This is a genomic window from Pseudomonas sp. HS6 (assembly GCF_023375815.1).
GTDB lineage: Bacteria > Pseudomonadota > Gammaproteobacteria > Pseudomonadales > Pseudomonadaceae > Aquipseudomonas.
The window spans coordinates 393,018-623,703 of record NZ_CP067412.1 but is presented as its reverse complement, the minus strand read 5'-3'; the positions used below and the strand labels follow the sequence as shown (position 1 = coordinate 623,703).

The following is a 230,686-nucleotide window of genomic DNA, read 5'->3' as shown; positions in this document are numbered from 1 at the left end:
TTTCATTAATAGAACGCGTGCGTCAGTTCGGCGAGTCAGCCATCGACGCTGTCGCGGTATTCGGTCGGGCGACCCTGTTCCTGTTCCACGCCCTGCTGGGCCGGGGTGGTATCAGCGGCGGTTTCGGCCTGCTGGTCAAACAGTTGCATTCAGTCGGCGTCATGTCGCTGGTGATCATCGTGGTTTCCGGGATTTTCATCGGCATGGTCCTGGCGCTGCAAGGCTTCAGTATTCTGTCGAGCTATGGTTCGGAACAGGCGGTGGGGCAGATGGTTGCCTTGACCCTCCTGCGTGAACTGGGTCCGGTGGTGACGGCGCTGCTGTTCGCCGGTCGTGCCGGTTCGGCGCTGACGGCGGAAATCGGCAATATGAAGTCCACCGAGCAATTGTCCAGCCTGGAAATGATCGGTGTGGACCCGCTCAAGTACATCATTGCTCCGCGCCTGTGGGCCGGGTTCATTTCCCTGCCGGTGCTGGCGATGATCTTCAGCGTGGTCGGCATCTGGGGCGGTTCCTGGGTCGCGGTCGACTGGCTGGGCGTCTATGAAGGCTCCTACTGGGCAAACATGCAGAACAGCGTGAATTTCTCCAGCGATGTGCTCAATGGCGTGATCAAAAGTATTGTTTTCGCCTTTGTCGTGACCTGGATCGCCGTATTCCAAGGCTATGACTGTGAGCCCACTTCCGAGGGGATCAGTCGTGCCACCACCAAGACCGTAGTGTTTGCCTCGCTGGCAGTACTCGGCCTGGACTTTATTCTGACCGCTTTGATGTTTGGAGATTTCTGATGCAAAACCGCACCCTGGAAATCGGTGTCGGCCTGTTCCTGCTGGCAGGGATCCTGGCCTTGTTGCTGCTGGCCCTGCGGGTCAGTGGCCTGTCTCCGACGTCCGCCACCGACAGCTATAAACTTTACGCGTACTTCGACAATATCGCCGGTTTGACGGTCAGAGCCAAAGTGACCATGGCCGGTGTGACCATCGGCAAGGTCACGGCGATCGATCTGGACCGCGACAGCTTCACCGGTCGGGTAACTTTGCTGGTGGACAAGAAGGTCGACAACCTGCCGACCGACTCCACAGCGTCTATCCTCACCGCTGGCCTGTTGGGCGAGAAGTACATCGGTATCAGCGTGGGCGGGGAAGAAACCCGCCTCAAGGATGGTGGAACCATCCACGACACGCAGTCGTCACTGGTACTGGAAGACCTGATCGGTAAATTCCTGCTCAATACCGTTAGCAAAGACGCCAAATGAGGAGCTTTTGAATGATCTCTACCTTGCGACGTGGCCTGTTGGTGTTGCTGGCGGCACTGCCGCTGGTGGCTAACGCCGTGGCGGCGCCTTCGGCGCACGACCTGGTTCAGGACACCACCAAACGGATGTTGGCCGATCTGGCCGCCAATAAAGAGAAGTACAAGCAGGATCCGAACGACTTCTACGCGGCGCTGAACAGCATCGTCGGACCGGTTGTGGATGCCGAGGGCATTTCCAAGAGCATCATGACGGTCAAGTATTCGCGCAAGGCTACACCGGCGCAGATGAAGACCTTCGAGGAAAACTTCAAGAAAGGCCTGTTCCAGTTCTATGGCAACGCCTTGCTCGAATATAACAACCAGGGCATCACCGTTGACCCGGCCAAGGACGAATCGGGCGATCGCACCAGCGTCGGCATGACCGTCAAGGGCAGCAACGGCGCGATCTACCCGGTGTCGTACACGCTCGAGAAGATCAATGGCGAGTGGAAACTGCGCAACGTGATCATCAACGGCATCAACATCGGAAAGCTGTTCCGCGATCAATTCGCCGATGCGATGCAGCGTAACGGCAACGACCTGGACAAGACCATCAACGGTTGGGCCGGGGAAGTGGCCAAGGCGAAGCAGTCGTCCGAACAGAACGGAAAGCCTGCCCAATGACCGAGTCGGCCGTTCGTCTGGACGCGGCCAGTGAGCTGCAGCTCACGGGTGTGCTGGATTACCGCACAGGTCCCGGTCTTCGGGAGCAGGGGCGGGCGCTGATCAAGTCGTGCAATGCCCCGGCATTGGTGATCGATTGCTCGGCGGTGGAAAAGTCCAGCAGCGTCGGCCTGTCGTTGCTGCTGTGCTTCATTCGCGATGCGAAAGCCGCCGGCAAGGCCGTCAGCATCCGCGGGATGCCCGAAGACATGCGTGAAATTGCTCAGGTCAGCGAGCTGACCGAGCTGTTGGCGCAACCCTGAACCCGCATCTGTAAAGAAGCCCCCCGTCAGAGTCCTGCGCAGCGGGGTTCGCAGGCGCGGGGCTTTTTTGTATGATGTCCGACCCGTGCGCACAGGGCGCCGATTGAGGTTGAGCATGCAGGCCGTAGAAGTGAAGAGCTTCCTTGAAGCAAATCTGCCCGGAACCCGGGTGGAAGTTGAAGGCGAAGGCTGCAACTTTCAGCTGAACGTGATTAGCGATGAACTGGCGGCGTTGAGCCCGGTCAAGCGTCAGCAAAGCATCTATGCCCATTTGAACCCATGGATCGCCGATGGCAGCATCCACGCGGTCACTATGAAATTTTTCAGCAGCGCGGCCTGGGCCGAGCGCACCTGAGCCCTAGGGCGTCGAGATTGTTATGGATAAATTGATTATTACTGGTGGCGCTCGTCTTGATGGCGAGATCCGCATCTCCGGGGCGAAGAACTCCGCCCTGCCGATCCTGGCGGCCACCTTGCTGTGCGATGGCCCGGTCACCGTCGGCAACCTGCCGCACTTGCACGACATCACCACCATGATCGAGCTGTTCGGTCGCATGGGCATCGAGCCGGTGATCGACGAGAAGCTCAGCGTCGAAATCGACCCGCGCACCATCAAGACCCTGATCGCCCCGTACGAACTGGTGAAAACCATGCGTGCTTCGATCCTGGTGCTGGGCCCGATGGTTGCCCGTTTTGGTGAAGCCGAAGTGGCTCTGCCTGGCGGTTGCGCGATTGGCTCGCGTCCGGTCGACCTGCACATCCGTGGCCTGGAAGCCATGGGTGCGGTCATTGACGTCGAAGGCGGCTACATCAAGGCCAAGGCGCCTGAAGGCGGCCTGCGTGGTGCACACTTCTTCTTCGATACCGTCAGCGTGACCGGTACCGAGAACATCATGATGGCTGCTGCTCTGGCCAAGGGCCGCAGCGTGCTGCAGAACGCTGCCCGCGAGCCTGAAGTCGTTGACCTGGCGAACTTCCTGAACGCCATGGGCGCCAAGGTCTCCGGCGCTGGTACCGACACCATCACCATCGATGGCGTCGAGCGTCTGGGTTCTGCCTTCTACAAGGTCATGCCTGACCGTATCGAAACCGGTACCTATCTGGTAGCCGCCGCGGTGACCGGTGGCCGCGTGAAGGTCAAGGACACCGATCCGACCATTCTCGAAGCCGTTCTGGAAAAACTCCGTGAAGCCGGTGCAGAAGTCACCACCGGTGAAGACTGGATCGAGCTGAACATGCACGGCAAGCGCCCGAAAGCGGTCAACGTGCGCACTGCGCCGTACCCGGCGTTCCCGACCGACATGCAGGCGCAGTTCATCTCGCTCAACGCCATTGCCGAAGGCACCGGTGCAGTGATCGAGACGATCTTCGAAAACCGCTTCATGCACGTGTACGAACTGCACCGCATGGGTGCCAAGATCCAGGTCGAAGGCAACACGGCCATCGTGACCGGCACTGAAATCCTCAAGGGCGCGCCAGTGATGGCAACCGACCTGCGGGCTTCTGCCAGCCTGGTGATTTCGGCTCTGATGGCTGAAGGCGATACCCTGATCGACCGCATCTACCACATCGACCGTGGTTACGAGTGCATCGAGGAAAAACTGCAGATGCTGGGCGCCAAGATCCGTCGCGTTCCGGGCTAGTCGCTGCATCTGGACACAGGGAAGTGTCCGTTGAATTCGTTTTGATCGGGGGTGGTAACGCCCTCGATGTATGTCCGGCGCCGATTGCGACCGGACATGAGTACCTTGATAAGGACTGACGTTTCCCATGTTGACCATCGCACTGTCCAAGGGCCGCATCCTTGACGACACCCTGCCGCTGCTCGCCGAAGCGGGCATCGTGCCGACCGAGAATCCGGACAAGAGCCGCAAGCTGATCATTCCCACGACCCAGGAAGACGTACGCCTGTTGATCGTGCGTGCCACCGACGTGCCGACCTATGTCGAGCATGGCGCGGCCGACCTCGGCGTTGCCGGTAAAGACGTGTTGATGGAATACACCGGCCAGGGCCTGTACGAGCCGCTGGACCTGCAGATTGCCCAGTGCAAGCTGATGACCGCCGGCAAGATCGGTGCGGTCGAGCCTAAGGGCCGCCTGCGTGTCGCGACCAAATTCGTCAACGTTGCCAAGCGTTACTACGCCGAGCAGGGCCGTCAGGTCGACATCATCAAGCTCTATGGCTCGATGGAACTGGCACCGCTGATCGGTCTGGCTGACAAGATCATCGACGTGGTCGACACTGGCAACACCCTGCGTGCCAACGGCCTGGAACCCCAGGAACTGATCGCGACGATCAGCTCGCGTCTGGTGGTCAACAAGGCTTCGATGAAAATGCAACACGCCCGAATCCAGGCGTTGATCGACACCCTGCGCAAGGCAGTGGAGTCTCGACACCGCGGCTGATGTACCTGCGCGACCTTGAGTCGCGCCCGTCTATCCGCCTCATAGCCAGAATCTCAGGTGCCCAAGCGGAAACGACTGCTAAGTTAGGGCGCCTGAGTTTTTGCCATTCCTATGAGGCTCTCGCTATGACCGCACCGACTGCAATTCGCCGACTCAACGCTGCTGACCCGGATTTCGCGCATCATCTGGATCATCTGCTGAGCTGGGAAAGTGTGTCTGACGACTCGGTCAATCAGCGGGTGCTGGACATCATCAAGGCTGTGCGCGAGCGCGGTGACGCGGCGCTGGTCGAGTTCACCCAGAAGTTTGACGGCCTCGAAGTCGCCTCGATGGCGGACCTGATCCTGCCGCGCGAGCGCCTGGAACTGGCCCTGACCCGCATCACCGCACCGCAACGTGAAGCGCTGGAAAAAGCCGCCGCCCGCGTGCGCAGCTATCACGAAAAACAGAAGCAGGATTCCTGGAGCTACACCGAAGCCGACGGCACGGTGTTGGGTCAGAAGGTCACGCCACTGGATCGCGCCGGTCTGTACGTGCCGGGCGGCAAGGCGTCGTACCCGTCGTCAGTGTTGATGAACGCGATCCCGGCCAAGGTCGCCGGCGTGACCGAAGTGGTCATGGTGGTGCCGACCCCGCGCGGTGAAGTCAACGAACTCGTACTGGCGGCGGCGTGCATCGCCGGTGTCGACCGGGTGTTCACCATCGGTGGTGCCCAAGCGGTTGCCGCGTTGGCCTACGGCACTGAAAGCGTGCCGCAGGTGGACAAGGTCGTTGGTCCGGGCAACATCTATGTCGCCACCGCCAAGCGTCACGTATTCGGTCAGGTCGGCATCGACATGATTGCCGGCCCGTCGGAAATCCTTGTGGTGTGCGACGGCCAGACCGATCCGGACTGGATCGCCATGGACCTGTTCTCCCAGGCCGAGCACGACGAAGACGCCCAGGCGATCCTGGTCAGCCCGGACGCCGAATTCCTCGACAAGGTCGCCGCCAGCATCGACAAATTGCTGCCGACCATGGATCGCGCGACCATCATCGAAACCTCGATCAATGGCCGTGGTGCACTGATCCACGTGCGTGACATGGCCCAGGCCATCGAAGTCGCCAACCGCATTGCCCCGGAACACCTTGAACTGTCGGTCGCCGATCCGCAGGCCTGGCTGCCGCAGATCCGCCACGCCGGCGCGATCTTCATGGGCCGTCACACCTCCGAAGCCCTGGGCGACTACTGCGCAGGTCCGAACCACGTGTTGCCGACGTCCGGCACCGCGCGTTTCTCCTCGCCACTGGGTGTGTACGACTTCCAGAAGCGCTCGTCGATCATCTTTTGCTCCGAGGCCGGTGCTTCGGAACTGGGCAAGACTGCATCGATCCTGGCCCGTGGCGAATCGCTGAGCGCCCACGCTCGCAGCGCCGAATACCGCATCCAAGACGAAGTGAAGGGGAACTGAGCATGAGTAAATTCTGGAGCCCGTTCGTCAAGGATCTGGTGCCGTACGTGCCGGGCGAGCAGCCGAAGCTGACCCGTCTGGTCAAACTCAACACCAACGAAAACCCGTACGGCCCGTCGCCAAAAGCCCTGGCGGCGATGCAGACCGAACTCAACGACAATCTGCGCCTGTACCCGGACCCAAACAGCGACCTGCTGAAAAACGCCGTCGCCAAATACTACGGCGTGCAGAGCAACCAGGTGTTCCTCGGCAACGGTTCGGATGAAGTGCTGGCGCACATCTTCCACGGTCTGCTGCAACACGATCAGCCGCTGCTGTTCCCGGACATCAGCTACAGCTTCTATCCGGTCTACTGTGGCCTTTACGGCATCCAGTTCGACGCGGTGCCGCTGGACGCGCAGTTCCGGATCAACCCGGCGGACTACGCCAAACCGAACGGCGGGATCATCTTCCCCAACCCGAACGCGCCGACCGGTTGCCTGCTGGCGCTGGAAGCCGTCGAACAAATCCTCAAGGCCAGCCCGGATTCAGTGGTGGTGGTCGACGAGGCCTACATCGACTTCGGCGGCGAAACTGCGATCAGTCTGGTGGATCGTTATCCGAACCTGCTGGTCACCCAGACCTTGTCCAAATCCCGTTCGCTGGCAGGTCTGCGGGTTGGTCTGGCAGTCGGGCATCCGGACCTGATCGAGGCGTTGGAGCGGGTCAAGAACAGCTTCAACTCCTACCCGATCGATCGCATGGCGAATGTCGGCGCGGCGGCAGCGTTCGAGGATCGCGAGTACTTCGACAAGACCTGCGCACTGGTCATCGAGAGTCGTGAGTGGGTGGTTGCCCAGTTGCAGGCCAAGGGCTTTGAGGTGCTGCCGTCAGCGGCGAACTTCATCTTCGCCCGGCATCCGCAACATGATGCGGCGGGGCTGGCGGCCAAACTGCGTGAGCAGGGTGTGATCGTGCGCCACTTCAAGCAGGAGCGGATTGCCCAGTTCCTGCGGATATCGATCGGCACGCCGGAGCAGAATCAGGCGTTGATCGACGGCCTCGGCAACCTCTGATTTGCCGATAAAAAGATGGGAGCGAATTCGCTCCCATCTTTTTTTGTACTTACTCTTCTTCTTTTACTGGCGCCGGCGGCGGACGCAGACCAATCTCGGCGGTCAGCTTCAACTCCTTGCCGTTGCGCATCACCTGAATCGTGACCTTGTCGGTCGGTTTGATCCGCGCTACCTGGTTCATCGACTTGCGGCCATCGCCGGCCGGTTCGCCGTCGATGCTGAGAATCACGTCACCCAGTTGCAGGCCGGCCTTCTGTGCCGGGCCGTCGCGGAAAATCCCCGCCACCACAATCCCCGGACGCCCCGACAGACCGAACGACTCCGCCAGTTCCTGCGTCAGCGGTTGTACTTCGATCCCCAGCCAGCCACGAATCACCTGACCGTGCTCGATGATCGACTTCATCACTTCCATCGCCAGTTTCACCGGGATCGCAAAACCGATGCCTTGCGAGCCGCCGGACTTGGAGAAAATCGCAGTGTTGATCCCGGTGAGGTTGCCGTTGGCATCCACCAGTGCGCCGCCTGAGTTGCCCGGGTTGATCGCCGCGTCGGTCTGGATGAAGTCTTCGTAGTTGTTCAGGCCCAACTGGTTGCGGCCGGTGGCACTGATGATGCCCATGGTCACGGTCTGGCCAACCCCGAACGGGTTACCGATAGCCAGTGCGACGTCGCCGATGCGGATGTTGTCCGAGCGACCGACGGTGATCGCCGGCAGGTTCTTCAGATCGATTTTCAGGACCGCCAGGTCGGTTTCCGGGTCGCTTCCGATCACGCGGGCCAGGGTTTCACGGCCATCCTTGAGCGCCACGACGATCTGGTCGGCGCCGGTGGTGACGTGGTTGTTGGTCAGGATGTAGCCTTCCGGGCTCATGATCACGCCGGAACCGAGGCTCGACTCCATGCGTTTCTGTTTCGGCGAGTTGTCCCCGAAGAAACGGCGGAACTGCGGGTCTTCGAACAGCGGATGGCTCGGCTTGTTGATGACTTTGGTGGTGTAGAGGTTGACCACCGACGGCGCGGCGATGACCACGGCGTCGGCATAGGACACCGGCCCCTGCTGCGTGCTGGTGGTCTGCGGGGCCTGATGCAGGTTGACGTCGAGGCTCGGAAGCCCGACCCACTGCGGGTAACGCTGAATAATCAACAGAGCGATAAGCACGCCGGCCAACAGCGGCCAGCCGAAAAAACGCAGCGCCTTGAGCATTAAGCACGTCCTGGAAAAGTTGCAGGCGGGGTCAGACCGCCCATAATGTCGCGCATTATACGAGGCCGCGCGTGCCTCTGAACGGGATATTTAGGAGTCTTTCATGGCCGTCGCCCTGAGCACCCTGGTCGAAGAAGCCGACCGTTACCTCGGCAGTGCGAAAATTGCCGATTATTGCCCCAACGGCCTGCAGGTCGAGGGCCGCCCGCAAGTGATGCGCATCGTCAGCGGCGTCACGGCCAGCCAGGCGTTGCTCGATGCCGCCGTCGACGCCGAGGCCGATCTGGTGCTGGTGCACCACGGTTATTTCTGGAAGGGTGAGAGCCCGTGTGTCACCGGCATGAAGCAACGGCGCCTGAAAACCCTGCTCAAGCACGACATCAGTCTGCTGGCGTATCACCTGCCGCTGGATCTGCACCCGGACGTCGGCAATAACGTGCAACTGGCCCGGCAGCTCGACATCACCATCGAAGGGCCGCTGGATCCGGACAACCTGAAGATCATCGGCCTGGTCGGTTCTCTGGACGAGCCGGTGACCGCCCGCGACTTCGCCCGTCGTGTGCAGGAACGCATGGGTCGCGAGCCGCTGCTGATCGAGGGCAGCGCGATGATCCGTCGGGTTGGCTGGTGCACTGGCGGCGGGCAGGGCTACATCGATAACGCTATTGCAGCCGGCGTCGATCTGTTTCTCAGCGGTGAAGCCTCCGAGCAGACGTTCCACAGCGCCCGGGAAAACGACATCAGCTTCATCGCCGCCGGCCACCACGCTACCGAACGCTATGGCGTGCAGGCGCTGGGCGACTATCTGGCGAAGCGGTTTGCCTTGGAACACATCTTCATCGACTGCCCGAATCCCATTTAACACGCAAACAGGCAGGCATATTCATATGCTCTTTCGTTCTAGTTCGCGCCCTGATTAGAAGAGGGGCGCTGTGCTAGGATTCCCCGCTCGAACACGGCCCGCTGGCCGTTCATAAGAAAGCTTTCGTGAGTAGCCATGGTCGACAAACTGACGCATCTGAAACAGCTGGAGGCGGAAAGCATCCACATCATCCGCGAGGTGGCCGCCGAGTTCGACAACCCGGTGATGCTGTACTCCATCGGTAAAGACTCCGCCGTGATGCTGCATCTGGCACGCAAGGCGTTCTTCCCGGGCAAACTGCCGTTTCCGGTGATGCACGTCGACACGCAGTGGAAATTCCAGGAGATGTACAAGTTCCGCGACAAGATGGTCGAAGAGCTGGGTCTGGACCTGATCACCCACGTCAACCCGGATGGTGTTGCGCAGGGCATCAACCCGTTCACCCACGGCAGCGCCAAACACACCGACATCATGAAGACCGAGGGCTTGAAGCAGGCACTCGACAAGCATGGTTTCGACGCCGCTTTCGGCGGAGCCCGTCGCGATGAAGAGAAGTCCCGCGCCAAGGAGCGCGTCTACTCGTTCCGCGACAGCAAACACCGCTGGGACCCGAAGAACCAGCGTCCGGAGCTGTGGAACGTCTACAACGGCAAGGTCAACAAGGGCGAATCCATTCGTGTGTTCCCGCTGTCGAACTGGACCGAACTGGACATCTGGCAGTACATCTACCTCGAAGGCATCCCGATCGTACCGCTGTACTTCGCCGCCGAACGCGAAGTCATCGAGAAGAACGGCACGCTGATCATGATCGACGACGAGCGCATCCTCGAACACCTGTCCGATGAAGACAAAGCGCGCATTGTCAAAAAGAAAGTGCGTTTCCGTACCCTTGGCTGCTACCCGTTGACGGGCGCGGTGGAGTCCGAGGCCGAAAGCCTGACGGACATCATTCAGGAAATGCTCCTGACGCGAACTTCCGAGCGCCAGGGCCGGGTCATCGACCACGATGGCGCAGGCTCGATGGAAGATAAAAAACGTCAGGGTTATTTCTAAGGGGTTGTCATGTCTCACCAGTCTGATTTGATCAGCGAGGACATCCTCGCCTACCTGGGCCAGCACGAACGTAAAGAGCTGCTGCGCTTTTTGACCTGCGGTAACGTCGATGACGGCAAGAGCACCCTGATCGGGCGCCTGCTGCACGACTCTAAGATGATCTACGAAGATCACCTCGAAGCTATCACCCGCGATTCGAAGAAAGTCGGCACCACCGGTGACGACATCGACCTGGCATTGCTGGTTGACGGCCTGCAGGCCGAGCGCGAGCAGGGCATCACCATCGATGTCGCATACCGCTATTTCTCCACCGCCAAGCGCAAATTCATCATTGCCGACACCCCCGGCCATGAGCAGTACACCCGCAACATGGCCACCGGTGCGTCCACCTGTGACCTGGCGATCATCCTGGTCGACGCCCGTTACGGCGTGCAGACCCAGACCCGTCGCCACAGCTTCATCGCCTCGTTGCTGGGCATCAAGCACATCGTCGTGGCCATCAACAAGATGGACCTGAAAGACTTCGACCAAGGCGTGTTCGAGTCGATCAAGGCCGACTACCTCAAGTTCGCCGAAGGCTTGAAGATGAAGCCGACGAGCATGCACTTCGTGCCGATGTCCGCTCTGAAGGGCGACAACGTGGTGAACAAGTCCGAGCGCTCGCCGTGGTACACCGGCCAGTCGCTGATGGAGATCCTCGAGACCGTGGAAGTGGCGGGCGACCGCAACTTCACCGATCTGCGTTTCCCGGTGCAGTACGTCAATCGTCCGAACCTGAACTTCCGCGGTTTCGCCGGCACGCTCGCCAGCGGCATCGTGCACAAGGGCGACGAAGTCGTGGTCCTGCCGTCGGGCAAGAGCAGCCGTGTGAAATCCATCGTCACCTTCGAGGGTGAACTGGAACACGCCGGTCCTGGTCAGGCCGTAACGTTGACCATGGAAGACGAGATCGACATCTCCCGTGGCGACCTGCTGGTGCATGCCGACAATGTGCCGCCGGTGACCGACAGCTTCGAAGCGATGCTGGTGTGGATGGCTGAAGAGCCGATGCTGCCGGGCAAGAAATACGACATCAAGCGCGCCACCAGTTACGTGCCGGGCTCCATCGCCAGCATCGTCAACAAGGTCGACGTCAACACCCTCGAAGAAGGCCCGGCGAGCGCGTTGCAGCTCAATGAAATCGGCAAGGTCAGGATCGCGCTCGACGCACCGATCGCCCTCGACGGTTACGACAGCAACCGCACCACCGGCGCGTTCATCATCATTGACCGTTTGACCAACGGCACCGTTGGCGCCGGCATGATCGTCGCCCAGCCGGTGAACCATGGCACTGCCACGCACCATGGCAAGCTGGCCCATGTAGCGACGGAAGAACGCGCCCAGCGTTTCGGCCAGCAACCGGCGACCGTGCTGTTCAGCGGCCTGTCCGGCGCTGGCAAGAGCACGCTGGCGTACGCGGTCGAGCGCAAACTGTTCGATCTGGGTCGTGCAGTGTTCGTGCTGGATGGCCAGAATCTGCGTCACGATCTCAACAAGGGGCTGCCGCAGGATCGCGCCGGTCGCACCGAGAATTGGAGCCGTGCGGCGCACGTTGCCCGTCAGTTCAACGAAGCCGGCCTGCTGACGCTGGCGGCATTCGTGGCGCCGAGTGCGGAAGGTCGCGAGAAGGCCAGGGATCTGATCGGCAAGGATCGTCTGCTGACGGTTTACGTCCAGGCCTCGCCAGCCGTGTGCGCCGAGCGTGATCCGCAAGGGTTGTACGCTGCGGGTGGCGACAACATTCCGGGCGAGTCCTTCCCGTATGACGTGCCGCTGAATGCCGATCTGGTGATCGACACTCAGTCGTTGTCGCTGGATGAAAGTGTGAAGCAGGTGTTGGATCTGTTGCGTAAGCGTGGTGCGATTTAAGCGCTAGCTGCCAATGAAAAGCCCGCCGATGAGTGATTATCGGCGGGCTTTTTTTTGTTGTGTGAATATCCGTTTCTTCGGGTGTTGCGGATTATGGTTTCGCCCTTACGGCGAGTCACTTTGGCAAACGCCCCAAAGTAACCAAAGGTCTGGGCCCCGGCGTTCGGCCCCTCGCTGGGGCTCGGGGTTCCTTCGTTACGGGATTCATCCGGGGGCATCGCCTACGGTTTGCTTCGCTGCACCTCCTCTCGATGTGTTTGGCTTCGCCAAACGGCGCTGCGCGCCCACCCCCGGATGAATCCCTCCACTCAGCCTGCCGATGGGGCCGGCACGTCAAAAGCGGTACTCGAGCTAACGCTCATTGTGTTGAGTGGTGGGAAGCTAAAAGCGGACTGCTTTTGCTTTCCCGTGGGAGTCAGCCTGCTGGCGATGGCGGCCTGACGGCCGATCAGTTTCTATCGGGGCCCTCTCAGGGGGATCAGCGTTGGTTCGGATACTCGCGGTGCATCTGCTCGAGCAGTGCATCCTTGTCTTGCCACAGTTGGTTGATCCAGCCCTGGAATTGCAGGCGGTATTCGCCGTCCTGGTCGTAGTTCTTGCCGATGAATTGCGCAGGGATTTTCAGTTCTTCGAAGTGCACCACTACATCTCGCACATTGCCGCACAGCAGATCCCAGAAGCCAGGGCGACCGCCGGGGTAGTGGATGGTCACGTTGACGATCGACTCCAGCTGTTCGCCCATCGCATCCAGCACGAACGCAATGCCGCCGGCCTTGGGTTTGAGCAGGTATTTGAACGGTGACTGTTGCTGCGCGTGCTTGCCTTCGGTGAACCGCGTGCCTTCGACGAAGTTGAAGATGCCTACCGGGTTGTCGCGGAATTTCGCGCAGGTCTTGCGGGTGGTTTCCAGGTCTTTGCCTTTCTTTTCCGGGTGTTTTTCCAGATAGGCTTTTGAATAGCGTTTCATGAAGGGGAAGCCAAGCGTCCACCACGCCAGACCGATCACCGGCACCCAGATCAGTTCCTGCTTGAGGAAGAATTTCAGCGGCTGGATACGTCGGTTGAGCACGTATTGCAGTACCAGAATATCGACCCAGCTTTGGTGGTTGCTGGTGATCAGGTACGAGTGCTGGTAGTCCAGGCCTTGCAGGCCGCTGAGGTGCCAGCGGGTGCGGCGGACCAGGTTCATCCAGCCTTTGTTGTTGCTGATCCAGGCTTCGTGGGTGTGGCTCATCAGCCAGCGCGAGGCGCGGCGGGCGAGGTCGAACGGCAGCACTTTGATCAGGGCCACGAGAAACAGGAACGAGCACAGCAGGATCGTGTTCAGCGCCAACAGCAGCGCGGCGATCACGCCGCGCAGGGGGGCAGGGAGAAAGGCCAGCATCGGGTCAGATATCCAGAGGTCGGTTGGCAGCTTGAATGGCGGTCAGGGCGATGGTGTAGACGATGTCGTCGACCTGCGCGCCGCGCGGCAGATCGTTCACCGGTTTGCGCAGGCCCTGCAGCATCGGGCCGAGGCTGACGCAATCGGCGCTGCGTTGCACGGCTTTGTGCGTGGTGTTACCGGTGTTCAGGTCGGGGAACACGAACACCGTGGCGCGACCAGCGACCTGGCTGTTCGGTGCCAGTTGCCGGGCCACGGTTTCGTTGGCGGCGGCGTCATACTGCAACGGCCCGTCGATCAGTAGTGAGTGCTGTTGTTCGTGGGCGAGCAGGGTGGCCTCGCGGACTTTCTCGACTTCCTCGCCAGTGGCTGATTCGCCGCTGGAGTAACTGATCATCGCCACACGCGGGGTGATGCCGAACGCGGCGGCCGAGTCGGCACTTTGCAGGGCGATCTCGGCCAGTTCGCTGGCGCTCGGGTGCGGGTTCATCACGCAGTCGCCGTAGACCAGCACTTCTTCGGGGAACAGCATGAAGAACACCGACGACACCAGCGTGCAGCCCGGCGCCGTTTTAATCAGCTGCAAGGCCGGGCGGATGGTGTTGGCGGTGGTGTTGATGATGCCGGAAACCAGTCCGTCGACTTCATCCAGCGCCAGCATCATGGTGCCGATCACCACCGTGTCTTCGAGTTGCTGCTCGGCCATCGGCGCGTTGAGGCTTTTGCTCTTGCGCAGGGCGACCATCGGTTCGACGTAGCGCTCACGGATCAGGTCCGGATCGAGGATTTCCAGCCCCGGCGGCAACACAATGCCCTGGGCACGGGCCACGGCTTCGACGTCTGCCGGTTTGGCCAGCAGCACGCAACGGGCGATCCCGCGTTCCTGACAGATCGCCGCCGCTTGCACGGTGAACGGCTCGCTGCCTTCGGGCAACACGATGCGCTTGTTGGCCGATTGTGCACGCTGAATCAATTGATAGCGGAACACCGCTGGCGACAGGCGCATTTCCCGTGGCGTACCGCAGCGTTGATGCAGCCAGTTGGCATCCAGATGACTGGCGACGAAATCGGTGATGATCTCCGCGCGCTCGCGGTCATCGACGGGAATTTCCTTGTTCAGGCCGTTGAGCAGGTTGGCGGTGTCGTAGGAACCGGTGCTCACCGACAACACCGGCAAGCCGGCCTGCAACGCGCCACGGCACAGGTCCATGATGCGCGGATCGGGCAGGGTGTCGCTGGTCAGCAGCAGGCCGGCCAGTGGTACGCCGTTGATGGCCGCGAGGCTGACGGCGAGGATGATGTCGTCGCGATCGCCGGGGGTCACCACCAGTACGCCGGGCTTGAGCAGATCCACAGTGTTACGCATCGTGCGCGCGCAAATGATGGTCTTGGTCATGCGCCGGGTTTCGTAGTCGCCGGCGTTGAGCACCTGGGCGCCCATCAGGTCGGCGACGTCGCGGGTGCGCGGAGCGTTGAGTTCCGGCTGGAACGGAATGCAGCCGAGCAGACGGAAATCACCGCTGCGCAGCAATGGCGAATGCTCTTTCAGTCGCGCGGCGAAGGCGTCCATGCTTTCGTCCGTCTTGACCTTGTTGAGGATTACGCCGAGCACTTTCGGGTCTTTCGGGCCGCCGAACAATTGCGCCTGCAACTCGACGCGGCCGGACAGTTCGGTCAGCACTTCGTTTTCCGGAGCCGAGACCAGAATCACCTCGGCATCCAGGCTTTTGGCCAGGTGCAGGTTGACCCGCGCGGCATAGCTGGCGCTGCGGGTCGGCACCATGCCTTCGACGACCAGGACGTCTTTGCCGATGGCCGCCTGCTGGTAGAGGGCGATGATTTCTTCGAGCAGCTCGTCGAGCTGACCGTCGCCGAGCATCCGCTCGACGTGAGCCAGGCCAAGTGGCTGCGGCGGTTTCAGGCCATGGGTGCGGGCCACCAGTTCAGTGGAGCGCTCAGGGCCCGTGTCGCCCGGGTGCGGCTGGGCAATCGGTTTGAAAAAGCCGACTTTCAACCCGGCCCGTTCCAGCGTCCGCACCAGCCCGAGGCTGATGGAGGTCAGACCCACACCAAAATCGGTGGGCGCGATAAAAAAAGTTTGCATGCGGATTCTCTAAGGGTGCATGGCAAGGGCGTTGGCCTATGGCTGGCCTTCCACCGATTTTTCAGGCGTCAAGGTTAGCGCTAACCGAGCCTTGAGCGCACCAACCGCAAGCAAAGGGTTGACCTATTTTTTCAATACGTTGCGTTGCGTCCAGCACCCACGCCCGTGACTGCCACGGCGGCTGGTGACGCAGGTGCTGAGTATGGCCGCAGGAAAGTTCGGCCACCCAGTGACCGTCCTCGTCCTGATGGAAGCCTGTGATCGTCGAATCCCGTTTGTCAGGGTTGTGTTCGCTTTCGAGCGATTGCTTCGCTAAACTTGGCCTTTCTATATTCTTATGCAAAAGGTCTCGCCCCATGCTGATCGCCGCCAATAAGGCTGTCTCCATCGACTATACCCTGACCAATGACGCTGGTGAGGTCATCGACAGCTCCGCCGGCGGCGCTCCGCTGGTTTACCTGCATGGCGCAGGCAACATCATCCCGGGCCTGGAAAAAGCCCTGGAAGGTAAAACCGTCGGTGACGACCTGCAAGTTGCAGTCGAGCCGGAAGATGCCTATGGCGAATACGCTGCCGAACTGGTCAGCACCCTGAGCCGCAGCATGTTCGAAGGCGTTGACGAGCTGGAAGTCGGCATGCAGTTCCACGCTTCGGCGCCGGACGGCCAGATGCAGATCGTCACCATTCGTGACCTGGACGGCGACGACGTGACTGTCGACGGCAACCACCCGTTGGCCGGTCAGCGCCTGAACTTCAAAGTGAAGGTCATCGACATCCGTGACGCCAGCCAGGAAGAAATCGCCCATGGTCACGTCCATGGCGAAGGTGGCCATCACCACTGATTTTCTGCGCTAAGCTCAGAGAACTGGAGAGGCGCCCGAGGGCGCCTTTTTAGTCCGCGGCTGTCCTTGGTGGCCTCGCCAAGTGGCTGTTTCGAGTAGAAAACGGGAATCTGGAGTTCGTCATGAGTGCTTTTCACGACCTTAAGTTGACAGCCCTGGATGGTCAGGAGCTACCGCTGGCACCCTTCAAGGGCCAAGTCGTGCTGGTGGTCAACGTCGCCTCCAAATGCGGCTTGACCCCACAGTACGCGGCACTGGAAAACCTCTATCAGCAATACAAAGGCAAAGGCTTCAGTGTGCTGGGCCTGCCGTGCAACCAGTTTGCCGGTCAGGAACCGGGCAGCGAGCAGGAGATTCAGGAATTCTGCAGCCTCAACTATGGCGTGAGTTTTCCGTTGTCGAAAAAGCTCGAAGTCAACGGTCACGATCGTCATCAGTTGTATCGTCTGCTGGCGGGCGAGGGCGCTGAGTTTCCCGGTGACATCACCTGGAATTTCGAAAAATTCCTGCTCGGCAAAGACGGTCGCGTACTGGCCCGCTTCTCGCCGCGAACGGCGCCGGATGATCCATCGGTGATTACGGCGATTGAAAAAGCCCTGAGCTGAAACGCGAAAATCGCAGCCATCGAGCTGCGATTTTTTTTGCCTGCCTTTTGACCCTTAATCATTCAGATCAATAGTGCTATCGGCTTGTTGAAACTCCGCATATTATCGCCGTCATATGAATCACATGCCCGTCGATGACTTTTTCGTGGAGCCTCCCATGCCTGTTCAAGCCTTGTTCAAACCGTTTCAGCTCGGTGCCCTCGAACTGCCGACCCGCGTGGTCATGGCGCCGATGACCCGTTCGTTCTCTCCGGGCGGCGTACCCAATTCCAAAGTGATCGAGTACTACCGTCGTCGGGCGGCGGCCGGTGTCGGCCTGATCATTACCGAAGGCACCACCGTCGGTCACCAGGCCTCCAACGGCTACCCTAATGTGCCGCAGTTCTTCGGCGAAGCGGCACTGGCCGGCTGGAAAAAAGTCGTCGACGCAGTGCACGCCGAAGGCGGCAAGATCGTCCCGCAACTGTGGCACGTCGGCAGCGTTCGTCGCATCGGCACCGAGCCGGATGCCAGCGTGCCGGGCTACGGCCCGACCGAGAAACTCAAGGACGGCCAGGTCGTGGTGCACGGCATGACCAAGCAGGACATCCAGGACGTGATCGCGGCCTTCGCCCAAGCCGCCAAAGATGCCCAGCGCATCGGCATGGACGGCGTGGAAATCCACGGCGCCCATGGTTACCTGATCGACCAGTTCTTCTGGGAAGGCAGCAACCAGCGCACCGACGAATACGGTGGCAGCCTGGCCAATCGTTCGCGTTTCGCCATCGAGTTGATCCAGGCCGTTCGGGCTGCCGTGGGCGAAGGCTTCCCGATCATCTTCCGTTTCTCGCAGTGGAAGCAGCAGGACTACACCGCACGTCTGGTGCAAACCCCGGAGGCGTTGGGCGAGTTCCTCAAGCCGTTGTCCGATGCGGGTGTGGACATTTTCCACTGCTCGACGCGCCGCTTCTGGGAGCCGGAATTCGACGGTTCCGAACTGAACCTGGCCGGCTGGACGCGCAAGCTGACCGGCAAACCGACCATCACTGTCGGCAGCGTCGGCCTCGATGGCGAGTTCCTGCAGTTCATGGTCAACACCGACAAAGTCGCGCAACCGGCCAGCCTGGAGAAGCTGCTGGAGCGTCTGAACAATGACGAGTTCGATCTGGTGGCGGTAGGCCGTGCGCTGCTGGTGGATCCGGACTGGGCGCTGAAAGTGCGTGAAGGCCGCGAGCAGGACATTCTGCCGTTCAGCCGCGAGGCGTTGATGACGCTGGTTTGATCGCAGTGGGGGGCTTGTCGCGCAGGTCGCGGCAAGCTCCCTGCAAATGGGTTTCAAACTGCTCGATGATGGCCGCCCAGCCTTGGCGACTCGCATGCTGGCGGGCATTCAATCGGACGCAACGCAAGGTTTCATCTTCTTCCAGCAGCCATTGCGCTGCATCGCCAAACGCCTCTTCATCCCCCGGCATCGCCAGCACGCCGTTGTAGCCGTGGCGGATATGTTGTGCAGCCGCTGCCTGGTCGTAGGCCACCACGCCAAGACCTGAGGCCAGCGCCTCCAGCACCACGTTGCCGAACGTTTCGGTCATGCTCGGAAACAGGAACAGATCACCGGACGCATAGTGCGCCGCCAGCGCTTCGCCGCGTTGCGAGCCGCAGAAAATCGCCTCGGGCAATTCTTTTTCCAGGGCCACCCGCTGTGGTCCGTCACCGACGATGATGAGTTTCAGGTGGCGTTGTGGATAAGCGCTGGCGAGTTTTTCGAAACAGCGTTTGAGTAGACCGAGGTTTTTCTCCGGCGCCAGTCGTCCTACATGAATCACCGCAATGTCCCGTTCGCTCAGTCCCCATTGCTCACGCAAGGCGTTCAAGCGTTTGGTCGGATGGAACAACTGGCTGTCGACCCCTCGCGACAGCAAGGCCAGACGATCGAAATGCCGCCGCTCCAGTTCCAGGCGCTGGCTGACGCTCGGCACCAGGGTCAGGGCCGAACGATTGTGGAACCAGCGCAGGTAATGAGTCAGCAAACGCGTCAGCAGGCCGAGGCCGTACTGGTTGGTGTACTGCTGGAAGTTGGTGTGGAAGCCGCTGACCACGGCGATGCCCAGGCGGCGTGCGGCTCGCAGTGCCGACAACCCGAGCGGGCCTTCGGTGGCGATGTACAACACATCCGGGCGCTGGCGTGTCCAGCGTCGCAGCAACTTGTGCATCGACGACTGACCCCACTGCAGTCCCGGATACCCCGGCAGGGGCCAGCCTCGGCACAACAGCAGCGCGTCGTCTTCACTACGCTGCGGATCGTCACCCTGACGCGGCCGCACCAGTTCCACCCGATGCCCGCGCGCGCGCAAACCGTCGCACAAGCGGCCAAGGGTATTGGCCACCCCGTTGATTTCCGGTGGGAAGGTTTCGCTGATCAGAGTGATGTGTAGAGCTGTCGTCATGGCCTCAGTGTCGGCTGAGGCCATGTCTTGCCTGTGACGTTCAGATGATGGATTTGTGACGCGCGCTCAGCGCTGCATTACGAGGTTCTCGGCCCCTCGCTCACGTACCCAGAACAACGTTGCCCCGGCCACGGCCGCCGGCATCATCAGAATGTTCACCACCGGGATCAGCAGCACCAGATAAACGATCCCGCCGAAGCTCATGCTCTGCCAGCGCTTCTGGCGCAGCCAGGCGAGCATCTCGTTCCAGCCCAGTTTGTGGTTGTCGGCCGGATAGTCGATGTACTGGATCGCCATCATCCACACGCCAAACAGCAACCACAGCGGTGCGGCGACGATGTTCACCACCGGGATGAACGACAGGATGAACAGGCCGATCGCCCGGGGCAGGAAGTAGCCGAGCTTGCGCATTTCCCGGGTGAGGGTGCGCGGGATCATCGCGATCAGTTCGCCCCAGCTGAAGGCCGGGAAATCGTCGGTGCCGCGCACCACCACTTCAACCTTCTCCGCGAGGAAGCCATTGAACGGCGCAGCGATGACGTTGGCCAGCATCGTGAAGGTGAAAAACACCATCAATGCCACCAGCACCACGAACAGCGGCCACAGGATGTAACTGAGAAAACCCAGCCAGTCTGGCAGCGACGGCATCAGGGTATCGACCCACAGACTGAACTGGTGGCCAGCCAGATAGATCAATCCGACGAACAGCACCAGATTGATGGCCAGCGGCAGCAGTACAAAAAGGCGCAGGCCAGGGCTCAAGACCAGTTTGAGGCCTTCGCGCAGGTATTGCGGGCCGGACATGACAGGGGCGGGCATAAGGTGCTCCGAGCAAGGGAAAACGCGCCGACCTTACCGACTTTGCATAAGCTGTGAAAGCGCGGCGGCGGGATCGACATTCACTGTAACAAAGACGTCCATCTCGTCAGTGTGTCGGCATAGAGACCACCTATGAGCTGGATTGTTAAACCGTATTTCCTTAATCTTGCCCCCCTCGATACGCTGCACCCAACTTTTTACAGGACTGTCGAGCTCATGCCTTCCCCAAGGTTATCCACAGTCCTTTTTTATTCTCGCCGGCAGTCCGGCGTCCGCGCCTGATGTATTGGCCGGTCAACAGGAGACAGGTTCATGTCTGAAGTCCGTCATTCGCGAGTGATCATCCTCGGTTCCGGCCCTGCCGGTTACAGCGCTGCTGTCTACGCTGCCCGTGCCAACCTCAAGCCGCTGCTGATCACCGGCATGCAGGCCGGCGGTCAACTGACCACCACCACCGAAGTCGACAACTGGCCGGGCGACGTCCACGGTCTGACCGGTCCGGTGCTGATGGAGCGCATGCGCGAGCACGCCGAGCGTTTTGAAACCGAGATCGTCTTCGATCACATCAACGCGGTGGACTTTGCTTCCAAACCGTACAGCCTGACTGGCGACAGCGGCACCTACACCTGCGACGCACTGATCATTGCCACCGGCGCCAGCGCTCGTTACCTGGGCCTGCCGTCGGAAGAAGCCTTCATGGGCAAAGGCGTTTCGGCCTGCGCGACCTGCGACGGTTTCTTCTATCGCAACAAACCGGTGGCCGTGGTCGGTGGCGGCAACACCGCTGTCGAAGAAGCCCTGTACCTGGCCAACATCGCCAGCAAGGTTACGTTGATCCACCGTCGCGAAACCTTCCGCGCCGAGAAGATCCTGATCGACAAGCTCAACGCCCGTGTGGCCGAAGGCAAGATCGAGCTGAAACTGAACGCGACCCTGGACGAAGTGCTGGGCGACAACATGGGCGTGACCGGTGCGCGTCTGAAGAACAACGACGGCAGCTTCGACGAAATCAAGGTTGACGGCGTGTTCATCGCGATCGGCCACACCCCGAACACCTCGCTGTTCGAAGGTCAGCTGGAACTGAAGGACGGCTACCTGGTGGTTCAGGGCGGCCGTGAAGGCAACGCCACCGCGACCAGCGTCGAAGGCATCTTTGCTGCCGGCGACGTGGCCGACCACGTTTACCGTCAGGCCATCACCTCGGCCGGCGCCGGCTGCATGGCGGCACTGGACACCGAGCGTTACCTGGACGATCTGCAGAACGCTTCGTTCTAAGATCGCAGAAACGAAAAAACCGGCCAATTGGCCGGTTTTTTTGTACATGCGATTTGCTCGGTAATCAGCGGCGGGTCAGCGGTTGCGCTTCGAATTTCACGCCCGCCAGACCGTGCTGGATCAGCGCGCGGATATTGCCGTGATCGCTGCCTTCAGGCGTTGCCACGACCGAACGGTAGTGTTCGCCGAATGCCAGCAGCGCTTCTTCATCGCTCAAGCCTTCCAGCAATGCCAGACCCAGCGTCTTGCAAGAACCTTCGTTCTGCCCGGCCGCGTTTTCCACGCCGCCGTTGTTGAATGCCTGAGGCTGGTAGTCGTAACCAGCGGCAACGAACGCCAGGGTGTCGGCAAAAACGTGTTCGCCGCTCTTGAGGCTGGCGCGCAGGGTGTTCAGATCACTCATTGGGTTTTCCTTTGGCGAACGCCGCTTGTTGTTCGGCGCTGGCTTCTTGCTGAAATTGGGCTTTCCACTCGGCGTACGGCATGCCGTAAACCACTTCACGGGCATCGTCGAGGCTGACGTCGATCTGGCGCTCGTCGGCGGCGGCCTTGTACCACTTGGACAGGCAATTGCGGCAGAACCCGGAGAGGTTCATCAGGTCGATGTTCTGCACATCCTTGCGGCTGTCCAGGTGGGCGACCAGCCGGCGGAAGGCGGCGGCTTCGAGTTCGAGGCGTTGTTGCTCGGTCATGATGGGCTCTGTGCAGTCAAATCGTGGCGCGGATGATAAAAGTCTGACGCTTGAAGCGCCAGACGCACTCAGCGGCTGGCGGCGAGGGTGATCGACACCGACTCGGCAAAACGCAGCGCGTGCGGCTTGTCGACTTCGACCTCGGCGTACAGCACCGATTCGTTGACCATCACCAGATCCAGCAACTCCTGGGTCAGGCGTTCGAGCAGCGCGAAGCGGTTGCCCTCCACGTGGGCGATGATTGCCTTGGTGATGGTGCGGTAGTTCAGCGCGTGGTCGATGTCGTTGTCACGCACCGCTTCCTGCGCGGCGTACAGAATGGTCAGGTTGATCAGAACATCCTGTTTGTTGAGGATCTCGTCCTCGTTGATCCCGATAAAGGTGCGCAGGCGCAGATCCTTGACCCGGATGCGCGCCATTCCCGGTTGAAGTTGTGGCATTTACTTGCTCCGTCCAATCAATTGCAGGAACTCCTGGCGGGTGTTGCTCGACTCGCGGAAGGCGCCGAGCATGACCGAGGTGTTCATGGTCGAATTCTGTTTCTCGACACCGCGCATCATCATGCACATGTGCCGGGCTTCGATGACCACCGCGACGCCGGCGGCATCGGTGACTTGCTGGACCGCCTCGGCGATCTGGCGGGTGAGGTTTTCCTGAATCTGCAGGCGGCGGGCGAACATGTCCACCAGCCGTGCGATCTTCGACAGTCCCAGCACCTTGCCCGTCGGAATATAAGCCACATGGGCCTTGCCGATGAAGGGCAGCAGGTGATGTTCGCACAACGAGTACAGCTCGATGTCGGCCACGATGATCATCTCGTCGGTGTCGGAAGCGAACAGCGCACCATTGACGATCTCGTCGACGCGCTGCTCATAGCCGTGACACAGATACTGCATGGCCTTGGCCGCCCGCACCGGCGTATCGAGCAAGCCTTCACGGTCTGGATCTTCACCGAGGCCGATCAGGATCTCGCGGTAATTCTCGGGCAGGGAACGGGTCATGGAGCATCCTCGCGGGGGCTTATTATTTGACGTGCCGCCCGCCGTTGACGGTCAGGGTCGTGCCGGTGACATAAGGGTTGTCGAGCAGGTAGCGCAGGCTCTGATAGATCACTTCGCTACCGGGTTCGATGCCCAGCGCGGATTTGGCCAGCGCCTTGGCGCGGTACGCCGCGTCGTCGTCGGGATTGAACAATAGCAGGGCGGGCGCGATGCCGTTGACCTTGATTGACGGGGCGAAGCGCGCCGCGAAGGACAGCGTGAGACTGTCGAGCCCGGCCTTGCTGGCGCAATAGCCGATATGTTTGCTGCTGCCTTTGCGCGTGACGTCGTCGCTGATGTGGATGATGTCGGCAGGGCTCGAGCGTCGCAGCAGATCGGCGCAATGCAGGTTGATCAGGTACGGCGCCAGCATGTGGATGTTGAACATGCGGGTGAAGGCTTCCGCTTCGCCGTCCCCGTTTTCCGCCAGCCATTCGGAGGCGTTGTGGACGATGGCCCGCAGGCTGTCGGTGTGGGTTTTCAGTTCGGTGATGAACGTCAGGATGGACGCTTCACTGGAAAAGTCCGCGAACACGCCGATGGCGCCCAGGTCCTTTAGCGTCTTCACGCCTGGACGTTCGCTGCGGTAAGTGAAGATGACCCGGTGACCGTCCTCCAGCAACCGCAGCGCACAATGCAGCCCGACGCGCTGGCCGGCGCCAGTGATGAGAATGGGAGCTGCAAAAGAAGTCATGAACGGCTCGCGTCGAGGTCAGAGCAAAAACTATAACAGCGACGCAAGCGATGGCCTCAGCGATTTTGCGTGGACGCCGCGCCAGGTAGTGGACGGGACGGGGAACTGTTGAGCCAGCCGGCCAGCAGGCGTGTCGAAAGTGGAATGAAGAAATAGACCATCAACGGTGTCAGGCACAGTGTGCTGATGAACACGCGGGGCAACAGGCTCATTTCGCCGAGTAGCGGGCCGAGCACGAAGTTAAACAGCAGGGATACCGGGAAGAACGCCAGCCAGATCGCCACGGCCTGTTTCCATCGTGGAGGTCGTACGCCGGCTGCACCGAACCAGCCTTCGATGCCGCTGACCCGATGCTCGGTCGGGTGGGCAAACAGATCACTGCCACGGGCCAGCCACGCGGTGCGTGAGGCGGAGTGCTCCCAGGCGTGCAGGGTCTGTTCGTCGACAAAGCGGAAAATGATCTGAAATTCATCGTCGCCGGGAGGCGGAGCCAATACGCCGGAGCCGAGGTAACCGGGAAAGTCAGTGGCCAGTTGTTCGCCTTCGCGCAACCAGGCAATCAGATCCTGATAACGACCAGTAGCGACACGACGCGCGACCATCAGCGTGACGGGGGAAGTAGACATTGTGTATCTCCGTATTACGTTCGCGTTGCTCCGGGTAGGAACTTCGCATGACGCAGCGCCGGGGTAGAGGGCTGCGTTTTTCGACAAGCAAGGATTATTCCTGATTATTGTGACGAAACCAGAGACTTTCGTCCCATTACATCGCTTGAACCGACAAGGGGCATCCGGAGTAGAATGGGATCCAACTTCGCTAACAACGCCAACAAGGACGTGTCCGCACACATGCCTGTCATTACAGACGTTCGCCCTGCTTCGCAGGCATCTGTTGCGCTTGAGCGCGAGGAGCTTTTCCCCATACGTGAGGTGGCGCGTCTGACCGGCGTGAACCCGGTCACGTTGCGCGCATGGGAGCGACGTTACGGGTTGATCCAGCCGACACGCACCGAAAGTGGGCACCGGTTGTATTCGATGACCGATATCGAGCGCGTTCGCAGCATCGTCGACTGGATCGATCGCGGTGTGTCGGTGAGCAAGGTTGGCAGGATCCTGGCCAAGACCGAGCCGATGAAGGCGCTGGCGCACATCATTCCCGATGACCTGGTGCAATCCGACTACCAGCAATGGCAGGAGCAGGTTCAGCGCGCGGTCAGTTCATTCGATGACCAGGAACTGGATTGGGTCTATGGGCAGATTTTCTCTTCCTACACGCTGCCAGTGGTGTTCCAGGACATCCTCATGCCGCTGTGGCTGCGCTTGTTGCAGCGCCAGGATTCATTCGGGCAAACCAGCGAATGGCTGTTCTTCGATGGCTTCCTGAGGGCGCGGGTACTGCAGCGCATCGTCATGCTCCGAGGCTCACAGCCACGCAAAGTGATCGTCAGCGCTCTGGCCGGGCAATGCCGTGAGCTCGAGTTGCTGGTGGCGGCGCTGTTTCTCAGTGGCAATGATGCTGGCGTTCGTGTGCTGACCACCGGTCAGCCGTTCGATGAGCTGACACTGGTGTGCGAAAAGACCCGTCCCCAGGCGCTGGTGCTGTTTTCCAATCACGCCCCGACCGCGGAATTGCCTCGGCGTCTGAACCGCCTGGCCCTGAGTCTGGATTGTCAGTTGATGCTGGCGGGCGATGCGTCGGATCTGGCGCAGGACAGCCTGGCCGGTTCATCGGTGGGCTGTCTGGGCAATGAAGGGACGACCATGCGCCAGCGCCTGAACCAGTTTCTCGCGGGGACGCTGGATACCTGAGACTCAGGTGTGCAGGGCAGGATGAGTCAGGCGATGTTGCTGAAGGATGAATTGGCGCAGGCGCTCGGTCTCGTCGGCGTCGCTCTGGCTCAAGTCGTAGGCGTAGAAACCACTTTCGGTTTCGCGCTCGAAGGTGCCGCGCAGGGAAATCCGCTCATAGCCTGAAGGGCTGAACCACAGGGCGAAATGTTTGGGTGGCTTGGTCTTGTTGCGCACTTCCAGCAACATGCCTTTGTGCGAAACCTCGTGAACCCACAGCATGCCCGGTTGGCCCTTGGCATTCTCCAGGGCTACCGGTTCTTCAAGGGCCAGACGCCATGGGCGAACCATCGGCCCATCTTCATAAATGCTTGGCACACCCAGGCGCAAATGCAGGGCGTGGAATTCGTCTTCCACCAGATGCAACGGAAAGGTCATCTGCTGGTTTTCGAAGTTGGCCTGGATGGTGACTTGCTCATGGGCCGCCAGGCGCGTGAGCAGATCACGGATTTGCGAACCACCATTGACCAACAGGCTCGACGTCGCATCCCGCACATTGAGCTGCGGGTTGTGTTGCATGGTCTGGATGAAATCCAGCTCATCCTGGGTCAGGAGGGCGTCGCGTTGCATGGCTAGCTCGAAATAAATAATTACAAAGTCATTGGTGATTGTAGTTAATGACACTTAGTTCGCAGTTTTGTTTGCGCCGTTCGTCGCTTTGATGGCCGCCAGCTCTGCCTCGAGTGCCGCGACCTGGGCTTCCAGCTGCACTACACGCTGCTGCGCCTTGACCTGAACGGTAACGTCCTTTTGCACACCAACGAAGTAAGTCTGTCCATCGTCAGCGTTTTTTACCGTCGACAGAGACAACTCGTTCCAGAACGGTGTGCCGTCCTTGCGGTAGTTGCGCAGGATTTCGCGGCACGAGCCGCCGTTTTTCAATACACCGCGAATCAACTTCAGACTGGCTTGATCGCGATCACCGGCCTGCAGGAAACGGCAGTCCTGATAGAGTATTTCTTCGCTGGTGTAACCGGTCAGTTTTTCGAAGGCCGGATTCACGTAGATCAGGATGTTGTCCTGGTCGCCTTCCTTTTCCGCCACCACGATCCCATCATTCGACGCGTTGATCACCATCTGCAAGAGGCTGGCATTGATCATCTTTGAATCCTTTCAAGGTTGTCGGTGGCAGGCATTCTAGAAGATCAATCGGCGCTGTCTACTGGCCATCAATGCTTATCGAGATCCAATCGCAACTTTGTGACAGTGGCTGATACTATCGCCGCTCTTTTTCTCAGTTTCAGGATCAGATTGATGAAAGTCGCCATCCTCTCCGGTTCGGTGTACGGCACGGCCGAAGAAGTCGCCCGCCACGCCCAGAACTTGTTGAAAACCGCCGGTTTTGAAACCTTCTACAACTCGCGCGCCAGCCTCGTCGACCTCCAGGCCTTTGGCCCTGAAGCGTTGCTCGCCGTGACTTCGACCACGGGCATGGGCGAGTTGCCGGACAACCTGCAACCGTTGTATTCGACCATTCGTGATCAGTTGCCGGCGGCCTGGCGTGGCTTGCCCGGCGCTGTGATTGCTTTGGGCGACGCCAGTTACGGCGACACCTTTTGTGGTGGCGGCGAGCAGATGCGCGAACTGTTCGGCGAACTCGGCGTGAACGAAGTGCAGGACATGCTGCGCATCGACGCCAGCGAAAGCGTCACCCCTGAAACCGACGCCGAGCCTTGGCTGGAACAGTTGATCGCCACGCTCAAGGGTTGATCCCACGCTCGCGCAGCAGCGCGAGCCAGGCCTGTGCGGCCTTCGACAGATAGGCGCCCCGGCGCCAGATGAAGGCGATGTCCCAGCGCAGGTAGTCCGGCGCGTTCAACGTCAGGCGAACCACGCCTGGCCGCACCAGACCACGTGCCACCACGCTGGGCAGCAGCACCACGCCTTGTCCGGCGGCCACCAGTGCCGCGAGAAAATCCGCCTGACCGCTACGGCCACCTTCCTTCGGGGTGAAGCCCATCTGCTGGCACGCCTGAAGCAAACGATCGTTGAGCACGAAACTGCGCTGATACAAAAGGAACGGCGTCTCGGACAGCTCCTCCAGAGCGATCTCGCCCTTTGTTGCCAGCGGGTGATCCACCGGCAGCAGCGCATCGAGCGGCTCATCGCAGAACGGCTGGAAGTCGAATTGCGGATCTTTCGGTAGCAGACTGCCGCCCAGCTCCAGTTCACCGCTCAACACCGCCTGTTCGATGTTGCGGCTGCCACCTTCGAGCAACTGCACGCTGATGTTCGGGTAACGCCGTCGGTATTCGGCGAACAGCCCGGCAAACAGTGCATCGCTGCCGAGCAAGGGCAAACCGAGACGCAACTCGCCGCGTGCCAGATGACTGAGGTCATCCAGTTCGCTGAGCAATTCATTGCGCAGGCGCAGCATGCCTTCGGCCCGTTGCAGCACCACACTGCCGGCGGCGGTCAGGCGTATTTGTGAGCCCAGTCGTTCGAGCAGCGGAGTGCCCAGGCTCTGTTCGAGCTGAGCGATCTGCTTGCTCACGGCGGACTGACTGATGTGCAGGGTTTTTGCCGCCTGAGTGAAACCGCCCTGATGCATGACTTCGACGAAGCTTTTGAGCTGTTTGAATTCCATGGTCTGATTCCATTTTGGAATGGCTTTGAGTCTAACAATTCGCTTTGGAGATGGCAGGTGGCTTCGTAAAATAGGCACGTGAAAGGAGCCCCCCGATGAAAGCCTCTACCCTTAAATACCTCTCCCGCCTGCTTGCCGAACTGGCCGTGCTGCTCGCTCTCTACCTGCTCGGCTGCCAGATCGCAGCAAGGCTGGCCTGGTCGATCCCCGGCGGCGTGATCGGCATGGCGCTGCTGCTGTTGGCTTTTGCGTTCGGCTGGGTCAAACCGGCGGCGCTGCAAATGGGCGCGGGACTGCTGATGGCCGAGATGCTGCTGTTCTTCATTCCGGCTCTGATGAGTTTGCTGGATTACGGCGCATTGCTGCGTGACGACGGCTGGCGAATTCTGCTGGTGATCGCCGCCAGTACGTTGATGGTGATGCTGGTGACCGCGTTCACCGTGGAACTTGCCGTGCGCCTGAGGCGGTCCCATGAAGCTTGAACTGATGCCAATGTTCTGGCTGGCCTTTACGTTGCTGGCCTACCTGTTCAGTCGCTGGCTGTATCGCCGGACCGGGCGTTACGTGCTGTCGCCACTGATTCTGGTTCCCGCGCTGCTGCTGGCCCTTGCCGTGCCGCTGCATACCGCCTACGCCGAATACTCCAGCAATACCCATTGGTTGATGCTGGTGCTCGGCCCGGTCACTGTGGCGTTTGCGGTGCCGATCTGGCAACAGCGGCGTCTGCTGGTACGGCATTGGTCGGCGTTGCTGCTGGGCATGCTCGCCGGCAGCACGGCGTCGATTGCGACTTCCTTTGGCCTGGCTCGAGCCTTGGCGCTGGACAGTTCAGTGACGCTGTCACTGGTGCCGCGCTCGATCACCACACCGTTTGCCATGCCGCTGGCGCAGGATCTGGGTGGCGTGCCCGAGCTGACGGCAGTGTTCGTGATGTTCACCGGGGTGTTTGGCGCGATGCTGGGCGGGGTGTTGCTCAAGTGGCTGCCGCTGCGCAGTGCCCTGGCGCGCGGCGCCCTGTTTGGCGTTGGCGCTCATGGTGCGGGCGTCAGTCGCGCCCATGAAGTGGGGGGCGCAGAAGGTTCGGTGGCGGGGCTGGTCATGGTGCTTACCGGGCTGCTCAATCTGTTCGCCGCGCCTTTGTTGGCGTCGTTGCTTTGACATGGATCCAAGCGGCTTGCATGGCTGACTCGTTCAGTCATCAAGCTGGCTGCCAATGCAACTACGCGAAGTCCCGGGGCTGACTAGACTGCTGACACCTGCCGAAAAAAACAAAAACAGAGGTGCATACAGTGAGCGTAGCCCCCGTCCCTTCTTCCTCGAATATCAAAGATCAGGTCAGTGCTGCGGAGTGGCAGACCCGGGTCGATCTCGCTGCCTGTTATCGACTGGTCGCCCTGCATGGCTGGGACGATCTGATCTTCACCCACATCTCGGCCAAGGTGCCGGGCACCGAAGACTTCCTGATCAACCCGTTCGGCCTGATGTTCCATGAGATCACCGCGTCCAGTCTGGTGAAGGTCGACCAGGCCGGCAACAAGCTCATGGACAGCCCCTACGAGATCAATCCCGCCGGTTACACCATTCACAGTGCCGTCCACGAGGTGCGCCATGACGTGGCCTGCGTGCTGCATACCCACACCGCTTCCGGCGTTGCGGTGTCGGCGCAGAAACAGGGCGTGTTGCCGATCAGTCAGCAATCGTTGTTCGTGCTGTCGAGCCTGGCCTTTCACGCTTATGAAGGCGTGGCGCTCAATCACGAAGAGAAGGCCCGGTTGCAGGCCGACCTCGGCGAAAACAATTTCCTGATGCTGCACAACCACGGCTTGCTGACGTGCGGCGGCACCATCGCCGATACGTTCCTGATGATGTTCACCTTCCAGCGTGCCTGTGACATCCAGGTCATGGCGCAGACCGGCGGTGCCGAACTGATCGCCATCGAACCGCAGATTCTGGCCGGCGCCAAGGCGATGATCGCCGGCGTCACCAAAAGTGCTCAAGGCATGGGCGGCGCGCTGGCCTGGCCGGCGCTGCTGCGCAAACTCGATAAACAAGACCCGGGGTATAAACTCTAATGCCTCTCGCCGAGATTCCTCTGAGTGCCTGGCGCAAACGCAGCCAGACGTTTGTCTTCCGTGGCCAGCCGATCCGTTACTGGACGGCCGGGCAGGGCGAACCGCTGCTGCTGATCCACGGCTTCCCGACCGCCAGTTGGGACTGGCACTACCTGTGGCAGCCGCTGGCCCAGCGCTTTCGGGTGATCGCCTGCGACATGCTCGGCTTCGGCGACTCTGCCAAACCGCTGAATCACACCTACAGCCTGCTGGAGCAGGCCGATCTGCAACAGGCCTTGCTGGCGCATCTGCAGGTCGAGCAGCCAGTGCACATTCTGGCTCACGACTATGGCGACAGCGTTGCCCAGGAACTGCTGGCCCGGCATTACGATGACCTGATCGAGGTCGCCAGTTGCGTGTTCCTCAACGGTGGTCTGTTTCCGGAAACCCATCGGCCGCTGCTGACGCAAAAACTGTTGCTCAGCCCGTTGGGCTGGATGATCGGACGCGCGTTTACCCGCGATGCACTGGTGAAAAGTTTTCGGCAGATCTTCGGCCCGGATACCCGGCCCAGTGAAAGTGAAATGGATGATTTCTGGAGCCTGATCGAGTGCAATCGCGGACCGCGAATCATGCACAAACTGATCACCTATATTCCTGAACGTCGAGTGCAGCGTGATCGCTGGGTCGCGGCGATGCAGCGCGCTGAGGTGCCGCTGCGGGTGATCGATGGCGAAGTCGATCCGATCTCAGGCGCGCACATGGTCGAGCGTTATCGCGAGTTGATTCCCGACGCGGACACCGTGCTGTTGCCAGGCATCGGCCATTACCCGCAAAGCGAAGCGCCGGTGCAGGTGCTCAAGCACTACCTCGAATTTCGCGATCACTTCGTGTTGCCGCCGCGCAAGGTGGCGTGCTCCTGATCACAGGGCAGAGGCGTTTTGCGCCTCTGCACGGTTTCATCATCCCCCAGCCTTATCGCGCACCATTCAGCCCCAACCGTGTTCGTTGTGACCGCACGCTCTGTGCCTGACACTCAGGGACACTGTCCCTCAGGCCTGCTGGAGTTGCCCCGATGAATGAGTCTGTGCGTTTCGAAGATAAAGTCGTGATCATCACCGGAGCCGGTGGTGGCCTGGGACGCGCTCACGCTTTGCTGTTCGCCAAGCAGGGCGCCAAAGTGTTGGTCAACGACCTCGGCGGCTCGACCCAGGGCGAAGGTGCCAACGCTTCCGCCGCTGACCGCGTGGTGGCGGAAATCCGCGAGGCCGGCGGCATCGCCGAAGCCAACCATGACTCGGTCACCGACGGCGACAAGCTGGTGCAGAACGCCCTCGATGTATTCGGCAGCGTCGATGTGGTGGTCAACAATGCCGGTATCCTGCGCGACAAGACCTTCCACAAGATGGAGGACGCCGACTGGGATCTGGTCTACCGCGTCCACGTCGAAGGCGCCTACAAGGTGACCCGCGCCGCATGGCCGCACCTGCGCGAGCAGAACTACGGCCGGGTGATCTTCACCGCGTCGACCTCGGGCATTTACGGCAATTTCGGCCAGTCCAACTACGGCATGGCCAAACTCGGTCTTTACGGTCTGACCCGCACCCTGGCCATCGAAGGTCGCAAGAACAACATCCTGGTCAACGCCATCGCCCCCACTGGCGGCACGCGCATGACCGAAGGCCTGATCCCGCCGCAAGTGTTCGAACAGCTCAAACCGGAACTGGTCAGCCCGCTGGTGGTGTACCTGGCCAGCGAGCAATGCCAGGAAACCTCGGGCCTGTTCGAAGTCGGTGGCGGCTGGATGGGCAAGGTGCGCTGGGAGCGCAGCCTGGGCGCCGGTTTCGATCCGCGTGTTGGGTTCTCGCCGGAAGATGTAGCGGCGCACTGGCAGCAGATCTGCGACTTCGAAGGCGCGGCGCATCCGAAGGACAACATTGAAGCGCTGAAGGAAATGATGGGGAATTTGCAGAAGTATTCGTTGTAATACCTAGAGAGACGAGCAGGCATGAGTTGCCTGCTCGTTGTTTGCTTTCTATTCTTCGTTTTTAAATCCGGGTTTTCCGTTGGCAGCGCGCCAAGCCTTGATGGTTTCTAAAACTCCTGCCGGACTGTCGTCCGTACCCTCTTCCGGGTAGTAAAGAACGTCCGTTCCATTTGGGTGTTCCGAGGTTTTTACAATGTTGTCGACGATAGCGTCATGCTCTTTTTCTGATGAGTAATCACCTTCGACCAGCCGATTAATAAGTGCTACATATTCGGCTTCCGTATATTCCTCAAATTTATTCTTGAATTTCATTTTTTTGTTTTCTCATTTCGGAATGGGTTTCAATGTGTCGTTTTGGAGTTAATACACGAAGATTGTCTAGATCGTAAACCGAACCACCTTCAGCGATAGGTACGACATGATGTATATCCAGTTTTGTTTTTCTACCCACTTGTTCTGACCTGGGAGCTGTTGGTGAGAGGCCATTTTTTATGTCAAATTTACTGAAAGGGGTGAATTGTTCAAACAACGCTTGATCATTCCCTACCGCCTTCCAGAACGCCTTGCGAAATGCCCTGAAACTCGAAAACTCCCTACCTCTGAGCTTATCCGCAATTTGCGTCGGAATCGGCGCACCTTGCTGCGTCGCAGCTGTTCCCAACCAATTGCCTGAAACCGTTTGCCCTATCCCACTGGCGATACCGGGATCCTGCCGCCGATCCCGAAATATCGTGAAAATCGGCGGTATTCCAGAGTCGATCGGGAAAACCGTAACCCATCCATCAAACCCGTACTGATCAAGCTGAGGAAATGGATCGATCCGTCCGCTGTCAGGCGTGACATCGGCGCCTTCGTAGTTCGGCAAGTCTGTGTCGGCGACTGGCAAATCTGTCGAAGGATTCAGCGGTTTTACCAACGGCGTCCAAGTAACGACAGGGCCTTTGGAGTCGCTTGCATTAGCAGTGGAAATGTAAGTGTTTTTCTGTACGTCAAAGCGTGCGAGTACCACCGGCACTTTGCTGGGGACTGTCACGCCATCGGTGCTGACGACGACAACTTCGACTCTGTTACCTGACGTTCTGGAGCCAAGCCTGACCGGCAGATCGACTTCACCGCCGGTCGTCGCCAGTTCGTACAGGTCGGTGTCCAAATCAGGCGCAAGTTCTGATAGCGGGACACTTGCAGCAAACAGGTCGCCGTTCCCAAGTTCCGAGGGAACGAGCAAAGCGGCGAACCCGACGATCACCGGTGCAGCCGCTGTGGAGATGCCCGCCAGCGCCAGGGATATGGCCGTTCGCAGCGACGTTCTGATTGCCAGAGTAGTTGCCGGGTTGTTGCCAAAAACGCCAAGCGGCCCGGTAAAGTTGGGGCCGAATGCGGCCATCGATCCGGCATTGGCAAAGACGGGCGATTGTCCTTTCAGGGCGTTTTCTGCTTGCCGTCGGGCTTGCTCCCGGGCGGTCTTGCGCGCTTTTTTGCGGCGTTTTTTCTGTGCCTTTCGCAGCGCTTTCTGCTGTTTTTCCTGCCGTGTTTTTTCAGCCAGCAGCCGGCGCTCTTCATGGCGGCGCTGAACATCGGCCTGCGCTTGCAGGCGTGCTTGTTCGGCAGCGATCTGTCGCGCGGCCGCTTCGGCGGCGATGTGTGCTTGCTCAGCGGCGAGCCGTTGCGTCTCGGCCAGCGCTGTAAGGCGCGCCTGTTCACGGGCCTGAATTTCCTGCTGCTCTTTTTGCAGTCGTGCAGCTTCGGCCAGCGCGGCGAGTCGTGCCTGTTCTTTGATACGTGCCTGTTCGGCAGCAGTTCGCTCTGCCTGTTCTCGGGCAGCGTTTCGCGCCTGGTCACTGGCCTGTACCGACGCCAGCCAATTGCGCACATTCACCTGCTGATGATTCAGCAGCTGGAGACTCTGGGTCAGCAACCGGGCTTCGTGGGCAGCTCTGTAAGAGTTGACCCAGGCCTGCATCGCCATGCCGTCGATCCTGACAGGCCGTTCCATCGTTACCGCCCGGGCATAAAACGACTCCAGGGGCACGCCGAGCGGATCGTGACCATAGAAGGTGTTGGCGAGGGCTGTCTGGCGATGAAGTTCGGCGGTGGTGCGCGCGATCAACGTATTGCGCACGCCGAGCTCTCGTATGATCGATTCGGCGGCCGGCAGCGGATGCGTGCTCCCCTCAAGCCGGGTCGTTGCCAGTTGTTGCTCAAGGGTGTGAGCGAGCTGCAGGGCCCGGGCCTGGTATTCCTGATCCAGCAAGCGCGACTTCTCGATCAGTCGATGGATGCTGTTCGGATACACCGGATGCCGGCCGAACTGGCCGCTGTGAGGTACGTTCTGCTGGGTGCTCGGTACGGGGGCGTAGCCGGCGGGTGCGGTCGCCGTCGTATGAATCGGCTCCAATTCGAGCGGTGGAGGTCGTTGCATATTCATGTCCTTTTGAATGTGCGGGTCGGTCAAGAGGTGCAGGTCGGCGTGGGCTTCCTGTTATTCCAGGCTACCGTGGAATCGACTCGTACAAATCCGAGAAAGGAGTAGGGGATTACAGACAGAGAGGAGGGAGATTTCCGGGTTTGCGAAGAGTGGGTTGGATGTTCATCCATCCCATTGAGAAACGTCCGATAACGGCCTTGGACTTTTTTGTCAGAGCGGTCTGTCGGTGAAGTCCTGCGCTGGATTCAAAAGTCATCGCCCATAAAAAAGGCCGCTGCAAACGCAGCGGCCAAGGTAAGACGTTGGATCAAGGAGCTACAAATCAACGTCAGTGAACACCGGGGCGATGGAGCGAAAAACGCTTCGGTCCATCAGAAATCGGTTGCCGACGACTCGGTCGCGGACTTGGTGCTTCGTGGCGGTCTGCCGTGAAAGCCCGCTCAGAATAAGCGTCTGAGGCCAAAGGAAAAATAGCGATTCCGGACATGCACTGTTACGGGGCATGTAATAGTGCGGTGCCCCGAGGTGGGCATCATCCGTTGCGTTGATCATGGGTTATCCAGCCGGTTCATGTCCCGCGGAAAGCCCCGTCCCAGGCGGACATTCATCCTTTCGAGCGACAGCGCGAATACCTCCTTGGTGCGCTTATCGTCCCCGTGTGGCGGCAGTAGGGTGGGGCCTTCTGTCACTCACCGGGGAAGACGCATGACAAAAACAACAATGCGCGCCATCTTCAAACCGCAGGCGCTGGCCGCGGCGGTCGCCTTGGGTTGCTGTGCCCAGGCCCATGCGGTCGATTTCAATATCGGGGAAATCGAAGGCACGTTCGACTCGTCGCTGTCGGTCGGCGCGAGCTGGGGCATGCGCGATGCGGACAAGTCGCTGGTCGGCACGGTCAATGGCGGTACGGGCCAGTCTTCGACCGGTGATGACGGGCGCTTGAACTTCAAGAAAGGCGAGACCTTCTCCAAAATCTTCAAGGGCATCCACGACCTTGAACTGAAGTACGGCGACACCGGTGTGTTCGTACGCGGCAAGTACTGGTACGACTTCGAACTCAAGGACGAAGACCGCGAGTTCAAGCCCATCAGCGACAAGGGCCGCAAGGAAGGCGCCAAATCTTCCGGCGGGCAGATTCTCGATGCGTTCGTCTATCACAACTACTCCATTGCCGATCTGCCGGGCACCGTGCGTGCCGGCAAGCAGGTAGTGAGCTGGGGCGAAAGTACCTTCATCGGCAACTCGATCAACAGCATCAACCCGATCGACGTCTCGGCCTTCCGCCGGCCCGGCGCGGAGATCAAGGAAGGCCTGATTCCGGTGAACATGCTGTTCGGCTCGCAAAGCCTGACTGACAAGCTCTCGGTTGAAGGCTTCTATCAACTGGAGTGGGACCAGACCGTTCTCGACAACTGCGGCACCTTCTTCGGGGTCGACGTCGCGGCGGATGGTTGCAACAACGGCTACACCGTCGGCAGCCCGGCGATTGCTCCGTTGGCGCCACTGGCGGCAGCTTTCGGGCAACCCATCGAGGTGACCCGCGAAGGCGTGGTCGTACCCCGGGGCGGTGACCGTGATGCACGGGATTCCGGACAGTGGGGTACGGCGCTGCGCTGGCTCGGCGACGATACCGAATACGGTCTCTACTTCCTCAACTATCACAGTCGCACACCGACGGTCGGCACCACCACGGCCGGTCTGTCGACCCTGGCGGCATTGCCGGGCATGATCGGAATCGCTAACCGCCTCGCGCCCGGCAGCGGTTCGGGGCTGGCGCAAAGCGTGATGCTCGGGCGCGGTCAGTATTACCTCGAATACCCCGAAGATATCCGTCTGTATGGCGCGAGTTTCGCCACCACATTGCCCACTGGCACCGCGTGGACCGGCGAGCTCAGCTATCGGCCCAATGCTCCGGTCCAGGTCAATACCAACGACCTGACCCTGGCCTTGCTCAACCCGATTGCCGGCGGCGCGGCGTCGCCGCTGACCACGTCGCCGGGCGCTGACAACAAAGGCTACCGACGTAAGGAAGTGACACAACTGCAGAGCACCCTCACGCACTTCTTCGATCAGGTGCTGGGCGCCGAACGCTTGACCGTAGTCGGCGAGGCGGCGGTGGTCCGGGTCGGCGGTCTGGAGTCGCGCAGCAAGCTGCGTTACGGCCGCGATTCGGTGTACGGCCAGTATGGCTTCGGTGGCGACACCGGCGGTTTCGTCACCTCGACCTCCTGGGGCTATCGCGCCCGGGCCATCCTCGACTACGCCAACGTGATCGGCGGGATCAACCTCAAGCCCAACCTGTCCTGGTCCCACGACGTTTCCGGTTACGGTCCCAACGGGCTGTTCAACGAAGGCGCCAAAGCGATCAGCGTCGGGGTCGATGCCGACTACCGCAACACCTACACCGCGAGCCTCAGTTACACCGACTTTTTCGGCGGCGATTACAACGTCCTCACCGACCGTGACTTCGTGGCCCTGAGCTTCGGCGTGAACTTCTGATCTGCCCGAGAAGGATGAAATCCATGCGCAAGATGATTCTGCAATGCGGAGTTCTGGCCCTCAGCCTGCTGGCTGCCAACGTGATCGCGGCGGTGTCGCCGCAAGAGGCCGACAAACTCGGCACCAGCCTGACGCCGCTGGGCGCCGAGAAGGCCGGCAACGCTGATGGCTCGATTCCGGCCTGGACCGGTGGCATTCCGAAGAATGCCGGGGCGGTTGACAGCAAGGGCTTTCTCGCCGACCCGTTCGCCAGCGAAAAACCACTGTTCACCATCACCGCGGCCAACGTCGATCAGTACAAGGCCAAGCTCTCCGAGGGTCAGGTGGCGATGTTCAAGCGCTATCCCGAAACCTACAAAATTCCGGTCTACCCGACCCACCGCACCGTCGCTGCGCCGCCGGAAATCTACGAGTCGGCCAAGCGCAGCGCACTGAACGTGACCACGATCAACGACGGCAACGGCCTGGCCAATTTCACTGGCAATCGCTACTACGCGTTCCCGATTCCAAAGAACGGCGTGGAAGTGTTGTGGAATCACATCACTCGTTACCACGGCGGTAATGTGAAGCGGATCATCACCCAGGTCACCCCGCAGACCAACGGCAGCTACACACCGATCCGCTTCGAAGAAGAGATCGCCGTGCCGCAGTTGATGAAGGAGCTGGACCCGGAACAGGCAGCCAACGTGCTGACCTTCTTCAAGCAGTCGGTCACCGCTCCGGCACGTCTGGCCGGCAACGTATTGCTGGTGCACGAAACCCTCGACCAGGTGAAAGAGCCACGCCTGGCATGGATCTACAACGCCGGCCAGCGCCGAGTTCGCCGTGCACCGCAAGTCGCTTACGACGGCCCGGGTACCGCCGCCGATGGCCTGCGGACTTCGGACAACTTCGACATGTTCTCCGGCGCTCCGGATCGTTACGACTGGAAGCTGATCGGCAAGAAGGAAATGTACATCCCGTATAACAGCTACAAACTCGATTCGCCAAAGCTCAAGTACGACGACATCGTCAAGGCCGGGCACATCAATCAGGACCTGACCCGTTATGAATTGCACCGGGTCTGGGAAGTGATCGGTACGGTCAAGCCGAGCGAGCGGCACATCTACGCCAAGCGCCACATGTACATCGACGAGGACAGCTGGCAAGTGGCGCTGGCTGATCACTACGACGGTCGCGGACAGTTGTGGCGAGTGGCCGAAGGTCATGCCCAGTACTACTACGATCATCAGGCACAGGCCTACACGCTGGAAGCGCTCTACGACATCATCGCCGGTCGCTACATCGCCCTGGGCATGAAGAATGAGGAGAAGCACAGCTTCGAATTCGGCTTCGAAGCCAAGGCTGCCGACTTCACCCCTTCGGCCCTGCGCGCCGAGGGTGTCCGGTAAGAAGAAGCGCTACATCCGCGGGACAGAAGGCGACCGGTTGGTCGCCTTTTTTATGGGCAGCAATCAGCGTACTGAATACTCGTCAACAAGCATCGGGGAGAGGGCTAGGGTGAACGTACAACGATAAAAAGGCGCACACGATGACCGCCATGACACCCCGTCTGGATCGAGCAGATTTTTCTCCGAGACTTCCTTCCCATCACCTGCCACGTCCGCGACTTTGCGGTGCACTGCTTGAGTCGGCGGCACGGGTCAAACTGATCTGCGCGCCGGCTGGCAGCGGCAAAACTGCGCTGCTCACCGAATGTCTGCTGCAGGCGCCCGTCAATTGCACGGTGTGCTGGTTGCCGCTGGCAGGAGCCTCGTTGAGCGCAGCGGAGTTTTGCCAGCGACTCATGCAAGCAATCGGACTGAAAGCCTCGGACGAGGCGTCAATGCTTTATGAACTGGCGCGAAGGTCTTCTGCGACCTGGGTGTTGATCGATGATTACTGCCGATACCCGGAGCCGGCGCTGGATGCCTTGCTCGACCGAATGCTGGCGGTCAGCAGTCCGACCCTGACATGGTGGATCGGCACGCGACGGCGCCCATCCTGCAACTGGCCGCGCCTGCTGCTCGACGATGCCTTGTATGAATGTGAAGGCGCGGCGTTGGCGCTGACCCGGGACGAAATCGCAAAAGTGCTGCGTCACTTGCCGCTCGCTCAGGCCGACAGCGTGGCCGGACGCATCTTTCAGCGCAGCGGCGGTTGGTGCGCCGGCGTGCGGATGCTGTTGATGCAGAAGTGCGACTGGTCGCAAAAGACCTTGCCGCAGCAACGCATGGATACCTTGCTGGACTACCTGCAACACGAACTGTTCAGTGGTTTGAGTCCGGAGCTGGCCGAGGCCTGGCGGGTGCTGGCGCATCTGCCGCGGTTCAATGCCGAGCTGTGTGAACACCTGTTCGGTGCCGGGGAGGGCGCGCAGTATTTGCGCACACTGCAAGTACTCGGCTGCTTCATCGAACCCTGGAACGATTCGGCCGACTGGCTACGGATTTTCCCACCTTTGTCACAGGTCATGTGCGAGGAACAATGGCCGTCGGGACGTTCCTGGCACCGTCGGGCATGCCAGTGGTTCACTGCTGCGCATGACTGGCGCTTGGCTTTTGAACAGGCTCTTCTGGCCGAAGAACATGAAGCCGCCATCAGTCTGTTGCAGTACTTCAGCTTCGAACATCTATTCGAAGAGCGAACGGTGGTGCTGTTGTTACGGCTGCATGAAGTTCAGGACGGTGAGCTGACAATGAGTTCGCCACAACTGGTCGGACTGATGACGGCTGCGTTGCTGTTTGCCGGTCGCTTTGAGCAGGCAGCGCAATGTATTGCACGTCTTGCGTGTTTCCTGCCGCAATCCTCTGCACGGGGTGAGCGCCAACTGATTGCACGCTGGCAGGCGTTGAGCGGTTGGCTATCGCATCTGCAGGGGCAAAAGGAGGCCGCGCAAGCGCATTTTTCTCAAGCATTGGAGGTTCTTGATGCAGACAGCTGGATCGCTCGGGCAATGTGTTTGTCCGGATTGACCCAGCAAGCACTGTTAAGAGGCGAACTCGACATTGCGCACGCCTGTAACCGCCAGGCGCTGTGTTTGGCAAGAGCCCAAGGCTCGCTGGTGTTCGAGGGCCTGCTTGAACTCGATCATGCGCAACTGCTGGAGCAACGTGGCGCAGCGTCTCGAGCTGAAAGTCTTCTGGCCAACATTCACGATTTGCTTGGCAGACAATCGACCCGGCCGTCACCGCTGCTGGGACGAATAGCGTTGCGCCGAGGGCGGTTGGCTTTGAGCCAGGGCATGGACGCGTGCGCCGCAGCGTTTTTCCAGGCCGGCCTGGAGGACTGCAAGCGCAATCATGACAAGCGCGTGCTGTATGGCTTTATCGGGTTGGCGCAATTGGCCGCCAATCAAGCGGACTACGAACAGGCTTTTGTGTGTCTGCGCGATGCCGAACGGTTGATGCAACTGCGGCAGATTCCGGACACGGTCTACCGCGGTGCGTTGTTGCAGGTCAGCAGTCTTTTCTGGTTGCAGCAAGGACGTAACGAACTGGTTTGCGAGGCCATGACCCGCTTGCTGCGACACTATCAAGGACCCGATGCATTACAGGCTCCACCTGCAACGCTGGAGCTGATTCCGCGTGTCGAGTACCTGCTGATCCTGGCCCAGGTTGGTTTACACAAGGCTTGCAGACCGATTGTGCGTCTCCAGCATCTGCTGGAAACGGCCCGGCATTGCAGAATGCTTGCTCTTGAAACCGACTTGCATCTGGCATTGGCCGAAGTGGCCTTCGCACAGGGTGATGAAGCGTTGGCCAGACTCCATTTGCAGGAAGGGTGTGAAATGGCCAGCCTGCATGAGCTGCGTCAGGCACTGCATGAACTGAAAATGCGCCGTCCCGAACTGTCTGCCAGAGTGGCTGAAACACCTTGTGCTGACAGTTCGAGCGCGGGGCCGTTGCTCAGTCAGCGTGAACTCGAAGTTTTGAGGCTAATTGCCAAAGGCTATTCCAATCAACAGATTGCAGATCAGCTGTTTATTTCCTTACATACAGTAAAGACTCATGCCAGACGTATACATGGAAAGTTGGGTGTCGAGCGGCGGACGCAAGCGGTGGCCAGTGCAAAGTTGCTGGGTCTGGATCTGTAGACGCGTTACGGCGGGTAGTTGGATTATTTGTTTGATGCTTTCTCCGAGATACTTGTTAAATTTTAAAAATTTTAAGTAACGGGTGGTTTGTTTTAATGGGGGATGTTGAGGGTTAGCGTTGCGGTATTGAATGAATGGCACTGTGTCATTTAGTTATTAATGCCGCAAGGAACTCACAATGAACGGTTTAAAAGATACCCTCGCTTTTCGCCCGCAATGGCTCGCTGGCACCAGCCCGAGCAATCAACAGAAGTATGAATACCTGATGCAGCAAATGACGGCTCGGGAGGCGGAACTCAAGCAATTGCTGGGCAACTCTTCATCCTTGAAGACCTATGCATCTGCACGTGTGCAAGACTGGACGAACAGTGCATTGGGTACACGGATTGATCCAGACCGTGTCAGCGTCATCTGCCGCTTCAATATTCGGATGGCGGGGCGCACGCTCGTTCAGGAAGATAAACGCTCGTTACTGGAGCTGGCGCTGTTCGGTTTGCATGATCAGAACAACCGGTTCCAAATGAAATTCGAAGGTCACGTTCCTTCCGGCTTGACTCAAGCCCGCCTGGAAAACTGGTTGTCTGGTGTCGATATTCGATCGGATTACTTCGAAGCGCTTCGCAAATCCTTTAATGATTACGGTGTGCAAATCGCATTGCTGGGTGCCTTGGTAACCCGCGTCGCTTTCAGCGCGTTCTCTGCGACTTTGCAGGGGCATCTCAATCAGCCGAGCATGGAGATGGTTGAGCGCTTCATACAGGGTGACCGCAGCATTTCGGCGTCAGCGTTCGTGTTGAAGGGTTACCAATATGGTTTCAGGGATCTGATGGTTTTCCAGCAGAAGTCCAATCCCTATGGCCCGTGCGCCTTGTACGCTCCCGGCTCGCCAGGTGGCAGGGATTGGTACTCGTTCCCCAATATTCGCGAACTTGAGTTTCAGGTGGCTGGCTGGGTCAGGACTGATGACGGGGTGAATTTTCTGACGTCCCAGACACACCCTCAAGAGAGGGGGGCATTGTCGAAGTATGTGAAACAACTTCAGCAACTCCCGAGTGCCTGGAAAGGTGCAATGTTTTTCGCATGGCCCGAGGCACCGGAGGGGATTCTTGCGGAGGCGATCTTCTATCAAATTTCATGGGACCTGGCGCAGGAAAACCTTGTACAGCCTGCCGGTTATCGGAAAGCACCTGCCGATTTCCGTCAGCGTTACGCCCGATTGAACACAGAGTTGAAAGCTCTTTACACCGTCAACGCTCGGGAAGCCGGCATCGTTCCCTACGAGACTTTTTGCCGCGACCTCATAAAAAAGAATATAGAAGACCTGCTAAAAGCATCCGGGGAAATCGTCGTAGTCAATCCGGATGAGATTATTGTCGAGCTAGAGCAAGGCGAAAAAGTTTCGTTGTCTCGGATCATAATCAAAGAGACACCGTTCTATGCGCATGAAAGGGAGGGCGAACTGGTAGGCGTTTTTCCGCGCTTTCGAGTGAACACAGGTCATCCGGCACTGCGCAATCTTGATATACGTCATTTGGCAAACTGGTCCCGGACATTGCGGCCCGGAGAAAAGTACATTGCCATGTTGCGTTCGGTTTATCTGAACACTAAGCATCCAGACTATGAGCTGAAACGAGAAATACATTTCCGAACACAGCAAGCCGAAATGTATCGGGCGGTATTGTCCAGCCAATTTTCCGGTGAGATGTCCAGTGGGCTGGCTGATCAGTTGAATCGTTTGATCGCGGGAATGGATAAAGTCACGGATCCATCATTTCCTCCTTTTGGAGAAACCGTAACCAGCGTGCAACACAGCGCTGTGTTCAAACTGCATTTGAAGCGATGCCTGATCGAGGGCGTCTACGTTTTCAGATTGGTAGAAAGCGGAAAACTCACTGAAATTCTCTACACGCCCAACGCGCCTGGAGGTGTCCATTTCCGCCCTATGAATCAGCTCTTTGCGTCGATCAAGGAAAATGGTCTTGGTCAGTATTTATATGAGCGGGTCAAATACATAGAGCAGCCGATCATCGGGACTTTCGTCAATAACATCGAGTTCAAAAACATCTCCGAAAACCCGCCCGTGCTTGAGATGAACAGCCGTGTGCAATCGTTGCGGGCGAGTTACAACGCCCGCATAGAACGGGTTATTTCCGATGTGGACGCACAAACGACCAGCCTTGGCGAAATCATTGGCAAGCTGGTTTATGACTCGGCGGTTTTGGCTGCAACCGTCGTCAGCATGGTTATTCCACCAGTGGGACTGGCGCTTTCGGCCGTGCAGATCACCAAAAATGTTTTTGAGGGCGCTCAGGCTTACAAGTACGGAGATCGAGCAACGGCGTTCAACCATTTCAAGGATGCGTTGCTGGATCTGGCTTCTCTGGTTCCCGGCGGGAAAGAAGCGACCAAGGCTCAGAAAACCCTGATTCAGCTTCTGGGAGACGCCAACACCGTCGTCGGTCTGGTCGCTTCGGCCACTGGTCAGAGCCTTGGCTACGACCGCTTTCAGGAACTGCTCGAAGATATCCTGAAAGAAGAGTCGGCCAGCGATAGCCAGACGCTGTTGCTGTAACCGATTGAAGTCATCCGACTAGCGGGCGTCAAACCCCATCCGCCAACTCACGGCCCGCGTCGCAGCCAATAACCGCTGCGCCGCCGGGCCGTTTTCGTCGGCGTGGAACAACGAGGTCGGGCCGACGATGGTCAACACCGCCGCGATCTGCCCGAGGGCGTTGAATACCGGTGCCGACAAGGCATCGACACCGGGCATCAGCAGGCCGTGCACATGATGCAGACCACGTTCGCGGATCTGTTCGCACAATGCCTCATAGGCTTTTTCGTCCGCCAGCGGGTGAGCGCCAACAGCGATTTCCTGTTCGCGCAATTCGTCGGTTTCCCGATGCGGCAGGTAGGTGCTGAACACCAGGCCGGTGGATGAGCTAAGCAGAGGCAGCACCGAGCCCAGTTGCGTCACCACCGTCACCGCGCGCACCGCCGGCTCGATGTGCACCACGGTTGCGCCCTGATTGCCCCAGACCGCCAAAAAGCAGGTTTCGTTGAGTTCATCGCGCAGTTCGGCCAGCGGCAGGGCGGCGACTTTCAGCACGTCCATACTGTTGAGTGCGGCCAGGCCCACCCGTAGCGCTTCGCGGCCGAGGCCGTAATGGTTGGTGGCGGTGTTCTGTTCGGCAAAACCGCTGGCGATCAAGGCCTGCAGATAACGGTGCACCTTGCTTGCCGGCATCTGCACATGTTCGGCCAGGCGCGACAGCGAAGTGGAGGGCGACAACTCGGCCAGGGCCTTGAGGATGTCGGTGCCGACTTCGGCGGAGCGGACTTTCTGTTTGCCGTTGCTGTCGCTGGTTTTTTCCATGGTGCTGCCGTGTCCCGGAACGAATGGGCGTCTTTATAGCTTGACGCTGGATAGCGAGCAAATTACGTTATGCGTAATTGAATTACGATAAAAATAACCCCGGCGTGCCAAGACCTCTGATCCAGAGCGTCCGGCCATGCCGACTCCCTGTTCAGGAGGCTCCATGAACCTCGATTCAGCCCTGGCTTACCAGTCCGGTTTCGGCAACGAATTCAGCTCCGAAGCGTTGCCCGGCGCACTGCCCGTCGGCCAGAACTCCCCGCAGAAAGCCCCTTACGGTCTCTACACCGAACTGTTCTCCGGCACCGCGTTCACCATGACCCGCAGCGAAGCGCGGCGCACCTGGATGTACCGGATCCAGCCGTCGGCCAATCACCCGGCATTCGTCAAACTGGAGCGGCAACTGGCCGGTGGTCCGTTGGGCGAAGTCACCCCCAATCGCTTGCGCTGGAATCCACTGGAAATCCCGGCCGAACCCACCGATTTCATCGACGGTCTGGTGAGCATGGCGGCCAATTCCGGCGCCGAAAAACCGGCCGGCATCAGCATCTATCACTACTGCGCCAACCGTTCGATGGAGCGGGTGTTCTTCAACGCCGACGGCGAACTGCTGCTGGTGCCGCAACTCGGGCGCCTGCGCATCGCCACCGAACTCGGTGTGCTGGAAGTGGCGCCGCTGGAAATCGCCGTGTTGCCACGGGGCCTGAAATTCCGCGTCGAACTGCTCGACCCGCAGGCGCGCGGTTACGTCGCCGAGAACCATGGCGCGCCGCTGCGCCTGCCGGATCTGGGGCCGATCGGCAGCAACGGCCTGGCCAATCCACGGGACTTCCTGACCCCGGTCGCCGCCTACGAAAACCTGCAACAACCAACCACCCTGGTACAGAAATTCCTCGGCCAGTTGTGGGGCACCGAACTCAATCACTCGCCGCTGAACGTGGTCGCCTGGCACGGCAACAACGTGCCGTACAAATATGACCTGCGCCGCTTCAACACCATCGGCACCGTCAGTTTCGATCACCCGGACCCGTCGATCTTCACCGTGCTCACGTCGCCGACCAGCGTCCACGGCTTGGCCAACCTCGACTTCGTGATCTTCCCGCCGCGCTGGATGGTGGCCGAGAACACCTTCCGTCCGCCGTGGTTCCACCGCAACCTGATGAACGAATTCATGGGCCTGATCCAGGGCGAATACGACGCCAAGGCCGAGGGTTTCGTGCCTGGCGGCGCGTCTCTGCACAGCTGCATGAGCGCCCACGGCCCGGACGGCGAGAGCTGCACCAAAGCCATCAACGCGGACCTGAAACCGGCCAAGATCGACAACACCATGGCCTTCATGTTCGAGACCAGTCAGGTGCTGCGCCCAAGCCGCTTTGCCCTCGACTGCCCGCAACTGCAATCCAATTACGACGCCTGCTGGGCCACGCTGCCCGCCACGTTCGACCCGACCCGGAGATAACCCATGACTCAGAATTCCATCACTCGCAGTTGGGTCGCTTCGGCCAACGGCCACACCGATTTCCCGTTGCAGAACCTGCCGCTAGGTGTGTTCAGCATCAACGGCTCGGCGCCTCGTGCGGGCGTGGCGATTGGCGAACACATCTTCGATTTGCAAGTGGCGCTGGAGGCCGGACTGTTCGACGGCGTTGCGCGCAGTGCAGTTGAAGCCATGCACGGCGGTCAGTTGAACGCTTTCTTCGAACTCGGCCGCGACGCTCGCGTTGCCTTGCGCGAACGTCTACTGGAACTGTTCAGCGAAGGCAGCACCCATCGTGGCAACGTCGAAGCCCAGGGCGCGAAATTGCTGCCGCTGGCTGCCGATTGCCAGCTACACCTGCCGGCGCGCATCAGTGACTACACCGACTTCTACGTCGGTATCGAGCACGCGCAGAACGTCGGCAAACTGTTCCGTCCGGACAACCCGCTGCTGCCGAACTACAAACACGTGCCGATCGGCTACCACGGTCGTGCCTCCACCGTGCGCGCTTCGGGCACCGACGTGCGCCGTCCGAAAGGTCAGACCTTGCCGGCCGGCGCGACCGAGCCGACCTTCGGCCCGTGCGCGCGGCTGGACTATGAGCTGGAGCTGGGGATCTGGATCGGTCAGGGCAACGAGATGGGCGAGTCGATCGCCATCGGCGATGCCGCTGAACACATCGCCGGTTTCTGCCTGCTCAACGACTGGTCGGCCCGTGACATTCAGGCCTGGGAGTACCAGCCGCTCGGCCCGTTCCTGTCCAAGAGCTTCATCACCAGCGTCTCGCCGTGGGTGGTGACTGCCGAAGCGCTGGCGCCATTCCGCACCGCGCAACCGGCGCGCCCGCAAGGTGATCCGCAGCCATTGCCGTACCTGCTCGACAAGCGCGATCAGGATGGCGGTGGTTTCGACATCGAGCTGGAAGTGCTGCTGCTCACCGAAAAAATGCGCGAGCAGAACCTGCCGGCCCATCGCCTGACCCTGAGCAATACCCGCTACATGTACTGGACCGTCGCACAAATGGTCGCGCACCACAGCGTCAACGGCTGCCAGTTGCAGGCCGGTGACCTGTTCGGATCGGGCACCTTGTCCGGCCCGGAAAGCGGTCAGTTCGGCAGCCTGCTGGAAATCACCGAGGGCGGCAAAAAACCGATCGAACTGGCTTCCGGTGAAGTGCGCAAATTCCTTGAAGATGGCGACGAAATCATCCTGCGCGCTCGCTGCGCCCGCGAAGGTTTCGCCTCGATCGGTTTCGGCGAATGCCGTGGCACCGTGCTGGCGGCGCGCTGACAGGAGCGGCTCATGGATCTCTATACCTATTACCGCTCCACCTCGTCGTACCGGGTGCGGATCGCGCTGGCGCTCAAGGGCCTCGACTACCAGGCGTTGCCGGTCAACCTGATCGTACCGCCGGGTGGCGAGCATCGACAACCGGCGTATCTGGCGATCAATCCCCAGGGGCGAGTACCGGCGTTGCGCACTGATGACGGCAAGTTGCTGATTCAGTCGCCGGCGATCATCGAGTACCTGGAAGAACGTTATCCACAGGTGCCGCTGCTGCCCGAGGACCTCGTTGCCCGTGCACAGGTGCGCGGCGTGGCGGCGGTGATCGGCTGCGACGTGCATCCGTTGCACAACGTCAGCGTGCTCAATCGCTTGCGCGGGTTGGGGCATGACGAGCCGCAGGTGACCGAGTGGATCGGCCACTGGATCGGTCAGGGTCTGGCGACGGTGGAGCAGTTGATCGGCGACAGCGGTTTCTGTTTCGGCGAGTGGCCGTGCGTGGCGGACGTGTACCTTATCCCGCAGTTGTACGCGGCCGAGCGTTTCAACGTTTCGCTTGAGGCGTATCCACGGATCCGTCGGGTGGCCGCGTTGGCCGCTGAACATCCGGCGTTCATCGCGGCGCATCCGGCGAATCAGCCGGACACGCCGAAGTAGCATTTGATGGCTCCCGTGCAGCGCACGGGAGCCATTCCGGTTACCCGCAAAAAAACATAAAAACAAAACAGGTACCTTGCGATGCATAACCAGATTGCCAGCTTCCGGGCGGCACTCGACGCCCGTCCTGTGTCCCGATTTCAGTGGTTGCTCCTGATTCTTCTCGCCTTGTTGCTGGTCACCGACGGCTACGACGCCCAAGTGCTCGGCTATGTGGTGCCGGCGCTGGCGCAGGACTGGGGCCTGGAGAAATCCGCGTTCGGCCCGGTGTTCAGCGCCAATCTGCTGGGCCTGACCCTAGGCTCGCTCGCCGTGACGCCGTTGGCCGATCGCTTCGGTGTTCGGCGGATTCTGCTCGCCTGCGTGCTGATCTACGCCAGCCTCACCGTGCTGATGGTGTTTGCCGATTCCCTGAATACCTTGATGATTGCGCGCTTCATCTGCGGCATCGGCATGGGCGGCGCAATGCCCAGCGCCATGGCGTTGATGTCGGAATACTCACCGCCACGCCTGCGGACGTTGATGGTGACGCTGGCGGCCTGTGGTTTTTCCTTCGGCGGTGCGGCGGGTGGTTTTGTTGCGGCCGGTTTCATCGACCGTTTTGGCTGGCAAGCGGTGTTCCTCGCTGGTGGTGTCACGCCTTTGCTGCTGTTTCCGTTCCTCTGGTGGCTGCTGCCCGAATCCCTGCCGCGTCTGCTGCGCGATGCACCGCCGTATGCGCGTCTGCGCAAGGTCACTGCGCGGATGTTGCCGGACTGGCAGCCGCCCGCCGCATCGGTCGAACAGAACGAGCGCGAGCAGGGCAGCAAACTGACCGTGGTGGAATTGTTCCGCAATGGTTACGCACGCCCGACCTTGCTGATCTGGTCGACGTTTTTCGTCAGCCTGATCCTGCTGTATTTCATGATCAGCTGGCTGCCGTCGCTGCTGCTGGAAAGTGGCCTGAAACTCAATGAAGCGAATCTGGTGACGTCGATGTTCCTGTTCGCCGGCACCTTGGGTGCCATCTGCATGGCGTGGTTTGCCGATCGTCTGAAGCGCAAGGTGCGGTTGTTGTCCGGTGTGCTGGCCGGCGCGGCGGTCTGCACGATTCTGCTGGGCCTCAATCACGACAATCCGCGCTATCTGGTGGCCTGTGTGTTTGCGGCGGGCTTCTGCATCATTGGCGGGCAGTTGACGCTCAACGCGTTCGCCAGCAATTTCTATCCGGCGCACGTGCGCGCCACCGGAACCGGTTGGGCGCTGGGGGTAGGGCGTTTCGGCTCTATTCTCGGGCCGCTGTTCGGCAGCCTGTTGCTGGCGATGCACATCCCGGTGGAGCAGATTTTCTTCTTCTGCGCGATTCCGGCAGTGATTGCGGCGTTGTTGATCATTCAGGTGCGCTCGCCTGCAGCGGTGTCAGTCAGTGCACCACCGAATTGGGCGGCAGATGCCCCAGCCGCTCCGTCAGTCGAAGCCGCTGAATCGGGTCGTCACTGAGCAACAAGGCGTGCTCAAGATCGAAGCGCTCGGCGTTCGGGCAGTCGAGGCGCTGGTACAGGCTGGCCCGGGCCAGATAGTCGGAGGCGTTGGCATTGCCCATTTCGAGCACGCGTTCGGCATCGATCAGCGCCGCGATGAAGTCATCGTGGGTCAGGTGCAACTGACGCAGGTTGCGCGACAGGCGCTGTAGCATCTGCAGCGGCGTGGCGGTCAGCAGGTGGTCGGCGTTGAGTTGCATCTGATGGCCGTATTGGCGATGCAGCAGTTCGCGGCAATCGTTCGGATACAAGCGCCGTCCACCGCACGGATCGAGCAAGTGATCGGCCCCGGGCACCTTTAGCAGGAAGTGCCCGGGGAAGTTCACGCCGACCAGCGGTATCTCCAGGCCTCGGGCCAGTTCCAGCGCAATCAGCGCCAGGGTCAAGGGTTGCCCGCGTCGGGTTTGCAAGACCTTGTTGATCAACGCGGCCTGCGGGCGCAACGGCGCGAAATCATCTTGCGCGAAGCCCAGATCGGTCATCCGCCGCAGCAGCGGCTGCGCCAGTTCACTGACCGGCAGCAGCGGCAAACCGGAACTGACGCGCTGTTGCAGTTCTTTGAAGTCTTGCAATAGCGCTTCAGGGTCGACGTGTTTGTCGTGTTCGGCAGCCATCCACAGCGCCGCCTCGAACAGCGCGGGCGGTGAACGGTGCAGACAGTCGAAAAAGCGTTGGCGCGGACTCATCAAAATCTCCGGAGAATGCCTCGTTTTAGCCCCGTCTCTGCCATTCGTCCAGTGCCGCGCCGCTCTGCTACCGGGTTATGCCGCAACGCGTTGGTCGCTGTCGGGCCTTATTCCCGTGCGCTTCAGCAATTTTTGGGCGCAAGCCTATACTGGCGACTACCAGAAGTGATTCGGGGGCCTGCCAATGTTCGCTCTCATGCAAAGCACTCGCCTGGATTCGCTGCACCTTAGCGTTGATCCGGTCTCCGGATTAAAGGCGGTCATTGCCATCCATAACAGTCGCCTCGGGCCAGCCCTGGGCGGGTGTCGTTATCTTGCCTACCCGAACGACGAATCCGCCGTCGAGGATGCCATTCGCCTGGCCCAGGGCATGAGCTACAAAGCCGCGTTGGCCGGTCTGGCCCAGGGTGGCGGTGTGGCGGTGATCGTGCGGCCGGCCCACGTGGAAAACCGCGCCGCGCTATTCGAAGCCTTCGGCCGTTGCATCGATCAGCTCGACGGCCGCTACATCACCGCCATCGACAGCGGCACCTCGGTCGCGGACATGGATTGCATCGCCCAGCAGACTCAGCATGTCACCAGTACCACCTCGGCCGGCGACCCGGCGCCGCACGCGGCAATGGGCGTGTTCACCGGGATTCGCGCCACGGCCATGGCGCGGCTGGGCAGCGACAACCTTGAAGGCTTGCGCGTGGCGATACAGGGTTTGGGCAATGTCGGTTATGCACTGGCCGAACAGCTTCACGCCGCCGGCGCCGAACTATTGGTCAGCGACATCGACCACGGCAAGGTGCAACTGGCGATGGAACAGCTCAACGCCCACCCGATCGCCAACGACGCGTTGCTCAGCACGCCGTGCGACATTCTTGCGCCGTGCGGCCTGGGCGGTGTGCTCAACAGCCACACCGTCACCCAGTTGCGCTGCTCGGCGGTGGCAGGGTCGGCCAACAATCAACTGACACATCTGGATGTCGCCGATCAACTGGAACGGCGCGGCATCCTGTATGCGCCGGATTACGTGATCAATGCCGGCGGGTTGATCTACGTTTCCCTCAAGCACCGTGGCGAAGAGCTCACGACCATCACCGCGCACCTGTCGAAGATCAGTTCGCGGCTGACTGAAGTCTTCGCCCACGCCCAGGCGGAAAAACGTTCACCCGCGCGGGTAGCGGACGAGCTGGCGGAAAAGGTGTTGTACCGCTGAGATTTGTCCGGGCATGAAAAAGCCCCTGAGTCTTTCAACTCAGGGGCTATTCAATTCAGGTGCAGATTACTTTGCAGCCTTCGCCGCTTTGGCAGGTTTGGCTGGGGCTTCTGCCGGCTCAGCCGCGTCTGCCGTCTCGGTCGCTACAACCGGTTCGGCCGGTGCGTTGATCAGCTCTGACAGGGCATCAGGCTGGCTCTTGAACGCCCGGGCGAACACATCGCGGTTCTTCGCCATGAAGATCCCGACTTCTTCCACTTGCTGCTCGCTCAACGAAGGAACGGCTTTTTCCAGCACTTCGGCCAGCAACTCGGCCAGTTCGAGCATTTTGTCATGACGGTCAGCTTCGGCTTTATCCATGAACAAGCGCTCCAGATCTCGGCTGCTGCGGTATACCACTTCGACGGCCATTCACCACCTCACATGCCTTCACATTAAGTTGTCTTTGCGACTACTGTATCTATATACAGCGAAAAGGATAAGCGAATCCCTGCGCTTTGGGTAGTGGCTTTTTAATGTAGACCGGATTCGGATTTTGTCAGGCCTGATGCGCCGCGCAGGTGCGACCAAACGCCACGGCGCGGGTTTCGCGGCGCCTCGCCATGATGGCGTGGCCTCTTTTCTGCATGCTTATGAGTACGTGTGCAATAACCGTCACGTCCAATGCGCAACATCCGCTCGAACCGGGCTAAGGAACCTTCATCGTGAAAATCAACTGGGCCGAGAAACTGCGGCAAAACGTGCATCAACTGGCCGAGTCCCTGGGCAACCTGTTCGTCGAGACCTTCCACTATCTGGCGCTGTTCGCCATTGGCGCGGTGACCGCCTGGGCAGCGGTGATGGAATTTCTCGGGATGCTCGAGGAAGGGCACATCAAGATCGATGACATTCTGTTGCTGTTCATCTATCTGGAACTCGGGGCGATGGTCGGGATTTACTTCAAGACCAACCACATGCCGGTGCGCTTCCTGATCTATGTGGCGATTACCGCACTGACGCGCCTGCTGATCTCCAACGTCTCGCACCACAACCCGCCGGACATGGGCATCATCTACCTGTGCGGCGGGATTCTGCTGCTGGCGTTCTCGATCCTGGTGGTGCGTTACGCCTCGTCGCAATTTCCTTCGGTGAAAATCGAGAAGCCACAACGCAAGCTTGGTGCGGGCTCCGGTGAGCACCCCGAGATCGAGAAGGGCGAGCTCTAAAGACCGATCGATGGCCGATGCTGGCCCTTGATCTGGCGTGGTGGCGGGGTGAGCCCGTCGCCGCGGGTCATGGCCTCCAGGATCGCCATGGCGCTGTGGCCCTGCTCGATGGCGATGCCGAACTGAATGCTTTGCACCAGTCGTTTCAAGCGCTTGGGATCGTTGCGCTGGTCGGCGCTGATCATCCGTTTGGCAACGATCCGGCCGCTGTTGGAAAGGGTCAGCATGATGCTGCCGTCGAGGCCCTGAATGCTCAGGTTGATCTGATAGTCCGGCGCGAAGGCATCGGTAATGATCTGAAAAGGATTGTCCATGATGCGTCACCGCCTGATTGAACGTGCAGTTGTTGACCGGCCTTGATCGGGTTGGTTCGCCAAACCTGACCGTCGGCCATTCCGTGGTCCTGTCTCCTTCAGCGATGTAGCAAGGGACATGCCGGGAATATTGTCGAACAATGAAACCGGCCAAAAAGAAGACGAGCCCTTGGCTCGCCTTCTTCGTTTGCGGCCCGTTTCAGGGCAGAACCGAGTAGATGATCGCTGACAGTGCAATCAGGCCGATCAGCACCACAAACACGTTCGACACCTGGCCCGAATACTGGCGCAAGGCCGGCACGCGGCGGATGGCGTACATCGGCATCAGGAACAACAGGCAGGCAATCACCGGCCCGCCGAGGGTTTCGATCATGCCGAGGATGCTCGGGTTGAAGGTCGCCACGGCCCAGCAGCTGAGGATCATGAACAGCGCCGTCGCACGGTTCAGCCAGCTCGCCGACATCACCCGGCCACGGCCGCGCAGGCTTTTGACGATCATGCCCTGGAAGCCTTCGCTGGCGCCGATGTAGTGGCCGAGGAAGGATTTGGTGATCGCCACCAGCGCGATCAGCGGCGCGGCGTAGGCGATGACCGGAGTCTGGAAGTGGTTGGCCAGGTACGACAGGATCGAAATGTTCTGCGCCTTGGCCGCTGCCAGATCGGCCGGCGACAGCGCCAGCACACAGCTGAAGCAGAAGAACATCACGGTCACCACCATCATGCCGTGAGCCATGGCGAGGATGCCGCTGCTCTTGCGTTCGGCCTGGTCGCCGTAGCGCTGTTTCTGTTCGACGGCGAACGCGGAAATGATCGGCGAATGGTTGAACGAGAACACCATCACCGGGATTGCCAGCCACAGGGTTTTGAAGAATACCGACATTTGCATCGGTTCTTGAGCACTGGCGAAGAACGCGCCGTTCCAGTTCGGAATCAGGCTGATGCCGAGCAACAGTAACGCGGCGACGAACGGATACACCAGCACACTCATGGCTTTGACGATGAAAGTCTGACCGCAACGCACGATGGCCATCAAACCGAGGATCAACGCCAGCGATAACACCGCGCGCGGCGGCGGGGCGATGTGCAACTGGTGTTCGAGGAAGCTGCTCAGGGTGTTGGTCAGCGCCACGCTGTACACCAGCAGGATCGGGAAGATCGCGAAGAAATACAGCAGCGTAATCAGTTTGCCGGCACCGACGCCGAAGTGTTCTTCCACCACTTCGGTGATATCACCGGAGCGGCCCGACAGCACGAAGCGGGTCAGGCCCCGGTGCGCGAAGAAGGTCATCGGGAACGCCAGCACCGCCAGGATCAGCAACGGCCAGAAGCCGCCGACACCGGCGTTGATCGGCAGGAACAGCGTACCGGCACCGATGGCCGTGCCGTACAGGCCAAGCATCCAGGTGGTGTCGAACTTGCTCCAGCCTTTGTGGGCGATTTCGCTAGTGCGTGTGCGGTCTACAGCGGGGTTTTCGGCAGCAGGTGTGCGTACATCGGTCATCGTTTTTGCCTCGTTATTATTCTTGCTCGGGCTCACGTGTTACGGGCGGTCAGGGAGCGCTCCTCAGCACTCCACCCAGCTCACGGCCAGGCCGCCCCGTGAAGTCTCTTTGTATTTGTCATGCATGTCGGCGCCGGTATCGCGCATGGTGCGGATCACCCGGTCGAGGGAAATGAAGTGCTTGCCGTCGCCGCGCAGGGCCATTTGCGTGGCGTTGATCGCCTTCACCGCAGCGATGGCGTTGCGCTCGATGCACGGCACTTGCACGAGCCCACCGACCGGGTCGCAGGTCAGGCCGAGATTGTGTTCCAGGCCAATTTCGGCGGCGTTTTCCAGTTGCTCCGGAGTGGCACCCAGCACATCGGCCAGACCTGCAGCGGCCATGGCGCAAGCGGAGCCGACTTCACCCTGGCAACCGACTTCGGCGCCGGAAATCGAGGCGTTTTTCTTGCACAGGATGCCGACCGCTGCCGCGCCCAGAAAGAACGCGACCACGTCATCGTCGGACGCATCCGGATTGAATTTCATGTAGTAGTGCAGGACGGCCGGAATGATCCCGGCGGCACCGTTGGTCGGTGCAGTCACCATGCGCCCGCCGGCCGCATTTTCTTCGTTGACGGCGAGGGCGAACAGGTTGACCCACTCCATCGCCGACAGGGTCGAACTGATGACGTTCGGCTTGCCGATTTCCAGCAGGCTGCGGTGCAATTTCGCTGCACGACGCGGAACATTCAGACCTCCGGGCAGGACGCCTTCATGGCGTAGACCCTGTTCGACGCATTCGCGCATCACCGACCAGATATGCAGCAGGCCCTGGCGGATCTCGGCATCGCTGCGCCAGGCCCGTTCGTTGGCCATCATCAGTTCGGAGACCCGCAGGTTGTGCTTGTTGCAGAGTGACAGCAGTTCAGCGGCGCTGGAAAAGTCGTACGGCAACACGACGTCGCCGGTCGGCGCTACGCCAGATTCGGCTTCGGCCGCTTCGATGATGAAACCGCCGCCAACCGAGTAGTACGTCTGCTCGAACAGTTGCCCGGATGCACCGAAGGCTGTCAGCGACATGGCGTTGGGGTGGTAGGGCAGGCTCTCGTCCAGCAGCAGGAGATCGTCTTGCCAGTTGAAGGCAATCGATCGTTCACCGGCAAGAGACAGTTGGCAAGTCTCGCGCAGTTGCTGGATGCGCGGGTCGATGGTCGACGGATCGATGCTGTCCGGCCATTCGCCCATCAGGCCCATGACCGTTGCGCGGTCAGTGGCATGGCCGACACCGGTGGCCGAAAGCGAGCCGTACAAACGGATTTCCACCCGTTGCACATCGTTCAGCAAATGCTGGTCGATCAGGGCCTGGGCGAAGGTCGCGGCGGCGCGCATCGGGCCGACGGTGTGGGAACTGGACGGACCGATGCCGACTTTGAATAGATCGAAAACACTGATAGCCATGCTAAACCCTTACAAGCAATGGAGTAGGAATCGCTGCCATTTTTTGTAGGACAAGCGCAATGTCGGCGATACTGCCTACCTCGCTTCAACGTGACTAACGAAACTTCCTAAGTAAGCCTTTAGCAGGACTAAACCATGAGTCGTCAATTGCATGCCCAGACTTACGTCTGGCTGCAGGTGTTTTCCTGTGCCGCGCGGCACCTGTCATTCACCCGCTGTGCCGAGGAATTGCACATCACGCCGGGGGCGGTGAGTCAGCAAATCCGACAGCTGGAAGAGCGGCTGGGCTTTCGCCTGTTTCACCGTCGCGCACGGGGCGTGGAGCTGAGCGCGGAAGGGCAGCGACTGGCGATCACGGTCAATGAGGCTTACGGCAGCATCGATGCTGAGCTGCGTCGTCTGGATGCGGGGATGATCAGCGGGATTCTGCGAGTGCGTTCGATTCCATCGTTTCTCAGCAAATGGCTGACCCCGCGCCTGCCGCGTCTGCAGCAACGTTACCCAGACATCCAGTTGCGGCTGGTGGCCGAGGACAGCAGCGTGCCGTTGCATGAAGGGGATTTCGATCTGGCCATCGATTTGAACGACGGCAGTTATCCGGGATTGTTATCCACAGCCTTGCTTGATGAGCAGATTTTCCCGGTGTGCGCGCCGAGCCTGCTGCGTGGACGGCCACCGTTGCACGGGCCGGCGGATCTGGTGCATTTCCCGTTGCTGCACGACATCACCGCGTGGCGCGGCAGTTATGAATACGCGGAGTGGGAGTTTTATCTCAATGCCATCGGCTTCGATGGCGCCGATGTACGGCGCGGGCACACGTTCAATCGCAACCATTTGACCATCGAAGCGGCGATTGCCGGCATGGGCGTGGCGATTGCCCGGCGCACGCTGCTCAACGATGAGCTGGAGCGGGGGACATTGATCGTGCCGTTCGGGATTTCGGTGCCCAATCACAAGCGCTATGTATTGCTTTACGCGCCGGGGGCGTTGAGCCATCCGGGCGTGCGTGCGGTGCATGACTGGCTGGTAGAAGAGGCGGGGATTTTTCGCAGCCTGCACCCGTTGGGTGATGGCCAATTGTGAGCAGATTTTACAGGGAACTGAGGCGACCCAACTCCCGACCTTACCAGCGCTTTACTCGGTTGTCCGGCTTTTTTTGCGTATGAATATTTATCTTTTTTCAGGGGTTGAAATGTTCGTCAAGCGGGCCGATTGTTGTAATCAAGAGGTCACGAAATCCTGTTCAAGGCCTCTTGCGAGCTAGCTGAAATAAGGGATGAACTATGCAAATCCAAGTCAACAGCGACAACCATATTCAAAGCAGCAAACGACTGGAGGAGTGGGTACGAACCACAATTGAGAGCACGCTCGACCGTTATGAGGAAGACCTGACCCGTGTCGAAGTCCATCTGAGCGACGAGAACGGTGACAAACCGGGTCCCCATGATTTGCGCTGCCAACTGGAAGCGCGGCCAAAAGGCCATCAACCGATTTCCGTCACTCACAAAGCCGATTCGCTGGAACAGGCGATCGATGGTGCAGCCGAAAAACTGGAGCACGCGCTGGAGCACTTGTTTGGCAAACTGCGGGGCAAACCGCGAGCCGCTGTAGTGCCATTTACCAGTAAGGCGAATGACGCGCTGCTGGAGGAAGAGTTTCTGGAAAACGAACAGGCAGCGATCAACAGTTGATACGCTGATTTTATAAGTCACCCAATGAGAAAGGGCCTGCAATTGCAGGCCCTTTCTGTTTTCAGCAGGGATCAGAAGGCAACGGAGGTCTGCACATACACCGTGCGCGGCTCACCCACATACTTGCCCTTGTTGTTGTCATCGAACGAGCGGGTGAAGTACTGGGTGTTGAAGATGTTCTTCACCCCCACCGCCACGTTCAGGTCCGACAGTTGCGGGCCGAAGTCATAACCGGCGCGGCTGCTGAACAGCATGTAGCCCGGGATCTTGCCGGTGCTGCCGTCGGCGCTTTCTTTCGAAGTGTTGGCGTTGTCGGCGAACTGGTTGCTTTGGAAGCTGCTGTCCAGGTTCAGTTTCCATGGCCCTTCGGTGTAACCGACGCCGATCGTGCCTTTGTGTTTCGACGAGAACGGCACACGATTGCCCTTGTTCGGACCGTCTTCGCGAATGGTCGCGTCGACATAGGCGTAAGTGGCGTAGACATCGAAGCCGGCCAGTGCCGGGCTCAAGTCATCCAGTGCGTAATTGACGCTGGTCTCGATGCCCTGATGACGGGTTTCGCCACGGGCGATCACCGAATCGTTGGTCTGGTTACTTTCGTACTGGTTGTCGAAGTTGATCAGGAACGCGCCGATTTCCGCTCGCAGGGCACCGTTGTCGTAACGGGTGCCGAGCTCCCAGGTGCGGGCCTTCTCCGGTTTCACTTCGCCGCTGCTGACGCGGTTGGGCATCTGGCTGTATTGCACGCTGCCGAAGGAGCCTTCGGTGTTGGCATACAGATTCCAGCTGTCGGTCAGGTGATACAGCACGTTCAACGCCGGTAGCGCGGTGTTGTAGTCGCCCTTGTATTTGACGTTGGTCAGGTTGTTGGTCTGTTGCGACTCGATCATCTCGTAGCGCACGCCCGGGGTGATCGTCCACTTGCCGATGTCGATGCGGTCATCGACGAAGAACGCATTGGCCTCGGTGCCGCCACGGGTGTCGCGGTCATTGCGGCTGTTGGTGGTCGGGTATTCATTGCTGGCAATCGGGGTGCGATAGCGCAACTCGTGACCGGCCTCGTTGATGTATCGATAACCGACGCCGACCTCATGGCTGGTCGGGCCAAGGTCGAAGCCTTGGGCGAATCGGGTTTCCAGACCGCGTACCCAGTATTCGCGCGGCGACAGCGACAGGAAGGTGCCCTGATCCAGATAACCGCTCCGCAGAGTCTTGGTGAAGAAGGTGTTGGCGGTAAATTCGCGGCGATCTTCCTGATAGCGATAGCCGAAATTGAACATCGTGCGACGGCCCCAGAACTGGTCTTTCGGGCGGGTCGACTGATACGGGTCGGCATCGTAGTCAGCGACATTCAGACCGCCAGGCATGTCGGCCTTGCCTTCGTAATACTGGGCCATGGCGTTGAAGCTGTTGGCTTCGTCGAGCTGGTATTTGCCCTTGAGGATCAGGTCGTCGATTTCCGTGTCGCTGTGTTCGCGCCAGTCGCCTCCGCGCGTGCCGGAGTACAGCAACGCGCCGCCCAGACCGTTGGCATTGGTGCCACCGGCCAGCAGATTGGCGCTGGTCTTGAAGCCGTCATGGCTGGACGATGGACTGGTTTCAGTTTGGAAACCGCCCTTGACCGTCGCCTCATCCGGAATCGCCCGGGTCACGAAGTTGACCACACCGCCGACGTTCTGCGGGCCGTAACGCACGGCGCCGCCGCCGCGCACCACGTCCACCGCGTCCATGTTGCCCATGCTGATCGGCGCGAACGACAACTGTGGTTGACCGTAAGGTGCGAATGGCACCGGGATGCCGTCCATCAACACCGTCGAACGTGCAGCCAGACGCGGGTTGAGGCCGCGAATGCCGAAGTTCAGCGCCATGTCGTGGCTGCCGGTGCCGTTGTTTTCCGGGGCGTTGACCCCGGGAATGCGATTGAGCACATCGCGGGCCTGAGTCGCGCCCTGGCGTTCGAATTCTTCGCGGCGGATCACGTCACGGGCGCCGGGATGTTCGAAGACGTTGACCTGCGCGGCTTCGCCCAGCCAGTCGCCGACCACTTTCGAGGTGTCCAGCTCCAGGGCGCTGTCGTTCGATGGCTGCAGGCTGAAAGCGTTGCCGCCCTCGGCGCGGGCTTGCAGGCCGGTGCCTTCAAGCAGCGCGTTCAGACCTTGTTCCGCGGTGTAGCTGCCTTCCAGCCCACGGCTTTGCACTCCGCTGGTGACCTGCGAGCCAAAGGAAATCAGCACCCCGGCTTCACGGCCGAACTGGTTGAGGGCGTTTTCCAGCGATGACGGGGCGATGTGGTAAGCCTTGGTTTCGGCGGCCTGCGCAAGGGGCAGGGCGCTGAAGCTCAGGCTGGCGCCGAGGACAAGATTGCGCAGGGTTCGGGCCAGTGGCGTGAGGCGGGTGGGGTGCATGGAGGACGGTCCTGAGAAGGTTGAATCAAGGGGGCTTTCCTTCTCTGTCACGCCAGATCTGAAAAACGGCTCATTTATTTTTGCGGTTGATCAAACCTTGGCTTCGACAGTCACCCAGTAACGGGTAAAACGCTTCACTTTCACCGGCAGGCTGATTTCCAGCAGATCGAGAATCCGCTCGCTGTCGTCCAGTGGATAAGTCCCGGAGATCAGCAAGTCCGCCACTTTCGCATCGCAATTGAGCTGCCCGCGACGGTAGCGGCCAAGTTCGTCGAGGAAATCGCCAAGACGCATGTGCGCGGCCACGAGCATGCCGTCGGCCCAGGCGCCGCTGTTGGCGTCCAGCGGTTTGGCTTCACCGATGGCGGTTGTGCTGAAGCTCAATTGTCGGGCGACCGGCAGCAGCATCGGCGCGCGCCCCTGTGTGTTGAGTTCGACCCGACCTTCAAACATTGCAACCTGCGTGCGGTCGGCAAACTGCCGCACGTTGATCCGCGCGCCTTGAGTTTTCAGCACGCCTTGTGCGGTTTGCACTTCGAAGGATTGAGTGGCGGTCAGCAGCATTTCGCCTTCGAGCAGACTGATCAGACCATCGCCCCGGACATCCGCCGCACTCGCGGTGTTGAGTTGCAACTGGCCGCCAGCACCAAGCGATATCTTGCGTCGCTGACCGATCGGGCTGCGGTAATCGGCCAGCAGTGACGGCAACGGATTGTGCTCGCGCATCCCCCAGGTGACCGCCGAGCCGGCGCCGAGAAGCAGCAACAATTTGAGTGCCTGACGCCGACTGCCGGACTTTGGCGCGTTCAACGCGGCATGAGCCAGTGGCGAAGACAAACCCCGCAACCGCGAATTGACCCGCTGAATGTGTTCCCACGCACGGCGGTGTTCGCTGTGGGCGTCGATCCATTGCTGCCAGGCTTGTTGCTGGCGCGGATTCAACGGGCCCTGCTGCATTTCCAGCAACCAGTTCACGGCCTGTTCAGCGACCTGCGAGGAAAAATCCATCGGCGGGTTCACAGGGCGAAGTAGCAGCGCATCGCCGCTTTATTCAGATGACGTTTGACCGTGGCCACGGAGATGCTCAGTTCAGCAGCGATCTGCGGATAGGTCAGGCCGTCGACCTGTGCCAGCAGAAATGCACGTTTGACTGCATGCGGCAAACCGTCGAGTAGCTGATCCAGCTCCATCAGAGTTTGCAAAATGATCGCTTTCTCTTCTTCCGAAGGCGCGACCACTTCCGGCATCTGCGCGAGGGTGTCGAGGTAGGCGCGTTCCAGATCCTGGCGGCGGTAATGGTTGAACAACACACGCTTGGCCAGGGTGGTGAGAAATGCGCGGGGCTCGATGATCACCGGCGGCTCGCGGGCGGTCAGCACCCGGATGAAGGTGTCCTGGGCCAGATCGGCGGCGCTGTCCGGGCAGCCGAGTTTGCGCCGCAGCCAGCCGGTGAGCCAGCTGTGGTGGGCCTGATACAGCGATTCGACGGGATGGGCGGACGACAACGGCATCACTCCGGGCGCATGCGGGATGCGTTAGAGAACAAGAATGGTTCGCATTGTAGGGCCGTGAATGCATGCCGGCAATCAGACTCTTTTGCGTATGAGAATATTTATCATTAATATCGCATGCCTGTCGTCTCGGCCTGTTGGTCGGGCGTTAACCGTTTCAGGGTCGAAACATGAAAGCCAAACTCGCCGCACTCCCCATGTCCTATCGTCTGGCCGTCACTTCGCGGGTGCTCGCGGCAGTGTTTGGCGGCTATCTGGTCGCGGCGCTGGCCAGTGTCACGCTGACGCTGTGGCTGCCGCTGAACCGCGCTGAAGCGGTCATCACCGGTATGACTGTTTCTTTTCTGGTCTATCTGGTGGCGGTGCTCTGGTGCTTCGCCTGCCGTAGTGCCTGGGCGGCGTGGGTCGGCTTGCTGGTGCCGAGCGTGATTTTGGCGACGATCTCCGGCGCCGCTCGTGGCTTGGGTTACGCATGAAAGAGGGTTTCCGTCAGGCGATGGCCTGGCTGCACACCTGGACCGGGCTGGTCTTCGGCTGGCTGCTGTTCGCGATTTTCCTGACCGGGACGCTGGCCTATTTCAAGGATGAGACCAACCACTGGATGCAGCCGGAAATCCCGTCGCGCCCGCTCAATGCCGAAGTGAGCCTGACGCTGGCCCAGCACTATCTTCAACAACATGCCCCCGACGCGTCACGTTGGGTCATTGGCCTGCCCGACGCCCGTGATCCAGGTCTGAATGTGCGCTGGCAACAAGCGCCAGCCCAACCCGGCGAGCGCGGCAAATTCATCCGCAAGACGCTTGATGCGCAAACGGGTGCAGAAGTACTACCTAGAGAAAGCATGGGTGGCGAGTTCTTCTACCGTTTCCACTTCCAGCTGCAAATGCCTTACCCGTGGGGCCGCTGGCTGGCGACCAGCGCCGCGATGGTGATGTTCATCGCGCTGATCACTGGCATCATCACCCACAAGAAAATCTTCAAGGACTTCTTCACCTTCCGCCCGCGCAAGGGCCAGCGTTCCTGGCTCGATGGGCATAACGCAGTGGGTGTTCTGGTGTTGCCATTTCATTTGATGATCACCTACAGCAGCCTGGTGATCTTCATGTCGATGGTGATGCCGGCCAGCATTATGGCGACTTACGGCAATAACCTCGGTGCGTTTTTCGAGGAAGCGTTCCCTGAAACACCCACTCCGGAACGCTCAGGTCAGCCAGCAACCCTCCCGTCGCTGACGCCACTGTTGATACGAGCCAATGAGCACTGGCCCGGTGGCCATGTAGCGTACGTGACCGTGAACAATCCGGGCGATGCCAATGCGTCGGCGGTGCTGTCCCGGGCGAGTGGCGATCAGGTGGTCTACGAGTACGGCAATGACATGACTTTTAACGCGGTCACCGGGCAACTGCTCGGCAGCACGCCGGACAAAGCATTGCCGATGGCGATTGCCGGAGGCTTCTACGGATTGCACATGGGCAGGTTCGCCACGCCTGTACTGCGTTGGCTGTACTTCATCTGTGGCTTGGCCGGCACCGCGATGATCGGCACCGGACTGGTGATCTGGCTCGGCAAACGACAGCTCAAACATGCCAAAAGTGGCGTGATGCCGTTCGAACTGCGGCTGGTGGAGGTTTTGAATATCGCCAGCATGGCCGGCCTTGTTTCAGCCGTGGCGGCGTTCTTCTGGGCCAATCGTCTGTTGCCTATCGGTCTTGCCGGACGTGCGGATTGGGAAGTGAACGCATTCTTTATCGTCTGGGGTCTTAGTGTGGTGCATGCGCTGTTGCGTCCGGGCCGCAAGGCCTGGATCGAACAGCTCATATTGGCTGCCGTGCTGTTTGCAGCGCTGCCACTGCTCAATGCCCTGACCACCTCCCATCACTTCGGTGCGACGTTGATCCAGCACGATTGGGCAATGGCCGGTTTTGATCTGACGTGTCTGGCGAGCGGCTTGTTCCTGGCCTGGGGCGCATGGAAAGTGCAGCGCGCAGGACTGGATTTCGCTGTGAGAAAACCGCGCCGCGAAACCACCCGGCCGATCATCCTCGAGCAAGGGGCGAACTGAATGCTGTTGGCGTTTTTGCTTTGTTACGCAGGTTTCACGGCGCTGTGCCTGGCGATGCCCCGTCACCATGACGAAGTGCTTGGAGGCAAACCTTCGGTCCATCGACGTCGCGGCCTGACACTCGGCGGATGGATTTTACTCAGTCTGTCGCTGTGGGCTGCCGTTACCGGCCATGGCTGGAATTTCGGTCTGGTCGACTGGTTCGCCGTGTTGATGCTCAGTGCATTGGCACTGGTTCTGTTGCTGCCTTATCGCCCGCGTCTGGCGTTGGCATTGGCCGGGCTGAGCCTGCTGACAAGCCCGGTCGCGGCCTGGGCGTCGAACTGACATGCTGATCGGTCATCCCCCGGAATCCCGCGACGATGAACCGAGCGGTGCACGTGCGCATTTTCTTCAAGTGTTCCTCTCGCAGCGTCCGCAAATGGAAGCGCTGGTGAATCGCCGCGTCGGCTGTCGGGCCACGGCAGCGGATCTGGTGCAGGACCTGTTCCTGCGTTTCTGGCGTCGACCGCTGGTGCAAGTCGAAGAACTCAGCACTTACCTGTTGCGCTGTGCCGGTAACATCGCCATCGACCATTTGCGCAGCGAAGGCACGCGGGTTCGGGTCAATGAAGGCTGGCAACCGGATGAGCCGGACAGTAGCGCCAGCGAACCGCAAGCCGCACTTGAAGCAGGCAATGATCTGCGCCACGTCGAAGCTGCCTTGCGCGCATTGCCCGAGCGCACGCGGCAGATCTTTTTGCTCAATCGCATCCACGGGCGCAAGTACGCCGAGATCGCCAAAGCCATGGGCCTGTCCCAAAGCGCCGTGGAAAAACATATGATGCGCGCCCTCGAGGCCTGCAAGGCCAGCCTGCGCGAACCCGCGCCACGCCTGCCAGGGAAAGCACCGTGAATCACACCGACCGCGTCACCCCGACGCCCGCTCAGGAACAGGCGGCTTTTGCCTGGCTGAGCCTGTTGCACGACCGCCCCAGCACCGGTGATCAACTGACCTTTAGCCAATGGCTGCGCGCCGATCCGGCCCACGCCGAGGCATACGCCCAGGCACAGGTCATCTGGGAATTGAGTGAAGGGCCCGCCCGCACTCTGGCCGATGAAGAGGCATTCGCCTTGCAGGGTTATCTCAATGCGATGGACCGACCGCGCCGTCCGCAGGTCCGGCGTTGGGCCGGGGCGCTGGCGATGGCGGCCTGTCTGTTGTTGATGATCAGCCTCGGCACCGGTTGGCAGCCGCAGCGCTGGGTTGATGATCTGGGCGCCGATTATGTTTCGGCGCCCGGCGAAATCCGCACCGTGACCTTGGCCGATCAGTCGCAGGTCACGCTGGATGCTGACAGCGCCATCGCCGTGGATTTCAGTCATGGCGAGCGGCATGTTCAGGTACGTCGAGGCGCCGGGTTTTTCAGCGTGACCCACACCGGTGAGCCGTTCGTGGTCGAGGCTGAAAAGGGCCAGGCTCGGGTGCTTGGTACGCAGTTCGAAGTGCGTCTGCAACCTCATGGCGCACAAGTCACCGTACTGTCCGGGCGCGTCGGTGTGACGGCGGCGCGTGATGCCGAACAGCAGGTTCTCACCGCCGGTCAGCAAGTGGCGTACGGCGAAGGCGCAGCGCAAAAACTGCATGCCGTGGACAGCGAAGCGCAACTGGCCTGGCGTCAGGGCTGGCTGACTTACTACAAGTCGACACTGGCCGATGTGGTGCAGGATCTGCGGCGTTATTACCCGGGACGGATCGTGTTGCTCAACGACGAACTGAGCGCGCGCAAGGTCAGCGGAAGCTTTCCGAGCAAGGACCCGCAAGCCGTGCTGAATTCGCTGCAAGGGGTTCTGGGATTCAATCAGCATCAGGTATTGGGCAAGCTGATCATCCTGCGCTGAAAATATTTTCAAATTTGTGGTGAGGTAAATCCCGGCGCCATCCGTGTAGTGACTGAAACTGCGAGTCATTCGCATCCGTTGCGGTTCTACACAGGTCATGAGCAATGAAGTCCAGGGCAAAATCGGGTTCGGTCAAACAGTGGTTCGGTGCCTCGGCGCTGAGTTTTGCGGCGTTGGCGTTGCTGCCGATGAGCGTGGCGCAGGCCGCTGACAGCAACAGCAGCCAGCCACAGAAACAGTTCAGTTTTTCCCTGGCCGCCAAACCGCTGCCGCAAGCCTTGAGCGACTTCAGTCGCGTGACCGGCCAGAGCGTGGTCTACACCGTCGAAGCGCCGTACGGCCTCAACGCGCCGGCGGTCAACGGGCAGATGAGTGCCGAACAGGCGTTGCAGCGTCTGCTTGCGGGTTCCGGCCTGACCTTCCGCCGCACCGACAGCCATACCCTGGCACTCGAACCGCAACCGACCGCAGGCGCGTTGAACCTCAGCGCAACGAACATCACCTCGGTCATCGATCAACCGATGAGTTACCAGCCACTGGAAACCAGTTCGGTGATGCGCTCCTCGGCCTCGCTTCAGGAAATCCCGCAGACCGTCAACGTGATCCCGGCCCAGGTCATTCGCGATCAGGCGCCGCGCAATCTCGATGATGCGCTGGCCAACGTCAGCGGCATCACCCAGGGCAACACGCTGGGCAGCACCCAGGATTCGGTGATGACCCGGGGCTTCGGCGACAACCGCAACGGCTCGATCATGCGCGACGGCATGCCGGTGGTGCAGGGCCGTGGCATGAACGCGACCGTGGATCGCGTCGAAGTGCTCAAGGGCCCGGCCTCGCTGCTCTACGGGATTCAGGACCCGGGTGGCGTGGTCAACATGGTCAGCAAAAAGCCCGAACTGACCCAGTACAACGCCCTGACGCTACGTGGCTCGACCTACGGTGACGGCAAGAACGGCAGTGGCGGCTCGCTCGACAGCACCGGTGCGCTGGGCGATTCCGGACTGGCCTATCGCATGGTGCTGGATCACGAAGACGAAGATTACTGGCGCAACTTCGGTACCCACCGTGAAAGCCTGATCGCACCGTCGCTGGCCTGGTACGGCGAGCGCACCAAGCTGCTGTTCGCCTATGAGCATCGCGAGTTTTTGACACCGTTCGACCGTGGCACGCTGATCGATCCCCGCACCAACCATCCGCTGGACATCTCGCGCAACGAGCGTCTCGACGAGAAATTCAACGACATGGAAGGGCGTTCGGACCTCTATCACTTCGAGGCCGATCACGAACTCAACGACGATTGGAAAGCCCATTTCGGCTACAGCTGGAACCGTGAAACCTACGACGCCAGCCAGGTCCGCGTAACCGCGATCGATACCAAGAAAGGCACCCTGACCCGCAGTATGGACGGCACTCAGGGCGCGATCAGCACCGACCGTTTCACCACCGCCAGTCTCGAAGGCAAGGTCAACGTATTGGGCATGCAGCATGACCTGGTGTTCGGCGTCGACGACGAGTACCGCAAGATCTACCGCGCGGACCTGATCCGCCAGAAAAGCCTGAGCACCTTCAGCTACGTCAATCCGGTCTACGGCCGCGAAGTCGCCGGTACCACCGTCAGCCCGGCGGACAGTGCGCAGACCGATCTGCTGCGCAGCGATTCGGTGTTCCTGCAGGACTCGATCCACCTCAACGACCAGTGGATTCTGGTGGCCGGCGGGCGCTTCCAGGAGTACGACCAGTACGCTGGCAAAGGCGTGCCGTTCAAGGCCAACACCGACAACAATGGCCAGAAATGGGTGCCACGTGCAGGCCTGGTGTATCGCTACACCGACGCGTTGTCGTTCTATGGCAGCTACACCGAATCGTTCAAACCGAACTCGACCATCGCCCCGCTGAGCGGCAGCAGCACGGTGCTTGACGGCAGCATCGCACCGGAAGAAGCCAAGTCCTGGGAGCTGGGCGCTCGTCTCGACATTCCGGGGCGTGTCACCGGCAACATCGCCCTGTTCGACATCAAGAAACGCAACGTGCTGGTGGCCAACGCCGAAGGCCCGACCACGATCTACAGCGCCGCCGGGGAAGTGCGTTCCCGTGGCCTGGAAGTGGATCTGACCGGCCAGCTCAGTGATCGCTGGAGCATGATCGGCAGTTACGCCTACACCGACGCCGAGGTCACGGAAGATCCGGACTACAAAGGCAACAAGCTGCAAAACGTAGCGAAGAACACCGGCTCGCTGTCGGCGGTCTACGACTTCGGCAGCGTGATCGGTGGCGATCAGCTTCGGGTTGGCGCAGGCGCGCGATATGTCGGTGAGCGAGCGGGTAACGCGGTGAATGATTTCGAGCTGCCGAGCTACACCGTGGCCGATGCGTTCGCCACGTACGACACCAAAGTCGAAGGGCAGAAGGTCAAGTTCCAGCTCAACGTGAAGAACCTGTTTGATCGCACTTACTACACGTCGGCGGCGAGTCGGTTCTTCGTGTCGATGGGCGATTCGCGGCAGATTTCGTTGTCGAGCACGCTGGAGTTCTGATCAACGCAAAAGCGCCTGGCGATACTCGCCGGGCGTTCCACCCAGCACCTGGCGAAAGCGGTTGGTGAAGTGGCTGGCACTGGCAAACCCGCACGCCAACGCAATCTCCCCTAATGGCAACGCCGTCCCCCGCAACAACTCCCGCGCCCGGCTCAAACGCCTCGCCAGCACATACTGATGCGGCGGCAAGCCGAAGCTCACCCGGAACATCCGCGCAAAGTGGTATTCCGACAACGCACACAACCCGGCCAGTTGCCCGAGGCTGATCGGCTCGGCCAACTGACTGTCGATGAACTCCACCAGTTGCCGGCGCTGATGTGGCGCCAGTCCGCCCTTCAAGCGCAAGCCTTGACGCGCGCCGACCTGGCTCAGCAGGGTATGGCTGATCAATTCGTGGGCCAGACTGCTGGTCAGCAAGCGCTCGCCAGGCTCGTCCCAGTTCAATGTCAGTAACTGGCGAAACCGTCGAGCCTGTTGCGGATCTTCCAGAAAGGTCTGTTCGCGCAGCTGCATTTGCCGGGGTTCGCGATCCAGCAACGTGACGCAACCCAGGGCAAATTGCTCGGCGCTGAAATACACGTGGGCCAGACGAATATCGCCATTGATCACCCATCCCGATTCGTGGTCGGCCGGCAGGATGCACAGCTTGTCCGGGCCGCCCTTGTTACCGGGCTCGCCACGGCGAAAAGTGCCGGTGCCGCCGGCGATGTAGCAGGAGAGGGTGTGGTGGCTCGGCGCTTCGTATTCCTGGGCGTCGTGGTGATTGGTCCACAAGGCTGCGGACAGGCCGTCACCCAACTCGGCGCTGTGCACAAGGCGTGCATTGGGCGAGTTGTTCAAGGCTTGGAAGACTTGCAGGGTATCGATGGCGGCCATGGTCGGTTCTCTTCAACGCCTTGCATCCTACTCCGTAGATTTCGCGCTGCCAGCCTGCGGCCCGACAAAAGCGCAAGTTTATGCAAGCGTGGGTGCAGGGCGTGGGCGGACACTGAAACCCAATCGAGGAGCGTCTGCCATGAACCTGTCGTTGTATTTGTTGACCGTGCTGATCTGGGGCACCACCTGGATCGCCCTGAAATGGCAACTGGGCGTGGTCGCGATTCCGGTGTCGATCGTCTATCGCTTCGGCCTCGCCGCGCTGGTGTTGTTTGCGCTGTTGCTGCTCAGCCGCCGTCTGCAACCGATGAACCGGCGCGGGCATCTGATCTGCGTGGCGCAGGGTTTGTGCCTGTTCTGCGTCAACTTCATGTGTTTCCTGACCGCCAGCCAATGGATTCCCAGCGGTCTGGTGGCGGTGGTGTTTTCCACCGCGACGTTGTGGAACGCGCTGAATGCGCGAGTGTTTTTCGGCCAACGTATTGCGCGCAATGTGTTGATGGGCGGGGCGCTGGGGCTGGGCGGTCTGGGTCTGTTGTTCTGGCCGGAACTGGCTGGGCATCACGCCACTCCGCAAACCCTGCTCGGCCTCGGCCTGGCGCTCTGCGGCACCCTGTGTTTCTCGGCGGGCAACATGTTGTCGAGCCTGCAACAGAAGGCTGGCCTCAAACCGCTGACCACCAATGCCTGGGGCATGGCCTACGGCGCGGCGATGCTGTCGGTGTGGTGCCTGGTCAAAGGCATTCCGTTCGAGATGGAATGGACATCGCGTTACATCGGCGCGCTGCTGTACCTGGTCATTCCCGGCTCGGTCATTGGCTTTACCGCGTACCTGACTTTGGTCGGTCGGATGGGCCCGGAGCGTGCGGCTTACTGCACGGTGCTGTTCCCGGTGGTGGCGTTGAACGTTTCGGCCTTTGCCGAAGGCTATCAATGGACGGTGTCGGCGTTGGCGGGGTTGGTGCTGGTGATGCTGGGCAATGTGCTGGTGTTTCGCAAACCCCGCGCACCGATACTGCCGAGTCAAGGCAAACTGGCCTGATGCGCATGAGCGCTGAATATTCAGCGCTCAACTTTTATGACGATGTAAATCAATAACGGAAATATGAAATCGACAATGTGCCGGGCCCAGTCCTTGGCATTCCATGTTTGCGAAGTGTCCATGTCGAACCATTCAACACCGATGGTTTGCAGGCCGACGTAATATACAAACATGGCGATCATCAAACCAATGAGCGAGAGTTTTTTGGCTTCGTGGAAAGCTTCGGCTGAATCGTTGATTTTCTGATAGAGATGATAAGTGCCCAGCAGGCAGCAAACGGTGTAAATCACCTCCAGCGTAATGATCAGCCAGTAGATGCGGTGGTGCAGCATGGGTGAGGTGATTGCCCGATATCGTATGTTTTCGTTGATCTGGGTGGTGTCCATGCTGAGGATGTGCCCGACATATTCATAGTTTGACGGATAGTCGGTGAAGTTGCTGTACATCACGAGAAGGCCGAAGATGCTGAAATAAGCCATGAGTATGACTTTGCTGTAGCGGATAAGTTGATCGGTGGTCAGGCTTTTCAAGGTTGATGTTCTCCAGAAAGTTTTAATTTCTGGAGAGTCTATAGCGACAGTGTCTGTTTCGTTGTTCAGTTCAATTGCAAGTTATGTGTGTTGGATAAATGATCGGGCAAGTGCCGTACAGCACTTGCCCGATTTTTTATCCGCGCCAGACCTGTGGATTCACCAGATCCTGCGGTCGCTCACCGAGCAGCGCGCTGCGCAGGTTGGCCAGTGCACGGTTAGCCATGGCTTCGCGAGTTTCATTCGTCGCCGAACCAATGTGCGGCAGGGTCACTGCGTTTTTCAGCTGGAACAGCGGCGACTCGGCCAGCGGTTCTTTCTCGTAGACGTCGAGGCCGGCGCCGCGAATGCGGTTGTTTTGCAACGCTTCGATCAATGCCGGCTCATCGACCACCGGACCTCGGGAGATGTTCACCAGGATCGCGTCCGGCTTCATCAGTGCCAGTTCACGATGGCTGATCAGGTGGCGGGTCTTGTCGCTCAGCGGCACCACCAGGCAAACGAAATCCGCTTCGGCCAGCAGTTGGTCAAGGCTGCGGAACTGCGCGCCGAGCTCCTGCTCCAGTTCAGTCTTGCGACTGTTGCCGCTGTAGATAATCGGCATGTTGAAACCGAAACGTCCGCGACGCGCGACGGCGGCACCGATGTTGCCCATGCCGACGATACCCAGGGTCTTGCCGTGTACGTCGCAACCGAACAGCGGTGCGCCGACGCTGGCCTGCCATTGGCCGGCCTTGGTCCAGGCGTCCAGTTCGGCGACGCGGCGGGCGCTGCTCATGATCAGGGCGAAGGCCAGGTCGGCGGTGCTTTCGGTGAGGACGTCCGGGGTGTTGGTGAGCATGATCCCGCGTTCGTTGAAGTAGGCGAGGTCGTAGTTGTCGTAGCCGACGGAGACGCTGGAGACCACTTCAAGTTTCGAGGCGTTTTCCAGTTGGGCCTTGCCGAGTTTGCGACCGACGCCGATCAGGCCGTGGGCGTGGGGCAGGGCTTCGTTGAACTGGGCGTTGATGTCGCCGTTTTTCGGGTTGGGGACGATGACGTCGAAGTCCTGTTGCAGGCGTTCGATCATGGGTGGGGTGATGCGGCTGAAGGCCAGGACTGTTTTTTTCATCGCTATGGGCTCGGCTTCGGGGCTTTATTGCCAAGCAAGCTAACATTTCTGTTTTGGGTTGTCTTGGCGGCCTCTGGGCCGACCAGACTTTTGGGGTTTGGGGTGAATATCCGTTTCTTCGGGTGTTGCGGCTGGCGGTTTCGCCCTTACGGCGAGTCACTTTGGCAAACGCCCCAAAGTAACCAAAACGCTGGGCCCCGGCGTTCGGCACCTCGCCTAGGCTCGGTGTTCCTTCGTTCCGGGATTCATCCGGGGGCATCGCCTACGGTTTGCTTCGCTGCACCTCCTCTCGATGCATGCGGCTGCGCCGCACGGTCGCTGCGCTCCCACCCCCGGATGAATCCCTCCACTCAGCCTGCCGAAGGGGCCGGCACGTCAAGAGCGGTACTCGAGCTAACGCTCATTGTGTTGAGTGGTGGAAAGCCAAAGCAAAAGAGGAGGAGGAAGCAGGAGCAGATGCGGCAAAAAGCAGTGGAAGCTGATGCTGATGCTGATGTGGATGTGGATGTGGATGTGGATGTGGATGTGGATGAGGTTGAGGTTGAGGTTGAGGTTGAGGTTGAGGTTGAGGTTGAGGATGAGGTTGAGGATGTGGATGTGGGTGTAGATGTGGATGCATGAGTCGAGTGGCATGCATTTTCGAACCCGAATTCACCTCGGTCTTCCACGTCGGTGTACCTCTCCCAGACAACTCGGTCAGTCCCCTCTCCCTCTGGGAGAGGGGTTGGCGCCCTCAACATCACCCCATTTTTCAGGACCGCCAACTCAATTCGCCACCCGCACCCCCGCCAGACTGCCACTCATCTCATAAGCCGCCAATTCCGCCTGATGCCCCGCCAGAATCTCCGGCAACGACCCACGCAAGTACTCGACCCAGGTCTTGATCTTCGCATCCAGATACTGGCGCGACGGGTAGATCGCATACAGGTTCAGTTCCTGTGAGCGGTAGTTCGGCATCACCCGTACCAGCGAGCCATTGCGCAAGCCTTCAATCGCGGCATACACCGGTAATACACCGACACCCATCCCACTGGTGATCGCGGTTTTCATCGCGTCGGCGGAGTTCACCAGGAACGGCGAGCTGTTGATGGTGACCATTTCCTGGCCTTCCGGGCCATCGAAGGCCCATTTTTCCAGGGGGATCACCGGGCTCACCAGGCGCAGGCAGGCGTGGTTCAGCAGGTCGCTGGGTTTTTGTGCGCAGCCGTTGGCTTTCACGTAGGCCGGGGAGGCGCAGACGATGCTGTAGGTGATACCCAGGCGTTGCGAGACGAAACCCGAGTCCGGCAGTTCACGGGCGAGGACGATGGACACGTCGTAGCCTTCGTCGAGCAGGTCCGGTACGCGGTTGGCCATGGTCAGGTCGAAGGTCACGTCCGGGTGGGTCTTGCGGTAGCGAGCGATGGCGTCGATCACGAAGTGCTGACCGATGCCGGTCATGGTGTGCACTTTCAATTGCCCGGCCGGGCGGGCATGGGCCTCGCTGGCTTCGGCTTCGGCCTCTTCGACGTAGGCGAGGATCTGCTCGCAGCGCAGCAGATAGCGCTTGCCGGCTTCGGTGAGCGCGATGCGCCGGGTCGTGCGGTTGAGCAAGCGGGTTTGCAGGTGGGCCTCAAGGTTGGAGACCGCGCGCGAGACGTTGGCCGTGGTGGTGTCGAGTTGCACGGCGGCGGCGGTGAAGCTGCCCGCTTCGGCCACACAACTGAAGGCGCGCATGTTTTGCAAAGTGTCCATGGGGTGCTCTCAAGGGAGATGGCAAATTGTGACACGAAGTTTCAGGGGCTGAGACCCCCGACCAAGGGATTATCTTGTTAACGGTAACAAAGATTCACAGGATTCCCAGCTTATCGCCGTTATGGCGCCCCCCTAGAATTGCGCCCACCTCGAAACATCTCCCACCTCAGGAATTCGCAGCAGTGCCGCGTCGCATCAACAGAGCGCTTTTGCCGCTCAGTGTTCTGGCTATTTCGTTAGGTCTCAGCGGCTGCATCGGAACCGGAGGCATTGCCCCGCAGGGCAAGGCACTGGAGGCCAATGAACTGGCCACCGACGAGGCCATCGCCCACGCTGCCCATGACGCAAACTGGCCCACAGCCCAATGGTGGCAGGCCTACGGCGACCCGCAACTCAATCGCTGGATCGACCTGGCCGTGCAAGGCAGCCCGACCCTGGCCATGGCCGCTGCGCGAGTGCGTCAGGCCCGGTCCATGGCCGGTGTCGCCGAAGCCGCCGAGTCGTTGCAGATCAATGGCGAGTCGACCCTCAAGCGCCACAATTGGCCGACCGACCAGTTCTACGGCCCTGGTGAGCTGGCCAACAGCACCACCTGGGACAACCACGCCGCGCTGGGTTTCAGTTACTCCCTCGACCTCTGGGGCCGTGAAAGCAACAGCACCGAAAGGGCCGTCGATCTCGCGCATATGAGTGTGGCCGAGGCGCGTCAGGCGCAGCTCGAATTGCAGAACAACATCGTGCGCGCCTACATCGAGTTGTCGCTGCATTACGCCCAGCGCGACATCGTCGCGGCGACGCTCAAGCAGCAACAGCAGATTCTCGAGCTGGCGCAGAAACGCCTGAATGGCGGGATCGGCACCCACTTCGAAGTCAGCCAGGCCGAAACCCCGCTGCCGGAAACCCATCGGCAGCTGGATGCGCTGGACGAAGAAATCGCCCTGAGCCGCAACCAGATCGCCGCACTGGCCGGCAAAGGGCCGGGCGCCGGCGCGCAATTGCAGCGTCCGACCCTGTCCCTCGGCGCGGCGCTGAAACTGCCGTCGGCATTGCCCGCCGAATTGCTCGGTCAGCGCCCGGACGTGGTCGCCAGTCGCTGGCAAGTGGCGGCGCAGGCGCGCGGAATCGAGGTCGCGCACGCCGGGTTCTACCCCAACGTCGATCTGGTCGGCAGCCTCGGCTACATGGCCACCGGCGGCGGGGCGCTGGAGTTTTTGACCGGCAAGAAACTCAACTACAACGTCGGGCCGGCGATCTCCCTGCCAATCTTCGACGGCGGGCGACTGCGTGCCGAACTCGGTGAAGCCTCGGCGGGTTATGACATCGCCGTCGCGCATTACAACCAGACCCTGGTCAATGCGCTGAAGAACATCTCCGATCAGTTGATCCGTCGCGAGTCGATGGACAAGCAGCAGACGTTCGCCGCCGAGTCCGTGGCCACTGCGCAGAAGACCTACGACATCGCGATGATCGCCTACCAGCGCGGGCTCACCGACTACCTCAACGTGCTCAACGCTCAGACCCTGCTGTTCAAACAGCAGCAGGTTCAGCAGCAGGTGCAGGCGGCGCGCTTGAGTGCCCATGCGGAACTGGTGACAGCATTGGGCGGTGGTCTTGGTGCGGGTAAAGACGTGCCGACCGCTGAGCAGACCGCCGCCCCGAAAACCCCGGCCCTTCTTCAAGCCCTCGACCACTGAGCAAGACTTAATGACTCCCTTGCCCGCACCTTTGCGCTGGCTCTACTCCCTGGAATGGCGCCGGGGTTTCTTTGACTGGGCACGCAGCGACGGCGTGACCTGGGTCTACATCTTCAAGGTATTGATCGCCGCGTTTCTGACCCTGTGGCTGGCGATGCGCCTGGAACTGCCGCAACCGCGCACGGCGATGATCACTGTGTTCATCGTCATGCAGCCGCAGAGCGGCCAGGTGTTCGCCAAGAGTTTCTATCGCTTCCTCGGCACCCTGGCCGGGTCGGCGATGATGGTCACGCTGATTTCACTGTTCGCCCAGAACACCGAACTGTTCCTCGGTTCGCTGGCGATCTGGGTCGGCATCTGCTCGGCCGGCGCCGCCCGTTGCCGCAACTTCCGCGCCTACGGTTTTGTGTTGGCCGGCTACACCGCTGCGATGGTCGGACTGCCGGCGCTGGCGCATCCAGACGGTGCGTTCATGGCGGCGGTGTGGCGGGTGCTGGAGATCTCGCTGGGGATTCTCTGCTCGACCCTGGTCAGCGCCGCGATCCTGCCGCAAACCGCCAGCGCCGCGATGCGCAACGCCTTGTATCAACGCTTCGGTGTGTTCGCGTTGTTCGTCACCGATGGCCTGCGCGGGCGCAGCAAACCGGAATCGTTCGAGGCCAGCAACGTGCGCTTCATCGCCGAAGCGGTGGGGCTGGAAGGGCTGCGCAGCGTGACCGTGTTCGAAGACCCGCACATGCGTCGACGTAACGGCCGGCTCAGTCGCCTGAACAGCGAGTTCATGGGCATCACCACCCGTTTCAACGCCTTGCACCAGTTGCTCGAACGCCTGCGCCGCAACGGTGCCGACCATGTGGAAGCGGCAATCAAACCGGGTCTGCAGGATCTGGCCGAAGTGCTCGACGGCTTCAGCGGCCGCGCCCTGACCAGCCCGGATGCAGCGCGTCTGGTGACGGCGCTGACGGCGTACAAGGAAGGTTTGCCGGCGCGGGTGCGCAGTCTGCGGGCGGTCTTCCAGGAAAGCGATCCGAGCGATGCCGAGCTGCTGGATTTCCACACCGCGTATGAACTGCTTTATCGCTTCGTCGATGACCTGCACGGTTATGCACAGACCCACGCCTCGCTGGCCGATCACAGCCACGAACGCGAGCGCTGGGATGAGCCGTTCACCCCGCAAACCAGTTGGTGGGCGGCGGCGGCTTCGGGGATTCGTGCCACGTTCATCCTGGTCGTGCTCGGCAGTTACTGGGTCGCCACGGCGTGGCCGAGCGGCGCGACCATGACCTTGATTGCCGCTGCCACCGTGGGCCTGTCGGCGGCGACGCCGAACCCGAAACGCATGGCGTTCCAGATGGCGTGTGGCACGTTCCTCGGGGCGTTGATCGGCTTCGTCGAGATGTTTTTCATCTTCCCGTGGATCGACGGCTTCCCGCTGCTGTGCATGATGCTCGCGCCGGTGATCGTGCTCGGCTCGTTCCTCGCATCGCGGCCGCAATACGCGGGTGTCGGTCTCGGTCTGCTGATCTTCTTCAGCACCGGTTCCGTGCCGGACAACCTGACGATCTACAACCCCTACACCTTCATCAACGACTACATCGCCATGGTCATGGGCATGCTGGTCTGCGCGGCAGCGGGGGCGATCATTCTGCCGCCGAACAGCCGCTGGTTGTGGCGGCGACTGGAGCAGGACTTGCGCGGGCAAGTGGTGTACGCCATCAGCGGCAAGCTCAAGGGCCTGGCATCGAGTTTCGAAAGCCGTACCCGCGACCTGATGCATCAGGCTTACGGTCTGGCAGCCGGTCAGCCGCTGGTGCAGAAAAACCTGCTGCGCTGGATGTTCGTGGTGCTGGAAGTCGGCCACGCGATCATCGAGTTGCGCAAGGAACAGGCGATCCTGCCGGTGCATCCGGCGTATGCCGAATCCCAGCCATGGCGCCAGGCGATCCGGGTCATGGGGCGCTCGCTGGTGCGGCTGTTCCTGCAACCGAATTCGAGCAATCTGGAACGTGCACTGGTGGCGGTCGATCACGCGATCAGCCGAGTCGCCGCCACCGACGAGCCGTTCGCGCCGCACTTCGATACCTCGGCACTGCGTCGGGTGAAAAGTTATCTGCACTTCATCCGCACCTCGTTGCTCGACCCGCAATCGCCACTCGCCGCCTATGCCATCGCCAAGCCCGAAGGACTTGCCCATGCCTCGTGAAATCGCCTTCCACGGCGTGTACATGCCGACCATGACCCTGATGTTTTTCGTTGCTGCGGCACTGGCCTGGGCGCTGGACCGGTTCCTCTCGGGGTTCGATCTGTACCGCTTCTTCTGGCACCCGGCGCTGCTGCGCCTGAGCCTGTTTACCTGTCTGTTCGGCGCGATGGCGCTGACTGTCTACCGTTGAGTCTGAGAATTGTCCCGATGAAAAAGTTTTTCAGCCTGCTCGCGACCCTGCTGGTGCTGGCCCTGGCGCTGTGGATCGGCCGCACGTTGTGGGAGCACTACATGAACACCCCGTGGACCCGCGACGGTCGGGTGCGCGCCGACATCATCAACGTCGCCGCCGACGTCACTGGTGAAGTGGTCGACGTGCCGGTACGCGATAACCAGTTGGTGAAGAAAGGTGATTTGCTGATGCAGATCGACCCCGAGCACTACCGCCTCGCGGTAAAACAGGCGCAGTCGCTGGTGGCTTCGCGCAAGGCCACGTGGGAGATGCGCAGGGTCAACGCCCATCGCCGCGCCGATATGGACGCCTTGGTGATTTCCAAGGAAAACCGCGACGACGCCAGCAACATCGCCGACTCCGCACTGGCCGATTACCAACAGGCCCAGGCGCAGCTGGAAGCCGCCGAACTCAACCTCAAACGTACCGAAGTGCGGGCGGCGGTGGACGGCTACGTGACCAACCTCAACGTCCATCGCGGCGATTACGCCCGCATCGGCGAAGCGAAAATGGCCGTGGTCGACATGAACTCGTTCTGGGTCTACGGCTTCTTCGAAGAAACCAAACTGCCCCACGTGCGGGTCGGCGATAAGGCCGACATGCAACTGATGAGCGGCGAAGTCCTGAAGGGGCACGTGGAGAGCATCTCCCGCGGTATCTACGACCGCGACAACCCGGAAAGCCGTGAACTGATCGCCGATGTGAACCCGACCTTCAATTGGGTACGTCTGGCACAACGGGTGCCGGTGCGGATTCACATCGATGAAGTGCCGGAGGGTGTGCTGTTGGCGGCGGGGATTACCTGCACCGTTGTTGTGAAGCAGGACGCTGTGGATAACTGACAGACCGCGTTGTAGTTATTCGCGAGCAAGCTCGCTCCCACAGGTATCACGGCGTCCAGGCATCCTGGGCACGTCACAATACCTGTGGGAGCGGGCTTGCCCGCGATGCAGGCGACTCGGTTTACAAGCAAATACTCAGCTTCTACTCGCTGCAAAACGTTTCGTGCAGATGCCGCCAGATCACCCGTCCGGATTCGGTTTTTTCAAACACTACGGTTGAACGCCGATCCGTGTGCAACCCGCTCGCATCGGTCTGCTGTTCGCGATAACTCACTGTCGCACCGCCTTCGTGCAAGGCAATCCCACAAAGCTCGCCGAGATCGATCCTGAATCCCTTCTTCTTCCCGCCCGCCATTTGAAACAGCGCACGCAAGGCCTCGAAATCCAGCACGCGCCCCAGCGGCGACACCATGGAAAACCGGGGCGAAAAACGTGTCAGCAATCGCTCCAGCGCGGCCTCTTCTTCCTCCACGGCAAACCATCGTTCGATGGCTTCGTGGGCTTGTATCACTTCGTCAAAATAGTCGGCGTAGTCAGTCATGTGGATTTTTCCTGAAGGTGAGGTGAGTGCAAAAGGGCGAGCACGTTCGATGAGTCGAAACGCAGCACGGCGGCCATCGGCAACAGCGTGAGCAAAGCGGCGGCGAGAAAGCAGTATTTGAAACCGTTGGCGCCCAACGCGCCCAGCAGTGAGCTGAGCAGCGCCGCACCGAGGCAGAAACCGAGCTGACGATTGATATTCCACAGCGCGCTGGAATGGCCCATTTTTCCCGGCGTGATGCCGACAAACGCCAGCGTCTGCGCGGTGACGCTGCACAAACTGCCACCCAGTCCCATCAGGGCGTAGGCGAAGATCAACGGGACGCTGGCGGGTTGGTCGATCTGCATCAGCACGACGATGCCAAGGCATTGCAACAGCATGCCGGCGATCAGCAATGGCTTGGGGCCGGCCCGGTTGAAACGGCGTTTGCCCAGCATGATCGCCACGCCCGAAGCCGCCGCCCAGGAGAGCATCAGCGCCCCGGTGTGCGCTGCGCCGAAACCGAGGTCGTGCAGGTACAACACGGCAATCATGTTGGTGCCGGTGAAGATGCCGGGCACAAACAGGTAGATCAGCATCGCCAGTCGCAACGAGGGGTTCTTGATCAGTTGCAGGTCGAGGACCGCCCCGGGTTTGCGCCAGCCATCGCGCAGGTATATCCACAGGGTCACGGCGCTAAGTAGCAGGACACCGCCCGCGAGGTGGCGGGTAGCGGGTTCACTCGCCAGGCTGACGGCAATCAACAACAGACTCAGGGCTGACACCGCCAGCAGCAGGCCGCGTGCGTCCAGTGCCGGGCGCTCACTCGTTGGCTGATCCGCTTTCAGCCAGAACAGGCCCAATCCGAAAGCGAAAAGCGCCACCGGCATGTTCAGGTAGAAAATCCAGCGCCACGACAACGCTTCAACAATCAAACCGCCCGCCGCCGGCGACAGGGCCGGCACCATCAGTGCCACCAGCAAAACCACCCCCGTGAAGTGCGCGCGTTGTGTCGCGGGAAACTCTCTATAGGCCAAGGCCTGACCGACCGGTAGCAACAACCCGCCACCCAGCCCTTGCAGCAGTCGCCAGCCGATCAGGCTTTCAATCGAGCTCGCCTGAGCGATGAGCCCGGAGGCGATCCCGAACACCAGCAACGAACCGAGGATCAGCCGCCGCTCACCCACCCGCGCAGCCAGCCAAACGCTCATCGGAATGATCAGTGTCAGCCCGAGCATGTAGGCGTTGGTGATCCACGCCAGTTGCGTCACCGAGGCGTGCAGCTGTGCGGCAATGTCCGGGTAGGCAATGCTGGCGGCAAACATGTTCAGCAGGTCGAGGGCGAACCCCAACAGATACACCAGCGCGACTTTCGAGCGATAGGCCATGGCAGCTTCCCTATGATGAAGCGTGCAGAGTAGGGCGCTGGCGGCGATAGAAATACGCTGGTTTGGCTGCTAGTTTGTCAAAATTATTTTGACAGTGAGCGGGATGAAAATGGTCAGCCTGGACCGATTCGATACCTTCAAGGCCGTGGTCGAGGCCGGCTCGTTGACCGCCGCCGCTGACACGCTGGGGCAGACGCGCGCGGTGGTGAGCTTCAACCTCAAACGTCTTGAGGAAGAGTTGGGTGTCACCTTGCTCACCCGCAACACCCGGCAACTGGCCCTGACCGATGCCGGCGAACGTTTTTACCGGCGCTGCCTGCGCACGCTGGACGAAGCGCGGTTGGCGATCGAAGAGGCGCGCTCGGAACACTCGCAGCTCAAGGGCACGCTGCGCATCACCACAACCGTGGAGTTTGCCCTGGCTCAGGTAGTGCCGGCGCTGGAGGTATTCCGTCAACAGCAGCCACAGTTGAATATTCACTTGTCCACGTCTTCGACCCATGCCGATCTGATTTCCGAACGGTTCGATCTGGCGATCCGCTTGGGGCGCATGCATGACTCCAATCTGCGGGCGGTGCAGTTGTCGAAGTTCGAGGTGTTTGCCGTGGCAGCGCCGGGGTTGGTCGAGAATTTTGCACCGGTCGATACGCTGGCGGTGCTGGAATCGATGCCGACGCTGGGGCATGGGCGAGTGCCGGAAATGACGGTCAGCGACCCCGCCGGCACCGAGCATCTCTATCAGCCAAAACCGGGAACCACCGCCATTGTTGCCGACAACTCCGCGACCCTGCGTGCCTTTGCATTGACCGGGCAAGGCGTGGCGATTTTGCCGCAATGGCTGATTCAGGAAGACCTGGACGCCGGGCGATTACAGCGTTTGCTGCCGGATTACCGCTTCGCCCAGCAAGGCGTGTACGCGCTGTACCCGGACACCCGGCACCTGCCACTGAAGGTGCGGGCGTTCATTGATTTCATGAAAGGTTGGGAGTGATGCTCTGCGGTGTCTGCACTGGCCCCGTCGCGGGCAAGCCACGCTCCCACAGGTTTAGCGGTGTGCTCAGATATCCAGTACGGCACAAGAACCTGTGGGAGCGGGCTTGCCCGCGATGGCAGCGACTCGGTCTCAGAGTTGCCCGCGCAACCCGAAGCGCTTCATCAACGTCGACTCCAGCAAGCCCTTCGGCAGCAACGTCGCCAACAGCGGCAAAGCCCGGCTGCCATTGCCGATGCGGATCAGCCGTGGCGGTTTGCTCTGCTGCACAGCCTTGAGCAACTCCGCAGCAAATTCGCTGGCCGGGGTCGGTTTGTCCTGCGAAGCCTTGGCCCGCGCCCGGATGCCTTCACGCAACGGAAACCACGGCGATTGTTCGTTGATCAGTTGTTCGGCCTCATGCCCGGCATTCTTGGCGAAGCTCGATTGAATCGCCCCCGGCTGCACTTCCAGCACGCGAATCCCGAATGGCGCCAGCTCCATGCGCAACGCATCGCTCAACGCATGCACTGCCGCTTTCGAGGCGCAGTAGGCCCCGGCAAATGGCGTGACCAGCACCCCGGAAACACTGCCGACATTCACCACCAATCCCTTCGCCCGGCGCAGCACCGGGAACAGCGCACGGGTCACGCCGACTATCGAGAACACGTTGGTTTCGAACTGGCGCTGCATGGCCGGAACACCACCATCGAGCAGCGGACCCATGGCGCCGTAACCGGCATTGTTGATCAGCACATCGAGGCCGCCGTGTTGCTGGTTGATTCGCTCGGCGAGTTGTTCCAGCGCTGCATTGTCATTGACGTCGAGCTGCACCGCCGTGAACCCGGCCGCACCGAGTGCCGCGACATCTTCAGCCTTGCGCGCACTGGCCCAGACTTCGTAGCCGGCGCTTTTGAAGGCATCGGCGAGGGCGCGGCCGATGCCGCTGGAACAACCGGTAATCAACGCAACGGGCATGGCGCATTCCTTGTGCAAAAGAGTGGGAGAGGGGATCAGTCGGAGAAACTACCCTGCAATCGCTCGGCGCGAAACTCCAGGGTTTGCGGGCGATAGCCGGAACGCAACGGCGGCATCGGCAGGCAGTCTTCCCAGTTGCCGCCGGCCTGCAATTCGCCGGGGCCGCGATAGCGTGGGGCGGCGTATTGATTGTCGGCCAGGTTCACGGTGTCGCCCGGCGCGTACGCCGCAATGCGCCAGCGCAACTCGGTCAGCGGCACGTCGTTGCCGTTGTTCATCTTCAGTTGCAGCGGGCGATCCGCCGGGCACTGTTCAGGTGCATAGGTGATGCGCAACTCCAGGCGTGCCAGTTGCTTGACCTCGCGGTTGTCCAGCCACACCACCCACATCGCCACCAACCCGAGGCCGACAGCGGCGGCCATCGACACCGGCAAGGCCTTGGCCGGGTAGCGCAACAGCAGGATCAGCCAGGTGATGACCAGCAAGACGCCGATGAACATGTTCGAACGCTCCTTGAACTTGTGAGTGCCATCCTACCGAAGGGGCGCGGGAATGGACATTCGCGGATTGATCGGTGGCGCCGTTCGTCGGGACTGTAATTTCTGACAGTAGCCGAACCAGCGTTGAGCTTGCTCAGATGCCAGAGGCAAAAGAGCGCCGGTCGCGCGGGGAAGCGCGTTTCATGAGCTTGCATACCAATACGCCGAGGATGTCTGTGTTCGACCCGCGCGGATTGTCGGTTCGCACGGTCGACCATTATCGAACCGTCGAGGGTGCCCCCGTCGAGCCCCGGATCAACCGCACTCTTCACGATCCGGCAGGGAATGCGGTGAAACACTGGGATCCGCGGCTTTGGCTGTCACAAGCCGGCGACCCGCTGACGCCGGCCAACCTGACGCAGGTGTTTGCTCTGGACGCCTCGATGATTCGTTCGGACAGCGTCGATGCCGGTGCGCAAATCGAGTTGAAGGGGCTCGCCACACAAACGGTGTTCCGTTGGGATAGCGGTCAGACGCAGCGCGAGATCACGCACGACAATTTGCTGCGCCCCGTCGCGATATTTGAACAGGGGGCAGGTGAGCCTCGGCGTTGTGTCGAGCGCCTGACCTACGGTCATCCCGGCAGCGGGGATCAGTCGCGAAACCAGTTTGTTCAGCTGATTCGTCATGACCATCCGGCCGGCAGCGTGCTGTTCAACGCGTTTGCAATCATCGGCCCGTGCACCGAAGACACCCGCCACTTCACTCTGGATCCGCTGACACCTGACTGGCCGGTGCAGGAGGCGGATCGCCTGCGGCTGCTGGAGCCTGGCGTCGGTGCGACATCGCGGTGGCGCCATGGTGCGCTGGGGGATGTGCTGGAACAGACGGATGCCCGAGACAACCGGCATACACTCGCGCTGACCGTCGATGGCCGCTTGCGCGAGCGCCGCTTGCAGTTGAAGGGGGAGCCTGAGCAGATCCTGGTTACTGACATTCGCTACAACGCACAAGGCGATGCCACGCAGGAAACTGCCGGCAACGGTGTGCAAACCTCCCGGACCTATCGCCCCGAAGACGATCGCCTGCTGGTCCTCTGGACCGAAGATGCCCACGTTCGAGTGCTGCAGCACTTCAGCTATGAATACGACAGGATGGGCAATGTCCTGAGTATCGAAGACAAGGCACTGCCGATCCGTTACTTCGCCAACCAGCGCATCGAGCCAGTCAGCCGCTTTGTCTACGACAGTCTTTACCAGTTGATCAAGGCGTTCGGGTGGGAAGGCGGCACTGTCAATCAGGGCCCGCAATCAATGGGGCGCATTGATCCGGGGGCGGTCAGCAACTATCAGCAGACTTACGAATATGATCCCGGTGGCAACCTGCTCAACCTGATTCATGTCGGCTCACAAAGCCACGGGCGCAAACTGCAACCAGCGAGTTACAGCAACCGCGCTTTGCTTTACGAGGATGTGCCTCCCGACGACGCGCAAATCGAAGCTGTCTACGATCGCAGAGGAAACTTGCTGGCGCTGGAGCCGGGGTGGATGCTGAGCTGGAACCTGCGCAACCAACTGCAATCGGTCAGCCCGGTCGAACGCGCCTCCGGTGTCAATGACAGAGAGACCTATCTCTACGATGGCAGCAGCCAGCGGGTGCGCAAAATACGCGCTTTGCAAACTGGAGCCCGCACCCTGATTGCCGACGTGCGCTATTTACCCGGGCTGCAGTTGCGCACCAGCAACGGAACCGAAGAACGGTTGCAGGTCATCATTACCGACAAAGTTCAAGTACAGCATTGGGAGAGTCCGCCGCCTTCGGGAGTCAACAATCGGTATCGATACCAACATGTCGATCACTTGGGGTCGGTCAGTCTGGAAACTGCCGATGACGGCGCGTTGATCAGTCGCGAGACGTTTCACCCTTTCGGCACCAGTGCCTGGCAGGACGGCGAATTCAGCTACAAATTCGTTCGTTACTCAGGCAAGGAACGTGATGCCAGCGGGCTGTGCTACTACGGATTTCGCTATTACATTCCATGGTGGCAGCGCTGGCTGAATCCTGACCCTGCGGGTGCAGTCGATGGGCATCACCGGTTTCGGGCGATGCGTAACAGTCCAGTCGTCTATGTGGATAACGATGGGCGGGCACCCAACAATACGTCATCGACGCAAGCGCCCGATCAGGTTTATCACGACCTGGCGCAACAGGGAAAAATCGAGGGCTGGCAAGCCGCAGGCATGCAACCGATTCGCAATTTTTTTGAACACAGTGAAGACCCGAGCGTGCAAGCCTACCGACGGGAAATTCCCCGTGCTCTGGAAGCGTTGAGCGCAAATGACAATATGCGGTTGCTCAACACCCATCAGGCACACGTGATTGCCGCCGCACGGACCCAGACCGCCTCGCCTTCGGGAGCGGTGCTGTATCACTCAGGTGAAATCATGTCTGCCGCTATCAGCACGGTCATAGGCGAACAGGCCACAAGCCGCATCATGGGGCCGCTGTCTGTGGCGTTCAACAGCCCGATAGAGGATCCGCAAGTATTGGCCGTAAGGCGCGATACCGTGGCCTCCGGTTTTCTCGGAGCGGGCAGGGCGGCGTTTCGCTCCAATCGGCCGGCAGTGCGTGTGGCCGGGGCTGTGAGCATGGCGATGGGCAATGCGATGAGGGTGACGGAATCTGCGACTGTCATCCAGCACAGAATGTTGTCTGCGACACCGGAGTCTGGTGCCGTGATGCTCACTGCGCAACGCACAGCATTTGAGCAACCGGTGAGACCTGTCATGGTTGCCGAATCACCGTCGTCGCAGGCTGAGTCAGGGCACAATCCGCCTAGCGCTTTGGCCCGGACCTTGTACGCGGTAGCGTTTACTTCACAGGTTTCCAGTCGTGTACGTACAAGACGCGCGTCACCCCCGGGGCAGATGCAATCTGGTCCGAGCAGAAGATTGTCTCGCGGGTAAATGTCAAAGCCCCCGCCCAACCCGCTGCGGATAGGGGACGCAGCGGGCTGGACGGGGGCTTTTTATTGCCGGGCGATCACTGCGCGATGGTTTTCACCGACACGCCGCGTTCGATCGGGGTGGAGCGACCGTAGATATCTTCGAAACGCTCGATATCGTCTTCACCCAGATAGCTGCCGGACTGCACTTCGATGATTTCCAGCGGGATCTTGCCCGGGTTGCGCAGGCGATGGACCGAGGCGATCGGGATGTAGGTCGACTGGTTCTCGCAGAGCAGGAACACGTTTTCATCACAGGTCACTTCGGCAGTGCCGCTGACCACGATCCAGTGTTCGGCGCGGTGGTGGTGCATCTGCAGCGACAGGCACGCACCCGGCTTGACCGAGATGTGCTTGACCTGGAAGCGTCCGCCCATGTCCACCGAGTCGTAGGAGCCCCACGGACGGTAGACCTCGCAGTGGTTCTGGGTTTCGCTGCGGCCTTGCTCGTTGAGCGTGTTGACCATCTGCTTGACGCCCTGAACCTTGTCCTTGTGGGCGATCATCATGGCGTCCTTGGTTTCGACCACCACGATGTTTTCCAGACCGATCACCGACACCAGTTTGCCGTTGCCGTGGATCATGCAGTTCTTGCTGTCCTGGATCACCACGTCGCCCTTGCTGACGTTGCCGTTGGCGTCTTTCTCGTTGACTTCCCACAGCGACGACCAGCAACCGACATCGCTCCAGCCGGCGGTCAGCGGCACCACGCAGGCGCGTTGGGTTTTTTCCATCACGGAATAGTCGATGGAGTTGTCCGGGCAGCAGGCGAAAGTGGCTTCGTCGAAGGTGATGGTGTCGTTATCCTGCTCGCTGCGTTCAAGGGTCAGCAGGCAGGTGTCGTAGATGTCCGGATCGTGCTTTTTCAGCTCTTCGAGGAAGCGGCTGGCGCGGAACAGGAACATGCCGCTGTTCCAGTAGTAACCGCCGGATTCGACGTACTCGGTGGCACGTTTGACGTCGGGTTTTTCCACGAAGTGTGAGACACGGCTCACGCCTTCCGGCAGCAGCGAATCGCCGGTGGACTTGATGTAGCCGTAACCGGTTTCCGGTTTGGTGGCCGGCACGCCGAACAGCACCATTTCGCCGTTTTCGGCGGCGACGGTAGCCAAGGCCAGCGCACGTTGCAGGGCTTTCTGGTCTTCGAGGACGTGGTCCGCCGGCAGCACCAGCATCAGTTCGTCGCGACCTTCATTGACCAGCATCATCGCGGTCAGCGCCACGGCCGGCGCGGTGTTGCGGCCGAACGGTTCCATCAGGATGCGCTGGCATTCCAGGTTCCGGTTGCTCAGCTGTTCGTTGACGATGAAGCGGTGATCCTTGTTGCAGACCACGATCGGGGTGTCCATGCCTTCGAACACCAGACGCTCGAGGGTTTGCTGGAACAGCGTGTGTTCGCCGGTCAGGGCGAGGAACTGCTTGGGAAACTGCTTGCGCGAAAGCGGCCAAAGACGTGAGCCGCTACCACCTGACAAGATCACCGGAATCATATTGTTTACTCCATTAATTCGATTAGTTAGGCCTTTGTGGGAGCTGGCTTGCCAGCGATGGCATCACCTCGGTTTGTCTGTTGCACCGAGTCGTCTGCATCGCGGGCAAGCCCGGCTCCCACAAGGAGCCGGGTCAGTTCAGAAAAGGATTAGCGGGTCGACACCGGGCGTTTCACCCAGACTGGCGACAGGTTGCTGCCGTTGCCGGTGACGTACAGCACAGCTGCCTCACCGCGCTCCAGGGCGACCGGTTTCACGTCGCCGACTTTCTTGTCGCCTTCGTACAGCGCGAGGCTGACTTTCACCGGGTTGATTTCGCGCTCGCCACGGCCCTTGGCGGCCACGTTCGGCACCACGTCGGTCTTGCCGTCGGCGGTCTTCAGGGTCAGCGGCTTGTCGCTGAGGTTCTGCACGCGCACCAGGGATTTCTGTTTGTTCTTGAACGGCGGTTCTTCGATCAGTTGCGGCGCGCCGGAAGCGTTGTTGAACAAGGTGTAGTAGTGGTCACCGGCGAGTTTCACCGGCAGGGTCTGGCTGCCGACCTTGGCGCTGTAGTCACCGCCCGGCATGAAACTGAAGTCGCTGCTGGCCAGCGGCGCGACGTCGGCAAGGTTGGTGCTGCCAACGGTGGCGCTGACTTCAGCGTTGCTGGCGTTGTAGATGCGTACGAAGGTCGAGCCTTTCGGTGCGGTCGGGCCGTAGAGTGCGGCGTCGCCACCGGCAAAGGCCTGGACCGACAGCACGCTCAGACCAGCCACCAGAGCGATGCGTTTTGCGAGACGACGAGGAGTAGTAGTGAAAGTCATGGTGTACCTCTCTTTCAGTTTTGCGCCCGATCGGGCGTCTCGGATTTAGTGTTGATTGCTACGTTTTGTTGGCGTGCGCCGGCTTGTTTAAGCTCTGCGACCCACTGCGGGTCGGCGTCGCCGATTTCGTTGTTCACAGGCAGATATCGTTCAGGAAACTCCCAGATCAGCACCTGTGGCGGGCTGTTCTTGAAGTCATCGCTTTTCAGGTAGCTGAGCATCGGCAGGATCGGGCCGTGGCCGTCTTCTGCGTAGTTGACGACGTCACTGTGCAGCGCTTGCTTGAGCGCACCGACGAAGTTCCAGTTGGGGTTGGCGCTGTAGCTGGTGCCGATCAGCGCGACCGGCACTTCGCTGTTGGCGAACAGCGCGTCGTCGCCGGCAGGCTGCTCGGCGGCGGCCACGGTGTTGCGCTTTTGCAGCGGCTCTTGCGCCGGCATCAGGTTTTCGAACAGCGGATCCAGTGGCAGGAACAGACGCAGGTCGCCCTTGTGCGTGACTTTCTCCGCTGGCGTGGTGATGAAGCGCTGCGGCTCGCCGCTGAGCGGGAACTTGTTGGCGATGGTTCTGGCCAGGGTGTTGGCGGCGATTTCCGCGCCTTCCGGGGTCCAGTGGGTGTCGGTGCGCAGGAACACTTGCTGACCGTTCTGTTTGGCCTTTTGCAGCGGGCCGAGCAGGTCCGGGGCGAGGATCTTGTCCGCCGCGACACGAGCGTGGAAGTCCTGATAGAGGTTGGCGTGGATGCTCGCCGGTTTCACTTCACCCAGGTGTTCCGGGTACAGGCGAACCTTGGCCGGCACGATCGCCATCACCAGTTTCACGCCTTTCTCTTTCAGGGTCTGGCGCACGCCTTCGACCAGCGCGTAGTTGCCTTGCAGGTTCAGCTCTTCGTTGACGATCGGGTTGAATTCCTCATCGCTGTACAACCACTGATCGCGACCGAGCACCACGCCAGGACGACCTTCGTTGAACAGTTTGAAATCCAGCGCGGCCCAGAGGTTGGTGCCCAGACGCTTGATCGGGAACTCGTCGTCGTAGTGGGTTTCCACGGCTTTGGTCCAGCGGCCGTTGAGCACCGTCGCGTCGGCGTTGGTGCTGAAGCCGAAGAAGCTGCGCACCGACCACAGACCGAGCACCAGCAGGGTCACCAGAAACAGCGCGATGTAGAAGATGCGTAATGAGCGGGTCATGTCAGATCCCTCAGAACTGGAAGTAAAGGAACGGCGAGAAGCTTTGCGCCGAGAGTTTGAGAATCGAGGCGATGAACAGCAGCAGGATCAGACCGCGCATCACGTAGCGCGACCAGTCCGCCGTCCAGTACGCCGGTTGCACCAGGGCGTCGACGCCGACGGTGTAGCCAGGTTCGTGAATGCTCGTCGGGTTTTCGCCCGGAGCAGCCTTTATCAGGCCCGGTTGAGCACCGGCAGGGCCGTCGCTTTCGACGTTGACCACAGGTTTGGTCTTCACCGGAGGCTGATTGGTGTACAGATCACGCAGGCCGAAGAACGCCAGGGTCACGTAAGCCACCACCAGGGTTGCCACTTGCAGACCGGTGAGGCTGGCCTGATTGAGTTCCGACAGCGACCAGTCGCCGAAGCTGAACATTCCGCCGTACATGCGCCCGGCAACGTGCAGGTTCTCGGCGCGGAAGATCACCCAGCCCATGACCACCAACAGGAAGGTCAGCGCCCAGCGGATCGGGTTGAGGCTGCGTGGCGAAGTGTTGAGGCCGAGCATTTTCTCGATCGCCAGCCACATGCCGTGCCACGCACCCCAGACGATGTAGGTGATGTTCGCGCCGTGCCACAGACCACCGAGCAGCATGGTCAGGAACAGGTTGCGATAGGTCATCAGCGTGCCTTTGCGGTTGCCGCCGAGGGTGATGTAGAGGTAGTCACGCAGCCAGGTAGACAGGCTGATGTGCCAGCGGCGCCAGAATTCGGTGATCGACTGGCTGATGTACGGCTGCTTGAAGTTTTCCATGAAGCGGAAACCCATCATCAGGCCCAGGCCGATGGCCATGTCGCTGTAACCCGAGAAGTCGAAATACAGCTGCGCGGTGTAGGCCAGCGCGCCGAGCCAGGCATCGCCCGTGGTCGGGTTTTGCAGGGCGAAGCAGTGATCGGCAACAACGGCGAGGGTGTCGGCGATGAACACCTTCTTGATGAAACCCTGCATGAACCGCGTGCAGCCCTCGGAGAACTTGTCGAGGGTGTGGGTGCGATTGTTGAACTGGTCGGCCAGGTCACGGAAACGCAACACGGGACCGGCGATCAGGTGCGGGAAGATCGCCACGAACGCCGCGAAGTCGATCAGGTTGCGGGTGGCCGGGGTGTCGCCGCGGTAGACGTCGATGATGTAGCTGATCGACTCGAAGATGTAGAACGAGATACCGATCGGCAACAGCACGTGGGTCAGGATGAACGGTTCCAGACCGACCGACGTCATCATCGCGTTGATGCTGTCGACGCCGAAGTTGGCGTACTTGAAGTAGCCGAGGATGCACAGATCCACCGCCACGCCGAGCAACAGCCAGCGCTGGGCCGGTTTGGTGCGCACGCCGGCGGCGCCGACTTTGAGGCCGATCCAGTAGTTCCACAGGGTGACGCCGGCGAACAGCGCCAGGAAGTCCACCCGCCACCACGCGTAGAACACGTAGCTGGCGATCAGCAGCAGCAGGTTGCGATAGCGTTGCCCGCTCAGGTAGTACAAGCCGAGAAAGATCGGCAAGAACAGAAACAGGAACACGTTGGATGAAAATACCATCCCGATCTCTCCATGTTTGAACCAACAGTCAAGGGCCAAAGCCCCCCCAAACCCCCCGTGGTGTTGGAGGGGTGAAACGGTGTTTCTTCGAGGGTGTGGGTGGCCTTGCGACCGCAGCCCTCACCCCCCGCCCTCTCCCGGAGGGAGAGGGCGCCTGATCTCCAGAGGTTTCAAAACTGGAGATCGACCTGGTATTACTTTGCAGCCAATGGATCCTGGTCTCGGTCGCTTTCAGAACTTGAGAACGACTCGTTAGCTCAGGTCGGCGGATCTCTCAAAAGCACCTCGGTCAGTCCCCTCTCCCTCCGGGCGGTCCGACGTTTCGGGAGGGCTAGGGTGAGGGGCTTTTGCCTTTCGCTTTTCACGATCCCTTGTTGCCCTTTTCATGGGACGGGTCGTAGACCTTGGTCAGGTCGCCGCCAAGGCGGAAGGTCTTGAACGGCTGCATGCCGTGCTTCTTCTCCAGCACATCCGGCGAACAGGTGTAGAGCGTGCAAAACGGCTCAAGCCAGGCGAATTTCATGTCCTCTTTCAAATCGGTCATGTCCTGCTCTTTGCCGTTCTTCTTCTCGAAGTCCTCGGGATCTTTCACCCCGGCCAGCACCCGGTCACCCAAACGCTTCAGCGCGCCGTTGTTTTCCTGACGCAGATCCACACCGTTGACCCGGGCAAAACTGGCGATCATCGCCAGCGGCGGCAGGGCGTAGTTGTGGTAGGCGAGGGCGCGTTGCTGGCGCTTGAGTTCGTTCGGCAGGTAGCCGTCGGCATCGACCTGATTGGCGCCGACCTTGTATTCCTTGACCGCCCAATCGAACAGGTCGCGGCGGTTGGTCGCGACTGATGTCGCCATCACCGACCACGCCGCCCAGTACGAGTGGTTGTTGGTTTTTTCCAGCGGCAGGTTGTCCCAGTCGCTGACCACCTGATCGGCCATCTTGCTGAACCAGGCCTCGATCAACTGCGCTTCCTGCTGATGCTGTGCCAGCGGATGGGAGTCGGAGAACTTCAGGCGAATGTATGAAGAGGCCATGCTGCCCAGCGCCCATTTGCGCATCGATTTGCCGGTGTGATTGAAGTCCTTCGACATCAACGCGTCGGCCTTGGCCCAGGCGGTGAGCCAGTTCAGTGTGCAATCGAGTTGCTCAGGACGACCGTCGCGCATGAACTGCATCACCCGTTTGGCCGTGCCGCGCTCCAGGGTGGTGATGTCTTTGGTGGTGTCGCGGAAAGCTTTTTCCGACTGCACGTTCAGCGTGGCGCGGGCCTTGTCCGAGCCTTCGTATTTGCTGCGAAATTGCAGCGGCCCGGTGTATGGCATCGGCATGGCATCGCAGCCTTCGCTTTTGTCGCCGGTCTTGAATTTATCCACAGGCGCAAAGTAGCCCTGAGGGGGACGCAGTGGCGCGGCGGCCTGAGTGACCCCGGCGAACATCGCCAGGCTCAGGAGCGTCGGTGCCAGTAAGGATTTCAATTTCGGATTTCGCATAGCAGACCTCATTGCCCGACCTGAGCGGTTTGTGGCCCAGCGCCCGGGAATACGTTGCGTTTGCAGATTTTCGCTTCGACTTTCTGTGGCGCGGTGCCCGCTTCAGGGCCCTGGACTTCAACCGCCAGCAGGTTTTGCGAGGCCCAGTCTTCGTCCGTGCGCAACTCAAAGGCGAAACGACCGTCGGTGTCGGAGGTTTCCGGTTTCTCGATCTTGATGTCCTCGTGGCGACCGTTCATGTACCAGAGGGTGGCTTGCAGGGTTTTCACCGAGGGATCGGCGAAGCGGATGTCGACCTGATGGCTGCTGTTCTGCAGATTCAGGTTCTTGCTGTTGACCAGCAGTTCTTGTTTGCCGCCGGGTTTGAGTGTGGTGCTGGCGGACATTTGCGCGTCTTTGCCTTCGCAGCCGTTGTCGAGCAGGGACATCATCTGGCGATAGATGGTTTCCTGGTCGAGGCGGTACAGCGGCGAGAATTCCCAGATGAGAATCTTCGGCGGAGTCTTCTGGAATTCGTCGCTGCCCAGGTACTGCAACATCGAACCTTCCAGACCGCCGCCGGGGAAGGCGACGTTGAGAATGTCGGCGCCGATGGCTTCTTCGAGGAACCCGGCGAAGTTGTAGTTCTTGCCGCTGTGCGAAGTACCCACGAGGGTGATCTGCGGGTTGCCGGAATCGCCGAACAGATCGCCGTCACCGGCTTCACCTTTCGGCTCGGTGGTGAACTGATCCATGTACTGGATCGCGTAACTGGTGCCGCACAGTTGCCCGGCCATGTTGTGCAGGGTGCCGGTCTTGCCCATGCGCCCGGAGCGTGTGGTTTCGAATTCACGCTTGGGAATGTCGGCAAAGGCCGGGATCTGCTTGACCTTCTCGGCGACGATTTTCGCCGTGCGCTGGGCGCCGTATGGCGTCCAGTGCTGGTCGCCACGGAAGTAGAAATCGTGAGCGGGCAGGGTGTCCGGCAGCGATTCGTTGGTCAGCGGCGACAGGTCCGGCACCACGTAACCCATCTGCGCGAAACGGCCGAGCATGGTCTTGTAGTTGCCCAGCGCTTTCTCGTAATCGAACGCCGCTTTTTCTGATGGATTGAGCTTGTTGCGGTTCACCAGGCCGCGGGTCGGCTGGTAGACGATCACCAGTTCGACACCTTTGGCCTTGAACGCATCGTGCAGCTGTTGCAGGCGCTTGTAGCCGGACGGCGTGGTGTTGAACTCGGTGCGCAAATCTTCCTGGGTCCGGAACAACCAGTCGCCCTGCGCCTGCACCAGCGTGGTGAAGTTCTGCTGGTAACGGGTGGTGTAGTTCTTCGCATCATGCGCTGCCGGGCACAGGCTGCAGCACGGTTCAGCGGTGAACTCGGGGGCTTTCACTTCGTCCGCACGGGCGCCATTGCTGGCCGCGAGAATGCCCACGGTCAGGGCCGACAGGCTGAGTAACTTGATCAAGTGTGGGTGCATAAAATTGTCCTCAGTCCCGCATTTCGGTCTGGCGTTCGACAGGGTCGATCAGCACGGCTTTCTGCTGGCGCACCAGCAGGTCGAGAATTTCATCCTGACGTTCGCCGAGGATGCCGTTGAAGCTGATGCCGCTGGATTTGGTCGGCGCCAGCATCGACACGCGATACAGCTCGACACTCAAGGGCGAATCGATTGACAGCGGGCCGCTGCCGTTGGCCGCCAGTTCACCGCCGACCACAATCAGCGAAACCTGAGCGTCGAACGGGTCGAGCTTGATGTCGCGGTCGGTGTCGGTCAGGTCCTTGATGTGGCCGTAGACGCCGGTCAAGCCGTTGGCCATGGCGACGTTTTCGTAGAGGCGGATGTTCACGCTGTTACGAATGCGGATGCCGTGGCGCTTGTTGCTGATGACCTTGTTGCCCCACAGCAGGTTGTCGGCGGACTCGTAAAGCGTGATGCCGTCGGTGTGGTTCTTGTAGATCTCGTTGTAGGCAATGATGTTGTTCACGCTGTTACGGTCGATCACCAGGCCCGAGAGGTGGTTGTCGAAACTCTTGTTGTTGAAGATGAAGCTGTCGTTCACCTCGCGGGAAATGATGATCCCGTGCTTCTTCTTCGTCCCATGGACGGTATTCTCGGCAATGATCAGGCCGTGGGAACGGTCGTGGGGGTCGATGCCGTAGACGATGTTGTCCTTGTAGGTGTTGCCCTTGACCACGAAGTCGCGGGTCTCATAGCAGTAGAAGCCGTACCACATGTCCGAGAACTCAGACCCGACGATCCAGCCGGTCGGTTCCGGACGCTTGAGCACCTTGGCCATATTCGGCGTGTACTGGGAAATACTCACCCCGTACGACTTACTGTTGGCGTAGCCGAAACTGGCCATCTTGCTGTTGACGATGTACGTCTCGGTGCCGCCCCAGGCCAGCAGGAACGGACGGAATTCCTTCGGCGAACGGAACGTTGCCGGACCGTTTTCCTTCTCGCGCCAGCCGGTGACTTTGGTGTCACGCACGAACAACTGGCCGTCGTTGACCAGGAACGAACCGGCCTCCTGGGAAAGGCGCAATTCCTGGGTCTGGCCGTCGATTTCGAGGATGCCTTTGCGGCCGACCACGATTGGCAATTTGGCCAGATACACGCCCGGCGAGGTTTCGCTGAAGTACTGCTTGGGCAGTTTCTGCGCCAGCTCTTTCAGGTTCATGTAGCCGTCGTCGACGAAGATCGCCTGCGGGATGCCGTGCTGACGCACCACCCATTCGGCCATCTTGTTGTCGCCGCCGATGAAATCCTTCAGGGCGTCTTCCTGCATCATCCGGCGCACACTGATCTTGCCCGGTTTGCTGCGCACGATTTTCGCGGCGGCGGCTTCGGCGGTGTAGCCGGAGAGGTCGGGCAGTTTCGGCTTGGCCAGCTCCAGCGCCTCGGTCGGGGCGCTGCTGACGGTGTAGGTCTTGGCCTGTTGCAGCTCTTTCGCCGTGGTCACAGGTTTGCCTTGTTGAGGGGCAGCCGGCTCCACGTTGGCGAAGGCGCCAGCCGAGGCCAGCAGCATCGCGCCGGCCAGCAGGCTGAGTGAGCCTTTGCGGGCACTGTTCATGTCGGGCACTCCCTTGACGGTCAGCATCAGAAGCGCCAGATCACGTCGATGAACGCGCGGTGCATGTACGAATCGACCTGGCTGCCATAGGCATCACCCGGCTTGAACACGCCGCCACGGAAGCGCACCAGCGCCGCCGGCTCGTCGATCGACTGGCTCAGCGCCGCCGGCAGCAAGCCTTGCTTGAAGTACTTGGTGACCACCAGATCCATTTCCTGGCCCAGATCCTTGTTGCCGTCCTGCAGTGGCAGCGAGGTGCTGGAGAGGATTGCGCCGGTCACGTCGTCGGTGTTGTTTTCCACGGCGTTGATGCCGTTGCTGCCGACCGGCTTGTTGCCGTCCACGCGCCAGAACTTGTGGTAGATCAGGCTGGCGTCGTACTGGTCGTTGAGCATCCACGAGCCGAACAGCGTGGCGGTCTGCATGTTGTTCATTTCGCCACGGAAGGCCTCGCCGAAACGGTGTACGCGAGAGCGAGTCCCGGTGTAGTTCGAGCGGTTGCTTTCCAAGCCGTTCTGTTCGTAATCGGCACTGGCGCGGGCATACGCCGCACCGACCTGCCATTGCGGATCGAGGCGCAGGCGCACGCCGATGTCGGTGGCCCAGCCGTTGATGTCTTCGCTGCGCTTGGCTTGTGCCGGACGGCTGCCATCGGCGTTCAGCGGGTTGACCGTATTGCGGTCACCGCTCATGCCGGTGATGCTCCCCCAGTAGTTGACGGTGTTGGTGTTGCGCCAGTTGTAGGCGTCGCTGTCGGCGGTCAGGCCGAGCCAGCTGATGTCGCCGTTCTGGGTCTTGTCGAGCGAATCGCGGGGGACGCCCGGTTCGGCGTAATCGAGTTTGCCGTCATCGTGGGTGTGGTGGCCGCGAATGCCGACCCAGTTGCCCGGCGTCCACTGATAGGCAGCATCGGCGTAGGCGTGCAGGCGATCCTTGTCTTTCGGCGCCAGCTCTTTCAGGTCGGTGCGGTATTCGCTGAAGCGTTCGGCAACACCGGCGTTGGCGCGCAGCAGCGTGGTGTCGAAGGTCCAGTTCAGCGCTTCGATGTTGGTGTCGCGCCACTGGCCATCGTCGTTGCGCAGGCGCTGGCGACCGAACTTGAGCATCTCGCCGGGGTAGGGCGTGAAGCCGCTGTAGCCGACCCAGAACTCGCGCATCGCCAGGTAGTTTTTCTTGGTCTTGCGATCGCCGCTGTCGGTGTTTTCGGCACCGTCGGATTGCTGCAGGGTGTCGGTCTCGATGATGTCGCTCGAGGCGACCGCCTGACCCATGGCGTAGGCGCTCCACGCGCCGCTTTCGCCATAGACCCACGGACGCAGGTCGAGGCCGACGCCGTTGACGTCGCCGCCCTTGGCGGTGCCGAGGTCACGGTCGTCTTCGGACTGGCCGGTGATTTTCACTTCGAGGCCGAAGTTCTTGGTTTCAGTGATCGCGGCCAGTGTCGGGCAAGACCAGATCAGCGCGAACGAAAGGCCAATGCCGGCCTTCACGAATGGATTCAACTTCATAATTTTTCCTCGCCGTCTTCTTCTTGCAGGGCGTGCAGTTGCAGCGTGTTCTGGTTCAGGGCGCCTCGGCTGGCCTGTTCCTGCTGCAACAGACGCTGGGCTTCGGCCAGGCGCTCGGGCGGCAATTGCGCCGCGAGGGTGGTCGCCAGCTCATCGGCTTGCGGGGTGTTTTGCGCCTTGGCCAACTGGCTGAACACGTAGGCGTTGAGCGGGTCGGGTTTGGTGCCCTTGCCTTGGGAAAACAACTGGGCGATGGCGAAGTCGGCGCTGTTCTGGCCGTTGCGCGCAGCGGTCAGCAGGTGGTCGAGGGCCTTCTGCGGGTAGACCTTGCCCAGGTAGCCACGGCGATAGATCTGGCCGAGGTAGTAATCGGCGGCGACTTCGCGGCCGACGGCTTTCTGGAAGTGTTCCTCGGCGACTTTCGCGTCGGCCGGCACCAGTTTGCCTTCGTAGTAGAGCTTGCCCAGCAACAGTTCGGCGCGCGGCTGGTCGGCGGCGCGGCCGTTGTCGAGGTACTTCATCATCTGGTCGGTGTCGCCCAGTTCCGGGAAGTCGTAGAGCAATTGCGCCAGCGTCACCCACGACGCCGGGTAGCCCGGAGCGATCGGTTCGAGCAGCGACTGCGCGGTTTTTTCGTCGGTCTTGCCCAAGGTCGAATCGGCGAGCACTCGGGCCACGGAATCCACACGCTGGGCGCTGACGCTGCCACGGCTGTGGGCGGCCTGCAGCTGTTTGATCAGCTCGGCCTGTTGCTCCGGCGCGCCACGTTTCTGATAGACCGTGGCCAGTTCGACGTAGCAGATGTCGGTGGTGTTGAGCGCGGCCTTGCAGATCTTTTCCACCTCATCCAGATGCTGGTCATAAGTGCCCTGGGTGCGATACAGCAGCACCTGGGCCAGACCGGCTTCCGGGTAGCCGGATTTGCGCCACTGGTCGATCTGCTGCTGGGCGTTGATGTTCGGGAAGCTGTGCGGGTATTGCAGGTAAAGCATCGCCAGCGGAATCAGCGTGTTGCCTTCGCCATTGGCGGCGGCTTTCTTCAGCAGGGTTTCGGCTTCCTGATGCTCGGCCTCGGTGGAGCCGGGCTTGGCCACCAGCAAGCGGCCGAGACGAGCCTGCGCACGCGGCGAAACATCGGCCGCTGCGCGATAGGTCGCTTCGGCCTGTTTGATCTGTGCGGGGTCGCGGCTGTCGACCTGAATGTCAGCAAGGCCCACCTGAGCTTCGCTGTAACCCAGGTCAGCCAGCGCACGGTAGTTCTGCGCGGCGGTCGCGGTGTCACCGCGCTTGAGCGCTTCGTTGGCCAGACGCTGGTCGGGCAGGCCGGCGCAACCGGCAAGAGAGACTGCCAGCGCCAGCGAACACACCATATGAACCTTGTGGGAGCTGGCTTGCCAGCGATTCAGGCGACTCGGTTTTTCAGCAAGACCGCATTGATCCGATCGCTGGCAAGCCAGCTCCCACAGGGATCGTGGCGTTCTGAAAAGACTGGTGATAGTCACAGGCATGTCCTCGACTTAAAGACCGGCAGCCATGGCTTTGTCGATCAGCCAGTTCAGGTTCGGACCACGGTCGCTGTTCACTTCCACCGGGCGGCCGGCGAAGCTGCTGTCCAGCGGCTCGTCTGGCTGGATCTGCACGCGGATGTCGGAGGACAGGTCGGCGCTTTTCAGGCTGGTGCTGCTGACGATCTTGCCGGTGCGGGTCTTGTCTTCGCCGGCGATCTGGAAGTTCACGGGTGTGCCCGGACGCACGTCGCCGAACTGGCGATAGGAGAAGCGCGCATCGACGGTAGCCTGGGTGTTGCGCGGCACCAGCGAGAAGATCACATCACCTTTGCTTGCGTATTGACCGTCAGCCACCAGTTGCTGGGCCACGGTGCAATCGCAAGGGGAGGTCAGGGTGCCGGTCATCTGCTTGCCGAACAGCTCTTCAACCTTGGCCGGTTGCAGTTGATCTTCGTCCAGATGGCCCTTGAGCACGTCGAGCATGCTGGTGCTGAAAGTCGCCAGCGGTGCGCCTTTGGCGGCGACGCCGTCGGACTTGACCAGGCTCTGCACGGTGCCGTCGCGGGGCATGGTGATGTTCATGCCCGGTACGCTGACCAGACCGGCCTGTGCATGGCTGACGAAGTACATGCTGTACACCGATTTGAAGACGAAACCCGCTGCCACCAGGCCGATCGCGAAGATACCGGCGCTGAACGTCACGGCTCTCAGGCGACCGAACGGGGTCATGCCGTGGCCGCCGTCCTTGACCTTGCGCGCCTTGGTGAAGTTGTCGCGCTGCAGGGTCGCCAGTACTTCACCGATGCTGACGATGTCGCCGGCCAGGTGCGAAGTGATCAGGTGACGCAGGGTCGAAATGTCCTGCGGTTCGAGGTTCTGGAACTGGCAACCGGCGCGGCCGGTCTGGCGGTCGTAGGACCGCACTTGCAGTTCAACGTCCATGGCGATGCCGAGGTTGTCGATGACGAATTGCAGACGTGCCTTGCGCACCTCGCCAAGGGTCAGCGGCAACTGACCGGCATTGAACGCCAGACCACCGGCGGACAGGTCGATGACCCGCGCTTCAACCGGTGTCCGGTCCGGACCGAAGAACCGCAGCTTGGCCGGGATTTTCACTCGGGCGTGCTGGCGCTGGGCTTCGGATTCATGCACTACGTTGGCGTTGACGGCGGTATTCATAGGGGCGATTTCCTTGTTAATTCAAGAGGGGCGGGTCAGACCATCATCAGCAGCACGGCGACGAAAATGCTGCCGGCGGAGAAGGTCATGGTCCGAGACGACCAGGTGTTGAACCAACGTTGAAAGCTGGCGAGGTCACGGGTCAGGGAAGTGGGCTGGCGAGTCCAGGATTGTTGATCGAGGCGGAAGAACACGTAGATCTTCACCAGCGCGCCGACGATCTGGTTGTAATAGAGAATCACCGGGTAGGCCGGGCCGATGCGGTGGCCGGAGCAGGACAACAGCAGCGTCAGAATCAGACGGGTGATGCCGATCCACAGCAGGTAGGCGAGGATGAACGCGCCGCCGTATTTGAAGCTGGCGATGATCGCTACGGTCAGGCCCAGCAGAGAGGTCCACATCGATACGCGCTGGTCAAACAGCACCACCGAGGTGAAGGCACCGAGGCGTTTCACACCCAGGCCCAGGGCTCGGGAGTTCTGCCGCAGGTTGTTGCCGTACCAGCGGAACATCAGTTTGCGACTGGCCTTGATGAAGCTCTTTTCCGGCGGATGTTCAACGGTGTTGATCGCAGCATCCGGCACGTAGAAGGTGTCGTAGCCCAGGCGCATCAGACTGAACCAGCTCGACTTGTCGTCGCCGGTCAAGAATTTGAAACGGCCCAGACGCCAGTGTTGCAGCGAGTCGCTTTCAACGTCGGCGATAAATTCCGGATTGGTGACCACGGTGGCGCGGAACACCGACATGCGGCCGGTCATGGTCAGCACGCGCTTGGACAGGGCCATCGAGCACATGTTGATGTGGCGCTGGGCGAAACGCAGCTTGTGCCATTCGCTCATGATGTAGCCGCCGCGCACTTCGCAGAACTCGTTGGTGGTCAGGCCGCCGACGTTGCCGAACAGCTGGAACCACGGCACGGTTTTGCGCACGGTGCCTTCGCCGAGCACGGTGTCGCCGTCGATCACGGCCACCACGGCGCGGTCGTCCGGCAGGTGGCGGGAGATCGCGCGGAAACCATAAGCCAGGCCATCGCGCTTGCCGGTGCCGGGAATACGCACGAAATCGAGCTTCACGCGTTCAGGTGGATTCATCCGCGCCCACAGCGCCTTGACCAGCAACTCATCGGACATTTCGACGATGGAGCAGACCACCGTGGTCGGCAGTTCGCAGTCGATGGCTTCGCGGATCACCGAGCTGTAAACCTGCGCAGTGGTCAACGCGTCGATGCGAAAACTGGTGACCATCAGAAACACATGCGACGGGTCCGCCGCTTTACCCAGCTTGCGCACTTTGCGGCGCAGGTGCGGGTAGACGATGTAGAGAAAAATCATGCCGCGCACAAAGTGTGTGGCACCCATCGAATAGCGCCAGATACCCACGGCGCCAATCAGAAAAATGAAGTCCTTCGACTCGGAGTCGAACGTGGACGTGGGCAGCATCAGGGCCAGGCCCATCAGCAGGCTCAGAAACAAAAGCCAGCCGGCGGATTGCAGAAAAAAATGTTTGAGCTTGGACATGACCGTCATCCGAAGGTGATGGGGGCTTCAAGCCGCCTGCCGATTCATGGCGTGCGGCTTGAAGCTCGAAGCGTGCTGCTGCGTTACCAGCAGATGCCTTCGGTACGGGTGCCGGTATCGGTGGCCTTGGCCATGAAACCGACCAGGTCGATGACCTGTTTGCCGTGGGGTGCCTGCTGGGCCAGCGCGCGGAACTTCTCGTCGCGGTTGCCGAGGATGATCACGTCGGAGTTGTCGATCACCGAATCGAAGTCCGCGTTGAGCAGGGAAGAGACGTGCGGGATCTTCGACTCGATGTAATCCTTGTTCGCGCCGTGGACACGGGCGTACTGGACGTTGCTGTCGTAGATGCTCAGGTCGTAACCCTTGCCGATCAGCATCTCGGCCAGTTCCACCAGCGGGCTCTCGCGCAGGTCGTCGGTGCCGGCCTTGAAGCTCAAGCCGAGCAGGGCGACTTTGCGCTTGTCGTGGCTTTCAACGATGTCGAAGGCGTTCTGCACTTGCGATTCGTTGCTGCGCATCAGCGAGTTGAGCAGCGGCGCTTCGACGTCCAGGGAACCGGCGCGGTACGTCAGGGCGCGCACGTCTTTGGGCAGGCACGAGCCGCCGAAGGCGAAACCCGGGCGCATGTAGTACTGGGACAGGTTGAGGGTCTTGTCCTGGCAGACCACGTCCATCACTTCGCGACCATCGACGCCCACCGCTTTGGCGATGTTGCCGATCTCGTTGGCGAAGGTCACTTTGGTTGCGTGCCAGACGTTGCAGGTGTACTTGATCATCTCGGCGACGGCGATGTCCTTGCGGATGATCGGTGCGTCGAGCTCTTCGTACAGCGATTGCAGAACGTCGCCCGAAGCCTTGTCGAATTCGCCGATGACGGTCATCGGTGGCAGGTCGTAGTCGGCGATTGCGGTGGATTCACGCAGGAATTCAGGGTTCACGGCTACACCGAAATCAACGCCGGCTTTCTTGCCGGAGCAGTCTTCGAGGATCGGGATCACCACGTTGGCCACGGTGCCCGGCAGCACGGTGCTGCGCACGACGATGGTGTGACGGGTGGATTTTTCACGCAGGACAAAACCGATCTCGCGGCACACCGCTTCGATGTAGTTCAGTTCCAGGTCGCCGTTCTTCTTGCTCGGCGTGCCGACGCAGATCATCGACAGGTCGGTGTCACGAATCGCTTCGGCGAAGTTGGTCGTACCGCGCAGACGACCAGTCTCGATCCCTTGCGCCAGCAACTCGCCCAGGCCCGGTTCGACAATGGGAGATTTGCCAGCGTTGATCATATCGATCTTGTCTTTGGCAACATCGACGCCAACCACGTCATGGCCCCGTGCAGACAGGCAACCGGCACACACTGCGCCGACGTAACCCAAACCAAATATGCTGATGCGCATCGCAATTACCTCTGTATATATCAGGCCGTTAAAGGGCCGGAGTTAATGGTGTTCAGCGGTGTTAGTGCACTCGAAAGTGTGACTTGCAGGCGCCACAATGCCGCGTGCAGGCATACTAAGTTTCGAGTGTCTAAATAAGTGCACTCAAGATGTGCGCAACCAGGCCTTGTTGTTGTGACGTGCCCTGTTATGCAGCTGATCCTCTGGCAAGAGGACTCTTGTGCAATCTCGTATTGCGCGCTCGATGTCAGGCATAGGCCCGTGGATCAAGCGGTTGGGTGCTCAGGCGAGCACGTTTATAGGGGCGCGGCCTTGGCCTTGTAGGGGATATTGATGGTGCGTATCTCCTGTCCTTCGATAGTTGTCCAGAGTTGTTATCCATTCAGGCAAGTTGCTGTGACAACTTGGTTACATGGTTTTGATCTCTGCGTAAGTTATCTCGTACATGTTCGGCGAGAATCGTTACCGGTGGTATGAGCTATGCATTTGGACATAGTTCCGGTCCGCCCATCGCGAAATCTGAAATTTCTTGAAATATTGAGAAAGATGGCACTGCTCTCATATTGATAGCACTTTCGATTTCGCCCTTTATTGATAGGCAGATAATCGCGTTAGATGGTTTTGTGCCACTACCGGTAAAAAATTTACGTGCCACTACTGAAAAAAATGACAACTGTCGAGTGAAAGAAAAGATAGAAATGGAGGTGGTGTTTTTATGGCGCCAATAAATCGGCGAAAGGGCAGGAGGTTTTTTTGACGTCGTGCGAGCTGCACGACTCTTTCTCTAAAGAGTCGTGCAATGGGCATGCTTTATTCCGGGGCGTGGTCGCGCAGAAACACCAGATTGTCCGGTTTCGACTGTTCGGCGCTGTAGCGATAACCCTGAACATCGAACTGTTTGAGGGCGGCCGGATCGTTAATGCGCTCCTGGATAACGAAGCGGCTCATCAGGCCTCGAGCCTTCTTGGCGTAGAAGCTGATGATCTTGTACTGGCCATTTTTCAGGTCCTTGAACTCGGTGTTGATGATCCGCGCGTTCAGGGCTGTGCGTTTGACCGCCGAGAAGTACTCGTTGGACGCCAGGTTCAGCAGCACATCATCGCCCTGATCGGCCAGCGCTTCGTTCAGCCATTCGCTGATGCGCGTGCCCCAGAATGCGTACAAGTCCTTGCCGCGGGCGTTAGGCAGTTTGGTGCCCATTTCCAGGCGATAAGGTTGCATCAGGTCGAGCGGGCGCAGCAGGCCGTAGAGGCCGGAGAGCATGCGCAGATGTTGTTGCGCGTAATCGAAATCGGCTTCGCTGAAGCTCTGGGCGTCGAGTCCGGTGTAGACGTCACCCTTGAAGGCCAGCAGCGCCTGTTTGGCGTTCTCGGTGGTGAACGCAGGCGTCCAACTGCCGAAACGCGCGGCGTTAAGGCCACCGATCTTGTCGGAGACGTGCATCAGATCGCTGATCTGCGCAGGCGTCAGCTCGCGCAATTGCTGGATCAGCTCCTGGGAATGGTCGAGGTACTGCGGCTGGGTGAAGCGCTGGGTCGCCGGCGGTGTTTCGTAATCGAGGGTCTTGGCGGGGGAAATCACCATCAGCATGAAGTCGTCTCCTTTAATCGTGGGGGCGATTCTAGGGGGTTGGGGCGGATGACTCCAGCTATCAGGCTCATAGGTGATCGGTGGTGTGTCGCCTACCCTGTGGGAGCGAGCTTGCTCGCGATGAGGGCATGTCAGTCGCCGAAATTGTCGTCCGGTATATCGCCATCGCGAGCAAGCTCGCTCCCACAGGGGTATGTGTGCCTGCGGGAATTGGTTGTGGATCAGCTATAGTGCCGCGCGGGTTTTGTTATGGAGACACCCCTTTGCGCATTGTTCTTTTATTCACCGTGTGGCTGTTGAGCTTCGGGGCTGTTGCGGCGCCGGGCGATATTGCCACGCTCGATCGCAGCACCTGGCCGGAGAAACTCGACAACCCGACCCTGTTCGACGTCGCCTCGCGGGCGGAAATCCTGATGTTCGCCCGGAGCCTGCTGGGCAGCGAAGCGCTGGATGAGGCCGCGCTGGCCCAGCGCCTGGGGCTGCGCACAGTCAATCTGGACGCGATCAACAGCCTGCGTGCGCGTTTATGGCAGCGGCTACTGACCAACTACAACTTCGCTCAACAGAGTTGCGATCAGGACGCCTCCTTCTGCTTCCTCGTCGAAGACCTGCCGACCCTGCGTGAGCAGGCGGCCAAGTTCGTGGTCAGCGATGAAAGCTATTACACCAAGTGGGCCGAGCCGAGCCGGATCTTCCATCTGCAATACTTGGATGAACTGCTGCGCAAGGCAGCGCTGTCGCCGCAAACCACCAGCGAAGTCGATCATTTCGGCGACTACGAGCGCAATGGCGACGAGATGCACGACCGGCTGTTCCTGCTGAGTTTCGACAGCGCCGCGAACCTGCAGCCGGACAACACCGACTGGATCGCCGACTACCTGCGCAAATCCAGTCTGAGCGGCACCTTCTTCTTGCTGGGCAAGGATGTGCAGGCGCGGTTGGCGGATCGCTCGGTGAACAACCTGCAATCGGAATTCTCGAAACTCTGCGTGGGTGTGCAGGGCTGGGAGTTTCGCTCCCACAGCCACTGGCAGGACTGGCAGGATTCGGTGCGCCGCAGTGCCGATCTGGTGAAAAACAAGTTGCCGGAAAACTACGTGCCGCTGTTCCGTCCGCCGGAGGGTCAGCGCCGCAGCGATGCTGGCAGTTTCTTCCGCAATCAGGGCCTGCAAGTGGCGCTGTGGGACATCGATGCCCAGGACGGCGCGGGCAAGCTCAAGGGCAATCCGAGCGCACAGCGGGTGCTGACCCTGATGCTGTTGTGGCGTCACGGGGTGATCAATTTCAACATGAAGCAGGATGCGGTGAAGACGGCGTTGCCGTGGCTGATCACGCAAACCGCACAAAGCGGCATCGGCTGGGAAGACTGTCAGGACGCTTTTCGCTGACAAACGGCAAGAGCCCGGAAACATTGGGCTTGGAGTGAATTTTTTGCAGAATTTGATGCAGGCGGACTTCCGACTCTAACGGGGGCGGGGCGGTCCGCCAAGGGCTTTTCGTCACTTTGCAAAATAAACTTCAAAAAAGCGTCAAAGTGCTTTTTTCTGTCACGGGTTTTGGAGTATTACGAAGTCAGACCGCCGAAACCTGCAACACAGGTGGCGTCTCCCAAGACCCATTTTGTGTGCAGTTCACCTGCTTCCCCAACAAAAGCTACGCAGGTGGATTCGGCAGTCACTTCGAGGCGCAGCACCGCCCAGGTATTGCGTCGAATGGCTCCCACAAAGGTGACCGAGTATGGATGATCACGGACGTAGCCCTTCCTCCAACCAGCCAATCCTTTATGTACTCGATACCAACGTACTGATTCACGATCCAAACGCCCTGCTGAATTTCGAAGAACACCACGTCGCGATCCCGATGACCGTGCTTGAAGAGCTGGACAAACTCAAGAGCGGGCATCACAGCGTGGCCGCCGAATGCCGCCAGGCCATCCGGCTGATCGACAAGACGCTGGGCGATGCCTCGCCCGAAGACGTCGAGCAAGGGGTGCCGATCCAGCGCGGAAAGAGCGGGCCAAAGGGGTTGCTGTCAATTTTGATGAGCAAGCAGGCGGAGTCGAACCTGATTCTGCCCGAGCACCTGAACGACAACAAAATCATCAACCAGTTGATCGATCTGCACGCCCGTGATCCGAAGAAACCGGTGGTGCTGGTCACCAAAGACATCAACATGCGCCTCAAGGCGCGCGCCTGCGGGATCGCGGCCGAGGACTACAGCACCGACCAGTTGGTCGACGACGTGTCCCTGCTGCCCAACGGTTATCACAACATGACCGGCTCTTTCTGGGACTTAGTGAGCAAGGTCGAAACCCGTCAGGATCATGGCCGCACCTGGCACCAGGTGAAGCTGATCGACAACCTGCCTGCCGTCCATATCAACGAATTCATCATTGATGAACAGGGCTTCGTTGGCTGGATCAAGGAGATTGAAGAAGACCGCCTGCTGATTCTCGATCTGCACCAGGAACCTTTGCTGCATCAGGAAGCCTGGGGTCTGAAGCCGCGTGACATCTACCAGAGCCTGGCGCTGTACGCCTTGCTCGACCCTGACATTCATCTGGTCAACCTGTCCGGCGCCGCCGGTTCCGGCAAGACCATCCTGGCGCTGGCCGCTGCGATCGAGCAGACCATGGTCAGCAAGCGTTATCGCCGCATCATCGCGACCCGCAGCGTGCAGGGTCTGGACCAGGAAATCGGCTTCCTGCCCGGCACCGAGGCGGAAAAAATGGAGCCGTGGCTGGGCGCCATCACCGACAACCTCGAAGCCTTGCACATGGATGACGAAAACACCCATGGCAGCGTCGACTACATCCTCAGCAAAGTGCCGTTGCAGTTCAAATCGCTCAACTACATTCGCGGTCGCAGCTTCCAGCAGAGCCTGATCCTGATCGACGAATGCCAGAACCTCACGCCGCACCAGATGAAAACCATCATCACCCGGGCTGGCGCCGGTTCCAAAGTGGTGTGCCTGGGCAACCTGGCACAGATCGACACCCCTTACCTGTCCGCGACCAGTTCCGGGCTGACCTACCTGACCGAACGCTTCAAAGACTTCCCCAACGGTGTGCACATCACGCTGCAAGGGGTGCCACGTTCGATTCTGGCCGAATACGCCGAATCGCATCTGTAACCCGCCAAACGAACCGGGCGACTGCAAAGTCGCCCGGTTTTTTATGTGCGGAATTTTGACCCGCAGGTTTACAATCGGTGCTCCTGATCAGGAGTAATCCCGTGCTGACTCATCTCGATTCCCAAGGTCGCGCCAACATGGTCGACGTCACCGAAAAAGCCGTGACGTTCCGCGAGGCGACGGCCCAAGCGCTGGTGCGCATGCTGCCCGATACTCTGCAGATGATCGTCAGCGGCGGCCATCCCAAGGGCGACGTGTTCGCCGTGGCGCGCATCGCCGGCATTCAGGCGGCAAAGAAAACCAGTGACCTGATTCCGCTGTGCCATCCGCTGATGCTCACCGGCGTCAAAGTCGAGCTCAGCGCCGAAGGCGACGATGCCGTGCGCATCGTGGCTCGTTGCAAGCTGTCCGGGCAGACCGGTGTCGAAATGGAAGCGCTGACCGCCGCCAGCGTCGCCGCACTGACGATCTACGACATGTGCAAAGCCGTGGATCGGGGCATGACCATCGAAAGCGTGCGTCTGTTGGAGAAAGTCGGCGGCAAGAGCGGGCATTTCCAGGCGGAGCAGCCATGAACCTGACCGTGAAATTTTTTGCCCGTTACCGTGAGGCGCTGGGCGTGGATTCGGTGAAGGTCGAGGGCGATTTCGCAACGGTCGACGACGTGCGCGCATTGCTCGCCAGGCGTGACGGCGCCGAGGTGTTGAGCGAACAGAATCTGATGTGCGCGCGCAACGAAGACCTTTGCCAGCTCGACGAACCGGTGGTCGATGGCGACGAAGTGGCGTTTTTCCCCACCGTGACCGGAGGCTGAGACATGGCGATTCGTGTGCAGTCCACGGCTTTCGATCCCGGTGCTGAAGTCAACGCGATGCACGCGGCCAATGTCGGCGTCGGCGCGGTGGTGAGTTTTGTCGGCTACGTGCGCGACTTCAACGATGGGCTCGATGTCGCCGGGATGTTCCTCGAACACTATCCGGGCATGACCGAAAAGGCCCTGGGCAAGATTGCCGTCGAGGCCGAGCAGCGTTGGCCGTTGTTGAAACTGGAAGTGCTGCACCGCATCGGCGCGCTGGAGCCGGGCGAACCGATCGTGTTCGTCGGCGCCGCCAGCGCCCATCGTCAGGCGGCATTCGACGCCTGCGCCTTCGTCATGGATTACCTGAAAACCCGCGCGCCATTCTGGAAGAAAGAGAACACCAGCGACGGCCCGCGCTGGGTCGAGGGTCGTGACAGCGATCATGCCGCTGCGGATCGCTGGAAGCAGTAAATCCTCTCCTCAATCAATCTCCCCTCGACTCCCGACCATCGGCTGACGCCGATGGCGTTTGTCCAATTGACGGCTTGTACGTAAAAGTCCAGTATGGATTTACAAGTACAAATAAAGTATTTCCCCGATTCAGCTCTTTCTTCTGTCTTGCCAAACCAACAACAACCCGCGAGAGAACGAACATGAAGAAATTCCCCCTCATCACCGGTCTGGCGCTGAGCCTGTTGGCGTGCAGTAGCGTGTTTGCCGCCGAGAAAACCCTGCGCATCGGTATCGAAGCGGCTTATCCGCCCTTCGCCTCAAAGACCGACCAAGGTGAAATCGTCGGTTTCGACTACGACATCGGCAATGCCCTGTGCGCGCAGATGCAGGTCAAGTGCGTGTGGGTCGAGGGCGAGTTCGACGGTCTGATTCCTTCCCTGAAAGTGAAGAAAATCGACATGGCGCTGTCGTCCATGACCATCAACGAAGACCGCAAGAAGTCCGTGGACTTCACCCACAAGTACTATTTCACCTCGTCGCGGCTGGTAATGAAGGAAGGCGCGACCGTCGATGACCAGTACGCCAGCCTCAAGGGCAAGACTGTCGGCGTGCAGCGTGCGACCACCACTGATCGCTACGCCACCGAGGTGTTCGAGCCTAAGGGCATCAACGTCAAGCGCTATGGCAACAACGAAGAAATCTACATGGACCTGGCGGCCGGGCGTCTCGATGCGATTTTTGCCGATACCATCCCTCTGAACGATTTCCTGTCGATGCCTCGGGGCAAGGGTTACGCGTTTGTCGGGCCGGAACTGAAGGATCCGAAATACGTGGGCGAGGGCGCCGGGATTGCGGTGCGCAAGGGCAACGCCGAACTGGTCAGCCAGCTGAACACCGCCATCGACGGCATTCGCGCCAGTGGCGAGTATCAGAAAATTTCCGAGAAGTACTTCAAGTCGGACATCTACGGCGACTGATAGTCCGCCATCGCTGGCAAGCCAGCTCCCACAGTGCCCGCGTCGTACACAAAATATGTGATCACCGCTGAATCTGTGGGAGCTGCGGTGCGACGATTCGACTTGCCAGCGATGAGGCCGTAACATTCACCGCAAATCTTCAGCCCTTCAATTCCTTCAAATGCTTGTACACCGTCGCCCGCCCCATGTTCAGCACATTGGCCACATAGTTCGAGGCGCTCTTGCCCTTGAACGCCCCTTCGGCGTGCAGTGCCAGCACCAGTTCGCGTTTGTGATCGCGGGTCAGCAGATTCAGGCTCAGTTGCCGCTCGCGTAGCCAGGCGTGCAGGAAGGTGTTGATCCGTTCTTGCCAGTCATCGCGAAACAGTGAATCCGGTTGCGGAATCAGTTTGCTCGGCGAGAGGAACAGATCCAGCGCGGCTTTGGCGTTCTCGAACAGCGAAATATTCAGGTTGATGCACAACACCGCCAGCGGATGCCCTTCGCTGTCGCGTAGCACCGTGCTCAGGCTGCGAATCTTCTGGCCGTCCCAATTGAGCTTTTCGTACGGGCCGATGTTCCGTTCGCTGACGTCGTCGCTGAGCATGTCTTCCAGCGACGATTCATCGCCGATCACCCGTTTCGACAGGTTGTTGGCGATGTAGTCGACCTTCTGCGTGCGCAGGTCATGCAACACCACTTCGGCGTGGGGAAAGAACAGGGTGGCGATGGCGTCGGCGATGGCGTGGAAGTTATCCAGCGCGGCGTCATTCAGCTCAGGAGATTGTTCGGGGGCGGTCATAACTGTGGAGCTCCAGGCAACGTCAACGCCCCCGTGGTCCGGGGGCGTTGCGAGTGTGCCGCAATCCGTTGGGCGCGTCATCCGGGGGCGGTCAGGCCAGACGGGCAGGGGAGAGCATGGCGGCGGACAGACCGAACTGCTTGAGGTGCTCGGGCAGCGACTCACCACGCACCAGCGCCGCGCTGGCCTGGCCCATGGCCGGCGAAGTCTGGATGCCGTAACCGCCCTGGGCCGCGACCCAGAACAGTCCTGGCACCTGTGGATCGAACCCGGACAACAAATCACCGTCGGCGACGAAACTGCGCAGGCCGGCCCAGGTGCGGGTCGGGCGGCGGATGGTCAGAGTCGTCGCTTCTTCGATCTGGTAGATGCCCATGGCGATGTCCAGTTCTTCGGGCTGCACGTCGTGCGGCTCGACCGGGTCGGCGTTGGCCGGGGAGCCGAGGAACATGCCGGCGTCGGGCTTCATGTAGAACGATTCGTCGAGGCTGACCAGCATCGGCCAGTGGTGAATGTTCACGCCTTCGGGGCCGGCGAAGATGAACGCTGCGCGACGTTTCGGTTGCAGGCCCAGCGACCGGGCGCCGGCCAGGGCACCGACTTTGTCGGCCCAGGCGCCTGCGGCGTTGATCACGACGGGAGCGCTGAACGTCTGGCCGTTGGTCTGCACTTGCCAGACGCCGTCGGCATCACGGCTCAGCCCGAGCACTTCGCAATCGGTCAGGACTTGCCCGTTGTTGCGGCGGATACCGCGCAAATAGCCTTGATGCAGAGCGTCGGTGTCGATGTCGCTCGCGGTTGGGTCATAGATCGCGCCGTGGACCTTTTCCCGGCGCAGGATCGGCAGCCGCACGCAGGCTTCTTCAGCACTGAGCAACTGCATTTCCGGCACCGTGGCTTTGGCGCTGAGGTATTGATTGTTCAGTTCGGCGGCGTCACCGGTGAAATCCACAGTCATTTCACCGCGCGGAGTCAGTAGCGAGTGTTCACAGAAGCCGCTGGGCGGATGGTCGAAAAATTCGCGGCTGGCCTGGGTCAATGCCCGCACTTGCGGGTTGCCGTAAGCGGCGGAGTAGAGCGCGGCCGAGCGCCCGGTGGAGTGATAGGCCGGATGCGATTCGCGCTCCAGCACCACGACCTTGCCATGTTGCGACAGCCAGAAACCGGTGGACGCGCCAGCAATCCCGCCGCCGATGATGATGAAATCTGCATGACTCATGAAAATCTCCGGTGTCAGCGCTGCAATTGATAAAGGGCGTTGGCCAGGGCGATGTCTTCCAGACCCAGACCGATGGAGCGGAAGAACACGTGACGGTCGTAACCGGGGCGCTGCACTTTCTCGCTGAGCAGATCCGCGAGGTCACCGATGATCGCGCTGTTGTCCCAGCCATGTTGTTCACTGGCGATCAGCATTTCACCCGCCGAACCCGGCGTGGTCAGACGATAGTCGCAGAACACCTGCATGTCGTTGAGGCTCTGCGGCGGCACTTCGTGGGCGCGCGGTGCGTTGGTGCTGATCGAGGTGATCAGCGTCGGTTTGCTCAAGGTTGCCGGGTCGATCACAGGTCCTGCGGAGGAGGTGCAGAGCATGATCACGTCTGCGTCGGCAAGGGCGGCCTCGCGGCTGTCAGCGATGCTCACGCGCGGATCGAGGGTTTGCAGCAGGCTGGCGGTTGCCGCGTCTTCGCTCAACGTGGGTGAATACACGCGGATGCTATGCCATTCGCGCAACGTCTTGACGTAATGCAGGTGCGCCTGGGCGACCTTGCCGCTGCCGATGATCGCCAGGCGCGAGGCTTTCAAAGGGGCGAGGGCGTCGACGGCGACAGCTGTGGTTGCAGCCGTGCGGGCAGTGGTCAGTTCGCCGGCATCGCAGAGCAGCAGCGGCTGACCGGTCTGCATCGACATCAGCAGCGTCCACGCCGTCACCAGTGGGCCTTGTTCGCGAACGATGTACGGCGAAGTCTTGACCCCGTACACGCCGTCCTCGGCCAGCACGCCCAGATAGTTGATGAAGTCCCCGGCGCCCTGGGGGAATTCCACCAGTTGCTGCGCCGGTTGCACCGCATGCCCTGCCGCCAGGTCACGGAACAGCTTGCGCAGGATCTGCGGTACATCGATCCGGGCCAGAAGCTCACGGGCCTGGGTTTGATCAATCACGTACGGCGTACTGGACATGTCGGATTCCGGAAGTTGTGTGTAAACTAATTTGTCCATTATGGACTTTTAGTTTTATTGAACAATATCCGGGCGAAAAAAAAGCGCAGTCCGTTGCCGGCTGCGCTTCTCTTTATGGCGTCGCTTACTGTGGGCGCTTGCGCTCAACCGCCCGCAATAGATGCGTCGGCGGCGTTTCACAGCTGATCTTGCGACCCAGTTTTTCTTCGATGGACGGCAACTGGTAGGAGTCGTCCTCACCGGCGAAGCTGATCGACACGCCATCGGCGCCAGCACGACCGGTACGGCCGATGCGGTGCACGTAGTCGTCCGGGACTTCCGGCAGGGTGAAGTTGATCACGTGGCTGATGCCGTCGATGTGGATGCCGCGACCGGCCACGTCGGTGGCGACCAGCACGCGGATCTTGCCTTCGCGGAAACCTTCCAGCGTCTTGATCCGCTTGTGCTGCGGCACGTCGCCGGACAGTTGCGCGGCGTTGATACCGTCACGTACCAGGCGTTCTTCGATGCGCCGCACTTCATCCTTGCGGTTAGCGAACACGATGACCCGCTCCCAGCCGTTGTCGTTGACCAGGTTGAAGAGCAGTTTGTATTTGTCGGCACCGGCCACCGCGTAGATGTGCTGTTCGACGTTCTCGTTGGCCACGTTGGTGACTTCGATTTCGACGATGGCAGGGTCGGTGGTCCACTGCTTGGCGAGGTTCATCACGTCTTCGGTGAAAGTCGCGGAGAACAGCAGGGTCTGGCGTTCGCTTTTCGGTGGGGTCTGTCGAATGATCTGCCGCACTTGCGGGATGAAGCCCATGTCGAGCATGCGGTCGGCTTCGTCCAGCACCATCACTTCGACCATGTCCAGGTGCACGTCACCGCGCTGGTTGAAGTCGAGCAGACGGCCCGGGGTGGCGACGAGGATGTCGCAGTGGCGGGCTTCGAGGTGCTTGAGCTGCTTGTCGAAGTCCATTCCGCCGACGAACGTCATGACGTTGAGGCCGGTGTACTTGGTCAGGTCGGCGGCGTCCTTGGCGATCTGCACCACCAGCTCACGGGTCGGCGCGATGATCAGTGCCCGTGGCTCGCCCATGTAACGCTCTTTCGGCGGCGGGGTCTGCAACAGCTGGGTGATGATCGAGATCAGGAACGCGGCGGTCTTGCCGGTACCGGTCTGGGCGCGACCGATGGCGTCTTTGCCGGCGAGGGTGAAGCCCAGCACCTGCGCCTGGATCGGCGTGCAATACGGGAAACCCAGGTCCTGGATGGCGTGCATCAGTTCCGGGGCGAGTTTGAAATCGTGGAAACGGGTCTTGCCTTCCTGTGGCTCGACGACGAAGTCTTCGAGTTTCCAGGGAATGACCGGCGCCTTGGGCTTCGGTTCGCGGCGTGGTCGGGCCGGTTTAGGCGCTTCGCTGCGGGTGGATTCTGAATCAGGAGCTGCTACAGGAGCGGGTGCCGGTTCGTGTTTCGGTGCGGCTGCAGGAGCCTGGCGGTCGGCCGGTTTGGCATCGCTGCGATGGCCGGGGGCGTGCGACGGCGCACTGGGAGCTGGCGCGAGCTGCTCAGCCTCGCTTTTACCGAACATCTTCTTGAGTGCTTTGAGCACGGTCATCTCATCAATTGGTTAAGGAATGTACGCCGGCCAGTGTAATGCAAGAAACGGGCGCGGCGTAGTGGGATGATCAAAGGGGCCCGACCACAGGAAAATCGAGCCCCGAACGATCAGCGCAGACGTTCGCTCAGCCACACGCCGATGTCGCGAATTTCCTCGGGTAACACTTCGTGCTCCATTGGGTATTCCTGCCATGTCACGGTGACACCATGGGCCTTCAGATACTCATACGCCGTGCGGCCCATCGAGTTCTGCACCACGTTGTCGAACTGGCCGTGGAGTGCCAGCACTGGAATCCGTTGCTGGCTGGCGGACAGCTCCAGTTCGTCGCTGAAGGTCGGCGCGTAGGTCGACAACGCCAGCACGCCGCCCAATGGCCCCTGCCATTTCAAAAACGCGGTGTGATAGACCACCGCGCCGCCCTGGGAAAAGCCGGCGAGAAAAATCCGCGAAGCGTCTATTCCGCTGGCGCGCTGTTGTTCGATCAATTCGATGACGTGATCGGCGGACACCTCCAGCTCATCGCGGTCGATGGCCCGGGCCGGGCTCATGGCCTTGATGTCGTACCAGCTCGGCATGGCATAACCGCCATTTATGGTCACCGGGCGGGTCGGTGCCTGGGGCAAAACGAAGCGCGTGCTCAGCAGGCTTTCCTGCAAGGCCTCGGCCACCGGCAGAAAGTCATAGCGGTCGGCGCCGAGGCCGTGCAGCCAGATCACGCAGGCGTCGGCTGCCTTAACAGGCTGAAGAATCAAGGGCTCGGTCATGGCTGCTCCAAAAATGTGCGGGCGCTCTCATTAAGTGCGTGATGGGGGGGCGCGCCCGGTTGATCCGTTAAGAAGATGTCGCAAGGCTACAAGTTTTGCTATTGACCTGTCGCTCAATCGCTTCAGCGAGCTGTGTGGTACGGGCTTTGCTATGAGGTAGTCGTGCAATCGATCTCGCGCCTGGCGGTAACACTATCAGTGAACGCTCGGCGACGGGATAGCAAAGAATCCGGTGATGGATGTTCGCCAATGGCCGCAATGGGCTCCGCGAACGTGAAAGGGCTACAGCCCGTTCGGCCGACTGGTGAGAAGTGAGTTGTCCATGATGTGGATTTTCTCCTACTAGACTCATAGCTAAGGTCTTACGTCGGTTGACCCCATAAAAAGCCAACACGGGTCAACAACGCCTCAAAAGGGTGCGACTGGACTCAAGCTCCGACACAACAAGAGCAAAACTGGAGGTTTGAATGAAGATGTTGAAATCCACTCTGGCGGTCGTGACTGCTGCTGCAGTCCTCGGCGTCAGCGGGTTCGCTCAGGCGGGTGCAACCCTGGATGCGGTACAGAAGAAAGGTTTCGTGCAGTGTGGCGTCAGCGACGGTCTGCCAGGTTTCTCCGTACCGGATTCGACCGGCAAGATCCTCGGCATCGACGCCGACGTCTGCCGTGCCGTGGCCGCTGCTGTGTTCGGCGATGCGACCAAGGTCAAGTTCAGTCAGTTGAACGCCAAGGAGCGCTTCACTGCTCTGCAGTCCGGCGAGATCGACATCCTGTCGCGCAACACCACCATGACCAGTTCCCGTGACGCGGGCATGGGCCTGAAATTCCCTGGCTTCATCACTTACTACGACGGCGTGGGCTTCCTGGCCAACAACAAGCTGGGCGTGAAAAGTGCCAAGGAACTCGACGGCGCGACCATCTGCATTCAAGCCGGTACCACCACCGAGCTGAACGTGTCCGACTACTTCCGCGCCAACGGCCTGAAGTACACCCCGATCACTTTCGACACCTCCGATGAAAGCGCCAAGTCGCTGGAATCCGGTCGTTGCGACGTGCTGACCTCCGACAAGTCCCAACTGTTCGCCCAGCGCAGCAAGCTGGCCTCGCCGAAGGACTACGTGGTTCTGCCGGAAACCATTTCCAAGGAACCTCTGGGCCCGGTCGTGCGTAACGGCGACGACGAGTGGCTGGCCATCGTGCGCTGGGTCGGCTACGCGCTGCTCAACGCTGAAGAAGCCGGCGTCACGTCGAAAAACGTACTCGAAGAAGCCAAGTCCACCAAGAACCCGGACGTCGCCCGTCTGCTGGGTGGCGACGGCGAGTACGGCAAGGATCTGAAACTGCCGAAGGACTGGGTTGTGAAAATCGTTTACCAGGTGGGTAACTACGGCGAAATCTTCGAGAAAAACCTCGGCAAGAGCACTCCGCTGGAAATCGACCGTGGCCTGAACGCGCTGTGGAACAACGGCGGCATTCAGTACGCACCACCAGTGCGCTAATGGTTCTATCACCCGGCGGGCCAACCGCCGGGTGATGTTCTGTTCCATTTCTTGCGGGGCACTTCATGCAAAATTCAATCGGCGCACCAAAGCAGAGGTTCAGCCTCAGCGATCCACGTGTGCGTGCGTGGCTATTCCAGATCATCACCGTTGTGGCGGTGGTCGCCATGGGCTGGTATCTGTTCGACAACACCCAGACCAACCTTCAGCACCGGGGCATCACGTCCGGGTTCAGCTTTCTGGAGCGCAGTGCCGGGTTCGGTATCGCTCAACACCTGATTTCCTACACCGAAGCGGACAGCTATGCCCGCGTGTTCGTGATCGGTCTGCTCAACACCTTGCTGGTGACCTTCATCGGCGTGATCCTGGCAACTTTGCTGGGTTTCATCATCGGTGTGGCGCGCCTGTCGCCGAACTGGATCATCAGCAAACTGGCGACCGTGTATGTGGAAGTTTTCCGCAACATTCCGCCGCTGCTGCAAATCCTGTTCTGGTATTTCGCGGTGTTCCTGACCATGCCGGGGCCGCGTAACAGCCACAACTTTGGCGACACTTTCTTCGTCAGCAGCCGTGGCCTGAACATGCCGGCCGCGCAGATGGCCGACGGCTTCTGGGCGTTCGCGATCAGTGTCGTGGTGGCCATCGTCGGCATCGTGCTGATGAACCGCTGGGCCAACAAGCGTTTTGAAGAAACCGGCGAGCCGTTCCACAAGTTCTGGGTCGGTCTGGGAATCCTGCTGGTCATCCCGACGCTGTGTGCGCTGATCTTCGGGGCGCCGCTGCATTGGGAAATGCCGAAGCTGCAAGGCTTCAACTTCGTCGGCGGCTGGGTGCTGATCCCGGAACTGCTGGCCCTGACCCTGGCCCTGACCGTTTATACCGCGGCGTTTATCGCCGAGATCGTGCGTTCGGGGATCAAGTCGGTCAGCCATGGCCAGACCGAAGCGGCCCGTTCGCTCGGCCTGCGCAACGGTCCGACCCTGCGCAAGGTGATCATCCCGCAAGCGTTGCGCGTGATCATTCCGCCGCTGACCAGCCAATACCTGAACCTGGCGAAGAACTCCTCGCTGGCGGCCGGTATCGGTTACCCGGAAATGGTTTCGCTGTTCGCCGGCACCGTGTTGAACCAGACCGGCCAGGCGATCGAAGTCATTGCCATCACCATGAGCGTGTACCTGGCGATCAGTATCAGCATTTCCCTGCTGATGAACTGGTACAACAAGCGCATTGCGCTGATCGAGCGGTAAGGAATAGCGCATGAGTACTCATACTTTCAAACCCGACATGCCACCGCCGGCCAAGGTCTTCGGCCCGATGGCGTGGATCCGCGCGAACATGTTCTCCAGCTGGCTCAACACCCTGCTGACCCTGTTTGCGTTCTACTTGATCTATCTGGTGATTCCGCCACTGCTCAGCTGGGCGATCTTCGATGCCAACTGGGTCGGCACCACCCGCGACGACTGCACCAAGGCGGGCGCCTGCTGGGTGTTCATCGAGCAGCGTTTCGGCCAGTTCATGTACGGCTACTACCCGGCGGATCTGCGCTGGCGCGTGGACCTGACCGTGTGGCTGGCGGTCATCGGCGTAGCTCCGCTGTTCATCAAACGCGTTCCGCGCAAAGCGATGTACGGTCTGAGCTTCCTGGTGGTGTATCCGATCGTTGCCTGGTGCCTGCTGCATGGCGGCGTCTTCGGCCTCGACACCGTGGCGACCAGCCAGTGGGGCGGCCTGATGCTGACCCTGGTGATCGCCACCGTCGGTATCGCCGGTGCGTTGCCGCTGGGGATCATGCTGGCGCTGGGACGACGCTCGAACATGCCGGCCATTCGTGTGGTCTGCGTGACGTTCATCGAGTTCTGGCGCGGCGTGCCGCTGATCACCGTGCTGTTCATGTCGTCGGTGATGCTGCCGCTGTTCCTGCCTGAAGGCATGAACTTCGACAAGCTGCTGCGGGCACTGATCGGCGTGATCCTGTTCCAGTCGGCCTACGTCGCCGAAGTGGTGCGCGGCGGTCTGCAAGCGATCCCCAAAGGTCAGTACGAAGCCGCTGCCGCGATGGGCCTCGGTTACTGGCGCGCCATGGGCCTGGTGATTCTGCCGCAAGCCCTGAAACTGGTGATTCCCGGCATCGTCAACACCTTCATCGCGCTGTTCAAGGACACCAGCCTTGTGATCATCATCGGCCTCTTTGACCTGCTCAACAGCGTCAAGCAAGCCGCTGCCGATCCGAAATGGCTGGGCATGGCCACCGAAGGCTACGTGTTCGCCGCCCTGGTGTTCTGGATTTTCTGTTTTGGTATGTCGCGCTATTCCATGCATCTGGAACGCAAGCTCGACACTGGCCACAAGCGTTAGGAGTTTTTTCGATGAGCGAAGCAATCAAAAAGCCAGTGGGCCCTGAAGGCATCATTCAGATGCAGGGCGTGAACAAGTGGTATGGCCAGTTCCACGTGCTGAAAGACATCAACCTCAACGTCAAGCAGGGCGAGCGTATCGTGCTGTGCGGCCCGTCGGGCTCTGGCAAGTCCACCACCATCCGCTGCCTGAACCGTCTGGAAGAGCACCAGCAGGGCCGCATCGTGGTCGATGGCGTCGAACTGACCAACGACCTCAAGCAAATCGAAGCGATCCGCCGTGAAGTCGGCATGGTGTTCCAGCACTTCAACCTGTTCCCGCACCTGACCATTCTGCAGAACTGCACCCTGGCGCCGATGTGGGTGCGCAAGATGCCCAAGCGCAAGGCTGAAGAAATCGCGATGCACTATCTGGAGCGCGTACGCATTCCGGAACAGGCGCACAAGTTCCCGGGGCAACTGTCCGGCGGTCAGCAACAGCGTGTGGCGATTGCCCGCGCGCTGTGCATGAAACCGAAAATCATGCTGTTCGACGAACCGACCTCGGCGCTCGACCCGGAGATGGTGAAGGAGGTTCTCGACACCATGATCGGCCTGGCCGAAGACGGCATGACCATGCTCTGCGTAACCCATGAAATGGGCTTCGCTCGTACCGTGGCCAACCGCGTGATCTTCATGGACAAAGGCGAAATCGTCGAGCAGGCGGCACCGAACGACTTCTTCGACAATCCGCAGAATGAGCGGACGAAGTTGTTCCTGAGTCAGATTCTGCATTGATATCAGATGGGTAAAACCAACCCGGCCTTGTGCCGGGTTGGTTTTTTGGGGATCAGGACACGGTGAGAGTTTCGTGTTCTTTGTGGACGGTGTGCGTGAAGCCTCTCAAGTCTGCTCCTTCACCGAGAGACTTTGCATCGGTCAGCAAGTACGGATAACGATCCAACAGTCGCATCAGCAGTATCAGTGCTTTGGGAGGCAATATTTCACCGCGCTCGTAGCGAGAGAAAGCGTTATGTCCGCCACCCGACAATAATTGCACAGTCTCTTTTTGCGTAAGGTGTAATTTTCGACGGATACGCCTCATCTCGTCACCGATCATTTGCCTGGCAGCGAATATCAGTTCATCCCCTGCTTCCCCAAAACGTTCTGCGCTGTCAGTGTCGAAGTCCCACTCGACCTCACCGCACTTCTGGCACTCCCAGCCAGAAAGATTATCTACACGGCGCTCCATGCCTTTGACACTCAAGGTTTCGGCGCGACCCTCGAAATGCCTCATTCCCTCACGTGCACCGCAGCTGACACATTGCTGGGTTTTCATGGGTTTTTCTCCTTGAAGGAAATTACCGGTGGGCCGCCTGGGCGGTAGGTCACCTTGATGTAAATCTCCTGATCTTGTGAAGTGATGTGATAAACGTCCTGCCAAACTCGATGATCGTCATAAGTGGTCATGGATTTGTACAACATCCTGTTCTGTAACTCGAAAACGATCTCTTGCATCTCTCTGAAGCTAAAGCCGAGCTTCTCACCGGATTTTGCCGAAGACCTTGTGAAGGCTTTTTTGCCAAGTCGCCTGACCTCAGCCTTGATCACCGCCAAGTCGTAATGGGGTGTGTTCTTTTCCATAAGAAACCAAAACCCTGTCCCTGAAATTACCCTTAAAGGGTAATTTTGACCAATCGAAAATCCCGCTTTATTTGCCTCCCAATCAACCTAGGTGGTTGCCGTCCTACACGGAGCTGACTAACATGTCAGAAAATTCATCCCATGATTGGATGAAAGGGCGAATCCTATGTCAGACATTTCTCCACTTATTAAGCGATCCTTGGTCGATCAGGCCCTGGATCTCTTGCGGCAGCGCATCACCGACGGCACCTGGCAGGTCGGTCAACGCCTGCCGACCGAGCCCGAGCTGTGCGCCGAGCTGGGCATCAGCCGCAACACCGTGCGCGAGGCCATGCGGGTATTGGCGTTCTCCGGGTTGATCGAGATCCGCCAAGGCGACGGCAGCTACCTGCGGGCGGTGGTCGATCCGATGGACACGCTCAAGGCGCTGTCCAAGTGCTCACTGGATCAGGCCCGGGAAACCCGGCACATCCTTGAAGTCGAAGCCATAGGCCTGGCGGCGTTGCGCCGCACCGATGAGGATCTGGCGGGCCTGCGTGAGGCGCTTGGTGTTGCCGGCAGCCACTATCACGGTGATCTCGACAGCTACATCGCCTGTGACCTGGTGTTTCACCGTCGACTGGTGGACGCCGCGCACAACCCGACCCTCAGCGAGCTGTATCGCTATTTCTCCAGCATCGTCGGCGCGCAATTGCGCCAGACCCTGAACATCGTCCCTCGTCGACAGGAAGTCTTCGATTTGCACATCGCCCTGTTCGAAGCCGTCGAACAGCGTGATCCGGAACGGGCCAAAGCCCTGTCGAGGCAACTGATCAATGAACCCTGAAACCGAGAAAACCATGTCCCGCCCTGAAGCCGTCAACGCCCCGAAGCGCACCGCCGAACTGGAGGAGTTGCTGATCGACGCCGAGGCCGACGACGAGCAGGTTCAGCAAAGTCATCCGCTGGTACGTCGCCCGTGGCTGTTGCTGCTGGGGCTGATTCTGGTGGCGTTGAACCTGCGTCCGGCGCTGTCGAGCATGGCGCCGCTGCTCAATGACGTCTCGAAAAGCCTTGGTTTGTCCGCCGCTCAGGCGGGTTTGCTGACGACGTTGCCGGTGCTGTGCCTCGGTCTGTTCGCGCCGTTGGCTCCGGTGCTGGCACGGCGTTTCGGTGCCGAGCGGGTGGTGCTGGGGATACTTCTGACACTGGCCGGCGGCATCATCCTGCGCAGCAACTTCGGTGAAATCGGCCTGTTCGCCGGCAGCGTTCTGGGTGGCGCAAGTATCGGCATCATCGGCGTCTTGCTGCCGGGCATCGTCAAGCGCGACTTCGCCAAACATGCCGGCACCATGACCGGCGTCTACACCATGGCCCTGTGTCTGGGGGCGGCGATGGCAGCGGGTTCCAGTGTGCCGCTGAGCGAACACTTCGACCACAACTGGGCCATGGGGCTCGGCTTCTGGGTGATTCCCGCTCTGATCGCGGCGGTGTTCTGGCTGCCGCAAATCGGCCAGAAGCACGGTGCGCACAACGTTGCGTATCGAGTGCGCGGGCTGCTGCGTGATCCGCTGGCCTGGCAAGTGACCTTGTACATGGGCCTGCAATCGTCGCTGGCCTACATTGTGTTTGGCTGGTTGCCGTCGATCCTCATTGGTCGCGGGCTGACCCCGACCCAGGCAGGTCTGGTGCTGTCCGGCTCGGTGATCATCCAGCTCGCCAGTTCCCTGGCAGCACCGTGGCTGGCCACGCGTGGCAAGGATCAGCGACTGGCGATCGTGGTAGTGATGGCGCTGACCCTCGGCGGACTGTTCGGTTGCCTGTATGCGCCGATCGAAGGGCTGTGGGGCTGGGCGATTCTGCTGGGTCTGGGGCAGGGCGGTACGTTCAGCCTGGCGCTGACCCTGATCGTGCTGCGCTCACGGGATTCCCATGTCGCGGCCAACCTGTCGAGCATGTCCCAGGGCTTCGGCTACACCCTTGCGTCCATGGGGCCGTTCGCGGTCGGCGTGGTGCATGACTGGACCGGCGGCTGGAACGCCGTGGGCTGGATTTTCGGCATCGTCGGTGCCGGTGCGATCCTCGCCGGACTCGGTGCCGGGCGTGCGCTCTACGTGCAGGTCGAAAGCGAAAAGGTCTGACACGCACACACTGTCGGTATTCGGAATGCGAATGCCGATAGTGTTTCGGACGTTTGCGGATTATCGTGCTGGCAATCTGTACCTTTCCTGGAGATTGCCCATGAGTGAAGAAGCCCACAGCGCGTTGATCACCCGTTTTTATCAGGCTTTCCAACGCCTCGACGCCGAGGCCATGGCCGCCTGCTACACCGACGACGTGGTGTTCAGCGATCCGGCCTTCGGCGAACTGCGCGGCCGTGATGCCGGTGACATGTGGCGCATGCTCACTACCCGGGCCAAGGACTTCTCCCTGACCTTCGACAACGTCCGCGCCGACGAGCGCAGCGGCGGCGCCCACTGGGTGGCGACCTACCTCTTCAGCCAGACCGGCAATATCGTCATCAACGATATTCAGGCGCGCTTCGTTTTCCGCGACGGCAAGATCTGCGAACACCACGACCACTTCGATCTGTGGCGCTGGTCGCGTCAGGCAATGGGCTTCAAAGGCCTGCTGCTGGGCTGGACGCCGCTGGTGCGCAACGCCGTCCGCGCCCAGGCGCTGAAAGGGCTGAAGGCCTTTCAGGCAAGTCGCTGATAAGATCGCGGCCTGTTTTCTTTACGTCTGAATTGTCCCGTGACCAGCCTCAGCGAAAATCCTCTCGATGCCGACGTTCCTGTGAGCAAATCCTGGTTCGTCTACCTCGTGCGCGCCGCCAACGGTTCGCTGTACTGCGGGATCAGCGATGATCCCGTGCGCCGTTTCGCCAAGCATCAGAGCGGCAAGGGTGCACGGTTCTTTCTCTCAAGCCCGGCGATGGCGCTGGTCTACACCGAACGCTGCCGCGACAAGGGTGATGCGTTGCGTCAGGAGCGGTTGATCAAGAAGCTGAGGAAGAGTGCGAAGGAGTGTCTGGTGGCGTCTTATCGGCCTGATTGATCAGGTGTTTGCGAACGGTAGTAACAGCTGCACGTTGAAGCGGTGCCTTCAGACAAACTGTGGGCGAAAAAAAACCGCCTTTGCGGGGCGGTTTTTCGGCAAGCATCGGTTTGCGACCGAGCTTGGTGCATCTCACTGAATACACTGGCGTGGCTGAAGACTATTCGCCTTTGCGCCACCAAGCAAGCTTTGAAACATTGATTCCGAAAAAAGCTGTTCTGGATCCATTTGTTTAAACGGCGCTGCAAAAACCTGATTACTATCCGTTTGCTCGCATGCCAGTGCAGCTACTGAGGTCTGGTCGATCGGCGAAACGATTTCACGCCCTCTGACACGGGGTTGCTCCCGTGCCGGAATGATTGTGCGGAGGGATCTTGGTCGGCCGCCTCACTGAATATACTGGCGTGTATTCCGAAGGCGTACGTGGTCCGGTAAGCACGCTGGAGGTTTGGCCCTCAACCGGAGGCCAAAACGTATGAAGCTTTTGCTACGTACTCTGAGCCTCGTATGGAGGTCGTTCAAAGCGTTTCGCTTTTACGAGTTCCTGCGAGATCACTTCGATGACCTGATGTAAGGTCATTGATGTGGGAAAACCGTCTAGGCCTCGGCTGAGGCGGTTTTTTTTCAAGCCATTTTTAGTGCCCTATCAACCTGACTGATCAGTTCCCATCAGCCTGATCCGTAGGCTGCGAACGATTTGCGCGCTAAGCTGCTGATTCACTTTCTTGCGGCGGAGCCGAGCATGTCCGAGTTGATTCTGCATCATTACCCGACCTCTCCATTCGCCGAAAAGGCCCGGCTGCTGTTGGGGTTCAAGGGTTTGTCCTGGCGCTCGGTGCACATCTCGCCGGTGATGCCGAAACCGGATCTGACGGCCCTGACCGGTGGTTATCGCAAGACCCCGGTGCTGCAGATCGGCGCCGATATCTATTGCGACACTTCGTTGATCGCCCGCCGTCTGGAACAGGAAAAGGCCCAGCCTTCGTTCTTCCCGGAAGGTCAGGAAATGATCGCCGCCAGTTTCGCCACCTGGGCCGATTCGGTGGTGTTCCAGCATGCGGTGAGCCTGGTGTTCCAGCCGGAATCGGTGGCGGTACGCTTCGGCAAGTTGCCGCCGGAAGCGATCAAAGCATTTCTGGCCGATCGTGCCGGACTTTTCAGCGGTGGCAGCGCGACCAGGCTGTCAGCCGAGCAGGCCAAGCACAATTGGCCGACCATCATGGCGCGCCTGGAGCAGCAGTTGCAGCGTGAAGAGGGTGACTTCCTGTTCGGTGAGCCGTCGATTGCCGACTTCGCCATGGCCCATCCGCTGTGGTTCCTCAAGGCTACGCACGTCACCGCACCGTTGGTTGATGACTACCCGGCGGTGTCCGCGTGGCTCCAGCGCGTGCTGGGTTTCGGTCACGGTGCGGCCAGCGAGATGAGTTCGGAGGAAGCACTGGAGATCGCGCGCAGTTCGACGCCGGCGGCGTTGCCTGATGAGCAGTTTGTCGATCTGAACGGATTCGAAGCGGGTCAGCAGGTCGTGATCGCGGCCACTGACTACGGCGTTGATCCGGTCGCCGGGGAGCTGGTGTTTGCCGGTCGTGAAGAACTGATCCTGCGCCGTGAGGACGAACGCGGCGGTCTGGTGCATGTGCACTTCCCGCGTTTCGGTTTCCGAATCGAGAAACGCTGAAACAAACGAGGGAGCCGATTGGCTCCCTCATTCATTTCAGTGCGGCGAGAATCTCGTCCGGATCAAACCCGCGAATCAACGTGCCATTGACGTCGATCAGCGGGATCCCGCGCCCGCCCAGCGCTTCGTAGGCCTTGCGCGCCTCGGCGTCCTTCTCGATATCGTATTCCTTGAATGGAATTCCTTTCTGATCAAGAAAACGCTTGGTCTGCTTGCAGTAGCCGCACCAGTCCGTGGTGTACAGCACGACGTTGGCGTTGGCGCGGACCTGCTCGGACGCCATCTGCGACGGGTTGAACACCCGCTCGATCTTGCCCCAGTTCTGATAGACCACGACCACCAGCAGAACCAGTGCGACCTTTTTCAGCACATTGCCGAGCATCAGTTGCGGCGCTTCAGCTGATCGGTGAGCGAAGTTGGCAGGCCTTTGATGACCAGCGTGCCGGCCTCTTCGTCGTATTCGATCTTCGAGCCCAGCAGATGCGCCTCGAAGCTGATCGACAGGCCTTCGGCGCGGCCGGTGAAACGACGGAACTGGTTGAGCGTACGCTTATCCGCCGGGATCTCCGGCGACAAACCATAGTCCTTGTTGCGGATGTGATCGTAGAAGGCCTTCGGGCGTTCTTCGTCGATCAGCTCCGAGAGTTCTTCCAGGCCCATCGGCTCGCCGAGCTTGGCCTGGCTGCTGGCGTAGTCGACCAGGGTTTTGGTCTTCTCACGGGCGGAGTCTTCCGGCAGGTCTTCGCTCTCGACGAAGTCGCTGAAGGCCTTGAGCAACGTGCGGGTCTCGCCCGGGCCGTCGACGCCTTCCTGGCAGCCGATGAAGTCGCGGAAGTATTCCGAGACTTTCTTGCCGTTCTTGCCCTTGATGAACGAGATGTACTGCTTGGACTGCTTGTTGTTCTGCCACTCGGAAACGTTGATCCGCGCCGCCAGGTGCAGTTGCCCGAGGTCGAGATGGCGCGATGGGGTCACGTCCAGTTGATCGGTCACCGCCACGCCTTCGCTGTGGTGCAGCAGGGCGATGGCCAGGTAATCGGTCATGCCCTGTTGGTAATGGGCGAAGAGCACGTGGCCGCCGACGGAAAGGTTCGACTCTTCCATCAGTTTTTGCAGATGCTCGACCGCGACTTTGCTGAACGCGGTGAAGTCCTTGCCGCCTTCCATGTATTCCTTCAGCCAGCCGCTGAACGGGAACGCGCCGGACTCCGGATGGAACAACCCCCAGGCTTTGCCCTGTTTGGCGTTATAGCTCTCGTTGAGGTCGGCGAGCATGTTCTCGATGGCGGCGGATTCAGCCAGTTCAGAGTCACGGGCGTGCAGAACGGCGGGGGTGCCATCGGGTTTTTTGTCGATCAGGTGGACGATGCAATGACGGATCGGCATGGGCTTCTCGGCAAGTGGAAGGGAGGAGGGCGGGCTCCCCCGAAAAAGCGCCCAGTGTACCGCAACCACTGGTTTTGGCGCGGGCTGAAGGGCAATTCGGGGTCATGGCGTGGCGCTTATGCATTTATTTACCGATTTAGCGCAATAAACCTGACCATTTGGCTAGCTAGAGGCGGATATTTCCTTGTCTCTGTGCTAGTTTTGCCCGGTCTTACGCGTAGTCACTGCGTTAAGCGTGCATTCAGCATTTGTCAGGTCGAACCAAACCCTGATTTCGGCATCTATAACCCCGACTCGTCGTGGTTATCGCCGAGGGTGCCAGATCCAGAAGATCGGGCTCGATGGCTGACACTGCACTCTGCAATCCATATGAATTTGATAGGGAAGGAACACTACATGGCTCTTACTAAAGACCAACTGATCGCCGACATCGCTGAAGCTATCGACGCGCCGAAAACCACCGCGCGTAACGCTCTGGACCAACTGGGCCAAATCGTTGCTGATCAGCTGGAAAACGGCGGCGAAATCACCTTGCCAGGTATCGGCAAGCTGAAAGTGACCGAGCGTCCTGCCCGCACTGGCCGTAACCCATCGACTGGCGCTGCCATCGAAATCCCTGCCAAGAAAGTGATCAAGCTGGTTGTGGCCAAAGGCCTGACCGACGCTGTAAACAAGTAAGACGCAGCGATAAAAAAACCGTGCGCCGGAGTGATCCGGGCACGGTTTTTTTGTGCCTGCCGATTGTGTTTCAGCAGTAGTGGCGGCTGCCTGCGATCAAGCGCCGCCGCAGTGGAAGCGTATTATTTGCGCACCCAGCGCTCACGGCGCCAGATCTGCTGCTCGGACTTGGTCTGGAAGGTCCAGGCGACAAAGCGGCTTTGCTTCTGGCCTTGGGACATTTCCACCACCTGGCTTTCCAGCACGCCGGCCTTTTTCAGCGCCGTTTCGATGGCGGGCAGGTTCGAGGCTTTCGAGACCAGGGTGCTGAACCACAGCACCTTGTGCTGGAAGTTGGCACTTTCGGCGATCAGTTGCGTCACGAAACGCGCTTCGCCACCTTCACACCACAATTCGGCCGACTGACCGCCGAAGTTCAGCACCGGCAGTTTGCGTTTCGGGTCGGCCTTGCCCAGGGCTCGCCATTTGCGCTCGCTTCCTTTGGTCGCTTCGTCCATCGAGGCGTGGAACGGCGGGTTGCACATGGTCAGGTCAAAGCGCTCGCCGGGCTCCAGCAGGCCGATCAGGATGTGCTTGCGGTTCTCCTGCTGGCGCAGCTTGATGACTTTGTTCAGATCGTTGGACTGGACGATGGCTGTAGCGGCAGCCACGGCCGTCGGGTCGATTTCCGAGCCCAGGAAGTGCCAGCGGTATTCGCTGTTACCGATCAGCGGATACACGCAGTTGGCGCCCATGCCGATATCCAGCACGTTGACGATGGCGCCGCGCGGAACCACGCCGTCGTTGTTGCTGGCCAGCAGGTCAGCCAGGAAGTGGATGTAGTCGGCACGGCCCGGCACCGGCGGGCACAGATAATCGGCCGGAATGTCCCAATGCTGGATGCCGTAGAACGACTTGAGCAACGCCCGGTTGAACACACGCACCGCATCGGGGCTGGCGAAGTCGATGCTTTCCTTGCCGTACGGGTTGGTGATCACGAACTTCGCCAGCTCCGGCGTAGTCTTGATCAGCGCCGGGAAGTCGTAACGACCCTGATGGCGATTGCGCGGGTGCAGGCTGGCCTCTTTGCGCGGCTCCACGGGCTTGGCCGGGGTGGCGGAGTCAGGCTTCTTGCGCGCGGGGCGAGGTGTTCGGGGGGCGTTCATGGGCGTGGTCGATTCGGGTATGGCTGAAAGTGGCGGCTATTGTCCCACAGGGGACGGTGTTGTAGGCCGGAAAAGTACCGGGCACAAAAAAGGGAGGCCGCATGGCCTCCCTTTTTCAGTGCGATTTGCCGTTACAGGCTGGCAATCCGCGCGTGCTGCTCGGCCAGCTTGCCCAGAGCCTGTTCGGCTTCGGCCAGTTTGGCGCGCTCCTTCTCGATGACTTCGGCCGGGGCCTTGTCAACGAAACCAGCGTTGGACAGCTTGCCGCCAACTCGCTGGACTTCGCCCTGCAGACGCAGGATTTCCTTGTCCAGACGCGCCAGTTCAGCGTTTTTGTCGATCAGACCGGCCATCGGAACCAGCACTTCCATCTCGCCAACCAGAGCAGTGGCGGACAGCGGCGCTTCTTCGCCGGCTGCCAGCACGGTGATCGATTCCAGACGCGCAAGCTTCTTCAGCAGCGCTTCGTTCTCGGTCAAGCGGCGCTGGTCTTCAGCGGTGACGTTTTTCAGGTAGATCGGCAGCGGCTTACCCGGGCCGATGTTCATTTCGCCACGGATGTTACGCGTACCGAGCATCAGGCCCTTGAGCCATTCGATGTCGTCTTCGGCCGCCGGATCGATGCGCTCTTCGTTGGCCACCGGCCAGGCTTGCAGCATGATCGTCTTGCCCTGAATGCCGGCCAGCGGCGCGATGCGCTGCCAGATTTCTTCAGTGATGAACGGCATGAACGGATGCGCCAGGCGCAGTGCCACTTCCAGTACGCGCACCAGCGTGCGACGGGTGCCGCGCTGACGCTCGACCGGAGCGTTTTCGTCCCACAGCACAGGCTTGGACAATTCCAGGTACCAGTCGCAGTACTGGTTCCAGATGAACTCGTACAGCGCTTGTGCCGCCAGGTCGAAACGGAACTGATCCAGTTGACGGGTCACTTCGGCTTCGGTGCGTTGCAGCTGCGAGATGATCCAGCGATCCGCCAGCGACAGCTCGTAGGCTTCGCCGTTCTGGCCGCAGTCTTCGCCCTTGTCCAGAACATAACGCGCGGCGTTCCAGATCTTGTTGCAGAAGTTGCGATAGCCTTCGACGCGGCCCATGTCGAACTTGATGTCGCGACCGGTGGACGCCAGCGAGCAGAAGGTGAAGCGCAGGGCGTCGGTGCCGTAGCTGGCGATGCCGTCGGCGAACTCGTCGCGGGTCTGCTTCTCGATCTTCTTCGCCAGTTTCGGCTGCATCAGACCGGAAGTGCGTTTCTGCACCAGGGTTTCGAGCTCAATGCCGTCGATGATGTCCAGCGGGTCCAGGACGTTGCCTTTGGACTTGGACATCTTCTGGCCCTGGCCATCACGCACCAGACCGTGCACGTAAACGGTCTTGAACGGAACCTGCGGCGTGCCGTCCTCGTTCTTGATCAGGTGCATCGTCAGCATGATCATCCGGGCAACCCAGAAGAAAATGATGTCGAAACCCGTCACCAGTACATCGGTGGAGTGGAATTTCTTCAGGAACTCGGTCTTTTCCGGCCAGCCCAGGGTGGAGAAGGTCCACAGGCCCGAACTGAACCAGGTGTCGAGAACGTCGTTGTCCTGTTGCAGCGCAACGTCCGGGCCAAGGTTGTGCTTGGCGCGCACTTCGGCTTCGTCGCGACCGACGTAGACTTTGCCCGACTCGTCATACCAGGCCGGAATCCGGTGGCCCCACCACAGCTGACGGCTGATGCACCAGTCCTGGATGTCGCGCATCCACGAGAAGTACATGTTTTCGTACTGCTTCGGCACGAACTGGATACGGCCGTCTTCAACGGCAGCAATCGCAGGCTCGGCCAGAGGCTTGGTGGACACGTACCACTGGTCGGTCAGCCACGGCTCGATGATCGTGCCGGAGCGGTCGCCTTTCGGCACTTTCAGGTTGTGATCGTCGACGCTGACCAGCAGGCCGGCGGCGTCGAACGCAGCCACGATCTGCTTGCGCGCCTCGAAACGCTCGAGACCGGCGTACTCGGCCGGAATCTTGCCGTCGATGCTGTCGTTCAGCGTGCCGTCGAGGTTGAACACCTGAGCCGCAGGCAGCACGTTGGCGTTCTTGTCGAAGATGTTCAGCAGCGGCAGGTTGTGGCGCTTGCCGACTTCATAGTCGTTGAAATCGTGGGCCGGGGTGATTTTCACGCAGCCGGTGCCGAATTCAGGGTCGCAGTAATCGTCGGCGATGATCGGGATGCGGCGGCCGACCAGCGGCAGCTCGACAAATTTGCCGATCAGGGCTTTGTAGCGCTCGTCGTTCGGGTTCACCGCGACGGCGGAATCGCCGAGCATGGTTTCCGGACGGGTGGTCGCGACGATCAGGAAATCGTTGCCTTCAGCGGTTTTCGCGCCGTCGGCCAGCGGGTATTTCAGGTTCCACAGGAAACCTTTCTCGTCGTGATTTTCCACTTCGAGGTCGGAAATCGCCGTGTGCAGCTTGGTGTCCCAGTTGACCAGACGCTTGCCGCGATAGATCAGACCGTCTTCGTGCAGGCGCACGAACGCTTCTTTAACGGCTTCCGAGAGGCCGTCGTCCATGGTGAAGCGCTCGCGGCTCCAGTCCACGGACGAGCCGAGGCGGCGGATCTGACGGCTGATGTTGCCGCCGGACTGATCCTTCCATTCCCAGACTTTCTCGAGGAATTTTTCGCGGCCCAGATCGTGGCGATTCTGGCCCTGTGCTTCGAGTTGACGCTCCACCAGCATCTGCGTGGCGATACCGGCGTGGTCGGTGCCCGGCTGCCACAGGGTGTTGCGACCCTGCATGCGGCGGAAACGGATCAGGGCGTCCATGATCGCGTTGTTGAAACCGTGACCCATGTGCAGGCTGCCGGTGACGTTCGGCGGCGGGATCATGATGGTGTAGGAGTCGCCCGCGCCTTGCGGGGCGAAGTAGTTCTCGGACTCCCAGGTGTTGTACCAGGAAGTTTCAATGGCGTGCGGCTGGTAGGTCTTATCCATGCGCGGCGGGACCCTATTGGCATTTATTCAGGAAAAGCCGGGAAGTATAGCGGGGCATGGGGCGCAGGGCGAGCGGGGCGGGCTGGGTGGGGATCTAAAAGTGGGAGCAACCGTGCGACGGCTCCCACCGTCGATTATTCGTACTGGCTGAGAAGCCGTTCCATCCGTGCCTCGAGGCGCCGTTTGATTTCGGTTTCGATGTGCGGAGCGAAGTCGTCGATCACGTCTTGCATGATCAGTTGCGCAGCGGCGCGCAGTTCGCTGTCCAGGTGCAACAGCGCGTCGGGGCCTTTATCCACAGGCGCAACGGGCGCGGTGGTGGGCTTCGCGACGGGGGCGGGTGGCGGTTCGACGGCGGGTGGCTCAGTGGCGACCGAGTCGAACAACATCGGAATCTGTTCCTGTTCGCCATCATCGACTGTGTCGGTCAGCAGCGGCGGTTGCAGGTTGTCATCGCCCAGCAACTGGCGGATCGACTCGAGGTCATCCAGCAGGTGCGCGGGTTTTTGCAGCGGTTTTGGAGTGTCCATCGGCGTACTCAGAGTCGCTGTAAACGGTGGTCTTGCAGAGGATAGCCCTGTTCCCGGTAGAAACGGAAACTCTCCCGCGCAGCCGCACGGATCGCCGGATCTTCCACCACCACTTCCGCCACTCGGGCGAATTGATTGGCGAAGGCCGGGACCTTCAGGTCGAGATTGACGAGCAAGTCTTGATGCTGGCCGCAGTCATCGCCCCATCCAAGCACAATCAAACCTTCCGGTTCACTCTCGGCCGGGCCATGAGGCACGAAGGTTTCGCCCTTGAACGCCCACAGTCGCGCATCGAGATCATCACGCTGGGCGGCATCGCTGCAATGCAGATAGATGCGGTGGCCCATGCGCCAGGCTTTTTCGGTGAGCTTGCAGGCAAAATCCAGACGCGCCGAGGGATCGGCACTGGGCAGGATATAAAAGTCGACTTTGGTCATTGCGGTTCCTGAGCTGCAAGCAGCGCCCCTCGAAAGAGGCGCCGCTCGCAGTCATCGGTTTCAGGCTTTGGCGCGATCCAGCAGGTACTGGGTCAGCAGTGGAACCGGACGGCCGGTGGCGCCCTTGTCCTTGCCACCGCTGGTCCAGGCGGTGCCCGCGATGTCCAGGTGCGCCCAGTTCAGGTTCTTGGTGAAGCGCGACAGGAAGCACGCAGCCGTGATGGTGCCGGCCTTCGGCCCGCCAATGTTGGCGATGTCGGCGAACGGGCTGTCCAGTTGCTCCTGGTACTCGTCGAACAGCGGCAGTTGCCAGGCGCGGTCGTCGGCAGCCTTGCCGGCGCTCAGCAGTTGGCCGATCAGTTCGTCGTTATTGCCCAGCAGGCCGGAGGTGTGCGCACCCAAGGCGACCACGCAGGCGCCGGTCAGGGTGGCGATGTCGATCACTGCCTGCGGCTTGAAGCGCTCGGAGTAGGTCAGGGCGTCGCACAGCACCAGACGGCCTTCGGCGTCGGTGTTGAGGATTTCCACAGTCTGGCCGCTCATGGTGGTGACGATGTCGCCCGGACGCGAAGCGTTGCCGCTCGGCATGTTCTCGGCGCAGGCCAGGATGCACACCAGGTTGATCGGCAGCTTCAGTTCCAGCACGGCACGCAGGGTGCCGAACACGCTGGCGGCGCCGCCCATGTCGTACTTCATCTCGTCCATGCCGGCGCCCGGTTTCAGGCTGATGCCGCCGGTGTCGAAAGTGATGCCTTTACCGACCAGCGCGTACGGCTTCTCGGATTTCTTGCCACCGTTGTATTGCATGACGATCAGGCGCGGTGGCTGGGCGCTGCCCTGGCCGACGGCGTAGAAAGAACCCATGCCCAGGGATTTGATCTTCTTCTCGTCGAGGACTTCGACTTTCAGATCCTTGAACTCTTTGCCCAGGTCTTTGGCCTGCTCACCCAGGAAAGTAGGGTGGCAGATATTCGGCGGCAAGTTGCCCAGGTTGCGGGTGAACGCCATGCCGTTGGCGATCGCGGTGGCGTGGTTCACGGCGCGTTGCACTTCAGCCTGAGCGGCCTTGATGGTCAGCAGGGTGATTTTCTTCAGCGCGCGCGGTTCGGCTTTCTGGCTCTTGAACTGATCGAAGGTGTATTCACCGTCGACCAGGGTCTCGGCCAGCAGGCGGGTCTTGCCGTAGCTGTCACGGCCCTTGACGATGATTTCATCCAGCGCCAGCACGGCATCGCTGCCGCCCAGGCCCTTGAGGGTGTTGAGGATGCCGGCAACGATCTTGCGGAACGGGCGGTCGCCCAGTTCTTCATCCTTGCCCACGCCGACCAGCAGCACGCGCTCGGCTTTCAGGTTCGGCAGGCTATGCAGCAACAGGCTCTGACCGACCTTGCCGGCCAGATCGCCACGCTTGAGGACAGCGCTGATGGCGCCGCCGCTCAGTTCGTCGACCAGCTTGGCGGCAACGCCGAGTTTGCGGCCTTCGCCGACGGCAACCACCAGGGTGGCGGTTTTCAACGTTTCTGGGCTAACGCTTTTTACAACCAGTTCCATGTCCGGATCCCTGAATGAATGGTCAACACGCAGGCGTTCGACGGTGTCCGCAGTCGCCTGCTTATAGATAGAAAAGGCGCAGGCCAGCGCCTGCGACAAGGGCCGCAGTTTGAACCTCGCTCCCTGCGCCTGACAACCCTCGTCGGAACGATCTTCAACCGATTGCACGCTTGCGTGAGTGTGCGCAGTGACAGGCGCCCTCAATCACAGGATAATGCCGCATCTTTTTTCGACGGCTCTGCCTTGCGGGCCTGTCGATACGTTTGCTTGTTTGGCCGCCTTAGCCTGACAACCCTGGAGTGTCTGGTTTGATCGTCTTCCGTTATCTGTCCCGCGAAGTCCTGTTGACCCTGAGTGCGGTGAGTGCCGTGCTGCTGGTCATCATCATGAGCGGTCGCTTCATCAAATACCTTGCCCAGGCCGCTGCGGGCCAGCTCGATCCGGGATCGCTGTTCCTGATCATGGGCTACCGTCTGCCGGGTTTCATGCAATTGATCCTGCCGCTGGGCCTGTTCCTCGGGATCCTTCTGGCGTATGGCCGGTTGTATCTCGAAAGCGAAATGACCGTGCTGTCGGCCACTGGCATGAGCCAGCAGCGCCTGTTCCGCATGACCCTGTTCCCGGCCACGCTGGTGGCACTGGTGGTGGCATGGCTCAGCCTGAGCCTGGCTCCGCAAGGCGCCAATCAGTTCCAGCTGCTGCTGAACAAGCAGGACGCCCTGACCGAATTCGACACCCTTGAGCCCGGCCGCTTCCAGGCGTTGCGCGACGGCACCCGGGTGACTTACACCGAAAACCTGAGTGATGACCGGGTCAACCTGGGCAGCGTGTTCATCTCGCAGAAAAACCTCGGTGCCAATCAGGCAGACCGCGGGATTTCCGTGCTGGTGGCCGAGAAGGGGCGTCAGGAAGTCCGTCCTGACGGCAACCGTTACCTGATCCTGCACAACGGCTACCGCTACGACGGCAGCCCGGGACTGGCCAATTACCGCGCCATCCACTACGAAACCTACGGTGTTCTGCTGCCCAAGCCCGATGTCAGCGAGGAAGTCACCGACCGTGACGCCATGCCGACGTCGACCCTGATGGCCAGTGATGACATCCGCGCCAAGACCGAACTGCAATGGCGCCTGTCGCTGCCGCTGCTGGTATTTATCGTGACCCTGATGGCGGTGCCGCTGTCGCGGGTCAATCCGCGCCAGGGGCGCTTCCTCAAGTTGTTGCCGGCGATTCTTCTTTATATGGCTTACCTGACCATCCTGATTGCCGCTCGCGGCGCCCTCGAAAAAGGCAAGATCCCGGCGAGCCTGGGTCTGTGGTGGGTACACGGGATCTTCCTGGTCATCGGTATCGGCCTGCTTTACTGGGAACCGCTGCGCCTGAAAATGGCCAGCCGTCGCAGCGCTGCGCTGGAGGTGGCTCGTGGTTAAACTCGACCGCTACATCGGCAGCAGCGTGTTCATGGCGATCATCGCGGTGCTGGCGATCATCCTTGGTCTGGCTACGCTGTTCGCCTTCATCGACGAAATGGGCGATGTCAGCGATACCTACACGCTGGTCGACGTACTGAGCTTTGTCGTGCTGACCGCACCGCGCCGGCTCTACGACATGTTGCCGATGGCGGCGCTGATCGGTTGCCTGATCGGCCTGGGCAGTCTGGCGAGCAGCAGCGAACTGACTGTCATGCGTGCGGCGGGTGTGTCCATCGGGCGCATCGTCTGGGCGGTCATGAAGCCGATGCTGGTGCTGATGCTGGCCGGCGTGCTGATCGGCGAGTACGTCGCCCCGGCCACCGAGAGCATGGCTCAGGCCAATCGCTCGCTGGCTCAAGGCAGCGGCGACGCGCAAAGCGCCAAGCACGGTATGTGGCACCGTCAGGGCGAGGAGTTCATCCATATCAACGCCGTACAACCCGACGGTCTGTTGTATGGCGTGACCCGCTATCACTTCGACAAGGAGCGCCACCTGCTGAGCTCGAGCTTCGCCAAGCGCGCCGAGTTCGATGGTACTGGCTGGAAGCTCACCGATGTCACCACCACGCTGTTCCACGAGCGCAGTACCGAAGTCGTCAACACGCCGACCGAGGACTGGGATGTGTCCATCAGCCCGCAACTGCTGAACACCGTGGTCATGGCACCGGAAGCACTGTCGATTACCGGCCTGTGGGGTTACATCCACTATCTGGCTGATCAAGGGCTGAGCAACGGGCGTTACTGGCTGGCCTTTTGGGTCAAGGTGTTGCAGCCGCTGGTGACCGCCGCGCTGGTGCTGATGGCGATCTCCTTCATTTTCGGCCCGCTGCGTTCGGTGACCCTCGGTCAGCGCGTGTTCACCGGTGTGCTGGTGGGGTTCACCTTCCGCATCGTCCAGGATCTGCTGGGCCCATCCAGTCTGGTGTTCGGTTTTTCGCCGCTGTTCGCGGTGCTGGTGCCGGCCGCTGTCTGCGCGCTGGCAGGTGTCTGGCTGCTGCGTCGAGCCGGTTGATGAACAAGGTTTCACCCTTGGTTAAACCTTGAAAACGCCCCGGTCGCAAGATCGGGGCGTTTTTGCATGCAATCCGGGTGACAGGCGAACGTGACGCTTGCGCCGTGTATCAGGTACAATTCCCGGCTATTTTTCGGCGGGCCAAGCCTGCAGCCTTTTTGAGTGTTGATCCGTGAGTGATTTGAGTCATATCCGCAATTTCTCCATCATCGCCCACATTGACCATGGCAAGTCGACGCTGGCTGACCGTTTCATCCAGATGTGCGGTGGCCTGGCCGAGCGTGAAATGGAAGCCCAGGTACTGGACTCCATGGATCTTGAGCGTGAACGCGGGATCACCATCAAGGCCCACAGCGTTACCCTCTATTACAAAGCCAAAGATGGCATCAACTACCAGTTGAACTTCATTGACACCCCGGGTCACGTCGACTTCACCTATGAAGTCAGCCGTTCCCTGGCCGCGTGTGAAGGTGCCTTGCTGGTTGTCGACGCGGGTCAGGGTGTTGAAGCCCAGTCCGTGGCCAACTGCTACACCGCCATCGAGCAAGGCCTTGAGGTCATGCCGGTCCTGAACAAGATCGACTTGCCGCAGGCTGATCCTGATCGCGTCAAGGACGAGATCGAGAAGATCATCGGCATCGACGCTACCGACGCCGTCACCTGCAGCGCCAAGACCGGCCTGGGTGTCGACGAAGTGCTCGAGCGTCTGGTTACGACCATTCCTGCGCCGACCGGCAACATCGAAGATCCGTTGCAAGCGTTGATCATCGACTCCTGGTTCGACAACTACCTGGGCGTTGTCTCCCTGGTGCGCGTGCGTCACGGCCGCGTGAAGAAGGGCGACAAGATCCTGGTGAAATCCACCGGCAAGGTCCACCTGGTCGACAGCGTCGGTGTTTTCAACCCGAAACACACCGCTACCGCAGACCTGAAGGCCGGCGAAGTGGGCTTCATCATCGCCAGCATCAAGGACATTCATGGTGCGCCGGTCGGTGATACCCTGACCCTCAGCTCCACCCCGGACGTTGAAGTGCTGCCAGGCTTCAAACGCATCCAGCCACAGGTTTACGCCGGTCTGTTCCCGGTCAGCTCCGACGACTTCGAGGATTTCCGCGAAGCGCTGCAGAAACTGACCCTGAACGACTCGTCGTTGCAATACACCCCGGAAAGCTCCGATGCACTGGGCTTCGGCTTCCGTTGCGGCTTCCTCGGCATGCTGCACATGGAAATCATCCAGGAGCGCCTGGAGCGCGAATACGACCTGGACCTGATCACCACGGCACCGACCGTAATCTTCGAACTGGTGCTGAAAACCGGTGAAACGATTTACGTCGATAACCCGTCGAAGCTGCCGGACATTTCCTCTGTCGAGGATATGCGCGAGCCGATCGTGCGTGCCAACATCCTGGTACCGCAAGAGCACCTGGGCAACGTCATCACCCTGTGTATCGAGAAACGCGGTGTTCAGGTTGACATGCTGTTCCTCGGCAACCAGGTGCAGGTGACCTACGACCTGCCGATGAACGAAGTGGTCCTGGACTTCTTCGATCGTCTGAAATCCACCAGCCGCGGCTATGCTTCGCTGGACTACCATTTCGATCGTTACCAATCGGCTAATCTGGTGAAACTGGACGTGCTGATCAACGGCGACAAGGTCGACGCTCTGGCGTTGATCGTGCACCGTGACAATTCGCACTTCAAAGGTCGCCAGTTGACCGAGAAGATGAAAGAACTGATTCCTCGTCAGATGTTCGACGTGGCTATCCAGGCTGCCATTGGCGGTCAGATCGTCGCCCGGACAACCGTCAAGGCGCTCAGAAAGAACGTATTGGCCAAATGCTACGGCGGTGACGTCAGCCGTAAGAAGAAACTGCTCGAGAAGCAAAAGGCCGGTAAGAAACGCATGAAACAGGTCGGCAACGTGGAAATTCCACAAGAAGCCTTCCTTGCCGTGCTCAGGTTGGATAGTTAGGTCCTATGTCACTAAATTTCCCGCTGTTGCTGGTTATCGCCGTGTTCGTCTGCGGCCTGTTGGCGTTGCTCGATCTGTTGATCCTGGCACCGCGTCGGCGCTCTGCCATCGCCTCCTATCAGGGCAGCGTCAGCCAGCCTGACGTGGTGGTGGTCGAGAAGCTGAACAAGGAACCGCTGCTGGTCGAATACGGCAAGTCGTTCTTCCCGGTGCTGTTCATCGTGCTGGTACTGCGTTCGTTCCTGGTGGAACCGTTCCAGATTCCGTCCGGTTCGATGAAACCGACCCTGGACGTCGGCGACTTCATTCTGGTGAACAAGTTTTCTTACGGGATCCGCCTGCCGGTGATCGACAAGAAAGTCATCGAAGTCGGTGACCCGCAGCGCGGCGATGTGATGGTGTTCCGCTACCCGAGCGACCCGAACGTCAACTACATCAAGCGTGTGGTTGGCCTGCCGGGCGATACGGTGCGTTACACTGCAGACAAACGTCTGTTCGTCAATGGCGAGTCGATTGCCGAACAACTGGTCGGTTCCGAGCCGGGCACCCTCGGCAGCGCGGAGCTCTACAAGGAAAAACTCGGCGCCGCCGAGCACCTGATCCGCAAGGAAATGAGCCGCTACCGCGCCACGCCGGACCATACCTGGACCGTGCCGGCCGGGCACTATTTCATGATGGGCGACAACCGCGACAATTCGAACGACAGTCGCTACTGGGATGATCCGAACATTCCCAAGGATCTGCTGGGCATGGTTCCCGACCAGAACATCGTCGGCAAGGCCTTCGCGGTCTGGATGAGCTGGCCCGAACCCAAACTTAGCCACCTGCCGAATTTCTCGCGGGTCGGCCTGATCAAGTAATCACACACGGCGCTGTTGACCACAGCGCCGAATGCATTTCTGGCGTCGGCACAACCGGCTCCGGGGCATGAAGCCACGATATTCAGGACGTCATTTTTGAACACAGCGTTAATTGTCCCAGGCCTGCGCCGTATCCCGGCGATGGCGGTGGAATCCAGCCACGAACTCAGCGTGGGTAAACCGTGAGCGTTTCTCTAAGCCGTCTCGAGCGTCAGCTCGGTTACACCTTCAAGGACCAGGAACTGATGGTCCTGGCCCTTACGCACCGCAGCTTTGCCGGACGCAACAACGAGCGTCTGGAGTTCCTCGGCGATGCGATCCTCAACTTCGTCGCTGGCGAGGCACTGTTCGACCGCTTCCCGCTGGCCCGCGAAGGCCAGTTGTCGCGTTTGCGTGCACGTCTGGTGAAAGGTGAGACCCTGGCCGTGCTGGCCCGTGGTTTTGACTTGGGCGAGTACCTGCGCCTGGGCTCCGGTGAGCTGAAAAGCGGCGGTTTCCGTCGCGAATCGATTCTGGCCGATGCCCTGGAAGCGCTGATTGGCGCAATCTACCTCGACGCCGGTATGGAAGTCGCCCGCGAGCGTGTTCTGGCCTGGCTGGCCGGCGAGTTCGAAGGTCTGACGCTGGTCGACACCAACAAGGATCCGAAGACCCGCCTGCAGGAATTCCTGCAATCGCGCGGTTGCGACCTGCCACGCTATGAAGTGGTGGATATCCAGGGTGAACCGCACTGTCGTACGTTCTTCGTCGAGTGCGAAGTTGTCCTATTGAATGAAAAAAGCCGGGGTCAGGGTGTGAGCCGTCGCATTGCCGAACAGGTAGCGGCCGCCGCAGCACTGATTGCCCTGGGTGTGGAGAATGGCAATGACTGATACAAACGCAACTCGCTGTGGCTATGTTGCCATCGTCGGCCGTCCCAACGTGGGCAAGTCCACGCTGCTGAACCACATCCTCGGCCAGAAGCTCGCGATCACTTCGCGCAAGCCGCAGACCACTCGCCACAACATGCTCGGGATCAAGACCGAGGGCGACGTGCAGGCGATCTACGTCGACACCCCGGGCATGCACAAGGGTGGCGAAAAGGCCCTGAACCGCTACATGAACAAGACCGCTTCGGCGGCGTTGAAAGACGTCGACGTGGTGATCTTCGTGGTCGACCGCACCAAGTGGACCGAAGAAGACCAGATGGTGCTGGAGCGTGTGCAGTACGTGACCGGCCCGCTCATCGTCGCGCTGAACAAGACCGACCGCATCGAGGACAAGGCCGAGCTGATGCCGCACCTGTCCTGGTTGCAGGAACAGCTGCCGAACGCGCAGATCATTCCGATCTCGGCGCAACACGGGCACAACCTGGAGGCACTGGAAAAGGTCATCGCCGACCATCTGCCGGAGAACGATCATTTCTTCCCGGAAGACCAGATCACCGACCGCAGCAGCCGTTTCCTCGCCGCGGAACTGGTACGCGAGAAAATCATGCGCCAGATGGGTGCCGAGCTGCCGTACCAGATCACCGTGGAAATCGAAGAGTTCAAGCAACAGGGCAAGACTCTGCACATCCACGCGCTGATCCTCGTCGAGCGTGACGGCCAGAAAAAAATCATCATTGGCGACAAGGGCGAGCGCATCAAGCGTATCGGCACCGAGGCGCGCAAGGACATGGAGTTGCTGTTCGACTCCAAGATCATGCTCAACCTGTGGGTGAAGGTGAAGGGCGGCTGGTCCGACGACGAACGTGCGCTGCGTTCGCTGGGTTACGGCGACCTGTAAGAAATCCGGTTCCTGCCAAAAACAGAGAACCCTGTGGGAGCGGCGGTGCGACGATTCGACTTGCCCGCGATGAGGATGTCATGTTCGGCAGAGATGTTGAATGTGAATCCGCCATCGCGGCAAGTCGAGTCGTCGCACCGCCGCTCCCACATTTGGTTTATGTTGTTCTCAAGCCTGCATTCCTCCAGCGAGACACCATGTCCTCAACCCCGCCTCCCGCCCAACCCGCCTACGTCCTCCACTCCCGCGCCTACCGCGAAACCAGCGCCTTGGTGGACTTCCTCACGCCGCAAGGTCGGCTGCGGGCGGTGTTGCGCAGCGCGAGGGGCAAGGCCGGGACGCTGGCGCGGCCGTTTGTGCCGCTGGAAGTGGAATTTCGCGGCAAGGGTGAGTTGAAGAATGTCGGGCGAATGGAAAGCGCCGGTCATGCGACGTGGATGGTGGGTGAGGCACTGTTCAGTGGTCTCTACCTCAACGAGTTGCTGATCCGCCTGCTGCCAGCCGAAGACCCGCATCCCGCAGTGTTCGATCATTACGCAGCGACCTTGCTGGCTTTGGCTGAAGGCCGACCACTGGAGCCATTGCTGCGTTCCTTCGAATGGCGCCTGCTAGACGACCTCGGTTACGGCTTCTCCCTGAACACCGACATCAATGACGAGCCCATCGCGCCGGACGGCCTCTATCGCTTGCAGGTGGATGCCGGACTTGAGCGGGTGTACCTGCTGCAACCCGGTCTGTTCAATGGCACCGAGCTGCTGGCCATGGCCGAAGCCGACTGGTCGGCCCCTGGCGCCTTGTCCGCCGCCAAACGCTTGATGCGTCAGGCACTTGCAGTTCATCTTGGCGGTCGTCCCTTGGTCAGTCGCGAGCTGTTTCGAAAGCCATAACGGCGTGTATGCTGTGCGCCGAATCTTTCCCCTCAGGAGCGCATCCGTGACCACCAGCAATCGCATTCTTCTTGGCGTGAACATCGACCACGTCGCCACCCTGCGTCAGGCTCGGGGCACGCGTTATCCGGATCCGGTCAAGGCCGCGCTGGACGCGGAAGAGGCGGGCGCCGACGGTATCACCGTGCACCTGCGCGAGGACCGTCGCCACATTCAGGAGCGCGACGTGCTGCTGCTCAAGGATGTGCTGCAAACCCGCATGAACTTCGAAATGGGCGTTACCGAAGAGATGATGGCGTTCGCTGAGCGCATCCGTCCGGCCCACATCTGCCTGGTGCCGGAGACGCGTCAGGAACTGACCACTGAAGGCGGTCTGGACGTGGCGGGACAGGAAGAGCGCATTAGGGCTGCGGTGGAGCGTCTGTCGAAGATCGGCAGCGAAGTGTCGCTGTTCATCGACGCTGACGAGCGGCAGATCGCTGCCTCGAAACGCGTCGGCGCACCGGCCATCGAGCTGCACACCGGGCGTTATGCCGATGCTGAAACGCCGACCGAAGTGGCCGAAGAGTTGAAGCGCGTGGCGGACGGTGTGGCATTCGGTCTGGCCCAGGGCCTGATCGTCAACGCCGGTCACGGTCTGCACTACCACAACGTTGAAGCCGTGGCGGCGATCAAGGGCATCAACGAACTGAACATCGGTCACGCGCTGGTGGCGCATGCCTTGTTCGTCGGCTTCAAGTCGGCAGTGTCGGAGATGAAAGCGCTGATCCTGGCGGCTGCAAAGGCCTGAGCATCAACACAAAATAATGTGGGAGCGAGCAAGCCCGCTCCCACATTTGATTTGGGGTGGCTGGACTACAGCGGCGGGTTTTCCTGCGCCGGCTTGGATTTGTCGATCCCCGGCACATGCAGATTGCCTTCGGCGACCTGATCACCCTCGAGTTGCGGCTGGGTCACCCAGGTCAGGATGTCGTAGTAGCGACGGATGTTCGCCACGAAATGCACCGGTTCGCCGCCACGGGCGTAACCATAGCGGGTCTTGCTGTACCACTGCTTCTGCGACAGGCGTGGCAGCATCTTCTTCACATCCAGCCACTTGTCCGGGTTCAGGCCTTCCCGGGATGCCAGTTTGCGCGCGTCATCCAGGTGGCCGCTGCCAACGTTGTAGGCGGCCAGTGCAAACCACGTACGATCCGGCTCCTGGATCGAGTCATCCAGTTGATCCTTCATGTAGGCCAGGTATTTCGCGCCGCCCATGATGCTCTGCTTCGGATCGAGGCGGTTGGACACGCCCATGGCCTGGGCGGTGTTCTGGGTCAGCATCATCAGGCCGCGCACGCCGGTCTTCGACGTGACGGCCGGCTGCCACAGCGATTCCTGATAACCGATGGCCGCGAGCAGGCGCCAGTCGACTTTCTCTTTCTTGGCGTAAGTCTTGAAGTGCTGTTCGTACTTGGGCAACCGCTGCTGCAAATGCTGGGCAAAGGTCGTCGCGCCCATGTAGCCGAGGACGTCGACGTGGCCGTAGTAGCGGTCTTTCAAGCGTTGCAGGGTGCCGTTCTTCTGCACCTTGTCCAGATAACTGTTGATCTCGTTGAGCAGGCTGTTGTCTTCGCCGGCGGCCACTGCCCAACTCTGGCTGCGCGCATCGCCGAGGTCGAAGGCCACGCGGATGTTGGTGAAGTACACCTGGTTCATCGCCACTTCGTTGGAGTCGACCAGGGTCAGGTCGATCTGGCCCTCATCGACCATGCGCAGCAGGTCAACCACTTCAACGGCGTCGGATTCTTCGTATTCGATCCCGGGATATTTCTGTTTCAGCTCGGCGAGCTGTTCGGCGTGGGTGCTGCCCTTGAGCACCATGATCTTCTTGCCGACCAGTTCACTGGCGTCGGTTGGCCGGGACTGGCCATTGCGATAGATGATCTGCGGGGTGACTTCGAGGTAGGAATGGGAGAACCGCACCTGCTTCTTGCGCTGTTCGCTGCTGACCAGGCCCGCGGCAGCCAGTACCGGGCCGTTGGGCTTGCCGATCTGGTCGAACAGGTCATCGAGGTTGTCGGCGGTCTCGATCTTCAGTTCCACCCCCAAATCGTCGGCGAAGCGCTTCACCAGCTCGTATTCGAAGCCGGTTTCGCCGCTGCGATCCTGAAAGTAGGTGGCGGGGCTGTTACGGGTGATCACCCGCAGCACACCATCCTCCTTTACGCGCTCGAGGGTGTTGGGTTTATCAACACAGCCACTGAGCATCAGGAAGAGTCCGGTTGCGATCAGCCATTTGGCGTACCGCGGACGCAAAGCCGTTGGGGAAAACATGTGCGCAGTATACGCAAAGGACAACGGGCGCCATATCTCGACAGGTGAAGGGTTGTCTGCTAGGGATCACAAAACCGCTCGAAACCCCGCAGGAATGGGCCCGAAAGGCATTTTGTGACAGAAAAAATAACCCGCATTCCAACACCCGATAAATTTGACCCTCAAGGCAGGAACACCACTCGACATCCAGGTGCAACCGTGCGTAGCGTTTCGGGTGATGTTGAGGGCGGTTTAGGCTAGAATGCACGGCCTCAAAGCACACCCCTTCCCGAGGCTGTCCCGAAGATGTTGATCCTGCGCGGCGCTCCTGCCCTTTCTGCCTTTCGCCACAGCAAACTCCTTGAGCAACTGAGCCAGAAGGTTTCGGCTGTCAGTGGCTTGTATGCTGAATTCGCTCACTTCGCCGAAGTCACCGGCGTCCTGACCGGCGACGAACAGCAGGTGCTTGCGCGCCTTCTGAAGTACGGTCCAAGCGTTCCGGTTCAAGAGCCGACCGGTCGTCTGTTCCTGGTGTTGCCGCGTTTCGGCACCATCTCGCCATGGTCGAGCAAGGCCAGCGACATCGCCCGCAACTGCGGTCTGAGCAAGATCCAGCGTCTGGAGCGCGGCATCGCGTTCTACGTGGCCGGTCAGTTCAGCGAAGCCGAAGCACAACAGATTGCCGATGTACTGCATGACCGCATGACGCAGATCGTTCTGGCCAACCTCGAGCAGGCCGCCGGTCTGTTCAGCCACGCCGAACCTAAGCCGCTGACGGCCATCGATATCCTCGGCGGTGGTCGCGCCGCGCTGGAAAAGGCCAACGTCGAGCTGGGCCTGGCCCTGGCCGAAGACGAGATTGATTACCTGGTCAACGCCTTCAACGGTCTCAAGCGCAACCCGCACGACATCGAACTGATGATGTTCGCCCAGGCCAACTCCGAGCACTGCCGCCACAAGATCTTCAACGCCAGTTGGGATATTGACGGCGAGAGCCAGGAAAAAAGCCTGTTCGGCATGATCAAGAACACCTATCAGATGCACAGCGAAGGCGTGCTGTCCGCTTACAAGGACAACGCTTCGGTGATCGTCGGCAACGTCGCCGGCCGCTTCTTCCCGGATCCGGAAACCCGTCAGTACGGCGCGGTGCAGGAGCCGGTGCACATCCTGATGAAGGTCGAAACCCACAACCACCCGACCGCGATCGCTCCGTTCCCGGGCGCGTCCACCGGTTCCGGTGGCGAGATCCGCGACGAAGGTGCAACCGGTCGTGGCGCCAAGCCGAAGGCCGGCCTGACCGGTTTCACCGTGTCGAACCTGCAGATCCCGGGCTTCGAACAGCCGTGGGAAGTGCCGTACGGCAAACCTGAGCGCATCGTCACTGCGCTGGACATCATGATCGAAGGCCCGCTGGGCGGCGCTGCGTTCAACAACGAATTCGGTCGTCCGGCCCTGACCGGTTACTTCCGTACCTTCGAACAGTCGATCACCACCCCGCACGGTGACGAAGTTCGTGGTTACCACAAGCCGATCATGCTGGCTGGCGGCATGGGCAACATCCGTGAAGAACACGTCAAGAAAGGCGAGATTCTGGTCGGCTCGAAGCTGATCGTCCTCGGCGGCCCGGCGATGTTGATCGGTCTGGGCGGCGGTGCTGCTTCCTCGATGGCGACCGGCACCAGCTCGGCGGATCTGGACTTCGCTTCTGTTCAGCGTGAAAACCCTGAAATGGAGCGTCGCTGCCAGGAAGTCATCGACCGTTGCTGGCAGCTGGGCGACAAGAACCCGATCAGCTTCATCCACGACGTGGGTGCGGGCGGTCTGTCCAATGCCTTCCCGGAACTGGTCAACGACGGCGACCGCGGTGGCCGTTTCGAACTGCGCAACATTCCAAACGACGAGCCGGGCATGGCCCCGCACGAAATCTGGTCCAACGAATCCCAGGAACGTTACGTTCTGGCAGTCGGCCCGGCCGACTTCGAGCGCTTCAAGGCGATCTGCGAACGCGAGCGTTGCCCGTTTGCCGTCGTCGGTGAAGCCACCGCCGAACCGCAACTGACCGTGACCGACAGCCACTTCGGCAACAACCCGGTGGACATGCCACTGGAAGTGTTGCTGGGCAAGGCGCCGCGCATGCACCGTTCGGTGGTTCGCGAAGCCGAGCTGGGCGATGACTTCGATCCGTCGAACCTCGACATCAGCGAAAGCATCGAGCGCGTTCTGCACCACCCGGCCGTGGCGAGCAAAAGCTTCCTGATCACCATCGGCGACCGCACCATCACTGGCCTCGTAGCCCGTGACCAAATGGTCGGCCCATGGCAGGTTCCGGTGGCCGACGTGGCCGTCACCGCCACCAGTTTCGACGTCTACACCGGTGAAGCAATGGCAATGGGCGAGCGCACTCCGCTGGCACTGCTGGACGCTCCGGCGTCGGGCCGCATGGCCATCGGCGAAACCCTGACCAACATTGCCGCCTCGCGCATCAACAAGCTCTCCGACATCAAACTGTCGGCGAACTGGATGTCCGCTGCCGGCCACCCGGGCGAAGACGCGCGTCTGTACGACACCGTGAAAGCGGTCGGTATGGAACTGTGCCCTGAGCTGGGTATCACCATCCCGGTGGGCAAGGACTCGATGTCCATGGCCACCCGCTGGAACGACAATGGCGAAGACAAGACCGTCACCTCGCCGATGTCGCTGATCGTGACCGGTTTTGCGCCAGTGGCTGACATCCGTCAGACCCTGACCCCGGAACTGCGCATGGACAAGGGCACCACCGACCTGATCCTGATCGACCTCGGTCGCGGCCAGAACCGCATGGGCGCCTCGATCCTCGCTCAGGTTCACGGCAAGCTCGGCAAGCAGGCTCCGGACGTCGATGACGCCGAAGACCTGAAAGCCTTCTTCGCAGTGATCCAGGGCCTCAACGCCGACGGTCACCTGCTGGCGTACCACGACCGTTCCGACGGTGGTCTGCTGACTTCCGTGGTGGAAATGGCCTTCGCCGGCCACTGCGGTCTGAGCCTGAACCTCGACAGCGTTGCTGAGTCCTCGGCAGAAATCGCCGCCATCCTGTTCAACGAAGAACTGGGTGCCGTGATCCAGGTTCGCCAGGACGCCACGCCGGACATCCTCGCGCAATTCAGCGCTGCCGGTCTGGGCGACTGCGTGTCGGTGATCGGTCAGCCAATGAACAATGGCCAGATCAACATCACCTTCAACGGTGACACCGTGTTCGAAGGCCAGCGTCGTCTGCTGCAGCGTACCTGGGCTGAAACCAGCTACCAGATCCAGCGTCTGCGCGACAACGCCGACTGCGCCGAGCAAGAGTTCGATGTGCTGCTGGAAGAAGACAACCCGGGCCTGAGCGTCAAGCTGAGCTACGACGTCAATCAGAACATCGCCGCGCCTTACATCAAGAAAGGCATCCGCCCACAGGTTGCCGTGCTGCGTGAGCAGGGCGTCAACGGTCAGGTGGAAATGGCCGCAGCATTCGACCGCGCCGGCTTCAACGCGATCGACGTGCACATGAGCGACATTCTGGCCGGCCGTGTCGACCTGAACGAGTTCAAGGGTCTGGTGGCTTGCGGTGGTTTCTCCTACGGCGACGTACTCGGCGCCGGTGAAGGCTGGGCCAAGTCGGCGCTGTTCAACAGCCGTGCCCGCGATGCGTTCCAGGGTTTCTTCGAGCGTAACGACAGCTTCACCCTCGGCGTGTGCAACGGTTGCCAGATGATGTCCAACCTGCACGAGTTGATCCCGGGCAGCGAATTCTGGCCGCACTTCGTGCGCAACCGCTCCGAGCAGTTCGAAGCGCGCGTGGCGATGGTTCAGGTTCAGGAGTCGAACTCGATCTTCCTGCAGGGCATGGCCGGTTCGCGCATGCCGATCGCCATTGCTCACGGTGAAGGCCATGCCGAATTCGAAAGCGAAGAGGCACTGCTCGAAGCCGATCTGTCCGGTTGCGTGGCGATGCGTTTCGTCGACAACCACGGCAAGGTCACCGAAGCCTACCCGGCCAACCCGAACGGTTCGCCGCGCGGGATCACCGGCCTCACCAGCCGCGACGGTCGCGTGACGATCATGATGCCGCACCCGGAGCGTGTGTTCCGCGCCGTGCAGAACTCGTGGCGTTCGGAAGAGTGGAACGAAGACGCTCCTTGGATGCGTATGTTCCGTAACGCTCGTGTGTGGGTGAACTAAGCGCTGTGTACAAGCTCGCGTTTTTTGTTCCCGACAGCCATGTCGAGGTGGTCAAGGACGCTGTGTTCGCTGCCGGTGGTGGGCGGATTGGTGACTATGACCACTGTGCGTGGCAGGTGCTTGGATCTGGTCAGTTTCGGCCTTTGGACGGGAGTCAGCCGTTCATTGGTGAGGCGGGGCGGGTTGAGCGGGTCGAGGAGTGGAAGGTTGAGCTTGTTGTTGGCGATGAGTTGATTCGTGGGGTGGTTGGGGCTTTGAAGGCTAGCCATCCTTACGAGACGCCGGCTTATGAGGTTTGGCGGTTGGAGGATTTTTGATCTTTCTTGCTGTCGAAATGGGAAACCCGCTGAGAGTGATTTCAGCGGGTTTTTTGGTTTTTTGGGTTTGGTGGATATCCGTTTCTTCGGGTGCGGCGGCTTATGGTTCCGCCCTTACGGCGGGTCACTTTGGCAAACGCCCCAAAGTAACCAAAGGTCTGGGCCCCGGCGTTCGGCACCTCGCTGTGGCTCGGTGTTCCTTCGCTCCGGGATTCATCCGGGGGCATCGCCTACGGTTTGCTTCGCTGCACCTCCTCTCGATGCATGCGGCTTCGCCGCACGGTCGCTACGCTCCCACCCCCGGATAAATCCCTCCACTCAGCCTGCCGAAGGGGCCAAAAGATCAAGAGCTTTACTCGAGCTAACGCTCATCGTGTTGAGTGGTGGAGAGCGAAAGCGGAAGCAGAAGCAGAAGCTGAAGCTGGAGCTGGAGCTGGAGCAGGAGCAAGGAGCAGAAGAGGGGGAGGAAGCAAAGGAAGCAAATGAAGCAAAGGAGACACGAGTCGAGTTGTACGTGTTTCAAAACCCGAGTTCACCTTGGTATGTCACGTCGGCGTACCTCTCCCAAACAACTCGGTCAGTCCCCTCTCCCTCCGGGAGAGGGTTAGGGTGAGGGGGGATTCTGAGTTCGCACAAAGATGCTTCAAATCACCCCCAACCCAGCTATTCAGAGTTCGCCCTAAACCTTGGCACTCACCTCACTCCGATTAACCAGCCCCTCCAGCGCCGCACTCAAACTCTGCGCCCGCTCACCCACCAGCAAGTGCCACACGCCATCCTCCAGCGCGCTCACACCCAAGCACCCCAGTTCTTTCAATCGTGTTTCCGACAACACCTTGCCATCAGCCAGTTGCAGGCGAATCCGGCTCATGGCGATGCAGTCCAGTTGCAGCACATTGTCGCTGCCGCCCAGGGCTGCCAGCCATTGCTGTGCCAGCGGTGTGGCGACCGTTACGGGTTCACTGGTTTCGATGATCGCGACAGGTGCAGCCACTACGGCACGTCCCAACGCCGGCATCGCCAGTCGAATCTCATCGGCAATGCTGTCGGCCATCGGCCCGACAACCACCTGCAAACTCCCACCCTTGCCCGGACGCACAACCGCCATTGCACCCAGCGCTTTCAGATCGGCGTCCGAGGCTTTGTTGCGATCGACCATTTCCAGTCGCAGGCGCGTAGTGCATGCGCCGAAAGTGACCAGATTCTCCGCGCCACCCAGTGCCTTGATGTAAGCCCCGGCGCGTTCGTTCTCGGTCAAAACCGCTTTATCGGCGGTGGCAACGTCTTCACGTCCCGGCGTTTTCAGGTTGAAGCGGCGGATGCAGAAATCAAACACCGCGTAATAAATGATCGCATAAGCCAGGCCCACCGGGATCACCAGCCAGCCGTTGGTGGATCGTCCCCAACCCAGCACCATGTCGATGAAGCCGCCGGAGAAGGTGAAGCCCAGATGAATGTTCAGCGCGTTGGTGATTGCCATCGACAATCCGGTCAGCAGCGCATGCACCAGATACAACAGCGGTGCGAGGAACATGAAGGCGAATTCGATCGGTTCGGTGACGCCGGTCAGGAATGAAGTAAGCGCCATCGACAGGAAGATCCCGCCCATCACCTTGCGTCGCTCCGGCAGGGCGTTGCGGTACATCGCCAGGCACGCGGCGGGCAGGCCGAAGATCATCATCGGGAACATGCCGGTCATGAACTGGCCGCCCTTCGGATCGCCGGCGAAGTAGCGCGACAGGTCGCCTGTCACCAGCGCACCCGTGGTCGGGTCGGTGAAGTTGCCGAACACGAACCACGCCATATTGTTGAGGATGTGGTGCAGGCCGGTGACGATCAGCAGGCGGTTGAACACGCCGAAGACGAACGCACCGAAGCTGCCGCTTTCCATCATCAGGCTGCCGAAGCTGTTGATGCCGTGCTGGATCGGCGGCCAGATGTAGCCGAAGACCACGCCCAGACCCACCGCCGCGAAACCGGTGACGATCGGTACGAAACGCCGGCCGCCGAAGAACGCCAGATACTCCGGCAGCTTGATGTCCTTGAAGCGGTTGTACAGCGCACCGGCCATCAGGCCGCTGACGATCCCGGCGAGCATGCCCATGTTGATGCTGGCGTCGAGCACCTTGAGGGTGGAGATCATCACCAGGTAACCGATCACCCCGGCGAGGCCGGCGGTGCCGTTGTTGTCCTTGGCAAATCCGACCGCGATGCCGATGGCGAAGATCATCGCCAGGTTGGCGAAGATCACTTGGCCGGCGTCGTGGATGATCGCGATGTTCAGGAGGTCAGTGTCGCCCAGACGCAGCAGCAGGCCGGCGATCGGCAGGATCGCGATCGGCAGCATCAGCGCTCGTCCGAGGCGTTGCAGGCCTTCGATGAAGAGTTGGTACATGGCGTTTGTCCTTGTTGTTTTTGTTAGCGCAGTGGCCAATGTTGATGACAGGCGTGACGCACCGCGGCGGCGCTGCTCAGCTTGAGCAAGTCCCGGGCGAGGCGTTGGCATTCGGCTTTGTGCAGCTGGCGCACGCGATCCTTGATTTCACCAATCTGTACCGGGCTCACCGACAGTTCGGTCACGCCCAGGCCGATCAACACTGGCGTCGCCAGCGGGTCAGAAGCCAGAGCACCGCATACGCCGACCCAGCGCTTATGCACCGCCGCGCCTTCGCAGGTCATGGCGATCAAACGCAGCAGCGCCGGGTGCAAGGCATCGACCCGTGCGGCGAGGCCGGCATGGTCGCGGTCCATGGCGAGGGTGTATTGCGACAGGTCGTTGGTGCCGATGGACAAGAAGTCGGCGTGTTCGGCCAGTTGTTCGGCCTGCAGCGCGGCGGCCGGGACTTCGATCATCACGCCGATTTCCGGACGTTGATTGATGCCGAGTTCCAGACACAGCGCATCGACCCGTTGGCGGATGTGCAGCAGTTCGTCGACTTCGGTGACCATCGGCAGCAGGATCCGGCAGCGCTGCAACGGGCTGACTTGCAGCAGGGCGCGCAGTTGCTGGTCGAGGATTTCCGGGCGGGCCTGGGCCAGGCGAATACCACGCAGGCCGAGTACCGGGTTGGCTTCCACCGGCAGTGGCAGGTAGTCGAGTTGCTTGTCGCCGCCGACGTCGATGGTGCGGATGATCACCGACTTGTCGCCCATGGCATCGATCACCGCTTGGTAAGCGGTGCGCTGTTCTTCAACGTCCGGCGCGGTGTGGCGATCGACGAACAGGAACTCGGTGCGCAACAGGCCGACGCCGTCGGCGCCGTTGGCAAACGCATCCGCCGTTTCATGGCTGGAGGCGACGTTGGCGACCACTTCGATGGCCACGCCGTTGCGAGTTTCTGCCGGTAGATGGGCCTGGGCTTGCTGGGCGTCACGACGTCGTTGGCGGTCGACTTGCGCCTGCTGGACTTCGGTCAGACGCTCGGCGTTCGGCGTCAGTTCGAGGCGGCCGCCGTCGGCGTCGAGGACCACCGATTGACCTTGCGTTTGATCGAGCAGCGCCGAACCCAATGCAACCATGCACGGCAGGCCTTTGCCTCGGGCCAGAATCGCCACGTGGGAAGTTGCGCCCCCTTCGGCCATGCATAACCCTGCGACGCCTTGCGCGCTCAGTTGCAGCAGGTCCGAAGGTGTCAGTTCGTGGGCGGCGACGATGGCGCCGGCCGGCACTTCGTAATGCCAGGCTTCACCGAGCAGGGCGCGCAGCACCCGTTGCTTGAGGTCGCGCAGATCGTTGGCGCGCTCAGCCAGCAGTGCGCTGCCGGTGTTTTGCAGCACTTCGCATTGCACGTCGATGGATTGGCTCCAGGCGTGAGTCGCTGCGGTGCCGGTTTCAATCGATTGCTGCGCGGCGTCGAGCAGGGCCGGGTCTTCCAGCAATGCGAGGTGCGCGGCGAAGATCGCTTCTTCGTCGGCATTCCGCTGTTTTTTCGCCTGGACGAGGGTGCCGTGGATTTCGCTGCGAACCTGATTCAGTGCCGCGTCGAGGATCTGCAATTGTTGCTCGGGCTGATGATTGCCAGCGTCCGCCGGCAGGCTGATCGCGTTCAAGCGAAACAGCGGCCCGCCGACCAGACCCGGAGCGGCGCACACACCGTGCAACACGCCGGCCTCGGCCGGGCGATTGCGTGGGGCAGAAACAACCGGCGCGGCAGCGTGATGATCATCGGGCAGGGCGGTGGCCAGTGCGGTGAGCAAGGCTTGCAGTGCCGCTTGCGCGTCGGAGCCCTGACAACTGACTTGCACTTCATCCAGCTCGCCAATCGCCAGGCCCATTAAACCGATGAGGCTGTTGCAAGGCGCCGATTTGCCGGCGAAATGCAACTGCGACTGGCTCTTGAAACCCTGCGCTGTCTGGCGGATTAACGCCGCCGGGCGTGCATGCAGACCGCCGCGATGTGCGACTCGCACGTGACCGTGAACTTCCGGGCCGCCGAGTTCTTCTGCATTCGCCGCTGCGCTGTGACGAGCAACGATGTGCAGCAGCGGCTCGCCGACCTTCACCGTTTTCAGGGTGATGGGGCGCGCCTGGAAATCCTGGCTGTTGGTGAGGATCAGCAGGCTGACCAGGCTTTTGCACTGCCGGCCGACCTTGTCCAGGTCATAGCGCAGCAACGGTTGGCCACTGCTGACCCGGGTGCCTTCCTTGACCAGCATCGAAAAACCTTCGCCCTGCAACTCGACAGTATCGAGTCCCAGGTGCAGGAGAATTTCCGCGCCGTTGTCGGCACGCACGGTCAGCGCGTGGCCGGTGCGGGCGACGTGTATCACCACGCCGGCGCAGGGTGCGTACAAGGTATCGTTCAGTGGATCGATGGCAATACCGTCGCCCATCGCGCCGCTGGCGAACACCGCGTCCGGAACTTTGGCGAGCGTGAGCACCGGGCCGCTGAGCGGGGCGCTTAAAGTCAGCTCTTTATTGTTGTTGTGCATGGCTCGGTCTCATCAGGAAAACGTTCGGTTCGGACTCAGTGCGTACGAGTGACTTTGCTCAGATGTCGCGGCTGATCCGGATCCATGCCGCGGGCCACGGCCAGACCAGCTGCCATCACGTAGAAACTCTGGATCGCCAGGATCGGGTCGAGCGCCGGATGCTCCGCGCGGCTCAAAGTCAGGTCACGTTCGCTGACGTCATCCGGCGCGGCCAGCAGGACGCGGGCGCCGCGTTGGCGCATCTCGGCCGCCAGGCTCAGCAGACCGGCCTGTTCGGCACCGCGCGGGGCGAACACCAGCAGCGGGTAGTGTTCGTCGATCAGGGCCATCGGGCCGTGACGGACTTCGGCACTGCTGAAAGCTTCGGCCTGGATCGCCGAGGTTTCCTTGAATTTCAGCGCGGCTTCCTGGGCGATGGCAAAACCGGCGCCCCGGCCGATTACCATCAGGCGTTCGCAATCGCGCAGGGCGTCGATGGCCAGGCTCCAGTCCTGTTGCGCGGCTTCGCGCAAACCGGCGGGCAGGGCGTTGTGCGCGTCCAGCAATTCGCTGTCTTCTTTCCAGTGCGCGATCAGACGGGCGCTGGCGCTGAGGGTGGCGATGAAGCTCTTGGTCGCGGCGACGCTGCTTTCGGTGCCGGCCAGCAGTGGCAGGCTGAATTCGCACGCGGCCTCCAGCGGCGAATCGGCAGCATTGACCATCGACACGCTCAGGGCGCCGCGCTTGCGCAGCAGACGCAGGCTGTTGACCAGATCCGGGCTCTGGCCCGACTGGGAAAACGCGAACGCGACCTGACCGCTGACCTTCAACGGCGCCTGTTGCATGGTCACCACCGACATCGGCAGCGACGCTACCGGAATGCCCAGTTGCTGCATGGTCAGGTAGGCGAAGTAGCTCGCCGCATGATCGGAACTGCCACGGGCGACGGTCATCGCCACTTGCGGCGGCTGACGGCGCAGGCGCCCGGCGATCTCGATCATCGAGCCGTCGAGCTGTTGCAGTTGGGCTTGCACGGCCTCGAACGAGGACAGCGCCTCCTCAAGCATTTTTGAAGTCAATGTCTTCTCCTTCGACCATGACGGCGGTCAGTGTGAGTGAGCGATCCAGCCGCACGCAGTCGGCCCAGGCGCCCGGTTGCAGGCGCCCGCGTTCGGTGATGCCGAGGTAGTCGGCGGGGAATTGCGAAAGACGTTGCGAGGCCTCGGCGATCGGCAGACCGATCTTCACCAGATTGCGCAAAGCCTGATCCATGGTCAGGGTGCTACCGGCCAGCGTGCCGTCCGGCAGGCGCACGCCACCCAGGCATTTGGTGACGGTGTGGCTGCCGAGCTTGTATTCGCCGTCGGGCATGCCGGCGGCGGCGGTCGAATCGGTGACGCAATACAGGCAAGGAATCGAGCGCAAGGCCACGCGGATCGCACCGGGGTGCACGTGCAGCAAGTCCGGAATCAGCTCGGCGAACTTGGCGTGGGCCAGTGCCGCGCCGACTATCCCCGGTTCGCGGTGATGCAGCGGGCTCATGGCGTTGTACAAATGCGTGAAACTGGTCGCCCCAGCCTCGAGGGCGGCGACACCTTCCTCGTAACTGCCGAGGGTGTGGCCGATCTGCATGCGGATGCCACGGCGGCTCAGTTCACGGATCAAGCCGTCATGGCCGGCGATTTCCGGGGCGATGGTGATTACCCGGATCGGCGCGAGTGCCAGATACTCTTCGACTTCGGCCATCAGCGCTGTGTGGGCAAAGTTCGGTTGCGCGCCGAGTTTGCCGGGATTGATGTACGGGCCTTCGAGGTGTACGCCGAGGACCCGGGCGGCGCCTTTCGGACGCTGCTCGCAGAATTCGCCGACATCCTTTAGCACGCTGGAAATCTCGGCACTCGGTGCGGTCATCGTGGTGGCCAGCAGCGAGGTGGTGCCGAAGCGCACGTGGGTTCGGGTGATGGTCTCGAAGGCGCTGGTGCCCTCCATGATGTCTTTGCCGCCACCGCCGTGAACGTGCAGGTCGATGAAGCCCGGCAGCAGATAAGGCAGGTCGTTGTCCGCCGGATCGCAAGGCACGCCTTCGATCGACACGACTCTGCCGTGTTCGTGGATCAGCCGGCCGCGAACCCAGCCGTCAGCGGTGAGGATGTTGTCTTCGGACATTTCGCTTCTCTCGTTAGGCCTGGCTGCTGATCAGCGGCGAAGCTCTGCAACAAAGTCGTAGTAGTCGTTGCGGCAATAGGTGTCGGTGACTTCGATCGGCGTGTTGTCTTCCAGGTAGCCGACCCGGGTCATCAGCAGCATCGCGGTGCCGGGGGCGATGCCGACCAGCGCGGCGAACTCGTCCGAGGCGTTGATCGCCTGGATGTGTTGCAAGGCGCGCACGATCGGTTTGCCGATGCTGTCGAGGTGTTCGTAGAGCGAATCGCCCACCACTTGTGGCTTGGGCATGATCGAGGCGGGCAGGGTGCTCATCTCGATGGCCATCACGGTGTCGTCGGCCTTGCGCAGGCGTTTCATGCGCGCGACCTTGTCGTTCGGCGACAGGCCGAGGCGGATCAGTTCTTCGTGGGTTGGCAGGGTGATTTCCCGTTCGAGCCATTGCGAGCTGGGCACGAAGCCCTTGAGACGCAGCATTTCGCTGAACCCCGACAGGCGCGACAGTGGTTGTTCCAGGCGTGGGGTGATGAAGGTGCCGGAACCTTGCAGGCGGCGGATCAAGCCTTGATCGAGCAGAACTTCCAGCGCCTTGCGCGCGGTGACTCGGGAAATCCCCAGCATTTCGCTGAGATTGCGTTCCGAGGGCATCGCCTGTTCGGCTTTCCACTGGCCGGCATGGATCGCTGCTTCCAGATTGCGCGCCAGTTGCAGGTACAGCGGCGTCGGCTGGGAGTCGTCAGGGCGCAGGGCGTGTAGATCATTCATGCAGGCATTTCCGGAGCTGATATTGGAGTGTTGTCGCTCGCTGTTTCGGCGAAAACTAATACCACTTGCATACCATGTCAACGCGGCGGAAAGGCCTGTAGTCCTTTGTAGTCGAGTGTTGGAGGGCGAGTGGTTTCAAGTGGTATTAGAGGTGGGCTCTGGAATGCAAAAGATCGCAGTCTGCGGCAGTTCTGGCGGGTGAAAGTGGTATCACCGTTCAGACGTTGCCGCAGGCTGCGATCTTTTGAATTTATTTTTTGCGGGCGACCAATGGTCAGGGGAAAGGGCCGCTATGCGGCCCGGAGAGCGCAGGCGCGCTGATTACTGAATCAAGGACGGATTTCGATCATCGTGCCGTCCGGCACCAGGTTCCAGACTTCGCGCATGTCGACGTTGCGCATGGCGATGCAGCCGTCGGTCCAGTCCAGGGTGTGGAACAGGTTTTCCGGGTTGTCCTCGGAATCCGGCGTGCCGTGGATCATGATCATGCCGCCAGGCTCGACGCCTTCGCGCCGGGCGCGGGCGGAGTCGCTGATGTTCGGGTAGGAAATGTGCATCGACAGGTTGAATTTGTCGCTGGTCTTGCGCCAGTCGATCCAATAGAAACCTTCCGGTGTGCGTTTGTCGCCTTCAATCAGTTTCGGCCCTTTTTTCGCGCCCTTGCCCAGGGAAATACGATAGCTCTTGAGCAGCTTGCCATCGGCGATCAACTGCAGTTGATGAGCCGATTTGAGCACCAGTATTTTTTCGATGAGCGGGGTGTTCGAAGGCGTCACGGTGGTCACAAACGACGCTTGAGAGACGGTGACGAACGACAGGCAGAACAGGGCAAGCAACCAGCGCATTGAAACGATTCCCCAGAAGGTGATGCAGATAATTTATTTATAGATCTTATGCAGGCGCTGTCGCGGGCTGCGCACGCGGGTTATCGGCCGGCTGGCGCTGAAATCAAGTGATGGCCGGTTGAGCGAGCGGCGGGATCGATTCCGAGCGCACCGGGTAAGTCTCGGCGCGGCGGTCAGCGAAGAAGCATTCTAAGGTACGGCCCACCGTGCGGAAAGCCAGCTCGTCCCATGGAATCTGCGCTTCGTCGAACAGTTGCACTTCGAGGCTCTCGGGGCCGGCGGAAAAGTCCAGATCAGCAAGCTCGGCGCGAAAGAACACATGCACCTGACTGATGTGCGGCACATCAATCAGGGTGTAGATGCTCAGGTTGCGCACCCGGGCGCAGGCTTCCTCGGCGGTTTCGCGGATGGCGGCCTGCTCGATGGTCTCGCCGTTCTCCATGAAACCGGCGGGCAGCGTCCAGTAACCGAGACGCGGCTCAATGGCGCGGCGGCAGAGCAGGACTTTGCTGCCCCAGGTCGCCACACATCCGGCCACGATATTGGGGTTCTGGTAGTGAATGGTCTGACAGCTGTCGCAGACAAATCGCAGCCGCGAGTCGCCTTCGGGAATGCGCTGGGTTACCGGGTTGCCGCACTGGCTGCAAAATTTCATGCTGGGGTTCCTGAATGCTGCGCCTATCTTGGCGTGCAGCGGTGTCAGTCGGCAAGTTGTCGTTTCGCGACATGACCCTTGTTCGGGGCTTGGGCGGTCGCATTGATTGGTGCATGATGCAGGGCAAGGCACAGATCGAGAACACTTATGCTGGACGAGCTACTGCACCGGGTAAGCAATCACACGCCGCGCACGCTGGAGACCGACACGCGTTTCCCCGAGGCCGCCGTCCTGGTGCCGATTACTCGCAGTGACGAACCCGAGCTTGTCCTTACCTTGCGCGCCAGCGGGCTCTCGACCCACGGTGGTGAAGTCGCCTTTCCCGGCGGTCGACGGGACCCGGAGGATCCGGACCTGATCTTCACCGCGCTGCGTGAAGCCGAAGAAGAAATCGGCCTGCCACCCGGTCTGGTCGAAGTGATCGGTCCGCTCAGTCCATTGATCTCCCTGCATGGCATCAAGGTCACACCGTATGTCGGGGTGATTCCCGATTTTGTCGAATACCAGGCCAATGATGCGGAGATCGCTGCGGTGTTCAGTGTGCCGCTGGAATTCTTCCGCAAGGACCCGCGTGAACACACCCATCGCATCGACTATCAGGGTCGCAGTTGGTACGTACCGAGCTATCGTTACGGCGAATTCAAGATCTGGGGGCTGACGGCGATCATGATCGTCGAGTTGATCAACCTGCTCTATGACGCCAAAATCAGCCTGCATCGACCGCCTAAAAGCTTCATCAATACCTGAAGCCATCGGTCAAATGGCCAGCCATCGTGAGCCCTGAGGAAAACAAGATGAAATACCGCCTGGGCGACGCCCGTGTCGAAACCCATCCGCAGAGCTGGGTCGCCCCCAATGCCGTGCTGGTGGGCAAGGTCAAACTGGAAGAGGGCGCCAACGTCTGGTTCAACGCCGTGTTGCGCGGCGACAACGAACTGATCCTGGTCGGCAAGAACAGCAACGTGCAGGACGGCACCGTGATGCACACCGACATGGGCTACCCGCTGACCATCGGCACCGGCGTGACTATCGGCCACAACGCCATGCTTCACGGCTGCACGGTCGGCGACTACAGCCTGATCGGCATCAACGCCGTCATCCTCAACGGCGCGAAGATCGGCAAGAACTGCATCATCGGCGCCAATTCGCTGATCGGGGAAGGCAAGGAAATCCCGGACGGTTCGCTGGTGATGGGCTCGCCGGGCAAGGTGGTGCGTGAGTTGACCGAGCAACAGAAAAAGATGCTCGAAGCCAGCGCCGCGCACTATGTGCATAACTCGCAGCGCTATGCGCGCGATCTGGTCGAGCAGGAAGAATGAATACGGTTGAGCGGCCGGTGGCCTCGCCTTGCGTGAATATTTGTGCGCTGGACGATGACGATATTTGCACCGGTTGCCAGCGCACGGTCGAGGAGATTACGCGCTGGAGCCGGATGACCAACGACGAGCGGCGGGTGGTGCTGGGGTTGTGCCATGAGCGGGCGAAATCTAGTGGGCTGGTCTGGATGTTGCCGCCAAAATCGTGATCGTCCTGAGAGAGCCCTCACCCTAGCCCTCTCCCAGTGGGAGAGGGGACTGACCGAGTTGTACTTCCGATCTACATCGACCTGAATTACCGAGTCGAACTCAAGTTTGAACAGCATAAAGATCGGCTCCCTTTCCCCCTCTCCCTTAGGGCGGTCCGACGTTTCGGGAGGGCTGGGGTGAGGGGTAGCTCTTGATCTAACGCTCCAGTAACCTGTGCGCCAAATTGACAGGTCACGCCCATGATTTTCCTCATCGCCTACATCAGCAGCGTCGTGCTGATCAACTTCGCCTTCTCCACCGCGCCTCACCTGGACATCATCTGGTCGGCCTGGGGTGGGTTGGTGTTCGTGTTGCGCGACATGGTGCAGATCCGTTTCGGCCACGGCGCGATTGCGGCGATGCTGGCGGCGCTGGTGCTGTCCTACATCACCTCCGATCCATCCATTGCATTGGCCAGCGCCACTGCGTTTGCTGTGTCCGAGTGCATTGACTGGCTGGTGTTCACTATCACCAAGCGCCCGCTGCGCGACCGCCTGTGGATCAGTTCAGCGCTGAGCATTCCCCTCGACACCTTCATATTCTTCGGCATGATCGACCTGCTGACGCCACCGGTGATCATCACTGCTCTGGCCTCGAAGTTCGCCGGTGTCACTGCCGTCTGGCTGATCATGGCCTGGCGCGAGCGTAAACAGGCTGTCGCCGGCTGAAGCCAAACCCTCAGGTTCATGTAAAATGCCGCGCTTTCTCCCCATGGAAAGCGCGTCTGGCGTTGCTTTCCTCGATGATCCGCTTCTTTGAGGACCTGAGATGACCCGTATCGGAACTCCATTGTCGCCAACCGCGACCCGCGTATTGCTGTGTGGCTGTGGTGAGTTGGGCAAAGAAGTGGTGATCGAGCTGCAACGCCTTGGCGTTGAAGTGATCGCCGTTGACCGTTACGCCAATGCGCCGGCCATGCAGGTTGCCCATCGCAGCCACGTGATCAACATGCTCGACGGCGCCGCCCTGCGTGCGGTGATCGAAGCCGAGAAGCCGCACTTCATCGTGCCGGAAATCGAAGCCATCGCCACCGCCACCCTGGTGGAGCTGGAGTCCGAAGGCTTCACCGTGATCCCGACCGCTCGCGCCGCGCAACTGACCATGAACCGTGAAGGCATCCGTCGTCTGGCCGCCGAAGAGCTGGATCTGCCGACTTCCCCGTACCACTTCGCCGACACCTTCGAGGACTACAGCAAAGCCGTTGAGGACCTGGGTTTCCCGTGCGTCGTCAAACCGGTGATGAGCTCGTCGGGCAAGGGCCAGAGCCTGTTGCGCAGCGCCGATGACGTGCAGAAGGCCTGGGATTATGCGCAAGAGGGCGGTCGCGCTGGCAAAGGTCGGGTGATCATCGAAGGCTTCATCGATTTCGACTACGAAATCACCCTGCTGACCGTTCGTCATATCGGTGGCACCACATTCTGTGCGCCGGTCGGCCATCGTCAGGAGAAGGGCGACTACCAGGAATCCTGGCAGCCACAGGCCATGAGCCCGGTTGCACTGGCTGAATCCGAGCGCGTTGCCAAAGCCGTGACCGAGGCGTTGGGCGGCCGTGGCCTGTTTGGCGTCGAGCTGTTCATCAAGGGCGATCAGGTGTGGTTCAGCGAAGTGTCGCCGCGCCCGCACGACACCGGTCTGGTGACTCTGATTTCCCAGGACCTGTCGCAGTTCGCCCTACACGCCCGCGCGATTCTCGGCCTGCCGGTGCCGCTGATCCGTCAGTTCGGCCCATCGGCTTCGGCGGTGATTCTGGTGGAAGGTCAGTCGACCCAGACCGCATTCGCCAACCTCGGCGCTGCACTGAGCGAGCCGGATACCGCGCTGCGACTGTTCGGCAAGCCTGAGGTCAATGGCCAGCGTCGCATGGGCGTGGCCCTGGCGCGTGACGAATCGATTGAAGCGGCTCGTGCCAAGGCGACCCGTGCTTCTCAGGCGGTCGTTGTAGAGCTGTAATCTCGCTATCTGATCGCTCCCGCCCGTGCGGGAGCGATCATGCGCTTACGACACCTGATTCAGGTCGTTATGGCGCGTTTCCTTCAGGCACAGCACAGCGATCAAGCTGAGCACCGCGGCCGCAGACACATACCCACCGACGTAACTCAAACCACCCATCGCCACCAGTTTCTGCGCGAAGAACGGCGCCGCCGAGGCTCCGACAATGCCGCCGAGGTTGTAGGCCGCCGATGCGCCGGTATAACGGACGTGGGTTGGAAACAGTTCCGGCAGCAACGCGCCCATCGGGGCGAATGTCACGCCCATCAGGAACAACTCGATACACAGGAACAACGCCACGCCCCAGGTCGAGCCTTGAGTCAGCAATGGCTCCATCAGAAATCCGGAAAGAACTGCCAGCACGCCGCCGACGATCAGCACCGGTTTGCGCCCGTAACGATCGCTTGCCCAGGCTGACAACGGAGTGGCGGCTGCCATGAACAGCACGGCGAAGCACAGCAGCCCGAGGAATGTCTCGCGGCTGTAGCCCAGCGTCGACACGCCGTAGCTCAGGGAAAACACCGTCGAGATGTAGAACAGCGCATAGCACACCACCATGGCGGCTGCGCCCAACAGCGTCGGTGCCCAGTATTGGCTGAACAGCTCGATCAGCGGCACTTTCACCCGCTCCTGACGGGCGATGGCGTTGGCGAATACCGGTGTTTCGTGCAGCTTGAGGCGCACATACAGCCCGACCATCACCAGCACGGCACTGAGCAGGAACGGAATCCGCCAGCCCCAACTACGGAACTGTTCGTCATTGAGCGTCATGGCCAGGGTCAGGAACAGGCCGTTGGCCGCCAGAAAACCGATCGAAGGGCCCAGCTGCGGGAACATGCCGAACCACGCGCGTTTGCCTTTCGGTGCGTTTTCGGTCGCCAGTAGCGCCGCGCCGCCCCATTCACCACCCAATCCCAGGCCCTGGCCGAAGCGCAGCACACACAACAGGATCGGCGCCCACGCCCCAATGCTGTTGTAACCCGGCAGTACGCCGATCAGCGTGGTGCAGACGCCCATCAGCAGCAGGGAAGCCACCAGTGTCGATTTGCGTCCGATCCGGTCGCCGAAGTGGCCGAACAGTGCCGAGCCCAGGGGGCGAGCGAGGAAAGCGATGCCGAAGGTAAGGAATGCCGAGAGCATCTGCGCCGTGCCGGATGTCTGCGGAAAGAACACCGGCCCGATCACCAGTGCAGCGGCAGTGGCGTAGACGTAGAAGTCGTAGAACTCGATGGCCGTGCCGATGAAGCTCGCGGTAGCCACGCGGGTGGCGGAGTTGGTCGGTTGGGCAGGCGCGGTGTCGCTGTAAGCGGTACTGGTCGTCATGCGGTGATCCCTGACAGTCATGAGCTCCGTTGGAGCGAATTATTATGGTCGAACACCCAGGGATGTGGGATAGGGCGCGAACGCTGTTTCAGGTAGGAACAGTCGTCGGTGTGATGCGGAAAGCGGCGATGTACCGGCCGGAACCTGTCGGGTGCGGGGTAAGCACGCGGTTCGGCGGGGCTTAGGTAAGCACCCCCGATTATAGGAAGGAGGCTAACGATTGAACAAGGGGAGAACTAGCGGACGGGTGTGAGCGCCGGGGCCGAGCTGGTGTGCCAGATGAGCACTTTGCTCACGCGGTTATCCTCGGTTTCGAGGATCTCCAGGCGATAGCGCCCGATCTTCAGGCAGACCGCGCTTTCCGGGATGGTTTCCAGCGCCTCGGTCACCAGGCCGTTGAGAGTCCGGGGGCCGTCGCTGGGCAGGTGCCAGCCCAGGCATTTGTTCAGTTCACGGATCGAGGCGGCGCCGTCTATCACCATTCGGCCATCGGCCTGCGGATGGATATGCGGATTGTCGAGGCTGTGCTCGCTTTCGAATTCGCCGACGATTTCTTCGAGAATGTCTTCCAGAGTGACGATCCCCAGTACTTCGCCGTACTCGTCCACCACCATGCCCAGGCGCCGCTGTTGCTTGTGGAAGTTCAGCAGTTGCAATTGCAGCGGCGTGCTTTCCGGGACGAAATACGGCTCGTAGCTGGCAGCAAGGAGCGCTTCCCGGGTCAGGGCGTGATTGTCCAGCAAGTGGCGGATCTGCCGGGTGTTGAGGACGGCCTCGACCTGGTTGATGTCGCTGTGGAAAACCGGCAGGCGCGTGCGCTTGTTGTGGCGCAATTGCTCGATGATCTCTTCGATCGGGTCATCGAGATTGATGCCGTCGACGTCACTGCGGGGCACCAGGATGTCGTTGACCGTGATGTTGTCCAGCGCATGGATGCCGGAAACCGGGTGCGGGCGAGACGAGTGCTCCGGGTCGTCATGGCGATCGGCGGGGACGTCGTCTTCGCTCTGCTGCACGACCTGAGGCTTGCGCACCAGCGGACGCAACAGCAAACCACTGGTGCTGCTCAGCAGCCATGCGAGCGGATAGATCACTTTCAGCGGCACAGCCAGTAGCGTATTGCCGAATGACAGCACGGCGTCCGGATAACGTTGGGCGAGGGTGCGTGGAAAATAGTCGGCAAACACCAGCAATACGGCGGTGGCGCCAAGGCAGGCTGCCCAGGGACCGTTTTCTTCACAGAGGAAAATCGCCAGTAGCGTGGCAAGCACCACGGCTAGGGCGCGGCACAGGGTGTTGCACAGAATCAGGCTGTCGAGCGGGAAGCTGAGCTTCGCCAATGGTTTGTCACTGGCGCGAGACGCGGTGCGTTGCGCCAGCAGATGCTGTTGCGCCACTTCGATGGCGGTAAACAACCCCGACCAGAGGATCAGGAGGACAAAAACCGCGAGCATTGGCCCTATGGGCAAACCGTCCATTTATGCCGCCCGTCAGATGTGCAGGATGTATTCGCGGACCAGTTTGCTGCCGAAATACGCCAACATCAGCAGGCAGAAACCGGCGAGGGTCCAGCGGATCGCTTTGTGGCCGCGCCAGCCCAGGCGGTTGCGGCCCCACAACAGCACGCTGAACACGACCCAGGCCAGGCAGGCCAGCAGGGTCTTGTGCACAAGGTGCTGGGCAAACAGGTTCTCGACGAACAGCCAGCCGGAAATCAGCGACAGCGACAGCAGCGTCCAGCCGGCCCAGAGGAAGCCGAACAGCAGGCTTTCCATGGTTTGCAGTGGCGGGAAGTTCTTGATCAGCCCGGACGGGTGCTTGTTCTTGAGCTGGTGATCCTGCACCAGCAGCAACAACGCCTGGAACACGGCGATGGTGAACATGCCGTAGGCGAGAATCGACAGCAGGATATGCGCGAGGATGCCCGGCTCTTCGTCGATGATCTGCACGGTGCCGGTCGGCGCGAACTGTGCCAGCAAAACAGTGATCGCACCCAGCGGGAACAGCAGGACCAGCAGGTTTTCCACCGGAATCCGCGAACAGGCCAATAGGGTCAGGGCAATGACTGCCGCGGCAATCAGGCTCGAGGCACTGAAGAAGTCCAGACCCAGACCGATCGGCGTCAGAAGGTGAGTCAGCAGGCTGGCGCTGTGGGCCAGCACGGCGAGCACGCCGAGCGTGACCAGCAGGCGCTTGTTGGCCTTGGCGCCAGTGGCCAGGCGGGTGCCCTGATAGAGGGTCGCAGCGGCATATAGAAGAGCGGCGGCGAGGGTGGTCAGCAAACTCGGTGACAAGGGGAGCATAAATCCTGTTAGGCAAGCCCGAAAGGCGCTGAGTTTGGCATAGAACCGCCATGGCACGAAAGACCGGCAAGCTGACAGCGAGGTGTCCGCCAGACGCAGTCTTCGCTATAATCCGCGACCTGCCCACGCCGCAGGCTCGCCGAGCACATGTTGATTCCGGTCTGGGCCGCCATTATCCCGGTCTACACAGGGCCTGAAAGGATCGCGCAATGTTTGAAAACTTAACCGACCGTCTCTCGCAGACGCTGCGCCATGTCACCGGCAAGGCGAAGCTGACCGAAGACAACATCAAAGACACCCTGCGCGAAGTGCGCATGGCGTTGCTCGAAGCCGACGTCGCCCTGCTGGTGGTCAAGGACTTCGTCAATTCGGTCAAGGAGCGTGCTGTCGGCACTGAGGTGTCGCGCAGCCTGACGCCGGGCCAGGCGTTCGTGAAGATCGTCCAGGCCGAACTCGAAAGTCTGATGGGCGCGGCCAACGAAGATTTGAACCTGAGTGCCGTGCCGCCAGCCGTCGTACTGATGGCCGGTCTGCAGGGTGCCGGTAAAACCACTACCGCCGGCAAGCTGGCGCGCTTCCTTAAAGAGCGCAAGAAGAAGTCGGTCATGGTCGTGTCGGCGGACGTCTATCGTCCTGCGGCTATTAAACAGCTGGAAACCCTGGCCAACGACATCGGCGTGACGTTCTTCCCGTCCGACCTGAGCCAGAAGCCGGTCGACATCGCCAACGCGGCTATTAAAGAAGCAAAACTGAAATTCATCGACGTGGTCATCGTCGATACCGCCGGTCGTCTGCACATCGATGAAGAGATGATGGGCGAGATCAAGGCGCTGCACGCCGCGATCAACCCGGTCGAAACCCTGTTCGTGGTCGACGCCATGACCGGCCAGGACGCCGCCAACACGGCCAAGGCCTTCGGCGATGCACTGCCACTGACCGGTGTGATCCTGACCAAGGTCGACGGTGACGCCCGTGGCGGTGCCGCGCTGTCCGTTCGTGCCATCACCGGCAAGCCGATCAAGTTCATCGGTATGGGCGAGAAGACCGAAGCCCTTGAGCCGTTCCACCCGGAGCGAATCGCTTCTCGGATCCTCGGCATGGGCGACGTGCTCAGCCTGATCGAACAGGCTGAAGCGACCCTCGACAAGGACAAGGCCGACAAGCTGGCCAAGAAGCTGAAGAAGGGCAAGGGCTTCGACCTCGAAGACTTCCGCGATCAGTTGCAACAGATGAAGAACATGGGCGGCCTCGGCGGCCTCATGGACAAACTGCCGAGCATCGGTGGTGTGAACCTGTCGCAGATGGGCAATGCCCAGAACGCCGCAGAGAAGCAGTTCAAACAGATGGAAGCCATCATCAACTCCATGACCCCGGCCGAGCGCCGCGACCCTGAGCTGATCAGCGGTTCGCGCAAGCGTCGGATCGCCATGGGTTCCGGCACCCAGGTGCAGGACATCGGTCGCTTGATCAAGCAGCACAAGCAGATGCAGAAGATGATGAAGAAATTCTCCGCCAAGGGCGGAATGGCGAAAATGATGCGCGGCATGGGCGGTATGTTGCCCGGCGGCGGCATGCCGAAAATGTAAGGTGTCCCGTCTCACCCATTCTGCTCACTTGTGGCGGCGTCTGATGCCCTCATGCTGCGTTGCCGCTCCTCGCCATAGCGGGCTATGACTCGTCGCGGCGCCTTGCTTGAGGGCATCAGTCACTCGCCAAAAGTGAGCGAAATGGGTGAGATGGGACACTAGAATCTCGCCGGTCGTCGTACCGGCGCAGGCCCCGCAAGGACGCGGGATCAACAGCAAACCCGCACTCGGCGGGAGCTGACCGGCCGTTCTAAACGATGGCCCTATATGCAAATCTGCACGGCATGCCATAGGCGCCGGAAAAAGTCATTTGCAAAAGTCCGGATATTCCTTAGAATATGCGGCCTTTCGGGCACCCATGCCCGCTGTGCATTTAGATTTGCAGCACCGACTACAGGAACGATGTTCACATGCTAACAATCCGTCTTGCCCTTGGCGGCTCCAAAAAGCGCCCGTTTTACCACCTGACCGTAACCGACTCCCGCAACCCGCGTGACGGTTCCCACAAAGAACAGGTTGGTTTCTTCAACCCTGTTGCCCGTGGTCAGGAAATCCGTCTGTCCGTGAACCAAGAGCGCGTTGCCTACTGGCTGAGCGTTGGTGCACAGCCTTCTGAGCGTGTTGCTCAGTTGCTGAAGGAATCGGCTAAGGCTGCGGCCTGAGCAATATGAACGCGACGCCTGCTGTTGCCGATGATTTGATCGTTATTGGCAAAATTTATTCTGTTCACGGCGTTCGCGGCGAAGTGAAGGTTTATTCCTTTACTGATCCGACTGAAAACCTGTTGCAGTACAAAACCTGGACGCTCAAGCGCGAAGGCAATGTCAAACAGGTCGAGCTGGTCAGTGGACGCGGGAGCGACAAGTTCCTGGTCGCAAAGCTCAAGGGTCTTGATGATCGTGAAGAAGCTCGTCTTCTGGCCGGTTACGAGATCTGCGTGCCGCGCAACCTGTTCGCTGAATTGACCGAAGGCGAGTACTACTGGTACCAGCTGGAAGGTCTGAAGGTCATCGACACACTTGGGCAATTGCTCGGGAAGATCGATCATCTTCTGGAAACCGGCGCCAATGATGTAATGGTAGTCAAGCCTTGCGCTGGCAGCCTGGATGATCGCGAACGCCTGTTGCCCTATACGGAGCAATGCGTGTTGGCAGTCGACCTGGCAGCGGGCGAGATGAAGGTGGATTGGGACGCGGACTTCTAAGCGTGGCTAACTTGCGCGTAGAAGTGATCAGTTTGTTTCCCGAGATGTTTTCCGCCATCGGCGACTACGGCATCACCAGTCGTGCGGTCAAACAGGGGCTCTTGCAGCTGACCTGTTGGAATCCGCGGGATTACACGACGGATCGGCATCACACTGTGGACGATCGCCCGTTTGGCGGTGGTCCGGGCATGGTGATGAAGATCAAGCCCCTGGAAGATGCTCTGGTTCAGGCCAAGGCAGCAGCCGGGGAGGCGGCGAAGGTGATTTACCTGTCCCCCCAAGGCCGTCAACTGACTCAGTCGGCGGTACGCGAACTGGCGAAATCGGATGCATTGATCCTGATTGCCGGTCGCTATGAAGGCATTGACGAGCGTTTTATTGAAGCTCATGTCGATGAAGAGTGGTCGATTGGCGACTATGTACTGTCTGGCGGCGAGCTGCCGGCCATGGTCCTGATCGATGCGGTTACACGACTGCTGCCTGGAGCTTTAGGGCATGCGGACTCCGCCGAGGAAGATTCCTTTACGGATGGTCTGCTGGATTGCCCGCACTACACCCGACCTGAGGTGTATGCGGATCAGCGTGTACCCGACGTGTTGCTGAGTGGCAACCACGCGCACATCCGGCGTTGGCGTTTACAGCAGTCCCTTGGTCGGACCTATGAACGACGCGCCGATCTTCTGGAAAGCCGCTCGCTTTCTGGAGAAGAGAAGAAGCTGCTCGAGGAATACATCCGCGAGCGGGACGATAGTTAACAACGTATCGATGGTAAATCCGACGATTTACCTTAGGAGCACAGCATGACCAACAAAATCATCCTTGCACTCGAAGCAGAGCAGATGACCAAAGAAATCCCTACCTTTGCCCCGGGCGACACCATTGTCGTTCAGGTGAAAGTGAAGGAAGGCGATCGTTCCCGTCTGCAAGCGTTCGAAGGCGTTGTAATCGCCAAGCGTAACCGCGGCGTGAACAGTGCGTTCACCGTTCGTAAAATCTCCAACGGTGTTGGCGTAGAACGTACTTTCCAGACCTACTCCCCGCAGATCGACAGCATGGCTGTTAAACGTCGCGGTGACGTACGTAAAGCCAAGCTGTACTACCTGCGCGACCTGTCGGGTAAAGCAGCTCGCATCAAGGAAAAACTGGCTTAAGTCCAGCTTCCGATGCAGAAAAAAGCAGCCTACGGGCTGCTTTTTTGTTGCCCGCAATTTATCCACAGCACCATTGCTTCAGGCCGTATCCATGACATCTCGTGAGCAAGAAATCGAACGCCGCACCGAACTCTCGGTGACCCGCGTGACCAAGGCGGTCTTCCCGCCGACCACCAACCATCACAACACCCTGTTCGGCGGCACGGCGCTGGCCTGGATGGACGAAGTGTCGTTCATCACCGCCACCCGCTTCTGTCGTTTGCCGCTGGTGACCGTGTCGACCGACCGTATCGACTTCAATCACGCGATCCCGGCAGGTTCCATCGTCGAACTGGTGGGGCGGGTGATCAAGGTCGGCAACACCAGCCTCAAGGTCGAGGTGGAAGTGTTTGTCGAAAGCATGAGCTGCGACGGTCGCGAGAAAGCCATCCATGGGCAGTTCAGCTTCGTTGCCATCGATGATGACAAACGTCCGGTGCCTGTGCTGCCTGGTTTTGCCGCCTGATGATTCCGTGAGCGGGCGGGCTGTGAAAGACTGTCCGCCATCTCTGCCTTGCCTGAGCTTTTATGCCCGCCATCGACCATCCGCTGATTGACCAATTCCTCGACGCTTTATGGCTTGAGAAGGGCCTGTCCGACAACACCCGCGACGCCTATCGCAGTGATCTCGCTCTGTTCCACGGCTGGTTGCAGGAGAAAAATCTCGAGCTGATCAATGCCGGTCGGGAGTTGATCCTCGATCACCTGGCCTGGCGTCTGGAGCAGAACTACAAACCCCGTTCCACCGCGCGATTTCTCTCGGGTGTGCGGGGCTTTTATCGCTACCTGTTGCGGGAAAAACTGATCTCGGTCGACCCAACCCTGCGCATCGACATGCCGCAACTGGGTCGGCCGCTGCCCAAATCCTTGTCGGAAGCCGACGTTGAAGCGCTGCTGAAGGCTCCAGACTTGAGTGAAGCCATCGGCCAGCGTGACCGCGCCATGCTTGAAGTCCTTTACGCCTGCGGCTTGCGGGTAACCGAGCTGATCAGCCTGACCCTGGAGCAGGTCAATCTGCGTCAGGGCGTGTTGCGGGTGATGGGCAAGGGCAGCAAGGAACGGCTGGTGCCGATGGGCGAGGAAGCGATTGTCTGGGTCGAACGTTACTTGCGCGATGGTCGCGGCGAGCTGCTGGGCGGGCGTCCCAGCGATGTGCTGTTTCCCAGCCAGCGCGGCGAGCAGATGACCCGCCAGACCTTTTGGCACCGCATCAAACACCAGGCCAAGGTTGCCGGTATCGGCAAGTCGCTGTCGCCCCACACGCTGCGTCACGCCTTTGCCACGCACCTGCTCAACCATGGCGCCGACTTGCGGGTGGTGCAGATGCTGTTGGGTCACAGCGACCTGTCGACCACGCAGATCTACACTCACGTCGCCCGGGCGCGGTTGCAGGATTTGCATGCCAAACATCACCCTCGAGGCTGAGCGCAGTCCGTCTTGCGACAGGCGCATTCGGTCACGCGAACCTTATGTGGTAGGCTTTGCCGGTTTGCACGATGGACGGTTATGACCCGGTGTTCCGGCACGGGCGTTCTGATCGTTCCATTTGTCCGCCTTCAGGAGTTCTCATGCGTCTGACCCAGATTTTCGCCGCCGCAGCCATTGCGTTGGTCAGTACTTTTGCCGTCGCCGATGATGCGGCCGACAAAGCCATCCGCCAGAGCCTGGAAAACCTCCAGCTCGACGTGCCGGTGGACACCATCACCGCCAGCCCGCTGCCGGGCCTGTACGAAGTCAAGCTCAAGGGCAGCCGCGTGCTCTACGCCAGCGCTGACGGCCAGTACATCGTTCAGGGCTACATGTTCCAGCTCAAGGACGGCAAACCGGTCAACCTGACCGAGAAGACCGAGCGCCTGGGCATTTCCAAACTGATCAATGCGATCCCGGTAGCCGAGACCGTGGTTTACCCGGCTGTGGGCGAGACCAAGTCGCACATCACCGTGTTCACCGACACCACGTGCCCGTACTGCCACAAGCTGCATGCCGAAGTGCCGGAGCTGAACAAGCGCGGTATCGAAGTGCGTTACGTGGCGTTCCCGCGTCAGGGCCTGGGCTCGCCGGGTGATGAGCAACTGCAAGCCGTGTGGTGCTCGAAAGACAAGAAAGCCGCCATGGACAAAATGGTCGATGGCAAGGAAATCAAGGCTGCCAAGTGCGAGAACCCGGTTTCCAAACAATTCGCCCTCGGTCAGTCGATCGGTGTGAACGGCACGCCGGCCATCGTTTTGGCTGACGGACAAGTGATTCCGGGCTACCAGCCTGCGCCACAAGTCGCCAAACTGGCACTGGGCGCGAAGTAATTCGCATCGTCACGCTCAGGCGCTGACGAGCGTGGTCCGGCGGCAACACGGCCGGGCCATCAATAGAGAGCCGCGATTATGCGGTTGTTTTCACGGCCGGCCTCGCGTCGGCCGTTTTATGGGGAGTTCACAGTGAAACCGGTCAAAGTAGGCATCTGTGGGTTAGGGACCGTCGGTGGCGGTACCTTCAACGTACTTCAGCGCAACGCCGAGGAAATTGCTCGTCGTGCCGGGCGTGGAATCGAAGTGGCACAAATTGCCATGCGCACGCCAAAGCCTCAGTTCCAGACGACCGGTATTGCGATTACCAACGATGTCTTCGAAGTGGCCACGAACCCTGAGATTGACATCGTCATAGAGCTGATGGGCGGCTACACCGTTGCCCGTGAGCTGGTACTCAAGGCCATCGAGAATGGCAAGCATGTGGTCACCGCGAACAAAGCTCTGATTGCCGTTCACGGTAATGAAATATTCGCCAAGGCACGCGAGAAAGGCGTGATCGTGGCATTCGAAGCGGCGGTAGCCGGTGGCATTCCGGTGATCAAGGCGATCCGCGAAGGCCTGTCCGCCAACCGTATCAACTGGGTCGCCGGGATCATCAACGGCACCGGCAACTTCATCCTCACCGAAATGCGCGAGAAGGGTCGCACCTTCGAAGACGTGCTGGCTGAGGCGCAAGCGCTGGGCTACGCCGAAGCTGATCCGACTTTTGACGTCGAAGGCATCGATGCGGCGCACAAGCTGACGATTCTCGCCTCGATCGCATTCGGTATTCCGCTGCAGTTCGACAAGGCTTACACCGAAGGCATCACCAAGCTGACCACCGCCGACGTGAACTACGCCGAAGCGCTGGGCTACCGCATCAAGCACCTGGGCGTTGCACGCAGCACCGCTACCGGTATCGAGCTGCGCGTACACCCGACGCTGATCCCGGCCGATCGCCTGATCGCCAACGTCAACGGCGTGATGAACGCGGTGATGGTCAACGGTGACGCTGCCGGTTCGACCCTGTTCTACGGCGCTGGCGCCGGCATGGAGCCGACCGCTTCGTCGGTGATCGCGGACCTGGTGGACGTGGTTCGCGCCATGACCTCCGACCCGGAAAACCGCGTGCCGCACCTGGCCTTCCAGCCGGACTCGCTGTCGGCCCATCCGATCCTGCCGATCGAAGCCTGCGAAAGTGCCTACTACCTGCGCATTCAGGCCAAGGACCATCCTGGCGTACTCGCTCAGGTGGCGAGCATCCTCTCGGAGCGCGGCATCAACATCGAGTCGATCATGCAGAAGGAAGTCGAGGAACACGACGGCCTGGTGCCGATGATCCTGCTGACCCACCGCGTGCTGGAACAGCACATCAACGATGCGATCGCCGCCCTCGAAGCCCTGGCGGGCGTGGTGGGTCCGGTCGTGCGGATCCGCGTCGAGCACTTGAACTAAACAGAAGCAGCGGCAAGCTGCGAGTTGCAAGCTGCAAGTAAAAGCCTGAGCGCTTTTCACTTGCAGCTTGAGGCTTGAAGCTTGAAGCCCAAACCGAAGGTTTGCCCCTATGCGTTACATCAGTACCCGCGGCCAGGCACCGGCCCTGAATTTCGAAGACGTCCTGCTGGCTGGTCTCGCCACCGACGGCGGTCTGTACGTCCCGGAAAACCTGCCACGTTTCACCCAGGAAGAAATCGCTTCCTGGGCCGGCCTGCCGTATCACGAGCTGGCCTTCCGGGTGATGCGCCCGTTCGTGACCGGCAGCATCCCGGATGCGGACTTCAAAAAGATTCTTGAAGAAACCTACGGCGTGTTCTCGCACAGCGCCGTTGCGCCGCTGCGTCAACTGAACGGTAATGAATGGGTGCTGGAGTTGTTCCACGGCCCGACTCTGGCGTTCAAGGACTTCGCCCTGCAACTGCTCGGCCGTTTGCTCGACTACGTGCTGGAAAAGCGCGGCGAGCGCGTGGTGATCGTCGGAGCCACCTCCGGTGACACCGGTTCGGCTGCCATCGAAGGCTGCAAGCATTGCGAGAACGTCGACATCTTCATCCTGCACCCGCACAACCGTGTGTCCGAAGTGCAGCGTCGGCAGATGACCACCATCCTCGGTGAGAACATCCACAACATCGCCATCGAAGGCAACTTCGACGACTGCCAGGAAATGGTCAAGGCCAGCTTCGCCGACCAGAGCTTCCTCAAGGGCACTCGCCTGGTGGCGGTGAACTCGATCAACTGGGCGCGGATCATGGCCCAGATCGTCTACTACTTCCACGCAGCCCTGCAACTGGGCGGCCCGGCGCGTTCGGTGTCGTTCTCGGTGCCGACCGGCAACTTCGGCGACATCTTCGCCGGTTACCTGGCGCGCAACATGGGCCTGCCGATCAACCAGTTGATCGTCGCCACCAACCGCAACGACATCCTGCACCGCTTCATGAGCGGCAACCAGTACGTCAAGGAAACCCTGCACGCCACGCTGTCGCCATCGATGGACATCATGGTTTCGTCGAACTTTGAACGCCTGCTGTTCGATCTGCACGGTCGCAACGGCGCGGCGATTGCCGGTCTGATGGACTCGTTCAAACAGGGCGGCGGTTTCAGCGTCGAACAGGAACGCTGGACCGAAGCGCGCAAATTGTTCGACTCGCTGGCGGTGGACGATGCGCAAACCTGCGAAACCATCGCCGAAGTCTTCGAGCAGACCGGTGAGGTGCTCGATCCGCACACGGCCATCGGCGTGAAAGCCGCCCGTGAATGCCGTCGCAGCCTGGACATCCCGATGGTGATCCTGGGCACCGCGCATCCGGTCAAATTCCCGGATGCCGTGGAAAAAGCCGGTGTAGGAAAAGCTCTCGAACTACCTGCACATCTTTCTGATTTGTTTGAGAGAGAAGAGCGCTGCACAGTTCTGGCAAACGAGCTGAAAGCCGTGCAAGCCTTTGTCAGCCAGCATGGCAACCGTGGCAAGCCGCTTTAAGCCCTGAAAGTTGTCACATTTTGAAGCCCGTCTCCTGACGGGCTTTCTTGTTTTTGCATGCCACACTGCGCGTGTTTCGCCCATGAAGGACGGGCGAGTCGATGACGAAGGATGTGGCAATGCGGTTTTATTCAGGATTGAAGCCAGCGCTGCGCTGGTTGTTTTTGTTGGGCCTGTCGGGATTCCTGCCATGGGCCGAAGCGGCCCATCTGACGATGCATTCAGAAGGGGCGGAGTTGAACATCCAGCCCATCGAGCTGGAAGCACAGGAACGTCAGTGGATTCGAGATAACCCCAAGGTGACGGTTGCCTCGGTGCAATATCCTTTGTATTTGTTCCAGGATGAACACGGCCATTGGAGCGGCTTGAACAACGATGTGCTCAATCACATCAGCGCCATGACCGGTTTGCAGTTCGTGCATCAGGAGTCGTTCTCCACCAACCACATGCTGGAGCGACTCGAAAGCGGCGTCGCCGATATCAGTACGACGCTGGCCATGAACGAGGAACGCAAGCAGTTCCTTGATTTCAGCCACGCTTTCGGCGGTGCGGGCTGGGTGTTCGTCGGGCGCGCAAGTGCGCCGGCGGTGCAGTCGCTTGAAGAACTGGACACGCGGATTCTGGTGCTGCCTGCCAGGCATGCGCTGGAGGATGGAATCCGGCGCGATCACCCTTTGATCCAGATACGTTCGGTCAAGACCTACGCCGAGGCCCGTGCGCTTGTTGAGAGTGGCGAGGCTTATGCCACGATTGAAAACGAAATCGGTGCGCAGTTGTTTCCGTCGGGCCTGCTCAAGGTCGGTGGTCTGGTGGAGGGCAAGTGGGAGGCGGATCATCTGGCGGTGCGCAAAGGCTTGCCTGAGTTGCTGAGCATTCTCAACAAGGCCTTGGGGGCCTTCCCTGCAGCCGAATTGCGCGCCATGCGCCTGAAGTGGCTGGATGGCATTTCACCGACGCCTGCACCGTCAATCGGTGCACGGGTGATCACGTGGGGGTGCTGGGGAATGGGAGTGCTCGGAGTGTTCGGCCTGCTTTCGTTGCTTTGGAATCGCCGGCTGGCAACCGAGATAAAACAGCGTCGGGAGGCCGAAAAAGACTTGGGTGACCAATTGGCCTTTCAGCGTGCGTTGATCGATGCCATGCCAGACCCGGTGTTCGTTCGTGATCTGCAGGGACGGTTGATTCTGTGTAACCGCAGTTATGAAGAGGCGCTCGGTGTGCGTCTCGAGCAGGTGCAAGGACGGGTGCTGCATGAACTCGATGTACTTCCACAAGCCACAGCGTTGATGCTGCATGATGAATTCATGGTGCAACTGCGCACCCGCAAGACGCGTTTCAGCAAACGGCAACTGCTGTTCAAGGGTGGCTCTCGACACATCTATCAGTGGACGGTGCCTTTTTATGGTGTCGATGGGAAATTGCGCGGTCTTCTGGGGGGCTGGACGGATATTACCCAGAGGCGGATGGAGCACGGATGCCGGTGTCTGCCGTGAAGATGGGAAATGTCCTATAAAACGTGACTACTTTTCTGATGGGAAGCTTAGGACGACGGCCCTAGAGTGACAAACCACTGCGGCGAGAAACCGCGATTGTCGTTCAAGAGGTCGTCCAATGCGCTCGCTCAAAATTCTGCTTCTCGAACCCAACCCGTTCCAGTTGATGGCGTTGCATCAGATGCTCAATGCCATCGGGATCTATGACGTGTTGACCGCCCCCTCGCTGAAGGCGGCAAAGCGTTCGCTGGGGCATCGAGGGACAGTCGATATCGCTATCTGCAATCCTCTGCTCAGGGGCGGCGAGGGGGTGGCGCTGATCAGGCATCTGGTGACCCGGCAAGAGGCGCGAGCGCTGATTCTGTTGGGGGTGGTGGCGCCCAGCATACAGGCCGACCTGGAGCCTTTGTTCGGCGATGACGGGATCAAGCTCCTGGGGCGTCTGCACACACCGGTTTCGGCGGTACTGATGCGCAATTTGCTCGACAGCTATCTGTCGCTACCCCGACGTCCGGTCACTGCCTGATGCCATTGGTTATTTTTCTGTCATCTTCGCCATGCATGCTCCGATAGGTCGGTGACGCTCCGGGAGAGGCCGCCGGCATGCAGAACTTTCTTCTCGGGCCGGTGGTCATTTACTGTGGACACGCCCCAGGCACTGTGTTTTCGGACTATTGAGTGGAGATCGAGATGGAAAGTATCAGTCTATTGCTCGGTGAGGCTCTGAGCCCGTATCAAGTAACGCTGACCCCTCGCGGTTTGCAGGGTGAATGCCTGGTGACACTGAAGAACGGCAGTGGCGCCATCATGGTGGAGCGCGAATTCAATCGGGCGCAATTGAGCGACAAGCGCCAACTGACGGATGTGGTCGATGGTTTGCATCGCGACATCCTGATCGCTGAAGGCCGGCTGGAGCCGTGTGTAATCGCTGCTTTGCGCAACGCTGCTCGCGACAAGCACCCCGGTCTCTAAACTGATTTGTCTTTTGTGGGAACCTTCCTGCACCCAGGTCAGTCAGACCCCATAACAGCAGGATCAAGCATTGTGCTCCGGTGCTTGTCGCTTGCTGCTACGGGTCTTTGATACAGACCACGTTTAACCCCGAGTCGTCTCCCCACTTCTCGGGGTTTCTTTTGTCCGGGATTTACCGCGCGGACTGCTGCTGGAAGAAAATCCGCGCCTGCTCCAGATAGTCCTGACGCATTTCAGGGTCCAGCCAGTCGGCATAGAGCTGGTCGAGATGTTCGTGGGGCAGGGTGCGCAATAGTTGATCGATTTCACTGATTGCCTGCCGGCCCTGAGTGGTGTCGGTGCAGCCGACGTGGCCCGAAATGTACTTGCCTGACCCGCGAATGGGGAAAAACTCCAGCTCATCTTCAGCGATCTGTGCCTGGCGGGCCTGATAACGGATTTCCGGCCAGTAACCCATCACCACCTGCAACCGGCCGAGCCGCTGCATCGACAGCAGACTGCTTAACGCGTCATTCCCGTAATGCGGTGTCAGCGCGCCGCTTGGGGCCTGTCGGAGCAGGCCGTCGATGTATTCACCATAACTGCGCTCGGCTACCACGCCGACTTTCTTGTCGCTGTTGGCCAGGAATGCGGATAGATCGACTTCACCGTCGGAAATGAACGGCGCCAGCACCTCGCGATCTTTCTGACGAACCACGAGGCCATTGCTGACCGCCCGAAACGCGGGGATGGAGAACGCAATCCACTGCGCGCGTTCCTTGTTCCAGATCAGCGAAGGATCACAGGCAAACGGGTGTTCATGGAGCATCTGGATGCCGCGGGCGCGGTTGACCCGCATCAAGGTGTGTTCATATTGCGGCATGCCGGCAATCAGCATCGGCATCAGTTGATCGATGACGCCCTGGCCTTTTTTCGGGCCTTCGAAAATGGTCAGCGGGGGCAGGTCGCGCAGCAGCCAGATCAGCGTCGGTTTAGCCTGCGCCCAGGCTGGCAGCACCAGCAGAAAAAGCAGGCCGAACAGCCGCCACGTCCACCAGTGGTGGGCGCGGTTGGAGGCTGGGGCCTGTCGGAGTTTCAGCTCAGATGGCTCCGTCTTCGCGCAGCCGGGCGATCTGCTTCTCGTCGTAGCCAAGATCGTGGAGTACCTGCGCATTGTGTTCACCGAGCTGCGGTCCGACCCATTCGGACGTGCCGGGTGTATCAGAGAGTTTCGGCACGATGCCCGGCATCTTGAAAGGTTTACCGTCCGGCAGTTTGGCGTGCAGGAACATTTCCCGGGCCAGGTACTGCGGATCGTTGAACATGTCTTCGGCGCTGAAGATCCGGCTGGCCGGGACTTCTGCCTGGTTCAGCAGATCGAGCACGGTTTGCAGCGGCAACGAATTGACCCATCGATCGATCACCCCGTACAACTCGTCACGGCGACTGTCGCGCCCGTCATTGCTGGCCAGCGCCGGGTCATTGGCCAAATCTTCGCGGCCGATGATCAGCATGAAACGCTTGAAGATCGCATCGCCGTTGGCGCCGATCTGCACGTGTTTGCCGTCGGCGCTGGTGTGGATAGACGAAGGCGTGATGCCCGGCATGATGTTGCCGGTGCGTTCGCGAATGAATCCGAACACGTCGAACTCCGGCACCATGCTTTCCATCATCGCGAAGATTGCCTCGTACAACGCCACATCAACGACCTGGCCGAGGCCGCCGTTGACCTCGCGATGACGCAAAGCCATCAACGCGCCGATCACGCCCCACAGGGCGGCAATCGAATCGCCGATGGAGATTCCGGTGCGTACCGGCGGCCGGTCTTCGAAACCGGTGATGTAGCGCAGGCCGCCCATGGATTCGCCGACCGCACCGAAACCTGGCTGATCTTTCATCGGCCCGGTCTGGCCGAAGCCTGAAAGACGCACCATCACCAGTTTGGGGTTGAGCGCGTGCAGGGTTTCCCAGCTCAGGCCGAGTTTTTCCAGGACGCCGGGGCGGAAGTTCTCGATCAGGATGTCGGCTTCACCCAGCAGTTTTTTCAGGATCGCCAGACCTTCTGGGTGTTTCAGGTTCAGCGTCAGGGACTTTTTGTTACGGGCCTGGACGAACCACCACAACGAAGTACCTTCATACAGTTTGCGCCACTTGCGCAGCGGATCGCCGCCGTCCGGCGATTCGATCTTGATCACTTCGGCACCGAACTCGCCGCAAATGCGCGAGGCAAACGGTCCGGCAATCAAGGTACCCAATTCGATGACTTTCAGACCGCTGAGCGGTTTGTTGGCGAACGGCATGCGAGATCCTGTAGGACAAGGCTGAACGGATACAGCGTTTTAACATAGCCGGCCGTCAGTCGCGCAAGGTTGATCGCCATCAATTCGTGGATTGCCTACGGCATCGGTTAGACTTGCCGACTTTCCTCGTATCAAGAAGCCCGTTCATGGCCCAGCCGTCCACCACCTACAAATTCGAACTGAACCTCACCGATCTCGACCGCAGCGTCTACGAGAACGTGAAGCAGACCATCGCCCGCCACCCTTCGGAAACCGAAGAACGCATGACCGTGCGCCTGCTGGCTTACGCGCTCTGGTACAACGAGCACCTGTCGTTCGGTCGAGGTCTGTCGGACGTGGACGAACCTGCGCTGTGGGAAAAGAGCCTGGATGATCGTGTCCTGCACTGGATCGAAGTCGGTCAGCCGGACGCTGATCGCCTGACCTGGTGCTCCCGTCGCACCGAACGCACCAGCCTGCTGGCCTACGGCAGCCTGCGCGTCTGGGAAGGCAAGGTGATCCCGGCGATCAAAAACCTGAAAAACGTCAACATCGCCGCGGTCCCTCAGGAAGTGCTGGAAACCCTGGCCAAGGACATGCCCCGCGTCATCAAGTGGGACGTGATGATCAGCGAAGGCACGATCTTCGTCACCGACGACCGTGGTCAGCACGAAGTCCAGCTCAGCTGGCTGCAAGGCGAGCGCGGCTAATTCCGCGCTACTCCCGAAAAATCCCACGTACCCAAGAGAAGCTCCTGTCACCCCATGCGTATCGATCCTCGCCCGTTGCCCGCCACTCTGCCGTTTCTCGGTGACCTGCCACCGTTGCTGACCCGCCTGTACGCGGCGCGGGGTGTGCAGTCCGAGGCGGAGCTGGACAAGAGCCTGGCGCGGCTGATTCCGTTCCAGAAACTCAAAGGGATCGATGCGGCGGTGGATCTGCTGGTGACGGCGCTGGAGCAGCGTCAGCGGATCCTGATCGTCGGCGACTTCGACGCCGACGGCGCGACGGCCAGCACCGTGGGCGTGCTCGGTTTGCGCCTGCTGGGCGCGGCGCATGTCGATTATCTGGTGCCGAACCGCTTTGAATACGGCTATGGCCTGACCCCGGAAATCGTTGAAGTCGCAATGACCCGCGAACCGCAACTGTTGATCACCGTCGACAACGGTATTTCGAGCGTCGAAGGTGTGGCGGCTGCGAAGCGTCACGGCCTCAAGGTCTTGATCACCGACCACCACTTGCCCGGCGATGAACTGCCGCAGGCCGATGCGCTGGTCAATCCGAACCAGCCTGGCTGCGAGTTCCCGAGCAAGGCGCTGGCCGGGGTCGGGGTGATTTTCTACGTGTTGATGGCCTTGCGCGCGCGCCTGCGCAGCCTCGGCTGGTACGAGAGCAAGCCGCAACCGAACATCGGCGAACTGCTGGATCTGGTGGCGCTGGGCAGCGTTGCCGACGTGGTGCCGCTGGATGCCAACAACCGGATTCTGGTGCACCAGGGCCTGGAACGAATTCGCGCCGGACGCGCGCGGCCGGGGATCAAGGCGATCCTGGAAGTGGCCAAGCGTGAAGCTTCGCGCATCACTTCAACCGATCTCGGTTTCATCGTCGGCCCGCGCCTGAACGCGGCGGGGCGGCTGGATGACATGAGCCTCGGGATCGAGTGCCTGCTGACCCAAAATGCAGAGCTGGCCCGGGAAATGGCCGCGCAACTGGACGGCATGAACCAAGATCGTAAATCCATCGAGCAAGGCATGCAGCGTGAGGCGCTGGCGCAGCTCAAGGACTTGCCGGTCGAGTCGATGCCGTTCGGTCTTTGCCTGTTCGATCCGGAATGGCACCAGGGTGTCATCGGCATTCTGGCGTCGCGGATGAAAGAGCGTTACTTCCGCCCGACCATCGCCTTCGCCGATGCCGGTGACGGCCTGCTCAAGGGCTCGGGGCGCTCGGTGCAGGGCTTTCATATTCGCGATGCGCTGAGCGTGGTGGCGGCGCAGCATCCGGACCTGATCAGCAAGTACGGCGGCCACGCGATGGCGGCTGGCCTGACCTTGCCGCAGGAGAATTTTCCGTTGTTCGCCGAGGCCTTCGACGCCGAAGTGCGCAGGCAGCTTCGCGAAGAGGATCTGACCGGGCGTCTGCTGTCGGATGGCACCTTGGCTGTTGAAGAGTTTCATTTGGAACTGGCTCGTGCCCTGCGTCATGCCGGGCCTTGGGGCCAGCATTTTCCGGAGCCGCTGTTCCACGGCGTGTTCCAGTTGGTCGAGCAGCGCGTGGTCGGCGAGCGGCACCTGAAAGTGGTGCTGAAAAGCGAATGCGGTTCGGTGAAACTCGATGGCATCGCCTTCGGCATTGATCGTGATATCTGGCCGAACCCGACGATCAAATGGGTCGAACTGGCTTACAAACTCGATCTCAACGAGTTTCGCGGCAATGAAACCGTGCAGCTTATGATTGCCCACATCGAACCGCGCTAAAGGTCACTGCGCCCCTATCTGAAGGGGCGCACGAGTCTTCAATTGTGCTGTTTCATTTCTGAACCCTCCCTCATCCCCGGATGTCGACTAGGCTCTAAGCACTGCTTGATTGGCCTTGTGACGTCTTGTCGAATTTTTTGCCCGCGGGGGCGGGTGCTGCACCTTTTTCCTGTCACTCGTCGACTTTTCAAACAGAACCCTGGAGCCTGCCCACTGATTTGAGAGGTGCCCCATGAGTCTGCTGCTTGAACCCTTTACCCTTCGCCAACTGACCCTGCCCAACCGCATCGCCGTATCGCCAATGTGCCAGTACTCCAGCGTCGATGGCCTGGCCAACGACTGGCATCTGGTGCACCTCGGCAGCCGTGCCGTGGGGGGCGCTGGCCTGGTATTTACCGAAGCCACGGCGATCACGGCCGACGGGCGGATCACCGCCGAAGACCTGGGCCTGTGGAACGACGAACAGATCGAGCCGCTGCAACGCATTACCCGTTTCATCAACGCGCAGGGCGCAGTGGCCGGCATTCAACTGGCCCATGCCGGGCGCAAGGCCAGCACCCATCGGCCTTGGATCGGCAAACATGGCAGCGTCAAACCGGATGACGGCGGCTGGACGCCGGTGGGGCCGTCCCCGATTGCGTTCGACCCGCAACACACTCAACCCAAACAACTTGATGAGAGTCAGATCGCCCAGGTCATTCAGGACTTCGTCGCAGCGGCAAAACGCGCTCTGGCAGCCGGTTTCAGTGTGGTCGAAGTGCATGCGGCGCATGGTTATCTGTTGCATCAGTTTCTCTCGCCGCTCAGCAACCAGCGCCGCGACCAGTACGGCGGTTCATTCGAAAACCGCATTCGTCTGGTGCTGCAAGTGACCGAGGCGGTGCGCGCGGTGTGGCCGGAGGAACTGCCGGTGTTTGTGCGCCTGTCGGCCACCGATTGGGTCGAGGACGGCTGGAATCCGGATGAAACCGTGGAGCTGGCGCGACGCCTGAAAGCTCTGGGTGTTGATCTGATTGACGTGTCTTCCGGTGGCACGGCTGCCAACGCCGAAATCCCCGTGGGACCGGGTTATCAGACACGCTTCGCCGAACGCGTGCGCAAGGAGTCAGGCATTGCCACCGGTACTGTGGGAATGATTACCGAGCCTGCGCAAGCCGAGCACATCTTGCGGACCTGTCAGGCCGACATCATCTTCCTCGCCCGTGAGCTGCTGCGTGATCCGTACTGGCCGCTGCATGCCGACGATGACCTGGGCGGGCGCAAAGCGGTATGGCCAGCGCAGTATCAACGGGCGACCCATCGGGATCAGCCTATTCACGAGTCTGATCTGCGGGATTGATTCCGGCCTGTCGCAAAGCCTATAAAACCCGCCATTGAACCGGCGGGTTTTTTCTTGTCTGCCGTCCGAAATTGCAAAGGAATGGACCGCAATGTTGATCGAACGTGAGATGACCGAACTGGACTTACCACTGCTGGCGCAGATCGACCGCAGTGAACTGGTCGAGGAGTGCTATCGCGTGGAAAACGGTGAGTTGATTCTGTATCCGGCGCGTTTCGACATGCGCGGCTGGCCCGAAGGGGAGGCTGAGGAGAACTCGCGGGCATTGGAAAAGTGCTGGCGCAACGGCGGTTGGCTACACGGGATTTTCGATGGCGGGACGTTGGTGGCGGCAGTGGTTGTGGATAACCGGGTTATTCACAATCGGGGGCTGAACATGCGGCAGTTGAAGTTCCTGCACATCAGCCGCGCCTGGCGCGGGCAGGGGCTGGGTGGGCGGTTGTTTGCTCTGGCTTGCGCGCATGGCCGGGAGGTCGGCGCCGAGGCGTTGTATGTCTCGGCGACCGAGTCGCGCAATACCGTGGAGTTCTACCAGCGCCAGGGTTGCCGGTTGCTGGAGCAACCGGATCCCGAGTTGTTTGCACTCGAACCTCACGATATCCACTTTTACTGTCGCCTGGACTGACGCCATCGCGAGCAAGCTCGCTCCCACAGGTTTCGGTTGTACACAAACTCTGTGATCAAAATCGATATCCATGTGGGAGCTGGCTTGCCAGCGATGAGGCCCGATCTGACGCCAGAGAATCATCAAGGGTACTTGCGCTTGTCCGGCGCCGGCGGGAAGTACTGGTACAACCAGGTCTCGCTCAATGTGCGGTCGTTGGTGCGGATGAACAGACGCAGCTCAACCGGCTCCACGCTGTCGTTGGTCGGGTACCAGTCGAACAGGATCCGGTAACCCTTGATGTCATCCAGCACCAGCACGCTGAAGTCCTGCACCTTGCCGTTGGAGCAAGTGACCACCGGTTCGATCCCGGTGCCCTGCGGCAGGCGATCCAGACCGCCACCGGTGAAGTCCACGGCGAAACGACGGGCCCAGACCGGCGGATAATGCTCCCCCGGTGCCCAGCCTTCGACGAATCCACCCATGCCCGAACGGGTTGCATGCACTCGCGCCAGTGGCGTGCCGACCGGCGGCAAGGCGCTCCAGTAGAGCTTGTAGCCGTAGTTCAGCGAGTCGCCGGCAGCCACCGGTTTCTTCGGCGTCCAGAACGCGACGATGTTGTCGAGGGTTTCGCCGGTTGTAGGAATTTCCAACAGATCGATAGAGCCTTCGCCCCACGCAGTTGTAGGTTCTACCCACAGGCTCGGACGCTTGCTGTACCAGTCGACAGTGTCCTGGTAGTTGGCGAATTCGTGGTCGGTCTGCACCAGACCGAAACCTTTCGGATCGGTGTCGGCGAAGGCGTTGAATTGCAGGGTTGCCGGGTTGTTCAGCGGGCGGCAGATCCACTCGCCGTTGCCGCGCCACATGGCCAGACGATCCGAGTCATGGATTTGCGGGTGGATGGTGTCGCACATCCGGCGTTCATGAGTGCCGCAACTGAACATACTAGTCATCGGGGCGATGCCCAATTGTTCGATGGCGGTGCGGGCGTTGACGTGAGCATCGACTTCCATCACCACGCGTTCGGCCTGGCAATCGATGTCGAAGCGATAGGCACCGGTCGCGCTCGGCGAGTCGAGCAGGGCGTAGACCACAAAGCGGGTCGCGTTCTGATCCGGCGTCTCGAACCAGAATTTGGTGAAGTCGGGGAATTCTTCGCGTTTCTTGGCGTAGGTGTCGATGGCCAGGCCACGGGCGGAAAGGCCATATTGGCCAGTGGCATCCACCGCGCGGAAGTAGCTGGCGCCGAGGAACGACACCACGTCATGGCGATCCAGTTCCGGTGCCTTGAACAGCTTGAAGCCGGCAAAACCCAGATCGCCCTTGAGCTGCTGAGTGTCGACCGAGGTGTTTTCATAGTTGAACAGTTGAGGGCGGAAATGCACCTCGCGGGCCGTGCGAGTCTTGGGATCGACGCTGTACATGCGCACCGGCTGGCGGAAGCCCATGCCGACGTGGAAGAACTGCACATCGAGCTGACCCTTGTTCTCCTTCCACAGCGAATGATCGCCGTCGTAGCGGATCGCATTGAAGTTCTGTGGGGTCATGGTCGCCAGGGTCGGCGGCAGCACCTGTTTGCTGTCCTGATAGGCGTTGCCGGCCAGTTGCTTGGCCTGGCGCTTCAGCGCTTCGAAGTCGAAGGCCTGGGCTTCACCGTCGGCGGCACCGCCAGAGGCGGCCCAGGCGCGGGAGGCCAGCAGGCCCGTGGCCGATAGACCGGTATAAGCCGCAATGGCCATTGACGCTTTGAGCAAATTCCTGCGGTGCATAACTACAACCTGTCGTGGACAATCCCGCGCCGTTCCTGGCACGTACTGGATCAGAAATTACGGTTCGGACAAGCCTTCGGCCAAACGCTACGGACTAGTAACAGATGCCCGCTAGCTTAATCCGTTCGCTGATTTTGCAAAATTCATTGATAGCACGACGACAGCGTCTCAATGAAACAAGACGTTTCGGTTACTTATCCCACAGCCCTTTCTGATTTATAGGGCATAACTGCTTTTCTCGACTAATTACTCTAAAAACAGCTTTTCAGCGCCGATTTAATTTCTATTCTATGGGCATCGCCGGTCACGACCCATCCGACCGGCAGGGCTCAAATCGCTGCTTAAAGGAGCAGGGCGATGCGGTTTTGGAAAAATTCTGACGTACTGGAAAAGGACATCGTCCATGGCAAAAGGACAAGGCATCACCGAAATGTTGGGCATCTTTCCCTGCCTCACCAACGTCCGGCGAAGACGCCGGCTCAGTCCTGACGAACTGAAACTGGTGGAGCGTTACCGGGAGTTGTCGGAAAGCGACCGGATTGCGATGAGGTATCTGGTGGATGCGATGAGGAGTGTTTCGCGGTTTTGAAGTGAAAAACCAAAGGGGCGGACTGTGAAGTCCGCCCCTTTTTCATTCTTGAGATTTACCGGGGACGCTGCGGTTGCATCAACCCCTTCGACAAGTTGGGTGGCGGACCGAGTGGCGTTCGAAGTCGGGATACTTCCCGTCAACACGGCAAAACCGAAAGGCCCGCGCCACGCGGCCCGCCATAACGCAGAACTGAAGTTGTGAAAGCACCACAGTTCAATGAAGGGCAAGCACCGTGTTGGCAGATTTCCGGTTTCGACCCTCGGCTGCTCATAGGGCTGCGACGGGACAAAGCCTATCGGTCAGGCGCTAGCGGTGCCAGGTCTACTCTGACGACGCTGGTTGTAGGAATTGAAGTTCCTTCTCGTAAGCAGCGTCTGTAGGAATTTCCTGTTTTTGCATGTCCTGCAGAGAGGCAGCCCCTGCGCCGCAGTTTTTCCTTTATTTATTCGAATCCTAAGAATGAACTGCAGGTTTTCTACATGCTGATCGAATTTTCGGTTTCCAATTACCGCTCGTTTCGGGACAGGCAAACCCTGTCCATGGCGGCCACTCCTCGTCTGAGCAAATCGCGTAATACCTTCAAGCCTCCCATCACTGCTGAAAGACTCCCTGATTTATTGAAGGTCGCGGCAATTTACGGCCCGAACGCTTCAGGGAAGTCTTCATTGATTCGCGCAATGGGGATTGTGGGACGCTTGATGGCGGTGCCTTCGGGATCAAATGACGATGTACTGCCGGTTGCACCTTTCCGGTTTGACCGGGCTTTGAATGATGCGCCCAGCCTCTTTGAGTACGACTTTATACAAGCCGGGCTGCGCTATCGGTTCTTGCTCGGACTGACTGCCCAGAGAGTTGTTAAGGAGCAATTGCTCGTCTATCCCAAAGGAAAGGAAACCCTGCTCTATCGCCGCCAGTTTGATGCGGAGGGCGAGCACTATGTGTTTGGTAAAACCCTTGAGGGTGGCAAGGAAGTACACAATGCCTGGCGTCGTTTAACCAGTCCTAAGCTGTTGTTTATCGCGCAAGCCGTTGCCAATAGCAGCGAAGAGTTGAGCCAACTGCGCTTACCGTTCAGTTGGTTTCAAACCGGGTTGCTGGTAGTGGAGCAGAACAACATGCTTGGTTTATCCACAGCGTCGATTCGGTTTCTGAAAATGGTCAAGAACCATACGAGTGATCTTCGCGACTTTCTCAAGGCTCTGGAAATTCCCGTATCGGCCATTCAACTCAACCCGGACGAAGACATAGCAACCTCGGGCAATAGAAAACTGACCTTGAAAGAGTTTTTCGCGGCGGCGCAAAAGGACAAACTGACCCTTACGCATTCCAGTGTCTCAGGTGACGCCGAGTTCGATTTTTCTGAAGAGTCGTGTGGCACAAAGAATCTGATCGGCTTCTGGCTACCCTGGTTCATGATGAATCAGGCCGGGGGTAGTGGGGTCTTGTGTGTCGATGAGCTGGACAGCAGCCTTCATCCTGAAATCGTGGCTGACTTGATTGGCAAGCACTTGAGCAGTGGTCTGGACACTCAACTGATCTTTACCACTCACGACACGCATCTGATGAATGAAAAGATTCTTAGGCGTGATCAGTTCTGGATCACCGAACGCGATGCCCACGGCGCTACCAGCCTGTTTTCCGTGCACGATTTTGAGGGACGGGAAAGTGAGGATGTCGAGAAACGCTATTTCGAAGGGCGCTATCGCGGGTTGCCGCTGATAAGGCGGGATTGAGAATGGTAGGTTCGAACAGGTTGTTTGATCGAAAGGGTTCACGTTTCAAGGCGCAGCCGAAAGTGTTGGTCTTGTGTGAGGACAGTAAGTCAGGGAAGCATTATCTGGAGGAAGCCGCGTTTTATTTTCGGGCCAAGGCACAAGTTGAAATCGTCCATTGCGGCATTACGCATCCGAGCGGGATAGTGGAGCGCGCGGTTGTACGACAAAAGCAGTTCGACAAAGTGTTCTGTGTGTTGGATCGTGATACTCACTTGTGCTTCGAGCGGGCACTGAATGTTGCGAGGTCTCATCCCAGGATCACAGTCATCGCCTCGTATCCATGTTTTGAGTTTTGGCTTCTGCTGCACTTTGGTTTCAATCGAAAGCCTTTCAGGGCAGTCGGGAAAAACTCTCCGGGTGATCTGGTTACCAAGAGCCTGAGAGCGAAGCCCGGCATGTTCAGATATGAAAAGGGAAAGGACATCAGCTATTTCACTCAACTGCTTGGAGAGCCATTCAATATGGCGAGAACGCTGGCACCGAAAATTCTTGAGGATGTTTCTGTCAGTGGTGAGCCCAACCCAAGTACCGAAATCCATTTACTGATGGACGAGTTTGAAACCCTCTCCAAACCCCAGTTGATCTAGTCATGCGAACCATGCCCGCATCCCTGCGGGCAGGTTGTGTTCTGTTACCGACCCACCTTCCAAGCATCCCCAGCCGGCGCCTTCCCATGGTCATACGGCTTGCCGATCCACATATAAACCAGCCCCAGACCAATAACGATCGCCGTGCTCAGCACCATCGCGTAGTTGATGTACCACGCGGCATCCGGCGTGCGTGGCCAGGCCATGTTGATGATTGCGCCGACGCCGTACACCAGCGCGCCGATGTTCACCGGCCAGCCCCAGGCGCCGAGGGTGAATTTGCCGCTCGGTTTCCAGCCTTTGCTGCGGGCGTACAGGGCGGCCAGGACGATCATCTGGAACGCGAGGTAGATGCCGATGGCGGCGAAGCTGACGATGGTGGCCACGGCGTCTTGCAGGAAGAAGCCGAGGGCGATGATCAGGCCGGGCAGGACGCCGGACACGAACAGTGCGGCAACCGGCACCTGGGTCGTAGGAGAAATCTTTTTCAGCAGTCGGCTGCCGATGACCATTTCATCGCGAGCGTAGGAATACAGCAGACGACTCGCCGCCGCTTGCAGGCTGATGACGCAGGAGATGAAGGAAATCATTACCACGCCCATCACCACTTTCGAGCCGACCGGGCCGAAGGCGTTGTTGAGGATGGTGGTGACCGGGTCCTTGTCGGTGCCGTTGATCACCGCTTGCATGTCCGGCACGGCGAGGATCAGCGCGAGGCAAGCAAACATCGCCGCGATGCCGCCGATGTAGATGGTCATGCGCATGGCCACCGGGATTTTTGCGCTCGGGTTCGGGGTTTCTTCGGCCACGTCGCCGCAGGCTTCGAAGCCGTAGTAGAGGAACATCCCCGCCAACGAAGCCGTGAGGAACGCCGGCAGGTAAGAGCCCTCGACGCTGATATCGAAGGTGTTGAACAGCACGCTGATCGGCTGGTGACGCTCGAAAATCAGCAAGTACACGCCAACGATCACCGCGCCCACCAGCTCGCAGAGGAAGCCGAACATGGCGATCCGCGCCAGCACTTTGGTGCCGCTGAGATTCACCAGTGTGGCAAAGAGCGTCAGCACCAGGGCGATGACGATGTTGGTGTTGTTGCTCGGCTCAAAACCCAGCATGGCCGCGAGGTACGGGCCAGCGCCGACCGCAACGGCGGCGATGGTCACGCACAGCGCGATGGAGTAGATCCAGCCGACCATCCACGCCCATTTCTTGCCCACCAGACGACGCGCCCAAGGATAAACGCCGCCGGAAATCGGGAACTGCGAAACCACTTCGCCGAAGATCAGGCACACAAGCAATTGCCCGCAACCGACCAACAAATAGGCCCAGAACATCGGTGGCCCGCCGGCGGCCAGGCACAGGCCGAACAGGGTATAAACCCCTACGACCGGTGACAGATACGTGAAGCCCAACGCGAAGTTTTCCCACAGGCTCATGCTGCGGTTGAAGTTGGAGGTGTAGCCCAGTTGGCGCAGTTGTTCGGCATCGCTGTCGGCAACGGCGGCTGAGAGATCGGGTGATGCACTCATGTGTGTTTGCTCCGTGAAATCGGCAGATTTCGGATGGCCGAAACCGTGGCGGGGCTTGGTGAGCGCCGCCCGGATCGGTAGTTATTGTTTTGAATGCCTGGTGGTGCGTAATGCCGGTTTCCTTCCTGAAACCGAGGTGACGCCATCGCTGGCAGGCTGGCTCCCACAAGGACTGTATTGAACCTGTGGGAGCCAGCCTGCTGGCGATGCTTTTAGTGCTTGAACATCACATGCCGAACCGTGGTGTAGTCCTCCAGCCCGTACATGGACATGTCCTTGCCGTAGCCGGACAGTTTCTGACCGCCATGAGGCATTTCGCTGACAAGCATGAAGTGCGTATTCACCCAGGTGCAGCCGTACTGCAACCGAGCGGACAGTCGATGCGCACGTCCTACATCCGCCGTCCATACAGAGGAAGCGAGGCCGTAGTCCGAATCGTTGGCCCACTCCAGCGCCTGGGCTTCATCAGTGAACTTGGTCACCGACACCACCGGCCCGAACACTTCGCGACGGACGATTTCGTCGTCCTGCTGGGCGTCGGCCAGCACGGTTGGTTCGAAGAAGAAACCGTTGCCTTCGACAGCCTTGCCACCGGTGATCAAGCGAATGTGCGGCTGCGCCACAGCGCGTTCGACAAACCCGGCCACGCGGTCGCGATGCTGGGCGGTGATCAGAGGCCCGAGTTCGGTCGACGGATCATCCTGCAAGCCGTACTTGATGCTGCTGACCGCCGCGCCGAGCTTCTCGACGAACTGGTCGTAAATGCCTTGCTGCGCGTAGATACGGCATGCGGCGGTGCAATCCTGGCCGGCGTTGTAGAAGCCAAAAGTGCGAATGCCTTCGACTGCGGCATCGATGTCGGCGTCGTCGAAGATGATCACTGGCGCCTTGCCGCCCAGTTCCATGTGCATGCGTTTGACGCTGTCGGCGGTGCTGGAAATGATGTTCGAACCGGTGGCGATGGAGCCGGTCAGCGACACCATGCGCACTTTCGGATGGGTCACCAGCGGACTGCCTACGCTCGGCCCACGCCCGAACACCAGATTGAGCACACCGGCCGGGAAAATATCCGACGCCAGTTCGGCCAGACGCAACGCGGTCAGCGGGGTTTGTTCCGACGGTTTGAGCACCACGGTATTACCGGCGGCGAGGGCCGGGGCGATTTTCCAGGCGACCATCATCAGCGGGTAGTTCCACGGCGCGATGGAGGCGATTACGCCCACCGGGTCGCGACGGATCATCGAAGTGTGGCCGGGCAGGTATTCGCCGCCAGCCGAACCGCTCATGCAACGGCTGGCGCCGGCGAAGAAACGGAACACGTCGGCGATCGCCGGGATCTCGTCATTCAGCGCGGCGCTGTAGGGTTTGCCGCAGTTGTCCGATTCCAGTTTGGCCAGCTCTTCGCCGTGGGCTTCGATGGCGTCGGCGAGTTTGAGCAGCAGCAGCGAACGGTCTTTCGGCGTGGTCTGCGACCATTCGGCGAAGGCGCTGTCGGCAGCGCGCACGGCGGCATCGACCTGGGCCTCGGTAGCCTCGTTGATTTCCACCAGCACGTCACCACGCGCCGGGTTGAGCACCGGTTGCGCCGGGCCTTCGCCGTTGACCAGTTGGCCGTTGATCAAGAGTTTGGTTTGCATGTTGTTGTCCTCTTTCTACTGCAAATTCAGGGTGGGAAAGGTCAGGGAATTCATTTGCCGCCGCTGCCCGCGACGCTCTCGCCACCCCGGGTCAGGTAGTAGGCGCCGAGGATCGGCAGCATGGTCACCAGCATCACGAGCATCGCCACGACGTTGGTCACGGGTACGTCCCGTGGGCGGCTCAACTGGTTGAGCAACCACAGCGGCAAGGTGCGCTCATGTCCGGCGGTGAAGGTGGTGACGATGATTTCGTCGAACGACAGCGCAAATGCGAGCATGCCGCCGGCGAGCAACGCCGAGCCGAGGTTCGGCAGGATGATGTAGCGGAAGGTCTGCCAGCCGTCGGCGCCGAGATCCATCGACGCCTCGATCAGGCTGTGCGAGGTACGGCGCAAACGGGCGATGACGTTGTTGTAGACGATCACCACACAGAAGGTCGCGTGGCCGACGATGATGGTGAACATCCCCGGCTCGATCCCCAGCGTCTTGAAGGTCGCCAGCAGCGCGATCCCGGTGATGATCCCCGGCAGCGCAATCGGCAGGATCAGCATCAGCGAAATGCCCTGTTTGCCGAAGAAGTCCCGGCGGTACAGCGCCGCCGAAGCGAGGGTGCCGAGCACCATGGCGATCAACGTGGCGATGGCCGCGATCTGCAACGACAGTTTGATCGCTTCCAGCACGTCCGGCCGCGAAAACGCCACGCTGAACCAGTGCAGGGTGAAGCCTTTGGGTGGAAAACTGAACGCTGCGTCTTCGGTGTTGAAGGCGTAGAGGAAGATGATCAGGATCGGGAAGTGCAGAAACACCAGCCCGCCCCAGGCTGCGATTTTTAAGCCTATGGAGGCATGCCCTTGTGATGAAGAGTCAGAGTGCATCGAAAGCCCCCAGTCTTTTGACGATGGACAGGTAGATGGCGATCAGCACGATCGGCACCAGCGTGAACGCCGCAGCCATTGGCATGTTGCCGATTGCACCTTGCTGCGCGTAGACCATGCTGCCGACGAAATAGCCCGGCGGGCCCACCAGTTGCGGCACGATGAAGTCGCCCAACGTCAGCGAGAACGTGAAGATGGAACCTGCAGCAATCCCCGGAACCGACAGCGGCAGAATCACCTGCATGAAGGTCTGGCTCGGCTTGGCCCCGAGGTCGGCGGAGGCTTGCAGCAACGACGGCGGCAGGCGTTCCAGCGAGGCCTGGATCGGCAGGATCATGAACGGCAGCCAGATGTAGACGAACACCATGAACCGCCCCAGGTGCGAGGTCGACAAGGTGCTACCGCCGACCCCGGGAATCCCCAGAATGAGTTGCAGAACCGGTTCCAGCCCCAGGTGCTGAACGAACCACTGCGCCACGCCGCCCTTCGCCAGGAGCAGCGTCCAGGCGTAAGCCTTGACGATGTAACTGGCCCACATCGGCATCATCACCGCGATGTAGAAAAACGCCTTGGTCTTGCCGGTGGTGTAGCGCGCCATGTAGTAGGCAATCGGAAACGCGACGATGGCGCTGGCGATCGACACCACGACCGCCATGCTCAGGGTGCGCAGGATGATGTCGAAGTTCGAAGGCTGGAACAGCGCGGCGAAGTTGGCCAGGGTCAGGTCGGGCGTGACCGCCATGGTGAAGTCGTCGAAAGTGTAGAAACCTTGCCACAGCAGCATCAGCAGCGAGCCGAGATAGATTGCGCCGAACCACAGCAGCGGCGGCACCAGCAGCATCGACAGGTACAGATTCGGCTTGCGATAGAGCAGGTTGGAAAACCTGCGCAACGGCGCCGATTGAGGGAGGGCGAGGGCGGTCATGTCACACCCCGCCCGCAACGGTGTCGTGCAACGGAATCATCGCTTCCCGCGCCCAACGCGCACTCAGGCGCTGACCGGTCTGGTGCTGCGCGCTGCTGTCGATCCATTGATTGTTGGCGTGGCTGATGCTCAGGGTCTGGCCGTTTTCCAGGGTCAGTTCATAGCGCGTGGCGCTGCCCTGATACTGAATATCGTGGAGCAGGCCGCTGACTTCGATTTCATGGCTGGCCAGCGGGCCTTCGGCGAAACGCACGTGTTCCGGACGGATCGAGAATGGCTGCGGATGACCGCTGAGCTGGCGCGCCAGATCGCCGCGAATCACATTCGAAGTACCGACGAATTCGGCGACGAACGTCGTGGTGGGTTTCATGTACAGATTGCGCGGGGTGTCGACCTGTTCGATGCGACCCTTGTTGAACACGGCCACGCGGTCGGACATCGACAGCGCTTCAGTCTGATCGTGGGTGACGAAGATGAAGGTGATGCCGAGCTGGCGTTGCAGTTTCTTCAGTTCGCTCTGCATTTGTTCGCGCAACTTCAGATCGAGGGCGCCCAACGGTTCATCGAGCAACAGCACTCGCGGACGATTGACCAAGGCGCGAGCGAGGGCGACACGCTGACGCTGACCGCCTGACAACTGCACCGGTTTGCGCGCGCCGTAGCCGCCGAGGGCGACCATGTCCAACGCTTCTTCGGCGCGTTTGTGGCGCTCAGTCTTGCTTACGCCTTTGACCTTCAAACCGTAGGCCACGTTGTCCAGCACGTTCATGTGCGGGAACAGCGCGTAATCCTGAAACACAGTGTTGACGTCGCGCTGATACGGCGGCAGCCCCGCGGCCTCGGCGCCGTGAATGCGGATCGAGCCAGCGCTCGGTTGTTCGAACCCGGCAATCAGGCGCAGGCACGTGGTCTTGCCCGAACCGGAGGGGCCGAGCATGGAAAAGAACTCGCCGTCCTGGATGTCGATGGAAACCCGGTCAACGGCCTTCACCTCGCCGAACTGCCGGGAAACGTTGGTGAACTGGACTGCAAGCGTCATGGTGCGGTGCTCCAAAAAGGCGAAGGCCGTCGCAGCGGCCCTGCCTGGACTTCTGAAAAAACTGGATCGTTTGGCGGTGTGTGCCTGTGTTGGCTCACCACTTTTGGGTAGGTCTGACGCGGTCCGCTTTAGGCTCCCTCTCCCTCCGGGAGAGGGCGGGGGGTGAGGGCAGCGGTTTTGGCCATTGCCCTGAAATTAAGAGCAAGAGCAAAAGCCACCCCCTCATCGGCACGCCGCCCGCCCAACCCTCCCGAAACGTCGGACCGCCCCCAAGGGGGGCGAGGGGGAAAGGGGGCAGACCGCGTTGTTATGGAGAGTTACCTACCGCCCATAATCGCAATGTAGTCCTGCGTCCACCGGCTATAAGGCACAAACTTTCCACCCTCAGCCTGCGGTGTTTTCCAGAAGGCGATCTTCTCGAACTGATCGAACCCGTTGGTTTTACAGCCTTCCGCACCGAGCAACTCACTGCCCTGACAAGCCGCCGGAACCGCCGGCAACGAGCCGAACCACGCCGCCACATCACCCTGGACTTTCGGCTGCAGGGACCAGTCCATCCACTTGTACGCGCAGTTCGGGTGCTTGGCCTCGGCGTGCAGCATGGTGGTGTCGGCCCAACCGGTGGCGCCTTCTTTCGGCACGGTCGAAGCGATCGGCTGTTTCTCGTTGATCAGGCCGTTGACCTGATACGGCCAGGCGCTGGACGCGACCACGCCTTCGTTCTTGAAATCGCTCATCTGCACGGTGGTGTCGTGCCAGTAGCGGTGGATCAGCTTCTGCTGGGCGCGCAACAGTTCCAGCACAGCCTTGTACTGATCTTCGGTGAGTTGGTACGGATCCTTGATCCCCAGCTCAGGCTTGGTGGATTTCAAATACAGCGCAGCGTCGGCGATATAGATCGGGCCGTCGTAGGCCTGAACACGACCCTTGTTTGACTTGCCATCAGGCAGATTCTGTTCGGCGAATACCACGTTCCAACTGGTCGGCGCGGTCTTGAACACGTTGGTGTTGTACATCAACACGTTCGGGCCCCACTGGTACGGGGTGCCATAGGTTTCTTTGCCAACCACGTACCACGGCGCGTCTTTGAGGCGTGGGTCGAGGCTTTTCCAGTTCGGGATCAACGCAGTGTTGATCGGTTGCACACGCTTGCCACCGATCAGCCGCAGCGACGCATCGCCCGACGCGGTCACCAGGTCGTAACCGCCCTTGGCCATCAGGCTGACCATTTCGTCAGAGGTGGCGGCGGTTTTCACATTCACCTTGCAGCCGGTTTCCTTCTCGAAACCGGTCACCCAGTCGTAGGCCTTGTCGCTCTCACCGCGTTCGATGTAACCGGGCCACGCGACGATATCCAGCTGGCCTTCGCCGGCGCCGACGGCTTTCAGCGGTTCGGCGGCCTGCAGACTGGCGCTGGCCAGCAGGGCCGTGGTGATTGCACTGAGCAGTGCGGTCTTGTGCACGAACATGGTGAACCCTCTTCTTTAAATTATGGTCGGGGCAGTTGTGAACGCGGTGGAGCATGCCGTCAGCGGCTTGTTATTAGCGTAGTCAGAGATGCTGGCCGTGGCGGGCCATGATGTGCCGCACCACGCTGTAGTCCTGTAGCGAATCGCTGGATAAGTCTTTGCCGTAACCGGAGCGCTTCAGCCCGCCGTGGGGCATTTCGCTGACCAGCATGAAATGACTGTTGATCCAGGTGCAGCCGTATTGCAGGCGTGCGGCGACCTGCATTGCCTTGTCCAGGTTCTGCGTCCACACCGATGAGGCGAGGCCGTATTCCGAGTCGTTGGCCCAGTCCACCGCTTGCGCCAGTTCGTCGAAGCGGGTCACGGTCACCACCGGGCCGAACACTTCGCGCTGGACGATTTCATCGCTTTGTTTGCAACCGGCCAGCAATGTTGGCTGGTAGTAGAAACCGGCGCCGGAATGCACCGCCGCACCGGTCACTCGTTCGATGTGCGGTTGGCCGAGGGCGCGCTCGACGAAACTGGCCACGCGGTCGCGCTGGCGAGTGCTGATCAGTGGGCCGATCTCATTGTCGGCGTCGCGTTTGCCGGCGAAGCGCAGGCTGCTGACCGCCGCGCCGAGTTCGGCGACCAATTTGTCGTGAATCCCGGCCTGGGCGTAGATCCGGCAAGCTGCCGTGCAATCCTGCCCAGCGTTGTAATAGCCATAAGTGCGCACGCCTTCGACCACGGCTTTGAGATCGGCATCGTTGCACACGATCACTGGGGCCTTGCCGCCGAGTTCGAGGTGCGTGCGTTTCAGGGTTTTGGCGGCGGCCTGGAGGATTTTCTGGCCGGTGACGATATCGCCGGTCAGCGACACCATGCGCACTTTCGGATGGCCGACCAAGTGACTGCCGACGCCTTCGCCGCCACCGCAGACGATATTGATCACCCCACGCGGCAGGATCTCGGCCAGTGCTGGCGCCAGCGCCAGAATCGACAGCGGCGTGTGTTCGGACGGCTTGAACACCAGCGTATTGCCGGCGGCTAGGGCCGGGGCGATCTTCCACGCGGCCATCATGATCGGGTAGTTCCACGGTGCAATCGAGGCGACGACGCCAATCGGATCGCGGCGCACCATGCTGGTGTAACCCGGCACGTATTCGCCGCTGAGCTGGCCGGTCTGGCAACGTACGGCACCGGCGAAGAAGCGAAAGACATCGACCGTGGCGGTCAAATCGTCCTGACGCGCCAGATGCAGCGGTTTACCGCAATTCAGGGCTTCGAGGCGGGCGAGGTGATCGGCGTGTTTTTCGACGGCGCTGGCGATTTCCAGCAGCAAGTTGGAGCGTTGTTGCGGAGTGGTGCGCGACCACTCGGCAAAGGCGCGGTGGGCGGCGAGGATGGCGGCTTCGACTTGCTCGGTGCTGGCTTCGGCGATCTGGGTCAGGACTTCGCCGGTGGCCGGGTTGAGGATCGGTTCGACAAAACCCTGGCCGGCGACCAGTTCGCCGTCGATCAGCAACGCGGTGTGCATGTGGGTCTGCGCGCCAGCCATTTTCCGTGATCTCTTTTCTTGTATGGCCATGTTGCTCCCTGTTCCGGGAGCCGACCGTCTTATAGATGCAGCAAGACTAGTGCGCGGCTCCGGGGTCGACAAATTCTAAATACTGAAGGTGGCATTCGATTAAATAGATGGCTTGCGTCCGCCGTGAGGCTGTTCGCGGGCCACGGTCAGGAAAGGATCGACCAGTGCGGGTCGCGCCGTGCCACGACGCCAGGCCAGGCCGACGTCAAGGGTCTGGTTGAGGTCGGCAATCGGTCGTGCCTCGATGATGTCGCCCTCCAGCGACCATGGGCGGTAGGTCATGTCCGGCTGAATCGACACGCCAAGACCCGCCGCTACCAGACTTCGTACTGCTTCGGTGGACGCGGTTCTGAGGGTGATCTTCGGTTGCAGCCCGGCGCCGCTCCACAGACGTTGGGCGTTGCGATCCATCTCGTCGACGTTCAGTTGAATCAACGGCTCCCGGGCGACGTCGGCGAGGTTGATGCTGTCGTGTTCCAGCAATGGGTGTTGAGCCGGCAGCCACAAGCGGTGCGGCGAGTGAGTCAGCACTTCGGTCTGCAAGGCGTGGCGGTCTTCGAGGTTGGAGAGGATCAACACGCCGACATCGATCTCGCCACTGACCAGCAAATGCTCGATGTACGGCCGCTCGTCCTCCATCACCCGGATTTCGACATTGGGATAGGCGCGCTGGAAACGGGTCAGCAAATCCGCCAGGTAATAACCGGCCACCAGACTGGTCACGCCGACGATTAACTGCCCGGCGACCTGATCGGTGCTTTGTTGCAGGCTGCGTTTGGCGTTGTCCACGGTCGCCAGAATCAGGTGTGCCTGGCGCAGGAACTGGTGTCCCTGATGGGTGAGCGTCATGCCCTTGGCGTGGCGATTGAACAGGCTGACGCCGATTTCTTCCTCCAGTTGCTGGATGGCCAGGGTCAGGGTCGATTGGGAAATGAACGCGGTTTGCGCGGCGGCGGAGATCGAGCCGGTCTCGGCCACTGCGATGAAATGGCGGATCTGACGCAAGGTCATCATGGAAGGTTTACCCGGTGGGCGGTTTTTATAGATTGCCTCGAGTGTATATCTATTTTCACGAAGGGCAGCGGTGAGCCAGGCAACATCTGGAAGCACACTCGCAGGCAAACACCGGGCACTTTCGAACTAGGCTGAGGGCCTTATTGATCCGGATAACCCCTGTTTGGAGACGGAACATGAACACCCGTGGATTGCTCGATCAACTCCTCAAGTCCGGCCAGGATCTGCTGCAGAACAAGGCGGGCGGGGCACAGAACAAACCGGCGGCCGGTGGGCTTGGCGGCTTGCTGGGCGGCTCGTCCAGCAATGGCGGCCTCGGCAGTCTGATCTCCGGCGCCGGCGGAGGAGCTTTGGCGGCCGGCGCCATGGGCCTGCTGCTGGGCAGTAAAAAGGCCCGCAAGGTTGGCGGTAAAGTCGCTATTTACGGCGGTCTCGCCGCACTCGGCGTGATCGCTTACAAAGCCTACGGCAACTGGAACGCCCAAAAAGGCACCGCCCCGCAAAGCGAACCGCAAACTCTCGATCGCCTGCCACCGGCGCAAGTCGAACAACACAGCCAGGCCATCCTCAAGGCCCTGGTCGCCGCCGCCAAGGCCGACGGCCACATCGACGACCGCGAACGCCAGTTGATCGAAGGCGAATTCACCAGGCTCGACAACGATCAGGAACTCAAACACTGGCTCCACGCCGAACTCAACAAACCCCTCGACCCCACCGACGTCGCCCGCGCGGCGAGCACGCCGGAGATGGCTGCGGAGATGTACGTGGCGAGCGTGATGATGGTGGATGAGGAGAACTTCATGGAGAAGGCGTATCTGGATGAGCTGGCGAAGCAGTTGAAACTGGAGCCGGGGTTGAAGCTGGAGCTTGAGAAGCAGGTCCGTGTAGCGACCCTGTAGAGCCGCCGTCATCGATACGAGAACCCGCGATCTTGCACAGGATCGCGGGTTCTTTCGTTGCAGCAAGAGATAGCGCCGCTGAGCACACCCTTACCGTGTTGCCGGATCATCTCCCACTGAAATGGCCAATCCATCGCCCCTTTTTGCCATTGCGTCACTGGCACGCCACCCTCCGATTGCTTGAAAGTCCCTATCCAGAGCCCACCCCGTTTTCCATCGGAAGGCCCGAGCGCGGCAAACCGTCTTATAAATGAAACACCGCCCTCAGCTATACTCCCCCGCAATTTCGATCTGGCCCCGAGGACTGACTGTGAAGAACTGGACGTTGCGCCAACGCATTTTGGCGAGCTTTGCGGTGATTATCGCCATCATGTTGCTGATGGTGGTCGTCTCGTATTCTCGGCTGCTGAAGATCGAAGCCAGTGAAAACAGCGTCCGTGACGACGCGATTCCCGGCGTCTATTACAGCTCGATGATCCGTGGCGCGTGGGTCGACAGTTACCTGCAGACCCAGGAACTGCTGGGGCTCAAGGAAGGGCAGGGCGTCAGCAGTGAAGACGCGGCGGACTACCAGTCCTTCGAGAAACGTCTCCAGGAGCAGATGGCCAACTACCGCAACACCGTGACCACCGACGAGGACCGGATCGAATTCGCCGCGTTTGAAAAGGATCACGACAACTACATGAAGATCCAGGACGCCGTGCTGGATCTGCACAAGCGCAATCTGGAAGCCGATGCAGTCAAGCTGTTCAACGAGAAGCTGACTCCGGCCTGGGTCGGCGGCCGGATGAAGCTCAACGACATCATCGGCGAGAACAAGAAAGTCGCCGACCAGGCCATGGCCAACATCGACGACGCCGTGGCGGCAGCCAAGGTCAGCATGTTTGTCTCGCTGCTGGTGGCCGTGCTGGCCGCCGGATTCTGCGGTCTGCTGTTGATGCGCGCGATCATGGCGCCGATGAACCGTATCGTGCAGATCCTCGAAATCATGCGCACCGGCGACCTCAGCAGCCGCTTGAACCTCGACCGCAAGGATGAGTTCGGCGCGGTGGAAACCGGCTTCAATGACATGATGACCGAGCTCACTTCGCTGGTGTCCCAGGCCCAGCGCTCGTCGGTGCAGGTCACCACGTCGGTGACCGAGATCGCCGCTACGTCCAAGCAACAACAGGCGACCGCCACCGAAACCGCCGCCACCACAACCGAAATCGGCGCAACGTCCCGAGAGATTGCGGCGACATCCCGTGACCTCGTGCGCACCATGACCGAAGTCTCCACCGCCGCCGATCAGGCCTCGGTGCTGGCCGGTTCCGGGCAACAAGGCCTGGCACGCATGGAAGACACCATGCACTCGGTGATGGGCGCGGCGGACTTGGTGAACGCCAAACTGGCGATCCTCAACGAGAAGGCCGGCAACATTAATCAGGTGGTGGTGACCATCGTCAAGGTTGCCGACCAGACCAACCTGTTGTCTCTGAACGCCGCGATCGAAGCGGAAAAGGCCGGTGAATACGGCCGTGGTTTCGCCGTGGTCGCCACCGAAGTGCGGCGTCTCGCGGATCAGACGGCTGTCGCCACGTACGACATTGAACAGATGGTCCGCGAGATCCAGTCGGCGGTTTCTGCCGGGGTGATGGGCATGGACAAGTTCTCCGAGGAGGTGCGTCGCGGCATGGCCGAAGTGCAACAGGTCGGCGAGCAGCTGTCGCAGATCATCCATCAGGTGCAGGCGTTGGCGCCGCGGGTATTGATGGTCAACGAAGGCATGCAGGCCCAGGCCACCGGCGCCGAGCAGATCAACCATGCGCTGGTGCAACTGGGTGATGCCAGCAGCCAGACCGTCGAGTCGTTGCGTCAGGCCAGTTTCGCCATCGACGAACTGAGCCAGGTGGCCGTAGGCCTGCGCAGCGGCGTTTCGCGATTCAAAGTCTGATGAGCGAAATCACCGCCAAACGCAGCGCTGCACTGGTGGCGAAGCAGGCGTTGTTCCTGCTGTTTCGCATCGGCAGCGAACGCTACGCCCTGCGTGCCACGGAAGTGGCCGAAGTGCTGCCGCGCCTGCCGTTGAAGCCGATTGCCCGGGCGCCGCACTGGGTGGCGGGGGTGTTTGCCTATCGTGGTTCGGTGGTGCCGGTGATCGATCTCAGTGCCCTGACGTTCGGCCATCCCGCCGAAGCGCGCACCAGCACGCGGCTGGTGCTGGTGCATTACCGCGCGGATGATTCGCAGCCGTCGCAGTGGCTCGGGCTGATTCTCGAACAGGCCACCGACACCCTGCGTTGTAACCCGGACGACTTCCAGCCGTACGGCCTCGACAATCGTCAGGCGCCATACCTGGGGCCGGTGCGCGAAGACGCTCGCGGGCTGGTGCAATGGGTTCGAGTCAATGACCTGTTGGACGAGTCGGTACGCCCGCTGCTGTTCCCGACGCCGCCACTGGATCCGGCGCGGCTTGAGGAGCAGCCATGAGCAGCGATCAGCGCTTCTTCGATTTCCTCAAGGAACGCATCGGTCTCGACGTCGCTTCGGTAGGGCCGGCGATCATCGAGCGAGCGGTGCGCCAGCGCATCATCCTGTCGCAAATGGTTACGGCCGATGAGTACTGGCAAACGCTGCAAGGTTCGCGGGATGAACAGCAAGCGCTGATCGAGGCGGTGATCGTCCCCGAGACGTGGTTTTTCCGTTACCCGGAATCCTTCGCCACCCTGGGCAAACTGGCGCGCAAACGCCTGGCCGAGCTGAACAACATGCGTGCGCTGCGCATCCTCAGCCTGCCGTGCTCCACCGGTGAAGAACCCTATTCGATTGCCATGGCGTTGCTCGACGCGGGGCTCAAGCCCCATCAGTTCAAGGTCGATGGCATGGACGTCAGCCCCCTGTCGGTGGACAAAGCGCGGCGGGCGTTGTACGGCAAGAATTCGTTTCGCGGCCAGGAACTGGCGTTTCGCGAACGGCATTTCATGCCGGAGGACGAGGGCTATCGCCTGAATGAATACGTGCGCGAACAGGTGCGATTGCAGGTCGGCAATGTGCTGGATCCGACCCTGCTGGCCAGCGATCCACCGTTCGATTTCGTGTTCTGTCGCAACCTGCTGATCTATTTCGATCAACCGACCCAGCAACAGGTGTTCGCCGTACTCAAGCGCCTGACCCATGTCGACGGCGTGCTGTTTATCGGCCCCGCCGAGGGCAGTCTGCTCGGCCGGTTGGGCATGCGTTCGATCGGGATTCCGCAGTCTTTCGCGTTCAGTCGCCACAGCGATCCGCAGCCCGAACCGTTGCCAATGCCGGTCGCCACCCCGACGCCGTTGCCCGTACGCCAACCCGTGCGCAGCGCGCCACCGCCGCCAGTGCGCAGCCGGCCGTTTGCCGCGGTGACACCGCTGACTGCCACCATCAAAAGCCCGAATCCCGACGCCACGACCCTGCTGGCCAACATCGCCGCCCTGGCCAACGAAGGCAAGAGCGCCGAGGCCCGCGCCGCGTGCGAACAGTATCTGCGCAGCCATGAGCCGGTGGCCCAGGTGTTCTATTGGCTCGGCCTGCTCAGCGACGTCGCGGGCAGTGCTCTCGAAGCCCAGGGTTTTTACCGCAAGGCTTTGTACCTCGAACCGCAACACGCCGAAGCCTTGATGCACCTCGCAGGTTTGCTGCAGGCCCAGGGCGACACGGCCGGCGCCAGACGATTGCAGGAGCGCGCCGCCCGCAGCGGTCGCACCGCCGACAGTGAGCGTAAACGATGATCCCGTCCGACACCTTGAACGTCACCCACGAAGACGCCCGGGCCATCGACGATTGCTGGAACCGCATCGGCATCCACGGCGACAAGTCCTGCCCGCTACTGGAAGAACACATTCACTGCCGCAATTGCGCGGTGTATTCCGCCGCCGCCACGCGTTTGCTCGACCGCTATGCGTTGCAGCAGGACGAGCGCGATCCGGTGGCGATCCAGGTTGAGACCGAGCTGAAAACCCGTTCGCTGCTGATGTTCCGCCTCGGCGAAGAATGGCTCGGCCTGGCCACTCGCAGTCTGGTGGAAGTCGCGCCGTTGCAGGCGATTCACTCTCTGCCGCATCAGCGCTCCCGGGCCTTGCTCGGCGTGGCGAACGTGCGCGGGGCGCTGGTGGCGTGCCTGTCGCTGGTCGAACTGCTCGACCTCGACAGCAACGTGGCCCCGGCGACCGGCGCGCGGATCATGCCGCGCATGTTGATCATCGCGGCTCAGGGCGGGCCGGTGGTGGTGCCGGTGGACGAAGTCGACGGAATTCACGCCATCGACGAACGAATCCTCGATGCCGCGTCACGTTCCGGGGCACAGGCCAGCGCCAAATACACCCGAGGCGTGCTGCCTTTCAAAGGTCGCAGCCTGCGTTGGCTGGATGAAGAACAGCTGCTGTCCGCCGTGACCCGGAGCCTCACATGACCCCCGAGCAAATGCGCGACGCCTCCCTGCTGGAGCTGTTCAGCCTCGAAGCCGAAGCCCAGACCCTGGTGCTCAGCGCCGGGCTGCTGGCGCTGGAGCGCAATCCGACCCAGGCCGATCAGCTCGAGTCGTGCATGCGGGCGGCGCACTCGTTGAAAGGTGCGGCGCGGATCGTCGGCATCGACAGCGGCGTCAGCGTCGCCCACGTGATGGAAGATTGTCTGGTCAGTGCGCAGGAAGGGCGGCTGTTCCTGCGCCCGGAACATATCGACGCGCTGTTGCAGGGCACAGACTTGCTGATGCGTATAGCCACCCCGGCCAATGGCCCGCAACCGGCGGACATCGAAGCTTACGTGGCGTTGATGGGCGGTTTGCTCGACCCGGCGGCAGCGGCGCTTGTACCGACCGCGCCAAGTGCACCGCCGATGGCCGAGTTGCAGCTTCAGCCACCTCCAGTAGTTGAGTCGACGCCGGTTGAAATCCCCGTCGAAACTGCCGAGCCAGAGCCCGCACTGCGCAAGAGCAAACGTACCACCGAAGGTGGCGAGCGGGTGCTGCGGGTCACCGCCGAACGCCTGAACAGCCTGCTCGATCTGTCGAGCAAGTCCCTGGTGGAAACCCAGCGCCTCAAGCCGCATCTGGCCACGATGCAGCGCCTCAAGCGCATGCAGAACAACGGTTTGCGGGCGCTGGAAAGTCTCAACGTTCATCTCAAGGAGCATGCCCTGAGCCTTGAGGCCCAGGAAGCGTTGGAAGATGCGCGGCGTTTGCTTTCCGAATCCCAACAGTTGCTGGCAGAGAAAAACGCCGAACTTGACGAGTTTGCCTGGCAGGCGAGTCAGCGCGCGCAGGTGCTCTACGACACCGCGCTAGCCTGCCGTATGCGGCCGTTCGCCGATGTGCTGTCCGGTCAGGTGCGGATGGTGCGCGACCTGGGCCGCAGCCTCGGCAAGCAGGTGAGACTGGAGATCGAAGGCGAGAAAACCCAGGTCGACCGCGACGTTTTGGAAAAACTCGAAGCACCGCTCACGCACCTGCTGCGCAATGCGGTCGATCACGGCATCGAAACGCCGGAAGAGCGCCTGCTCAAAGGCAAACCCGAGGAAGGGTTGATCCGCCTGCGTGCCTCACACCAGGCCGGGTTGCTGGTGCTGGAATTGAGCGATGATGGCAACGGTGTGGATCTGGAAAAGGTCCGCCGCAGCATCGTCGAGAGACAGTTGTCGCCCGCCGAAACCGCCGCCCAGTTGAGCGAAGAAGAGCTGCTGACGTTCCTGTTTTTGCCGGGTTTCAGCCTGCGGGACAAGGTCACCGAAGTGTCTGGGCGTGGCGTTGGCCTCGATGCCGTTCAGCACATGGTCCGCCAATTGCGCGGCGCGGTGGTGCTTGAGCAGACGGCGGGCGAGGGCAGCCGCTTCCATCTCGAAGTGCCACTGACCCTGTCGGTGGTGCGCAGCCTGGTGGTGGAGGTCGGCGATGAGGCCTACGCCTTCCCGCTGGCGCACATCGAGCGCATGTGCGATCTGGCGCCGGACGACATCGTGCAGGTCGAAGGTCGTCAGCATTTTTGGCACGAGGGCCGGCATGTCGGGCTCGTTGCGGCCAGTCAGTTGTTGCAGCGTCCGGCCAGCCAGAACAGCGGCGATACGCTGAAGGTCGTGGTGATTCGCGAGCGCGACGCGATCTACGGCGTGGCGGTCGAGCGCTTCATCGGCGAGCGCACGCTGGTGGTGCTGCCGCTGGACGAGCGGCTGGGCAAGGTGCAGGACATTTCCGCCGGGGCCCTGCTCGACGATGGTTCGGTGGTGCTGATCGTCGATGTCGAAGACATGCTGCGTTCGGTAGACAAACTGCTCAACACCGGGCGTCTGGAGCGCATTGCCCGCCACGGCCATCAGGCCGCAGAAGCAGCGCGCAAACGGATTCTGGTGGTCGACGATTCGCTGACGGTGCGCGAGTTGCAACGCAAGCTGCTGCTCAATCGCGGCTATGACGTGGCTGTTGCGGTGGACGGCATGGACGGCTGGAACGCCCTGCGCTCCGAGGACTTCGACCTGCTGATCACTGATATCGACATGCCGCGCATGGACGGCATCGAACTGGTTTCGCTGTTGCGTCGCGACAACCGTCTGCAATCGCTGCCGGTGATGGTGGTGTCCTACAAGGATCGCGAGGAAGACCGGCGCCGTGGACTGGACGCCGGAGCCGACTATTATTTAGCCAAGGCCAGTTTTCATGACGACGCCCTGCTCGACGCGGTGGTTGAGCTCATCGGAGGAGCGCGGGCATGAAGATCGCAATCGTCAACGACATGCCTTTGGCGGTGGAGGCCCTGCGCCGGGCGCTGGCCTTCGAACCGGCGCATCAGGTGGTGTGGGTCGCCAACAACGGCGCCGAAGCGGTGCGCCTGTGCGCGGAAAACACCCCGGATCTGATCCTCATGGACTTGATCATGCCGGTGATGGATGGCGTCGAAGCCACCCGGCGAATCATGGCCGAGAGCCCGTGCGCGATTGTCATCGTCACGGTCGACCGCCAGCAGAACGTGCATCGGGTGTTCGAAGCCATGGGCCACGGTGCGCTGGACGTGGTCGATACCCCGGCCCTTGGCGCCGGCAACGCCCAGCAGGCGGCCGCGCCGCTGTTGCGCAAGATTCTGAATATCGGCTGGTTGATCGGCGAAAAAACTGCTCGCTCGCGCCCGGCCCAGACAACGCCGCGCAGTTCGGGGTCGTGCCAGCGGCTGGTGGCGATTGGCTCGTCAGCGGGCGGGCCGGCGGCGCTGGAAGTATTGCTCAAAGGCCTGCCGCGTAACTTTTCCGCAGCTATCGTGCTGGTGCAGCATGTCGATCAGGTGTTTGCCGCCGGCATGGCCGAATGGCTGGCCAGCGCCAGTGGCCTGGACGTGCGCTTGGCCCGGGAAGGAGAGCCGCCGCAGGCCGGCGCGGTGTTGCTGGCCGGCACCAATCATCACATCCGATTACTCAAGAACGGCACGCTGGCCTACACCGCCGAGCCGGTCAACGAAATCTACCGCCCCTCGATCGACGTGTTTTTCGAAAGCGTCGCCAACTACTGGAATGGTGACGCCGTCGGGGTTTTATTGACCGGGATGGGACGCGACGGGGCGCAAGGGCTTAAGCTCATGCGCCAACAGGGGTACCTGACCATCGCGCAGGATCAGCAAAGCAGTGCGGTGTACGGCATGCCCAAGGCCGCCGCGGCCATTGATGCAGCCGTAGAAATCCGTCCACTGGAAAAGATAGCGCCACGATTGCTGGAGATTTTCCCCAAATGAACACGTCCATCCGCAATCCTGGCCCCCGCAGCACTCAGGTGACCGCCCATGAATGACTTACAGATCGATGACATCAAAACCGACGAGAACGCCGCCATGGTGTTGTTGGTGGACGATCAGGCGATGATCGGCGAAGCCGTGCGCCGTGGGCTGTCGAATGAAGAGAACATCGACTTCCACTTCTGCTCCGACCCGCATCAGGCCGTGGCCCACGCGGTGCGGATCAAGCCGACGGTGATCCTGCAGGACCTGGTGATGCCCGGTCTCGATGGCCTGAGCCTGGTGCGCGAATACCGCAATCACCCGGCGACCAAGGACATCCCGATCATCGTCCTGTCGACCAAGGAAGACCCGCTGATCAAGAGCGCGGCGTTCTCGGCCGGGGCCAACGATTACCTGGTAAAACTGCCGGACAACATCGAACTGGTGGCGCGCATCCGTTATCACTCGCGCTCCTACATGACGTTGTTGCAACGGGATGCGGCCTATCGCGCGTTGCGGGTCAGCCAGCAGCAATTGCTCGACACCAACCTGGTGCTGCAGCGTCTGATGAACTCCGACGGCCTGACCGGGCTGTCCAACCGCCGGCACTTCGACGAATACCTGGAGCTGGAGTGGCGCCGTTCGCTGCGTGACCAGAGCCAGTTGTCGTTGCTGATGATCGATGTCGATTACTTCAAGTCCTACAACGACACCTTCGGCCACGTCGAAGGCGACGAAGCCCTGCGCAAGGTCGCCACGGCGATCCGCGAGGCCAGCGCCCGGCCGTCCGATCTGCCGGCGCGTTATGGCGGCGAAGAGTTTGCGCTGGTGCTGCCCAACACCTCGCCGGGCGGGGCGCGACTGGTGGCGGAGAAACTGCGCCAGACCGTGGCGGCGCTGAAGATTCCGCACAATACCCCGAACGAAGGTTCGAGCCTGACCATCAGCATCGGGCTGGCGACGATGGTGCCAGAGTCGGGCAGCGACTGCCGGTTGCTGATCTCGGCGGCGGACCGCGGTTTGTATCTGGCGAAGAACAATGGGCGTAATCAGGTGAGGATCGAGTAATGGCTCGCCCTCACCCCAACCCTCTCCCGGAGGGAGAGGGGGCTGACCGAGGTGTCTGGCGTTATCCATCGACCTGATCGACCGAGTCGATTATGGATCTGCAAGCTCGGCAGTTCCGGATTCAGTAAAACTATTTCACGTCGGGGTATCTCTCGAATATCCCCCGATCGGTCCCCTCTCCCTCTGGGAGAGGGCTAGGGTGAGGGCAGGCAATCTCAACCCAGACAGAAAACCTCAAGCCATTCCCCCCGAAGCCGCCAGACGGGCTGCCGTGACAGCCCGATTACGTTATACTCGCCGGCTTTCAAAAGTTCGCCAACGAGTGCTGCCCGTCATGGAAATCAACCCGATCCTGAACACCATCAAGGACCTGTCCGAGCGCTCCGAAACTATTCGGGGGTATCTTTGACTACGATCAAAAGCATGAGCGTCTGACCGAAGTCAATCGCGAGCTTGAAGATCCTGCAGTCTGGAACAAACCTGAATACGCTCAGGAGCTGGGCCGCGAGCGCTCTGCGCTGGCGCAGATCGTCGATACCCTCGACGAGTTGAACGGCGGTCTGGCCGATTGCCGCGACCTGCTGGACATGGCCGTCGAAGAGAACGACGAAGGCGCAGTGGGCGATGTCGTCGCCGAGCTGGCCCGTCTCGAGGAAAACCTCGCCAAACTCGAATTCCGCCGTATGTTCAGCCACGAGATGGACCCGAACAACGCCTACCTGGACATCCAGGCCGGTTCCGGCGGCACCGAAGCCCAGGACTGGGCCAACATCCTGCTGCGCATGTACCTGCGCTGGGCCGACAAACGCGGTTTCGACGCGACCATCATGGAGCTGTCGGCCGGTGAAGTCGCCGGGATCAAGGGCGCTACCGTGCACATCAAGGGCGAATACGCCTTTGGCTGGTTGCGGACCGAGATCGGCGTGCACCGTCTGGTGCGCAAGAGCCCGTTCGACTCCGGCAACCGTCGCCACACCTCGTTCTCCGCAGTTTTCGTCTCGCCAGAGATCGACGACAAGGTGGAAATCGAAATCAACCCGGCAGACCTGCGGATCGACACCTATCGTTCCTCCGGTGCCGGTGGTCAGCACGTAAACACCACCGACTCGGCCGTACGTATCACCCACGTACCGACCAACACCGTGGTCAGCTGCCAGAACGAACGTTCCCAGCACGCGAACAAGGACACCGCCATGAAAATGCTGCGGGCCAAGTTGTACGAGCAGGAAATGCAGAAGCGCAACGCGGCGTCCCAGGCGCTGGAAGACACCAAGTCGGACATCGGCTGGGGTCACCAGATCCGTTCGTACGTGCTTGATGCGTCGCGGATCAAGGATCTGCGCACCAACATCGAACGCAGCGACTGCGACAAGGTGCTCGACGGCGACATCGACGAATACCTGTATGCCAGCCTGAAGTCCGGGCTGTAAGACATTTGTAGGAGCCGGCTAGCCGGCGATCCCCGGCCTCAGGCCGGGGGCAACGAACCTGATGGAATATCTAAAGACATGAGCGACCAACAACTCGATCCGCAAGCATTGCAACAGGAAGAAAACTCCCTGATCGCCCTGCGCAAGGAAAAGCTTGCTGCCGAGCGCGCCAAGGGCAATGCCTTCCCGAACGACTTCCGCCGCGAAAACTACTGCGAAGCACTGCAGAAACAGTACGCGGACAAGACCAAGGAAGAGCTGGCAGAGGCTGCGATCCCGGTCAAGGTTGCTGGTCGAATCATGCTCAACCGTGGCTCGTTCATGGTGATCCAGGACATGACCGGTCGCATCCAGGTCTACGTCAACCGCAAGACCCTGTCCGAAGACACCCTGGCCGCGGTGAAAACCTGGGACATGGGCGACATCATCGCCGCTGAAGGCACCCTGGCCCGTTCCGGCAAGGGCGACCTGTACGTCGAAATGACCAGCGTGCGCCTGCTGACCAAATCCCTGCGCCCGCTGCCTGACAAGCACCACGGCCTGACCGACACCGAACAGCGTTACCGCCAGCGCTACGTTGACCTGATCGTCAACGAAGACGTGCGTCAGACCTTCCGCGTACGTTCGCAAGTGATCGCGCACATCCGCAGCTTCCTGATGAAGCGCGACTTCCTCGAAGTCGAAACGCCGATGCTGCAGACCATCCCTGGCGGCGCCGCGGCCAAGCCGTTCGAAACCCACCACAACGCGCTGGACATGGAAATGTTCCTGCGTATCGCGCCAGAGCTGTACCTCAAGCGTCTGGTGGTTGGTGGTTTCGAGAAAGTGTTCGAGATCAACCGCAACTTCCGTAACGAAGGCGTTTCGACTCGTCACAACCCTGAATTCACCATGTTGGAGTTCTACCAGGCTTACGCCGACTACGAAGACAACATGGACCTGACCGAAGAACTGTTCCGTGAGCTGGCGCAGCTTGTGCTGGGGTCCACCGACGTGCCGTACGGCGACAAGGTGTTCCACTTCGGCGAGCCGTTCGTGCGCCTGTCGGTGTTCGACTCGATCCTCAAGTACAACCCTGAACTGACCGCCGATGACCTGAACGACATCGACAAGGCTCGCGACATCGCCAAGAAGGCCGGCGCCAAGGTGCTGGGCTTCGAAGGTCTGGGCAAACTGCAGGTGATGATTTTCGAAGAACTGGTCGAGCACAAGCTGGAACAGCCGCACTTCATCACTCAGTACCCATTTGAAGTGTCGCCGCTGGCCCGTCGCAACGACGACAACCCGAACGTCACCGACCGCTTCGAGCTGTTCATCGGTGGCCGTGAAATCGCCAACGCCTACTCCGAGTTGAACGACGCAGAAGACCAGGCCGAGCGCTTCATGGCGCAGGTGGCCGACAAGGACGCCGGCGACGACGAAGCCATGCACTACGACGCCGACTTCGTTCGCGCGCTGGAGTACGGCATGCCGCCAACAGCCGGTGAAGGTATCGGTATCGACCGTCTGGTGATGCTGCTGACCAACTCCCCGTCGATCCGCGACGTGATCCTGTTCCCGCACATGCGGCCGCAAGCGTAAGTGTTTCAATAAAAAAGCCGCCTGAAATGGGCGGCTTTTTATTGCCTGTCTGGTACAAACGTATCAAATGGTTACTTTTGAAAAAAACAACAGAGGAATGCCTGTCGTGATCGGTGCAATGGCTCAAGAGGGTGCAGCGGGTATCGCCACTGCGGTCGCTGAAAGTGTTCAGTACCAGGGCCGCAAGGCCAGCCGACAGGGCAGCGAGCAGCGTCGGCAGGACATTCTCGATGCGGCGATGCGTATTGTCGTACGCGACGGCGTGCGCGCCGTGCGTCACCGGGCGGTGGCCGCCGAGGCCGGTGTGCCGTTGTCGGCCACCACGTACTACTTCAAGGACATCGATGACCTGCTCACCGATACCTTCGCCCAATACGTCGAACGCAGCGCGGCCTACATGGCCAAGCTGTGGATCAACAACGAAGGTCTGCTGCGCGAGATGGTGGTCAGCGGCGACGGCAGCCCTGAATCGCGCTCGCAACTGGCTGACGACATCGCCCGGTTGATGGCCGACTACGTGCACCGTCAACTGGTCAATCGCCGCGAGCACTTGATGGCTGAACAGGCGTTCCGTCAGGAAGCGCTGCTCAACCCACGACTGGCGGTATTGGTGCGTTCCCATCAGCAGATTCTGTTGCAGGGCACCTGCCAGTTGTTCCAGGTATTGGGCTCACGTGAGCCGCAGCAGGATGCCAAGGTGTTGACGGCGATTATCGGACGGATGGAATATCAGGGCCTGCTCAACGACGCCGAGCCTTTGGCCGAAGAGGACATGCTTGGCATTCTGACGCGCTATATGCATCTGGTGCTGGCGTCGATGTAACGCAATCCCCTGTGGGAGCAAGCTTGCTCGCGATGGCGATCTGTCATTCAACGTCTTCATTGGCTGACACTCCGCCATCGCGAGCAAGCTCGCTCCCACAGGTTCGCTAGTGAGTTCGGGTCTAGGGAGTGTTGAATGAAAGCCTGGCGTGGCGCGTTGATCGCGCTGTCGTTCCTGCTGCTCAGCGGTTGTCTGGTGACCTTCAAGGATCCGCTGCCCGCCAGTGAGCCGGCGCCCAAGGGCCTGCTAGGCCAATGGTCGAGCACCAATGCCTGGGACGAGCCGATGAACCTGGAACTGACGCGCCTGGGCAACGACCGCTATCAGGCGGTCGCTTACTTCAAGTCAAACCCCCGGGAACGCGAAGCCTATCCGTTCACCGTGTCGCGCCATGGCAATCGCTGGTATCTGTCGGCGAAGGTGCCGGCGCAGTATGGCGGGCACTTCACCATTGCCGGTTTCGAACTCACCGACAAACATGAGTTGGTGATCTACAACCTCGATCTTGAACAGATCAACCAGGCCATCGCGCAGAAAAGCCTCGACGGTCAAAGCTTCCAGACCGATGACGGCGAGGGTGTGCTGGTCGACAGCGCGCTTGAAAAGGTCTTTGCTTACCTCGACGACCCGGCCAATTCCGACGTTTTCGTCGAAGCGGCGCGCTATCAGCATCAGGCCAAGGCCAAATAATTCAGCTCGTCATGTTTTCTACAGGAGTTTCGGGTGGACGATTACCAGCAGACGATACGCACGCTGTCCGATCGCATTGTGCTGGCGCAGACGCCGATTCGCGTCCTTGACGCAGTCAAGTGGGACGAGAACGTCCGCAAGGGCTTTCTCAAGGCCAAGGGCAAGGAATTGCCGGCGGTGGATCGTGACTATTACCTCAACCGGCCGCTGTCCTTTGATTCGAGCAAGGTGAAGCTGGAATTCCAGAACATCGAGCGCGACATCACCCGCCAGCTGGGCCAGTTCAACCCGGTCGGCCAGATCATGCGTCGCATGTGCAAGGAATACCGGATGGTGGTGCGCATGCTCGAAGCGCGCGGCACCGAGGATTTCGGCCTGATTTCCCAGGAACTGTACGGCGCTGCGTCCGATGCGTTCCACGCCGGTGACCCGACCCTGGCCGACCTTGGCCTGATGATGTCGGACTACCTGAACAACATCGACGGCCGTGGCGACCTGAAGGACGAACCGAAGATCCTCACCGCCAAGGACGCCGTACACTTGCTGCAAACCCGACTGAACAAAGTGTTCGGTGAGGCCGAGGAAACCATCCGCGTGTTCGAGTCCGACGGGATCGTTGCCGACGCGGCGGCGGGCGCCGACTACATCAAGATCCGCACCGATGCGATGTTCAACGACCGCGACGTGCGCGCGCTGGAAGTTCACGAAGGCCTGGTGCACGTGGGCACCACGCTCAACGGCTTGAACCAGCCGATCTGCACCTTCCTGTCCAAGGGCCCGCCCTCGTCGACGGTGACTCAGGAAGGCCTGGCGATCCTGATGGAAATCATCACCTTCGCCTCCTACCCGAGCCGCTTGCGCAAACTCACCAACCGCACCCGCGCCATTCACATGGTCGAGGAGGGCGCGGATTTCCTTCAGGTGTTCGAGTTCTTCCGCGAGCAGGGCTTCGAGATGGCGGAAAGTTACGGCAACGCCAGTCGGGTTTTCCGTGGATCGACCCCGACCGGTCTGCCATTCACCAAAGACTTGTCCTACCTCAAGGGCTTCATCATGGTTTACAACTATATTCAGTTGGCCGTGCGCAAGGGCAAGCTTGAACAGATCCCGCTGTTGTTCTGCGGCAAGACCACGCTTGAGGACATGCGAACCCTGCGTCAACTGGTGGATGAAGGCCTGGTGGTGGCGCCCAAGTATTTGCCGGATCAGTTCCGCGATCTGAATGCGTTGTCGGCGTGGATGTGCTTCTCCAACTTCCTCAACCACTTGAGCCTGGACCGGATCGAGGCGGATTACTCCAATATCCTGTAGGCCCAACACCGTCCTCTGTGGGAGCGGGCTTGCCCGCGATAGCGGTCTGACATTCAACGTTGATGTCGATTGATCCTCCGCCATCGCGGGCAAGCCCGCTCCCACAAGGTCATTCGTTTTCCTCAGGGTTGCGTTTCAACTCTCTTCGCGAGGTTTCACCGGATGAGAATCCTCGGCATCCTTTGCCTGCTCCTGAGCCTCGGCGGTTGCAGCTCTTTGCTGTTCTACCCCGAGCCCGGACAGTTGTTCACCCCGGAAAAGGCCAAGCTCGAATACCGCACCGTCACCCTGACCACCGCCGACGGCCTCAAGCTGAATGCCTGGTGGCTGCCAGCCAAACCCGGGGTCGAGGTCAAGGGCACGGTGCTGCACCTGCACGGCAATGGCGGCAACCTGCCGATGCACTTGGGCGGGAGCTGGTGGTTGCCGAAAAACGGCTATCAAGTGCTGCTGGTGGACTATCGCGGTTACGGCTTGTCCGAGGGCGAGCCGAGCCTGCCGGCGATCTATCAGGACATCGACGCCGCGTTCGCTTGGCTGGACAAGGCGCCGGAAGTCAAAGGCAAACCGCTGGTGTTGCTGGGCCAGAGCCTCGGCGGCTCGATGGCCGTGCATTGGCTGGTACAACATCCGGAAAGACAAAAACAGCTCAAGGCTTTTGTGCTCGACGGGGTTCCGGCCAGTTACCGCAGCGTCGGTCAATACGCCCTCAGCACCTCATGGCTGACCTGGCCATTTCAGGTGCCGCTGTCGTGGCTGGTGCCGGACGGTGACAGTGCGATCAATGCGATGCCGCAGCTCAAAGGTGTACCAAAACTGATCTTCCACAGTATCGACGATCCGCTGGTGCCTCTTTCCAATGGCATCCGCCTGTATCAAGCTGCGCCGCCGCCCAGGGTCCTGCAATTGACTCGCGGTGGGCACGTACAGACCTTTGGCGACCCGGTGTGGCGTCAGGTCATGCTGCGTTACCTCGACGATCCCGAGCATTTCAACGGCCTGCGCCGCCTCGGCGAGATCCCGAATTATCCGCCGCCCCAGAATTCTGAAGCTGAACCACCAGAGAGTCCGCAATGAGTGAAGAACGTAACGCCATCCCGCTGATCATCACCGGTATCTGCAGCATCCTCGGCACTGTCGGTGCCCTGTGGTACTACGGCTACCTGCACTTCGCCAAACCCGAGGATGCGTTGCTGCTCAACGAGTTCACCATGCTCAAGACCATTCCCGGCGAAGACTACAAAGTCTCCCTGGACCCGGCACCGCAAGTAGCGCAATGCATCGATGGCGTGCTGGTGCTGTTTGACACCGAACAGAAAGGTTTGACCGGGGTGCTGATCAACGGCCAGAAAAAGGCTGTGCGCTGCATGGGCGAAGAGACGCCGCAGAAGCTGGAAGAGTGATCGCGGGGTGATTCTGCAGGACCATCCCTCATCGGAACGCCGCCCGCATAACCCTCTCCCAGAGGGAGAGGGAACTGACCGAGTGGTTTGGGCGAGTTACATCGACCTGAAATATTGCGTCGAACTCCAGATTCTGAAAAGCACGAATATCGGCTCCCTCTCCCTCGGCAGAGGGGACTGACCGAGGTGTCTGGCGCTATACATCGACCTGAAAAAAACGTGTCGATTATGGATTCGGTAAAAACACTGTCAGGTCGACGTATTTCTGGAGCATCCCCCAATCGGCTCCCTCTCCTGTGGGAGAGGGCTGGGGTGAGGGGCTGCGATCTCAGCTACCCCACCCATTCCAGGCCGAACAGCGCAAACAAAAAAGCCCCGCCTGATCACTCAGGCGGGGCTTTCACATTCCAGCGTGACGCTTAGTTCGAGCTGACAGCCGAACGCGGAATCACAGGCTGGTTGTCGTTGGAAATGGTCACTTCCACTCGACGGTTCATCGCACGGCCCGAGACGCTGCCGTTATCCGCCACCGGGTATTCCTTGCCATAACCCTGTACCACGATGCGCGACGGATCAACGCCCATCTTGATCAACGCAACCTGCACCGAGGTCGCACGACGCTCGGACAGCGACTGGTTGTAGTTCGCTGCGCCGGTGCTGTCGGTGTAGCCCTCGATGATCACTTTGCGATCAGGGTTTTCCTGAAGGAACTGCGCCAGTTTGTTGATGTTCACCAGACCGCTGGATTTCAGATCGGCCTTGTTGGTGGCGAACAGCACGTCACCAAAGGTCACCAGCGTACCGCGATCGGTCTGCTTGGCGTTGAGGCTGTCCTGCAGCTGTTTGATCTGTTGATCGCGAGCATCCAGACGTGCCTGAGCACGTTGGGCCGAGGCGTTCTTCAGGTTGTTTTCAGCGGTGCGCAGAGCGATGGTCTGCTTGGCCACTTCCACGCGCTGGTTGGTCAGGTAGGCCAGTTGGTCAACCTTGGCCGCATCCTGTTTATCCAGATAGGCCTTGTCAGCCTTGTCCAGGTAATCGCTGGCGTCCTTGGTTTCCAGTGCCGCGACTTTGCTCGCCTGAGGGTTGGCCTGCAGACCGGCGTAGTTGGTGCGCGCCTGTTCCAGGTTCGGGTTCGGCGGCGTCGAGCAAGCAGCCAAGGCAACACTTGCGGCCAGCAGAGCGGGGATCATCAGTTGTTTACGCATAATCGTTCGTCCTTTCTATCGGTAAGAGATTCAGCCTTGCAGTCGGGATGCGCGCTTATTGCACGGTGCGCTGACTTTCCTGACGCAGTTCCTGAACACCTTTCTGGGAATCCTTCACAGCGAGTTCAGCCTTCGCCGCCTGAGCCTTGCGTTCCGCTACACGAGCGTCCCACTCGGCTTGCTCGGACAGTTTGCGAGCCTCGTCATACTTCTTGTCGTGCATGGCGATTTCGGCTTGTTTGAGCTTGTCCTGCGCCTGCTTCATTTCCACGGCGGCGAATTCGGTACCACCGGCACTGACCGCGCTGTTGACTGCCGATTGAGTCACGGCGTACTGCTCGGTCGGTGGATTGCCGGCGCAACCGGCCAGCACGAAGCTGGTGCCGATGGCGAGAGCGGCCAGTTTCAGACCGCGCAGGTGGGAGAACGAGGTTTGGGTCTTCATGGTCTTCAACTCCATTGGTTAACTCCTTGAAAGCTTCGAAATCCATCCTGGTAGCGGAGCCGCAACCGTCATGTGCAAGTGCGTTTTGAAACGCTCGTTCCAGGCGTGGTTACCTGTTCCGACCGGAGGCTTTTTTTAAAAGTTCAGAAAAGATGGCTCATCGCCAAAAAATATTTTGACCGAATGGACAAGGCTCTAAACCGGGAACTTTGGCGCTGGAGAGTGGTACGCGCGGGCTGGATATAGCCCAGAAACGGAGGAAAAACACACTCCCTGTGGGAGCTGGCTTGCCAGCGATGAGGCCATCAAATTCAACACATTTGCGGCTGAATTGACGCCGTCGGGGGCAAACCATCTCCCACAGTTTTGAAGTGTCAGTGATCAGTGCTTTTGCTTGCAGGCAGCCGCCGAGAGGTCATGCAAATGTCGCCGCGACAACGCGAGAAAACGCGGTGTCGGACCGACATCTTCATACAGTGGATCACCTTCCTCGTCGGTAGCGACCACGGTCGAACCTTTCACATACGGCAGGCTCGCTTCGAACTCTTCGAGGGCGGCGCCGATCAGTTCGCCGAGCAGTTCTTCGGCGTGGCGTTTGGGGTACATCTCGGCGATCGCTGCCAGGCGTGCGGCAGCTTCCACATCCAGATGAATCGTGTAGCCGGTCTCGGTCAGGCGACCCTTGGCGGTTTCTTCCCAGTGCTGGGCGAGTTCACGGATTTTCATAATGACCTCATGTCGTACCTGCTCGTGGCAGGTCTGGGTGAGTGTCCGCCGTCAGCCGGCGGCAAGCCGTTGTGGGGCTTACTGTTGAGACTAGCTTCAACCCTCAAGGTTTAAAGTCCCTTCGTCGTCTGCTTGTAAGAAGCGTTCCAGAGCGGCACTCTCTGTTTATCCACTCACTTGCGATCCGTCACCGATTACTGCTGGAGAGATGCTGATGACCGATATTGATGCACGATTGCGCGAAGACGTTCACCTGCTCGGTGAGCTGTTGGGCAACACCATCCGTGACCAGTACGGCGAGGCGTTTCTCGACAAGATCGAGCAGATTCGCAAGGGCGCCAAGGCCGACCGACGCGGCTCGATGGACGCCGAGCTCAGCGCCAGCCTCAACCAGTTGAGCGAAGACGAATTGCTCCCGGTGGCGCGGGCGTTCAACCAGTTTCTCAACCTGGCGAACATCGCCGAGCAGTACCAGCTCATCCATCGCCGCGAAGAGTCGCAGGCTGCGCCGTTCGAGTCCCGCGTGCTCCCGGAATTGCTCGCCCGTCTGCGCGAGGAAGGGCACAGCGCCGACTCCCTCGCCCGACAGTTGTCGAGACTGGAAATCGAACTGGTACTGACCGCGCACCCGACCGAAGTGGCCCGGCGCACACTGATCCAGAAGTACGACGCGATTGCCGCGCAACTGGCCGCTCAGGATCACCGCGACCTGACCAGCGCCGAGCGCGAGCAGATCCACAACACCCTGCAACGCTTGATCGCCGAAGCCTGGCACACCGAAGAAATCCGCCGCACCCGGCCGACCCCGGTGGACGAAGCCAAGTGGGGTTTTGCGGTGATCGAACATTCGCTGTGGCAGGCGATTCCCAACCATATGCGCAAGGCCGATCAGGCGCTGTTCGCCGCCACTGGCCTGCGTTTGCCGCTGGAGGCCGCGCCGATCCGCTTTGCTTCGTGGATGGGTGGCGACCGCGATGGCAACCCGAATGTCACCGCTGCAGTGACCCGTGAAGTATTGCTGCTGGCGCGCTGGATGGCGGCGGATCTGTACCTGCGGGATGTCGATCACCTGGCGGCCGAACTGTCGATGCAGCAGGCCAGCGACGCGCTCAAGGCCAAGGCCGGCGACAGCGCCGAACCCTATCGTGCGGTGCTCAAGCAATTGCGTGAACGTCTGCGCGCTACGCGCAACTGGGCCCATGCATCGCTGACCGCGACCACTCCGGCACCGGCCGATGTGTTGCACAACAACCGCGACCTGCTCGATCCGCTGGAGCTGTGTTTCAACTCGCTGCACGAGTGCGGCATGGGCGTGATCGCCGACGGGCCGTTGCTCGATTGCCTGCGCCGGGCCGTGACCTTCGGCCTGTTCCTGGTGCGCCTCGATGTGCGTCAAGATTCGTCGCGACACAGCGCGGCCATGACCGAAATCACCGATTACCTTGGCCTCGGCAAGTATGAGGAGTGGGACGAAGAACAGCGCATCAGCTTCCTGACCCGCGAACTGCAAAACCGTCGGCCGTTGCTGCCGGCGCATTTCAAACCCTCGGCCGACACCGCCGAAGTGCTCGCCACCTGCAAGGAAATCGCTGCCGCGCCGGGTGCTTCGCTGGGCTCTTACGTGATCTCCATGGCCGGGGCTGCCTCCGATGTACTGGCGGTGCAACTGCTGCTCAAAGAGTCCGGCGTACTGCGGCCGATGCGCGTGGTGCCGCTGTTCGAAACCCTCGCCGACCTCGACAACGCCGGTCCGGTGATCGAGCGCCTGTTGCTGCTGCCGGGTTATCGCGCGCGCCTGCAAGGCCCGCAGGAAGTGATGATCGGCTATTCCGACTCGGCCAAGGACGCCGGCACTACAGCAGCGGCCTGGGCGCAGTATCGGGCTCAGGAGCGGCTGGTGGAAATCTGCCGCGAGCAGCAAGTCGAACTGCTGCTGTTCCACGGTCGCGGTGGCACCGTGGGCCGTGGCGGCGGCCCGGCTCACGCGGCGATCCTGTCGCAGCCGCCGGGTTCGGTGGCCGGGCGTTTCCGCACCACCGAGCAGGGGGAAATGATTCGATTCAAATTCGGCTTGCCGGACATCGCGGAGCAAAACCTCAATCTCTATCTGGCTGCCGTGCTCGAAGCAACCTTGCTGCCACCGCCGCCACCGACGCCGGAATGGCGCCATCTGATGGACGAATTGGCCGCCGACGGTGTCGCCGCTTACCGCGCGGTGGTGCGGGAAAATCCGCAGTTCGTGGAGTATTTCCGCCAGTCCACGCCGGAGCAGGAGTTGGGACGTTTGCCATTGGGCAGCCGCCCGGCCAAGCGCCGCGCTGGAGGCATTGAAAGCCTGCGGGCGATTCCGTGGATCTTCGGCTGGACCCAGACCCGCCTGATGCTGCCGGCCTGGCTCGGTTGGGAAACCGCATTGAGCAAGGCGCTGGAGCGCGGCGAAGGCGAGCTGCTGGGGCAGATGCGCGAGCAGTGGCCGTTCTTCCGTACTCGCATCGACATGCTGGAAATGGTCCTGGCCAAGGCCGACGCCGACATTGCGCTGTCCTACGACGAGCGATTGGTTGAGTCGGACTTGTTACCTCTGGGTGTGCACTTACGCGACCTATTGTCGCAGGCATGTTCCGTGGTCCTTGGCCTGACCGGTCAGTCGCAGCTGCTGGCACATAGCCCGGACACCCTGGAATTCATCCGGCTGCGCAACACCTATCTCGACCCGCTGCATCTATTGCAGGCTGAGTTGCTGGCGCGTTCGCGGCAGCAGAATGTCGAGCAGGGCAGCCCGGTAGAACAGGCGCTGCTGGTGTCTGTGGCGGGGATTGCCGCCGGTTTGCGAAATACCGGCTAAGGTTTTCTGCGTGGGGCGGGGCACCCGGGGCAAACCTCGGGTGCCGTTTATTGATCGTGGGAAAAATGCGGTCAGGCGACAGTTAATGATGGGGTTGCGACTTGGGGAACCGCGTCGCAAGGTCGCGGCAGGCGCCGGTTTCTCCGACTTTTGGCGTCTTGTGTGGGCGCAGCCTGCTGTGTATCTTGGTCAGCCTCTGGCCGTTTGGGCGGTCACGACCCTATTTCCAGGATTTCGCCCCATGAGGCGAATCCGTTGTTTTGCAAAAGCTTTTTATAAAAAAATTGAGGAGCACATCTAATGCGCGTCATTCTGCTGGGAGCTCCCGGGGCCGGTAAAGGTACTCAGGCTAAGTTCATCACCGAGAAATTCGGCATCCCGCAAATCTCCACCGGCGACATGCTGCGTGCTGCGGTCAAGGCTGGCACTCCGCTGGGCGTTCAAGCCAAGAGCATCATGGATGCCGGCGGCCTGGTGTCGGATGACCTGATCATCGCACTGGTTCAAGACCGCATCGCTCAGGCTGACTGCGCCAACGGTTTCCTGTTCGACGGTTTCCCGCGCACCATTCCTCAGGCTGAAGCGCTGGTGACTGCCGGCGTCGAGCTGGATGCCGTGGTTGAAATCGCTGTTGAAGACGAAGAAATCGTTCAGCGTATCGCCGGTCGTCGCGTTCACGAGGCCAGCGGCCGCGTGTACCACATCGTCTACAACCCGCCGAAAATTGCCGGTAAAGACGACATCACCGGCGAAGAGCTGGTGCAGCGCAAGGACGACACCGAAGAAACCGTGCGTCATCGCCTGTCGGTCTACCACTCGCAGACCAAGCCGCTGGTGGATTTCTACCAGAAGCTGTCGGCTGCCAACGGCAAGCCGAAGTACAGCCACATCCCGGGTGTCGGTTCGGTTGAAGCGATCACCGCCAAGGTTCTTGAAGCACTGAGCTGAAAAACCTGATCCGCTGCATCATCCACGGCCCGCTTGCGGGCCGTAGTTGTTTATACTGGCGCACTTTTCCCCACCTGATTTACGGACACATCGATGAGCACCTTGCTGGCCCTGGACACCGCGACTGAAGCTTGCTCCGTTGCCTTGCTGCATGACGGCAAGGTCACGAGCCATTACGAGGTGATCCCGCGCCTGCACGCGCAGAAACTGCTGCCGATGATCCAGCAACTGCTGGCCGACGCCGGCACCACGCTGCAAGCGGTGGACGCGATTGCCTTCGGTCGCGGTCCGGGCGCCTTTACCGGTGTGCGTATCGCCATCGGCGTGGTGCAAGGCCTGGCATTTGCGCTGGATCGTCCGGTGCTGCCGGTGTCGAACCTGGCGGTGCTGGCGCAACGTGCTTACCGTGAGCATGGCGTGAGCCAGGTCGCAGCGGCCATCGATGCGCGCATGGACGAAGTGTATTGGGGCTGCTACCGCGAGACGGCCGGGGAGATGCGTCTGGTCGGCACCGAAGCGGTATTGCCGCCGGAAGTCGCCGCACTGCCGGACGATGCGGCTGGAGACTGGTTCGGTGCTGGCACCGGTTGGGGCTACGGCGAGCGCATCGCGGTCAATCTGACCGGTTCCGACGCGGGCATGCTGCCCCATGCCGAAGACCTGCTGACGTTGGCCCGCTTCGCTTGGGCGCGCGGTGAGTCGATCCCGGCAGATGATGCCCAGCCGGTTTACCTGCGCGATAAAGTGGCCACCCCGAAAGCCCGCTGAGGACAATCACCCTGTGGCATCCGCCACAGGGTCTCGCCAGTTCCTGCCAATCGTCAGTTTCCAACCCCTCGCTTTAAACCTTTTGCGCTTTATGTGTTCTAGTTATCACTCGGCGATTTGCTAAGTCGGTCAGGTGCCGCTAAATTGCCATCATCGATACCGAGCATGACTTTATGCGTATAGACGGCGTTTCCACTCAGTCCTACCCCATCAAGCGCAAGCCTCGCAAAGGCAATCCGGCGCTGGATGAGTCCGTCGACGATATCGACGGCGAGCTGGAATTTCCCACCGAGGCGCAACTGGCTGCCCGTGCTGCCAAAAACGCTGCGCAACGCCTGAGCAATCTGCCCGCCCGCCAACAAGACATGATTTATCACCGTGCGATGAAGAAAAGCGTGGCCATGGCCCTCGCCAGCTACCTGAGCACCGCCGGTTTTGTCGATTGGGACGCAGACGTGCTGGGCCTCGACCTGTACATCTGATGGATCTGCCTTACTACCTCGGCTGCCCGTCCTGGAGTGAAAACGCCTGGCGCGAGTATCTGTATCCGGTGGACGCCAAGACCTCCGATTTCCTCGGTCTCTATTCGCAAGTGTTCAACGCCGTGGAAGGCAACACGACCTTCTACGCCAGCCCATCGCCAGCCACCGTGCAGCGTTGGGCCGAGGTCATGCCCGAGCACTTTCGCTTCACTGCCAAATTCCCCGGCGACATCAGCCACAGCGGTGATCTGCGCGATCAACTGACTGCTGCCGAAACCTTCATCCAGTTACTCAGCCCGCTCGGTGAACGCGTGTCGCCGCTGTGGCTGCAACTGTCGAAGAGCTTCACTCCGCAACGTTTGCCAGAACTCGCAGCCTTCATCGACGCGTTTGATCGACCGCTGGCGGTGGAAGTGCGACACGAACAGTTCTTCGCCAAGGGTGAGAGTGAGCGGTTGCTCAATCGCCTGCTGCTGGATCGCGGCGTGGAGCGCATCTGTCTGGATCCGCGCGCGTTGTTCAGTTGCCTGTCCACCGAGTCTTCGGTGATCCACGCCCAATCAAAAAAGCCCCGGGTGCCAACCCGGCCGGCAGCGTTCACCCAATTCCCGCAGGTGCGCTTCATCGGCCATCCCGAGCTTGAAGCCAACGACCCGTTCCTGGTGCCGTGGGTGGCGAAGATTGCCGAGTGGATCGAAGAGGGCCGCACGCCGTACATCTTCCTGCACACCGCCGATAACCTTCTGGCGGCGAAGCTGGCGCAACGTTTCCATGCACAACTGATGCAACGTTTGCCTGGCCTGCCATCCCTGCCTGAGCTATACAGAGAGCCCGCTGCCGAGCAACTTGGCCTGCTCTGAGGCGGATTCCTTTTTCTGCCAGGGAGCCTGCCGATGGACGCCCAAGACCGCAAAGAACAAGTCCGTAAAGCCGAAGCCTTCAAAGCCCTGCACGAACGTCCCGGGATTTTCGTGATTCCCAATCCGTGGGACGCAGGTTCCGCGAAGATGCTCGCCAGTCTGGGCTATCAGGCACTGGCGACCACCAGCGCCGGTTATGCGTTTTCCCAGGGTAAACCCGATGGCGCCTTGAATCTCGATCAGACGCTGGACAATGTCCGGGCGATTGTCGCGGCCACGGATCTGCCGGTGGCGGTGGATCTGGAAAACGGTTTTGCCGACGCTCCGGCGGAATCGGCGCAAAGTCTGCTCCGCGCAGCCGAAGCGGGCGCAGTGGGTGGCTCGATTGAAGATGCCACTGGCCGTCCGGACGCGCCAATCTACTGTTTCGAACACGCCGTGGCACGGATCGAAGCCGCCGTCGCAGCGGTGCGCACGTTGCCCTTTCCCTTCACCCTGACGGCCCGCGCGGAAAACTACCTGCACGGCAATCCCGATATCAACGACACCATTCGCCGTTTGCAGGCGTTCGCCGAGGCTGGCGTCGACGTGCTCTACGCTCCGGGTTTGAGGACGGCTGAAGAAGTGTTGGCAGTGGTGCGCGCAGTCGCGCCGAAACCGGTCAATGTGTTGATGTCCGGTGGCCTGAAACTGACCGTGCAGCAGTTGGATGAAATGGGTGTGAAGCGGATCAGCACCGGTTCCGCGCTGGCTCTGGCGGCGTTTGGCGAGTTTTTTCGGGCTGCCGAGGAAATCCAGCAATCGGGCACGTTCGGTTTCACCTCGCGATCGATGCCGTACACGAAGGCCAATCAGTTTTTCAAAGGCTGAGGAGGGGCGGGATCAGGCGGCGATGCGCAGGTTCTGCTGAACGATCGGGCGCACCCAGCCGTTATCGAAGTCCAACGCTTTCTGCTGTTCGACGATTTCTTCCGGCGGGAACGGCGGGTAAGGCTGCAGCAGGTCCAAGTCGAACTCGGCAATCGGCAGGTACAGCGGCTTTTTCTGCGGGGCAGGGCCCGGTTCCGGGATCGGCTGGCCGTTGTTGATCACGACTGGACGAACCCAACTGCTTTCGAAATCCTGCTGCTTTTGCTGAGTCTTGATGGCTTCTGACGGGAACGGAGGATACGGCTCGGCCAGTGTCATGTCGATTTCGGCGATCGGCAGAAACAGTGGTTCTGGTGGACGGACCTGGGTTTCCACTACATCGCATTCGCGCTGGTCGATGATGTGGGCGTGCAGTTCGCTGCCGATAGTCGGTTCTTCAGGGCTTTGCAGATCGACCGGTGGGAAAGTGCCACAGGCCGGCACCACATCACTCGATTGTTCGGCCAGTGCCTGGGCAAAGAAATCCTGCCACAGGTGGCTGACGCCGCCCAATGCTTGAGTGTTATGACGGCTGAAATCGCCTGTGGGCGAAATGTAGCCAATCGATGTGGGAAGAATGCCTGACATTTTTTTCGGTTGACGCTCAGCTCTGGCAAAATGCGCGTTGATTGGGTTATCGGCGGTTTTTGCCGATCCTTAACTTTTTTGAGCGTGTTTTCCATGATTGAGCAACCCGCGGCCTGCCGCATCCATGTCGAAGCCCTCGGCCCGACGTTCGAGGCGCAGGCCGAGCAGTGGGCCGAGCGCCTGAATCTGCCGTTGCAGGTGGCCGAAGGCGAGTTCGCCTTGCAGGTCGGCGAGCAGGGTTTGCAGCTGCAACAACTGGGGCCGGATGCGCCGGGGCCGGTGCGGGTGGACTTCGTCGAGGGTGGCGCGGCCCATCGTCGTTTGTATGGCGGTGGCAGCGGGCAGATGATCGCCAAGGCGGTCGGCATCGCCCAGGGCGTACGTCCACGGGTGCTGGATGCGACGGCGGGGCTCGGGAAAGATGCGTTCGTGCTGGCGAGCCTGGGTTGCGAGATGAGCCTGATCGAGCGCCAGCCGCTGATCGGAGCCCTGCTGGAAGATGGTCTGGCGCGTGGAGCGGAGGACTTCGATGTAGCGCCGATCGTGGCGCGGATGAAACTGCTCAAGGGCAACTCCATCGACGTGATGCGTAATTGGGAAGGCGAGCCGCCGCAGGTGATCTACCTCGACCCGATGTTCCCGCACCGTGAGAAAACCGCACTGGTGAAGAAGGAAATGCGCCTGTTCCGCCCGCTGGTGGGCGACGATCCGGATGCACCGGCCTTGCTGGAAGCGGCGTTGGCGCTGGCCACGCACCGGGTGGTGGTCAAGCGCCCGCGCAAGGCCCCGTGCATCGAAGGGCCGAAGCCGAGCCATGCACTGGATGGCAAGTCCAGCCGCTATGACATCTACCCGAAGAAAGCGCTCAAGGCCTGAGCCCGGGTCGCCCCAATAGCTGGCAAGCCAGCTCCCACAGGGACCAAGGTGTGAGCAAAGGTTGTGTGCACACCGCTCACACTTGTGGGAGCTGGCTTGCCAGCGATAGCGTCAGAACAGGCGATGCAAACTAAGGTCGATAGGCCCGCATGAACAGCCCGACCACTTCCTGTACATGGCTTTCCGCCGCCTCGCCGGTCGGCGGCTCACCGCAGCCGTATAGCAACCGGAAATTCCCCGCACCCTTGATCAGGCAAAAGAAGTGCTCGGCGGCGTTGTGCGGGTTGTCGATGCTCAGCACGCCGGTTTCGCGAATCCGCTGCAGCAAGCGCTCCATCCCTTGCACCATGCGTTGAGGACCGGCCTCGAAGAAGATCAGCGACAGCTTTGGATCCTGACTGCCCAGCGCCATGATCAGGCGATGCAGGTTCACCGACTCATCGCTATTGATCAGGTGATGAAAGCCCCTGGCAATGTTCAGCAACACATTTTCCACCGCGATGCCGTCCGGCAATTCGAAGAACAGCGGCGGCAATTGTTCCTCGCATTTGGCCACCACGGCGGCGGAAAACAGCGTTTCTTTATCATTGAAATGGCTATAGACCGTCAGCTTCGACACGCCAGCCTCGGCGGCCACCGCGTCCATGCTGGTGTTCGCGTAGCCGTGACTCAGGAACAGGGTTTTCGCCGCTTCGAGAATCGCCTGGCGTTTGGCCGGATCCTTCGGGCGGCCGGGTCCGTTTGGAACTGCAAGATTGTTCGACATTCTTCGCTTTTAATACTGGACTGGTGAGTTTGCTATTAATAACATACCGGTCAGTATAATTATTCCAAGCCTCCTTAGCGAAAGGTCCTTCACCATGTTCCGCCATGCGTTGTCCTTTGCGGTGCCAGTCAGTCTGGCGTTCTTATTGTCGGCATGTGGCAAGGAAGAGGTGACGCAAGTCAGCGTGCGACCGGCCATGGTGGTGCAGCCGGAGCCTTCGGCGCAGGCGATGGAAAGTTATCCGGGCGAGGTTCGCGCCCGGTATGAACCGGATCTGGCGTTCCGAATCGGCGGCAAAGTCAGCCGACGACTGGTCGAGGAAGGCCAGCGCGTGAAGGCCGATCAACCCTTGGCCGAACTCGATCCGCAGGACGTGCGCCTGCAACTGGAGGCGACCCGCGCCCAGGTCACCGCCGCCGAAGCCAATCTCAATCTGGTGCGCGCCGAGCGTGACCGCTACAAGACCCTGATGGAACGGCAGATGGTCAGCCGCTCGGCGTACGACAATGCCGAAAATCTCTATCGCTCCGGCGAAGCCCGCCTCAAGCAGATCAAAGCCGAATTCAACGTTTCGACCAATCAGGCCAGTTACGCCGTGCTGCGTGCACCTCAGGATGGCGTGGTCGCCAAGCGTTCGGTAGAAGTCGGGCAAGTGGTCGCCGCCGGGCAAACCGTTTTCACCCTTGCTACCGATGGCGAGCGCGAAGTGCTGATCAGCCTGCCGGAGCAGAGCTTCGGCCGGTTCAAGGTTGGCCAGCCCGTCTCTGTGGAGCTGTGGACTCAACAGAACCAGCGCTTCGCCGGGCAGATCCGCGAGCTGTCGCCGGCCGCCGATCCGAAATCCCGTACCTTCGCCGCGCGCATTTCATTCACCGCCGGCAAAGTCCCGGCAGAACTCGGCCAGAGCGCCCGGGTCTTCGTGCAGACCGCCGATGTCATCCCGCTGTCGGTGCCGCTCTCGGCCCTGACCGCCGAAAACGGCGCGACCTATGTCTGGGTCGTCAGCGCCAACAACACCTTGAAAAAGACGCCCGTGCGCATCGGCCCGTTCGGTGAGAAAACCGTGCCGGTGCTCGAAGGCCTCAACGCCAGCGACTGGGTAGTGGCCGCCGGTGTGCATGTGCTGCTGGAAGGCCAGCAGGTGCGTCCCGTGGATCGCTCCAACCGTGTAGTCAATCTGGCGGACAAGGAGTAAGGCCCGATGCGCTTCAACCTTTCCGAATGGGCGCTGCGTAATCGCCAGATCGTACTGTTCCTGATGCTTCTGCTGGCCATCGTCGGCGCCTTGTCTTACACCAAACTCGGACAGAGTGAAGACCCGCCGTTCACTTTCAAGGCCATGGTCATCCAGACCCGCTGGCCAGGCGCCACAGCGCAGGAAGTCTCGCGTCAGGTCACCGAGCGTATCGAAAAGAAACTGATGGAAACCGGCGAGTACGAACGCATTGTTTCGTTCTCCCGCCCCGGTGAGTCTCAGGTCACGTTCATTGCCCGCGACTCGATGCATTCGGTGGAGATCCCGGACCTCTGGTATCAGGTGCGCAAGAAGGTCAGCGATATCCGCCAGACCCTGCCGCCGGGGATTCAGGGGCCATTCTTCAACGATGAATTCGGCACCACGTTCGGCAATATCTATGCGCTGACCGGCGACGGTTTCGACTACGCCGTGCTCAAGGATTACGCCGACCGCATCCAGATCCAGTTGCAACGGGTCAAGGACGTGGGCAAGGTCGATCTGCTCGGGCTGCAGGACGAGAAGATCTGGGTCGAGCTGTCCAACGTCAAGCTCGCCACCCTCGGCCTGCCATTGGCGGCGGTTCAGCAGGCGCTGGAAGAACAAAACGCGGTGTCCACCGCCGGGTTCTTCGAAACCGGCAGCGAGCGATTGCAGCTACGGGTCTCGGGGAATTTTCAGACAGTCGACGAGATCAGGAACTTCCCGATCCGGGTCGGTGATCGTACGTTCCGTATCTCCGATGTCGCTGATGTGCGGCGCGGTTTCAACGATCCTCCGGCGCCGCGCATGCGTTTCATGGGCGAAGACGCGATCGGACTTGCGGTGGCGATGAAGGACGGCGGCGACATTCTGGTGCTGGGCGAGGCGCTGGAAATCGAATTCGCCCGGATCCAGAAAAACCTGCCGGCCGGCATGCAGTTGCGCAAGGTGTCCGATCAACCGGCGGCGGTGAAAAGTGGCGTCGGCGAGTTCGTCCAGGTGCTGGTTGAAGCGCTGGCCATCGTGTTGCTGGTGAGCTTCTTCTCCCTCGGTGTGCGCACCGGCATGGTGGTAGCGCTGACCATTCCGCTGGTGCTGGCGATGACCTTCGCCTGCATGTATTACCTCGGTATCGGCTTGCACAAGATTTCTCTCGGTGCGCTGGTACTGGCGCTGGGCTTGCTGGTGGACGACGCGATCATTGCCGTGGAAATGATGGCGATCAAAATGGAGCAGGGCTTCGACCGGGTCAAAGCCGCCAGTTATGCCTGGACCAGCACCGCATTCCCGATGCTCACCGGTACGTTGATCACCGCCGCAGGCTTCTTGCCGATTGCCACCGCCCAGTCCGGCACCGGTGAATACACCCGCTCGATTTTCCAGGTTGTCACCATTGCGTTGCTCGCTTCGTGGGTGGCGGCGGTGGTGTTTGTGCCGTATCTCGGGGAAAAACTCCTGCCGGATCTGGCGAAAATTCACGCAGCCAAACACGGCACTGGCGATGGTCAACCGGACCCCTATGCCACGCCGTTTTACCAGCGGGTTCGACGTCTGGTGGAGTGGTGCGTGCGTCGACGCAAGACGGTAATCGTGCTGACGGTGGGGCTGTTTGTCGCGTCGGTGATGCTGTTCAAGTACGTCCCGCAGCAGTTCTTCCCGGCCTCCAACCGGCTGGAACTGATGGTTGATCTGAAATTGGCCGAAGGCGCTTCGCTGGCCAACACCACCGCCGAGGTCAAGCGACTGGAGGCGATGCTCAAGGATCACGCCGGCATCGACAATTACGTCGCCTATGTCGGTACCGGGTCGCCGCGTTTCTACCTGCCGCTGGATCAACAACTGCCGGCGGCCAGCTTCGCCCAGTTCGTTGTGTTGGCGAAAACCATCGATGAGCGTGAGACGCTGCGTACGTGGCTGATCGATACCTTGAACGAACAATTCCCGGCCCTGCGCTCGCGGGTCACGCGACTGGAAAACGGCCCGCCGGTCGGCTATCCGGTGCAGTTCCGCGTCACCGGCGAACACATCGAAGAAGTCCGTGCGCTGGCACGCAAGGTCGCGGCCAAGGTTCGCGAGAATCCGCATGTGGTCAACGTGCATCTGGACTGGGAAGAGTCAAGCAAGGTTGTGTACCTGAACATCGATCAGGATCGCGCCCGGGCGCTGGGTGTGAGCACGGCGAATCTGGCGAAATTCCTCCAGAGTTCGCTGACTGGTTCCAGCGTCAGCCAGTACCGCGAAGACAACGAATTGATCGAGATCCTCCTGCGCGGCACGGTACATGAGCGCACCGAGCTGTCGCTGCTGCCGAGTCTCGCGGTGCCGACCGACAACGGCCGCAGCGTTGCGCTGTCGCAGATTGCCACGCTGGAATATGGCTTCGAGGAAGGCATCATCTGGCATCGCAATCGGCTGCCGACCGTGACCGTGCGTGCGGACATCTATGGCAAGGAGCAGCCGGCCTCGCTGGTTAATCAGATCATGCCGACGCTCGATCCGATTCGCGCTGAATTGCCAGACGGCTATCTGCTGGATGTTGGCGGCACTGTTGAGGACTCCGAGCGCGGGCAGACGTCGGTGAATGCCGGTGTGCCGATGTTCATTGTCGTGGTGCTGACGTTGCTGATGGTGCAGCTGCGCAGTTTCTCGCGCACGGCGATGGTGTTTCTGACGGCGCCGCTGGGGTTGATCGGGGTGACGCTGTTTCTGTTGGTGTTCCGCCAGCCGTTCGGGTTTGTGGCGATGCTCGGGACGATTGCGTTGTCGGGGATGATCATGCGCAACTCGGTGATTCTGGTGGATCAGATCGAGCAGGATATTGCGGCGGGGCTCAAGCCCTGGCAGGCGATTATAGAGGCGACGGTGCGGCGGTTCCGGCCGATTGTGTTGACGGCTTTGGCGGCGGTGCTGGCGATGATTCCGTTGTC

At 60.4% G+C, this 230,686-nt stretch carries 210 protein-coding genes and 2 pseudogenes (2 of these 212 only partly in view); 124 read left to right on the top strand and 88 right to left on the bottom strand.

Annotated features, from left to right (window positions below):
* The 9 genes from mlaE to hisC all read left to right on the top strand — a co-directional run.
* Positions 1-788 carry the 3' portion of a lipid asymmetry maintenance ABC transporter permease subunit MlaE gene (mlaE, locus tag JJN09_RS03010; protein ID WP_249485556.1) on the top strand. It extends 10 nt beyond the left edge of the window, so 788 of the gene's 798 nt are visible here — the last part of the coding sequence; its start codon lies off the left edge, out of view; the stop codon is at positions 786-788.
* On the top strand, positions 788-1,255 hold the full coding sequence (gene mlaD / locus JJN09_RS03005) for an outer membrane lipid asymmetry maintenance protein MlaD (RefSeq protein ID WP_249485554.1): 468 nt from the start codon (positions 788-790) through the stop codon (positions 1,253-1,255). The genes mlaE and mlaD overlap by 1 nt, the downstream gene beginning before the upstream one ends.
* Before the next feature lie 11 nt (positions 1,256-1,266).
* Positions 1,267-1,917 carry a phospholipid-binding protein MlaC gene (locus JJN09_RS03000; RefSeq protein ID WP_249485552.1) on the top strand — a complete coding sequence of 217 codons (651 nt, stop codon included), beginning with the start codon at positions 1,267-1,269 and terminating at the stop codon, positions 1,915-1,917.
* Positions 1,914-2,219 carry a lipid asymmetry maintenance protein MlaB gene (locus JJN09_RS02995; protein WP_249485550.1) on the top strand — a complete coding sequence of 102 codons (306 nt, stop codon included), beginning with the start codon at positions 1,914-1,916 and terminating at the stop codon, positions 2,217-2,219. The genes JJN09_RS03000 and JJN09_RS02995 overlap by 4 nt, the downstream gene beginning before the upstream one ends.
* Before the next feature lie 115 nt (positions 2,220-2,334).
* Positions 2,335-2,574, top strand: a complete 240-nt coding sequence (locus tag JJN09_RS02990) for a BolA family protein (protein WP_096818978.1) — start codon at positions 2,335-2,337, stop codon at positions 2,572-2,574.
* 22 nt (positions 2,575-2,596) lie between these two features.
* Entirely contained in the window at positions 2,597-3,862 is a 1,266-nt protein-coding gene (gene murA / locus JJN09_RS02985; protein WP_249485548.1) for a UDP-N-acetylglucosamine 1-carboxyvinyltransferase, read from the top strand.
* Between the two features lie 127 nt (positions 3,863-3,989).
* The gene (gene hisG / locus JJN09_RS02980; protein WP_096818980.1) at positions 3,990-4,625 is read left to right on the top strand and encodes an ATP phosphoribosyltransferase; all 636 of its coding nucleotides are present in this window, start codon (positions 3,990-3,992) and stop codon (positions 4,623-4,625) included.
* A 125-nt stretch (positions 4,626-4,750) separates the two neighbouring features.
* Positions 4,751-6,076, top strand: coding sequence for a histidinol dehydrogenase (gene hisD, locus JJN09_RS02975; RefSeq protein WP_249485547.1), 1,326 nt, complete (start codon positions 4,751-4,753; stop codon positions 6,074-6,076).
* A gap of 2 nt (positions 6,077-6,078) precedes the next feature.
* A complete protein-coding gene (gene hisC, locus JJN09_RS02970) occupies positions 6,079-7,131 on the top strand; it encodes a histidinol-phosphate transaminase (protein WP_249485545.1) in 1,053 nt (350 codons plus the stop codon).
* Positions 7,132-7,180: 49 nt separating this feature from the next.
* On the opposite strand, the gene algW is transcribed toward hisC, so the two are convergent.
* The gene (gene algW / locus JJN09_RS02965) at positions 7,181-8,335 is read right to left on the bottom strand and encodes a Do family serine endopeptidase AlgW (RefSeq protein ID WP_249485544.1); all 1,155 of its coding nucleotides are present in this window, start codon (positions 8,333-8,335) and stop codon (positions 7,181-7,183) included.
* 103 nt (positions 8,336-8,438) lie between these two features.
* Between algW and JJN09_RS02960 the strand changes: the two genes are divergently transcribed.
* The 3 genes from JJN09_RS02960 to cysN all read left to right on the top strand — a co-directional run bounded on the left by JJN09_RS02960 (position 8,439) and on the right by cysN (position 12,158).
* A complete protein-coding gene (locus JJN09_RS02960) occupies positions 8,439-9,197 on the top strand; it encodes a Nif3-like dinuclear metal center hexameric protein (RefSeq protein WP_249485542.1) in 759 nt (252 codons plus the stop codon).
* Between the two features lie 135 nt (positions 9,198-9,332).
* Positions 9,333-10,250 carry a sulfate adenylyltransferase subunit CysD gene (gene cysD / locus JJN09_RS02955; RefSeq protein WP_096818994.1) on the top strand — a complete coding sequence of 306 codons (918 nt, stop codon included), beginning with the start codon at positions 9,333-9,335 and terminating at the stop codon, positions 10,248-10,250.
* 9 nt (positions 10,251-10,259) lie between these two features.
* On the top strand, positions 10,260-12,158 hold the full coding sequence (gene cysN, locus JJN09_RS02950; RefSeq protein WP_249485539.1) for a sulfate adenylyltransferase subunit CysN: 1,899 nt from the start codon (positions 10,260-10,262) through the stop codon (positions 12,156-12,158).
* A 478-nt stretch (positions 12,159-12,636) separates the two neighbouring features.
* On the opposite strand, the gene JJN09_RS02945 is transcribed toward cysN, so the two are convergent.
* The 3 genes from JJN09_RS02945 to JJN09_RS02935 all read right to left on the bottom strand — a co-directional run bounded on the left by JJN09_RS02945 (position 12,637) and on the right by JJN09_RS02935 (position 16,034).
* Positions 12,637-13,542: an acyltransferase gene (locus JJN09_RS02945; RefSeq protein ID WP_249485537.1), complete on the bottom strand. Its 906-nt coding sequence runs from the start codon at positions 13,540-13,542 to the stop codon at positions 12,637-12,639.
* Positions 13,543-13,546: 4 nt separating this feature from the next.
* Positions 13,547-15,646: a phosphate acetyltransferase gene (gene pta, locus JJN09_RS02940; protein WP_249485535.1), complete on the bottom strand. Its 2,100-nt coding sequence runs from the start codon at positions 15,644-15,646 to the stop codon at positions 13,547-13,549.
* Positions 15,647-15,707: 61 nt separating this feature from the next.
* Positions 15,708-16,034, bottom strand: a complete 327-nt coding sequence (locus tag JJN09_RS02935; RefSeq protein WP_096819002.1) for a DUF3565 domain-containing protein — start codon at positions 16,032-16,034, stop codon at positions 15,708-15,710.
* On the opposite strand from JJN09_RS02935, the gene JJN09_RS02930 reads away from it, so the two are divergent.
* The 3 genes from JJN09_RS02930 (at position 16,003) to JJN09_RS02920 (ending at position 18,354) form a co-directional block, all read left to right on the top strand.
* Complete coding sequence (locus JJN09_RS02930; RefSeq protein WP_249485533.1) at positions 16,003-16,488, top strand: peptidylprolyl isomerase; 486 nt, start codon at positions 16,003-16,005, stop codon at positions 16,486-16,488. The genes JJN09_RS02935 and JJN09_RS02930 overlap by 32 nt on opposite strands.
* A 122-nt stretch (positions 16,489-16,610) precedes the next feature.
* Entirely contained in the window at positions 16,611-17,093 is a 483-nt protein-coding gene (locus JJN09_RS02925) for a glutathione peroxidase (protein WP_007959082.1), read from the top strand.
* Between the two features lie 157 nt (positions 17,094-17,250).
* Positions 17,251-18,354, top strand: a complete 1,104-nt coding sequence (locus JJN09_RS02920; protein ID WP_249485531.1) for an NADH:flavin oxidoreductase — start codon at positions 17,251-17,253, stop codon at positions 18,352-18,354.
* Here the strand turns inward: JJN09_RS02920 and JJN09_RS02915 are convergent.
* Both JJN09_RS02915 and cysZ read right to left on the bottom strand, forming a co-directional pair.
* Positions 18,323-19,543, bottom strand: a complete 1,221-nt coding sequence (locus JJN09_RS02915) for a glycosyltransferase family 1 protein (RefSeq protein WP_249485529.1) — start codon at positions 19,541-19,543, stop codon at positions 18,323-18,325. The genes JJN09_RS02920 and JJN09_RS02915 overlap by 32 nt on opposite strands.
* Positions 19,544-19,585: 42 nt before the next feature.
* Entirely contained in the window at positions 19,586-20,338 is a 753-nt protein-coding gene (cysZ, locus tag JJN09_RS02910) for a sulfate transporter CysZ (RefSeq protein WP_249485527.1), read from the bottom strand.
* 312 nt (positions 20,339-20,650) lie between these two features.
* Here cysZ and trxB point away from each other — a divergent pair, with 312 nt between their 5' ends.
* Positions 20,651-21,613, top strand: a complete 963-nt coding sequence (trxB, locus tag JJN09_RS02905) for a thioredoxin-disulfide reductase (protein WP_085711762.1) — start codon at positions 20,651-20,653, stop codon at positions 21,611-21,613.
* A gap of 64 nt (positions 21,614-21,677) precedes the next feature.
* On the opposite strand, the gene JJN09_RS02900 is transcribed toward trxB, so the two are convergent.
* The 6 genes from JJN09_RS02900 to JJN09_RS02875 form a co-directional block, all read right to left on the bottom strand.
* A complete protein-coding gene (locus JJN09_RS02900) occupies positions 21,678-22,016 on the bottom strand; it encodes a HopJ type III effector protein (RefSeq protein WP_096819012.1) in 339 nt (112 codons plus the stop codon).
* Complete coding sequence (locus JJN09_RS02895) at positions 22,009-22,305, bottom strand: DUF1244 domain-containing protein (RefSeq protein ID WP_249485524.1); 297 nt, start codon at positions 22,303-22,305, stop codon at positions 22,009-22,011. The genes JJN09_RS02900 and JJN09_RS02895 overlap by 8 nt, the downstream gene beginning before the upstream one ends.
* Positions 22,306-22,373: 68 nt before the next feature.
* Positions 22,374-22,745 (bottom strand): dihydroneopterin triphosphate 2'-epimerase, encoded by a 372-nt coding sequence (gene folX, locus JJN09_RS02890; protein ID WP_096819038.1) that lies wholly within the window; start codon positions 22,743-22,745, stop codon positions 22,374-22,376.
* Positions 22,746-23,306, bottom strand: coding sequence for a GTP cyclohydrolase I FolE (gene folE / locus JJN09_RS02885; RefSeq protein WP_249485521.1), 561 nt, complete (start codon positions 23,304-23,306; stop codon positions 22,746-22,748).
* A 22-nt stretch (positions 23,307-23,328) separates the two neighbouring features.
* Entirely contained in the window at positions 23,329-24,039 is a 711-nt protein-coding gene (gene folM / locus JJN09_RS02880; protein WP_249485519.1) for a dihydromonapterin reductase, read from the bottom strand.
* Between the two features lie 56 nt (positions 24,040-24,095).
* The gene (locus JJN09_RS02875; RefSeq protein ID WP_249485517.1) at positions 24,096-24,665 is read right to left on the bottom strand and encodes an antibiotic biosynthesis monooxygenase; all 570 of its coding nucleotides are present in this window, start codon (positions 24,663-24,665) and stop codon (positions 24,096-24,098) included.
* A 222-nt stretch (positions 24,666-24,887) separates the two neighbouring features.
* Between JJN09_RS02875 and JJN09_RS02870 the strand changes: the two genes are divergently transcribed.
* Positions 24,888-25,847 carry a MerR family transcriptional regulator gene (locus JJN09_RS02870; protein ID WP_249485515.1) on the top strand — a complete coding sequence of 320 codons (960 nt, stop codon included), beginning with the start codon at positions 24,888-24,890 and terminating at the stop codon, positions 25,845-25,847.
* A gap of 3 nt (positions 25,848-25,850) precedes the next feature.
* On the opposite strand, the gene JJN09_RS02865 is transcribed toward JJN09_RS02870, so the two are convergent.
* Both JJN09_RS02865 and JJN09_RS02860 read right to left on the bottom strand, forming a co-directional pair.
* The gene (locus JJN09_RS02865) at positions 25,851-26,456 is read right to left on the bottom strand and encodes a hypothetical protein (protein WP_249485513.1); all 606 of its coding nucleotides are present in this window, start codon (positions 26,454-26,456) and stop codon (positions 25,851-25,853) included.
* Positions 26,457-26,510: 54 nt separating this feature from the next.
* Positions 26,511-26,987, bottom strand: a complete 477-nt coding sequence (locus JJN09_RS02860; RefSeq protein ID WP_249485511.1) for a PAS domain-containing protein — start codon at positions 26,985-26,987, stop codon at positions 26,511-26,513.
* Between the two features lie 153 nt (positions 26,988-27,140).
* On the opposite strand from JJN09_RS02860, the gene JJN09_RS02855 reads away from it, so the two are divergent.
* Positions 27,141-27,596 (top strand): flavodoxin, encoded by a 456-nt coding sequence (locus tag JJN09_RS02855; RefSeq protein ID WP_249485510.1) that lies wholly within the window; start codon positions 27,141-27,143, stop codon positions 27,594-27,596.
* Here JJN09_RS02855 and JJN09_RS02850 read toward each other — a convergent pair.
* Positions 27,586-28,473, bottom strand: coding sequence for a LysR family transcriptional regulator (locus JJN09_RS02850; protein ID WP_249485508.1), 888 nt, complete (start codon positions 28,471-28,473; stop codon positions 27,586-27,588). The two genes, JJN09_RS02855 and JJN09_RS02850, sit on opposite strands and share 11 nt — an antisense overlap.
* 95 nt (positions 28,474-28,568) lie before the next feature.
* Between JJN09_RS02850 and JJN09_RS02845 the strand changes: the two genes are divergently transcribed.
* The 5 genes from JJN09_RS02845 (at position 28,569) to JJN09_RS02825 (ending at position 32,511) form a co-directional block, all read left to right on the top strand.
* Entirely contained in the window at positions 28,569-28,955 is a 387-nt protein-coding gene (locus JJN09_RS02845; RefSeq protein WP_249485506.1) for a CidA/LrgA family protein, read from the top strand.
* The gene (locus JJN09_RS02840; RefSeq protein WP_249485504.1) at positions 28,945-29,631 is read left to right on the top strand and encodes an LrgB family protein; all 687 of its coding nucleotides are present in this window, start codon (positions 28,945-28,947) and stop codon (positions 29,629-29,631) included. The genes JJN09_RS02845 and JJN09_RS02840 overlap by 11 nt, the downstream gene beginning before the upstream one ends.
* 131 nt (positions 29,632-29,762) lie before the next feature.
* Positions 29,763-30,545, top strand: coding sequence for a class II aldolase/adducin family protein (locus JJN09_RS02835; protein ID WP_249485502.1), 783 nt, complete (start codon positions 29,763-29,765; stop codon positions 30,543-30,545).
* Positions 30,545-31,447, top strand: a complete 903-nt coding sequence (locus tag JJN09_RS02830; protein WP_249485497.1) for an alpha/beta fold hydrolase — start codon at positions 30,545-30,547, stop codon at positions 31,445-31,447. Before JJN09_RS02835 ends, JJN09_RS02830 begins: the two co-directional genes overlap by 1 nt.
* 152 nt (positions 31,448-31,599) lie before the next feature.
* A complete protein-coding gene (locus JJN09_RS02825; protein ID WP_249485495.1) occupies positions 31,600-32,511 on the top strand; it encodes an SDR family oxidoreductase in 912 nt (303 codons plus the stop codon).
* Between the two features lie 48 nt (positions 32,512-32,559).
* Here the strand turns inward: JJN09_RS02825 and JJN09_RS02820 are convergent, their stop codons facing one another.
* On the bottom strand, positions 32,560-32,823 hold the full coding sequence (locus JJN09_RS02820; RefSeq protein WP_041475141.1) for a bacteriocin immunity protein: 264 nt from the start codon (positions 32,821-32,823) through the stop codon (positions 32,560-32,562).
* Complete coding sequence (locus tag JJN09_RS02815) at positions 32,807-34,930, bottom strand: S-type pyocin domain-containing protein (RefSeq protein ID WP_249485491.1); 2,124 nt, start codon at positions 34,928-34,930, stop codon at positions 32,807-32,809. Before JJN09_RS02815 ends, JJN09_RS02820 begins: the two co-directional genes overlap by 17 nt.
* A 711-nt stretch (positions 34,931-35,641) precedes the next feature.
* Between JJN09_RS02815 and JJN09_RS02810 the strand changes: the two genes are divergently transcribed.
* The 4 genes from JJN09_RS02810 (at position 35,642) to JJN09_RS02795 (ending at position 44,082) form a co-directional block, all read left to right on the top strand.
* Complete coding sequence (locus tag JJN09_RS02810) at positions 35,642-37,435, top strand: DUF1302 domain-containing protein (RefSeq protein ID WP_249485489.1); 1,794 nt, start codon at positions 35,642-35,644, stop codon at positions 37,433-37,435.
* Between the two features lie 14 nt (positions 37,436-37,449).
* On the top strand, positions 37,450-38,826 hold the full coding sequence (locus tag JJN09_RS02805; RefSeq protein ID WP_249485487.1) for a DUF1329 domain-containing protein: 1,377 nt from the start codon (positions 37,450-37,452) through the stop codon (positions 38,824-38,826).
* Positions 38,827-38,966: 140 nt separating this feature from the next.
* The gene (locus JJN09_RS02800) at positions 38,967-41,510 is read left to right on the top strand and encodes a LuxR C-terminal-related transcriptional regulator (protein WP_249485485.1); all 2,544 of its coding nucleotides are present in this window, start codon (positions 38,967-38,969) and stop codon (positions 41,508-41,510) included.
* 178 nt (positions 41,511-41,688) lie between these two features.
* A complete protein-coding gene (locus tag JJN09_RS02795; RefSeq protein WP_249485483.1) occupies positions 41,689-44,082 on the top strand; it encodes a DUF6543 domain-containing protein in 2,394 nt (797 codons plus the stop codon).
* An 18-nt stretch (positions 44,083-44,100) separates the two neighbouring features.
* On the opposite strand, the gene JJN09_RS02790 is transcribed toward JJN09_RS02795, so the two are convergent.
* The gene (locus tag JJN09_RS02790) at positions 44,101-44,883 is read right to left on the bottom strand and encodes an IclR family transcriptional regulator (RefSeq protein WP_249485481.1); all 783 of its coding nucleotides are present in this window, start codon (positions 44,881-44,883) and stop codon (positions 44,101-44,103) included.
* A gap of 163 nt (positions 44,884-45,046) precedes the next feature.
* Between JJN09_RS02790 and hmgA the strand changes: the two genes are divergently transcribed.
* The 4 genes from hmgA (at position 45,047) to JJN09_RS02770 (ending at position 49,780) form a co-directional block, all read left to right on the top strand.
* Positions 45,047-46,342 (top strand): homogentisate 1,2-dioxygenase, encoded by a 1,296-nt coding sequence (gene hmgA, locus JJN09_RS02785; protein WP_249485480.1) that lies wholly within the window; start codon positions 45,047-45,049, stop codon positions 46,340-46,342.
* 3 nt (positions 46,343-46,345) lie between these two features.
* On the top strand, positions 46,346-47,650 hold the full coding sequence (fahA, locus tag JJN09_RS02780; protein WP_249485479.1) for a fumarylacetoacetase: 1,305 nt from the start codon (positions 46,346-46,348) through the stop codon (positions 47,648-47,650).
* A gap of 12 nt (positions 47,651-47,662) precedes the next feature.
* Positions 47,663-48,301: a maleylacetoacetate isomerase gene (gene maiA, locus JJN09_RS02775; RefSeq protein ID WP_249485477.1), complete on the top strand. Its 639-nt coding sequence runs from the start codon at positions 47,663-47,665 to the stop codon at positions 48,299-48,301.
* Between the two features lie 81 nt (positions 48,302-48,382).
* Positions 48,383-49,780 carry an aromatic acid/H+ symport family MFS transporter gene (locus tag JJN09_RS02770; RefSeq protein WP_249485474.1) on the top strand — a complete coding sequence of 466 codons (1,398 nt, stop codon included), beginning with the start codon at positions 48,383-48,385 and terminating at the stop codon, positions 49,778-49,780.
* Here JJN09_RS02770 and JJN09_RS02765 read toward each other — a convergent pair.
* Positions 49,704-50,507: a SirB1 family protein gene (locus JJN09_RS02765; protein WP_249485473.1), complete on the bottom strand. Its 804-nt coding sequence runs from the start codon at positions 50,505-50,507 to the stop codon at positions 49,704-49,706. The two genes, JJN09_RS02770 and JJN09_RS02765, sit on opposite strands and share 77 nt — an antisense overlap.
* Positions 50,508-50,691: 184 nt before the next feature.
* Here JJN09_RS02765 and JJN09_RS02760 point away from each other — a divergent pair, with 184 nt between their 5' ends.
* Entirely contained in the window at positions 50,692-51,711 is a 1,020-nt protein-coding gene (locus JJN09_RS02760; protein ID WP_249485472.1) for a Glu/Leu/Phe/Val dehydrogenase dimerization domain-containing protein, read from the top strand.
* A gap of 171 nt (positions 51,712-51,882) precedes the next feature.
* On the opposite strand, the pseudogene JJN09_RS02755 reads toward JJN09_RS02760, so the two are convergent.
* Positions 51,883-52,122, bottom strand: a pseudogene (locus JJN09_RS02755) (YebG family protein); the annotation flags it as partial.
* A 293-nt stretch (positions 52,123-52,415) separates the two neighbouring features.
* On the opposite strand from JJN09_RS02755, the gene JJN09_RS02750 reads away from it, so the two are divergent.
* Entirely contained in the window at positions 52,416-52,916 is a 501-nt protein-coding gene (locus JJN09_RS02750; protein ID WP_003221775.1) for a phosphate-starvation-inducible protein PsiE, read from the top strand.
* On the opposite strand, the gene JJN09_RS02745 is transcribed toward JJN09_RS02750, so the two are convergent.
* The 3 genes from JJN09_RS02745 to JJN09_RS02735 form a co-directional block, all read right to left on the bottom strand.
* Positions 52,913-53,230: a DUF3509 domain-containing protein gene (locus tag JJN09_RS02745; RefSeq protein WP_096819085.1), complete on the bottom strand. Its 318-nt coding sequence runs from the start codon at positions 53,228-53,230 to the stop codon at positions 52,913-52,915. The genes JJN09_RS02750 and JJN09_RS02745 overlap by 4 nt on opposite strands.
* 199 nt (positions 53,231-53,429) lie before the next feature.
* Positions 53,430-54,731 carry an HAAAP family serine/threonine permease gene (locus JJN09_RS02740; RefSeq protein ID WP_249485471.1) on the bottom strand — a complete coding sequence of 434 codons (1,302 nt, stop codon included), beginning with the start codon at positions 54,729-54,731 and terminating at the stop codon, positions 53,430-53,432.
* A gap of 63 nt (positions 54,732-54,794) precedes the next feature.
* Positions 54,795-56,171, bottom strand: coding sequence for an L-serine ammonia-lyase (locus JJN09_RS02735; RefSeq protein ID WP_249485470.1), 1,377 nt, complete (start codon positions 56,169-56,171; stop codon positions 54,795-54,797).
* Between the two features lie 135 nt (positions 56,172-56,306).
* Here JJN09_RS02735 and JJN09_RS02730 point away from each other — a divergent pair, with 135 nt between their 5' ends.
* Together JJN09_RS02730 and JJN09_RS02725 are read left to right on the top strand one after the other, a co-directional pair.
* Positions 56,307-57,254 carry a LysR substrate-binding domain-containing protein gene (locus JJN09_RS02730; protein ID WP_102619474.1) on the top strand — a complete coding sequence of 316 codons (948 nt, stop codon included), beginning with the start codon at positions 56,307-56,309 and terminating at the stop codon, positions 57,252-57,254.
* Positions 57,255-57,454: 200 nt separating this feature from the next.
* The gene (locus tag JJN09_RS02725) at positions 57,455-57,862 is read left to right on the top strand and encodes an HPF/RaiA family ribosome-associated protein (protein ID WP_096819094.1); all 408 of its coding nucleotides are present in this window, start codon (positions 57,455-57,457) and stop codon (positions 57,860-57,862) included.
* A 71-nt stretch (positions 57,863-57,933) separates the two neighbouring features.
* Here JJN09_RS02725 and fecA read toward each other — a convergent pair whose 3' ends face one another.
* The 3 genes from fecA to JJN09_RS02710 form a co-directional block, all read right to left on the bottom strand.
* On the bottom strand, positions 57,934-60,267 hold the full coding sequence (fecA, locus tag JJN09_RS02720) for a TonB-dependent Fe(3+) dicitrate receptor FecA (RefSeq protein ID WP_249485466.1): 2,334 nt from the start codon (positions 60,265-60,267) through the stop codon (positions 57,934-57,936).
* Between the two features lie 90 nt (positions 60,268-60,357).
* Positions 60,358-61,287 (bottom strand): DUF4880 domain-containing protein, encoded by a 930-nt coding sequence (locus JJN09_RS02715; RefSeq protein ID WP_249485464.1) that lies wholly within the window; start codon positions 61,285-61,287, stop codon positions 60,358-60,360.
* Positions 61,284-61,772 carry a sigma-70 family RNA polymerase sigma factor gene (locus JJN09_RS02710; RefSeq protein ID WP_249490883.1) on the bottom strand — a complete coding sequence of 163 codons (489 nt, stop codon included), beginning with the start codon at positions 61,770-61,772 and terminating at the stop codon, positions 61,284-61,286. The genes JJN09_RS02715 and JJN09_RS02710 overlap by 4 nt, the downstream gene beginning before the upstream one ends.
* A gap of 176 nt (positions 61,773-61,948) precedes the next feature.
* Here JJN09_RS02710 and JJN09_RS02705 point away from each other — a divergent pair, with 176 nt between their 5' ends.
* From JJN09_RS02705 to JJN09_RS02680, 6 genes are all read left to right on the top strand, one after another.
* Entirely contained in the window at positions 61,949-62,254 is a 306-nt protein-coding gene (locus tag JJN09_RS02705; RefSeq protein WP_249485461.1) for a DUF3649 domain-containing protein, read from the top strand.
* A complete protein-coding gene (locus tag JJN09_RS02700) occupies positions 62,251-63,840 on the top strand; it encodes a PepSY domain-containing protein (RefSeq protein WP_249485459.1) in 1,590 nt (529 codons plus the stop codon). Before JJN09_RS02705 ends, JJN09_RS02700 begins: the two co-directional genes overlap by 4 nt.
* Positions 63,841-64,167 (top strand): DUF3325 domain-containing protein, encoded by a 327-nt coding sequence (locus tag JJN09_RS02695; RefSeq protein WP_249485457.1) that lies wholly within the window; start codon positions 63,841-63,843, stop codon positions 64,165-64,167.
* Position 64,168: 1 nt separating this feature from the next.
* Positions 64,169-64,735 carry an RNA polymerase sigma factor gene (locus JJN09_RS02690; protein ID WP_096819110.1) on the top strand — a complete coding sequence of 189 codons (567 nt, stop codon included), beginning with the start codon at positions 64,169-64,171 and terminating at the stop codon, positions 64,733-64,735.
* Positions 64,732-65,721, top strand: a complete 990-nt coding sequence (locus JJN09_RS02685) for a FecR family protein (RefSeq protein ID WP_249485455.1) — start codon at positions 64,732-64,734, stop codon at positions 65,719-65,721. The genes JJN09_RS02690 and JJN09_RS02685 overlap by 4 nt, the downstream gene beginning before the upstream one ends.
* A 104-nt stretch (positions 65,722-65,825) precedes the next feature.
* Positions 65,826-68,255, top strand: coding sequence for a TonB-dependent receptor (locus JJN09_RS02680; RefSeq protein WP_249485453.1), 2,430 nt, complete (start codon positions 65,826-65,828; stop codon positions 68,253-68,255).
* On the opposite strand, the gene JJN09_RS02675 is transcribed toward JJN09_RS02680, so the two are convergent.
* On the bottom strand, positions 68,256-69,131 hold the full coding sequence (locus JJN09_RS02675; RefSeq protein WP_249485451.1) for a helix-turn-helix domain-containing protein: 876 nt from the start codon (positions 69,129-69,131) through the stop codon (positions 68,256-68,258).
* Positions 69,132-69,270: 139 nt separating this feature from the next.
* Here JJN09_RS02675 and JJN09_RS02670 point away from each other — a divergent pair, with 139 nt between their 5' ends.
* Positions 69,271-70,173, top strand: coding sequence for a DMT family transporter (locus JJN09_RS02670; protein ID WP_249485449.1), 903 nt, complete (start codon positions 69,271-69,273; stop codon positions 70,171-70,173).
* A 20-nt stretch (positions 70,174-70,193) separates the two neighbouring features.
* Here the strand turns inward: JJN09_RS02670 and JJN09_RS02665 are convergent, their stop codons facing one another.
* The gene (locus JJN09_RS02665; RefSeq protein ID WP_249485447.1) at positions 70,194-70,703 is read right to left on the bottom strand and encodes a DUF2165 family protein; all 510 of its coding nucleotides are present in this window, start codon (positions 70,701-70,703) and stop codon (positions 70,194-70,196) included.
* A gap of 136 nt (positions 70,704-70,839) precedes the next feature.
* A complete protein-coding gene (locus JJN09_RS02660) occupies positions 70,840-71,814 on the bottom strand; it encodes a D-glycerate dehydrogenase (RefSeq protein WP_249485445.1) in 975 nt (324 codons plus the stop codon).
* Between the two features lie 408 nt (positions 71,815-72,222).
* Between JJN09_RS02660 and JJN09_RS02655 the strand changes: the two genes are divergently transcribed.
* A complete protein-coding gene (locus tag JJN09_RS02655) occupies positions 72,223-72,435 on the top strand; it encodes a hypothetical protein (RefSeq protein WP_249485443.1) in 213 nt (70 codons plus the stop codon).
* A gap of 144 nt (positions 72,436-72,579) precedes the next feature.
* Here JJN09_RS02655 and JJN09_RS02650 read toward each other — a convergent pair whose 3' ends face one another.
* Positions 72,580-73,548, bottom strand: a complete 969-nt coding sequence (locus tag JJN09_RS02650; protein ID WP_085711718.1) for a LysR family transcriptional regulator — start codon at positions 73,546-73,548, stop codon at positions 72,580-72,582.
* Positions 73,549-73,730: 182 nt separating this feature from the next.
* Here JJN09_RS02650 and JJN09_RS02645 point away from each other — a divergent pair, with 182 nt between their 5' ends.
* Genes JJN09_RS02645 through JJN09_RS02630 form a run of 4 tightly spaced genes read left to right on the top strand, consistent with a single transcriptional unit; the run spans position 73,731 to position 78,519 of the window.
* The gene (locus tag JJN09_RS02645; RefSeq protein ID WP_249485441.1) at positions 73,731-75,242 is read left to right on the top strand and encodes an efflux transporter outer membrane subunit; all 1,512 of its coding nucleotides are present in this window, start codon (positions 73,731-73,733) and stop codon (positions 75,240-75,242) included.
* A 10-nt stretch (positions 75,243-75,252) separates the two neighbouring features.
* Positions 75,253-77,445 carry an FUSC family protein gene (locus JJN09_RS02640; RefSeq protein WP_249485439.1) on the top strand — a complete coding sequence of 731 codons (2,193 nt, stop codon included), beginning with the start codon at positions 75,253-75,255 and terminating at the stop codon, positions 77,443-77,445.
* The gene (locus JJN09_RS02635; RefSeq protein ID WP_003221811.1) at positions 77,435-77,635 is read left to right on the top strand and encodes a DUF1656 domain-containing protein; all 201 of its coding nucleotides are present in this window, start codon (positions 77,435-77,437) and stop codon (positions 77,633-77,635) included. Before JJN09_RS02640 ends, JJN09_RS02635 begins: the two co-directional genes overlap by 11 nt.
* A 17-nt stretch (positions 77,636-77,652) precedes the next feature.
* Positions 77,653-78,519, top strand: a complete 867-nt coding sequence (locus JJN09_RS02630) for an HlyD family secretion protein (protein WP_085608130.1) — start codon at positions 77,653-77,655, stop codon at positions 78,517-78,519.
* A gap of 142 nt (positions 78,520-78,661) precedes the next feature.
* On the opposite strand, the gene JJN09_RS02625 is transcribed toward JJN09_RS02630, so the two are convergent.
* Positions 78,662-79,060 (bottom strand): DUF4440 domain-containing protein, encoded by a 399-nt coding sequence (locus tag JJN09_RS02625; protein WP_249485437.1) that lies wholly within the window; start codon positions 79,058-79,060, stop codon positions 78,662-78,664.
* Complete coding sequence (locus JJN09_RS02620; RefSeq protein WP_249485436.1) at positions 79,057-80,427, bottom strand: MFS transporter; 1,371 nt, start codon at positions 80,425-80,427, stop codon at positions 79,057-79,059. Before JJN09_RS02620 ends, JJN09_RS02625 begins: the two co-directional genes overlap by 4 nt.
* 109 nt (positions 80,428-80,536) lie before the next feature.
* Between JJN09_RS02620 and JJN09_RS02615 the strand changes: the two genes are divergently transcribed.
* Positions 80,537-81,418, top strand: a complete 882-nt coding sequence (locus JJN09_RS02615; protein WP_249490882.1) for a LysR family transcriptional regulator — start codon at positions 80,537-80,539, stop codon at positions 81,416-81,418.
* Positions 81,419-81,550: 132 nt separating this feature from the next.
* On the opposite strand, the gene JJN09_RS02610 is transcribed toward JJN09_RS02615, so the two are convergent.
* Both JJN09_RS02610 and JJN09_RS02605 read right to left on the bottom strand, forming a co-directional pair.
* Positions 81,551-82,375, bottom strand: a complete 825-nt coding sequence (locus tag JJN09_RS02610; protein ID WP_249485434.1) for an SDR family oxidoreductase — start codon at positions 82,373-82,375, stop codon at positions 81,551-81,553.
* Between the two features lie 35 nt (positions 82,376-82,410).
* A complete protein-coding gene (locus JJN09_RS02605; protein ID WP_249485432.1) occupies positions 82,411-82,875 on the bottom strand; it encodes a multidrug transporter in 465 nt (154 codons plus the stop codon).
* 182 nt (positions 82,876-83,057) lie between these two features.
* Between JJN09_RS02605 and JJN09_RS02600 the strand changes: the two genes are divergently transcribed.
* A complete protein-coding gene (locus JJN09_RS02600) occupies positions 83,058-85,820 on the top strand; it encodes an RHS repeat domain-containing protein (protein WP_249485430.1) in 2,763 nt (920 codons plus the stop codon).
* Positions 85,821-85,896: 76 nt separating this feature from the next.
* Here JJN09_RS02600 and JJN09_RS02595 read toward each other — a convergent pair whose 3' ends face one another.
* The 13 genes from JJN09_RS02595 to yaaA all read right to left on the bottom strand — a co-directional run bounded on the left by JJN09_RS02595 (position 85,897) and on the right by yaaA (position 104,165).
* The gene (locus tag JJN09_RS02595; RefSeq protein ID WP_249485428.1) at positions 85,897-87,348 is read right to left on the bottom strand and encodes a mannose-1-phosphate guanylyltransferase/mannose-6-phosphate isomerase; all 1,452 of its coding nucleotides are present in this window, start codon (positions 87,346-87,348) and stop codon (positions 85,897-85,899) included.
* Positions 87,349-87,497: 149 nt separating this feature from the next.
* Positions 87,498-88,154: an alginate O-acetyltransferase AlgF gene (locus tag JJN09_RS02590; protein WP_249485426.1), complete on the bottom strand. Its 657-nt coding sequence runs from the start codon at positions 88,152-88,154 to the stop codon at positions 87,498-87,500.
* Between the two features lie 14 nt (positions 88,155-88,168).
* Positions 88,169-89,344 carry an alginate O-acetyltransferase gene (locus tag JJN09_RS02585; protein WP_249485424.1) on the bottom strand — a complete coding sequence of 392 codons (1,176 nt, stop codon included), beginning with the start codon at positions 89,342-89,344 and terminating at the stop codon, positions 88,169-88,171.
* 10 nt (positions 89,345-89,354) lie between these two features.
* Positions 89,355-90,920, bottom strand: a complete 1,566-nt coding sequence (locus JJN09_RS02580; protein WP_249485422.1) for an MBOAT family protein — start codon at positions 90,918-90,920, stop codon at positions 89,355-89,357.
* Between the two features lie 361 nt (positions 90,921-91,281).
* Complete coding sequence (locus JJN09_RS02575; protein ID WP_249485420.1) at positions 91,282-92,406, bottom strand: mannuronate-specific alginate lyase; 1,125 nt, start codon at positions 92,404-92,406, stop codon at positions 91,282-91,284.
* A gap of 8 nt (positions 92,407-92,414) precedes the next feature.
* Positions 92,415-93,866, bottom strand: a complete 1,452-nt coding sequence (locus JJN09_RS02570) for an alginate O-acetyltransferase (RefSeq protein ID WP_249485418.1) — start codon at positions 93,864-93,866, stop codon at positions 92,415-92,417.
* A gap of 10 nt (positions 93,867-93,876) precedes the next feature.
* Complete coding sequence (algG, locus tag JJN09_RS02565) at positions 93,877-95,463, bottom strand: mannuronan 5-epimerase AlgG (RefSeq protein WP_249485416.1); 1,587 nt, start codon at positions 95,461-95,463, stop codon at positions 93,877-93,879.
* A 26-nt stretch (positions 95,464-95,489) separates the two neighbouring features.
* Positions 95,490-96,971, bottom strand: a complete 1,482-nt coding sequence (locus JJN09_RS02560; protein ID WP_249485414.1) for an alginate export family protein — start codon at positions 96,969-96,971, stop codon at positions 95,490-95,492.
* Positions 96,968-98,479 carry an alginate biosynthesis TPR repeat lipoprotein AlgK gene (gene algK / locus JJN09_RS02555; RefSeq protein WP_302851953.1) on the bottom strand — a complete coding sequence of 504 codons (1,512 nt, stop codon included), beginning with the start codon at positions 98,477-98,479 and terminating at the stop codon, positions 96,968-96,970. Before algK ends, JJN09_RS02560 begins: the two co-directional genes overlap by 4 nt.
* Before the next feature lie 9 nt (positions 98,480-98,488).
* On the bottom strand, positions 98,489-99,658 hold the full coding sequence (locus tag JJN09_RS02550; RefSeq protein WP_249485408.1) for an alginate biosynthesis protein Alg44: 1,170 nt from the start codon (positions 99,656-99,658) through the stop codon (positions 98,489-98,491).
* 35 nt (positions 99,659-99,693) lie between these two features.
* Positions 99,694-101,175 (bottom strand): mannuronan synthase, encoded by a 1,482-nt coding sequence (gene alg8 / locus JJN09_RS02545; RefSeq protein ID WP_249485406.1) that lies wholly within the window; start codon positions 101,173-101,175, stop codon positions 99,694-99,696.
* 83 nt (positions 101,176-101,258) lie between these two features.
* Positions 101,259-102,575 carry a nucleotide sugar dehydrogenase gene (locus JJN09_RS02540; protein ID WP_249485402.1) on the bottom strand — a complete coding sequence of 439 codons (1,317 nt, stop codon included), beginning with the start codon at positions 102,573-102,575 and terminating at the stop codon, positions 101,259-101,261.
* An 810-nt stretch (positions 102,576-103,385) separates the two neighbouring features.
* On the bottom strand, positions 103,386-104,165 hold the full coding sequence (gene yaaA, locus JJN09_RS02535) for a peroxide stress protein YaaA (RefSeq protein WP_249485400.1): 780 nt from the start codon (positions 104,163-104,165) through the stop codon (positions 103,386-103,388).
* 263 nt (positions 104,166-104,428) lie between these two features.
* Here yaaA and JJN09_RS02530 point away from each other — a divergent pair, with 263 nt between their 5' ends.
* The 6 genes from JJN09_RS02530 to JJN09_RS02505 all read left to right on the top strand — a co-directional run bounded on the left by JJN09_RS02530 (position 104,429) and on the right by JJN09_RS02505 (position 109,526).
* Positions 104,429-105,553, top strand: a complete 1,125-nt coding sequence (locus tag JJN09_RS02530; RefSeq protein ID WP_249485398.1) for a polysaccharide deacetylase family protein — start codon at positions 104,429-104,431, stop codon at positions 105,551-105,553.
* 349 nt (positions 105,554-105,902) lie between these two features.
* Positions 105,903-107,297, top strand: coding sequence for a PhoH family protein (locus tag JJN09_RS02525; RefSeq protein ID WP_249485396.1), 1,395 nt, complete (start codon positions 105,903-105,905; stop codon positions 107,295-107,297).
* Positions 107,298-107,398: 101 nt separating this feature from the next.
* Complete coding sequence (gene moaC / locus JJN09_RS02520; RefSeq protein WP_007957321.1) at positions 107,399-107,872, top strand: cyclic pyranopterin monophosphate synthase MoaC; 474 nt, start codon at positions 107,399-107,401, stop codon at positions 107,870-107,872.
* The gene (locus JJN09_RS02515) at positions 107,869-108,111 is read left to right on the top strand and encodes a MoaD/ThiS family protein (protein WP_249485394.1); all 243 of its coding nucleotides are present in this window, start codon (positions 107,869-107,871) and stop codon (positions 108,109-108,111) included. The genes moaC and JJN09_RS02515 overlap by 4 nt, the downstream gene beginning before the upstream one ends.
* Before the next feature lie 3 nt (positions 108,112-108,114).
* Positions 108,115-108,567, top strand: a complete 453-nt coding sequence (gene moaE, locus JJN09_RS02510) for a molybdopterin synthase catalytic subunit MoaE (RefSeq protein WP_085711692.1) — start codon at positions 108,115-108,117, stop codon at positions 108,565-108,567.
* Positions 108,568-108,749: 182 nt separating this feature from the next.
* Entirely contained in the window at positions 108,750-109,526 is a 777-nt protein-coding gene (locus JJN09_RS02505; RefSeq protein WP_249485392.1) for an ABC transporter substrate-binding protein, read from the top strand.
* 139 nt (positions 109,527-109,665) lie between these two features.
* Here the strand turns inward: JJN09_RS02505 and JJN09_RS02500 are convergent, their stop codons facing one another.
* The 5 genes from JJN09_RS02500 to JJN09_RS02480 form a co-directional block, all read right to left on the bottom strand.
* Positions 109,666-110,307 carry a transcriptional regulator gene (locus tag JJN09_RS02500; RefSeq protein ID WP_249485390.1) on the bottom strand — a complete coding sequence of 214 codons (642 nt, stop codon included), beginning with the start codon at positions 110,305-110,307 and terminating at the stop codon, positions 109,666-109,668.
* Between the two features lie 91 nt (positions 110,308-110,398).
* The gene (locus JJN09_RS02495) at positions 110,399-111,526 is read right to left on the bottom strand and encodes an FAD-binding oxidoreductase (protein WP_249485388.1); all 1,128 of its coding nucleotides are present in this window, start codon (positions 111,524-111,526) and stop codon (positions 110,399-110,401) included.
* 14 nt (positions 111,527-111,540) lie between these two features.
* Positions 111,541-112,485: an ornithine cyclodeaminase family protein gene (locus JJN09_RS02490; protein WP_249485385.1), complete on the bottom strand. Its 945-nt coding sequence runs from the start codon at positions 112,483-112,485 to the stop codon at positions 111,541-111,543.
* Positions 112,486-112,609: 124 nt separating this feature from the next.
* Positions 112,610-114,088, bottom strand: coding sequence for an ATP-dependent RNA helicase RhlB (rhlB, locus tag JJN09_RS02485; RefSeq protein ID WP_249485382.1), 1,479 nt, complete (start codon positions 114,086-114,088; stop codon positions 112,610-112,612).
* Positions 114,089-114,198: 110 nt separating this feature from the next.
* Entirely contained in the window at positions 114,199-114,855 is a 657-nt protein-coding gene (locus tag JJN09_RS02480; protein ID WP_249485379.1) for an alpha/beta hydrolase, read from the bottom strand.
* 467 nt (positions 114,856-115,322) lie between these two features.
* Between JJN09_RS02480 and JJN09_RS02475 the strand changes: the two genes are divergently transcribed.
* From JJN09_RS02475 to JJN09_RS02460, 4 genes are all read left to right on the top strand, one after another.
* Entirely contained in the window at positions 115,323-116,354 is a 1,032-nt protein-coding gene (locus JJN09_RS02475; RefSeq protein WP_249485377.1) for an amino acid ABC transporter substrate-binding protein, read from the top strand.
* 65 nt (positions 116,355-116,419) lie between these two features.
* Positions 116,420-117,601 (top strand): amino acid ABC transporter permease, encoded by a 1,182-nt coding sequence (locus tag JJN09_RS02470; RefSeq protein WP_249485375.1) that lies wholly within the window; start codon positions 116,420-116,422, stop codon positions 117,599-117,601.
* A 10-nt stretch (positions 117,602-117,611) separates the two neighbouring features.
* Entirely contained in the window at positions 117,612-118,709 is a 1,098-nt protein-coding gene (locus JJN09_RS02465; protein WP_249485373.1) for an amino acid ABC transporter permease, read from the top strand.
* Positions 118,710-118,720: 11 nt separating this feature from the next.
* Entirely contained in the window at positions 118,721-119,485 is a 765-nt protein-coding gene (locus tag JJN09_RS02460; protein WP_008080191.1) for an amino acid ABC transporter ATP-binding protein, read from the top strand.
* Positions 119,486-119,537: 52 nt separating this feature from the next.
* Here the strand turns inward: JJN09_RS02460 and JJN09_RS02455 are convergent, their stop codons facing one another.
* Positions 119,538-120,026: a type II toxin-antitoxin system MqsA family antitoxin gene (locus JJN09_RS02455; RefSeq protein WP_249485371.1), complete on the bottom strand. Its 489-nt coding sequence runs from the start codon at positions 120,024-120,026 to the stop codon at positions 119,538-119,540.
* Entirely contained in the window at positions 120,023-120,331 is a 309-nt protein-coding gene (locus tag JJN09_RS02450) for a type II toxin-antitoxin system MqsR family toxin (RefSeq protein ID WP_248738242.1), read from the bottom strand. Before JJN09_RS02450 ends, JJN09_RS02455 begins: the two co-directional genes overlap by 4 nt.
* 166 nt (positions 120,332-120,497) lie before the next feature.
* On the opposite strand from JJN09_RS02450, the gene JJN09_RS02445 reads away from it, so the two are divergent.
* The 5 genes from JJN09_RS02445 (at position 120,498) to JJN09_RS02425 (ending at position 125,045) form a co-directional block, all read left to right on the top strand.
* Positions 120,498-121,157, top strand: coding sequence for a FadR/GntR family transcriptional regulator (locus tag JJN09_RS02445; RefSeq protein ID WP_096819192.1), 660 nt, complete (start codon positions 120,498-120,500; stop codon positions 121,155-121,157).
* Complete coding sequence (locus JJN09_RS02440; RefSeq protein WP_249485369.1) at positions 121,147-122,451, top strand: CynX/NimT family MFS transporter; 1,305 nt, start codon at positions 121,147-121,149, stop codon at positions 122,449-122,451. Before JJN09_RS02445 ends, JJN09_RS02440 begins: the two co-directional genes overlap by 11 nt.
* Positions 122,452-122,551: 100 nt before the next feature.
* On the top strand, positions 122,552-123,025 hold the full coding sequence (locus tag JJN09_RS02435) for a nuclear transport factor 2 family protein (RefSeq protein WP_249485362.1): 474 nt from the start codon (positions 122,552-122,554) through the stop codon (positions 123,023-123,025).
* A gap of 39 nt (positions 123,026-123,064) precedes the next feature.
* Positions 123,065-123,367, top strand: a complete 303-nt coding sequence (locus tag JJN09_RS02430; RefSeq protein ID WP_064593561.1) for a GIY-YIG nuclease family protein — start codon at positions 123,065-123,067, stop codon at positions 123,365-123,367.
* 742 nt (positions 123,368-124,109) lie between these two features.
* Positions 124,110-125,045, top strand: coding sequence for a glutathione S-transferase family protein (locus JJN09_RS02425; protein ID WP_249485361.1), 936 nt, complete (start codon positions 124,110-124,112; stop codon positions 125,043-125,045).
* Positions 125,046-125,076: 31 nt separating this feature from the next.
* Here JJN09_RS02425 and JJN09_RS02420 read toward each other — a convergent pair whose 3' ends face one another.
* The gene (locus JJN09_RS02420; RefSeq protein WP_249485358.1) at positions 125,077-125,427 is read right to left on the bottom strand and encodes a glutaredoxin family protein; all 351 of its coding nucleotides are present in this window, start codon (positions 125,425-125,427) and stop codon (positions 125,077-125,079) included.
* Positions 125,427-126,431: a nucleoid-associated protein YejK gene (gene yejK, locus JJN09_RS02415; protein ID WP_007957356.1), complete on the bottom strand. Its 1,005-nt coding sequence runs from the start codon at positions 126,429-126,431 to the stop codon at positions 125,427-125,429. The genes JJN09_RS02420 and yejK overlap by 1 nt, the downstream gene beginning before the upstream one ends.
* A 396-nt stretch (positions 126,432-126,827) precedes the next feature.
* Here yejK and JJN09_RS02410 point away from each other — a divergent pair, with 396 nt between their 5' ends.
* Entirely contained in the window at positions 126,828-127,109 is a 282-nt protein-coding gene (locus tag JJN09_RS02410) for an HU family DNA-binding protein (RefSeq protein ID WP_003221909.1), read from the top strand.
* A gap of 122 nt (positions 127,110-127,231) precedes the next feature.
* On the opposite strand, the gene rlmF is transcribed toward JJN09_RS02410, so the two are convergent.
* The 5 genes from rlmF to JJN09_RS02385 form a co-directional block, all read right to left on the bottom strand.
* Entirely contained in the window at positions 127,232-128,254 is a 1,023-nt protein-coding gene (rlmF, locus tag JJN09_RS02405) for a 23S rRNA (adenine(1618)-N(6))-methyltransferase RlmF (protein WP_249485356.1), read from the bottom strand.
* 131 nt (positions 128,255-128,385) lie between these two features.
* Positions 128,386-131,232: a valine--tRNA ligase gene (locus JJN09_RS02400; protein WP_249485355.1), complete on the bottom strand. Its 2,847-nt coding sequence runs from the start codon at positions 131,230-131,232 to the stop codon at positions 128,386-128,388.
* 134 nt (positions 131,233-131,366) lie between these two features.
* On the bottom strand, positions 131,367-131,762 hold the full coding sequence (locus JJN09_RS02395) for a DNA polymerase III subunit chi (RefSeq protein ID WP_249485352.1): 396 nt from the start codon (positions 131,760-131,762) through the stop codon (positions 131,367-131,369).
* A gap of 8 nt (positions 131,763-131,770) precedes the next feature.
* Complete coding sequence (locus JJN09_RS02390) at positions 131,771-132,199, bottom strand: DNA polymerase III subunit chi (protein ID WP_249485350.1); 429 nt, start codon at positions 132,197-132,199, stop codon at positions 131,771-131,773.
* Between the two features lie 60 nt (positions 132,200-132,259).
* Entirely contained in the window at positions 132,260-133,750 is a 1,491-nt protein-coding gene (locus tag JJN09_RS02385) for a leucyl aminopeptidase (protein WP_249485348.1), read from the bottom strand.
* A 308-nt stretch (positions 133,751-134,058) separates the two neighbouring features.
* Between JJN09_RS02385 and lptF the strand changes: the two genes are divergently transcribed.
* From lptF to pdxJ, 8 genes are all read left to right on the top strand, one after another.
* Positions 134,059-135,180, top strand: coding sequence for an LPS export ABC transporter permease LptF (gene lptF, locus JJN09_RS02380; RefSeq protein ID WP_096819209.1), 1,122 nt, complete (start codon positions 134,059-134,061; stop codon positions 135,178-135,180).
* Entirely contained in the window at positions 135,173-136,234 is a 1,062-nt protein-coding gene (gene lptG / locus JJN09_RS02375) for an LPS export ABC transporter permease LptG (protein ID WP_249485346.1), read from the top strand. The genes lptF and lptG overlap by 8 nt, the downstream gene beginning before the upstream one ends.
* 172 nt (positions 136,235-136,406) lie before the next feature.
* On the top strand, positions 136,407-138,206 hold the full coding sequence (gene lepA / locus JJN09_RS02370; protein ID WP_249485344.1) for a translation elongation factor 4: 1,800 nt from the start codon (positions 136,407-136,409) through the stop codon (positions 138,204-138,206).
* A gap of 5 nt (positions 138,207-138,211) precedes the next feature.
* Positions 138,212-139,066, top strand: coding sequence for a signal peptidase I (gene lepB / locus JJN09_RS02365; RefSeq protein WP_249485340.1), 855 nt, complete (start codon positions 138,212-138,214; stop codon positions 139,064-139,066).
* A gap of 182 nt (positions 139,067-139,248) precedes the next feature.
* Positions 139,249-139,938, top strand: coding sequence for a ribonuclease III (rnc, locus tag JJN09_RS02360; protein WP_096819215.1), 690 nt, complete (start codon positions 139,249-139,251; stop codon positions 139,936-139,938).
* On the top strand, positions 139,931-140,833 hold the full coding sequence (gene era, locus JJN09_RS02355) for a GTPase Era (protein ID WP_064586098.1): 903 nt from the start codon (positions 139,931-139,933) through the stop codon (positions 140,831-140,833). The genes rnc and era overlap by 8 nt, the downstream gene beginning before the upstream one ends.
* A 197-nt stretch (positions 140,834-141,030) precedes the next feature.
* Complete coding sequence (gene recO, locus JJN09_RS02350) at positions 141,031-141,720, top strand: DNA repair protein RecO (RefSeq protein WP_249485338.1); 690 nt, start codon at positions 141,031-141,033, stop codon at positions 141,718-141,720.
* 46 nt (positions 141,721-141,766) lie between these two features.
* On the top strand, positions 141,767-142,510 hold the full coding sequence (gene pdxJ, locus JJN09_RS02345) for a pyridoxine 5'-phosphate synthase (RefSeq protein WP_007957371.1): 744 nt from the start codon (positions 141,767-141,769) through the stop codon (positions 142,508-142,510).
* A gap of 65 nt (positions 142,511-142,575) precedes the next feature.
* Here the strand turns inward: pdxJ and mltF are convergent, their stop codons facing one another.
* Complete coding sequence (gene mltF / locus JJN09_RS02340; RefSeq protein ID WP_249485336.1) at positions 142,576-144,036, bottom strand: membrane-bound lytic murein transglycosylase MltF; 1,461 nt, start codon at positions 144,034-144,036, stop codon at positions 142,576-142,578.
* 285 nt (positions 144,037-144,321) lie between these two features.
* Between mltF and purL the strand changes: the two genes are divergently transcribed.
* The gene (gene purL / locus JJN09_RS02335) at positions 144,322-148,218 is read left to right on the top strand and encodes a phosphoribosylformylglycinamidine synthase (RefSeq protein WP_249485334.1); all 3,897 of its coding nucleotides are present in this window, start codon (positions 144,322-144,324) and stop codon (positions 148,216-148,218) included.
* A gap of 5 nt (positions 148,219-148,223) precedes the next feature.
* On the top strand, positions 148,224-148,535 hold the full coding sequence (locus tag JJN09_RS02330) for a YqfO family protein (RefSeq protein WP_192563631.1): 312 nt from the start codon (positions 148,224-148,226) through the stop codon (positions 148,533-148,535).
* A 679-nt stretch (positions 148,536-149,214) separates the two neighbouring features.
* On the opposite strand, the gene nagE is transcribed toward JJN09_RS02330, so the two are convergent.
* The 7 genes from nagE to JJN09_RS02295 all read right to left on the bottom strand — a co-directional run bounded on the left by nagE (position 149,215) and on the right by JJN09_RS02295 (position 157,874).
* Positions 149,215-150,930 (bottom strand): N-acetylglucosamine-specific PTS transporter subunit IIBC, encoded by a 1,716-nt coding sequence (nagE, locus tag JJN09_RS02325; protein ID WP_249485332.1) that lies wholly within the window; start codon positions 150,928-150,930, stop codon positions 149,215-149,217.
* 23 nt (positions 150,931-150,953) lie between these two features.
* Positions 150,954-153,467, bottom strand: coding sequence for a phosphoenolpyruvate--protein phosphotransferase (gene ptsP, locus JJN09_RS02320; RefSeq protein WP_249485330.1), 2,514 nt, complete (start codon positions 153,465-153,467; stop codon positions 150,954-150,956).
* A gap of 35 nt (positions 153,468-153,502) precedes the next feature.
* Entirely contained in the window at positions 153,503-154,525 is a 1,023-nt protein-coding gene (locus JJN09_RS02315) for an SIS domain-containing protein (RefSeq protein ID WP_249485328.1), read from the bottom strand.
* Positions 154,506-155,612 carry an N-acetylglucosamine-6-phosphate deacetylase gene (gene nagA / locus JJN09_RS02310; protein ID WP_249485326.1) on the bottom strand — a complete coding sequence of 369 codons (1,107 nt, stop codon included), beginning with the start codon at positions 155,610-155,612 and terminating at the stop codon, positions 154,506-154,508. Before nagA ends, JJN09_RS02315 begins: the two co-directional genes overlap by 20 nt.
* Positions 155,613-155,642: 30 nt before the next feature.
* Positions 155,643-156,374 carry a GntR family transcriptional regulator gene (locus JJN09_RS02305; protein WP_007954613.1) on the bottom strand — a complete coding sequence of 244 codons (732 nt, stop codon included), beginning with the start codon at positions 156,372-156,374 and terminating at the stop codon, positions 155,643-155,645.
* A gap of 329 nt (positions 156,375-156,703) precedes the next feature.
* The gene (locus JJN09_RS02300; protein ID WP_249485324.1) at positions 156,704-157,219 is read right to left on the bottom strand and encodes a murein L,D-transpeptidase family protein; all 516 of its coding nucleotides are present in this window, start codon (positions 157,217-157,219) and stop codon (positions 156,704-156,706) included.
* A gap of 103 nt (positions 157,220-157,322) precedes the next feature.
* The gene (locus JJN09_RS02295) at positions 157,323-157,874 is read right to left on the bottom strand and encodes an NUDIX hydrolase (protein WP_096819233.1); all 552 of its coding nucleotides are present in this window, start codon (positions 157,872-157,874) and stop codon (positions 157,323-157,325) included.
* Positions 157,875-158,021: 147 nt separating this feature from the next.
* On the opposite strand from JJN09_RS02295, the gene JJN09_RS02290 reads away from it, so the two are divergent.
* The 5 genes from JJN09_RS02290 to purT all read left to right on the top strand — a co-directional run bounded on the left by JJN09_RS02290 (position 158,022) and on the right by purT (position 161,389).
* Complete coding sequence (locus JJN09_RS02290) at positions 158,022-158,621, top strand: CoA pyrophosphatase (protein ID WP_249485322.1); 600 nt, start codon at positions 158,022-158,024, stop codon at positions 158,619-158,621.
* A gap of 47 nt (positions 158,622-158,668) precedes the next feature.
* Entirely contained in the window at positions 158,669-159,193 is a 525-nt protein-coding gene (locus JJN09_RS02285) for a gamma carbonic anhydrase family protein (protein ID WP_249485320.1), read from the top strand.
* Positions 159,190-159,399, top strand: a complete 210-nt coding sequence (locus JJN09_RS02280) for a DUF1289 domain-containing protein (protein WP_249485318.1) — start codon at positions 159,190-159,192, stop codon at positions 159,397-159,399. The genes JJN09_RS02285 and JJN09_RS02280 overlap by 4 nt, the downstream gene beginning before the upstream one ends.
* A 240-nt stretch (positions 159,400-159,639) precedes the next feature.
* A complete protein-coding gene (locus JJN09_RS02275; RefSeq protein WP_249485313.1) occupies positions 159,640-160,107 on the top strand; it encodes a preQ0 transporter in 468 nt (155 codons plus the stop codon).
* Positions 160,108-160,207: 100 nt separating this feature from the next.
* Positions 160,208-161,389, top strand: a complete 1,182-nt coding sequence (purT, locus tag JJN09_RS02270; protein WP_249485311.1) for a formate-dependent phosphoribosylglycinamide formyltransferase — start codon at positions 160,208-160,210, stop codon at positions 161,387-161,389.
* A gap of 45 nt (positions 161,390-161,434) precedes the next feature.
* On the opposite strand, the gene JJN09_RS02265 is transcribed toward purT, so the two are convergent.
* From JJN09_RS02265 to ccsA, 3 genes are all read right to left on the bottom strand, one after another.
* A complete protein-coding gene (locus JJN09_RS02265; protein ID WP_249485308.1) occupies positions 161,435-162,751 on the bottom strand; it encodes an MFS transporter in 1,317 nt (438 codons plus the stop codon).
* Between the two features lie 236 nt (positions 162,752-162,987).
* A complete protein-coding gene (locus tag JJN09_RS02260; protein ID WP_249485306.1) occupies positions 162,988-164,229 on the bottom strand; it encodes a transporter associated domain-containing protein in 1,242 nt (413 codons plus the stop codon).
* Positions 164,230-164,241: 12 nt separating this feature from the next.
* On the bottom strand, positions 164,242-165,054 hold the full coding sequence (ccsA, locus tag JJN09_RS02255; protein WP_096819244.1) for an inner membrane protein YpjD: 813 nt from the start codon (positions 165,052-165,054) through the stop codon (positions 164,242-164,244).
* A gap of 209 nt (positions 165,055-165,263) precedes the next feature.
* Between ccsA and ffh the strand changes: the two genes are divergently transcribed.
* From ffh to JJN09_RS02190, 13 genes are all read left to right on the top strand, one after another.
* On the top strand, positions 165,264-166,640 hold the full coding sequence (ffh, locus tag JJN09_RS02250; protein ID WP_249485304.1) for a signal recognition particle protein: 1,377 nt from the start codon (positions 165,264-165,266) through the stop codon (positions 166,638-166,640).
* A gap of 410 nt (positions 166,641-167,050) precedes the next feature.
* On the top strand, positions 167,051-167,302 hold the full coding sequence (gene rpsP, locus JJN09_RS02245; protein WP_003185073.1) for a 30S ribosomal protein S16: 252 nt from the start codon (positions 167,051-167,053) through the stop codon (positions 167,300-167,302).
* A gap of 5 nt (positions 167,303-167,307) precedes the next feature.
* Positions 167,308-167,844: a ribosome maturation factor RimM gene (gene rimM / locus JJN09_RS02240; RefSeq protein ID WP_085688896.1), complete on the top strand. Its 537-nt coding sequence runs from the start codon at positions 167,308-167,310 to the stop codon at positions 167,842-167,844.
* Positions 167,845-167,846: 2 nt separating this feature from the next.
* On the top strand, positions 167,847-168,599 hold the full coding sequence (trmD, locus tag JJN09_RS02235) for a tRNA (guanosine(37)-N1)-methyltransferase TrmD (protein ID WP_096819250.1): 753 nt from the start codon (positions 167,847-167,849) through the stop codon (positions 168,597-168,599).
* A gap of 45 nt (positions 168,600-168,644) precedes the next feature.
* Positions 168,645-168,995 (top strand): 50S ribosomal protein L19, encoded by a 351-nt coding sequence (gene rplS / locus JJN09_RS02230; RefSeq protein ID WP_003175895.1) that lies wholly within the window; start codon positions 168,645-168,647, stop codon positions 168,993-168,995.
* Positions 168,996-169,086: 91 nt separating this feature from the next.
* Entirely contained in the window at positions 169,087-169,500 is a 414-nt protein-coding gene (locus JJN09_RS02225; RefSeq protein ID WP_114881518.1) for an acyl-CoA thioesterase, read from the top strand.
* Positions 169,501-169,562: 62 nt separating this feature from the next.
* Positions 169,563-170,459: a site-specific tyrosine recombinase XerD gene (gene xerD, locus JJN09_RS02220; RefSeq protein WP_249485299.1), complete on the top strand. Its 897-nt coding sequence runs from the start codon at positions 169,563-169,565 to the stop codon at positions 170,457-170,459.
* A gap of 143 nt (positions 170,460-170,602) precedes the next feature.
* A complete protein-coding gene (gene dsbC / locus JJN09_RS02215; protein ID WP_007954633.1) occupies positions 170,603-171,334 on the top strand; it encodes a bifunctional protein-disulfide isomerase/oxidoreductase DsbC in 732 nt (243 codons plus the stop codon).
* Between the two features lie 132 nt (positions 171,335-171,466).
* A complete protein-coding gene (locus JJN09_RS02210) occupies positions 171,467-172,771 on the top strand; it encodes a homoserine dehydrogenase (RefSeq protein WP_249485295.1) in 1,305 nt (434 codons plus the stop codon).
* Positions 172,772-172,880: 109 nt separating this feature from the next.
* Positions 172,881-174,290 (top strand): threonine synthase, encoded by a 1,410-nt coding sequence (thrC, locus tag JJN09_RS02205; protein WP_249485293.1) that lies wholly within the window; start codon positions 172,881-172,883, stop codon positions 174,288-174,290.
* Positions 174,291-174,409: 119 nt separating this feature from the next.
* On the top strand, positions 174,410-175,783 hold the full coding sequence (locus JJN09_RS02200; RefSeq protein WP_249485289.1) for a transporter substrate-binding domain-containing protein: 1,374 nt from the start codon (positions 174,410-174,412) through the stop codon (positions 175,781-175,783).
* 118 nt (positions 175,784-175,901) lie between these two features.
* Positions 175,902-176,309 (top strand): DNA-binding protein, encoded by a 408-nt coding sequence (locus tag JJN09_RS02195; protein ID WP_249485287.1) that lies wholly within the window; start codon positions 175,902-175,904, stop codon positions 176,307-176,309.
* A gap of 164 nt (positions 176,310-176,473) precedes the next feature.
* On the top strand, positions 176,474-176,755 hold the full coding sequence (locus JJN09_RS02190; RefSeq protein WP_085729753.1) for a DUF3509 domain-containing protein: 282 nt from the start codon (positions 176,474-176,476) through the stop codon (positions 176,753-176,755).
* A gap of 172 nt (positions 176,756-176,927) precedes the next feature.
* Here the strand turns inward: JJN09_RS02190 and JJN09_RS02185 are convergent, their stop codons facing one another.
* Positions 176,928-177,908, bottom strand: coding sequence for a TIGR02285 family protein (locus JJN09_RS02185; protein WP_249485285.1), 981 nt, complete (start codon positions 177,906-177,908; stop codon positions 176,928-176,930).
* On the bottom strand, positions 177,835-179,034 hold the full coding sequence (locus JJN09_RS02180; RefSeq protein ID WP_249485283.1) for a CaiB/BaiF CoA-transferase family protein: 1,200 nt from the start codon (positions 179,032-179,034) through the stop codon (positions 177,835-177,837). The genes JJN09_RS02185 and JJN09_RS02180 overlap by 74 nt, the downstream gene beginning before the upstream one ends.
* 146 nt (positions 179,035-179,180) lie before the next feature.
* Here JJN09_RS02180 and JJN09_RS02175 point away from each other — a divergent pair, with 146 nt between their 5' ends.
* The 4 genes from JJN09_RS02175 to JJN09_RS02160 all read left to right on the top strand — a co-directional run bounded on the left by JJN09_RS02175 (position 179,181) and on the right by JJN09_RS02160 (position 183,451).
* Entirely contained in the window at positions 179,181-179,723 is a 543-nt protein-coding gene (locus JJN09_RS02175) for a YaeQ family protein (RefSeq protein WP_096819266.1), read from the top strand.
* 54 nt (positions 179,724-179,777) lie between these two features.
* Positions 179,778-181,487, top strand: coding sequence for a single-stranded-DNA-specific exonuclease RecJ (gene recJ, locus JJN09_RS02170; RefSeq protein WP_249485280.1), 1,710 nt, complete (start codon positions 179,778-179,780; stop codon positions 181,485-181,487).
* A gap of 232 nt (positions 181,488-181,719) precedes the next feature.
* Positions 181,720-182,826, top strand: a complete 1,107-nt coding sequence (locus JJN09_RS02165; RefSeq protein ID WP_249485278.1) for an NADH:flavin oxidoreductase/NADH oxidase — start codon at positions 181,720-181,722, stop codon at positions 182,824-182,826.
* Between the two features lie 91 nt (positions 182,827-182,917).
* Entirely contained in the window at positions 182,918-183,451 is a 534-nt protein-coding gene (locus JJN09_RS02160; protein WP_249485276.1) for a GNAT family N-acetyltransferase, read from the top strand.
* Between the two features lie 122 nt (positions 183,452-183,573).
* Here JJN09_RS02160 and JJN09_RS02155 read toward each other — a convergent pair whose 3' ends face one another.
* On the bottom strand, positions 183,574-185,202 hold the full coding sequence (locus JJN09_RS02155) for a glucan biosynthesis protein D (protein WP_249485274.1): 1,629 nt from the start codon (positions 185,200-185,202) through the stop codon (positions 183,574-183,576).
* Positions 185,203-185,605: 403 nt separating this feature from the next.
* On the opposite strand from JJN09_RS02155, the gene JJN09_RS02150 reads away from it, so the two are divergent.
* From JJN09_RS02150 to JJN09_RS02140, 3 genes are all read left to right on the top strand, one after another.
* The gene (locus JJN09_RS02150; protein WP_039769577.1) at positions 185,606-185,791 is read left to right on the top strand and encodes a hypothetical protein; all 186 of its coding nucleotides are present in this window, start codon (positions 185,606-185,608) and stop codon (positions 185,789-185,791) included.
* A gap of 482 nt (positions 185,792-186,273) precedes the next feature.
* Positions 186,274-187,527 carry an ATP/GTP-binding protein gene (locus tag JJN09_RS02145; RefSeq protein ID WP_249485272.1) on the top strand — a complete coding sequence of 418 codons (1,254 nt, stop codon included), beginning with the start codon at positions 186,274-186,276 and terminating at the stop codon, positions 187,525-187,527.
* Between the two features lie 2 nt (positions 187,528-187,529).
* A complete protein-coding gene (locus JJN09_RS02140) occupies positions 187,530-188,156 on the top strand; it encodes an RloB family protein (RefSeq protein ID WP_249485270.1) in 627 nt (208 codons plus the stop codon).
* A gap of 44 nt (positions 188,157-188,200) precedes the next feature.
* Here the strand turns inward: JJN09_RS02140 and JJN09_RS02135 are convergent, their stop codons facing one another.
* The 8 genes from JJN09_RS02135 to JJN09_RS02100 all read right to left on the bottom strand — a co-directional run bounded on the left by JJN09_RS02135 (position 188,201) and on the right by JJN09_RS02100 (position 198,214).
* Positions 188,201-189,685: an APC family permease gene (locus JJN09_RS02135; protein WP_249485267.1), complete on the bottom strand. Its 1,485-nt coding sequence runs from the start codon at positions 189,683-189,685 to the stop codon at positions 188,201-188,203.
* Between the two features lie 212 nt (positions 189,686-189,897).
* Positions 189,898-191,322, bottom strand: coding sequence for a gamma-aminobutyraldehyde dehydrogenase (locus JJN09_RS02130; RefSeq protein WP_249485265.1), 1,425 nt, complete (start codon positions 191,320-191,322; stop codon positions 189,898-189,900).
* A 50-nt stretch (positions 191,323-191,372) separates the two neighbouring features.
* On the bottom strand, positions 191,373-192,197 hold the full coding sequence (locus JJN09_RS02125) for an ABC transporter permease (RefSeq protein ID WP_085688847.1): 825 nt from the start codon (positions 192,195-192,197) through the stop codon (positions 191,373-191,375).
* Positions 192,187-193,122, bottom strand: coding sequence for an ABC transporter permease (locus JJN09_RS02120; protein WP_249485263.1), 936 nt, complete (start codon positions 193,120-193,122; stop codon positions 192,187-192,189). The genes JJN09_RS02125 and JJN09_RS02120 overlap by 11 nt, the downstream gene beginning before the upstream one ends.
* A 1-nt stretch (position 193,123) precedes the next feature.
* Positions 193,124-194,161, bottom strand: a complete 1,038-nt coding sequence (locus tag JJN09_RS02115; protein ID WP_249485261.1) for an ABC transporter ATP-binding protein — start codon at positions 194,159-194,161, stop codon at positions 193,124-193,126.
* Between the two features lie 317 nt (positions 194,162-194,478).
* On the bottom strand, positions 194,479-195,630 hold the full coding sequence (gene ydcS, locus JJN09_RS02110; RefSeq protein ID WP_249485259.1) for a putative ABC transporter substrate-binding protein YdcS: 1,152 nt from the start codon (positions 195,628-195,630) through the stop codon (positions 194,479-194,481).
* A gap of 82 nt (positions 195,631-195,712) precedes the next feature.
* Positions 195,713-197,200: a gamma-aminobutyraldehyde dehydrogenase gene (locus tag JJN09_RS02105; protein ID WP_249485257.1), complete on the bottom strand. Its 1,488-nt coding sequence runs from the start codon at positions 197,198-197,200 to the stop codon at positions 195,713-195,715.
* Positions 197,201-197,299: 99 nt separating this feature from the next.
* Complete coding sequence (locus JJN09_RS02100) at positions 197,300-198,214, bottom strand: LysR family transcriptional regulator (protein WP_249485255.1); 915 nt, start codon at positions 198,212-198,214, stop codon at positions 197,300-197,302.
* A gap of 176 nt (positions 198,215-198,390) precedes the next feature.
* Here JJN09_RS02100 and JJN09_RS02095 point away from each other — a divergent pair, with 176 nt between their 5' ends.
* From JJN09_RS02095 to JJN09_RS02025, 15 genes and pseudogenes are all read left to right on the top strand, one after another.
* Positions 198,391-199,113, top strand: a complete 723-nt coding sequence (locus JJN09_RS02095) for a tellurite resistance TerB family protein (protein WP_249485253.1) — start codon at positions 198,391-198,393, stop codon at positions 199,111-199,113.
* A 310-nt stretch (positions 199,114-199,423) separates the two neighbouring features.
* Positions 199,424-201,046, top strand: coding sequence for a methyl-accepting chemotaxis protein (locus JJN09_RS02090; protein WP_249485251.1), 1,623 nt, complete (start codon positions 199,424-199,426; stop codon positions 201,044-201,046).
* The gene (locus JJN09_RS02085) at positions 201,046-201,582 is read left to right on the top strand and encodes a chemotaxis protein CheW (RefSeq protein WP_249485250.1); all 537 of its coding nucleotides are present in this window, start codon (positions 201,046-201,048) and stop codon (positions 201,580-201,582) included. The genes JJN09_RS02090 and JJN09_RS02085 overlap by 1 nt, the downstream gene beginning before the upstream one ends.
* Positions 201,579-202,856, top strand: coding sequence for a protein-glutamate O-methyltransferase CheR (locus JJN09_RS02080; protein ID WP_249485248.1), 1,278 nt, complete (start codon positions 201,579-201,581; stop codon positions 202,854-202,856). The genes JJN09_RS02085 and JJN09_RS02080 overlap by 4 nt, the downstream gene beginning before the upstream one ends.
* Positions 202,853-203,536 carry a chemotaxis protein CheW gene (locus tag JJN09_RS02075; protein ID WP_249485246.1) on the top strand — a complete coding sequence of 228 codons (684 nt, stop codon included), beginning with the start codon at positions 202,853-202,855 and terminating at the stop codon, positions 203,534-203,536. Before JJN09_RS02080 ends, JJN09_RS02075 begins: the two co-directional genes overlap by 4 nt.
* Positions 203,533-205,827 carry a hybrid sensor histidine kinase/response regulator gene (locus JJN09_RS02070; RefSeq protein ID WP_249485242.1) on the top strand — a complete coding sequence of 765 codons (2,295 nt, stop codon included), beginning with the start codon at positions 203,533-203,535 and terminating at the stop codon, positions 205,825-205,827. Before JJN09_RS02075 ends, JJN09_RS02070 begins: the two co-directional genes overlap by 4 nt.
* Positions 205,824-206,834: a chemotaxis response regulator protein-glutamate methylesterase gene (locus JJN09_RS02065; protein ID WP_249485240.1), complete on the top strand. Its 1,011-nt coding sequence runs from the start codon at positions 205,824-205,826 to the stop codon at positions 206,832-206,834. The genes JJN09_RS02070 and JJN09_RS02065 overlap by 4 nt, the downstream gene beginning before the upstream one ends.
* A gap of 48 nt (positions 206,835-206,882) precedes the next feature.
* Positions 206,883-207,961 (top strand): annotated as a pseudogene (locus JJN09_RS02060) (diguanylate cyclase).
* A gap of 257 nt (positions 207,962-208,218) precedes the next feature.
* Positions 208,219-209,314 (top strand): peptide chain release factor 2 gene (prfB, locus tag JJN09_RS02055; protein WP_249485238.1). Its coding sequence is split into 2 segments (ribosomal slippage): positions 208,219-208,290 and positions 208,292-209,314, totalling 1,095 coding nucleotides; the frame shifts between segments, so codons are not numbered across the junction.
* Between the two features lie 78 nt (positions 209,315-209,392).
* A complete protein-coding gene (lysS, locus tag JJN09_RS02050) occupies positions 209,393-210,895 on the top strand; it encodes a lysine--tRNA ligase (RefSeq protein ID WP_249485236.1) in 1,503 nt (500 codons plus the stop codon).
* Positions 210,896-211,013: 118 nt separating this feature from the next.
* On the top strand, positions 211,014-211,718 hold the full coding sequence (locus tag JJN09_RS02045; RefSeq protein WP_096819676.1) for a TetR/AcrR family transcriptional regulator: 705 nt from the start codon (positions 211,014-211,016) through the stop codon (positions 211,716-211,718).
* A 135-nt stretch (positions 211,719-211,853) separates the two neighbouring features.
* Complete coding sequence (locus tag JJN09_RS02040; RefSeq protein ID WP_249485234.1) at positions 211,854-212,408, top strand: hypothetical protein; 555 nt, start codon at positions 211,854-211,856, stop codon at positions 212,406-212,408.
* A gap of 33 nt (positions 212,409-212,441) precedes the next feature.
* The gene (locus tag JJN09_RS02035; RefSeq protein ID WP_249485232.1) at positions 212,442-213,719 is read left to right on the top strand and encodes a flavohemoglobin expression-modulating QEGLA motif protein; all 1,278 of its coding nucleotides are present in this window, start codon (positions 212,442-212,444) and stop codon (positions 213,717-213,719) included.
* Between the two features lie 162 nt (positions 213,720-213,881).
* Entirely contained in the window at positions 213,882-214,796 is a 915-nt protein-coding gene (locus JJN09_RS02030; RefSeq protein ID WP_249485230.1) for an alpha/beta hydrolase, read from the top strand.
* Positions 214,793-215,122, top strand: coding sequence for a hypothetical protein (locus JJN09_RS02025; RefSeq protein WP_249485229.1), 330 nt, complete (start codon positions 214,793-214,795; stop codon positions 215,120-215,122). Before JJN09_RS02030 ends, JJN09_RS02025 begins: the two co-directional genes overlap by 4 nt.
* A gap of 419 nt (positions 215,123-215,541) precedes the next feature.
* Here JJN09_RS02025 and JJN09_RS02020 read toward each other — a convergent pair whose 3' ends face one another.
* The 3 genes from JJN09_RS02020 to JJN09_RS02010 form a co-directional block, all read right to left on the bottom strand.
* Complete coding sequence (locus JJN09_RS02020; protein WP_249485227.1) at positions 215,542-216,330, bottom strand: OmpA family protein; 789 nt, start codon at positions 216,328-216,330, stop codon at positions 215,542-215,544.
* Between the two features lie 55 nt (positions 216,331-216,385).
* Positions 216,386-216,790, bottom strand: a complete 405-nt coding sequence (locus JJN09_RS02015; protein ID WP_249485225.1) for a DUF4398 domain-containing protein — start codon at positions 216,788-216,790, stop codon at positions 216,386-216,388.
* A gap of 366 nt (positions 216,791-217,156) precedes the next feature.
* On the bottom strand, positions 217,157-217,501 hold the full coding sequence (locus JJN09_RS02010; RefSeq protein ID WP_249485224.1) for a pilin assembly protein: 345 nt from the start codon (positions 217,499-217,501) through the stop codon (positions 217,157-217,159).
* A 214-nt stretch (positions 217,502-217,715) separates the two neighbouring features.
* On the opposite strand from JJN09_RS02010, the gene ppc reads away from it, so the two are divergent.
* The 6 genes from ppc to JJN09_RS01980 all read left to right on the top strand — a co-directional run bounded on the left by ppc (position 217,716) and on the right by JJN09_RS01980 (position 224,274).
* Positions 217,716-220,346: a phosphoenolpyruvate carboxylase gene (gene ppc / locus JJN09_RS02005; RefSeq protein WP_249485223.1), complete on the top strand. Its 2,631-nt coding sequence runs from the start codon at positions 217,716-217,718 to the stop codon at positions 220,344-220,346.
* Positions 220,347-220,646: 300 nt separating this feature from the next.
* Positions 220,647-221,294: an adenylate kinase gene (adk, locus tag JJN09_RS02000; RefSeq protein WP_249485222.1), complete on the top strand. Its 648-nt coding sequence runs from the start codon at positions 220,647-220,649 to the stop codon at positions 221,292-221,294.
* Between the two features lie 93 nt (positions 221,295-221,387).
* Positions 221,388-222,062 carry a tRNA (adenosine(37)-N6)-threonylcarbamoyltransferase complex dimerization subunit type 1 TsaB gene (tsaB, locus tag JJN09_RS01995; RefSeq protein WP_249485221.1) on the top strand — a complete coding sequence of 225 codons (675 nt, stop codon included), beginning with the start codon at positions 221,388-221,390 and terminating at the stop codon, positions 222,060-222,062.
* A 173-nt stretch (positions 222,063-222,235) separates the two neighbouring features.
* Complete coding sequence (locus tag JJN09_RS01990; protein WP_249485220.1) at positions 222,236-222,544, top strand: hypothetical protein; 309 nt, start codon at positions 222,236-222,238, stop codon at positions 222,542-222,544.
* A complete protein-coding gene (locus JJN09_RS01985) occupies positions 222,544-223,404 on the top strand; it encodes a DUF72 domain-containing protein (protein WP_192559894.1) in 861 nt (286 codons plus the stop codon). The genes JJN09_RS01990 and JJN09_RS01985 overlap by 1 nt, the downstream gene beginning before the upstream one ends.
* A 33-nt stretch (positions 223,405-223,437) precedes the next feature.
* Complete coding sequence (locus tag JJN09_RS01980) at positions 223,438-224,274, top strand: oxaloacetate decarboxylase (protein WP_249485219.1); 837 nt, start codon at positions 223,438-223,440, stop codon at positions 224,272-224,274.
* A 12-nt stretch (positions 224,275-224,286) separates the two neighbouring features.
* On the opposite strand, the gene JJN09_RS01975 is transcribed toward JJN09_RS01980, so the two are convergent.
* Positions 224,287-224,901, bottom strand: coding sequence for an energy transducer TonB (locus JJN09_RS01975; RefSeq protein ID WP_249485218.1), 615 nt, complete (start codon positions 224,899-224,901; stop codon positions 224,287-224,289).
* Between the two features lie 96 nt (positions 224,902-224,997).
* On the opposite strand from JJN09_RS01975, the gene JJN09_RS01970 reads away from it, so the two are divergent.
* Positions 224,998-225,777 carry a class I SAM-dependent methyltransferase gene (locus JJN09_RS01970; protein WP_249490880.1) on the top strand — a complete coding sequence of 260 codons (780 nt, stop codon included), beginning with the start codon at positions 224,998-225,000 and terminating at the stop codon, positions 225,775-225,777.
* Between the two features lie 130 nt (positions 225,778-225,907).
* On the opposite strand, the gene JJN09_RS01965 is transcribed toward JJN09_RS01970, so the two are convergent.
* Complete coding sequence (locus JJN09_RS01965) at positions 225,908-226,543, bottom strand: TetR/AcrR family transcriptional regulator (RefSeq protein ID WP_249485217.1); 636 nt, start codon at positions 226,541-226,543, stop codon at positions 225,908-225,910.
* Between the two features lie 94 nt (positions 226,544-226,637).
* Here JJN09_RS01965 and JJN09_RS01960 point away from each other — a divergent pair, with 94 nt between their 5' ends.
* Complete coding sequence (locus JJN09_RS01960) at positions 226,638-227,738, top strand: efflux RND transporter periplasmic adaptor subunit (protein WP_249485216.1); 1,101 nt, start codon at positions 226,638-226,640, stop codon at positions 227,736-227,738.
* A gap of 6 nt (positions 227,739-227,744) precedes the next feature.
* A protein-coding gene (locus JJN09_RS01955) for an efflux RND transporter permease subunit (RefSeq protein WP_249485215.1) crosses the window boundary here: on the top strand, positions 227,745-230,686 show its 5' portion. It continues 127 nt past the right edge of the window; the window shows 2,942 of its 3,069 coding nt (coding positions 1-2,942); its start codon is at positions 227,745-227,747; the stop codon falls past the right edge of the window.

Coding starts and splice junctions, on each gene's coding strand:
- mlaD (WP_249485554.1), top strand. CDS start 788: ATGCAAAACCGCACCCTGGAAATCGGTGTCGGCCTGTTCCTGCTGGCA.
- JJN09_RS03000 (WP_249485552.1), top strand. CDS start 1,267: ATGATCTCTACCTTGCGACGTGGCCTGTTGGTGTTGCTGGCGGCACTG.
- JJN09_RS02995 (WP_249485550.1), top strand. CDS start 1,914: ATGACCGAGTCGGCCGTTCGTCTGGACGCGGCCAGTGAGCTGCAGCTC.
- JJN09_RS02990 (WP_096818978.1), top strand. CDS start 2,335: ATGCAGGCCGTAGAAGTGAAGAGCTTCCTTGAAGCAAATCTGCCCGGA.
- murA (WP_249485548.1), top strand. CDS start 2,597: ATGGATAAATTGATTATTACTGGTGGCGCTCGTCTTGATGGCGAGATC.
- hisG (WP_096818980.1), top strand. CDS start 3,990: ATGTTGACCATCGCACTGTCCAAGGGCCGCATCCTTGACGACACCCTG.
- hisD (WP_249485547.1), top strand. CDS start 4,751: ATGACCGCACCGACTGCAATTCGCCGACTCAACGCTGCTGACCCGGAT.
- hisC (WP_249485545.1), top strand. CDS start 6,079: ATGAGTAAATTCTGGAGCCCGTTCGTCAAGGATCTGGTGCCGTACGTG.
- algW (WP_249485544.1), bottom strand. CDS start 8,335: ATGCTCAAGGCGCTGCGTTTTTTCGGCTGGCCGCTGTTGGCCGGCGTG.
- JJN09_RS02960 (WP_249485542.1), top strand. CDS start 8,439: ATGGCCGTCGCCCTGAGCACCCTGGTCGAAGAAGCCGACCGTTACCTC.
- cysD (WP_096818994.1), top strand. CDS start 9,333: ATGGTCGACAAACTGACGCATCTGAAACAGCTGGAGGCGGAAAGCATC.
- cysN (WP_249485539.1), top strand. CDS start 10,260: ATGTCTCACCAGTCTGATTTGATCAGCGAGGACATCCTCGCCTACCTG.
- JJN09_RS02945 (WP_249485537.1), bottom strand. CDS start 13,542: ATGCTGGCCTTTCTCCCTGCCCCCCTGCGCGGCGTGATCGCCGCGCTG.
- pta (WP_249485535.1), bottom strand. CDS start 15,646: ATGCAAACTTTTTTTATCGCGCCCACCGATTTTGGTGTGGGTCTGACC.
- JJN09_RS02930 (WP_249485533.1), top strand. CDS start 16,003: ATGCTGATCGCCGCCAATAAGGCTGTCTCCATCGACTATACCCTGACC.
- JJN09_RS02935 (WP_096819002.1), bottom strand. CDS start 16,034: ATGGAGACAGCCTTATTGGCGGCGATCAGCATGGGGCGAGACCTTTTG.
- JJN09_RS02925 (WP_007959082.1), top strand. CDS start 16,611: ATGAGTGCTTTTCACGACCTTAAGTTGACAGCCCTGGATGGTCAGGAG.
- JJN09_RS02920 (WP_249485531.1), top strand. CDS start 17,251: ATGCCTGTTCAAGCCTTGTTCAAACCGTTTCAGCTCGGTGCCCTCGAA.
- JJN09_RS02915 (WP_249485529.1), bottom strand. CDS start 19,543: ATGGCCTCAGCCGACACTGAGGCCATGACGACAGCTCTACACATCACT.
- cysZ (WP_249485527.1), bottom strand. CDS start 20,338: ATGCCCGCCCCTGTCATGTCCGGCCCGCAATACCTGCGCGAAGGCCTC.
- trxB (WP_085711762.1), top strand. CDS start 20,651: ATGTCTGAAGTCCGTCATTCGCGAGTGATCATCCTCGGTTCCGGCCCT.
- JJN09_RS02900 (WP_096819012.1), bottom strand. CDS start 22,016: ATGAGTGATCTGAACACCCTGCGCGCCAGCCTCAAGAGCGGCGAACAC.
- JJN09_RS02895 (WP_249485524.1), bottom strand. CDS start 22,305: ATGACCGAGCAACAACGCCTCGAACTCGAAGCCGCCGCCTTCCGCCGG.
- folX (WP_096819038.1), bottom strand. CDS start 22,745: ATGCCACAACTTCAACCGGGAATGGCGCGCATCCGGGTCAAGGATCTG.
- folE (WP_249485521.1), bottom strand. CDS start 23,306: ATGACCCGTTCCCTGCCCGAGAATTACCGCGAGATCCTGATCGGCCTC.
- folM (WP_249485519.1), bottom strand. CDS start 24,039: ATGACTTCTTTTGCAGCTCCCATTCTCATCACTGGCGCCGGCCAGCGC.
- JJN09_RS02875 (WP_249485517.1), bottom strand. CDS start 24,665: ATGTCTACTTCCCCCGTCACGCTGATGGTCGCGCGTCGTGTCGCTACT.
- JJN09_RS02870 (WP_249485515.1), top strand. CDS start 24,888: ATGCCTGTCATTACAGACGTTCGCCCTGCTTCGCAGGCATCTGTTGCG.
- JJN09_RS02865 (WP_249485513.1), bottom strand. CDS start 26,456: ATGCAACGCGACGCCCTCCTGACCCAGGATGAGCTGGATTTCATCCAG.
- JJN09_RS02860 (WP_249485511.1), bottom strand. CDS start 26,987: ATGATCAATGCCAGCCTCTTGCAGATGGTGATCAACGCGTCGAATGAT.
- JJN09_RS02855 (WP_249485510.1), top strand. CDS start 27,141: ATGAAAGTCGCCATCCTCTCCGGTTCGGTGTACGGCACGGCCGAAGAA.
- JJN09_RS02850 (WP_249485508.1), bottom strand. CDS start 28,473: ATGGAATTCAAACAGCTCAAAAGCTTCGTCGAAGTCATGCATCAGGGC.
- JJN09_RS02845 (WP_249485506.1), top strand. CDS start 28,569: ATGAAAGCCTCTACCCTTAAATACCTCTCCCGCCTGCTTGCCGAACTG.
- JJN09_RS02840 (WP_249485504.1), top strand. CDS start 28,945: ATGAAGCTTGAACTGATGCCAATGTTCTGGCTGGCCTTTACGTTGCTG.
- JJN09_RS02830 (WP_249485497.1), top strand. CDS start 30,545: ATGCCTCTCGCCGAGATTCCTCTGAGTGCCTGGCGCAAACGCAGCCAG.
- JJN09_RS02825 (WP_249485495.1), top strand. CDS start 31,600: ATGAATGAGTCTGTGCGTTTCGAAGATAAAGTCGTGATCATCACCGGA.
- JJN09_RS02820 (WP_041475141.1), bottom strand. CDS start 32,823: ATGAAATTCAAGAATAAATTTGAGGAATATACGGAAGCCGAATATGTA.
- JJN09_RS02815 (WP_249485491.1), bottom strand. CDS start 34,930: ATGCAACGACCTCCACCGCTCGAATTGGAGCCGATTCATACGACGGCG.
- JJN09_RS02810 (WP_249485489.1), top strand. CDS start 35,642: ATGACAAAAACAACAATGCGCGCCATCTTCAAACCGCAGGCGCTGGCC.
- JJN09_RS02805 (WP_249485487.1), top strand. CDS start 37,450: ATGAAATCCATGCGCAAGATGATTCTGCAATGCGGAGTTCTGGCCCTC.
- JJN09_RS02800 (WP_249485485.1), top strand. CDS start 38,967: ATGACCGCCATGACACCCCGTCTGGATCGAGCAGATTTTTCTCCGAGA.
- JJN09_RS02795 (WP_249485483.1), top strand. CDS start 41,689: ATGAACGGTTTAAAAGATACCCTCGCTTTTCGCCCGCAATGGCTCGCT.
- JJN09_RS02790 (WP_249485481.1), bottom strand. CDS start 44,883: ATGGAAAAAACCAGCGACAGCAACGGCAAACAGAAAGTCCGCTCCGCC.
- hmgA (WP_249485480.1), top strand. CDS start 45,047: ATGAACCTCGATTCAGCCCTGGCTTACCAGTCCGGTTTCGGCAACGAA.
- fahA (WP_249485479.1), top strand. CDS start 46,346: ATGACTCAGAATTCCATCACTCGCAGTTGGGTCGCTTCGGCCAACGGC.
- maiA (WP_249485477.1), top strand. CDS start 47,663: ATGGATCTCTATACCTATTACCGCTCCACCTCGTCGTACCGGGTGCGG.
- JJN09_RS02770 (WP_249485474.1), top strand. CDS start 48,383: ATGCATAACCAGATTGCCAGCTTCCGGGCGGCACTCGACGCCCGTCCT.
- JJN09_RS02765 (WP_249485473.1), bottom strand. CDS start 50,507: ATGAGTCCGCGCCAACGCTTTTTCGACTGTCTGCACCGTTCACCGCCC.
- JJN09_RS02760 (WP_249485472.1), top strand. CDS start 50,692: ATGTTCGCTCTCATGCAAAGCACTCGCCTGGATTCGCTGCACCTTAGC.
- JJN09_RS02745 (WP_096819085.1), bottom strand. CDS start 53,230: ATGGACAATCCTTTTCAGATCATTACCGATGCCTTCGCGCCGGACTAT.
- JJN09_RS02740 (WP_249485471.1), bottom strand. CDS start 54,731: ATGACCGATGTACGCACACCTGCTGCCGAAAACCCCGCTGTAGACCGC.
- JJN09_RS02735 (WP_249485470.1), bottom strand. CDS start 56,171: ATGGCTATCAGTGTTTTCGATCTATTCAAAGTCGGCATCGGTCCGTCC.
- JJN09_RS02730 (WP_102619474.1), top strand. CDS start 56,307: ATGAGTCGTCAATTGCATGCCCAGACTTACGTCTGGCTGCAGGTGTTT.
- JJN09_RS02725 (WP_096819094.1), top strand. CDS start 57,455: ATGCAAATCCAAGTCAACAGCGACAACCATATTCAAAGCAGCAAACGA.
- fecA (WP_249485466.1), bottom strand. CDS start 60,267: ATGCACCCCACCCGCCTCACGCCACTGGCCCGAACCCTGCGCAATCTT.
- JJN09_RS02705 (WP_249485461.1), top strand. CDS start 61,949: ATGAAAGCCAAACTCGCCGCACTCCCCATGTCCTATCGTCTGGCCGTC.
- JJN09_RS02700 (WP_249485459.1), top strand. CDS start 62,251: ATGAAAGAGGGTTTCCGTCAGGCGATGGCCTGGCTGCACACCTGGACC.
- JJN09_RS02695 (WP_249485457.1), top strand. CDS start 63,841: ATGCTGTTGGCGTTTTTGCTTTGTTACGCAGGTTTCACGGCGCTGTGC.
- JJN09_RS02690 (WP_096819110.1), top strand. CDS start 64,169: ATGCTGATCGGTCATCCCCCGGAATCCCGCGACGATGAACCGAGCGGT.
- JJN09_RS02680 (WP_249485453.1), top strand. CDS start 65,826: ATGAAGTCCAGGGCAAAATCGGGTTCGGTCAAACAGTGGTTCGGTGCC.
- JJN09_RS02675 (WP_249485451.1), bottom strand. CDS start 69,131: ATGGCCGCCATCGATACCCTGCAAGTCTTCCAAGCCTTGAACAACTCG.
- JJN09_RS02670 (WP_249485449.1), top strand. CDS start 69,271: ATGAACCTGTCGTTGTATTTGTTGACCGTGCTGATCTGGGGCACCACC.
- JJN09_RS02660 (WP_249485445.1), bottom strand. CDS start 71,814: ATGAAAAAAACAGTCCTGGCCTTCAGCCGCATCACCCCACCCATGATC.
- JJN09_RS02650 (WP_085711718.1), bottom strand. CDS start 73,548: ATGGACACTTTGCAAAACATGCGCGCCTTCAGTTGTGTGGCCGAAGCG.
- JJN09_RS02640 (WP_249485439.1), top strand. CDS start 75,253: ATGACTCCCTTGCCCGCACCTTTGCGCTGGCTCTACTCCCTGGAATGG.
- JJN09_RS02635 (WP_003221811.1), top strand. CDS start 77,435: ATGCCTCGTGAAATCGCCTTCCACGGCGTGTACATGCCGACCATGACC.
- JJN09_RS02630 (WP_085608130.1), top strand. CDS start 77,653: ATGAAAAAGTTTTTCAGCCTGCTCGCGACCCTGCTGGTGCTGGCCCTG.
- JJN09_RS02625 (WP_249485437.1), bottom strand. CDS start 79,060: ATGACTGACTACGCCGACTATTTTGACGAAGTGATACAAGCCCACGAA.
- JJN09_RS02620 (WP_249485436.1), bottom strand. CDS start 80,427: ATGGCCTATCGCTCGAAAGTCGCGCTGGTGTATCTGTTGGGGTTCGCC.
- JJN09_RS02615 (WP_249490882.1), top strand. CDS start 80,537: ATGGTCAGCCTGGACCGATTCGATACCTTCAAGGCCGTGGTCGAGGCC.
- JJN09_RS02610 (WP_249485434.1), bottom strand. CDS start 82,375: ATGCCCGTTGCGTTGATTACCGGTTGTTCCAGCGGCATCGGCCGCGCC.
- JJN09_RS02605 (WP_249485432.1), bottom strand. CDS start 82,875: ATGTTCATCGGCGTCTTGCTGGTCATCACCTGGCTGATCCTGCTGTTG.
- JJN09_RS02600 (WP_249485430.1), top strand. CDS start 83,058: ATGAGCTTGCATACCAATACGCCGAGGATGTCTGTGTTCGACCCGCGC.
- JJN09_RS02595 (WP_249485428.1), bottom strand. CDS start 87,348: ATGATTCCGGTGATCTTGTCAGGTGGTAGCGGCTCACGTCTTTGGCCG.
- JJN09_RS02590 (WP_249485426.1), bottom strand. CDS start 88,154: ATGACTTTCACTACTACTCCTCGTCGTCTCGCAAAACGCATCGCTCTG.
- JJN09_RS02585 (WP_249485424.1), bottom strand. CDS start 89,344: ATGACCCGCTCATTACGCATCTTCTACATCGCGCTGTTTCTGGTGACC.
- JJN09_RS02580 (WP_249485422.1), bottom strand. CDS start 90,920: ATGGTATTTTCATCCAACGTGTTCCTGTTTCTGTTCTTGCCGATCTTT.
- JJN09_RS02575 (WP_249485420.1), bottom strand. CDS start 92,406: ATGCGAAATCCGAAATTGAAATCCTTACTGGCACCGACGCTCCTGAGC.
- JJN09_RS02570 (WP_249485418.1), bottom strand. CDS start 93,866: ATGCACCCACACTTGATCAAGTTACTCAGCCTGTCGGCCCTGACCGTG.
- algG (WP_249485416.1), bottom strand. CDS start 95,463: ATGAACAGTGCCCGCAAAGGCTCACTCAGCCTGCTGGCCGGCGCGATG.
- JJN09_RS02560 (WP_249485414.1), bottom strand. CDS start 96,971: ATGAAGTTGAATCCATTCGTGAAGGCCGGCATTGGCCTTTCGTTCGCG.
- algK (WP_302851953.1), bottom strand. CDS start 98,479: ATGCCTGTGACTATCACCAGTCTTTTCAGAACGCCACGATCCCTGTGG.
- JJN09_RS02550 (WP_249485408.1), bottom strand. CDS start 99,658: ATGAATACCGCCGTCAACGCCAACGTAGTGCATGAATCCGAAGCCCAG.
- alg8 (WP_249485406.1), bottom strand. CDS start 101,175: ATGTCCAAGCTCAAACATTTTTTTCTGCAATCCGCCGGCTGGCTTTTG.
- JJN09_RS02540 (WP_249485402.1), bottom strand. CDS start 102,575: ATGCGCATCAGCATATTTGGTTTGGGTTACGTCGGCGCAGTGTGTGCC.
- yaaA (WP_249485400.1), bottom strand. CDS start 104,165: ATGCTGATGGTGATTTCCCCCGCCAAGACCCTCGATTACGAAACACCG.
- JJN09_RS02525 (WP_249485396.1), top strand. CDS start 105,903: ATGGATGATCACGGACGTAGCCCTTCCTCCAACCAGCCAATCCTTTAT.
- JJN09_RS02515 (WP_249485394.1), top strand. CDS start 107,869: ATGAACCTGACCGTGAAATTTTTTGCCCGTTACCGTGAGGCGCTGGGC.
- moaE (WP_085711692.1), top strand. CDS start 108,115: ATGGCGATTCGTGTGCAGTCCACGGCTTTCGATCCCGGTGCTGAAGTC.
- JJN09_RS02505 (WP_249485392.1), top strand. CDS start 108,750: ATGAAGAAATTCCCCCTCATCACCGGTCTGGCGCTGAGCCTGTTGGCG.
- JJN09_RS02500 (WP_249485390.1), bottom strand. CDS start 110,307: ATGACCGCCCCCGAACAATCTCCTGAGCTGAATGACGCCGCGCTGGAT.
- JJN09_RS02495 (WP_249485388.1), bottom strand. CDS start 111,526: ATGAGTCATGCAGATTTCATCATCATCGGCGGCGGGATTGCTGGCGCG.
- JJN09_RS02490 (WP_249485385.1), bottom strand. CDS start 112,485: ATGTCCAGTACGCCGTACGTGATTGATCAAACCCAGGCCCGTGAGCTT.
- rhlB (WP_249485382.1), bottom strand. CDS start 114,088: ATGACCGTGCTCAAAGCACTCAAGAAGATGTTCGGTAAAAGCGAGGCT.
- JJN09_RS02480 (WP_249485379.1), bottom strand. CDS start 114,855: ATGACCGAGCCCTTGATTCTTCAGCCTGTTAAGGCAGCCGACGCCTGC.
- JJN09_RS02475 (WP_249485377.1), top strand. CDS start 115,323: ATGAAGATGTTGAAATCCACTCTGGCGGTCGTGACTGCTGCTGCAGTC.
- JJN09_RS02470 (WP_249485375.1), top strand. CDS start 116,420: ATGCAAAATTCAATCGGCGCACCAAAGCAGAGGTTCAGCCTCAGCGAT.
- JJN09_RS02465 (WP_249485373.1), top strand. CDS start 117,612: ATGAGTACTCATACTTTCAAACCCGACATGCCACCGCCGGCCAAGGTC.
- JJN09_RS02460 (WP_008080191.1), top strand. CDS start 118,721: ATGAGCGAAGCAATCAAAAAGCCAGTGGGCCCTGAAGGCATCATTCAG.
- JJN09_RS02455 (WP_249485371.1), bottom strand. CDS start 120,026: ATGAAAACCCAGCAATGTGTCAGCTGCGGTGCACGTGAGGGAATGAGG.
- JJN09_RS02450 (WP_248738242.1), bottom strand. CDS start 120,331: ATGGAAAAGAACACACCCCATTACGACTTGGCGGTGATCAAGGCTGAG.
- JJN09_RS02445 (WP_096819192.1), top strand. CDS start 120,498: ATGTCAGACATTTCTCCACTTATTAAGCGATCCTTGGTCGATCAGGCC.
- JJN09_RS02440 (WP_249485369.1), top strand. CDS start 121,147: ATGAACCCTGAAACCGAGAAAACCATGTCCCGCCCTGAAGCCGTCAAC.
- JJN09_RS02435 (WP_249485362.1), top strand. CDS start 122,552: ATGAGTGAAGAAGCCCACAGCGCGTTGATCACCCGTTTTTATCAGGCT.
- JJN09_RS02425 (WP_249485361.1), top strand. CDS start 124,110: ATGTCCGAGTTGATTCTGCATCATTACCCGACCTCTCCATTCGCCGAA.
- JJN09_RS02420 (WP_249485358.1), bottom strand. CDS start 125,427: ATGCTCGGCAATGTGCTGAAAAAGGTCGCACTGGTTCTGCTGGTGGTC.
- yejK (WP_007957356.1), bottom strand. CDS start 126,431: ATGCCGATCCGTCATTGCATCGTCCACCTGATCGACAAAAAACCCGAT.
- JJN09_RS02410 (WP_003221909.1), top strand. CDS start 126,828: ATGGCTCTTACTAAAGACCAACTGATCGCCGACATCGCTGAAGCTATC.
- rlmF (WP_249485356.1), bottom strand. CDS start 128,254: ATGAACGCCCCCCGAACACCTCGCCCCGCGCGCAAGAAGCCTGACTCC.
- JJN09_RS02400 (WP_249485355.1), bottom strand. CDS start 131,232: ATGGATAAGACCTACCAGCCGCACGCCATTGAAACTTCCTGGTACAAC.
- JJN09_RS02395 (WP_249485352.1), bottom strand. CDS start 131,762: ATGGACACTCCAAAACCGCTGCAAAAACCCGCGCACCTGCTGGATGAC.
- JJN09_RS02390 (WP_249485350.1), bottom strand. CDS start 132,199: ATGACCAAAGTCGACTTTTATATCCTGCCCAGTGCCGATCCCTCGGCG.
- JJN09_RS02385 (WP_249485348.1), bottom strand. CDS start 133,750: ATGGAACTGGTTGTAAAAAGCGTTAGCCCAGAAACGTTGAAAACCGCC.
- lepB (WP_249485340.1), top strand. CDS start 138,212: ATGTCACTAAATTTCCCGCTGTTGCTGGTTATCGCCGTGTTCGTCTGC.
- era (WP_064586098.1), top strand. CDS start 139,931: ATGACTGATACAAACGCAACTCGCTGTGGCTATGTTGCCATCGTCGGC.
- recO (WP_249485338.1), top strand. CDS start 141,031: ATGTCCTCAACCCCGCCTCCCGCCCAACCCGCCTACGTCCTCCACTCC.
- mltF (WP_249485336.1), bottom strand. CDS start 144,036: ATGTTTTCCCCAACGGCTTTGCGTCCGCGGTACGCCAAATGGCTGATC.
- purL (WP_249485334.1), top strand. CDS start 144,322: ATGTTGATCCTGCGCGGCGCTCCTGCCCTTTCTGCCTTTCGCCACAGC.
- nagE (WP_249485332.1), bottom strand. CDS start 150,930: ATGTACCAACTCTTCATCGAAGGCCTGCAACGCCTCGGACGAGCGCTG.
- ptsP (WP_249485330.1), bottom strand. CDS start 153,467: ATGCACAACAACAATAAAGAGCTGACTTTAAGCGCCCCGCTCAGCGGC.
- nagA (WP_249485326.1), bottom strand. CDS start 155,612: ATGTCCGAAGACAACATCCTCACCGCTGACGGCTGGGTTCGCGGCCGG.
- JJN09_RS02305 (WP_007954613.1), bottom strand. CDS start 156,374: ATGAATGATCTACACGCCCTGCGCCCTGACGACTCCCAGCCGACGCCG.
- JJN09_RS02300 (WP_249485324.1), bottom strand. CDS start 157,219: ATGCGCTGGTTGCTTGCCCTGTTCTGCCTGTCGTTCGTCACCGTCTCT.
- JJN09_RS02295 (WP_096819233.1), bottom strand. CDS start 157,874: ATGAAATTTTGCAGCCAGTGCGGCAACCCGGTAACCCAGCGCATTCCC.
- JJN09_RS02290 (WP_249485322.1), top strand. CDS start 158,022: ATGCTGGACGAGCTACTGCACCGGGTAAGCAATCACACGCCGCGCACG.
- JJN09_RS02285 (WP_249485320.1), top strand. CDS start 158,669: ATGAAATACCGCCTGGGCGACGCCCGTGTCGAAACCCATCCGCAGAGC.
- JJN09_RS02280 (WP_249485318.1), top strand. CDS start 159,190: ATGAATACGGTTGAGCGGCCGGTGGCCTCGCCTTGCGTGAATATTTGT.
- JJN09_RS02275 (WP_249485313.1), top strand. CDS start 159,640: ATGATTTTCCTCATCGCCTACATCAGCAGCGTCGTGCTGATCAACTTC.
- purT (WP_249485311.1), top strand. CDS start 160,208: ATGACCCGTATCGGAACTCCATTGTCGCCAACCGCGACCCGCGTATTG.
- JJN09_RS02265 (WP_249485308.1), bottom strand. CDS start 162,751: ATGACGACCAGTACCGCTTACAGCGACACCGCGCCTGCCCAACCGACC.
- JJN09_RS02260 (WP_249485306.1), bottom strand. CDS start 164,229: ATGGACGGTTTGCCCATAGGGCCAATGCTCGCGGTTTTTGTCCTCCTG.
- ccsA (WP_096819244.1), bottom strand. CDS start 165,054: ATGCTCCCCTTGTCACCGAGTTTGCTGACCACCCTCGCCGCCGCTCTT.
- ffh (WP_249485304.1), top strand. CDS start 165,264: ATGTTTGAAAACTTAACCGACCGTCTCTCGCAGACGCTGCGCCATGTC.
- rpsP (WP_003185073.1), top strand. CDS start 167,051: ATGCTAACAATCCGTCTTGCCCTTGGCGGCTCCAAAAAGCGCCCGTTT.
- rimM (WP_085688896.1), top strand. CDS start 167,308: ATGAACGCGACGCCTGCTGTTGCCGATGATTTGATCGTTATTGGCAAA.
- rplS (WP_003175895.1), top strand. CDS start 168,645: ATGACCAACAAAATCATCCTTGCACTCGAAGCAGAGCAGATGACCAAA.
- JJN09_RS02225 (WP_114881518.1), top strand. CDS start 169,087: ATGACATCTCGTGAGCAAGAAATCGAACGCCGCACCGAACTCTCGGTG.
- xerD (WP_249485299.1), top strand. CDS start 169,563: ATGCCCGCCATCGACCATCCGCTGATTGACCAATTCCTCGACGCTTTA.
- dsbC (WP_007954633.1), top strand. CDS start 170,603: ATGCGTCTGACCCAGATTTTCGCCGCCGCAGCCATTGCGTTGGTCAGT.
- thrC (WP_249485293.1), top strand. CDS start 172,881: ATGCGTTACATCAGTACCCGCGGCCAGGCACCGGCCCTGAATTTCGAA.
- JJN09_RS02200 (WP_249485289.1), top strand. CDS start 174,410: ATGCGGTTTTATTCAGGATTGAAGCCAGCGCTGCGCTGGTTGTTTTTG.
- JJN09_RS02195 (WP_249485287.1), top strand. CDS start 175,902: ATGCGCTCGCTCAAAATTCTGCTTCTCGAACCCAACCCGTTCCAGTTG.
- JJN09_RS02190 (WP_085729753.1), top strand. CDS start 176,474: ATGGAAAGTATCAGTCTATTGCTCGGTGAGGCTCTGAGCCCGTATCAA.
- JJN09_RS02185 (WP_249485285.1), bottom strand. CDS start 177,908: ATGCGCAGGTACTCCACGATCTTGGCTACGACGAGAAGCAGATCGCCC.
- JJN09_RS02180 (WP_249485283.1), bottom strand. CDS start 179,034: ATGCCGTTCGCCAACAAACCGCTCAGCGGTCTGAAAGTCATCGAATTG.
- JJN09_RS02175 (WP_096819266.1), top strand. CDS start 179,181: ATGGCCCAGCCGTCCACCACCTACAAATTCGAACTGAACCTCACCGAT.
- recJ (WP_249485280.1), top strand. CDS start 179,778: ATGCGTATCGATCCTCGCCCGTTGCCCGCCACTCTGCCGTTTCTCGGT.
- JJN09_RS02165 (WP_249485278.1), top strand. CDS start 181,720: ATGAGTCTGCTGCTTGAACCCTTTACCCTTCGCCAACTGACCCTGCCC.
- JJN09_RS02160 (WP_249485276.1), top strand. CDS start 182,918: ATGTTGATCGAACGTGAGATGACCGAACTGGACTTACCACTGCTGGCG.
- JJN09_RS02155 (WP_249485274.1), bottom strand. CDS start 185,202: ATGCACCGCAGGAATTTGCTCAAAGCGTCAATGGCCATTGCGGCTTAT.
- JJN09_RS02150 (WP_039769577.1), top strand. CDS start 185,606: ATGGCAAAAGGACAAGGCATCACCGAAATGTTGGGCATCTTTCCCTGC.
- JJN09_RS02145 (WP_249485272.1), top strand. CDS start 186,274: ATGCTGATCGAATTTTCGGTTTCCAATTACCGCTCGTTTCGGGACAGG.
- JJN09_RS02140 (WP_249485270.1), top strand. CDS start 187,530: ATGGTAGGTTCGAACAGGTTGTTTGATCGAAAGGGTTCACGTTTCAAG.
- JJN09_RS02135 (WP_249485267.1), bottom strand. CDS start 189,685: ATGAGTGCATCACCCGATCTCTCAGCCGCCGTTGCCGACAGCGATGCC.
- JJN09_RS02130 (WP_249485265.1), bottom strand. CDS start 191,322: ATGCAAACCAAACTCTTGATCAACGGCCAACTGGTCAACGGCGAAGGC.
- JJN09_RS02125 (WP_085688847.1), bottom strand. CDS start 192,197: ATGCACTCTGACTCTTCATCACAAGGGCATGCCTCCATAGGCTTAAAA.
- JJN09_RS02120 (WP_249485263.1), bottom strand. CDS start 193,122: ATGACCGCCCTCGCCCTCCCTCAATCGGCGCCGTTGCGCAGGTTTTCC.
- JJN09_RS02115 (WP_249485261.1), bottom strand. CDS start 194,161: ATGACGCTTGCAGTCCAGTTCACCAACGTTTCCCGGCAGTTCGGCGAG.
- ydcS (WP_249485259.1), bottom strand. CDS start 195,630: ATGTTCGTGCACAAGACCGCACTGCTCAGTGCAATCACCACGGCCCTG.
- JJN09_RS02105 (WP_249485257.1), bottom strand. CDS start 197,200: ATGGCCATACAAGAAAAGAGATCACGGAAAATGGCTGGCGCGCAGACC.
- JJN09_RS02100 (WP_249485255.1), bottom strand. CDS start 198,214: ATGATGACCTTGCGTCAGATCCGCCATTTCATCGCAGTGGCCGAGACC.
- JJN09_RS02095 (WP_249485253.1), top strand. CDS start 198,391: ATGAACACCCGTGGATTGCTCGATCAACTCCTCAAGTCCGGCCAGGAT.
- JJN09_RS02085 (WP_249485250.1), top strand. CDS start 201,046: ATGAGCGAAATCACCGCCAAACGCAGCGCTGCACTGGTGGCGAAGCAG.
- JJN09_RS02080 (WP_249485248.1), top strand. CDS start 201,579: ATGAGCAGCGATCAGCGCTTCTTCGATTTCCTCAAGGAACGCATCGGT.
- JJN09_RS02075 (WP_249485246.1), top strand. CDS start 202,853: ATGATCCCGTCCGACACCTTGAACGTCACCCACGAAGACGCCCGGGCC.
- JJN09_RS02070 (WP_249485242.1), top strand. CDS start 203,533: ATGACCCCCGAGCAAATGCGCGACGCCTCCCTGCTGGAGCTGTTCAGC.
- JJN09_RS02065 (WP_249485240.1), top strand. CDS start 205,824: ATGAAGATCGCAATCGTCAACGACATGCCTTTGGCGGTGGAGGCCCTG.
- lysS (WP_249485236.1), top strand. CDS start 209,393: ATGAGCGACCAACAACTCGATCCGCAAGCATTGCAACAGGAAGAAAAC.
- JJN09_RS02045 (WP_096819676.1), top strand. CDS start 211,014: ATGGCTCAAGAGGGTGCAGCGGGTATCGCCACTGCGGTCGCTGAAAGT.
- JJN09_RS02040 (WP_249485234.1), top strand. CDS start 211,854: ATGAAAGCCTGGCGTGGCGCGTTGATCGCGCTGTCGTTCCTGCTGCTC.
- JJN09_RS02030 (WP_249485230.1), top strand. CDS start 213,882: ATGAGAATCCTCGGCATCCTTTGCCTGCTCCTGAGCCTCGGCGGTTGC.
- JJN09_RS02025 (WP_249485229.1), top strand. CDS start 214,793: ATGAGTGAAGAACGTAACGCCATCCCGCTGATCATCACCGGTATCTGC.
- JJN09_RS02020 (WP_249485227.1), bottom strand. CDS start 216,330: ATGCGTAAACAACTGATGATCCCCGCTCTGCTGGCCGCAAGTGTTGCC.
- JJN09_RS02015 (WP_249485225.1), bottom strand. CDS start 216,790: ATGGAGTTGAAGACCATGAAGACCCAAACCTCGTTCTCCCACCTGCGC.
- JJN09_RS02010 (WP_249485224.1), bottom strand. CDS start 217,501: ATGAAAATCCGTGAACTCGCCCAGCACTGGGAAGAAACCGCCAAGGGT.
- ppc (WP_249485223.1), top strand. CDS start 217,716: ATGACCGATATTGATGCACGATTGCGCGAAGACGTTCACCTGCTCGGT.
- adk (WP_249485222.1), top strand. CDS start 220,647: ATGCGCGTCATTCTGCTGGGAGCTCCCGGGGCCGGTAAAGGTACTCAG.
- tsaB (WP_249485221.1), top strand. CDS start 221,388: ATGAGCACCTTGCTGGCCCTGGACACCGCGACTGAAGCTTGCTCCGTT.
- JJN09_RS01990 (WP_249485220.1), top strand. CDS start 222,236: ATGCGTATAGACGGCGTTTCCACTCAGTCCTACCCCATCAAGCGCAAG.
- JJN09_RS01985 (WP_192559894.1), top strand. CDS start 222,544: ATGGATCTGCCTTACTACCTCGGCTGCCCGTCCTGGAGTGAAAACGCC.
- JJN09_RS01980 (WP_249485219.1), top strand. CDS start 223,438: ATGGACGCCCAAGACCGCAAAGAACAAGTCCGTAAAGCCGAAGCCTTC.
- JJN09_RS01975 (WP_249485218.1), bottom strand. CDS start 224,901: ATGTCAGGCATTCTTCCCACATCGATTGGCTACATTTCGCCCACAGGC.
- JJN09_RS01965 (WP_249485217.1), bottom strand. CDS start 226,543: ATGTCGAACAATCTTGCAGTTCCAAACGGACCCGGCCGCCCGAAGGAT.
- JJN09_RS01960 (WP_249485216.1), top strand. CDS start 226,638: ATGTTCCGCCATGCGTTGTCCTTTGCGGTGCCAGTCAGTCTGGCGTTC.